At 51.3% G+C, this 230,686-nt stretch carries 216 protein-coding genes, 3 tRNA genes and 1 riboswitch (1 of these 220 cut by a window edge); of the genes, 92 read left to right on the forward strand and 127 right to left on the reverse strand.

Annotated features, from left to right (window positions below; all coding sequences use genetic code 11):
• The 4 genes from ACO0LN_RS13035 to ACO0LN_RS13050 all read right to left on the reverse strand — a co-directional run.
• On the reverse strand, positions 1-823 hold an 823-nt coding region (locus tag ACO0LN_RS13035; RefSeq protein WP_422974374.1), incomplete at its 3' end, for an elongation factor Tu.
• Between the two features lie 77 nt (positions 824-900).
• A tRNA-Thr gene (locus ACO0LN_RS13040) sits at positions 901-975 on the reverse strand.
• A 33-nt stretch (positions 976-1,008) separates the two neighbouring features.
• A tRNA-Gly gene (locus ACO0LN_RS13045) sits at positions 1,009-1,082 on the reverse strand.
• Between the two features lie 48 nt (positions 1,083-1,130).
• A tRNA-Tyr gene (locus tag ACO0LN_RS13050) sits at positions 1,131-1,216 on the reverse strand.
• Positions 1,217-1,488: 272 nt separating this feature from the next.
• On the opposite strand from ACO0LN_RS13050, the gene ACO0LN_RS13055 reads away from it, so the two are divergent.
• A complete protein-coding gene (locus ACO0LN_RS13055; protein WP_422974376.1) occupies positions 1,489-2,094 on the forward strand; it encodes a TetR/AcrR family transcriptional regulator in 606 nt (201 codons plus the stop codon).
• Positions 2,095-2,130: 36 nt separating this feature from the next.
• On the opposite strand, the gene ACO0LN_RS13060 is transcribed toward ACO0LN_RS13055, so the two are convergent.
• A complete protein-coding gene (locus ACO0LN_RS13060) occupies positions 2,131-2,880 on the reverse strand; it encodes an MgtC/SapB family protein (protein ID WP_422974378.1) in 750 nt (249 codons plus the stop codon).
• 128 nt (positions 2,881-3,008) lie between these two features.
• Positions 3,009-3,126: riboswitch (yybP-ykoY riboswitch) on the forward strand.
• Between the two features lie 93 nt (positions 3,127-3,219).
• Between ACO0LN_RS13060 and ACO0LN_RS13065 the strand changes: the two genes are divergently transcribed.
• Genes ACO0LN_RS13065 through ACO0LN_RS13075 form a run of 3 tightly spaced genes read left to right on the forward strand, consistent with a single transcriptional unit; the run spans position 3,220 to position 5,018 of the window.
• Positions 3,220-3,789, forward strand: a complete 570-nt coding sequence (locus tag ACO0LN_RS13065; protein WP_422974380.1) for a TMEM165/GDT1 family protein — start codon at positions 3,220-3,222, stop codon at positions 3,787-3,789.
• 56 nt (positions 3,790-3,845) lie between these two features.
• Positions 3,846-4,208 (forward strand): ArsC/Spx/MgsR family protein, encoded by a 363-nt coding sequence (locus ACO0LN_RS13070; RefSeq protein WP_422974382.1) that lies wholly within the window; start codon positions 3,846-3,848, stop codon positions 4,206-4,208.
• 6 nt (positions 4,209-4,214) lie between these two features.
• Positions 4,215-5,018: a hypothetical protein gene (locus tag ACO0LN_RS13075; RefSeq protein WP_422974384.1), complete on the forward strand. Its 804-nt coding sequence runs from the start codon at positions 4,215-4,217 to the stop codon at positions 5,016-5,018.
• Between the two features lie 52 nt (positions 5,019-5,070).
• On the opposite strand, the gene ACO0LN_RS13080 is transcribed toward ACO0LN_RS13075, so the two are convergent.
• From ACO0LN_RS13080 to ACO0LN_RS13100, 5 genes are all read right to left on the reverse strand, one after another.
• Positions 5,071-5,724 (reverse strand): LysE family transporter, encoded by a 654-nt coding sequence (locus ACO0LN_RS13080; RefSeq protein ID WP_422974386.1) that lies wholly within the window; start codon positions 5,722-5,724, stop codon positions 5,071-5,073.
• Between the two features lie 102 nt (positions 5,725-5,826).
• Positions 5,827-7,383: an HDOD domain-containing protein gene (locus tag ACO0LN_RS13085; RefSeq protein ID WP_422974388.1), complete on the reverse strand. Its 1,557-nt coding sequence runs from the start codon at positions 7,381-7,383 to the stop codon at positions 5,827-5,829.
• Positions 7,384-7,468: 85 nt separating this feature from the next.
• Entirely contained in the window at positions 7,469-9,097 is a 1,629-nt protein-coding gene (locus ACO0LN_RS13090) for a tetratricopeptide repeat protein (RefSeq protein ID WP_422974390.1), read from the reverse strand.
• A 193-nt stretch (positions 9,098-9,290) separates the two neighbouring features.
• Entirely contained in the window at positions 9,291-9,488 is a 198-nt protein-coding gene (locus ACO0LN_RS13095) for a DUF2905 domain-containing protein (RefSeq protein WP_110254951.1), read from the reverse strand.
• 62 nt (positions 9,489-9,550) lie between these two features.
• Entirely contained in the window at positions 9,551-10,720 is a 1,170-nt protein-coding gene (locus tag ACO0LN_RS13100) for a class I SAM-dependent methyltransferase (protein ID WP_422974392.1), read from the reverse strand.
• Between the two features lie 54 nt (positions 10,721-10,774).
• On the opposite strand from ACO0LN_RS13100, the gene ACO0LN_RS13105 reads away from it, so the two are divergent.
• From ACO0LN_RS13105 to ttcA, 3 genes are read left to right on the forward strand one after another with little or no spacing between them, the layout of a single operon-like run.
• A complete protein-coding gene (locus ACO0LN_RS13105; RefSeq protein WP_422974890.1) occupies positions 10,775-11,569 on the forward strand; it encodes an SDR family oxidoreductase in 795 nt (264 codons plus the stop codon).
• 13 nt (positions 11,570-11,582) lie between these two features.
• Positions 11,583-11,981 carry a dihydroneopterin aldolase gene (locus ACO0LN_RS13110; protein ID WP_422974394.1) on the forward strand — a complete coding sequence of 133 codons (399 nt, stop codon included), beginning with the start codon at positions 11,583-11,585 and terminating at the stop codon, positions 11,979-11,981.
• Between the two features lie 32 nt (positions 11,982-12,013).
• Positions 12,014-12,943 carry a tRNA 2-thiocytidine(32) synthetase TtcA gene (gene ttcA, locus ACO0LN_RS13115; protein ID WP_422974396.1) on the forward strand — a complete coding sequence of 310 codons (930 nt, stop codon included), beginning with the start codon at positions 12,014-12,016 and terminating at the stop codon, positions 12,941-12,943.
• 58 nt (positions 12,944-13,001) lie between these two features.
• Here the strand turns inward: ttcA and ACO0LN_RS13120 are convergent, their stop codons facing one another.
• The 7 genes from ACO0LN_RS13120 to phnG are packed head-to-tail and all read right to left on the reverse strand — an operon-like array spanning position 13,002 to position 18,835.
• The gene (locus ACO0LN_RS13120) at positions 13,002-14,144 is read right to left on the reverse strand and encodes an alpha-D-ribose 1-methylphosphonate 5-triphosphate diphosphatase (RefSeq protein WP_422974398.1); all 1,143 of its coding nucleotides are present in this window, start codon (positions 14,142-14,144) and stop codon (positions 13,002-13,004) included.
• Positions 14,144-14,863, reverse strand: a complete 720-nt coding sequence (gene phnL, locus ACO0LN_RS13125) for a phosphonate C-P lyase system protein PhnL (RefSeq protein WP_422974400.1) — start codon at positions 14,861-14,863, stop codon at positions 14,144-14,146. The genes ACO0LN_RS13120 and phnL overlap by 1 nt, the downstream gene beginning before the upstream one ends.
• Before the next feature lie 7 nt (positions 14,864-14,870).
• Positions 14,871-15,665 carry a phosphonate C-P lyase system protein PhnK gene (gene phnK / locus ACO0LN_RS13130; RefSeq protein ID WP_422974402.1) on the reverse strand — a complete coding sequence of 265 codons (795 nt, stop codon included), beginning with the start codon at positions 15,663-15,665 and terminating at the stop codon, positions 14,871-14,873.
• A complete protein-coding gene (locus ACO0LN_RS13135) occupies positions 15,662-16,576 on the reverse strand; it encodes an alpha-D-ribose 1-methylphosphonate 5-phosphate C-P-lyase PhnJ (RefSeq protein ID WP_422974404.1) in 915 nt (304 codons plus the stop codon). The genes phnK and ACO0LN_RS13135 overlap by 4 nt, the downstream gene beginning before the upstream one ends.
• On the reverse strand, positions 16,573-17,724 hold the full coding sequence (locus ACO0LN_RS13140) for a carbon-phosphorus lyase complex subunit PhnI (RefSeq protein WP_422974406.1): 1,152 nt from the start codon (positions 17,722-17,724) through the stop codon (positions 16,573-16,575). The genes ACO0LN_RS13135 and ACO0LN_RS13140 overlap by 4 nt, the downstream gene beginning before the upstream one ends.
• Positions 17,715-18,371 (reverse strand): phosphonate C-P lyase system protein PhnH, encoded by a 657-nt coding sequence (phnH, locus tag ACO0LN_RS13145; RefSeq protein WP_422974409.1) that lies wholly within the window; start codon positions 18,369-18,371, stop codon positions 17,715-17,717. Before phnH ends, ACO0LN_RS13140 begins: the two co-directional genes overlap by 10 nt.
• Positions 18,368-18,835, reverse strand: a complete 468-nt coding sequence (phnG, locus tag ACO0LN_RS13150) for a phosphonate C-P lyase system protein PhnG (RefSeq protein ID WP_422974411.1) — start codon at positions 18,833-18,835, stop codon at positions 18,368-18,370. Before phnG ends, phnH begins: the two co-directional genes overlap by 4 nt.
• Before the next feature lie 118 nt (positions 18,836-18,953).
• Between phnG and ACO0LN_RS13155 the strand changes: the two genes are divergently transcribed.
• Entirely contained in the window at positions 18,954-20,162 is a 1,209-nt protein-coding gene (locus tag ACO0LN_RS13155) for an alpha-D-ribose 1-methylphosphonate 5-triphosphate diphosphatase (RefSeq protein WP_422974413.1), read from the forward strand.
• A complete protein-coding gene (gene phnN / locus ACO0LN_RS13160) occupies positions 20,162-21,427 on the forward strand; it encodes a phosphonate metabolism protein/1,5-bisphosphokinase (PRPP-forming) PhnN (protein WP_422974415.1) in 1,266 nt (421 codons plus the stop codon). The genes ACO0LN_RS13155 and phnN overlap by 1 nt, the downstream gene beginning before the upstream one ends.
• A 42-nt stretch (positions 21,428-21,469) precedes the next feature.
• Here phnN and ACO0LN_RS13165 read toward each other — a convergent pair whose 3' ends face one another.
• From ACO0LN_RS13165 to ACO0LN_RS13195, 7 genes are all read right to left on the reverse strand, one after another.
• Positions 21,470-22,051 (reverse strand): HD domain-containing protein, encoded by a 582-nt coding sequence (locus tag ACO0LN_RS13165; RefSeq protein ID WP_422974417.1) that lies wholly within the window; start codon positions 22,049-22,051, stop codon positions 21,470-21,472.
• Positions 22,052-22,081: 30 nt separating this feature from the next.
• Positions 22,082-22,855 carry a phosphonate ABC transporter, permease protein PhnE gene (phnE, locus tag ACO0LN_RS13170; RefSeq protein ID WP_422974892.1) on the reverse strand — a complete coding sequence of 258 codons (774 nt, stop codon included), beginning with the start codon at positions 22,853-22,855 and terminating at the stop codon, positions 22,082-22,084.
• A gap of 40 nt (positions 22,856-22,895) precedes the next feature.
• Entirely contained in the window at positions 22,896-23,876 is a 981-nt protein-coding gene (gene phnD / locus ACO0LN_RS13175; protein ID WP_422974419.1) for a phosphonate ABC transporter substrate-binding protein, read from the reverse strand.
• Between the two features lie 28 nt (positions 23,877-23,904).
• Positions 23,905-24,750 (reverse strand): phosphonate ABC transporter ATP-binding protein, encoded by an 846-nt coding sequence (gene phnC / locus ACO0LN_RS13180; RefSeq protein WP_422974421.1) that lies wholly within the window; start codon positions 24,748-24,750, stop codon positions 23,905-23,907.
• Between the two features lie 182 nt (positions 24,751-24,932).
• On the reverse strand, positions 24,933-25,349 hold the full coding sequence (locus tag ACO0LN_RS13185) for a DoxX family protein (protein ID WP_422974423.1): 417 nt from the start codon (positions 25,347-25,349) through the stop codon (positions 24,933-24,935).
• Between the two features lie 177 nt (positions 25,350-25,526).
• The gene (locus ACO0LN_RS13190) at positions 25,527-26,429 is read right to left on the reverse strand and encodes a pirin family protein (protein WP_422974425.1); all 903 of its coding nucleotides are present in this window, start codon (positions 26,427-26,429) and stop codon (positions 25,527-25,529) included.
• Positions 26,430-26,571: 142 nt separating this feature from the next.
• On the reverse strand, positions 26,572-27,174 hold the full coding sequence (locus tag ACO0LN_RS13195) for an FMN-dependent NADH-azoreductase (RefSeq protein ID WP_422974427.1): 603 nt from the start codon (positions 27,172-27,174) through the stop codon (positions 26,572-26,574).
• Between the two features lie 129 nt (positions 27,175-27,303).
• Here ACO0LN_RS13195 and ACO0LN_RS13200 point away from each other — a divergent pair, with 129 nt between their 5' ends.
• On the forward strand, positions 27,304-28,266 hold the full coding sequence (locus tag ACO0LN_RS13200; protein WP_422974429.1) for a LysR substrate-binding domain-containing protein: 963 nt from the start codon (positions 27,304-27,306) through the stop codon (positions 28,264-28,266).
• Between the two features lie 23 nt (positions 28,267-28,289).
• Here the strand turns inward: ACO0LN_RS13200 and ACO0LN_RS13205 are convergent, their stop codons facing one another.
• Entirely contained in the window at positions 28,290-28,937 is a 648-nt protein-coding gene (locus tag ACO0LN_RS13205) for a DUF4272 domain-containing protein (RefSeq protein ID WP_422974431.1), read from the reverse strand.
• Between the two features lie 153 nt (positions 28,938-29,090).
• Between ACO0LN_RS13205 and ACO0LN_RS13210 the strand changes: the two genes are divergently transcribed.
• Complete coding sequence (locus ACO0LN_RS13210; protein WP_422974433.1) at positions 29,091-29,660, forward strand: GNAT family N-acetyltransferase; 570 nt, start codon at positions 29,091-29,093, stop codon at positions 29,658-29,660.
• 512 nt (positions 29,661-30,172) lie between these two features.
• On the opposite strand, the gene ACO0LN_RS13215 is transcribed toward ACO0LN_RS13210, so the two are convergent.
• The 7 genes from ACO0LN_RS13215 to ACO0LN_RS13245 form a co-directional block, all read right to left on the reverse strand.
• A complete protein-coding gene (locus ACO0LN_RS13215; protein ID WP_422974435.1) occupies positions 30,173-31,237 on the reverse strand; it encodes a branched-chain amino acid ABC transporter permease in 1,065 nt (354 codons plus the stop codon).
• Positions 31,238-31,249: 12 nt separating this feature from the next.
• Positions 31,250-32,281, reverse strand: a complete 1,032-nt coding sequence (locus ACO0LN_RS13220) for a branched-chain amino acid ABC transporter permease (RefSeq protein WP_422974437.1) — start codon at positions 32,279-32,281, stop codon at positions 31,250-31,252.
• Between the two features lie 16 nt (positions 32,282-32,297).
• On the reverse strand, positions 32,298-33,023 hold the full coding sequence (locus ACO0LN_RS13225) for an ABC transporter ATP-binding protein (RefSeq protein ID WP_422974439.1): 726 nt from the start codon (positions 33,021-33,023) through the stop codon (positions 32,298-32,300).
• Positions 33,016-33,798, reverse strand: a complete 783-nt coding sequence (locus tag ACO0LN_RS13230; protein ID WP_422974441.1) for an ABC transporter ATP-binding protein — start codon at positions 33,796-33,798, stop codon at positions 33,016-33,018. The genes ACO0LN_RS13225 and ACO0LN_RS13230 overlap by 8 nt, the downstream gene beginning before the upstream one ends.
• Positions 33,799-33,815: 17 nt before the next feature.
• Complete coding sequence (locus tag ACO0LN_RS13235) at positions 33,816-35,015, reverse strand: substrate-binding domain-containing protein (protein WP_422974443.1); 1,200 nt, start codon at positions 35,013-35,015, stop codon at positions 33,816-33,818.
• 101 nt (positions 35,016-35,116) lie between these two features.
• Entirely contained in the window at positions 35,117-35,989 is an 873-nt protein-coding gene (locus ACO0LN_RS13240) for an alpha/beta fold hydrolase (protein ID WP_422974445.1), read from the reverse strand.
• Positions 35,990-36,014: 25 nt separating this feature from the next.
• Positions 36,015-38,309 (reverse strand): TonB-dependent receptor, encoded by a 2,295-nt coding sequence (locus ACO0LN_RS13245; RefSeq protein WP_422974447.1) that lies wholly within the window; start codon positions 38,307-38,309, stop codon positions 36,015-36,017.
• A gap of 269 nt (positions 38,310-38,578) precedes the next feature.
• On the opposite strand from ACO0LN_RS13245, the gene ACO0LN_RS13250 reads away from it, so the two are divergent.
• From ACO0LN_RS13250 to ACO0LN_RS13260, 3 genes are all read left to right on the forward strand, one after another.
• Positions 38,579-39,487: a LysR family transcriptional regulator gene (locus ACO0LN_RS13250; protein WP_422974449.1), complete on the forward strand. Its 909-nt coding sequence runs from the start codon at positions 38,579-38,581 to the stop codon at positions 39,485-39,487.
• A gap of 99 nt (positions 39,488-39,586) precedes the next feature.
• Positions 39,587-40,168: a sigma-70 family RNA polymerase sigma factor gene (locus tag ACO0LN_RS13255; RefSeq protein WP_422974451.1), complete on the forward strand. Its 582-nt coding sequence runs from the start codon at positions 39,587-39,589 to the stop codon at positions 40,166-40,168.
• Entirely contained in the window at positions 40,168-40,905 is a 738-nt protein-coding gene (locus tag ACO0LN_RS13260; protein WP_422974453.1) for an anti-sigma factor, read from the forward strand. The genes ACO0LN_RS13255 and ACO0LN_RS13260 overlap by 1 nt, the downstream gene beginning before the upstream one ends.
• A gap of 98 nt (positions 40,906-41,003) precedes the next feature.
• Here the strand turns inward: ACO0LN_RS13260 and fahA are convergent, their stop codons facing one another.
• Positions 41,004-42,335 (reverse strand): fumarylacetoacetase, encoded by a 1,332-nt coding sequence (gene fahA, locus ACO0LN_RS13265; protein WP_422974455.1) that lies wholly within the window; start codon positions 42,333-42,335, stop codon positions 41,004-41,006.
• On the reverse strand, positions 42,336-43,655 hold the full coding sequence (hmgA, locus tag ACO0LN_RS13270; RefSeq protein ID WP_422974457.1) for a homogentisate 1,2-dioxygenase: 1,320 nt from the start codon (positions 43,653-43,655) through the stop codon (positions 42,336-42,338). It lies immediately after the preceding gene.
• A 154-nt stretch (positions 43,656-43,809) separates the two neighbouring features.
• On the opposite strand from hmgA, the gene ACO0LN_RS13275 reads away from it, so the two are divergent.
• On the forward strand, positions 43,810-44,715 hold the full coding sequence (locus tag ACO0LN_RS13275) for a LysR family transcriptional regulator (RefSeq protein WP_422974459.1): 906 nt from the start codon (positions 43,810-43,812) through the stop codon (positions 44,713-44,715).
• 117 nt (positions 44,716-44,832) lie between these two features.
• Complete coding sequence (locus ACO0LN_RS13280; RefSeq protein ID WP_422974461.1) at positions 44,833-45,969, forward strand: alpha-hydroxy acid oxidase; 1,137 nt, start codon at positions 44,833-44,835, stop codon at positions 45,967-45,969.
• A gap of 4 nt (positions 45,970-45,973) precedes the next feature.
• Here the strand turns inward: ACO0LN_RS13280 and ACO0LN_RS13285 are convergent, their stop codons facing one another.
• Together ACO0LN_RS13285 and ACO0LN_RS13290 are read right to left on the reverse strand one after the other, a co-directional pair.
• Complete coding sequence (locus tag ACO0LN_RS13285) at positions 45,974-47,251, reverse strand: carbohydrate porin (RefSeq protein ID WP_422974463.1); 1,278 nt, start codon at positions 47,249-47,251, stop codon at positions 45,974-45,976.
• A gap of 307 nt (positions 47,252-47,558) precedes the next feature.
• Positions 47,559-48,041, reverse strand: coding sequence for an Hsp20 family protein (locus ACO0LN_RS13290; protein ID WP_422974465.1), 483 nt, complete (start codon positions 48,039-48,041; stop codon positions 47,559-47,561).
• A 244-nt stretch (positions 48,042-48,285) separates the two neighbouring features.
• On the opposite strand from ACO0LN_RS13290, the gene ACO0LN_RS13295 reads away from it, so the two are divergent.
• Complete coding sequence (locus ACO0LN_RS13295) at positions 48,286-48,837, forward strand: thymidine kinase (RefSeq protein WP_422949075.1); 552 nt, start codon at positions 48,286-48,288, stop codon at positions 48,835-48,837.
• A 73-nt stretch (positions 48,838-48,910) separates the two neighbouring features.
• Here ACO0LN_RS13295 and ACO0LN_RS13300 read toward each other — a convergent pair whose 3' ends face one another.
• Positions 48,911-50,512 (reverse strand): cytochrome C, encoded by a 1,602-nt coding sequence (locus ACO0LN_RS13300; protein WP_422974467.1) that lies wholly within the window; start codon positions 50,510-50,512, stop codon positions 48,911-48,913.
• 255 nt (positions 50,513-50,767) lie between these two features.
• On the opposite strand from ACO0LN_RS13300, the gene ACO0LN_RS13305 reads away from it, so the two are divergent.
• The 5 genes from ACO0LN_RS13305 to ACO0LN_RS13325 all read left to right on the forward strand — a co-directional run bounded on the left by ACO0LN_RS13305 (position 50,768) and on the right by ACO0LN_RS13325 (position 55,372).
• The gene (locus tag ACO0LN_RS13305; protein WP_422974469.1) at positions 50,768-52,276 is read left to right on the forward strand and encodes an ATP-binding protein; all 1,509 of its coding nucleotides are present in this window, start codon (positions 50,768-50,770) and stop codon (positions 52,274-52,276) included.
• Between the two features lie 8 nt (positions 52,277-52,284).
• Positions 52,285-52,986, forward strand: coding sequence for a response regulator (locus ACO0LN_RS13310; RefSeq protein ID WP_162057295.1), 702 nt, complete (start codon positions 52,285-52,287; stop codon positions 52,984-52,986).
• A 103-nt stretch (positions 52,987-53,089) separates the two neighbouring features.
• The gene (locus ACO0LN_RS13315) at positions 53,090-54,484 is read left to right on the forward strand and encodes an ABC transporter substrate-binding protein (protein WP_422974472.1); all 1,395 of its coding nucleotides are present in this window, start codon (positions 53,090-53,092) and stop codon (positions 54,482-54,484) included.
• 88 nt (positions 54,485-54,572) lie between these two features.
• Positions 54,573-54,971: a MerR family transcriptional regulator gene (locus ACO0LN_RS13320; RefSeq protein WP_232063196.1), complete on the forward strand. Its 399-nt coding sequence runs from the start codon at positions 54,573-54,575 to the stop codon at positions 54,969-54,971.
• 2 nt (positions 54,972-54,973) lie between these two features.
• Complete coding sequence (locus ACO0LN_RS13325; protein WP_422974474.1) at positions 54,974-55,372, forward strand: carboxymuconolactone decarboxylase family protein; 399 nt, start codon at positions 54,974-54,976, stop codon at positions 55,370-55,372.
• A gap of 2 nt (positions 55,373-55,374) precedes the next feature.
• Here ACO0LN_RS13325 and ACO0LN_RS13330 read toward each other — a convergent pair whose 3' ends face one another.
• Both ACO0LN_RS13330 and ACO0LN_RS13335 read right to left on the reverse strand, forming a co-directional pair.
• Positions 55,375-55,833: an Lrp/AsnC family transcriptional regulator gene (locus ACO0LN_RS13330; protein ID WP_422974476.1), complete on the reverse strand. Its 459-nt coding sequence runs from the start codon at positions 55,831-55,833 to the stop codon at positions 55,375-55,377.
• Positions 55,834-55,925: 92 nt separating this feature from the next.
• Complete coding sequence (locus ACO0LN_RS13335; RefSeq protein ID WP_422974478.1) at positions 55,926-56,501, reverse strand: DUF3455 domain-containing protein; 576 nt, start codon at positions 56,499-56,501, stop codon at positions 55,926-55,928.
• 250 nt (positions 56,502-56,751) lie between these two features.
• Here ACO0LN_RS13335 and rlmF point away from each other — a divergent pair, with 250 nt between their 5' ends.
• Together rlmF and ACO0LN_RS13345 are read left to right on the forward strand one after the other, a co-directional pair.
• On the forward strand, positions 56,752-57,747 hold the full coding sequence (rlmF, locus tag ACO0LN_RS13340) for a 23S rRNA (adenine(1618)-N(6))-methyltransferase RlmF (protein ID WP_422974480.1): 996 nt from the start codon (positions 56,752-56,754) through the stop codon (positions 57,745-57,747).
• 226 nt (positions 57,748-57,973) lie between these two features.
• Positions 57,974-59,218, forward strand: coding sequence for a nitronate monooxygenase (locus ACO0LN_RS13345; RefSeq protein ID WP_422974482.1), 1,245 nt, complete (start codon positions 57,974-57,976; stop codon positions 59,216-59,218).
• Positions 59,219-59,287: 69 nt separating this feature from the next.
• Here ACO0LN_RS13345 and ACO0LN_RS13350 read toward each other — a convergent pair whose 3' ends face one another.
• Positions 59,288-59,791 (reverse strand): YHS domain-containing (seleno)protein, encoded by a 504-nt coding sequence (locus tag ACO0LN_RS13350; RefSeq protein ID WP_422974484.1) that lies wholly within the window; start codon positions 59,789-59,791, stop codon positions 59,288-59,290.
• Between the two features lie 365 nt (positions 59,792-60,156).
• Here ACO0LN_RS13350 and ACO0LN_RS13355 point away from each other — a divergent pair, with 365 nt between their 5' ends.
• The 3 genes from ACO0LN_RS13355 (at position 60,157) to ACO0LN_RS13365 (ending at position 63,467) form a co-directional block, all read left to right on the forward strand.
• Entirely contained in the window at positions 60,157-61,575 is a 1,419-nt protein-coding gene (locus ACO0LN_RS13355) for an ammonium transporter (RefSeq protein ID WP_422974486.1), read from the forward strand.
• The gene (locus ACO0LN_RS13360; RefSeq protein WP_422974488.1) at positions 61,572-61,976 is read left to right on the forward strand and encodes a hypothetical protein; all 405 of its coding nucleotides are present in this window, start codon (positions 61,572-61,574) and stop codon (positions 61,974-61,976) included. Before ACO0LN_RS13355 ends, ACO0LN_RS13360 begins: the two co-directional genes overlap by 4 nt.
• A 138-nt stretch (positions 61,977-62,114) precedes the next feature.
• On the forward strand, positions 62,115-63,467 hold the full coding sequence (locus ACO0LN_RS13365) for a trypsin-like peptidase domain-containing protein (protein ID WP_422974490.1): 1,353 nt from the start codon (positions 62,115-62,117) through the stop codon (positions 63,465-63,467).
• Between the two features lie 49 nt (positions 63,468-63,516).
• Here ACO0LN_RS13365 and ACO0LN_RS13370 read toward each other — a convergent pair whose 3' ends face one another.
• Positions 63,517-64,527, reverse strand: a complete 1,011-nt coding sequence (locus tag ACO0LN_RS13370; RefSeq protein ID WP_422974492.1) for a DUF2804 domain-containing protein — start codon at positions 64,525-64,527, stop codon at positions 63,517-63,519.
• Positions 64,528-64,591: 64 nt separating this feature from the next.
• Positions 64,592-65,164, reverse strand: a complete 573-nt coding sequence (locus ACO0LN_RS13375; protein WP_422974494.1) for a hypothetical protein — start codon at positions 65,162-65,164, stop codon at positions 64,592-64,594.
• A 284-nt stretch (positions 65,165-65,448) separates the two neighbouring features.
• Between ACO0LN_RS13375 and ACO0LN_RS13380 the strand changes: the two genes are divergently transcribed.
• The 6 genes from ACO0LN_RS13380 to ACO0LN_RS13405 all read left to right on the forward strand — a co-directional run bounded on the left by ACO0LN_RS13380 (position 65,449) and on the right by ACO0LN_RS13405 (position 72,928).
• On the forward strand, positions 65,449-66,750 hold the full coding sequence (locus tag ACO0LN_RS13380; protein ID WP_422974496.1) for a hypothetical protein: 1,302 nt from the start codon (positions 65,449-65,451) through the stop codon (positions 66,748-66,750).
• A gap of 103 nt (positions 66,751-66,853) precedes the next feature.
• Positions 66,854-67,642 carry a FadR/GntR family transcriptional regulator gene (locus ACO0LN_RS13385; protein WP_422974498.1) on the forward strand — a complete coding sequence of 263 codons (789 nt, stop codon included), beginning with the start codon at positions 66,854-66,856 and terminating at the stop codon, positions 67,640-67,642.
• Between the two features lie 370 nt (positions 67,643-68,012).
• Positions 68,013-68,924 carry a 5-dehydro-4-deoxyglucarate dehydratase gene (gene kdgD, locus ACO0LN_RS13390; protein ID WP_162039395.1) on the forward strand — a complete coding sequence of 304 codons (912 nt, stop codon included), beginning with the start codon at positions 68,013-68,015 and terminating at the stop codon, positions 68,922-68,924.
• A gap of 24 nt (positions 68,925-68,948) precedes the next feature.
• On the forward strand, positions 68,949-70,526 hold the full coding sequence (locus ACO0LN_RS13395) for an aldehyde dehydrogenase (NADP(+)) (protein WP_422974500.1): 1,578 nt from the start codon (positions 68,949-68,951) through the stop codon (positions 70,524-70,526).
• A 127-nt stretch (positions 70,527-70,653) separates the two neighbouring features.
• On the forward strand, positions 70,654-72,024 hold the full coding sequence (locus tag ACO0LN_RS13400; RefSeq protein WP_422974502.1) for an MFS transporter: 1,371 nt from the start codon (positions 70,654-70,656) through the stop codon (positions 72,022-72,024).
• 1 nt (position 72,025) lies between these two features.
• Positions 72,026-72,928, forward strand: coding sequence for an SMP-30/gluconolactonase/LRE family protein (locus tag ACO0LN_RS13405; protein WP_422974504.1), 903 nt, complete (start codon positions 72,026-72,028; stop codon positions 72,926-72,928).
• Between the two features lie 111 nt (positions 72,929-73,039).
• Here the strand turns inward: ACO0LN_RS13405 and ACO0LN_RS13410 are convergent, their stop codons facing one another.
• The 5 genes from ACO0LN_RS13410 to ACO0LN_RS13430 all read right to left on the reverse strand — a co-directional run bounded on the left by ACO0LN_RS13410 (position 73,040) and on the right by ACO0LN_RS13430 (position 82,261).
• On the reverse strand, positions 73,040-74,923 hold the full coding sequence (locus ACO0LN_RS13410; protein WP_422974506.1) for a glycoside hydrolase family 28 protein: 1,884 nt from the start codon (positions 74,921-74,923) through the stop codon (positions 73,040-73,042).
• A gap of 39 nt (positions 74,924-74,962) precedes the next feature.
• Positions 74,963-77,686 carry a pectinesterase family protein gene (locus ACO0LN_RS13415; RefSeq protein WP_422974508.1) on the reverse strand — a complete coding sequence of 908 codons (2,724 nt, stop codon included), beginning with the start codon at positions 77,684-77,686 and terminating at the stop codon, positions 74,963-74,965.
• Positions 77,686-78,513, reverse strand: coding sequence for a rhamnogalacturonan acetylesterase (locus ACO0LN_RS13420; RefSeq protein ID WP_422974510.1), 828 nt, complete (start codon positions 78,511-78,513; stop codon positions 77,686-77,688). The genes ACO0LN_RS13415 and ACO0LN_RS13420 overlap by 1 nt, the downstream gene beginning before the upstream one ends.
• Before the next feature lie 90 nt (positions 78,514-78,603).
• Positions 78,604-81,297 carry a TonB-dependent receptor gene (locus ACO0LN_RS13425; RefSeq protein ID WP_422974512.1) on the reverse strand — a complete coding sequence of 898 codons (2,694 nt, stop codon included), beginning with the start codon at positions 81,295-81,297 and terminating at the stop codon, positions 78,604-78,606.
• 265 nt (positions 81,298-81,562) lie between these two features.
• A complete protein-coding gene (locus tag ACO0LN_RS13430) occupies positions 81,563-82,261 on the reverse strand; it encodes a FadR/GntR family transcriptional regulator (protein WP_174244975.1) in 699 nt (232 codons plus the stop codon).
• A gap of 403 nt (positions 82,262-82,664) precedes the next feature.
• Between ACO0LN_RS13430 and garD the strand changes: the two genes are divergently transcribed.
• The 6 genes from garD to ACO0LN_RS13460 all read left to right on the forward strand — a co-directional run bounded on the left by garD (position 82,665) and on the right by ACO0LN_RS13460 (position 88,926).
• Positions 82,665-84,242 (forward strand): galactarate dehydratase, encoded by a 1,578-nt coding sequence (garD, locus tag ACO0LN_RS13435; RefSeq protein WP_422974514.1) that lies wholly within the window; start codon positions 82,665-82,667, stop codon positions 84,240-84,242.
• A 55-nt stretch (positions 84,243-84,297) separates the two neighbouring features.
• On the forward strand, positions 84,298-85,122 hold the full coding sequence (locus ACO0LN_RS13440; protein WP_162039382.1) for an NAD-dependent epimerase/dehydratase family protein: 825 nt from the start codon (positions 84,298-84,300) through the stop codon (positions 85,120-85,122).
• A gap of 607 nt (positions 85,123-85,729) precedes the next feature.
• Complete coding sequence (locus tag ACO0LN_RS13445) at positions 85,730-86,461, forward strand: cytochrome b/b6 domain-containing protein (protein ID WP_422974516.1); 732 nt, start codon at positions 85,730-85,732, stop codon at positions 86,459-86,461.
• A gap of 35 nt (positions 86,462-86,496) precedes the next feature.
• Entirely contained in the window at positions 86,497-87,168 is a 672-nt protein-coding gene (locus ACO0LN_RS13450) for a response regulator (protein ID WP_422974518.1), read from the forward strand.
• Positions 87,165-88,514, forward strand: coding sequence for an ATP-binding protein (locus ACO0LN_RS13455; protein WP_422974520.1), 1,350 nt, complete (start codon positions 87,165-87,167; stop codon positions 88,512-88,514). Before ACO0LN_RS13450 ends, ACO0LN_RS13455 begins: the two co-directional genes overlap by 4 nt.
• Positions 88,515-88,548: 34 nt before the next feature.
• Entirely contained in the window at positions 88,549-88,926 is a 378-nt protein-coding gene (locus ACO0LN_RS13460; RefSeq protein WP_422974522.1) for a PepSY domain-containing protein, read from the forward strand.
• Between the two features lie 50 nt (positions 88,927-88,976).
• On the opposite strand, the gene ACO0LN_RS13465 is transcribed toward ACO0LN_RS13460, so the two are convergent.
• From ACO0LN_RS13465 to ACO0LN_RS13480, 4 genes are all read right to left on the reverse strand, one after another.
• On the reverse strand, positions 88,977-90,014 hold the full coding sequence (locus ACO0LN_RS13465) for a bifunctional nicotinamide-nucleotide adenylyltransferase/Nudix hydroxylase (protein WP_422974524.1): 1,038 nt from the start codon (positions 90,012-90,014) through the stop codon (positions 88,977-88,979).
• Between the two features lie 33 nt (positions 90,015-90,047).
• Complete coding sequence (locus ACO0LN_RS13470) at positions 90,048-91,751, reverse strand: NAD+ synthase (protein WP_422974526.1); 1,704 nt, start codon at positions 91,749-91,751, stop codon at positions 90,048-90,050.
• Positions 91,752-91,769: 18 nt separating this feature from the next.
• On the reverse strand, positions 91,770-92,960 hold the full coding sequence (pncB, locus tag ACO0LN_RS13475; RefSeq protein ID WP_422974528.1) for a nicotinate phosphoribosyltransferase: 1,191 nt from the start codon (positions 92,958-92,960) through the stop codon (positions 91,770-91,772).
• Between the two features lie 143 nt (positions 92,961-93,103).
• Complete coding sequence (locus tag ACO0LN_RS13480) at positions 93,104-93,967, reverse strand: cysteine hydrolase (protein ID WP_422974530.1); 864 nt, start codon at positions 93,965-93,967, stop codon at positions 93,104-93,106.
• A 448-nt stretch (positions 93,968-94,415) separates the two neighbouring features.
• Between ACO0LN_RS13480 and ACO0LN_RS13485 the strand changes: the two genes are divergently transcribed.
• The 7 genes from ACO0LN_RS13485 to ACO0LN_RS13515 all read left to right on the forward strand — a co-directional run bounded on the left by ACO0LN_RS13485 (position 94,416) and on the right by ACO0LN_RS13515 (position 99,211).
• Positions 94,416-95,273: a TIGR02452 family protein gene (locus tag ACO0LN_RS13485; RefSeq protein WP_422974532.1), complete on the forward strand. Its 858-nt coding sequence runs from the start codon at positions 94,416-94,418 to the stop codon at positions 95,271-95,273.
• Between the two features lie 27 nt (positions 95,274-95,300).
• Positions 95,301-95,855: an RNA 2'-phosphotransferase gene (locus tag ACO0LN_RS13490; protein WP_422974534.1), complete on the forward strand. Its 555-nt coding sequence runs from the start codon at positions 95,301-95,303 to the stop codon at positions 95,853-95,855.
• Complete coding sequence (locus ACO0LN_RS13495; protein ID WP_422974536.1) at positions 95,845-96,399, forward strand: protein-tyrosine phosphatase family protein; 555 nt, start codon at positions 95,845-95,847, stop codon at positions 96,397-96,399. Before ACO0LN_RS13490 ends, ACO0LN_RS13495 begins: the two co-directional genes overlap by 11 nt.
• Positions 96,396-96,950, forward strand: a complete 555-nt coding sequence (locus ACO0LN_RS13500) for an NADAR family protein (RefSeq protein ID WP_422974538.1) — start codon at positions 96,396-96,398, stop codon at positions 96,948-96,950. Before ACO0LN_RS13495 ends, ACO0LN_RS13500 begins: the two co-directional genes overlap by 4 nt.
• Positions 96,951-96,953: 3 nt before the next feature.
• Entirely contained in the window at positions 96,954-97,547 is a 594-nt protein-coding gene (locus ACO0LN_RS13505; protein ID WP_422974539.1) for a DUF4291 domain-containing protein, read from the forward strand.
• Positions 97,548-97,731: 184 nt separating this feature from the next.
• Positions 97,732-98,565 carry a CmcJ/NvfI family oxidoreductase gene (locus ACO0LN_RS13510; RefSeq protein ID WP_422974541.1) on the forward strand — a complete coding sequence of 278 codons (834 nt, stop codon included), beginning with the start codon at positions 97,732-97,734 and terminating at the stop codon, positions 98,563-98,565.
• A 13-nt stretch (positions 98,566-98,578) separates the two neighbouring features.
• Positions 98,579-99,211, forward strand: a complete 633-nt coding sequence (locus tag ACO0LN_RS13515) for a 2-hydroxychromene-2-carboxylate isomerase (RefSeq protein ID WP_422974543.1) — start codon at positions 98,579-98,581, stop codon at positions 99,209-99,211.
• Positions 99,212-99,226: 15 nt separating this feature from the next.
• Here the strand turns inward: ACO0LN_RS13515 and ACO0LN_RS13520 are convergent, their stop codons facing one another.
• Together ACO0LN_RS13520 and ACO0LN_RS13525 are read right to left on the reverse strand one after the other, a co-directional pair.
• On the reverse strand, positions 99,227-100,624 hold the full coding sequence (locus ACO0LN_RS13520) for an MFS transporter (protein WP_422974545.1): 1,398 nt from the start codon (positions 100,622-100,624) through the stop codon (positions 99,227-99,229).
• Complete coding sequence (locus ACO0LN_RS13525; RefSeq protein ID WP_422974547.1) at positions 100,621-101,475, reverse strand: alpha/beta fold hydrolase; 855 nt, start codon at positions 101,473-101,475, stop codon at positions 100,621-100,623. The genes ACO0LN_RS13520 and ACO0LN_RS13525 overlap by 4 nt, the downstream gene beginning before the upstream one ends.
• A 137-nt stretch (positions 101,476-101,612) precedes the next feature.
• On the opposite strand from ACO0LN_RS13525, the gene ACO0LN_RS13530 reads away from it, so the two are divergent.
• Complete coding sequence (locus tag ACO0LN_RS13530) at positions 101,613-102,194, forward strand: TetR/AcrR family transcriptional regulator (protein WP_422974549.1); 582 nt, start codon at positions 101,613-101,615, stop codon at positions 102,192-102,194.
• Between the two features lie 72 nt (positions 102,195-102,266).
• Here ACO0LN_RS13530 and ACO0LN_RS13535 read toward each other — a convergent pair whose 3' ends face one another.
• The 4 genes from ACO0LN_RS13535 to ACO0LN_RS13550 all read right to left on the reverse strand — a co-directional run bounded on the left by ACO0LN_RS13535 (position 102,267) and on the right by ACO0LN_RS13550 (position 106,580).
• The gene (locus ACO0LN_RS13535) at positions 102,267-104,081 is read right to left on the reverse strand and encodes a family 2A encapsulin nanocompartment cargo protein cysteine desulfurase (protein ID WP_422974551.1); all 1,815 of its coding nucleotides are present in this window, start codon (positions 104,079-104,081) and stop codon (positions 102,267-102,269) included.
• Complete coding sequence (locus ACO0LN_RS13540; RefSeq protein ID WP_162039361.1) at positions 104,056-104,997, reverse strand: family 2A encapsulin nanocompartment shell protein; 942 nt, start codon at positions 104,995-104,997, stop codon at positions 104,056-104,058. Before ACO0LN_RS13540 ends, ACO0LN_RS13535 begins: the two co-directional genes overlap by 26 nt.
• Positions 104,998-105,098: 101 nt before the next feature.
• A complete protein-coding gene (epsC, locus tag ACO0LN_RS13545) occupies positions 105,099-106,055 on the reverse strand; it encodes a serine O-acetyltransferase EpsC (protein WP_422974554.1) in 957 nt (318 codons plus the stop codon).
• A 48-nt stretch (positions 106,056-106,103) separates the two neighbouring features.
• On the reverse strand, positions 106,104-106,580 hold the full coding sequence (locus ACO0LN_RS13550; protein WP_422974556.1) for a rhodanese-like domain-containing protein: 477 nt from the start codon (positions 106,578-106,580) through the stop codon (positions 106,104-106,106).
• 209 nt (positions 106,581-106,789) lie between these two features.
• Between ACO0LN_RS13550 and ACO0LN_RS13555 the strand changes: the two genes are divergently transcribed.
• Complete coding sequence (locus ACO0LN_RS13555) at positions 106,790-109,117, forward strand: sensor histidine kinase (RefSeq protein ID WP_422974558.1); 2,328 nt, start codon at positions 106,790-106,792, stop codon at positions 109,115-109,117.
• A 16-nt stretch (positions 109,118-109,133) separates the two neighbouring features.
• Here the strand turns inward: ACO0LN_RS13555 and ACO0LN_RS13560 are convergent, their stop codons facing one another.
• A complete protein-coding gene (locus tag ACO0LN_RS13560; RefSeq protein ID WP_422974560.1) occupies positions 109,134-110,405 on the reverse strand; it encodes an O-acetylhomoserine aminocarboxypropyltransferase/cysteine synthase family protein in 1,272 nt (423 codons plus the stop codon).
• Positions 110,406-110,749: 344 nt separating this feature from the next.
• Here ACO0LN_RS13560 and ACO0LN_RS13565 point away from each other — a divergent pair, with 344 nt between their 5' ends.
• Both ACO0LN_RS13565 and ACO0LN_RS13570 read left to right on the forward strand, forming a co-directional pair.
• Entirely contained in the window at positions 110,750-111,229 is a 480-nt protein-coding gene (locus ACO0LN_RS13565; protein ID WP_422974562.1) for a glycine zipper 2TM domain-containing protein, read from the forward strand.
• A gap of 78 nt (positions 111,230-111,307) precedes the next feature.
• On the forward strand, positions 111,308-112,066 hold the full coding sequence (locus ACO0LN_RS13570) for a hypothetical protein (RefSeq protein WP_422974564.1): 759 nt from the start codon (positions 111,308-111,310) through the stop codon (positions 112,064-112,066).
• Between the two features lie 86 nt (positions 112,067-112,152).
• On the opposite strand, the gene ACO0LN_RS13575 is transcribed toward ACO0LN_RS13570, so the two are convergent.
• A complete protein-coding gene (locus ACO0LN_RS13575) occupies positions 112,153-113,019 on the reverse strand; it encodes a polysaccharide deacetylase family protein (RefSeq protein WP_422974566.1) in 867 nt (288 codons plus the stop codon).
• Positions 113,020-113,034: 15 nt separating this feature from the next.
• Positions 113,035-113,574: an ester cyclase gene (locus ACO0LN_RS13580; RefSeq protein ID WP_422974568.1), complete on the reverse strand. Its 540-nt coding sequence runs from the start codon at positions 113,572-113,574 to the stop codon at positions 113,035-113,037.
• 141 nt (positions 113,575-113,715) lie between these two features.
• Between ACO0LN_RS13580 and ACO0LN_RS13585 the strand changes: the two genes are divergently transcribed.
• Both ACO0LN_RS13585 and ACO0LN_RS13590 read left to right on the forward strand, forming a co-directional pair.
• Entirely contained in the window at positions 113,716-114,627 is a 912-nt protein-coding gene (locus tag ACO0LN_RS13585) for a LysR family transcriptional regulator (protein WP_422974570.1), read from the forward strand.
• Positions 114,628-114,639: 12 nt separating this feature from the next.
• The gene (locus tag ACO0LN_RS13590) at positions 114,640-115,074 is read left to right on the forward strand and encodes a cupin domain-containing protein (RefSeq protein ID WP_422974572.1); all 435 of its coding nucleotides are present in this window, start codon (positions 114,640-114,642) and stop codon (positions 115,072-115,074) included.
• Between the two features lie 28 nt (positions 115,075-115,102).
• Here ACO0LN_RS13590 and ACO0LN_RS13595 read toward each other — a convergent pair whose 3' ends face one another.
• Positions 115,103-115,744 (reverse strand): ABC transporter ATP-binding protein, encoded by a 642-nt coding sequence (locus tag ACO0LN_RS13595; protein WP_422974574.1) that lies wholly within the window; start codon positions 115,742-115,744, stop codon positions 115,103-115,105.
• Positions 115,745-116,028: 284 nt separating this feature from the next.
• Here ACO0LN_RS13595 and ACO0LN_RS13600 point away from each other — a divergent pair, with 284 nt between their 5' ends.
• Positions 116,029-116,499 carry an SH3 domain-containing protein gene (locus ACO0LN_RS13600; RefSeq protein ID WP_422974576.1) on the forward strand — a complete coding sequence of 157 codons (471 nt, stop codon included), beginning with the start codon at positions 116,029-116,031 and terminating at the stop codon, positions 116,497-116,499.
• A 100-nt stretch (positions 116,500-116,599) separates the two neighbouring features.
• On the opposite strand, the gene ACO0LN_RS13605 is transcribed toward ACO0LN_RS13600, so the two are convergent.
• Complete coding sequence (locus tag ACO0LN_RS13605; protein ID WP_422974578.1) at positions 116,600-118,627, reverse strand: hypothetical protein; 2,028 nt, start codon at positions 118,625-118,627, stop codon at positions 116,600-116,602.
• A 399-nt stretch (positions 118,628-119,026) separates the two neighbouring features.
• On the opposite strand from ACO0LN_RS13605, the gene ACO0LN_RS13610 reads away from it, so the two are divergent.
• The 3 genes from ACO0LN_RS13610 to ACO0LN_RS13620 all read left to right on the forward strand — a co-directional run bounded on the left by ACO0LN_RS13610 (position 119,027) and on the right by ACO0LN_RS13620 (position 120,903).
• Complete coding sequence (locus ACO0LN_RS13610) at positions 119,027-119,329, forward strand: hypothetical protein (RefSeq protein WP_422974580.1); 303 nt, start codon at positions 119,027-119,029, stop codon at positions 119,327-119,329.
• 69 nt (positions 119,330-119,398) lie between these two features.
• Positions 119,399-119,974 carry a hypothetical protein gene (locus ACO0LN_RS13615; RefSeq protein WP_422974582.1) on the forward strand — a complete coding sequence of 192 codons (576 nt, stop codon included), beginning with the start codon at positions 119,399-119,401 and terminating at the stop codon, positions 119,972-119,974.
• Positions 119,968-120,903 carry a DKNYY domain-containing protein gene (locus ACO0LN_RS13620; RefSeq protein WP_422974584.1) on the forward strand — a complete coding sequence of 312 codons (936 nt, stop codon included), beginning with the start codon at positions 119,968-119,970 and terminating at the stop codon, positions 120,901-120,903. The genes ACO0LN_RS13615 and ACO0LN_RS13620 overlap by 7 nt, the downstream gene beginning before the upstream one ends.
• A gap of 31 nt (positions 120,904-120,934) precedes the next feature.
• Here ACO0LN_RS13620 and ACO0LN_RS13625 read toward each other — a convergent pair whose 3' ends face one another.
• Positions 120,935-121,453 carry a globin domain-containing protein gene (locus ACO0LN_RS13625; RefSeq protein ID WP_422974586.1) on the reverse strand — a complete coding sequence of 173 codons (519 nt, stop codon included), beginning with the start codon at positions 121,451-121,453 and terminating at the stop codon, positions 120,935-120,937.
• A 42-nt stretch (positions 121,454-121,495) separates the two neighbouring features.
• Between ACO0LN_RS13625 and ACO0LN_RS13630 the strand changes: the two genes are divergently transcribed.
• From ACO0LN_RS13630 to ACO0LN_RS13655, 6 genes are all read left to right on the forward strand, one after another.
• Positions 121,496-121,645: a hypothetical protein gene (locus tag ACO0LN_RS13630; RefSeq protein WP_422974588.1), complete on the forward strand. Its 150-nt coding sequence runs from the start codon at positions 121,496-121,498 to the stop codon at positions 121,643-121,645.
• 107 nt (positions 121,646-121,752) lie between these two features.
• Positions 121,753-123,117: a PLP-dependent aminotransferase family protein gene (locus ACO0LN_RS13635; protein ID WP_422974590.1), complete on the forward strand. Its 1,365-nt coding sequence runs from the start codon at positions 121,753-121,755 to the stop codon at positions 123,115-123,117.
• 285 nt (positions 123,118-123,402) lie between these two features.
• Positions 123,403-124,059 (forward strand): GGDEF domain-containing protein, encoded by a 657-nt coding sequence (locus ACO0LN_RS13640; protein ID WP_422974592.1) that lies wholly within the window; start codon positions 123,403-123,405, stop codon positions 124,057-124,059.
• Positions 124,060-124,136: 77 nt separating this feature from the next.
• Entirely contained in the window at positions 124,137-124,556 is a 420-nt protein-coding gene (locus tag ACO0LN_RS13645; protein ID WP_422974594.1) for a globin family protein, read from the forward strand.
• 40 nt (positions 124,557-124,596) lie between these two features.
• Entirely contained in the window at positions 124,597-125,757 is a 1,161-nt protein-coding gene (locus ACO0LN_RS13650) for a sensor histidine kinase (RefSeq protein ID WP_422974595.1), read from the forward strand.
• Positions 125,754-126,359: a response regulator transcription factor gene (locus ACO0LN_RS13655; protein ID WP_422974597.1), complete on the forward strand. Its 606-nt coding sequence runs from the start codon at positions 125,754-125,756 to the stop codon at positions 126,357-126,359. Before ACO0LN_RS13650 ends, ACO0LN_RS13655 begins: the two co-directional genes overlap by 4 nt.
• A 25-nt stretch (positions 126,360-126,384) precedes the next feature.
• Here ACO0LN_RS13655 and ACO0LN_RS13660 read toward each other — a convergent pair whose 3' ends face one another.
• The gene (locus tag ACO0LN_RS13660) at positions 126,385-127,008 is read right to left on the reverse strand and encodes a hypothetical protein (RefSeq protein WP_422974599.1); all 624 of its coding nucleotides are present in this window, start codon (positions 127,006-127,008) and stop codon (positions 126,385-126,387) included.
• Positions 127,009-127,258: 250 nt separating this feature from the next.
• Between ACO0LN_RS13660 and ACO0LN_RS13665 the strand changes: the two genes are divergently transcribed.
• Together ACO0LN_RS13665 and map are read left to right on the forward strand one after the other, a co-directional pair.
• A complete protein-coding gene (locus ACO0LN_RS13665; protein WP_422949141.1) occupies positions 127,259-127,474 on the forward strand; it encodes a ParD-like family protein in 216 nt (71 codons plus the stop codon).
• Positions 127,471-128,238 (forward strand): type I methionyl aminopeptidase, encoded by a 768-nt coding sequence (gene map, locus ACO0LN_RS13670; RefSeq protein ID WP_422974601.1) that lies wholly within the window; start codon positions 127,471-127,473, stop codon positions 128,236-128,238. Before ACO0LN_RS13665 ends, map begins: the two co-directional genes overlap by 4 nt.
• Positions 128,239-128,323: 85 nt before the next feature.
• Here map and ACO0LN_RS13675 read toward each other — a convergent pair whose 3' ends face one another.
• Complete coding sequence (locus tag ACO0LN_RS13675; RefSeq protein WP_422974603.1) at positions 128,324-130,537, reverse strand: OsmC domain/YcaO domain-containing protein; 2,214 nt, start codon at positions 130,535-130,537, stop codon at positions 128,324-128,326.
• Between the two features lie 361 nt (positions 130,538-130,898).
• Between ACO0LN_RS13675 and ACO0LN_RS13680 the strand changes: the two genes are divergently transcribed.
• Positions 130,899-132,500 (forward strand): anti-phage dCTP deaminase, encoded by a 1,602-nt coding sequence (locus tag ACO0LN_RS13680; RefSeq protein ID WP_422974605.1) that lies wholly within the window; start codon positions 130,899-130,901, stop codon positions 132,498-132,500.
• Positions 132,500-133,042 (forward strand): hypothetical protein, encoded by a 543-nt coding sequence (locus tag ACO0LN_RS13685; protein ID WP_422974607.1) that lies wholly within the window; start codon positions 132,500-132,502, stop codon positions 133,040-133,042. Before ACO0LN_RS13680 ends, ACO0LN_RS13685 begins: the two co-directional genes overlap by 1 nt.
• A gap of 8 nt (positions 133,043-133,050) precedes the next feature.
• On the opposite strand, the gene ACO0LN_RS13690 is transcribed toward ACO0LN_RS13685, so the two are convergent.
• From ACO0LN_RS13690 to glmS, 4 genes are all read right to left on the reverse strand, one after another.
• Positions 133,051-133,929: a hypothetical protein gene (locus ACO0LN_RS13690; RefSeq protein WP_422974609.1), complete on the reverse strand. Its 879-nt coding sequence runs from the start codon at positions 133,927-133,929 to the stop codon at positions 133,051-133,053.
• Positions 133,886-134,440: a hypothetical protein gene (locus ACO0LN_RS13695; RefSeq protein WP_422974611.1), complete on the reverse strand. Its 555-nt coding sequence runs from the start codon at positions 134,438-134,440 to the stop codon at positions 133,886-133,888. The genes ACO0LN_RS13690 and ACO0LN_RS13695 overlap by 44 nt, the downstream gene beginning before the upstream one ends.
• A gap of 262 nt (positions 134,441-134,702) precedes the next feature.
• A complete protein-coding gene (locus ACO0LN_RS13700; RefSeq protein ID WP_422974613.1) occupies positions 134,703-135,044 on the reverse strand; it encodes a YciI family protein in 342 nt (113 codons plus the stop codon).
• Between the two features lie 60 nt (positions 135,045-135,104).
• Positions 135,105-136,922, reverse strand: coding sequence for a glutamine--fructose-6-phosphate transaminase (isomerizing) (glmS, locus tag ACO0LN_RS13705; protein ID WP_422974615.1), 1,818 nt, complete (start codon positions 136,920-136,922; stop codon positions 135,105-135,107).
• A 155-nt stretch (positions 136,923-137,077) separates the two neighbouring features.
• On the opposite strand from glmS, the gene ACO0LN_RS13710 reads away from it, so the two are divergent.
• Positions 137,078-137,548 (forward strand): Lrp/AsnC family transcriptional regulator, encoded by a 471-nt coding sequence (locus ACO0LN_RS13710; protein ID WP_422974617.1) that lies wholly within the window; start codon positions 137,078-137,080, stop codon positions 137,546-137,548.
• Between the two features lie 18 nt (positions 137,549-137,566).
• Here ACO0LN_RS13710 and ACO0LN_RS13715 read toward each other — a convergent pair whose 3' ends face one another.
• The 3 genes from ACO0LN_RS13715 to ACO0LN_RS13725 form a co-directional block, all read right to left on the reverse strand.
• Positions 137,567-138,358, reverse strand: coding sequence for a substrate-binding periplasmic protein (locus tag ACO0LN_RS13715; protein WP_422974619.1), 792 nt, complete (start codon positions 138,356-138,358; stop codon positions 137,567-137,569).
• 90 nt (positions 138,359-138,448) lie between these two features.
• Entirely contained in the window at positions 138,449-139,273 is an 825-nt protein-coding gene (locus ACO0LN_RS13720) for a substrate-binding periplasmic protein (protein WP_422974621.1), read from the reverse strand.
• A gap of 80 nt (positions 139,274-139,353) precedes the next feature.
• Complete coding sequence (locus ACO0LN_RS13725; protein ID WP_232063189.1) at positions 139,354-140,043, reverse strand: Crp/Fnr family transcriptional regulator; 690 nt, start codon at positions 140,041-140,043, stop codon at positions 139,354-139,356.
• Between the two features lie 157 nt (positions 140,044-140,200).
• Between ACO0LN_RS13725 and ACO0LN_RS13730 the strand changes: the two genes are divergently transcribed.
• The 3 genes from ACO0LN_RS13730 to ACO0LN_RS13740 all read left to right on the forward strand — a co-directional run bounded on the left by ACO0LN_RS13730 (position 140,201) and on the right by ACO0LN_RS13740 (position 142,592).
• Positions 140,201-140,791 (forward strand): HD domain-containing protein, encoded by a 591-nt coding sequence (locus tag ACO0LN_RS13730; protein WP_422974624.1) that lies wholly within the window; start codon positions 140,201-140,203, stop codon positions 140,789-140,791.
• Positions 140,792-141,021: 230 nt separating this feature from the next.
• Complete coding sequence (locus tag ACO0LN_RS13735; RefSeq protein ID WP_422974626.1) at positions 141,022-141,777, forward strand: class II aldolase/adducin family protein; 756 nt, start codon at positions 141,022-141,024, stop codon at positions 141,775-141,777.
• The gene (locus ACO0LN_RS13740) at positions 141,774-142,592 is read left to right on the forward strand and encodes an SDR family oxidoreductase (protein WP_162057201.1); all 819 of its coding nucleotides are present in this window, start codon (positions 141,774-141,776) and stop codon (positions 142,590-142,592) included. The genes ACO0LN_RS13735 and ACO0LN_RS13740 overlap by 4 nt, the downstream gene beginning before the upstream one ends.
• An 80-nt stretch (positions 142,593-142,672) precedes the next feature.
• Here ACO0LN_RS13740 and ACO0LN_RS13745 read toward each other — a convergent pair whose 3' ends face one another.
• A complete protein-coding gene (locus tag ACO0LN_RS13745; protein ID WP_422974629.1) occupies positions 142,673-143,722 on the reverse strand; it encodes a porin in 1,050 nt (349 codons plus the stop codon).
• A 355-nt stretch (positions 143,723-144,077) separates the two neighbouring features.
• On the opposite strand from ACO0LN_RS13745, the gene ACO0LN_RS13750 reads away from it, so the two are divergent.
• Positions 144,078-144,812 carry a hypothetical protein gene (locus ACO0LN_RS13750; RefSeq protein WP_422974631.1) on the forward strand — a complete coding sequence of 245 codons (735 nt, stop codon included), beginning with the start codon at positions 144,078-144,080 and terminating at the stop codon, positions 144,810-144,812.
• A 72-nt stretch (positions 144,813-144,884) separates the two neighbouring features.
• Here the strand turns inward: ACO0LN_RS13750 and glmU are convergent, their stop codons facing one another.
• A complete protein-coding gene (gene glmU, locus ACO0LN_RS13755) occupies positions 144,885-146,243 on the reverse strand; it encodes a bifunctional UDP-N-acetylglucosamine diphosphorylase/glucosamine-1-phosphate N-acetyltransferase GlmU (RefSeq protein WP_422974633.1) in 1,359 nt (452 codons plus the stop codon).
• 172 nt (positions 146,244-146,415) lie between these two features.
• Here glmU and ACO0LN_RS13760 point away from each other — a divergent pair, with 172 nt between their 5' ends.
• The 6 genes from ACO0LN_RS13760 (at position 146,416) to ACO0LN_RS13785 (ending at position 153,370) form a co-directional block, all read left to right on the forward strand.
• Positions 146,416-147,072 carry a PepSY-associated TM helix domain-containing protein gene (locus tag ACO0LN_RS13760; protein WP_422974635.1) on the forward strand — a complete coding sequence of 219 codons (657 nt, stop codon included), beginning with the start codon at positions 146,416-146,418 and terminating at the stop codon, positions 147,070-147,072.
• 218 nt (positions 147,073-147,290) lie between these two features.
• Positions 147,291-147,809 (forward strand): DUF2271 domain-containing protein, encoded by a 519-nt coding sequence (locus ACO0LN_RS13765; protein WP_422974637.1) that lies wholly within the window; start codon positions 147,291-147,293, stop codon positions 147,807-147,809.
• Between the two features lie 19 nt (positions 147,810-147,828).
• Positions 147,829-148,638 carry a DUF4198 domain-containing protein gene (locus ACO0LN_RS13770; protein ID WP_162057196.1) on the forward strand — a complete coding sequence of 270 codons (810 nt, stop codon included), beginning with the start codon at positions 147,829-147,831 and terminating at the stop codon, positions 148,636-148,638.
• Between the two features lie 35 nt (positions 148,639-148,673).
• The gene (locus tag ACO0LN_RS13775) at positions 148,674-149,690 is read left to right on the forward strand and encodes an FAD:protein FMN transferase (RefSeq protein WP_422974639.1); all 1,017 of its coding nucleotides are present in this window, start codon (positions 148,674-148,676) and stop codon (positions 149,688-149,690) included.
• 81 nt (positions 149,691-149,771) lie between these two features.
• Positions 149,772-151,184: a sulfite reductase subunit alpha gene (locus tag ACO0LN_RS13780; RefSeq protein WP_422974894.1), complete on the forward strand. Its 1,413-nt coding sequence runs from the start codon at positions 149,772-149,774 to the stop codon at positions 151,182-151,184.
• A 263-nt stretch (positions 151,185-151,447) separates the two neighbouring features.
• Positions 151,448-153,370: a M64 family metallopeptidase gene (locus ACO0LN_RS13785; protein ID WP_422974641.1), complete on the forward strand. Its 1,923-nt coding sequence runs from the start codon at positions 151,448-151,450 to the stop codon at positions 153,368-153,370.
• Between the two features lie 73 nt (positions 153,371-153,443).
• Here ACO0LN_RS13785 and ACO0LN_RS13790 read toward each other — a convergent pair whose 3' ends face one another.
• The 28 genes from ACO0LN_RS13790 to ACO0LN_RS13925 all read right to left on the reverse strand — a co-directional run bounded on the left by ACO0LN_RS13790 (position 153,444) and on the right by ACO0LN_RS13925 (position 186,934).
• Positions 153,444-153,875, reverse strand: coding sequence for a nuclear transport factor 2 family protein (locus ACO0LN_RS13790; RefSeq protein ID WP_422974643.1), 432 nt, complete (start codon positions 153,873-153,875; stop codon positions 153,444-153,446).
• 18 nt (positions 153,876-153,893) lie between these two features.
• Positions 153,894-154,532, reverse strand: coding sequence for an SGNH/GDSL hydrolase family protein (locus tag ACO0LN_RS13795; RefSeq protein ID WP_422974645.1), 639 nt, complete (start codon positions 154,530-154,532; stop codon positions 153,894-153,896).
• Between the two features lie 35 nt (positions 154,533-154,567).
• Entirely contained in the window at positions 154,568-154,909 is a 342-nt protein-coding gene (locus ACO0LN_RS13800) for a zinc ribbon domain-containing protein YjdM (protein ID WP_422949177.1), read from the reverse strand.
• 74 nt (positions 154,910-154,983) lie between these two features.
• Positions 154,984-157,017 carry a PAS-domain containing protein gene (locus tag ACO0LN_RS13805; protein ID WP_422974647.1) on the reverse strand — a complete coding sequence of 678 codons (2,034 nt, stop codon included), beginning with the start codon at positions 157,015-157,017 and terminating at the stop codon, positions 154,984-154,986.
• A gap of 41 nt (positions 157,018-157,058) precedes the next feature.
• Entirely contained in the window at positions 157,059-157,190 is a 132-nt protein-coding gene (locus ACO0LN_RS13810; RefSeq protein WP_422974649.1) for a hypothetical protein, read from the reverse strand.
• A gap of 12 nt (positions 157,191-157,202) precedes the next feature.
• Complete coding sequence (locus ACO0LN_RS13815; protein WP_422974652.1) at positions 157,203-157,613, reverse strand: GNAT family N-acetyltransferase; 411 nt, start codon at positions 157,611-157,613, stop codon at positions 157,203-157,205.
• Positions 157,613-158,113 (reverse strand): DinB family protein, encoded by a 501-nt coding sequence (locus tag ACO0LN_RS13820; RefSeq protein ID WP_422974654.1) that lies wholly within the window; start codon positions 158,111-158,113, stop codon positions 157,613-157,615. The genes ACO0LN_RS13815 and ACO0LN_RS13820 overlap by 1 nt, the downstream gene beginning before the upstream one ends.
• A 234-nt stretch (positions 158,114-158,347) precedes the next feature.
• The gene (locus ACO0LN_RS13825) at positions 158,348-158,785 is read right to left on the reverse strand and encodes a hypothetical protein (RefSeq protein ID WP_422974656.1); all 438 of its coding nucleotides are present in this window, start codon (positions 158,783-158,785) and stop codon (positions 158,348-158,350) included.
• Between the two features lie 165 nt (positions 158,786-158,950).
• On the reverse strand, positions 158,951-159,424 hold the full coding sequence (locus ACO0LN_RS13830) for a VOC family protein (RefSeq protein ID WP_422974658.1): 474 nt from the start codon (positions 159,422-159,424) through the stop codon (positions 158,951-158,953).
• Positions 159,425-159,494: 70 nt separating this feature from the next.
• Positions 159,495-159,791, reverse strand: a complete 297-nt coding sequence (locus ACO0LN_RS13835) for a cupin domain-containing protein (RefSeq protein ID WP_422974660.1) — start codon at positions 159,789-159,791, stop codon at positions 159,495-159,497.
• A gap of 12 nt (positions 159,792-159,803) precedes the next feature.
• Positions 159,804-160,298: a nuclear transport factor 2 family protein gene (locus ACO0LN_RS13840; RefSeq protein ID WP_422974662.1), complete on the reverse strand. Its 495-nt coding sequence runs from the start codon at positions 160,296-160,298 to the stop codon at positions 159,804-159,806.
• Between the two features lie 65 nt (positions 160,299-160,363).
• Complete coding sequence (locus ACO0LN_RS13845; protein WP_422974664.1) at positions 160,364-160,603, reverse strand: hypothetical protein; 240 nt, start codon at positions 160,601-160,603, stop codon at positions 160,364-160,366.
• Between the two features lie 170 nt (positions 160,604-160,773).
• Positions 160,774-161,160 (reverse strand): hypothetical protein, encoded by a 387-nt coding sequence (locus ACO0LN_RS13850; protein WP_422974666.1) that lies wholly within the window; start codon positions 161,158-161,160, stop codon positions 160,774-160,776.
• Positions 161,161-161,413: 253 nt separating this feature from the next.
• Complete coding sequence (gene icmF, locus ACO0LN_RS13855; protein WP_422974668.1) at positions 161,414-164,692, reverse strand: fused isobutyryl-CoA mutase/GTPase IcmF; 3,279 nt, start codon at positions 164,690-164,692, stop codon at positions 161,414-161,416.
• 196 nt (positions 164,693-164,888) lie between these two features.
• Positions 164,889-165,311: a hypothetical protein gene (locus ACO0LN_RS13860; protein ID WP_422974670.1), complete on the reverse strand. Its 423-nt coding sequence runs from the start codon at positions 165,309-165,311 to the stop codon at positions 164,889-164,891.
• Positions 165,312-165,423: 112 nt separating this feature from the next.
• Entirely contained in the window at positions 165,424-169,041 is a 3,618-nt protein-coding gene (locus ACO0LN_RS13865; RefSeq protein ID WP_422974672.1) for an indolepyruvate ferredoxin oxidoreductase family protein, read from the reverse strand.
• A gap of 449 nt (positions 169,042-169,490) precedes the next feature.
• Complete coding sequence (locus ACO0LN_RS13870) at positions 169,491-170,789, reverse strand: sugar MFS transporter (RefSeq protein WP_422974674.1); 1,299 nt, start codon at positions 170,787-170,789, stop codon at positions 169,491-169,493.
• A gap of 14 nt (positions 170,790-170,803) precedes the next feature.
• Positions 170,804-171,802 carry a glucokinase gene (locus ACO0LN_RS13875; RefSeq protein ID WP_422974676.1) on the reverse strand — a complete coding sequence of 333 codons (999 nt, stop codon included), beginning with the start codon at positions 171,800-171,802 and terminating at the stop codon, positions 170,804-170,806.
• Complete coding sequence (locus ACO0LN_RS13880) at positions 171,802-174,375, reverse strand: glycoside hydrolase family 3 protein (protein WP_422974678.1); 2,574 nt, start codon at positions 174,373-174,375, stop codon at positions 171,802-171,804. The genes ACO0LN_RS13875 and ACO0LN_RS13880 overlap by 1 nt, the downstream gene beginning before the upstream one ends.
• 85 nt (positions 174,376-174,460) lie before the next feature.
• The gene (locus ACO0LN_RS13885; RefSeq protein ID WP_422974680.1) at positions 174,461-175,291 is read right to left on the reverse strand and encodes a glycoside hydrolase family 16 protein; all 831 of its coding nucleotides are present in this window, start codon (positions 175,289-175,291) and stop codon (positions 174,461-174,463) included.
• Positions 175,292-175,367: 76 nt separating this feature from the next.
• Positions 175,368-178,067 carry a TonB-dependent receptor gene (locus ACO0LN_RS13890; RefSeq protein ID WP_422974682.1) on the reverse strand — a complete coding sequence of 900 codons (2,700 nt, stop codon included), beginning with the start codon at positions 178,065-178,067 and terminating at the stop codon, positions 175,368-175,370.
• A 358-nt stretch (positions 178,068-178,425) separates the two neighbouring features.
• Positions 178,426-179,880, reverse strand: coding sequence for a GH1 family beta-glucosidase (locus tag ACO0LN_RS13895; protein WP_422974684.1), 1,455 nt, complete (start codon positions 179,878-179,880; stop codon positions 178,426-178,428).
• Positions 179,881-180,490: 610 nt separating this feature from the next.
• The gene (locus ACO0LN_RS13900) at positions 180,491-181,519 is read right to left on the reverse strand and encodes a LacI family DNA-binding transcriptional regulator (RefSeq protein ID WP_422974896.1); all 1,029 of its coding nucleotides are present in this window, start codon (positions 181,517-181,519) and stop codon (positions 180,491-180,493) included.
• Between the two features lie 76 nt (positions 181,520-181,595).
• Positions 181,596-182,657, reverse strand: a complete 1,062-nt coding sequence (locus tag ACO0LN_RS13905; RefSeq protein ID WP_422974686.1) for an ABC transporter ATP-binding protein — start codon at positions 182,655-182,657, stop codon at positions 181,596-181,598.
• Positions 182,658-182,697: 40 nt separating this feature from the next.
• Positions 182,698-183,567, reverse strand: a complete 870-nt coding sequence (locus tag ACO0LN_RS13910) for a carbohydrate ABC transporter permease (RefSeq protein WP_422974688.1) — start codon at positions 183,565-183,567, stop codon at positions 182,698-182,700.
• On the reverse strand, positions 183,564-184,388 hold the full coding sequence (locus ACO0LN_RS13915; RefSeq protein ID WP_422974898.1) for a carbohydrate ABC transporter permease: 825 nt from the start codon (positions 184,386-184,388) through the stop codon (positions 183,564-183,566). Before ACO0LN_RS13915 ends, ACO0LN_RS13910 begins: the two co-directional genes overlap by 4 nt.
• 116 nt (positions 184,389-184,504) lie before the next feature.
• Positions 184,505-185,755, reverse strand: coding sequence for an ABC transporter substrate-binding protein (locus ACO0LN_RS13920; RefSeq protein WP_422974690.1), 1,251 nt, complete (start codon positions 185,753-185,755; stop codon positions 184,505-184,507).
• A gap of 279 nt (positions 185,756-186,034) precedes the next feature.
• Positions 186,035-186,934 (reverse strand): LysR substrate-binding domain-containing protein, encoded by a 900-nt coding sequence (locus ACO0LN_RS13925; RefSeq protein ID WP_422974692.1) that lies wholly within the window; start codon positions 186,932-186,934, stop codon positions 186,035-186,037.
• A gap of 131 nt (positions 186,935-187,065) precedes the next feature.
• Here ACO0LN_RS13925 and ACO0LN_RS13930 point away from each other — a divergent pair, with 131 nt between their 5' ends.
• Complete coding sequence (locus tag ACO0LN_RS13930; RefSeq protein ID WP_422974694.1) at positions 187,066-187,548, forward strand: DUF1348 family protein; 483 nt, start codon at positions 187,066-187,068, stop codon at positions 187,546-187,548.
• Here ACO0LN_RS13930 and ACO0LN_RS13935 read toward each other — a convergent pair.
• The 5 genes from ACO0LN_RS13935 to ACO0LN_RS13955 all read right to left on the reverse strand — a co-directional run bounded on the left by ACO0LN_RS13935 (position 187,518) and on the right by ACO0LN_RS13955 (position 192,002).
• Positions 187,518-188,717 (reverse strand): acyltransferase family protein, encoded by a 1,200-nt coding sequence (locus ACO0LN_RS13935; protein ID WP_422974696.1) that lies wholly within the window; start codon positions 188,715-188,717, stop codon positions 187,518-187,520. The genes ACO0LN_RS13930 and ACO0LN_RS13935 overlap by 31 nt on opposite strands.
• A gap of 120 nt (positions 188,718-188,837) precedes the next feature.
• A complete protein-coding gene (locus ACO0LN_RS13940) occupies positions 188,838-189,536 on the reverse strand; it encodes a LytR/AlgR family response regulator transcription factor (RefSeq protein ID WP_422974698.1) in 699 nt (232 codons plus the stop codon).
• Positions 189,533-190,615, reverse strand: a complete 1,083-nt coding sequence (locus ACO0LN_RS13945) for a sensor histidine kinase (RefSeq protein ID WP_422974700.1) — start codon at positions 190,613-190,615, stop codon at positions 189,533-189,535. The genes ACO0LN_RS13940 and ACO0LN_RS13945 overlap by 4 nt, the downstream gene beginning before the upstream one ends.
• The gene (locus tag ACO0LN_RS13950) at positions 190,615-191,553 is read right to left on the reverse strand and encodes a LysR substrate-binding domain-containing protein (protein WP_422974702.1); all 939 of its coding nucleotides are present in this window, start codon (positions 191,551-191,553) and stop codon (positions 190,615-190,617) included. Before ACO0LN_RS13950 ends, ACO0LN_RS13945 begins: the two co-directional genes overlap by 1 nt.
• 2 nt (positions 191,554-191,555) lie before the next feature.
• Positions 191,556-192,002 (reverse strand): Lrp/AsnC family transcriptional regulator, encoded by a 447-nt coding sequence (locus tag ACO0LN_RS13955; RefSeq protein ID WP_422974704.1) that lies wholly within the window; start codon positions 192,000-192,002, stop codon positions 191,556-191,558.
• Positions 192,003-192,127: 125 nt separating this feature from the next.
• On the opposite strand from ACO0LN_RS13955, the gene yedA reads away from it, so the two are divergent.
• Positions 192,128-193,012: a drug/metabolite exporter YedA gene (gene yedA, locus ACO0LN_RS13960; RefSeq protein WP_422974706.1), complete on the forward strand. Its 885-nt coding sequence runs from the start codon at positions 192,128-192,130 to the stop codon at positions 193,010-193,012.
• 146 nt (positions 193,013-193,158) lie between these two features.
• Here yedA and ACO0LN_RS13965 read toward each other — a convergent pair whose 3' ends face one another.
• Positions 193,159-194,208, reverse strand: coding sequence for a GGDEF domain-containing protein (locus ACO0LN_RS13965; protein WP_422974708.1), 1,050 nt, complete (start codon positions 194,206-194,208; stop codon positions 193,159-193,161).
• Positions 194,209-194,529: 321 nt separating this feature from the next.
• Between ACO0LN_RS13965 and ACO0LN_RS13970 the strand changes: the two genes are divergently transcribed.
• On the forward strand, positions 194,530-195,150 hold the full coding sequence (locus ACO0LN_RS13970) for a methylamine utilization protein (RefSeq protein WP_422974710.1): 621 nt from the start codon (positions 194,530-194,532) through the stop codon (positions 195,148-195,150).
• 56 nt (positions 195,151-195,206) lie between these two features.
• Entirely contained in the window at positions 195,207-197,609 is a 2,403-nt protein-coding gene (locus ACO0LN_RS13975; protein WP_422974712.1) for an EAL domain-containing protein, read from the forward strand.
• Between the two features lie 26 nt (positions 197,610-197,635).
• Here ACO0LN_RS13975 and ACO0LN_RS13980 read toward each other — a convergent pair whose 3' ends face one another.
• A complete protein-coding gene (locus ACO0LN_RS13980) occupies positions 197,636-199,348 on the reverse strand; it encodes a diguanylate cyclase domain-containing protein (RefSeq protein WP_422974714.1) in 1,713 nt (570 codons plus the stop codon).
• A 315-nt stretch (positions 199,349-199,663) separates the two neighbouring features.
• Between ACO0LN_RS13980 and ACO0LN_RS13985 the strand changes: the two genes are divergently transcribed.
• The 6 genes from ACO0LN_RS13985 to ACO0LN_RS14010 all read left to right on the forward strand — a co-directional run bounded on the left by ACO0LN_RS13985 (position 199,664) and on the right by ACO0LN_RS14010 (position 204,463).
• Complete coding sequence (locus tag ACO0LN_RS13985; RefSeq protein ID WP_422974716.1) at positions 199,664-200,815, forward strand: tetratricopeptide repeat protein; 1,152 nt, start codon at positions 199,664-199,666, stop codon at positions 200,813-200,815.
• Between the two features lie 91 nt (positions 200,816-200,906).
• On the forward strand, positions 200,907-201,800 hold the full coding sequence (locus ACO0LN_RS13990; RefSeq protein WP_422974718.1) for a DUF3034 family protein: 894 nt from the start codon (positions 200,907-200,909) through the stop codon (positions 201,798-201,800).
• Between the two features lie 10 nt (positions 201,801-201,810).
• Positions 201,811-202,266 carry a group I truncated hemoglobin gene (locus ACO0LN_RS13995; RefSeq protein WP_422974720.1) on the forward strand — a complete coding sequence of 152 codons (456 nt, stop codon included), beginning with the start codon at positions 201,811-201,813 and terminating at the stop codon, positions 202,264-202,266.
• 170 nt (positions 202,267-202,436) lie between these two features.
• Positions 202,437-203,285 carry a DUF3034 family protein gene (locus ACO0LN_RS14000; protein ID WP_422974900.1) on the forward strand — a complete coding sequence of 283 codons (849 nt, stop codon included), beginning with the start codon at positions 202,437-202,439 and terminating at the stop codon, positions 203,283-203,285.
• Between the two features lie 33 nt (positions 203,286-203,318).
• A complete protein-coding gene (locus ACO0LN_RS14005; RefSeq protein WP_422974722.1) occupies positions 203,319-203,768 on the forward strand; it encodes a group I truncated hemoglobin in 450 nt (149 codons plus the stop codon).
• Positions 203,769-203,791: 23 nt separating this feature from the next.
• Positions 203,792-204,463, forward strand: coding sequence for a methylamine utilization protein (locus ACO0LN_RS14010; RefSeq protein WP_422974724.1), 672 nt, complete (start codon positions 203,792-203,794; stop codon positions 204,461-204,463).
• A 53-nt stretch (positions 204,464-204,516) separates the two neighbouring features.
• Here the strand turns inward: ACO0LN_RS14010 and ACO0LN_RS14015 are convergent, their stop codons facing one another.
• Positions 204,517-205,431 carry a collagenase gene (locus tag ACO0LN_RS14015; protein ID WP_422974726.1) on the reverse strand — a complete coding sequence of 305 codons (915 nt, stop codon included), beginning with the start codon at positions 205,429-205,431 and terminating at the stop codon, positions 204,517-204,519.
• Between the two features lie 411 nt (positions 205,432-205,842).
• On the opposite strand from ACO0LN_RS14015, the gene ACO0LN_RS14020 reads away from it, so the two are divergent.
• Positions 205,843-208,632 (forward strand): TonB-dependent receptor plug domain-containing protein, encoded by a 2,790-nt coding sequence (locus tag ACO0LN_RS14020; protein WP_422974728.1) that lies wholly within the window; start codon positions 205,843-205,845, stop codon positions 208,630-208,632.
• A gap of 34 nt (positions 208,633-208,666) precedes the next feature.
• Here the strand turns inward: ACO0LN_RS14020 and ACO0LN_RS14025 are convergent, their stop codons facing one another.
• On the reverse strand, positions 208,667-208,930 hold the full coding sequence (locus ACO0LN_RS14025) for a hypothetical protein (protein WP_422974730.1): 264 nt from the start codon (positions 208,928-208,930) through the stop codon (positions 208,667-208,669).
• 517 nt (positions 208,931-209,447) lie between these two features.
• Here ACO0LN_RS14025 and ACO0LN_RS14030 point away from each other — a divergent pair.
• Positions 209,448-210,659, forward strand: a complete 1,212-nt coding sequence (locus ACO0LN_RS14030; RefSeq protein WP_422974732.1) for a M24 family metallopeptidase — start codon at positions 209,448-209,450, stop codon at positions 210,657-210,659.
• Between the two features lie 77 nt (positions 210,660-210,736).
• On the opposite strand, the gene ACO0LN_RS14035 is transcribed toward ACO0LN_RS14030, so the two are convergent.
• The 4 genes from ACO0LN_RS14035 to tagH all read right to left on the reverse strand — a co-directional run bounded on the left by ACO0LN_RS14035 (position 210,737) and on the right by tagH (position 215,192).
• Entirely contained in the window at positions 210,737-211,252 is a 516-nt protein-coding gene (locus tag ACO0LN_RS14035; protein WP_422974734.1) for a TssQ family T6SS-associated lipoprotein, read from the reverse strand.
• Positions 211,253-211,264: 12 nt separating this feature from the next.
• A complete protein-coding gene (locus ACO0LN_RS14040; RefSeq protein ID WP_422974736.1) occupies positions 211,265-212,989 on the reverse strand; it encodes a protein kinase domain-containing protein in 1,725 nt (574 codons plus the stop codon).
• Positions 212,990-213,068: 79 nt separating this feature from the next.
• The gene (locus tag ACO0LN_RS14045) at positions 213,069-213,833 is read right to left on the reverse strand and encodes a PP2C family protein-serine/threonine phosphatase (protein ID WP_422974738.1); all 765 of its coding nucleotides are present in this window, start codon (positions 213,831-213,833) and stop codon (positions 213,069-213,071) included.
• A 33-nt stretch (positions 213,834-213,866) separates the two neighbouring features.
• Positions 213,867-215,192 (reverse strand): type VI secretion system-associated FHA domain protein TagH, encoded by a 1,326-nt coding sequence (tagH, locus tag ACO0LN_RS14050; protein ID WP_422974740.1) that lies wholly within the window; start codon positions 215,190-215,192, stop codon positions 213,867-213,869.
• 428 nt (positions 215,193-215,620) lie between these two features.
• Here tagH and ACO0LN_RS14055 point away from each other — a divergent pair, with 428 nt between their 5' ends.
• The gene (locus tag ACO0LN_RS14055) at positions 215,621-216,127 is read left to right on the forward strand and encodes a helix-turn-helix domain-containing protein (protein ID WP_422974742.1); all 507 of its coding nucleotides are present in this window, start codon (positions 215,621-215,623) and stop codon (positions 216,125-216,127) included.
• Positions 216,128-216,190: 63 nt separating this feature from the next.
• Here the strand turns inward: ACO0LN_RS14055 and ACO0LN_RS14060 are convergent, their stop codons facing one another.
• From ACO0LN_RS14060 to ACO0LN_RS14105, 10 genes are all read right to left on the reverse strand, one after another.
• Positions 216,191-216,643, reverse strand: a complete 453-nt coding sequence (locus ACO0LN_RS14060) for a hypothetical protein (protein WP_422974744.1) — start codon at positions 216,641-216,643, stop codon at positions 216,191-216,193.
• A 68-nt stretch (positions 216,644-216,711) separates the two neighbouring features.
• Positions 216,712-217,353, reverse strand: a complete 642-nt coding sequence (locus ACO0LN_RS14065) for a TonB-dependent receptor (protein WP_422974746.1) — start codon at positions 217,351-217,353, stop codon at positions 216,712-216,714.
• Positions 217,354-217,513: 160 nt separating this feature from the next.
• Positions 217,514-218,023, reverse strand: coding sequence for a DUF1993 domain-containing protein (locus ACO0LN_RS14070; protein WP_162039253.1), 510 nt, complete (start codon positions 218,021-218,023; stop codon positions 217,514-217,516).
• Positions 218,024-218,116: 93 nt separating this feature from the next.
• Positions 218,117-219,484 carry a sensor histidine kinase gene (locus ACO0LN_RS14075; protein WP_422974748.1) on the reverse strand — a complete coding sequence of 456 codons (1,368 nt, stop codon included), beginning with the start codon at positions 219,482-219,484 and terminating at the stop codon, positions 218,117-218,119.
• Complete coding sequence (locus ACO0LN_RS14080) at positions 219,481-220,890, reverse strand: sigma-54-dependent transcriptional regulator (protein ID WP_422974750.1); 1,410 nt, start codon at positions 220,888-220,890, stop codon at positions 219,481-219,483. Before ACO0LN_RS14080 ends, ACO0LN_RS14075 begins: the two co-directional genes overlap by 4 nt.
• 84 nt (positions 220,891-220,974) lie before the next feature.
• Entirely contained in the window at positions 220,975-222,177 is a 1,203-nt protein-coding gene (locus tag ACO0LN_RS14085) for an ABC transporter permease (protein WP_422974752.1), read from the reverse strand.
• Entirely contained in the window at positions 222,177-223,412 is a 1,236-nt protein-coding gene (locus ACO0LN_RS14090; RefSeq protein ID WP_422974755.1) for an ABC transporter permease, read from the reverse strand. The genes ACO0LN_RS14085 and ACO0LN_RS14090 overlap by 1 nt, the downstream gene beginning before the upstream one ends.
• Positions 223,413-223,421: 9 nt before the next feature.
• The gene (locus ACO0LN_RS14095) at positions 223,422-224,084 is read right to left on the reverse strand and encodes an ABC transporter ATP-binding protein (protein WP_422974757.1); all 663 of its coding nucleotides are present in this window, start codon (positions 224,082-224,084) and stop codon (positions 223,422-223,424) included.
• A gap of 38 nt (positions 224,085-224,122) precedes the next feature.
• Entirely contained in the window at positions 224,123-225,370 is a 1,248-nt protein-coding gene (locus ACO0LN_RS14100) for an efflux RND transporter periplasmic adaptor subunit (RefSeq protein ID WP_422974759.1), read from the reverse strand.
• Between the two features lie 377 nt (positions 225,371-225,747).
• Positions 225,748-226,362 carry an OmpW/AlkL family protein gene (locus tag ACO0LN_RS14105; protein ID WP_422974761.1) on the reverse strand — a complete coding sequence of 205 codons (615 nt, stop codon included), beginning with the start codon at positions 226,360-226,362 and terminating at the stop codon, positions 225,748-225,750.
• A 269-nt stretch (positions 226,363-226,631) separates the two neighbouring features.
• On the opposite strand from ACO0LN_RS14105, the gene ettA reads away from it, so the two are divergent.
• A complete protein-coding gene (gene ettA / locus ACO0LN_RS14110) occupies positions 226,632-228,299 on the forward strand; it encodes an energy-dependent translational throttle protein EttA (RefSeq protein WP_422974763.1) in 1,668 nt (555 codons plus the stop codon).
• A 193-nt stretch (positions 228,300-228,492) separates the two neighbouring features.
• Positions 228,493-228,909, forward strand: coding sequence for a flagellar basal body-associated FliL family protein (locus ACO0LN_RS14115; protein ID WP_422974765.1), 417 nt, complete (start codon positions 228,493-228,495; stop codon positions 228,907-228,909).
• A gap of 14 nt (positions 228,910-228,923) precedes the next feature.
• Here ACO0LN_RS14115 and deoD read toward each other — a convergent pair whose 3' ends face one another.
• Complete coding sequence (gene deoD / locus ACO0LN_RS14120) at positions 228,924-229,637, reverse strand: purine-nucleoside phosphorylase (RefSeq protein WP_422974767.1); 714 nt, start codon at positions 229,635-229,637, stop codon at positions 228,924-228,926.
• Positions 229,634-230,686 carry the 3' portion of a thymidine phosphorylase gene (locus ACO0LN_RS14125; protein WP_422974769.1) on the reverse strand. The gene runs 303 nt beyond the window's last position, so the window shows 1,053 of its 1,356 coding nt (coding positions 304-1,356); its start codon lies beyond the right edge, outside the window; its stop codon occupies positions 229,634-229,636. Before ACO0LN_RS14125 ends, deoD begins: the two co-directional genes overlap by 4 nt.

Consider the following 230,686-nt stretch of genomic DNA (forward strand, 5'->3'; position numbering starts at 1 on the left):
CGCCTGCTTGACCTTGGTCGAGCAGTTTGCGGAACATTTCAACGCCAGTACATGTTGTTTTGACTGTGTCTTTGATACCGACGATTTCGATCTCTTCGCCAACTTTGACGATACCGCGTTCGATACGACCAGTAACGACTGTACCGCGACCGGAGATGGAGAATACGTCTTCTACTGGCAACAGGAAGGCGCCGTCAACTGCGCGTTCTGGTGTTGGGATGTAGGAATCGAGTGCATCAGCCAGTTTCATGATGGCTTCTTCGCCCAGAGGACCTTTGTCGCCTTCGAGGGCCAGTTTAGCGGAACCTTGAATGATAGGCAGGTCGTCGCCTGGGAATTCGTATTTGGACAGCAATTCACGAACTTCCATTTCAACCAGTTCCAGCAACTCAGCGTCATCAACCATGTCGCATTTGTTCAGGAATACGATGATGTATGGAACGCCAACTTGACGTGCCAACAGGATGTGTTCACGAGTTTGCGGCATTGGGCCGTCTGCTGCGGAGCAAACCAGGATCGCGCCATCCATTTGAGCCGCGCCTGTGATCATGTTTTTAACATAGTCAGCATGGCCTGGGCAATCGACGTGGGCGTAGTGACGACCAGCTGTTTCGTACTCAACGTGGGCTGTATTAATAGTAATACCGCGCGCTTTTTCTTCTGGTGCTGCATCGATCTGGTCGTATGCTTTAGCTTCGCCGCCGAATTTTTTCGACAATACTGTTGCAATCGCTGCTGTCAGTGTGGTTTTACCGTGATCAACGTGACCAATTGTACCGACGTTGACGTGCGGCTTGGTGCGCTCGAACTTACCTTTTGCCATTTTGGACTCCTAACGATTTTGATGAGAATGCTCAGGCACGCGCCCGACAAATCAGACTTGAAAACACCAGACAACCTTGGTGCCCTTGACGTGGATTGAACACGTGGCCTCTCCCTTACCAAGGGAGTGCTCTACCACTGAGCTACAAGGGCAGCTTGCTGCGCAAAACCCCGCGCAAGTAAAACTGGAGCGGGTGAAGGGAATCGAACCCTCGTCATAAGCTTGGAAGGCTTCAGCTCTACCATTGAGCTACACCCGCAAAGGCCACCACTTCAGCCGCTAATTTCTAAATTCAATTCTTTACCTGTGGTGGAGAGGGCTGGATTCGAACCAGCGTACTCGTAAGAGAACAGATTTACAGTCTGTCGCCTTTAACCACTCGGCCACCTCTCCGCAGGGAACCCCGAATTATGGAGATACTCGCCCCAACTGTCAACACCCTTTTGAGAATTTCTTACTCAAACAGAAGTGGGATTTACCGGAAAATTCTCTAAATAATTGATTTTATTCATTATTTATAAAATCATATGTATTAAAAAGATACGGCAAAAATCCGCATCAGATGAGACATCTTGCTCCGCCATGCCTTTGTTGCAACTTTCCTACAATCACCATTGCGTGCAAGCTCAAGGTATGATGTTGACACCCTACTACACACGCTAGCCATGGCCCGCACCCTCGCATCCGATTATCAATTGCAGCGCGACGATATCCTGGAAAAGGCGGCGACTGCCTTTGCCAACTATAGCTACCCCGGCACCTCCATGAGCGCACTGGCGCAGACCTGCGGTACCTCAAAAGCCAGGCTCTACCACTACTATCCCAGCAAAGAAGCCATTTTGTTTGATTTGCTGAACCGTTATACACAAGTGCTGATACGCCTGGCGGAGAGTCATCATGACTTGCCGACGCTGATTGCGGCCTTCCTGGCGGAATATGAGCATTCACAGACCCGTCATATCGCCTTACTAAATGATGTGAAATTCCTGGAAGAACCGCAGCGCAAGCTGATACTTGATGCGCAAAGGAAAATCGTCGAATTGTTTGCTGGCGCGATACAACGCAGCTTTCCAGACCGCACCACAGCACAAAACCGCAGTGCCATCACCATGCTCCTGTTTGGCATGATCAACTGGACCTTTACCTGGCTGAAACCGCATCAGGATGCCGACAAGATCTCATATGCCGACTTTGCCGTGCTGGTGACGCAGATTTTCATGCAGGGTATGCTTGGCGTGCCTGTACTGGCACCAGAAAAAACGAAGGCCTAAGTTACTGAGTTGTTTGGCCTGCATGATCACTGCAATTTAGTTTCTGGCGTGGGCAATCTGGTAAAACTCCAGTCCCTCAAAAGCGCCCAGTTCCAGCGAAAGTTCACTGATGCGCGTTGCCAGTTTGCGGCTCAGGCCGACTGCCACGAAACGCCATTCAGAGCGCCCTTCCTTGCAACTGATGTTCAGGGTTCCTGTCGCAATTTCATAGCCACGCGCAAGGGCCATTTTGCGCAGGACATCTTCGCGCGGGATATAGCCCCGGCGGAATTGCATGGTGATCGCCACCGCTGGCCGGGAGGGCAGCCAGGCCTCAATTCTGGACACCCAGATCATGCAAGCTGCCGACAAAAACGCCAGCAGGATCGCAGCGGCATAAAAGCCGACGCCAACCATCACGCCTATGGCTGACGACGCCCATAAAGATGCTGCCGTTGTCAGACCACTGATGGTAAAACCTTCGCGCATGATGACGCCAGCACCGAGAAAACCTATGCCGGTGACTATGCCTTGTATGGTACGTGAAGGGTCAAGATTAACCGGAGAAAGCGCCCGCCCGCCAAACCAGAAATCAGGGTAACCAGCGATCACTACCAGGGCTGCCGATGCCATGCATACCAGGCCATAAGTCCGCATGCCAGCAGCACGCCCATGATAAGAACGCTCATAGCCAACCACAAAACCCAATAGCATGGCGCCAGTCAGATTCAGGAAGATAATGACATTGGCATGCAATTCAGAGGCGGACCAGAAACTCATGAAATAACTGGAGAGAGATACTGTCATCAGTTGGCCTCGAAATGAGCTAAATTATATATCTGTCAGTGTAGCAAGCAGGTATCTGACGGACCAGTAAAACATCGTCAAATCAAAGCAATAGCTGACCTAGTGTCAGCTATGCGTTATAATCGTCTTTCTCTTTCATTGGGGAGTAGCCTGCTCCGGTTAAATCCGGGGAAAACGCATCAACATACTTGGCCATCTGGTCATGGTGCGTTTGATACGATTTGCCGCAAGTGCGCCGATTGTATTGGGCAAGACCTTTGATAGTTATGTTTCTGCTGACCAGGGATGGGGCGGGATGTAACTGTCATCGGACAAAATTGCCCCATCCCGCCTATTCTCATGGAAGCTTTCCTCGTCTCAGTACTCGCTGTCACCGTTGGTGAAATTGGTGACAAAACACAATTGCTCGCACTGCTATTGGCTGCGCGCTATAAAAAACCTGGCCCTATCGTGCTGGGCATCCTGGTCGCTACACTGGCCAACCACACCCTCGCCGGCCTGGTCGGACAACTGGTTGCCACGCATATTGATGCTACTGTCATGCGCTATCTGCTGGGCCTGTCTTTTCTAGCAATCGCTGCCTGGACGTTAAAACCAGATGAAATGGATGATGGGGGTATCAATGAAAGCCGTTATGGCGTTTTCATGCTGACTTGCGTGACTTTCTTCATCGCTGAAATTGGTGACAAAACCCAGTTGGCGACAGTCGCGCTGGCCGCCAAATATTCTGACCTGACGATGGTGATCGCCGGGACCACACTGGGCATGCTGATTGCTGATGTACCAGCGGTATTCCTGGGCAAGATTGCTGCACCGAATTTCCCTTTCAAGTACGTGCGGTGGTGTGCTGCGGCAGTTTTTGCGGTGCTGGGTCTGCTGGTTTTACTGGGTATGGAATTCAAGTTTTGAATGCAAATGTAAATAGCCATGTTGACATGGCAAGACCATAGAATGATGATACAGACATGATTACGATTTACCACAATCCACGTTGTTCAAAGTCGCGCGAAACACTGGCGCTGGTACAGGCATACGCGGATGAAAACCAGTTAGCCTTGCAAGTCATTGATTATCAAAAAGCAGCTTTGAATTTTGCTGAATTGCAAAGTCTGCTCACAGCTCTGGGCGCCGACGATGTGCAAGTTATGCTACGCAACAACGAGCCTGAATATGTCAGCCTGAGTCTGGCAACTGCAGATTCGGCAACAGCCTTGTCAGCCATTGCAGCACACCCGCACTTGTTGCAAAGACCGATAGTCACTTACCAGAATAAAGCGGCCATAGGACGTCCGCCGGAACACGTCCTCTCCCTGTTCAAGAAAGCCTGAGCCGCCATGTCAGAATTTAAACTTGCCGCTGGCAGCCACGTCAAATTTGGGGCTATCTCCACCCAGTTGTACCCCATCCTGCGCCAGGGCCTGGCAGCAGACATGCCACGCCAGGGTTTCCAGGAAGAAGCAGCTACGCCCGCAGGCGGCATCATGGTTGGTGAACTGATGGCTTATTTTGCCGCCTGCGCCGCCTTCTGCAAAGCCACCAGTAACCTGCATCATGAGCACCAGCAGGTATTGGGAGAATTCGTCAATGCGTTGCAAAGCCAGCATGGTGAAAAACCCCAGATGCCGGAACTGGAAAACATTGCGGTTGCCGCAGGCTTGCCAGTGATACTGGAAATAGAATTGGGGGAAGACTGCGTACTCAAGGCTGACACACACTTTGTCTCTGACAATGAAGCAGAGAAAAGCTGGAAGCTGTGGCGGAGTGGCATCTTGCAACGCGAGGGCGGCATCCCGGCATCCTGGATCAAGAAATTTTTTTTCCCGCGCCTGCTCGATTATCGCGATGTCGCCAGCTCACGCAGCCCGCGCTCGCTGGAACAAACCACGGATACCGCCTTAATGGTAGGCGGTCTCATGCAATCCTGGCACAAGGATACGCCGGCAGATCTATTGCATGCTTTTCGCAAGCAATATGGCAGAATCAATTTCTCTCAGCACAGCAGTTTTGATGAAACTGCCCTGGAGCGCTTTTTCAACCTGAACCCCATGCTGGACCCTGCCACCCGTCTATTGAATCAAATGACGATATGGCAAGACATTGATGCCCTCGCCAAGAAGCAGGAAATTCCTCTGACTTGAACGACCAGAATAAGAAAATCCCGCCGTGAATTCAGTCACTGGCGGGATTTTTTTAACTGGAAGGACTCCGCTTGACGAAGAACAGGGCCGTACCTATCGCCATCAGTATCCCGCCAAAAAACCGGTTCTGGCTCTTCAGCCATTTAGGATCGCGAAAGTATCGCTGCATCGTGGATGCGGCAAATGCATAGCCATGCATAACCACCAGGTCAATCGCGCACATGGTCACGCCCAGTATCAGTAACTGCGGCAACAATGGCGCATCGTGAGAAATAAATTGGGGCAATACCGCCACCATGAAAATGATGCCCTTGGGATTGGTCGCATTCGTCAAAAAACCCGTCAAGAAGCGCCTGGACATGGCTGGCACCTGCGTAGTGGTGGCTTGATCCGCGCCGCCATCATTCGCAGCAGGGACATCAATTTTGGCACGCCATTGACTGATACCCAGATAAATCAGGTAGAGCGCACCTATAGTTTTGACAACGCTGAAAGCAAACTCTGAAGCCATCAGGATAGAACCAACACCAGCACCGGCAATTGCCAGTATCAACAATAAACCTGCCTGCAAGCCCATGATGGTGCCACTGGCTTTTTTGACGCCATAATTCAGGCCATGCGACATCGACAAGACAGCGCCTGAGCCGGGAGATACTGCGATAACGCAGGCTGCAAAGAAGAAAGTAAGCCAGGTAGTGAAGTGCATGAGATTTGTCCCGCTAAGATGATGAATGGTGTCAGGACATTGTAACGCCAAGGCTTTAACCTTGCAGTCAGTACAAGCACTTAGCGCTTATTATGCATGCGCCTAACCACGCATCATGGCAGCGAGTAACTGGCTCTTCAGGGTTTTGATGAGTGCAGTCTCGTCTGGCGGTACACCTTCATCGGCGTTCACATTACGGTCTGCGTAGAACAGGCCCAGCGGTTTTTTCTGTATCACCAAAGGCAGGATGATGAAGCTGCGTGCATCTGGCAGCAATTGTTTGTGCCAATCAGGCAACAGGTTTTGTATCTTGGGTACCGATGCATCAGAGATCATCAGATCAACATTATTGCTCATCGCCAGATGGAACAGGTTCTGGTCTGGCTTGCCGCTGAAGGCAAAACCTCTTTGCCTTTCCTGATAATTCTCGCCTATCGCCAGTCGCGCCACATAACGCACTGTCTGCAGGTCACGCAGGCAGACTGCGGCAAAACGAAAACCCATGCTGCTATACAAGGTTTCCAGCACCAGCAGGATCAGGTCATTCAGTTTGAAATTGTCAGATGCCAGCATTTGCGTAACATCCTGCACGCCGGCCAGCAAGAGATCGCGGGCCTGCTTGGGCTTGCCGCTGGGGTGACGCTCATCATTCTGGATTTCGCCAGCTTCATAATTTTGCAGCAAGAGATCATTTGGTACACCATTGGTGGTGTTGTCATCGGCTTCCCCGATATGGATATCGCCCATGGCAATATCCATACTCTTGGCCAGTTGCCTGGTTTCAGTCTCTACCTTGACGAGCATCTCATCGAGTACGGCCTGGTCAAAATCCAGTGCCTTGCCGTATTTTTGTAATAAGGGTTTGGCTTTTTCACTGAGGGTGCCGACACCGGCGTTCATGATGGTTGATGCCAGCGCATCACTGAAGCTGGCAACCTGGCGCAACCATTCAGCACGAGTATTCACTTTCTTCAATTCACCGCCTGGCAAAGGCAACAGCGATTGCACGATAGTGTCAGGTATCTTCCACTCTTGCAGGGCCATCTCGCCAAAGCGCTCATAGCTGCACCCCAGCAATGTGGAGGCAGCTTCCTGTGAGGTAGTATGCCCGGTCTGCAACATGGCTTGTATGCGGCTATACAGGGTATGGTCGTAAGAAGCCACCAGGATCTTGCCGACATTTTTGAACAAGGCTGCCACTGCCGCTTCTTCGCCATCCTGGAAGCGCCCGCGCGCGGCCATTTCACGTCCTACTATGCTGGCGCACAAGGCCTGCACCAGCTCACGTCTGACGCTGTTGGCATGGCTTTTATCCTTGAAGCAATCGACCAGCAACATCGCCATGGCACTGGTCTTGATGCTGTTAAAGCCTAGCAGGAAAATCGCCCGTGAGATGGTGGTGACAGGCGCGCCTGTACTGGTGCGGTAATGAATGGTATTCGACAGCCTGAGTATTTTTTGCGTCAGGGCGACATCGGCCAGCACAAAATGCGCAAGCTTGGCGACCGGGTCTTCACTGGATGAAGTAATTTCAACGACCTTGGTAATCGACACACCCAAGGTTGGCAAACTACTCTCTTCATTGATTTGCCTGATCAACCGGTCACGCGGTAATTCTGGTGCGTGCTGCTCCAGATGTACAGAAGCTTGGATAGTCATGGTCTCCGCAACTACTTATTTTCTTAACAAAACCATTCTGAAGTCTGGTAGCTTAATTTTTATATTTGATTTTTATCATTAATCTTTATTTGGCAACCCGGGCAGCATTGATACCGTATTTTTTCTGCAATTCATCATACAGGCCGCGTATCGCTTTCAGGCGCGGATTCATGGGATCAAGGCGACGCGCTGACTCAATCAGATTGCGCGCAAGTTCGCCAGTGGCATGATCCCAGCCCATGTTTTCCAGACATTTCAAGGCTGCCAGTGCGGCATTCAAGACCACTTGCGGGTTGTCAGGTGACTTGCGTGCGGCAGCTGCCATCATTTCCACAGAGCCACGGAAATCGCCCTGTTTGGCTTTTTGCACACCCATAGCAACCAGGTCCATGACTTCTTTCTGGCTGCGCTGTGCCAGCTCCTTGGCAAGATGTCCTTTACCTGCACTTTCAAACACGCCCATGGCCTTGCTCATGACTTGCTGATTGCTGGCGTTTTTCATGACGTCGAGAATAATCTCGGAAGCATTGCCTTCCTGATTATTTTCAAGACAACTTTTTGCCAGGCCCAGTTTGGCTTCTGTCGAAAGACCTATGTCTTCACGCGTCGCGGCCACGGCATTGTCAAGTTCTTCACTCAAGCGGGCGTCACCCGTCTTGGCATGCACCATGGCGGCAGAAATCGCCCGTACGGCCGCCGTTTTTTTCATGCCCACCATGTTCTTTTCGAGATCACGGATAACGGATTTGGCCTGTTCGGTATCCCCCTTCTTGACCAGGGCATCGACCAGGTTCATATGATCTTCAGGGTCACGGAACTCGGAGAACTTGGCTTTGCTGACGACTTTTTTGAAGACATTTTCAGCGGTTTCTATATCACCGGTCTCAAGGGATATCTTGCCCAGCTTGCGCAAACGCCTGACGGCATGCGGGGAAACGCCAACGGCGACATCAAGCACCTCTTTTGCCGCAGGCAGCTCACCGACCATTTCATGGGTCTTGGCCAGCCAGTCATAGGCATCCATGTATTTATTGTTTTCTGCTACCAGGTTTTTCAGGATGTCTTCAGCTTCCTGGTATTTACCCTGCATGAACAGGGTCTTGGCCAGGCCCAGGCGCGCCCAGGCCACGGCCTTTAATTCAAATAAATATTTATATAATTCTTCGGCCTCAGCCGCCTCTCCCTGTATCACATGCAATTCAGCACGCAGGCGCATGAAATCTATCGCGTATTTGGGATAATCACGCTCACCATGGTGGCAGGCCATGATCGCTTCCGGGATGGAGCCCTGTTCCATCAAGTTATAGACGTCGACAAAGGCCTTGCGCTTTTCCAGGGCGCGGATAACGCGCTCCAGCAGCATATCGGCAGTAAACGGTTTGAGCAGGTAGTCAGAAGGCGCAAGTTCAGCAGCGCTGACAACCTTGGCATAGGAGCGCTCTGCCGTCACCATGATGAAGATGGTCGATAAAGGTGCCAGCTTGTGGTGACGCATGTCTTCCAGCAGTTGCTGGCCATCCTGGCCGACACCCAGGTCATATTCGCACAATATCAGGTCAAACACCTTGGACTGTATGGTGCGTACGGCTATACCGGCAGAAAGCCCGTGCTCTATCTTGGTGATACCGCACAGATTCAGCATATTGTGCAAACTGACCCGCATACCTGAATGCGGCTCGATGAGCAGTGCCCTGATGTCGCTGAGTTCGCTCATTTCAACCTTTAGCGTAATTTATTGTTGATCTCGCTACAGCGCGTACCGACCTGTCGTCCTTGATCGGCAAACCCCGTTAAGCCTGAATTGGCTTACATGATCATTTCATTATATTAAAGTGACGGCGCATTAATATGGAAACTTTACCCCTATGCGGCAACAATGTTGCAAGGCTTTAACATATTTAACGCATTTACTTGAATATCCGCGCCAACAAAAGAACAAACAGGGAAATCAATATCGTAGAAGCGAAGGGAAAGGAAAAATTGCGGCCAAACAATTTAAAACGTACATCACCTGGTAAACGACCTATACCCAGCTTTTCCAGCCAGGGTAAGAGGCTGGAAAAAACCACGACAGCGATAAAAATAGTGAGTACCCAGCGTAGCAAAGCCTGCTCCTGTTTAATTGCCAAATAGCAATTGGCTATAATTTATATCAATTCAATAGCCATCATAAGCGGTGACTGCGGTCCAGGCGCAATAAATTTTCTGGTAATTCCACGCCATGTCCCATGACCAGCACTTTGAACAACTCCCCCATTTCCGCTGGCGACACCAGCTTTTGCAGGGCATTGGCCTGTGGCAGGTAGTCCATGACTTGTTCTGGTGAGGTGCGCGCCAGCACATCGGCTATACCGGCTGCTGTCAAAAAACCAGCCTGGCTGGCGTAATTCAATAAGTCCAGTCCCGCAGCCAGGCCTGCCCTGGCCATGGCAGTAAAATCGACATGGGCGGTGATGTCCTGCAAACCCAGTAAATAAAAGGGATCAGGATGGGCATGATGGCGGTAATGACACATCAGACTGCCTTGGTGACGCTGCGGGTGATAATACTCGGCAGCCGGGAAACCATAATCTATCAGTATCGCTGCCGCTGGCTTGCCGCTGGTGAGCAACATCGCGGCAAGGCTGTGCATGAAACCACTGGCGATTGCATGGACTTCAGTCAGATAACCGACCGGCAATTCATCTGCATAAGGGATTTGTGCAATCTTGCCAGGACTGCAAGCCTGTGGCTGTTCACGGAATATCAGTCTTGGCACGCTGTCTTCATCCACCACTGCCACACCAACTTCATGCCAGCCTTCCGCAGTCTTGATGACAAGATCGACAGGCATGGCATCCAGTACCTCATTCCCCAGTACAATGCCAGAAAAAGAGTCTGGCATTTTTTGCAACCATTGTACTTGTGAAAAGCCTTTCAGCAATTCTTCCTGACGTGCACGCAGTTCGCCGGACAATTCCACGATAAAATAGCGCTCTATCACGATTCCAGACAATTGACATTCCGACAAAAAATCCAGGGCAAGCTTGCCCGTGCCTGCGCCGAACTCCATGACTTCGGCGGCTGTTTGACTGAATAACTGACTTGCCAGCCTGGCCAGGGTAGCCCCAAATAGCGGCGACATTTCCGGTGCGGTTGTAAAATCACCGTCTTTGCCTAATTTTGTGGCACCACCGCTGTAATAGCCAAGGTCAGGCGCATATAGCGCAAGTTCCATGTAGCGCGAAAACGGTATCCAGCCCTGATGTAGATGGATGTCGTCGATAATCAGTTGTTGCAAGGCAGATGAAGCGGCTAGCGCATCATCGCCAGGCACAGGTAGAGATAATTTATGCATAGCCGCATTGTATTGAAAACGCAGTAATCCTTGTTAAGAATTTCCATGAGCGACATGACAAGTAAGCAAACCACAAACCGCACAGCGCTGATCACCGGTGCCGCCAAGCGCATAGGACGGCATATCGCCCTGCATCTGGCGCAGCAGGGTTGGGATATTCTTGTTCATTATGGCAATTCGGCGGCTGAAGCGCAGACCCTGGTGACAGAAATCCAGGCACTGGGCCGCCGTGCCCATGCCTTGCAGGCCGACCTGGCAAATGAAACGGCAACGCATGCATTGCTGCCGGCAGCGATAGCCGCCATGGGCAAGATAGATTGCATCGTCAACAATGCCTCGCTGTTTGCAGAAGATGATGTACACAGTTTCAGCCAAGCCAGCCTGGACAGGCATATGCATGCCAACCTGGCGGCACCCGTCATATTGGCGCAAGCCCTGTATGCCGTAACAGCAGATGGCGAACAGACTTGCGTCATCAATCTGCTGGATCAAAAGCTGTACAACCTGAATCCCGATTTTTTGTCTTATACCCTGTCCAAGGCAGCACTGCAATGTGCGACGACGACACTGGCGCAGGCGCTGGCCCCTAAAGTACGGGTAGTTGGCGTTGCGCCCGGCATCACGATGGAATCAGGCCATCAAAGCACGGCAGATTTCCAGCAGGCACACCAGGTTACGCCGCTGGGCAAGTCCAGCACGCCTGAAGATATTGCCCGTACCGTCTGTTTTCTGGCTGACAGCCCTGCCATGACAGGTACCACCATCCTCGTTGATGGCGGCCAGCACCTTATTCCCTTGCAGCGCGATGTCATGTTCCTCGCGACTGCAAACCACCCTATTTCACCTTAATCCCGGGACCACCATGTTATCCATCCTGCATCACCCCCAGCTCTCAGACTGCCGCCGCCTGTTCTTGCGCAATTATGAAATCTCCATCAACATTGGCGTGCATGAGTTCGAGAAAAAGGGCGAGCAACGCGTGCTCTTCAATGTGGACTTGTATATCCCGCTGGCGTTATCTACGCCCAAGGATGACCAACTGGAAGAAGTCGTCGATTATGATTTCATGCGAGGTACAATAGCTGACCGCATTTCCAAGGGCCACGTGCACCTGCAGGAAACCCTGTGTGATGATGTCGCGACTATCATGCTGGCGCATCCTAAAGTACGCGCAGTGCGCATCTCTACCATGAAGCCGGATGTCTATCCAGATTGCGAAGGCGTAGGCGTAGAAGTATTCAAGATCAAAACTGAAATCTGAACATTATCATGCATGCTCTTAATGAAACATTAATGGACACCCCGGCAGAAGTAAAAGCCACGGCCACCACTACCGCCAAATCACAGGAAAAAATCACCTACGAAAACAATAAGCTGCACAAGCGCTTGTGCCGCCTGGTTGGCCAGGCGATAGGTGATTTCAATATGATAGAAGAAGGCGACAAGGTCATGGTTTGCCTGTCTGGCGGCAAAGACAGTTATGCCCTGCTGGATATCTTGATGACCCTGCGTGAACGTGCGCCCATCAATTTCGATATCGTTGCAGTTAATCTCGACCAGAAGCAGCCGAACTTCCCTGATCACATCCTGCCATCCTATCTGGAAAAACTGGGCATACCCTACCATATAGAAAACCAGGATACCTATAGCATCGTCAAGCGCCTGATCCCTGAGGGCAAGACGACTTGCTCGCTGTGCTCACGCCTGCGCCGTGGTATTTTGTACCGAGTGGCCGATGAACTGGGCGCCACCAAGATAGCGCTTGGCCATCACCGTGACGACATCCTGGAAACTTTTTTCCTGAATATGTTCTTCGGCGGAAAACTCAAAGGCATGCCCGCCAAGCTGCAATCTGACGATGGCAAACACATCGTCATCCGCCCTCTGGCCTATGTCAAAGAGTCTGATACAGAACGCTATGCCGAAGTCAAAAACTTCCCCATCATCCCCTGCGATCTATGCGGTTCACAAGAGAATCTGCAACGCAAGCAAATCAAGGGCCTGATGCGTGAATGGGACAAGAAATTCCCTGGCCGTGTAGATAATATCTTTGCATCCTTATCGACCGTCGCACCTTCACATCTGATGGACAAGAACCTGTTCAATTTCAGGGATTTGAAAGTTGATGGCGAAGTAAATCCAAATGGCGATATCGCCTTTGATGATGAGCCTTGTGCGACGCCTGCTGCAGGTGTGATTTCTTTGCATCTGGATCAGGATTAAATCCTTGCGTATCAAAACAAAGGCTGCTTGCGGGCAGCCTTTGTTTTATTCAAAACTGTCACGCTATTCGACTACCCGCTTTCCACACACCCATGACTACAGGGATACCGCTCACAACGCGCACGCGCATATAGTCAGCCCGCAATCCCACGGCAATCTCACCTCTGTCGTGCAAACCTATCATGCGTGCTGGATTACGCGTCACAGTCGCCACAGCCTTGGGCAAGCCAAAGCCTTCGTTTTGCAGCAGAAAAGCCGCATGCAAGAGACTGGCTGGTACATAGTCTGAAGACAATACATCCAGCAAATCCAGGCGCGCCAGTTCTGCTGCAGATACATTGCCGGAATGCGAACCACCACGTACCATATTCGGTGCACCCATGATGATGCCCAGGCCTTGTTCACGGGCAGCCCTGGCAGCAGCAACGGTGGTGGGAAATTCAGATATCGTCACGCCGTCATCAACACCTTCGGCCACATGTTCCACCGTTGTATCGTCATGGGTAGCCAGCGGTACAGGCACATCCAGTTCACGGCAACTGGCGACGATGGCGCGGCGGTTGGAGGCGGCATAAGCCACTTGCCTGAGCAGCAAACGCTCCAGCATGGAATCGACTTTCTCCTCACTCCAGCCGCGCTTGCCGGATACATAGACGCGGTAATGCGTCAGGTCTGTCCATTGCCTTTGGCCGGGCGTATGGTCCATCAGGGACACCAGCTTCAGACGTTCGTCATGCAGATAAGGGGCGAACATATCCAGCAAGCCTTCTTCTGCCAGCTCCAGGCGCATGTGCAGGAAGTGATCTGCACGCAAGATGCCTGAGTCTGCGGCCATGCGCAAACCTTGGGTACATGAGTCGAGGCTGTCATTGCGCAGGCTGTCTGAATCAATATCGCCGACGGAAATCGCATCAAGCACTGTCGTGATGCCGGATGCAGCGATCTGGACATCATGCGCCAGTATCGCTGGCAGCGTGGGCCAGACTACCTTGGGACGTGGCATCAGGTGTTTTTCCAGATTGTCAGTATGCAGCTCTACCATGCCGGGCAAGAGATAATCACCCTGCCAGTCATCTGTACCTGTGACACTGGAAGCACGGGCGGCTTCAGTCAGATCAGCTATCCTGCCCTGTTCTACCAGCATGGAGCCGTTGATGATTTCATCGGCCAAAACAATTTGTGCATTTTCTATTCTGTTCATCATGCTGCCACCAAAGAGACTGCTGCGGGGATGGAGAAAATTCTAGTTGCCAGCGCCTGGCGCACCACTTCATCATGGAAGATGCCGACGACAGCCGCACCGCGTTCACGTGCGGCATTGATCATGTCGATGACGGTGGCGCGATTGGCTTCATCCAGTGAGGCAGTGGGTTCATCAAGCAAAAGTATGGGGTAATCGCAAATCATGGTGCGGGCGATATTGACGCGCTGTTGTTCACCGCCAGAAAAAGTCGCAGGCGGGATTTGCCACAAACGTTTGGGTATGCGCAGGCGTGACAATAATTCTTCTGCCTGTTCATAAGCAGCCTGCTTTTCCACGCCGCGCATGAGCAAGGGTTCTGCCACCAGATCCAGAGTGCTGATGCGGGGTATCACGCGCAAGAACTGGGTAACGAAACCCAGGGTACTATGCCTGACTGCCAGCACCTGTTGTGCAGGTGCCGATTGCACATCCACCCAGCCGCCTTCGTCCGAGTCACCCTTGTGCCAGATACTCACGCTGCCACTGCTGGCACGGTAATTGGCATACAGACAGCGCAGCAGGGTACTCTTGCCTGCACCTGAAGGCGCATGGATGACCACGCATTCACCGGCATCTACCTGCATGTCTATTTTTGACAGGATGGACATTTCCTGCCCACCTTGCAGATGCAGGGTAAAGTCCTTGGAAAGACCTTCAACTACGATACGTTTCAACATGTGTTCCTCAAGCCTGTAAAACGGATGACACCAGCAACTGGGTATAGGGATGTTGCGGATCATCGAGCACCTGATCAGTCAAACCCTCCTCAACTACCTGCCCCTGGCGCATGACCATGAGGCGGTGAGCCAGCAAACGCGCCACTGCCAGATCATGGGTAACGATGACAGCAGCCACCTGCAATTGCGACACCAGTTGGCGCAATAAATCCAGCAGACGGGCCTGCACGGAAACGTCGAGGCTGGCGGTAGGCTCATCCATGAAAATCAGGCGTGGTTTGGTCACCAGGTTACGGGCGATTTGCAAGCGCTGTTGCATGCCGCCCGAGAAATCACGCGGCAAATCATCTATGCGGGCAGCATCAATTTCCACCCTGTGCAACCAGTCATGCGCCTCGGCGCGTATCTGGCCATAATGGCGGGCACCGACAGCCATCAGGCGTTCACCGACATTGGCACCGGCAGAGACTTCTACCCGCAGGCCATCCCTGGCACTTTGGTGGACAAAGCCCCAGTCTGTACGTGCCAGCAAGCGACGGCGTGCCTCGCTGATGGTGAACAACTCGACCATGCCTTCATCGCGGGTATTGAACAAGACTTCACCCTGCTCTGGCTGCAACTGACCTGCCAGGCAATTCAACAGCGTGGATTTTCCAGAGCCGGATTCACCGACTATGCCCAGCACTTCTCCCGGATACAGGCTGAGGTTGACTTGTTCACAAGCCGTCTTGCCACCATAGAATTTGCTGACATTGCGCGCTTGCAGAAGGGGTAGCATGCTATCGGTATTCAAATTGCTCATGCCTGCTCTTCCCTGCGCGTGCGGCAATAATCAGTATCGCTGCAGACAAACATGCGTGAACCCTGGTCATCGACGATGACTTCGTCAAGGAAGCTGTCATTCGCATCGCACATGGCGCAGCGGTGATCCCAGTGTTCTATCTCGAAAGGATAATCTTCAAAATCCAGGCTCTTAACAGGGGTGTAAGGCGGCACGGCATAGATGCGTTTTTCACGACCGGCACCAAACAATTGCAGGGCTGGATTCTTATCCATCTTGGGATTATCAAACTTGGGGATCGGAGAAGGACGCATCAGATAGCGCTCGTTGACGATGACAGGATAATCATAAGCAGTTTCTATCTTGCCCAACCTGGCGATATCTTCATACAGTTTGACGCTCATGAGGCCATAGTCAGCCATCGCATGGTATTTACGTGTTTCAGTTTCGCTGGGTTCCAGCCAGCGCAGGGGTTCAGGGATAGGCACCTGATACACCATGATCTGGTCTTCAGCCAAAGGTGTTTCTGGGATGCGATGGCGGGTTTGTATGACAGTTGCCGCCGTGGTTTTTTCGGTAGTGGCAACACCAGTGGTACGGCGGAAGAAGCGGCGGATATTGACCGCATTGGTGGTATCGTCAGAACCCTGGTCGATGACTTTCAAGACATCATCCTGGCCTATGATGGCAGCAGTGACTTGTATGCCGCCTGTGCCCCAGCCATAAGGCAGGGGCATTTCACGCCCGCCGAACGGTACCTGGTAACCAGGTATGGCAACAGCTTTCAAAATGGCACGCCTGATCATGCGCTTGGTTTGCTCATCGAGATAGGCAAAGTTATAGCCAGCTTCAGGCTCAGTCCTGGCAGGCGCGGCTTGCTCTGGCGTCTTTGGATATTCCTGAGTTTCCATGGTTTCCATCTCCATCATCATGCTGCCTTCTTGCCGGATTTTTCAGCGGCTTGCTCATCTGCTGTTTCAAGCTTGCCAGCTTCATCAACCTTGGCATCAATGCTTGCGCGTATGCCACGCAAGAGGCTGAGTTCAGCCTGGAAATCCACATAATGCGGCAGCTTAAGATGCTGCAAGAAACCGGATGCTTCTACATTGTCAGCATGGTAGAGTACGAATTCTTCCATCTGTGCTGGTGCGGTGATTTCTTCTTTTAGCTCGCTGGCGCGTAAGGCGCGATCTACCACACCCATGGCCATGGCCTTACGTTCGCAATGACCAAAACCCAGGCCATAACCGCGGGTAAATTTCGGCGCTTCGTTTTGTGAACCGACAAACTGATTCACCATCTGGCATTCGGTGATATCGATCTCGCCTATGTCTATGGCAAAACCCAGTTCTTCAGGCACGACTTGCACGCTGACCTTGCCATAACGTATCTCACCTGCGAAGGGATGGTTGCGGGCATAACCGCGCTGGGTGGAATAGGCCAATGCCAGCAGGAAACCCTCATCACCACGTGCCAGACTTTGCAGGCGCAGGGCGCGGCTGGCGGGGAATTGCAGAGGCTCACGTGTCAGGTCGAAAGGCTCGGGGTCACCTTCAGGTATCAATTCAGGTTCGATCAAACCTTCTGCATTCAAAAAATCGAGTACACGCGGGCAAGTTTCTGCCTCAGTATTTTCATGAGCAACTGCTTCAGTAGCACCATTACTCATCGCTTCCGCCGCCAGTGAAAAATCCAGCAAGCGCTGGGTATAGTCATAAGTCGCCCCCAATACCTGGCCACCTGGCACATCCTTGAAGGTTGCCGAGATGCGTCTTTGTATCAGCATATTAGCGGTATCAACAGGGACGGTCGCCATCAGGCGCGGCAAGGTCGTGCGGTAGGCGCGCAGCAGGAAGATGGCTTCTATCAAATCGCCACTGGCTTGCTTGATGGCGAGTGCTGCCAGGTCTTTGTCGTACAGCGAAGCTTCGCCCATGACGCGGGCCACGGCCAGCGACAATTGCTCGCGTATCTGGGCTATGCTGAGTTCTGGTACAGCAGTATCACCACGGCGCATTTTTGCCAGCGCTTCATAGGACTGCGCAATGGCTTTTTCGCCACCTTTGACGGCTACGTACATGGCAACTCCTCAGACTGCACTGCAGCTATCTTGCTGGTGCGTGGCAAACCCAGTACTGCATCGCCGCTGCAAAAAATCACATCCACACCTTGCGGGAAAGTGGCGTGATTGGCTTGCCATTTGCTAACAAAGTCTGCAGGCAAACCACTGATATGTATGTTGCGAGTGTCCTTGATGCCAGGACCTGAAAGTTGATATTCAGTGCCACTAGAAAAATCACCAACTTGTATCAGCAAGGTCGCAGATTTGTCAGGATAAGTCATGCTACCCTGGGCAAAGCCCTGCAAATCCAGTTGCTGCAATGAGCTGCCCAATACTGCAAAATTCGCTGAGGATTTTTCATGTACCAGTGGCAGGCCGCAATGGAAACGCAGATAAGTGCGCACTGCATCATTATCGAGTTCATCTGCCAGCCAGGCTGTGGTTTCGTAATCCATCAGGGCCAGGCTAGCTGCGGCTGTCGCCATATGCAAGGGTGCAGGCGCCTGCAGGTTCACCATGAGACGCTGGATAGTGCCAGGCTCGGACAAGGCTTTCAGCAAACTGCGGAAAACTGTTTGCGCATCATGCACGGTGTCTTCCCATGCGGGCAAAAGTTGCTGCATGGATGACGCAGTTTTCTCACTAGTGTCCGGTGAATATGTCATGCATCTTCTCCTCTGACCATGGTCATGAATTCCACTCTGGTTGCTTGCGCTTCAGCCTGTAATTGTTCACGCTTCTGCTGCAACAATAACTCCAGTGGCTTGATGATATTTTCTTCGACCACTGATCTGTGCTCACCTTGCATCAGCGCATCAAAAATCGCTGCCCATTCTGCATGGTGCTGATCGCGACCAGCCACATACGCCACACCGGTTTCACCCGTCGCCAGGCGCAAGGCACAACGCGTCACGGACATCTCACCGAGATTGAACTGGCTGCCACTGCCGCCGGTTCTGGCACGCACCATCGCCAGACCAGTCTCGGGTTTTCTTAACCATAAATAGGAAGGCAGTTCACCGAACTTGCGCACACTGGCAGCCAGTTCTGGTACAGGCGCTTTCGCCAGTATGGACATCCAGCGGGCACGCTCTTGCTGGGCAGAGTTTGGGGTTTGGTCAGCATTCATAGTCCCACATTACAGCAGGCTTAGATGAAGTCTTGATGACATCTGGCCTGGAATTTTCTTGTCAATTTCCAGTCATATTTCGGGTTTATGATTTGTCATCGCGAGCAAGGGGATCAGCATGGAAACGCATATCGCAATACAGGGTGGCAAGTATCTGCATCAAGACCAGAACGGTCACACTGCCTGGTCTGAAGACAGCATCTATTTGCACGGTTTACACATTGCAAGTACAGACAGCAATCACTTCCAGCAGCATAACAAACCACAATTTTTTGATGCCACAGGTTTGCTGACACTGCCCGGTCTGGTTGATATTCATGGTGATGCTTTTGAACGTCAATTACAACCGCGCCCGGCCACCAGCTTTGCCTACGACATCGCCTTTGCCGATACCGACAGACAACTGATCAGCAATGGTATTACCACAGCCTGCCACGGTCTGACCTTTTCATGGGAAGGTGGCTTGCGCGGACGTGAGGCAGCACTGGCAACACTGGAGCAGGTGGCCGCGCAAAAATCCCGTGTGCATGCCGATCATCTGATACATCTGCGTTTTGAAAACCACCATCTCGATGGCTTGCATGATGCATTGAACTGGATAGAGTCTGGCCTGATTGCCTTCTTTGCCTTCAATGAACATCTGCCATCCATCCTGAAAAAAAGTGCGTCTCCTGAAAAGCTGGTGGCTTATGCTGAACGTGCGCGTTGCGATGTTGCGGGTTTTCTGGAACGTCTGCACAAGGCACAGTCGCGTTCACCCAAAGTAGCGCAGGCTATCAACCAGTTGGCTGCAGCTTGCCGCCAGCGCGGCATCGCCATGGCATCGCATGATGATGAAACCCGCATGGACAGGGAGCGCTTCCAGGAACTGGGCGTTGATGTCAGTGAATTCCCCAAGACGGAAGAAGCCTTGCAGGCAGCGAAAGCCCTGGGCAACCATGTTGTCATGGGTGCGCCAAATGTCTTGCTTGGTGGCAGCCATTGCGGCGGTTTATCTGCCAGCGATGCGGTGCGCCGTGGCCTGTGTGACACACTGGCATCTGATTATTACTATCCGGCTCTGTTGCATGCACCTTTCCGCCTGGAGCAGGAAGATGTTTGCAACCTGGCGCAGGCATGGCAACTGGTGTCGCTGAATCCTGCCCGCGTGCTGGGCTTGCATGACAGGGGCAATATCGCTGCTGGCCAGCGTGCTGATCTTATCATGATAGAAAAACAGGCTGACGGCAGCCCACGCCTGATTGCCACCATTGCCGCCGGCAAGCTGGTATTTTGCGCCGAGCCGCAACGCCTGCAATATCAGCAAACCCTGGAACTGGCAGCCTGATGCGCTATGCTCTCTACTTTTCCCCGGCACCGGACAGCCCATGGTGGCAGGCCGGTGCCAGCTGGCTGGGGCGCGACCCCATGCACGCAGGGAAAATACAGCAGACGCATATTGCTGGCGTACCAGATATCCTGCTCAGCCAGCTCACCAGTGAAGCCCGACGCTATGGTTTTCATGCGACACTGAAAGCGCCGTTCAATTTGCTGGAAGGTTTCCAGGAAGCAGACCTGATACAGATGGCCAGCGCCTTTGCCAAGGTGCAGCCTGTCATCAGCATCAGGGAAATGCAGGTGCGCATGATGGGCAATTTCCTGGCATTGCGGCCACAGGGCGATGAAGCCGAAATTAATGCCCTGGCCATGCGCTGCGTCAGTTACTTTGACTTGTTACGCCGCGCCCCTGATGCGGCTTATCTGGCGAAGCGCCGTCATGCCGGTCTCAGTGCCAGGCAGGAAGCGCTATTGCAACAATGGGGTTACCCATATACTGAAGAAGAATATCGCTTCCACCTGACACTCAGCGATGACTTGCTGGACGTGGATGCCGATGCACAATATGTCTTGCGCAAGGCAGCAGAACAACAATTCTCGCGCCTGCTGGAAAATACCCCGCTGGACATTGATGCACTGACGATATTCCGTGAAGAGCGTCCCGGTGCGCCTTTTAACTTCTGGATGCGCTTTCCTTTCCAGGCCAGGGTGCAACAAAAATCCCTGCCTGCGACAGGCCGCCTGTATTTTGTCGTCGGCCCTTCAGGCGCTGGCAAAGATACCCTGCTGCACTGGGTCAAAGAAAACCTGCCCGCCAATGCCGCACTGGAGCTTGCACAGCGGGCCATTACCCGCCCTGCCCATGATAGCGAAGCACATGAAGTATTGAACCAGGAAGCTTACTGGCAAGCCGCTGCCGCCGGTCACTTTTGCATGCAGTGGCAAGCCAATGGCCTGTGTTATGGCATACGCAGGAATATCGAGGCCAAGCTCAAATGCGGCCAGGATGTCATCGTCAATGGCTCGCGTGAATACCTGCCACAACTGCGCCAGTTATTCCCGGATGCACGCATCATCTGGGTCATGGCTGACCCTGAGCAAATCAGGCAGCGTATGGAAAAACGCCAGCGTGAGTCTGGTGCAGCCTTGTTGAACCGCCTCGACCGGGGGTTGAAATTTGCTGTGCCTGATGACCAGGATATTATCTGCATAGACAACAGCGGGCCTATACATATTGCCGGGCAAAAGCTGTTAAAGATATTTGCTAAAGAGTAGTACAGCTTCGGAAAGCTGGTGCAACCAGCATTACCTACCTCCTCACACAGTTTCAGCCTGTCTCGTGAATTGCAAATTCAGTTTTTCCATCATGCTGATGAAAATCCGCAAATCTATAGTCTCTGCACCAACTACTTTTGCCATATCATCCCACTGACGCAATCTGACTGCGTCTTCGGCATAGTCCTGATCTATGAATTCAGTCGCTTGCGTCACGGAGAACGGGCCACCCTGCCAGATCAGGCTGCGTTGTGAGGCATGGGACAAACCTGACCAGTAAAGGGGATCTGCAGCACACAGGTATCGCTTGGCATCGACATGCATGCGTATGGGTTCAGTCACATCCTTGTCAAACAACTCCGCCAACAAGAGCGCCGCCAACTCGCCATGAGGGAAAGTCTCATCGGTTTCATCATCCGCCATGTGCGCCAGGTCATGCAAGAGGGCCGCGATGATCAGGGCATCACTTGCGCCTTCTTGCATGGCCAGGCTGGCGCATTGCAGGGCATGCTCCAGTTGGGTAATGGCTTCACCACCATACAAACCACCGGCGCGGTTTTGCAGCCAGTCTATGACTTGCAGGAGATTGATCCCCTGAACGATTTGGCGATTTTGTGTTTGCATATCGGCTATATCCGCTATATACACCATACATCAGATAAAAACTTTTCTGAGACGGGAAGAAATCACATCAATAATGCTGACGGTCAGCACAATCATCAATAAGACAGCACAGGTTTGTGCGTACTGGAAAGCGCGTATAACTTCCCACAGGATCACGCCTATGCCACCGGCACCGACCATGCCAACGACAGTGGCAGAGCGCACATTTGATTCAAAACGGTACAGGGCAAATGACACCCATAGCGGCATGACCTGCGGCAAGACGCCATAGACTATCTCTTCCAGCGCATGTGCGCCGGTTGCACGTATACCTTCTACCGGCTGTGGGTCTATCGCCTCAACCGCTTCAGAAAACAACTTGGACAAGATGCCCGTGGTATGCACGAACAAGGCCAGTACACCAGCAAAAGGGCCAAGACCAACCGCCACGACAAACAACATGGCAAACACCATCTCATTGATGGCGCGCGCTGCATCCATCAAACGACGCACAGGTTGACTAACCCAGGCTGGTGCAATATTCGAAGAACTCAGCAAACCCAATGGAATCGCACAGACTACGGCCAGGGCAGTGCCCCAGGCAGCAATCTGTAAAGTCACCAACAGCTCTTGCAGATAAATGCGCCATTCGTGAAAGTCTGGTGGAAAAAAGCTGGCGGCATAGGTCAGCATATTTCCACTATCACGCAGCAATTCCAAGGGGCGCATGTCAGCGCCCTGCCAAGACATGGCAAGTAGGGCGAGGACTATGCCCCAGACCAGTAATTTACCGGTATCGCGCTTCGGCGCTTCCGGTAAATTCATGACGGCTTGCGGGCGGGCTGTTGGTGTGCTGTTCATGCTATCAAGACTTGGCGATGTCGTTCAGTTTGCGGTTGATGTCGTCGAGCTTGGCTTTCTTTTCCTCTACGTTCAGGGCGACGTCTGCTTCTATCTTGACTTTTTCCTTGAACAATTCAAGTTGGCGGATAGGCTTCAATTGCGCATTGCTGGAGTCCTGGAAACCGCCCAAAGTCAACTTGTTCAACTGTGCCTTTTCACGCGCTGCATCAGGGCCAGTCTTGCCATAGCCAACGAAGAAATCCTTGATTTTGATTTTCATGTCTGCTGGTAAATCCTTGCGCCATACCAGAGGATCAGCAGCAATCAGGGGAGATTTCCAGACCTGGCGCAACTGGCTAGCCGTTTCTGGCTGACGTGCCTTGATACGGTCCAGCGTATCAGAACTGTGTACGGCAGCATCTACCTGTTTGTTGGCAACTGCCAGAATATTGGTTTCATGATTGGCGCCACGTACAGTCTTGAAAGCTGTCTTGGGATTGACATTGTTTTGTGCAAAAACATAATAACTGGGCACCAGGAACCCGGAAGTTGAGTTTGGATCACCTATGCCGAAATTCATGTTCTTGGCATTTTTCAAGACATCTTCCACCGTTTGATAAGGGCTGTCTTTGTGCACACTGATCATGCTGTAATAACCGAGAGTGCCATCAGCGTTCACGGTTTGTGCAAACACTTCAGAATTGGCACGATCAACGGCTTCAATAGCCGATTTATTGCCCACCCAGGCAAATTGCACCTTATTGAAACGCATGCCTTCGATCACACCTGCATAGTCAGGAGCAAAAAAGGCATTGATCTTGATACCCAGCTTTTTGCTCATATCATCCAGCACTGGCTGCCAGTCCTGCTTCAGGTTTTGTGAAGACTCGGTAGAAATGATGCCAAAGTTTAAAGCCTTGACTGCATCTTCTGCCATGACGGCACTAGCAGTTGCGGCCATCACCAGGCCCAGGGTCAGACTGCGCACGAATTGACGAAACATGGAAATACTCCTGAAGAAAAAAAGAAACTCAGGCGGCAGCCGCGAGAGTGGGTAAAGAGAGTGCGTCGGTATCGGGTGCAGCACTTGCCGTGTTAACTGATACGGGATTGAGCAATTCTTCTGCCTCTGCACCATACAGGTCGCGCAACATGGCCACCGTCAATTCGCTGGATGGGCCGTCATAGACGACACGGCCACGCGACAGCGCTACTGTACGCGGGCAAAAACGAAAAGCCACATCAACCTGGTGCAGGGATACCAATACGGTCGTACCATCCTGGCGATTTAAATCAGCCAGAGTCTGCATGACACGGCGTGCAGACTCTGGGTCCAGCGAGGCTATCGGTTCATCTGCCAGAATGACCTTGGCTTGTTGTACGATAGTGCGGGCAATCGCTGCACGCTGTTGCTGGCCGCCAGACAGGGCAGACGCACGTTTATAAGCATGTTCAGCAATACCCACGCGCGCCAGCGCTGCCAGGCCCAGGGCTTTTTCTTCTTTGGTGAAAATACGGAAACAACTACGCCACAGCGGGATGCGGGCGATGCCACCGGTGAGAACATTGGTCAGCACAGGCAAACGCCCGACCAGATTGAATTGCTGGAAGACAAAACCGATTTGCGAACGCAGATGGCGTATCTGTTTGCCGACTACACCATTCGCCTGCAAGACCTGCTCACCGAGACGGATATCATTCTGGTCGGCATTGGCGGTGATCAGGCCAGAGATATGGCGCAATAAAGTTGACTTGCCAGAACCGGATGCACCGATGAGTGCAACCATTTCACCAGGCGCAAAAGTCAGTGCAATATTATCCAGCGCTTGGTAACCACCTTTAAAGGTTTTGGAAATCCCGTTGATTTCTATCTTCATCGCATTTACCCCGCCTGGACAATTGAGCTAATCCACGGGAGTATTGGACAAGAATATGTCAGGCGTATGAAGGCAAGATTACAAGACGATGAAACGGCTACATTCTCACGCAAAAAAACAGCGGATTTGCCGTCAGACAAATCCGCCATATTAACTATTGAAGCTGAGTAAGATATTCCCTATCAGGCTTTACGCCCATCCAGACTCCAGCCACCGCTGCCATGTATCAGGATATACAGCAGGCCACCTGCCATGGAGATATTCTTCATGAAGTGTATCATCTGGTTTTGCGCTGCATCTGCTGGTACTCCCCAGAAATTATGGAAGATGAAAGCCGCTACCAATGTAAACAAGATCATCGCAGTTGCAGCCCAGCGTGCACGCCAGCCTATGATGACCATGAGACCGCCGCCCAGTTCCACCACGATGGCAGCGAACGCACCCAGTGCTGGCAAAGGCAAGCCCTTGCTGGCGATGTAGCCTACAGTTTGCTCAAAGCCGGATATCTTGCTGGCACCGGAGGCCACAAAGATCAGGGCGATCAAAACGCGGGCGACGAAGGAACCGAAAACGGGCCCTATGGTTTCTGTTTGTTTCATTTTGTTTTCCTTACATGTAGATTTTGATTTCATTCGTAGTTGCCCCTCCTTCCCCTTCAAGGGGAAGGTCGGGATGGGGATGGGGTTCTAACGCAATTTGAATAAAGGTTAATCAACCGAAACCCATCCCCACCCCCGCCCTCCCCTTTAAGGGGAGGGAGTTCCGTAATTTTCCCTTCAACCACCACTCACCAACTTACCCTCACGAAAATCACTGATCGCCTTGAATATCTCCGCCTGACTATTCATCACAAACGGCCCATACTGAACAATGGTTTCCCCCAAGGGCTGACCGGCAATCAACAACAAGCGGCTATCAACTTTGGCATCAATCACCACCCCATCCGCATCCGGTGATTTTTTCAATATCGCCATGCGCTGTACCGGCACTTCACGCTCGCCTATCTGCACTTCACCTTCATAGACATACACAAAGGCATTGAAACTGGCAGGCAGGCTGTGGCTAAAAGTGCTACCGGCTGGCATATGTATATCCAGGTACAAAGGCTGGGTCACTTCACGCTGCACGGCACCTGCCACACCATGGCTGCTGCCAGCAATGATGCGCACTTTGACACCGGCGGCGGTCAGCAATTCAGGGATGGTGTCGCTCTGGATATCGCGATACCAGGGTGCGATCATCTTGTCTTTTGCTGGAAGGTTCAGCCATAACTGGAAGCCTGCCATGCGGCCTTCTTCCTGTTCCGGCATTTCCGAGTGAATCACGCCACGACCTGCTGTCATCCATTGCACACCGCCGTTTTGCAGCAAGCCTTCATTACCTGCACTGTCGCGGTGGCGCATGCGGCCAGCCAGCATATAAGTAACCGTTTCAAAACCACGGTGCGGATGGCTGGGGAAACCGGCGATGTAGTCACCTGCCTCATCACTGCCGAAAGCATCCAGCATGAGGAAGGGGTCCAGCCGGTATTGCAGTGGCTGTGTCAATACCCGCGTCAGCTTGACACCGGCACCATCTGAAGTAGGCTGCCCGGCGACCAGTTGTTCTACCGTGCGTGAAGTGCTGACGCTTTCAGCCTGTTGAACTGTGTTGCGTACAACTACATCTTTCGTTTCCATGATCCATAATCCTTGTAAATAGGACTTACGCAAAACCGCCCCAACTGCGTTGCAGCTCCTAGCCGTACTAAAGTACTGTCTTCGTCGCTGACGCCTTGTTGGGACAATTTTGCATAAGTCCTGATAAATTGCCGGTAAATTATTAAGCAGGCAGTAAATCATTAATTTGCTGGTGTGCTGAAGCCAGAGATGCTTTTTCTGCATCCGGGCCCATGGCCAGACCTTCTGCATAGACAAACTCTACATCGGTCATGCCCAGGAAGCCAAAGAAGGTTTTCAGGTAAGGCATTTGCGTGTCGTTTGGCGTATTGCGATACAGACCACCACGTGTCAGTACCACATACACTTTCTTGCCAGTCAACAGACCTTCAGGGCCATTGGCGGTATAACGGAAAGTCACCTGTGCGCGGGAAATCGCATCTATCCAGTTTTTCAATTGAGCAGAGATACCAAAGTTATACATCGGTGCGCCGAGTACCAATACGTCTGCTGCCTGGATTTCAGCAATCAGGGCATCGTCCAGAGCAACGCGAGCTTGCTGTTCTGTCGTGCGCTGATCTGCCGGTGTGAACAGGGCTTGCAATGCTGTTTCGTCAAGTATGGGATGGGGATTACTGCCGAGGTCACGTACATTCACGGTAGCACCAGAAGATGTTTCCAGTAAAGCCTCAACCAGGCTATTTGCCAGTTGCGTGGAATGAGAAGCTTGGGCACGGGCGCTGGAGTTGATTTGCAGGATGTTCATTTTGTGTTCCTTTCAGATAAAGAGTTGATGGACGTACTTTAATCGTTCCAAAAATATTCCGGAAGGCATTAAAATGGATATCATTGTTCCAAAAATAGGAAAATAGAGGATTAGTATGAGGATGCGATCATGACCCTGGAGGCCAATGACCTTTTGCTATTTGCCCGCGTAGTTGAAGAAGGCAGCTTCAGCAAGGCGGCAGAGAAGCTGGGCGTACCCAAATCGACCTTGTCACGCCGTATATCTGCACTTGAAGCCCAGCTAGGCGAGCGCCTCATCTTGCGCACTACGCGCAAGCTGACGGTGACTGACCTGGGGCAAAATGTTTTACTGCATGCACAACATGTGCAGGAAGAAGTAGATGCCACGCTGGCCCTGACCCAGCACAGGCAGGCAGAGCCGAATGGCAGACTGAAAGTATCGATGCCTGGAGATTTTGCGAATCATCAGATGGGTGAATTGTTATCTGATTTCATCAGCAAATACCCTTCCGTCAACCTGGAGCTGGATTTGTCACCACGCCGGGTGGATTTGATAGGAGAGAATTTTGATGTGGCCATACGCGTTGGTGACCTGCCCGATGACGCTTCACTTGCGGCACGGGGACTGGTGCGCTTCAGCATAGGCCTGTATGCCTCACCCGCCTATTTGAAACTGCATGGTGCTCCAGCAGAACCTGAGGCCCTGATGGAACATGATTGCCTGCGCCTGACGACGCGTAATGGCGAACCTTCGATCTGGCGCATGGAAAAAGATGGCGCAGTCTGGGAAGGCATACCCCCTGGCCGGGCCAGTGCCAACTCGCCAGAACTGCTGACGCGCCTTGCTGTGCGTGGCAAAGGCATCACCATGCTGGCGGATCACTTTGCCGGTCAGCATGTGCATAAGGGTGAACTGGTACCCTTGCTGGAAGACTGGAAACTGCCTGAAGTCACTGTCTGGGCGGTATTTCCTGGCCGCCGCCTGATGCCTGCCCGCACCCGGGTTTTTCTCGACGCCCTGCAGGCTGAATTTTCAGGCCCGCGCTGCCAGAAGATGCTGGAAGAAGTCAATGATTGCAAAACTGGACGTATAAGCATCAAGTCTTACTGACTATCTTTTTCACGGCGCTTACTTCAGGTTTCGGTACTGACCTTGTCCCAGTCATTTTCTTCTTCATACTGACATAGCCAGTTGGCCGCCTGATGCCATTCGCGCACCGCATCTGCATTCAGATTACCTGGTGCATCGCGGCCAGTGATGTGTGCATGGCGAACCGCCCAATGCAGGCGATATAACAAATCAGACCAGTCCAGCACCTGCCCCTTGCGACGCAGCTTCAGGGCTGCCTGCAAACGCTCTGGAGCTTCCATCGCATGCGGAAATAATTTCAGAATTTGCTTGAGGTTTGCGGCTTGCGTAGGGACCGCCAGTTTGTCTGTCAAACCTGCGGCCCAGGCCAGGAAATACAGGGCTTCCTGCCTTTGCAGAAATTGAGTACGTAATTCTTCAGTGGTGTCATCCGCAAACAGGAATGCGTTTTCCTGCGCTGACAAACAGGTCTTCAGACCATGCGCGTCCAGATACGAGCGATAGTGTGCAACATCACCACCGGTAGCTACTGCAGTCACCGCCCACAAGGCCAGCATGCGCTGCATCAATTCTTCAGGCGTGCGCAGCTCCACTTCTTCATCAGACTCAATCACATGCAATTGCACATTGATGCGGATACCACGTTTATGCAATTCCAGTTCGGAAGCTTCTTTGCGTTGCTCTGGGCTCATTATTTCTTCAATATTGTTAATCAATTCACTCGCTGATAACGAGCAGACGGATTATCCCAGATTTTGCTCTGTTAAGGAGTGACAGAACAGCGCAACTCCATGCATCTACAGGCATTAGAATGTCTGATTGTTACCTGTTATTGCAAAGCTTATATGTCTGAAACCAAACCTTTCCCCGTATTACAGACCGCAAACTATCAACTGCGCCGCATCGTCGCCACTGATATGCCCGCCATTTTTCGTGGATTATCCGACCCGCGTGTCACTGAATATTATGGCATCAGCTATGACACCCTGGCGTCAAGCCAGGAACAGATGGACTGGTATGAACAGGTCTGGCTGGACGGCTCAGGCCTGTGGTGGGGTATATGCAGCAAAGAGGACCCTGAACAATTGATAGGCACTTGCGGCCTGCATGAGTGGGAACAAGAACACCATTGCGCAGAAACCGGCTTCTGGCTTTCGCCCGACCACTGGGGCAAGGCCGTGATACCTGAATGCATGCACGTCATCATCACCCACTGCTTTGAACACCTCGGCCTGCACCGCTTGCAAGCCATGGTAGAGCCAGAGAATATTGCCAGTTGGCGCTTGATAGAAAAACTGGGTTTCCGGCTCGAAGGTGTATTACGTGAGTGTGAATACAAGCATGGACGCTATGTTGATCTTAAATGCTATTCCTTGCTGGACAGGGAGTTCGTTTCGAAACAGGATAGCCGCTGATTTGCAAGGACGGCAGGCCAGCTTTGTATGGGGAGTACGCAGATGGCCTGCCGCTTGCAAAAAGCTAAGGGATAAAATTACGTGAATCGTTGGTGTTGCTGTTGGGTTTGACGTTGGGGTTGTCGTTGCTTTTGACCTTCAACCGCTTGGGACGCTGCAATTTGTGCGTCACAGAAAATGGATCAGAAAGCTTCGTTGTTTGAGCGTAGCGAGTTTCGAAGCTTTCCCATTTTTTGTGATGCGCAAATTGTGCTGGAGCGTAGCGCAAGCACCCGAAGGGCAAGTCTGCGGTCGCCTTTCTTTGATTCCTTTCTTTGGCGAAGCAAAGAAAGGGATTCGGCCGCCGGGCCGAGACCCGGCTTGCATCCACGAAGGACAATCGCTTTATTAAAAGCTCAAGTATGCAACGAACGCCACTGGGCTCCAGCCTGCGCTGGAGCGACGAATATATGACTGCCGTTTATCGACAGAACCCCATCCCCATCCTAACCTTCCCCTTGAAGGGGAAGGAATCAATTTTTAAGCCCACTACCCCTCAATTTCCCCACTATCCCCGCCGGGAAAAAATAAATCGACACCACAAACAATACCCCCAACCACAACATCCATCGATCCGGATGCAAGGCATTCGCCAGCAGCGGCACATCAACCAGAGACGAGGATGCCACGCCCATCAAACTTTTCAAATAATTCTGCGCCAGTATGAACAAGGTCGCACCAACCACTGCCCCATACATGGTCCCCATGCCACCTATCACGACGATCAATAAAATGTCTGTCATGACTTCAAAACTCAGCATGGTCTTGGGGCCGACATAACGCAACCACAAGGCCATCAAGGCACCCGCCATTGCCGCAACCAGAGCGGCAATGCAATTCGCCAGGATGCGGTAATACACGGTACGGTAACCCAGTGCCTCGGCACGGAAATCATTTTCGCGTATGGCCTGCAAGACCCGGCCAAAAGGGGAATTGACGATGCGCAGCAAGAACAGAAATAACAGGGCGCAGCCTATGAATACGATGTAGTAGGTAATCACCTTGCCATCCACCACACGGCCAAATATCTCGTCTTCGAACAGGCGATAAGCAGGCGACAGCAAAGCAGGCACGCTGAAAGTCTTGCCGTCTTCACCGCCGGTAAAATCCGACAATTGCGATGCCAGCACAGCAAAGGATGAGGCCACCGCCAGCGTGATCATGGCGTAGAAAATCGCCCGCACACGCAAGGCAAACAAGCCGACGATCAGAGCCAGTACCAGCGTCACCAGCAATGCTGCCAGCAAGCCGAATGCAGCCAGTCCCCATGATGGCGTGCCACTGGCCAGTGCCAGACCTATACCGTATGCGCCTATACCAAAAAACATAGTGTGGGCAAATGAGACTATGCCGGTATAACCGAGCAACAAATCGTACGAAGCAACCAGCACGATATACACACAAATGGTGGCAGCAGTGCTCAAAGGTCGCGCACCACTGGTGATGAAGGGGGCAAAAGCCAGCCCGAAAAAAATCGCCACCAGGATAAGCCCCAGCCAGCGGTTACGCGGAAAATCATCCGACAGGATTTGTTTCATTGCATTCATGTCCTAACGTCTTACCACGGTATATAAGCCAGTCGGGCGCCATAGCAGCACGGCGATCATCAGCAAGATATTCGACACCAGTGCCAGCTTGGGCACCAGGAAACCGGCGTAATTGGCGACCAGCGCCATCAACAAGGCACCGATAAAACAGCCACCGACCGAACCCAGGCCACCGATAATGATGACGATAAACACCATGACCATGATGTCGCCGCCCATGGCTGCAGTCAGGCTTTCTTTATATAAGCCCCACATGACACCACCGAGGCCAGCCAAGGCTGAACCGGCAGCAAATACCAGCACGAACAGGCGGCGTATGCGGTAACCGAGTGCCTCTACCATCTCGCCATTTTCTACCCCTGCGCGTATCAGCAAACCCAGTTTGCTGCGGTTCAGCACCAGGAACATGGCAACAAATACCAACAAGCCAACCACGACGGCAATCAGGCGGTATTTCTCTATGGCGGCATCACCCAGCAGGATGGAGCCGCGCAAGCTGGTCGGCAAGGGCAGCGGGATTTGTTCTGCACCCCAGATGACATTGATCATCTGTTCAGCAACGATCATCCCACCCATGGTGATGAGGATTTGTTTCAGATGCTGGCCATATACGGGCATGATAATGACGCGCTCGAAAGCCCAGCCCAGCAAGGCAGTTGCCAGCATGGCCAGCAGAATAGCCAGGCCAAGCGCTGTCAGGTTCATGAGCAAGGAATCTGCCTCCATCCAGCCGTGCATGGGCAGCAAAACCAAGGTAGCGACGAAGGCACCGACAGACACAAACGCACCGTGGCCAAAATTCAATACATCCATTAAACCAAAAATCAGGGTCAGGCCGCTGGCCATGATAAAGATCATCATGCCCATGGCAAGCCCTGCGACGGTCAGGGTAATCCAGGTTGGGAAGCTGCCCACCAGCGGCAACATCAGCAAGGCCAAGGCTGGCACCAGTACCAGCGGCCAGATATCGCGTGACGCTGTCGGCAGGCTGGCGACTTCTGGCTTGGCTGTCGTATCCAGAACAGTATCTGTCATTATTCTTCCTCTTGCTTTATTGATGCGCAGCCAGTGACAGGCCCAGCAAATGCTGTTGCAAATCATTGTCTTCAGCCAGTGCCTGCATGCCGCCGGTATGTACGACACGACCATCATCCATGACGGCCACCGTATCCCCCAGCTTGCGCACGAAATTGAAATTCTGCTCAACCAGCAAAATGGTGGTGTCGCTGGCTTTCAATTCATTGAAGGCGGCCATCAGGCTAAGGATGATGGCGGGTGCCAGACCCTTGGTCGGTTCATCCACCAGTATCAGTTTGCGCGGTTCAACAATGGCCCGGGCAATCGCAACCATTTGCTTTTGGCCACCAGACAAATTACCGGCCGGGTAGTTCCAGAATTTTTTTAAAGCAGGGAAGAAGCCGCATATCCAATCAACACGACTATGATCAAGCGGACCATTGCGTGCAGCCAGCAGCAGGTTTTCCTTGACTGTCAAATCAGAAAATATCGCCATGCTTTCTGGTACATAGGCGATACCTAACTGGGCAATGTCCGGCGTTGCCATGGCAGTGATATCGCGGCCATCGAAATGTATCTTGCCCTGGCTGGCTTTCCACAGACCCATGATGGTACGCAGAGTCGTGGTCTTGCCTGCACCATTACGGCCCAGTAAAACCGAGAGGCCACCGCGTGGCACCTGCATGTCTACACCTTGCAGGATATGGTATTCACCGATATGGGTATGCACACCCGCCAGTGTCAGTATGGCTTCAGACATATTGCTCTTCCCTGGTTTCCGGGGCTACGCCCAGATAGGCCTCTTGCACGATGGCAGATGCCATGACGCTGACTGGTTCACCGTCTGCTACCAGCGCCCCATTATGCAGAACGATGATACGGTCAGCCAGTGAACGCACGACATCCATCTTGTGCTCAACCAGCAAAATGGTTTTCTTGCGTTCAGCCTTGACCTGATGGATCAGGTCCAGCACCACCGGCACTTCATCAACACTCATGCCTGCGGTGGGTTCATCGAACATCATGATTTCTGGCTCCAGTGCCAGCAAGATCGCTACTTCAAGCTTGCGTTTGTCGCCGTGCGACAGAGCAGAGACCTTGTCTGACTTGCGGTCAGCCAACGCAACCTTATCGAGGTAATGTTCTGCCCGTTTCAACAGGCTGGCATGGGAAGACCAAAGAGAAAAAATATTCAAACCCAGTCCTGCCCTGCTTTGCACTGCCAGCCTGACATTTTCCATGACAGACAAATTCGGGAAGAGATTGGTCAGTTGAAAAGCCCGGCCTATGCCTCTGCGTGTGCGCTCAGCAGCGCCCTTGCTGGTGATATCCACACCGAATAAATGCACACTACCTGAGCTGGCAGGCAACTGACCCGACATCAGGTTGAAGTAAGTGGTTTTACCCGCGCCGTTAGGGCCGACGATGACAGTCAGTGTGCCGGGATAAAAGTCTGCCGTGACCTGGTTGACGGCCACATGGCCGCCAAACCGTATACTGATGTCACGTGTTGATAGCGAAGGCGTACCACTCATCTGTACTCCTGCCATCATCAGCGCTTGTTCTTGACCGGGACTGGCAACTCGCTGGCGGGAATTTCCCTGACCAGTTCCAGCAAATCCCATTCATTCTTCTGGTCTTTTTTGATCTTGAAATGGTACATGGCTTGCATGGCCTGGTGATCTTCCTTGCGGAAATTCATCTTGCCTTTGGGTGTGTCAAACTCCATGCCTTCCATGGACGTGATGAGTTTTTCAGTATCCGTGGATTTGGCTTTGCTGATGGCTGTATAGACTGCACTGGCAGCGGCAAAGCCGCCAGCAGTGAAGAAGTCTGGAGGTGCTTTGAAACGCTTGGTATGCTCAGCCACCAGCCAGTCGTTCATTTTGTTTTTTGGAAAATCGTAGTAATAGTAAATCGTGCCCTGAGTACCTACGTAAGTCTTCCAGTTTTTCATGACGGGCAGGATATTGCCGCCAGGGGCTAACGTAATACCGAAGCGTTCTGGCTTCATGTCGGCCAGCTTGTTCATGGGGTTGGGGCCAGCCCAGATAATTTGCAATACACGTGGCTCAGGCTTGTCTTTGAGTACCTCAAAAATGCGCTGAGCCGCTGCAGTAAAGTCTGTTGTATTTTGTGCCGCGTATTCTTCGTGAACAATCTTGGCCTTGGCACCAACGGCACTCAATGCATCCTTCGCTGCTTTGACGCCATCACGGCCAAAGGCATAATCCTGCGCCAGGAAGGCGATACTGCCACCGGACTTGATGGTGCTGGCAGCAGCCAGGCCATCCTGCATGGAATTACGGCTGGTACGGAAGATATAACGATTCCATTTTTCGCCAGTGATAGCGTCAGCTACGGCAGGCTCAACGATCAGTACTTTTTTGTATTCTTCTGCCACAGGCAGCATGGCAATCGCAGAGCCGGAAGAACTGGTGCCGACTGCGATATCGGCCTTGTCATCCCCAAAAGCTTCGGCGAGGGCAGTACGACCCAGGTCAGGTTTGCTTTGGTCGTCTTTGACGATGACTTTGATCTTGCGGCCATTGATTTCCATCTTGCCGCCGGTCAGGTATTCCAGGCCCATCATGAAGCCGGTTTCAGTTTCCTTGGCATAGGCTTCGAGTGCGCCGGTCTTTCCAGCGATGAGGGCGATTTTCAGATCCTGTGCCAGGCTGCTGGCTGAGGCGAATGCACTACTCAGTGCCAGGCTCAGACAGACGAGTTTAAAGCGGTTTTTCTGTTGCATTTTGTCTCCTGCTAATTTTACGTTGTGGAACTGCATGCATTTTGTCAGCGGCTTTTTCCATGCTCTTTTTTGACTGTGCGCATAAGCATACTGCAATTCGCTTAATCTACTGTGGCTAAAAATTCCCTGATGGCTTTTTGCGCCTGCGCTTCCATGAGCATGGGCGCATGGCCCACGCCATTGACTTCTGCATATTGCATGTCGGGTGCCAGGTCTCGCATATAGGCGAGCTGTTCAGGCTCGACCAGGTCTGACAGATCACCGCGTATCAGCAGCACAGGCCGGTTTCTGGCAAGGCGACGGAAAGCAAAATTGGCGACCCAGGATTTACTTTTTAACTGACCAGTTTGCAAAGGGCGGGCAATGTTAGGATCATATTGCAGCACGAGCTTGCCATCGATATTCTGAGCAAAAGCCCGCCTGGCCCACTTGCTCCATTCTTCCATGCTGTTATCAGGAAAAGCAGATACATTCACCTGGCGTATGTATTGTGTGGCCTCATCCCAGTCTTGCACTTCCACAGCCTTGCCAGCAAATCCGGCTATCCTTCCCAGGCCCTTCGCGGACAAGGCAGGCCCAACATCATTAAGGACAGCAGCCGCAATCAGATTCAATTTACGCGCTGCCACTGTCATGGTGATAAGCCCACCCATGGAAGTACCTATAAATACCGCCCGGCCTATACCCAGGTCACGGGCGAGTTTGATGACATCATTGGCATACGTGACAGTATTGTAGTGCTCGGGGTCGGCGTCATGCTGGGAACGTCCTCGCCCCCGGACATCGACCGCAATCACGCGCCTGCCCTGTTCTGCTATCCACGGTGCCAGCTCTTCAAAATCACCAGAATTGCGGGTCAGGCCGTGTATGCAGATGACTGCACATTTGGCCTGCCCGCCTTGCGATGGATAATCCCGCGCATACAGTTGCAGGCCATCGTTACTGGTAAAGCTGATGTCAGTGAAAGTAGTCACGCATTATCCTCTCGCTGTCACCGGACTAGAAACGGTATTCCACCGTGGCCGAGACTGTCCTTGGATTACCATAGAAAGCAGTCGTACTGCCTTCCAGACCCAGGGTCGGGAACAAATAGCCTGCTACCTTATACTTGGTATTGCTGAGGTTCTTGCCATGAAGGCCAGCACGCAGGCGCTTGTCTGTGCTGGTCCAGACCAGGCTCGCATCCCACAGAGAATACGCATCCTGATCCAGCAGGGCATTTGGTGTCTCAAACTGATTGGTCGCACCGCGGTAGGAATAGCTGGAAATCAGCGACAGCGTACCGTTCTTGCCTATCATATTCAGCGGCCAGTCATAGCTGGCAGTCAGGTTGGCTGATTGCTTCGGCGTGTTCTGGAATACCTTCTGGCTGGCGACATCGACACCGGCGACAATGAATTGCGTGTACTTGGCATCGATATAGCTGAACATGCCTGACAGGCGGAAGGCGTCAGTAACACGCGCTGTCGCTTCCAGCTCAAAACCCCTGATGCGAGCCTTGCCTGCATTGGTGGTGACACCAGCAAAATTATCATCCTTGCCGTCACCATCGGTATCCACCGCGACTGAGCCAGGTATCTGCACGTTCTTGTAGTTACTGAAGAACAGGGCAGCATTGGTCATGATGCGGCCCTTGTCGAATTGTGACTTCAGGCCCAGTTCCACGGTTTCGATTTCTTCTGGTTCATAACCACTTTTTGCTTTAGCCAGGCTGATCTTGGTACCGATCACATTCAGGCGTGGATCAAAACCGCCCCCCTTGAAACCTTGCGACCAGGATGCATAGACATTGTTATCAGCATTGGCTTTCCAATTCAAAGACAGGCGCGGGGTGAACTTCGTGTCAGTGCGGTCAAGGTCAGCTTTGGTCAGATTGGTGTCTGTGCGGAACAGCACTGCGCCAGGATTGCCTAACTCTGGTGATCCCTTGGTGCCCAGATACAGTTGTCGCAGGATAGTAGCCTGACGATTATCCGAGGTATAACGGCCACCGGCTGATACGCTGATCGTGTCTGACAAATTCATGCTGCCATCGGCAAACACAGCCCAGGCCTTGGTATCGACATCGCCCATGGTATACACGGACAGCGGCAATGCACCATTGAGCAGGGTGTCGAATTTATTATAGGCATTTGCATCAATGTAATACACACCGGCCACACCCTGTATGGTCTTGCCGCTATAGCTGAGTTGTAATTCCTGGCTGAACTGGCGGTTCTTGTACAGTGCGGGAGCTTCCAGATCGATCGTCGGCAGAGAATCAAAATCGATAGGTGCATAGGAAGTATCACGGCGGCTGGCAGTAATCGATTTCAGTGTCAGCTCATTATTGATCTGCCATTCCACCAGCGCAGAAGCGCCGGTTTGCTTGACTTGCTGGAGATGGCCGAGTGCCGAGGTCAGATTGGCACGAGTATCAAAGACATTGTCGAGTATCGGTGCCTTGCTGAGATTGCCCACGGTCAGCCGGTAGCCATTTTTGGGGCTGGAATCATCCTGGCTGGTATCTGCCGAGACGCGGATGAACAGGTTGGAATTAGGCGTGAATTCTGCACTGAGGCGTGCAGCAGCAACGTCCTTGTCATAATTTTCTGCCCCGGTCAGCAGGTTCTTGCCAAAGCCGTTGCGCTTGAATTTTGCCAGACTGGCCCCTACCCGCAGGGTATCTGACACCGGCGTGCTAGCTGTCAGTACGGCATCGGTCTGGCCATAGGTGCCTATTGTTGCTTTCAGGCGTACATCGGTTTCTGGCTGCAGTTTTCGTGTCACATATTTGACGGCACCACCTATGGTATTGCGGCCATACAAAGTACCCTGAGGGCCACGCAAGACTTCTATGCGTTCTACATCATAGATATCAGCGACTGCACCCTGTGGGCGGGCGATATACACATCATCGAGATAAATGCCGACGCCAGCTTCAAAGCCAGCCAGCGGGTCTTGCTGGCCAACGCCACGGATAAAGGCGGTCAGCGTGGAATTGGTGGCGCGCGATGCCTTCATCGTGGTATTCGGCAAGCTTTGCACCAGGCCGACGATGTCGGGTATTGCTGTTTTGGAGAGCTGATCGGCAGAGAAAGCCGTGACCGAAACGGGCACGTCTTGCAGGGATTCTTCGCGGCGACGGGCGGTCACTACTACCGTGGTCGGCTCGGCATTGGCTGTTTCAGTCGTTGCTGGCGGTGTCGTAGTCTGGGCCTGGCTGATGCCACTGCCTGTGACTGTTCCTGATGCGACCAACAATGCTGCAGCGGACCGACGTAAGAATTTCTGCCTTCTCTTGCTCTGATTCATTTCTGTCTCCTGTATTTTTTATGTGCGCCGTATACATTGTTGTATGTCGCATGGCAGGCAGTGTGCACGGAAAGAAAAAACCCAGAAAGCGTATGCACGCCCACCGTTTGTGCATAAATGCACATCAGAGTGAAGATAGAGCAATTAAAACTGCCCAGTTGTTGTGCAAAACCCGCATTTCTTGGTTTCTTGCAAAGCAGAAATGGAGAATGAGCTGTTGCAGTATGTGCTTTGCCGCACAATTGGTGCACAATCAGGGCATGAATAGCATGCCTGAATGGACTGACCTGCGTTACTTTCTGGAGCTTGCCCGCGCTGGCACGCTATCTGGTGCATCCCGTCGTCTGGGCGTTGAACATACGACAGTAGCGCGCCGTATAGACCGGCTGGAGAGCCAGCTAGGCTCCACCCTGTTTGACCGCAGCCGCGAAGGCTATGAACTGACCGAGATGGGACATGCCCTGCTCCCCCATGCCGAAGCCATGGAGAGCGCCGCCCTGACAGCGACTGATCAGTTAGGCGCAGCCAGTGTCTCTGCCCATGGCGTCGTACGCCTGGGGGTGCCGGAAATGTTTGGCACGCTGGTGATCGCCCCCTTGCTGGTGCATTTGCTGAAAGACCATCCCGAATTGAGTGTGGATTTATTGGTACAACCACGCTTTGCTAATCTGGCAACCCGTGAGGCCGACCTCGGCGTCATGCTTGATCCACCCAATACCGGGCGCTATGTGTTTACCCGCTTGGCGACTTTCCGCCTGAACCTGTATGCCTCGCCTGATTATCTGGCACGCCACCCACCGATACGCAGCGAAGCAGACCTGGCTGAGCATGAATTTGTCGATTACGTACAAGACCGCCTGGCCAGCAATGAACTCAACTTCCTCGACAAACTGGGTTTTACCCCCAAACGACGCTTATGCTGCACCGGCATGATGGCGCAATGTGAGGCTGCAGCGGCTGGCATGGGCCTGATCATGGCACCGCCTTATGCCATCCCTTCTAGCGGTACCCTGGTGCCGGTTTTGCAAGACAGCTTCTTTACCGAGCGCTCTTACTGGCTGGCCGCGCCCAGCGACCTGTATCGCTTGCAGAGGGTGCGGGTGGTCTGGAACCTGTTGCGCGAATATGCAGAACAACATCCATCCCTGTTTATGCATACGGAAAGCAACAAATCCTGATACACGCACTGTGTACAAATTGGAAATCGACTAAAATCAGCGCATCACTACCCACGTCAGCCTTATCACTTATAAGGCCAGCCAAGATTGGATAAGCAATTGCCCACTGCCGCTCTGGATACCAGCCAGTTACAAAACTGGCTAGCCGCCGTCGCCCGCAAAGACGCTCAGGCATTTAAATTACTATATGACGCCACTTCAGCGAAACTGTTTGGCTTCGCGCTGCGTATATTAGTTAAGCGTGAGTTGGCAGAAGAGGTTTTACAAGAGAGTTTTGTCAACATCTGGAATAACGCGGGCAGTTATCAGGCCGGTCTGGCAGCACCAATGACCTGGATGACAACGATAGTGCGCAATCGCGCTTTCGATCTGCTGCGCCGTGTTGATCACGACGTAGAAATCGATGCTGATAATTTTGATATGGGAATCATGCAAGCCATGGAAAGCACTGAACCGACACCAGCACAGACGCTGGAATTGACACAGGATGCCAAAGCACTGGCGTCTTGCATGTCACGTCTGGAAGGCTTGCACAGGCAGGCAATGGCGATGGCATTTTTCCATGATCTGTCACACAGCGAAGTGGCAGAACACATGAAACTGCCGATAGGCACGGTAAAAACCTGGATCAGGCGCGGACTCGACAAATTGCGCACCTGCCTCACACGTCTGGAGGCATGATGAATTTGCACCAGATAAAAAATAATCCGGCCCTGCAAGAAAAACTGGCGTCTGAATATGTGCTGGGCACCCTGCGCGGTGGCGCACGCCGCCGCTTTGAAGCCTGGCTAAAACAGGATGCAGCCCTGCGCCAGGTCGTCGGCCAATGGGAAGCACACCTCGTACCCATGGCAGAATTTACTCCTGCAGTAACGGCACCGGCAACAGTCTGGCCTGCACTGGAAAAACGCTTGAACCTGAGCACCAGCAAAGACCCGTTTGCCTACTGGCGCAACTGGGGCAAATTGCGTGAAGACCTGGCTTTCTGGCGCGGCCTGGGCATGTTCTCGACCACCGCCGCCGTGGTGCTGGTATCTGTCTTGCTGAGCAAACAGGCGGATCAACAGCAGGCAACACCGCAAACCAATTACGTCGCCACTTTGTCGGATGACAAGGCACAGGCTATCGCGGTAATTACAGGCGACAGCAAACGCGGCCAGTTACAGATACGCATGGTGACCGCGCAAAACATCGCTGCCGACAAGAGCCTGGAATTGTGGGCAGTGGGCAAGGATGGCAAGGTCAAATCACTGGGCCTGGTGGCCGACAAAGGCATTATCACCCTGCCCATGCCTAAAGACATGACCGCAGACAGCGTACCTTTGCTGGCAGTGACACTGGAGCCCAAAGGTGGATCGGGTAATCCTGAGAAACCATCAGGACCGATTATATTCAAAGGTAATTGGGTGCAGATTTAATTAACACCACAATTGACTGGCTAAATTGGCATGAATAAAAACGGGACTGAAAAGTCCCGTTTTTTTTTACTTGCAGAAAGTCAAAGTCAATCGGAAATTTACGTCCTGGCTGGCAACAATGTCCCGACAACCTCGCCAAAGCCCACCCGCGCAAAGCCCTCTTTTTGCGCCCAGCCGCGCATGATGATGGCGTCACCATCTTCCATAAAAATGCGCTGCTCACCGTTACTGAAAGTCAGTGCCTTCTTGCCGCCTTCAGTGAGTTCCAGCAAGGAACCAGCTTCATCTGCCAATGGACCGGATTGCGTACCCGAGCCCAGCAAGTCACCAGGATTCAGGTTGCAACCGTTTACCGTATGATGGGTAATCAGTTGCGCTATCGTCCAGTATGAATGGCGGAAATTCGACAAGGATAAACGTTCGGCAGGTGCGCCTGCTGCACGCATTTTTTCCGTCTGCAGCAAGACTTCAAGCTGCACATCAAACGCACCGCTGTCACGCAAATCTGGCGCATCCAGATAAGCCATGGGTTGCGGGTCTTCTGCATCGCGGGTCCAGGCGTGGCGGTAGGGTGCCAGTGCTTCCAGTGACACTACCCAGGGGGAAATGGTAGAAGCAAAATTTTTGGCAAGGAATGGGCCTAGCGGCTGGTATTCCCAGGCCTGTACATCACGCGCTGACCAGTCATTCAATAAGCACAGGCCAAAGATATGCGACTCTGCCTTGTCCATATTGATGACATCGCCCAGCGCATTGCCGGGGCCGACGAAGATACCGATTTCCATTTCATAATCCATGCGTTTGGCAGGGCCAAACACCGGTGTTTCAGAAGTCGGCGGTTTGGTCTGGCCTACCGGGCGGCGAAATTGCTGGCCTGATACACCGATAGATGAGGCGCGGCCATGGTAACCAATCGGCACCCATTTGTAATTCGGCAGTAAAGGATTATCAGGGCGGAATAATTTACCAACAGCCGTTGCATGATGAACGGAGGTGTAAAAGTCAGTGTAGTCACCAATCTGCGCAGGCAAGGCAAATTCTGCTGCGCTTTGTGCCAGCAGGCAGGCTTGCAATGCACCTTGCAGGCTTGCACCTTCACGCAAGACGCGTGACAGGGCCAGGCGCAATGCGGACCATACCGGGGCGCCCAAACCCATCAGGGCATTGAGGTTGCTGGCATTGACGGCATTGGTGAAATGGCCACCCTGCAACTCGGTATAACCGGCAAAAGCATGGGCGGCATGGGCGGCTGCCAGATCAAGTATCTGGTCACCAATCGCAATACCAATGCGAAATGTCTGGTTGCTACCCTGGCGACGAAACACGCCGTATGGCAAATTCTGCAGAGGGAAATCCGTGCCAGCCTGATTAGCTGAAGCTACCCAGCTGCGCCAGCCTGCATCATGGGTTTCATTAAGTTGTACCGTCATTTATTTTTGCTCCGGATTAAAATTTTTCTTGATACCTTGCCAGCACTGATAATAGTCCGCCTGCAATTGCGGCGCTTCCATGGCGGCGCGGGTAGGTTTGATGATATTACGCGTTTCTATCATGAATGCCATCGTATCATCGACTTTATGTGGCTTGCTGGTATCTGCTGCGGATGCCTTATCGAAAGTCGGCGCGTCCGGGCCATGGCCGCTCATACAATTGTGCAGACTGGCACCACCGGGGCGGAAGCCGGTAGATTTGGCATCATACTGCCCATGGATAAGGCCCATGAATTCACTGGCAATATTGCGGTGGAACCAGGGCGGGCGGAAGGTGTCTTCAGCTGCCAGCCAGCGTGGCGGGAAAATCACGAAATCTATGGTATCCACACCCGGCGTATCACTGGCTGCCTGCAAAACCAAAAAGATAGATGGATCAGGATGATCGTAGCTGATAGAGCCTATGGTATTGAAGTGACGTAAATCATATTTGTAAGGCGCAAAATTGCCATGCCAGGCGACCACATCCAATGGTGAATGGCCTATCTTTGCCGACCACAGATTACCGCTGAACTTGGCCAGCAATTCAAAATCACCTTCTTTGTCTTCATACCAGGCGACTGGCGTCTGGAAATCACGCGGATTGGCCAGCCCATTGGAGCCGATAACACCAAGGTCAGGCAACTTCAAGATGGAACCAAAGTTTTCGCAGACATAACCACGGGCTTCGCCATCAGGAAGGTGCACCTGGAAGCGTACACCACGCGGTATCACCGCGATTTCTTGCGGCTCAATATCGAGCAAACCCATTTCAGTTCGGATATGCAGGCGGCCTTGCTGGGGAATAATGAGCAGTTCAGCATCGGCGTCATAAAAGAAACGTGACGTCATATCACGGTTGGCTGTGTAGATATGGATGGCACAGCCGGTCTGGGCATCGGCAGAGCCATTGCCTGCCATGGTCATCCAGCCATCGACGAAATCAGTTGCTTCTGCCGGTATAGGCATGGGGTCCCAGCGCAATTGATTTGGCGTTGTTGGCGTCGCGCCGAAATCATTCGTCATACGGCCATTGCTGACTTGCTGGAAGGGTTGGTGCATGGCAGCCGGGCGTATGCGGTATGCCCAGGAACGGCGGTTCGCATGACGCGGGGCAGTAAAGGCCGTGCCCGAGATTTGCTCGGCATACAGGCCATAGGCGCATTTCTGTGGGGAATTCTGGCTTTTGGGCAGGGCATCTGGTAATGCCTCGGTCGCGAATTCATTCGCAAAACCGGTCTGGTACTGCAGTTGAACTTCTCTTGCGTCATGCTTGCTCATAGCTGATCCTGCCATTCTTGATTGAACAGACTTGAACTTTAATGCAAAGCAGCGGGTTTTACGATATAAATACAAAAATGTACTACATTCATAGAATCAATAATACTCAGCAACGATACGGAACACTGATGCTGGGCAATAAGACTGGAATATCATGCTGGAACCCAAAGACATAGACCTGAACTTGCTGGTGATCTTCCAGGAAGTGTATCAAGACCGCCAGATATCCTCTGTCGCGCGCAAGCTGGGCTTGTCGCAACCAGCGGTCAGCAATGCCCTGGCACGGCTGCGGCGCAGTTTTGATGATGAATTATTTGTACGTACGGCAACAGGCATGCAACCAACGGCACTGGCAGAGCAACTGGCCGAGCCTGTGGCAATGGCACTGACCCACATCACACAGGCACTGAACCGGCAAGAGAGTTTTGACCCTGCCAGCAGCAAGCGCCATTTCACAATTGCCATGACCGATGTCGGTGAAGTGTATTTCATGCCTATTCTGGCGGATCATCTGCATAGCCTGGCACCGCAATTACAGTTATCCACCGTGCGTGCCAGTGATATTGATTTGAAAACAGAAATGGAGTCTGGCCGGGTTGATCTGGCGATTGGTGCTTTTGACCATTTGTCCGATGCCTGGTATCAGCGCCGTTTATTCAGGCAAAACTATGTTTGCATGTTCCGGCAAAGCCATCCGTTGGCGGCAGACAGGCTGGAGATGAAGGATTTCCTGACGGCGCGACACTTGATTGTTGCATCGAGGGAAAATCCTTATGCCAAAGTCAACCAAAGCCTGGAGAAAGCTGGCATCAGTGCCGCCAGCCATCTGCGCGTGCCGCATTTCGTTGCCGTTCCGTACATAGTCAGTTGCAATGACTTATTGGTAACCGTGCCACAGAAACTGGCGGAGCGCGCAGCCGCGCCATTTGGCTTGCGCTATGTCAAGTCTCCCTTGCGCTTGCCTGCCCTGCAGACCAATATGTTCTGGCACAGGCGCTACAATCAGGATGCAGGCAATCAGTGGATGCGCAGCCTTATATCTGATCAATTTCTTGAGTGAAGCTGTGTGACAAGGGCAATGCTGAAAATCCTTCATGTAAACTCTGAAAGCTTTTCTGCCATGCAATGTAGCTTATCCCCTACACTTGTAGAAATAATTAATCAGCTGGAGTAAACCATGCCCGTCATTACCTGTGTAGAAGACCTGCGCCTGCTCGCCAAAAAGCGCGTCCCAAAAGCTTTTTATGATTATGCAGACAGCGGTTCTTACACAGAATCGACATACAAGGCCAATACCAGCGATCTGGCAGCCATCAGATTGAGGCAACGGGTTGCCATCAATGTAGAACACCGTACTACCCGCACTACCATGATCGGCCAGGAAGTAGCCATGCCGGTAGCGATAGCACCGACCGGGCTGACAGGCATGCAATGGGCCAATGGTGAAATGCTGGGAGCGGTAGCGGCAGAAAAATTCGGCATACCCTTCACGCTATCGACCATGAGCATCTGCTCAATAGAAGACGTAGCCAGTGTGACCACCAAGCCTTTCTGGTTCCAGCTATATGTCATGCGTGACCGTGGCTTTGTCAAAGAACTCATACAAAGGGCAAAGAATGCCAAATGCTCAGCGCTGGTGCTGACACTGGATTTGCAGATCTTGGGGCAGCGCCATAAAGATTTGAAAAACGGCATGTCGGTTCCACCCAAGCTGACATTGGCAAACGTCATCGACCTCGCCACCAAACCAGCCTGGGCCTTGCGTGCCCTGACTGGCCGCAAGACTTTTGGCAACCTGGTTGGACACGTCAAAGGTGGCGATGGCATAGTCACGCTGAGTCAATGGACGGCTAGCCAGTTCGACCCCACGCTGAGCTGGGATGACGTCGCCTGGATCAAGAAAGAATGGGGTGGCAAGCTGATACTCAAAGGCATACTTGATGTCGAAGATGCCAGACTGGCGGTAGCCGCCGGTGCTGATGCCATCGTCGTCAGCAACCACGGTGGCCGTCAGCTTGATGGCGCGATGTCATCGATACAGGCATTGCCAGCAATCGTCGATGCGGTGGGTCATCAAACCGAAGTCTGGTTTGACGGTGGCATACGCACAGGACAAGACATACTCAAGGCCACTGCCCTGGGTGCCAAGGGCAGCATGATAGGTCGCGCCTTTTTGTATAGCCTGGGTGCGATGGGTGAGGCAGGTGTCACGACCATGCTGGAAATCCTGCAAAAAGAACTGGATGTCAGCATGGCCTTGACGGGGACCAAAGATATCCGCGAAGTGAATGCATCGAATATCATCCTGCCATGAAAGCTCAAAATGCGATTTCTGTCCTCAGGCTGAATACCCAGGCATTTTTCAGCCTGGCATCCATATTTGGATTGAAGACACATTGCACGACAGGTTGCAGTACCAACCAGGGTCGCACTTGCATTTTGTAAGTCGCCTCCAGTATGGATTCAAAATTGTCAGCCTTGTTGAGCTTGCGGTATTTTTCACTGGCGCGAGCATAGGTCATGCCCAGCGCCAGTTGATCTTCACCCCTGCCCTCGAAAGGGCCGACGTAGTTGAGACCGAGATTCACTGACCAGTCAGACTGGTTGATGTCTTTTTGCGCCGTACCAAAACGGAAAAAGCCTTGCAAACCCTGGCCGGGATGTCCGGCTTTGGGCAGCAGGGTGCGCTCGGTCAAAACATACCAGCCAAAATTTTTGCGCTGCACAGCTTTGCCGTTGGCATCAAGACTGCTGAGATCAGCATAACCAGCGCTGTAACGCCACATGCCTACGGCAGTTTTGTTGAGGGCTTTTTCATCGCCACCCGGTTTTTCGCCATAATGTCCAGCCTCGGCCATGAGCAAGACACCATCGCCTTTCTCAAATTTGATGTGGCTGCCACGCGGATTGGCCGGGTCACCCGGCACGCCATCGAGTAAAGCAATTTGCAGATAGCTGTTTTTATCCGCTGACTTGTAGCGCAGGCGCGTGCCAAAGGATGCCATGGGGTAGATAGGTGGACCATTCTTGCCAGTCTGCCCGAAAGAAATATTCATGCCCATGGCAGGTTGTAAAAAGACGCCAGTGCTTTCAGTTACATAGAATTCGGAATCAACCGCAAACAGGCCGACCAGCACAGCCAGCCTGTCGTCCAGCATGCTTTTTTCGAGCCACAGCTCAGAAAACTGGGCAGTATTGGTTTTGACTTCGATATTATCGACACCGATGAAACTACCGATTTTCTGTATATTCGGTTTGCCACCCAGTTCGCTATGGTATTGGGTATAGGCAGTCCAGCCCTCCCACCCCATCAGCTTGTTCAGGTCAAGGCGTATCCTGGCATCGGTATACGATAGCCATTTAGTGCCGGTGGCAATGCCACCACTCTGGTTGTGCACGATGTCGCTACGATGAGTGAAATCCAGACTGATACCCTGGTCCAGCCAGGCCTGGCGCCGGCCATTCCAGTCGCCGGTGAGGGTAGTCAGATTCAAGTCGGTGCCATCTTCCGCTGCATGAGCGGGTATATGAAAGGCACAGTTCAGACATAGCAGCAGTCCCATCGAGAAAATGCCAGACTTCAGGGTCTTTCTCATAGGCAGCTCTATAAAATTTATTCAGGCCATCAGGGTGTCATCACCAAGCCGGATGTCACGATCAGGTAACAAAAGTATGGTCTTTTATTTCTGATCAAATTACGCTAAGTCCCTGATTTTGGGCACCATTCTACCCAAAATTTACTGACTAGCCTGTAAAAATTTTGTAAACTTTCGCTGAGGCTTTTTTTAAAGTTGCAGATAGTAAAAAAGCATGGGCAAGCCCATGCTTTTTTACTTCATTTTTTGAGACTGGCCCATGTGTACACATGGGCCCAATTTATTGCTTGATATTACTTAATATTGCTTAGGCAACCTGACGTTGCAATTGGTTTTGCACCTGGGCCTGCTGTTCTACCAGTTGCAGATTCTCGGCATCGATCAGGATGCGACGTGGTTTGTGTGCTTCTGGAATTTCACGTACCAGTTCGATACTCAACAAACCATTATCGAGACGTGCGGTGACGACTTTGACATGGTCAGCCAGGCGGAAACGATGTTCAAAATCACGTGAAGCAATGCCACGGTGCAGGAAGTTACGTGTGCCTTCTGCCTTTTGGCGGCGGCCGACAATTTTCAGGGTATCGCGCTCGGTTTCGATATCGAGTTCGCTGCGGTCAAAGCCAGCAACTGCCATGGTGATTGCATATTTATCTTCTGCAATCAACTCAATATTGTAGGGGGGATAGCTGGGTGCATTTTCTGTACGTTGTGCGTCATCAAACAATTGTGCGAGACGGTCAAAACCGATAGCGGAACGGTACAGAGGAGCGAAGTCAAAATTACGCATGATAATATCCTTATAAATTGAAGCGATATAAATTAAATGTTTAGAAACTTTTTTTAAAACTACTACCTTTACTTCTTCAGCAAACCTCGCATTTGAGCATCTGCTGAGTAGAAAATGGTACTGGTGCAAAGAGTTTCAAGAGCATTTTATAAAAAATTTTTACTTCAATAAAATTAACAATGAATCGACTGTCTTCATGAACAAGATTGACAACAGTCCACCAGGAACCAAACAGGAAACAGGCATGGCCAAGCTTTACTTCAGATACTCAGCAATGAACGCCGGAAAATCCACCGCACTTTTGCAGGTGGCACACAATTATGAAGAACAAGGGCAAAAAGTCCTTCTCTATACTGCTGCCATAGACAACCGTTATGGTGCAGGTAAAGTGACTTCACGTCTGGGCCCACAAAGGCAGGCTGAAGTTTTCGATACGAATTTCGATTTTCTGGCGGAAACGCCCAAGGTCAGTTGCGTACTCGTTGATGAAGCGCAATTTCTGTCTGCTGACCAGGTACGTCAACTGCATCAACTGGCACAAGTACGCGGCGTACCTGTGATTTGCTATGGTCTGCGCAGCGATTTTTTGGGCGAGCCATTTACCGGCTCGGCATATTTGCTGGCGCTCGCAGACGATATAGAAGAATTGAAAAACATCTGCGCTTGCGGCAAGAAGGCCACGATGAATATCCGCGTTGATGAAAATGGCCGACGCATGAAATCTGGGGAGCAAATTGATATCGGTGGGAACGAGCGTTATCAACATGTATGTGGTCGCTGCTTTTACGCTGGCTAACAATAATACGCAGTCCCCTGAAACAGAAGAGCAGGCCTTAGAGCCTGCTCTTTTCACTTAATCCAAACCAGTTTTACAATACCTTCAAGAACTCCGCCAGATCAATAATCTCCTGCGGCGTAAATCCTATATTGAAACGCTTGTCATAGAATTTCACGACATCCGTAATCTCCACCATGCCACCATTATGGAAGTAAGGTGAACGCGCTTCTATGGCGCGCAGGCTGGGTACCTTGAAGCGGCCTATATCTTTCCATTTTCCTGTGTTCATGGCGCTGCCGGGGTCCGTGGTTTGCACCAACTCACCAGTCAGTTTATTCCTCAGCGTATATAAGGGCATATCTGGTGTGCGCAGACTGGCATCTGATACGCCGGTGTTGAACAGGCGTGGTACAGAATGCGTACCGACATTGCCTACGCTATGGCAACTGGCGCAGGTTGCGCGCTGCAAGCCAACACGCAATTCATCATTGAAGCCGGCGACGCGTGTGATCGTGAAAGGCTTGTTATTAAATATCTGCTCACCCCTGGCTATCGATGCCCTGGCAATGTTGATCGCAGTTGGCGGCTGTGGTGGCTGCTGAGGTTGAGGAGGCCTTCCCTGCGCTGGTGGGTTCGGTGGGGTGGGCCTGTCAAGACCGCGCCATGCGGCAAACATGTTCATGATGTTACGGTCAAATGGTGCACCCGTTATATAGTCACCAGCATCAAGGTCATTGATACCAAAATAAAAATTATTCTTTGCCAGTTCAACGGGACCACCTTTGACGCCAAGGTCTGTCAGATTACCTGCGGCGAGACTGCTGATCTGTGCTGTGAATAAAGTCTTTTCAAAATCGACTATGCTGCGCTGTTCTGCCGCTGTCAGACCCTGTGCTGCCTGGGCATGCCCAGTGACTGCACTATTTGACTGATGTAGCAAATCGAAATCAGTGGTTGAAAAACACTGCAGTGGCCGGGTATTGCGTATGCACAGACTGGACCTGGTATCGCTGAAGGTTTCCCGGCCATCCCACATGACCGTACTCAGGAACTTCAGGTTCGTGGTGGGCATTGGGCGACGGAATAGCGATACCTCTTTGGCGCTGGCGTACCCATAAGGGTCATCTACTTTATCCAGTATAAATTCAGCATCAGCGGGTATTGGCAAACCCACTCTGATGAGCCCCTTAGACAGCAACATGTTATAAGCCTGACGCTTTTGATCTAGCGTAGTCACTTTGGCAGTCGGCGAGTTTGCTCCATCAATGAGGGCAAACACCGGGTCATTGCCATTGCTGGCAGTAAATCTCAGTTGCAGGTCGTCAGGACGTATGCTCCAGCCCTGACTTTCCTGATGGCAGCTGGCACAACTGCGGCCATTGCCAAAGGCTTTAAAGAAAGGATTGTTTCTATCTATGCTGCCTGTCGTGAATACTGTCAGAGCAGCTCCCTCGCCATTGGCAATAGGCACGAGTGAAGGCGGGTCTGCAGGAGCTGGCGCAGGTGCAAGGAGTGCAGCTGTGCTTATCGGTGGTGCTGCTTGCGCGCTATTAACATTATTCGTTGTTCCTGCCGTACTGGCGTCGCCACCGCAGGCAGCCAGGCTTGCCAGCATAAGCATGGCACTACCTATCTGTACTCTTGCACGCACACCAGCCGTAACATGCAAATTCGATACTCTTTGTGATTTCATTTCTAGCCCCCTTGAAGTTTCCATTTTTCTACTCAAGAAGCCCGGCATTCTCTGCACTAAGTTCTGAGACTGAAGACAGGATGATTTCTGAATGTGAAGAAAAAATGAAGAAAACAGGTTTTTTGAAATTCCATCTGTATAGTTTTTATAAAAATATTTTTTTGTTGCGTATCGTCTTTACTTCATGATTCCTCCATAATTGGCTGGCACCATGGCAAATCAATACTATTCAATATGATCCGGGAGCCCTGAAGTATGCGTCTGACCATCGCCCGCAAGCTCGCTTTGGCCATTACGGCAATTGTGATTATCAGCATAGGCACGCTGGCCTGGGTCACCAGTCAAAACCTCAAAAGTGGTTTCATCGCCTACCTCAGCGACCTGGAAAAGCAAGACCTGGCCAGGCTCAGCAATCTGCTGGCAGAAGACTATCGCCAGTATGGCAATTTTGACCGTTTCCAGGCCAACCGCCGCCCCATGCGTGATTTACTGGATCAGATACGCAGCCTGCCACGCCCACAAAATGAAGATGCCCCACCGCCACCACCCAGAAGAAGGCCGCGTGAAGACGGTGCCGATGATCCAAATGACAGGCGACCACCGCCCCCGCCTCCAAGAGGCCAGGACAGACCGCCACGCGATGCACCGCCTGAGCAGAGGCCACCGATAGACCCGATGGGCTTTGGACAAAGACTTTCCCTGATAGACAAGAATGGCATCGCCCTGATAGGCCCCGGCGATGCGCCCGGTGGCAGCATCGTACCCATCATGCTGGGTAATGAGCGTATAGGCACGCTCCGGCTGGCCCCTCTGCGGCAAATCTCGAATGCCAGTGCGATGGATTTTGTCAGCGTGCAAATACGTCATACCTTATGGCTGGCGCTGACACTGATACTGGTATCGCTGGCATTTTCCCTGTGGCTGGCCAGGCATTTATTGCGCCCATTAAAATCCCTGCATCAGGTTACGGCAAAAATTTCCAAGGGACAGCTTGATGCCAGGGCAGAAATGATCAGCCAGGATGAACTAGGTGACCTCGCCCGTGACATCAACAGCATGGCGCAAAACTTGGAGAGAAACGAGGCGCAAAGAAGCAAAATGCTGGCTGATATCTCACATGAATTGCGTACGCCGCTGACTGTCATACAGGGTGAAGTAGAGGCCCTGATGGACGGTGTACGGCACATCACGCCCGCCGCGCTGGAGTCCCTGCATGCTGAAGTACGCCACATCAACAAGCTCGTCGATGACTTGCGTCAGTTGACCCTGGCCGATGCCGGTGAGCTGCATTACCAGTTCCAGCCCATGGACTTGCGCCCGATGCTGGCAGACCTGTTGCAACGCTTTGGCCTGCGCATGCAGCAGGCTGGCCTGCACCTCGACAGCCAGTTGGGCGACATGCCAGCATGGATCAATGCCGATGGTGGCCGCCTGACCCAGGTACTCAGCAACCTGCTGGAAAACAGCATACGCTATACCGATAGCGGCGGGGTCATCCTGTGCACCTTGACACGTAATGGCGCCTTGCTTGAACTCGGTATCGAAGACAGTGCGCCTGGTGTGCCGGATGCCAGCCATGCGCTGTTATTTGACCGTCTGTACCGGGCCGATAGTGCACGCAACCGCGCCAGTGGCGGCAGCGGCCTGGGCCTGGCGATTTGCAAGGTCATCGTTGAAGCCCATGGTGGACGTATCAGTGCATCTGCTTCACAATTGGGTGGCGTGAAAATTCTCATGCAATTGCCTTTTATCAAGACACCATAAATCATCACATGGACAATAGCGCCCACATATTCATTGTTGAAGATGACTTGAAAATTGCGGCCCTGCTAAAAGACTATTTGCTCGCGGCAGGCTACCAGGTCAGTCATGAAGCGAATGGCAGGCTGGCACTGGAACAACTGCGCTTGTGCACACCCAACCTGATTTTGCTGGACCTGATGCTGCCAGAACTGGATGGCATCAGTATCTGCAATGAAGTACGCAAGTTCAGCGAAGTGCCCATCATCATGCTGACTGCCAGGGTGGAAGAGGTAGATCGTTTGCTGGGACTGGAAACCGGGGCTGACGACTATGTGTGCAAGCCCTTCAGCCCGCGTGAGGTCGTCGCGCGTGTGAAGGTACATTTGCGCCGCAGCATGGCTGGTCTGACTGGTCTGATTAGGCAGCCAGCTTCTGAACAATCACGTTTTGCTATCGATAAAGAGCAACTGCGCATACTGGTTGATGCCCAACCTCTGAACCTGACGCCGGTAGAATATCGCTTGCTGGCAGAATTCATCAGCCATCCTGAACGGGTGTTTTCACGCCAGCAATTGCTGGACTTTGCCCATGAGGATCAGCGCGACATCAATGACAGGACGGTGGATACGCACATCAAGAACATACGTAAAAAGATACAGGGAAAACTGCCAGGCAATGAATGCCTGCACTCTGTGTATGGCGTAGGTTATCGCTTCGAATTGCCTTCTTAGTGTAAGAAAACGGGGCCAGGCGGCGTTTATGCAGGTCAAAAAGCCGCTTGCCCGCATGATGGAAAAGCGAGAATAATGTTTTGACTGCTTCCTTCGTTAAAACATGACTCTGCATATCGCCAGCTTAAAGAAACTCTTCCACATCGACCCGCTCAGGACGGATGCCGTATGTCATCCCTTGAGTTCACTGCTCTACCAGACCCTGTTACGCATCAACCGTTCTGGTGATCAGCCTGTCGCTGAACTGGCCAGTAGCTGGACGTATTCTGCCGACCACAGCAAATGGTCATTTGATATTGGCGCTACCTTCTTCGACGATGGCAGCCCGCTGCTGGCCTCACATGTGGTACACAGCTTTGCGCGCCACATCTGGCCTTCTTCCACATCCAGCTTTGCCGGACTATTACGGGGACTGATCGTGGGTGCGGCAGAATGCAGCGAGGGTGAAATTCCGGCAGGCTTGTACGCAGATGATGCACAAGGCCATGTCTTCATGCACTTGCGGCAGCCGTATTGCCCTTTGCTGGAAGTCATTGCTCATCCGGCGATGGGGATTTGTGTGCAAACCCAGGGCAATCTCATGATGGGCTCTGGCCCCATGCGGGTGTGGTCTGCCAATGACAATGAAATACAACTGGCACACAATCCAGTGTATTCAGGTCAGCGCAAGCTGCCAGAAAAAATCAACATACAACTCCATGACAAGTTTGATGACGTCTGTCTTGCCATACAAGATGGCAGGGCAAATGCTGCCTTGCTGGAACGCAAGCATCAGTTGCGTCTGGATGCCCTGCCAGGCATGCATACAACCAGGCTGCGTGACCGTTGGTCGGGCATGCTGATCCTGAATGCAGCAGGTATCTTCGATGAACTGGCCATGCGCAAGGATTTTCATACACTGGTACAAAAAGAGGCACAGGAAAAACTGGGAGCCCTATATCACACAGATTTTATTCCGGCGGACGTACTGGCGGTACCCACGACGCCAGCCAGCAAGCTCACGCTGGCAGAATTCCGCCAGCGCTGGGCCGGGCATTTTTCCACCACCGCAGTGCGCATCTTGTATGCCGCCGGACGCGGGCCACTGACTATCGCACTCGATGCTGCCATCAGCGTTTTGCGAGCCTGTGGCATACATTGCGAACTGATACCGACAAAAAATGCAGAGCAGGTTTATGACTACGTTGCACGCGGTGAATTTGATGTCGTTGCGCGTGGCTGGATACAGGACTTTGATGACGCCGACGAATATGTTGGTGTCTATCAAAAACAGGCGCCGCAGCAGCAAGCACAGGCAGCATACGCACGCTTTTATGCCACGGTGGCTGAATACCGGCATATCGCTGATGCAGATGCCCGCTCAGCCGCTTATATACAAGCCGTCAAAACCCTGGATGAAGAATATTTGTGCATCACGGTGTGCCGCGATCATCACAGGATTTTTCATGACAGCAGCCTGCATTTGCAGTCACTTTGCCGCGATCCTTTTGATTTGTGAAACAGACGTGCGCTTCTGCCTGCATGACCTGAGACAGTAACTGCTGTATGCTTGACTTAGAGTCCACTCTAAGTTCTAAGATCATACTGTGACCAGAAAATTATTCATTTCCATAGGCGAGATGGCTGCCCTGACCGGCTTGTCTGCGCATACCCTGCGTTTCTATGAAAAAGCCGGGGTCTTGCAGGCAGCCAAACGGGCGGACAACGGCCATAGACGTTACAACAGTCAGGACGTCCTGTGGCTGGAGTTTGTCTTGCGCCTGAAACAAACCGGCATGCCACTAGCGGACATACGTGAGTATGCGCAGCTCAGGGCAGATGGTGAAATGAGTCTGCAACAGCGGTTGACTATGCTTGAGCTCCATCGTCAGCGCCTGGCCACCACCATGTCTGAGCTTGCAGCTAATGCCAGCGCCCTGGATGACAAGATCCGGATTTATCAAAAAATGATAGTTGATAAGGCTGGCCGGAAAAAGAAAGTCTGATCATGCATCAAAACAGTAATGTATCCATCAATGAACGCTATCAGCGCGGTTGGGAAAAGCTCAGGGAAATCGATGGCGAAGCAGGAGAAAAGGTCATCGCCGCGCTGGCAGATATTGCGCCCGATTTTGCGCGCTACCTGATTGAATTCCCTTTCGGGGATATTTACTCACGCCCGCAACTGGACTTGAAGTCACGCGAAGTCGCCGTGGTTGCAGCATTGACGGCGCTTGGGAATGCAACACCCCAGCTCAAGGTGCATATAGAGGCTGCCCTGAATGTAGGTTGTACACGCGAAGAAGTGACAGAAGTGATCATGCAGATGGCGGTATATGCCGGCTTTCCTGCGGCGCTGAATGGCTTGTTTGCGGCGAAAGAAGTATTTGCTGCGCTGGATGCTTAAGCTTAAATCGGCAGACAGTAGCTCTGTTTGACGGTATCCATGACCACGGTGGTGCGGAACTTGAGAATATTCTCATTGACGAACAGCACGGCGCGGGTGAAACGTTCATAGGCTGCCATGTCCGTGGTTTGCACAATGAGCATGAAATCAAAATCACCTGCGAGGTAAAAACATTGCTGTACTTCGGCCAGGGCCTGCATGTCTTGCTTGAAGCTGTCGATGACATCGCCCAGGCCTTTTTTGAAAGCGACCTCAACCATCACCGTCAGAGGGTAGCCAACCGCCTGGGGGCTGACTATCGCCACCTCTGCACGAATGACGCCTTCATCCCTGAGCTTGCGTATGCGGCGCTGCACGGCAGTGGCAGACAGGCCTATATCTGCCCCTATCAGCTCGGCTGAATGGCGGCTGTTCTTTTGCAGATAGCGCAAAATGGCAAGATCAAAACCGTCCAGTATCATCGCAATAGGGGTTCATGATGGGGAAGCCTATTATGAACCCATATGGAAATCAATTGCTTACTCTGAAGCAATTAGAAACAACAAAGTGGCAATTAATTTGCCTTGAAGAAATAATAGGTGGCTTTATAAGGTGTGCGTGTTTCTGCACCTATCTGGAAATCCGAGCAACCTGTCAAAGGTGCCTTGCCACCAACAGTGACCACGCGCTGTATGCTGGTCACTTTGGAAAAGGTGCCATTCGCCGAACTTGACTTGGCTTTCAGCAACAGCCAGGGGATGGCATTGGTATCAACGCTGTCGCTCTTGGCGACTACTTCAGCGATTACTTTGCTGCCATCTGCGGCTTCCCAGGTTGGGCCTTCATAATGCTTGCCCAGTTTGGGGCTGCTAGGGTCATGGCTGGCATATAGCTCAGCTTCTGGTGCGCGGAATACCCATTCAAACTTTTTAGGGCCGGATTTATTGGCGCGGCAATCATAAATCTGCACGCCGGTAGCTGCCATCTGGAAGGCCAGTACTTCACCTGCAGGTGCTTTGAGGTTGGCTGGCACGCTAACGACCTGGGCAGCAGGTGCAACTGGGTCAGCTGTGTGTTTAACAGGCGCAGTCGAGCAGGCTGACAGGATGGCAGCAGTAGCAATACTGCCAGCGATAGCGATTTTTTTCATTTCTTATACCTTTCAATTAGAGCCGCCAAATTTTAGCAACGGTGTTTCAAAACGAATAAAACACTTACTGAATTTTACATCCTTTGTCAGGTGAACAAGCCCCCTACTTAAGTATGAACAAAGTATGAGCAGCATTGCCGAAAACCGCCTGCGACCTGAATTTTTTCGGTCAGCAGGCTGTGGGCCTTCGTGGGACAATGCGGGATTCGCCTGCAGATGAGCAGGCATCAAGGATGATGGATCAGGCCAGATGAGCAACAAGAACAAAAAGGATGCAAGAAACCGCGCTGGCAGCTCATTACTGCATGCACGCAACCGCCATCAGGGGCGCTATGATTTTGCGGCTCTGACCAAGGCAGAGCCGGCACTTGCATCTCTGCTTGTCAGCACCCCAACAGGCGAAACCAGCATCAATTTTGCCGACCCGCTGGCAGTCAAACTGCTCAACAAGGCTCTTCTGCACAACAGCTATGGCGTGCGTGGCTGGGATATCCCCTCTGAGTATCTTTGCCCTCCAGTGCCGGGCCGGGCAGACTATCTGCATTATCTGGCTGATTTACTGGCTGACTGCAATCAGGGCCGTGTGCCCAAAGGCAGGCAGATACTGGCCCTTGATCTTGGTACGGGTGCCAGTTGCATTTATCCCCTGCTTGGTGCCAGCGAATATGGCTGGTCATTCTGTGCCAGCGACATCAATCCGGCCTCGCTGGCTAATGCACAGGCCATACTGGAACACAATCCCGGCCTGGGCCAGCAGATACAATTACGTCATCAGGCCAATGCGCTATCCCTGTTCCATGGCATTGTTGGCGATGATGAATGGTTTGATGTCAGCCTGTGCAACCCGCCTTTTCACGCCTCTGCTGAAGAAGCAAGGGCTGGCAGCCAGCGCAAGTGGGAAAACCTGAAGCAAACAGGCCAGGCAGAGCAGGCGGTACCCGTATTGAACTTTGGCGGCCAGGCTGCAGAACTCTGGTGCGAAGGCGGGGAACTGGCGTTTATCAAGAAAATGATCACTGAAAGTGCGGCTATACCCACAAAAATCTTATGGTTTTCTACCCTGGTATCAAAATCTGCCAATTTGCCTGCAATCCATGCGGCATTGAAGCAGGTCAAGGTGCTTGATGAAAAAACCATTATCATGAGCCAGGGCAATAAAGAGAGCCGTCTGGTTGCCTGGACTTTCCTGAATGCAAGTCAACAGGCTGCCTGGGCCAAATTACGTTGGTCAAATAGCAAGAGATAAAGCCTGCGCCTGGGTATTTGCCTCCCTTACAGAATATAATCTTAGCTATAGCGGCTAGCCCTGGCTTACAATCTCGTTCGTCTGCCGGTTTGCAGCCCGGAACCAACAAGAAATAACAAGAAGTATGCAATATGTATCTGTAGAGTAAGAGTACTAAGGGTATTGAGAGAGTACTGAATATAGCGTCGCGTGATTTACTTTTGAGCAAAATGTATCAAGGATAACAATGAAACGTGTAGATGATTTCCGCCTGAAGCTGGGCAAAGATGAGCTGGTTCCTATCATGATCGGTGGCATGGGCGTCGATATTTCCACTGCTGAACTGGCTCTGGTTGCTGCACGTCTGGGCGGTATAGGCCATATCTCTGATGCCATGGTGCAGGATGTCTCTGACCGTCGTTTTGACACCAGCTTTGTCAAGGAAAAGACCAAATTCTACAAATACAATATCAACAATTCCGACAAGACTGACATCAAGTTCAACCTTGATCAACTGGCAGAAGCCACCCGTATGCACGTGGGCAAGACCATGGAAGCCAAGCAGGGCTCGGGCATGATCTTTGTCAATTGTATGGAAAAGCTGACCATGAACGGTCCACGCGAAACCCTGAAAGTGCGCCTGGAGTCTTCACTCGATGCCGGTATTGATGGCATTACCATGAGTGCTGGTCTGCACCTGGGCTCGTTTGGCCTGATCGCCGATCACCCGCGCTTCCGCGATGCCAAGCTGGGCATCATCGTTTCTTCGGTACGTGCGCTGCAATTATTCCTGCGCAAAAATTCCCGGCTGAACCGCCTGCCGGATTACGTCATTGTCGAAGGCCCACTGGCTGGCGGCCATCTGGGTTTTGGTATGGACTGGGCAGAATATGACCTGCAAACCATCGTCACTGAGATCGTCCAGTATCTGAAGGCAGAAAACCTCGATATCCCGCTGATAGCAGCCGGTGGTATTTTCACAGGCAGCGATGCCGTATCCTTTTTGCAAAACGGCGCTGCCGGGGTGCAGGTAGCAACCCGCTTTACGGTTACTCATGAATGCGGCCTTCCAGACAACGTCAAGCAGGAATACTTCAAGGCCAGTGAAGGCGATATCGAAGTCAATAATATCTCGCCTACCGGTTACCCCATGCGCATGCTAAAGAACACGCCTGCCATAGGCGATGGCATACGCCCTGGTTGTGAATCCTATGGTTACCTGCTTGATGGCAATGGTAACTGCGCTTACATCACTTCGTATAACCGCGAAGTGGCAGCCCACCCTGATGCCAAGAAAGTCTCTGTCATGGACAAGACTTGCCTGTGCACCCATATGCGCAACTTTAATTGCTGGACTTGTGGGCAAATGACTTACCGCCTGAAAGACACGACCCGCAAGCTGCCGGATGGTACTTATGAATTGCTGAGTGCTGAACATGTATTCCGCGATTATCAATTCAGTGTAGATCACCAGATTGCCCTGCCGGTCTGATCTGACAAGCTGAAAACAAAACGCCGCTTTAGCCCTTGGGCAAAGCGGCGTTTTTATATGTGCGAGCAATCAGAGTTCAGATGGTTTTTTGCTGGCGATGGTTTTCCAGTTGGTTTTTGCAAGATCGATATTGCCTGCAATGTCCTTTGCCCAGATCGCGCGGATCTTGGTATCAAGATTAAAGTAGAGTTTGTTATCGACGATGTCATACACATCCGGGTCGGCAACAAATTTCTTGCCTATGGAAGCGCCATATGCGCAGTAGCCACCAAAGGCTGGCAAATATTTCTCTGGGTTAGCCTGGAAAGTCTTTTTGTTTTCTTCACTGGTGAACAGGTAATCAACACCATCCACGGTCGCCACATGATGACCGGTGCCATGGGCAGGTTTTTCACTGGTGAAAAAAGTCGTGAGATCGTAGCCACGTGCACCTATGACGCTATTGGCGACCGTATCAGCGGCGCTGATGCCAGGTACTGCTGCCAGAGATAATGCGGCTAATGCTGACAAGAAGATAAATTTGATTTTGTTGACCAGGCTGCTGGAAGTGCGTGATATGGAAGTGAGTGACATGGCGTGCTCCTTTAAATGGTTGAAAGCGGGTTTGAGATTCGCCTTGCTCATGCGCAGCGAATGACAGGCACTTTAATTCAGTTCATCAAAGCAAAGAATAATCATAATATTGAATTCATTATTCCTTGAAATGGAATAATTATCACCGATTCTGATTTGGCACTCTCTGCGTGCAAATTCATGCCATGCAGAAATATTTGCTTACATTTTGGTGCATGCACCTGCCCGCACTGATATCACAAGCAATTTCTTTCCCTGATTAGTTGCGAGCAAGACCAAATTTACTGGTATCAGCCTTGGCATGAAAAATGCTGCAAAGCACATGCTTGTGTGTCATTGACGATGTTTTTGAAAAGGCCAGCCTGATGAAAATACGCGTTCTCTCCAGCTTCCTGCTTTCTGTCTCATTTTTCTTCTCATTTTTCTTCTCCATCAGCCTTTTCCTGTATGGCGGCACCTGCTACGCACAAGACACTGCGCCAGCCAGTTCTGTAGCAAGTGCCGCAACAGCACCTGTAGTGGCTGCAGCCACCCCACCAGCCATGACCAAGCCGGGCATGATCGCCGCCGACAAAATCAGTGCTGGCGACACCGCCTGGATGCTGACCTCAACGGCACTGGTATTACTGATGACCATACCCGGCCTGGCCCTGTTCTATACCGGCATGGTGCGCAAGAAAAATGCCCTGGGCACGATGGCGCATAGCTTGGCAACTACCTGCATCGTCACGGTCTTGTGGGTGGTGCTGGGTTACAGCCTGGTATTCACGGCAGGTTCGCCTTATCTGGGCAGCATGGACAGGTTCATGCTGCACGGCGTGAGCTTCTTGAAAGAAGCCGGGCAGCTCAGCGTGCATCAACTGGCACCGACAATACCGGAAAGCGTGTTCCTGATGTTCCAGATGACGTTTGCGATTATCACCCCTGCCCTGATCACCGGTGCCTTTGCCGAGCGCATGAAGTTCTCTGCCCTGCTGCTGTTCATCACGCTGTGGTCCTTGCTGGTGTATGTGCCGGTCGCGCATTGGGTGTGGGAACCGACAGGCTGGCTGGCGGCGCGTGGCGTGCTGGATTTTGCCGGTGGTACTGTGGTGCATATCAATGCCGGTGTATCTGGCCTGGTGGCTGCTTTGATCGTCGGACCACGTCTGGGTTTTGGCAAGGAACCCATGCCACCGCATAATTTATTACTGACTGCGATAGGCGCAGCGCTGTTATGGGTAGGCTGGTTTGGTTTCAATGCCGGTTCTGCCGGTGCCGCAGATGGCCGCGCCGGGCTGGCGATGCTGGTGACACAGGTGGCGACTGCGATGTCGGCACTGGCCTGGATGCTGGTGGAATGGCTGCGCCGTGGCAAACCATCGGTGCTGGGCATAGTCTCTGGCGCTGTCGCAGGTTTGGTGGCGATCACGCCCGCATCTGGTTTTGTTGATCTGACAGGTGCAATGGCCATAGGTGCAGTGGCTGGAGTGGCATGTTACTGGGGGGCGACTTCACTCAAATCCATGGGTGGCTATGATGATTCACTGGATGTATTTGGCGTGCATGCCATCGGTGGCATAGTCGGGGCCTTGCTGACGGGCGTATTTGCAATTAAGAGCATAGGCGGTGCTGATGGCAGCCTGGCGACCCAGGCGTTTGGTGTCATCGTCACCGTGATTTATTCGGGAGCTGTGACTGCCGTCATTTTGTGGCTGGTCAAAGTGAGCATTGGCTTGCGCGTCACCAATGAGCAGGAAAGAGAAGGACTTGATCTTGAACTTCACGGGGAGCATATCTTATGAGTACCAGCAGCCTGATACAGAATGCCATGTCAGATAATCTTGCCTTCTCCCTCATGGCAAGACTGCACGTGATTTTACGGCGGCAAAATGGCCGTGTCACTGACATAGAATACATGCGTGTCAATCCCGGCTATTGCCGCAGCATACTGGACATGGCGCTGGAATTACCCAACCCTGATTTGCACGACATCTGCCAAAAGCTCGATGAGATTTATTTTGGTGAAGATGGCTTGTTCGTCACGCCACCACCACCAACTCCTTTACTCAACAGACTGGCAGTAAGGAAGCAGGTCAGCAACAAGCTGGACGAGAGCAGCATGCCGGATATGTCCACAATACCCACGCCCGTGCTCGATCATAATGCCATGGTCGATCAAACCTATATAGGGCGCTTGCGTTAGATTTTTATCGCGTGAGATTGATAAGCCGTGCATTGTGCGCGGCTGAGCGCCGTTGCCTGCCCTTATTCAGTTACAATCCTGCAGAAAAAGCTTGCTGTCCCATTGACAGACATGCAAGCCATCCATTCTGGGCAGGTAATGAAAAAAACTCTCTACGACATACTCGCTGTTGAAGCGGACGCCACGCCAGAACAGATAAGTGCGGCCTACCAGCGTGCCACGGCTGAACTCGATAATGAAGGGCAGCATGACCCGAATAAAAAAGTCATCCTGCGTGAAGCCTTTGAACTGCTGCTGCACCCACAAAAAAGAGCCAGTTACGATGCCAGGCTGGCCAGGCAGACAAGCCTGCAGGCGCAAGCCGCAGCAAACCAGGACAAGCCAGAAGTAACAATGACGCCTGGGCAAAAGCCTAAAAACTGGCTTGCGCCTGCAATATTGATTGCCTTGCTATTGGCGACAGTCGCGGTATGGTGGTCGGTCAAACAAAAAGAAGCACGTAATAAACTCAAAGAAATTTCTGCCACTAGCGAAATCAGCCCAACAGTCGCGGCAAGCAGGCTACCGGCACAACAGCTCGTGTCTGTGCCTGGCAATTCCGATAGCGGCAAGAGTGCCGAAGAAATTTATGCCCTGCGTTCACCCAGCATTGCCCTGATCTCGGTGTTTTCTCCATCTGGCGTGCAGGTGGCGATAGGCAGCGGCGTCATGATAGAACCGCAAGTGCTGATCACGAATTGCCATGTGGTGCGCAGCGGCGTGCAATACCGGGCCAAGATAGGTAAGGAAGTATTGCCCGCCACAGTCATCATGGCAGATGAAGAATTTGATTTGTGTCGCCTTGGTGTACCTGGATCAAGCGCGCCACCAGTCGTACTGGGCAGTACAGACAATTTGCGCACAGGACAAAAAGTATTTGCCATAGGTGCGCCACAAGGGCTGGATCTGACCATCAGCGATGGCATTATTTCTTCCTTGCGTACTCTGGCAAGTGGCAGGGTGATTCAGACTACCGCCCCTATTTCCCCAGGGTCGAGCGGTGGTGGCTTGTTTGATGATGCAGGCAAACTGGTAGGCATCATGACCTTTCAGCACAAACTGGGGCAGAACCTGAATTTTGCAGTTCCCGCTGACTGGATCAATACCATGTCTTCACGCCGCGCCAGCAACCAGGGAGTGGGTGCGCTGACCATGAGCAGCATAGAGAGTCAGTCTCAGCCCTCTCCTGCCTCAGCCAGCCTGTGGGGTAGCTGGGCCTGCATGAATGTGCAGACCGGCTATAGCATGGAAGTCTCTTTTAGCAGGAATACGCAAGTCAGTGGCAACATGAATGGCAAACGGTTTTACGGCAATTACGCATTGAATGAAAGATCGCTGACTTTTGTTGGCGATATCAGTTTATCTGCCCAGGTAGAACAACTGGGAGAAGCGAAGATGCTCATCAATACAGACCGTGGCGGGCGGCTGGCCTGTGCGCGTACCGGTACTTAGATAGGTGCTAGTCTAAGTACTTAGTCCAGCGCCACGTCATTACCATTCATTACCATTTGGAGAAATGGTCTTCCGTCACACCCACCAGTTTTTCTATCTGCCGCTTGGGTGCATCCAGACTTGCCCTTACCCAGCCGCTGAAAACACCTATCGGTTGCAGATAACGGCTGCTGGCGATGATGAGGTTTTTATTTTCTGCGCGAAAACCTTCGGGATGAAAATGCAGGTCCAGCAAACCATCATCGGTATAAATATGCCAGTCAGCCATGGCCTGGCCGGGATCAAAGTCGAACTGCGCAGTCCCCAGAGAAATGAGTTGTCCATCCAGCCATAGCGCATTTTCGTGACTGGAAAAATACCCGGCCTGCAAGTTGAAACCTATGTCCAGCGCATGTGCTGATGCCCAGCGCCAGCCAGTTTCACGCGCCAGGAACCCATTGCTATGATCGTAGCTGCCGACGCCTTTTTGCAAATTAAAACTGCGGCTGCCCACACGTACTTCGCCACTCAATGGCATGCCCGCAGATTTGACGGTTGCATGCACAGTACCGCCCAGCACTTCACCCACTGCCAGCAAGGAGGGCGCAGCCGGTTTGGCATCCAGCATGGCATTGATACTGAATGAACCGCATTGCAATTGCAGTTCATAGCCCCCGCTGACTGACAGTTGCTGAAAGCGTATGCGCTTACCTAGAAGCCGGAAGGCGGAACTGGCACGTTCTGCTGGGTGCGCATTCAGTGTTGCTGTCAGACCTGGCAGACCATCCTGGGAATAACTGGCAATAAGCTTGCCTGCCAGCCTGTCGAACACATAGGCAAAGGCCGTGTTGGTCCAGCCCACATCAACAATCGCGATGCCACAGAATATTTCTTCTGTCGCCAGCGCCACATAATGCCAATGCTTGTGGTGCAAGGTTTGCCATAGCTTGCCGCGCCTGTGTGGTGCGGCCAGACTGGTCCAGTCTATGATTGTTGGTGCACCAGCATATTTGCCAAATCGCACCTGACCATCAGGATGCAGGACTTGTGCAGGTGCAGGCGGCAGGAAATTCGCTGACATGGTGTCTCCATTTTATATTTTTGTACGCCAGCGATTCTGCAGCAAAGCAGTTAGAGGGTCTATTTCAAATTGCTTTCATATCCTGCGCTGCCGGGATACCCATGAGTTTCAACCAGGTATAGCCCCACAACAGCAAGCCCGCACCCAGGCAGCCATAAGGGTCCGCCGCTCCCTCAGAAAACACAAATGGATAGGCAACGGCAAACACACTCATCACCAGCCCAAACCGGAAATGACCTGGCACTTTGAACACGCTGGCCAAAGGCAGGAAATGCAGACCAATGATCAACATGGCGAATGGTGTGACCCACTCGGCCAGGCCCATATTCGCCAGCACATTTCCGCCGACCAGGATGATGACCCACTGAGCTGCATTAATGACATGGAACAGACGCCCTGCCATTTGTGCTGCCGGGCTATTGTCGTCGGCATAAGCCTTGTATTGCTGGTGACGCTGGACTGCCAGCCCGGCCAGCGTCAACCCCACAATGCCGATGAGCAGATAAACCAGTCCTGTGCCTTGCCTGGCACGCTGATTCCATAACACCATCCAGGCAGCGCCAAAGACAGCAAAGAACATCGCCCCCTTGGCACGGGCAGCGTAGGAAGAAAATACAGCAGCGTTGATTGCGGACATGATGGACACTCCTTGTTGAATTGCTGCCAGTATGTCGAAAGAGAGCGTGCAATATCAGAGCAAAGTGTCAGGACGTGCCAGTGACAAATGTCATGCCTGCTAATCTGTAGTGTTGGTGGAGTCTCAGTGGACTGTCTATGGATTGTAAAATGAGAACTAATGAGGTGCTAAAGCAGAATTAGTATCATCGGTGTCACTTACATGCATAATATCGCTTTTGTAATTGTCGGCACATTTGCTTGCAATGCGACCCGCTCAGGCGGCCAAGGACAGGAGATTCTTCAGTGCACTTACTCATTATCATCATTGCCTTGTTAGCCCTGGCTTATTTTCTGAATCAGGTCATGCAAAAGAACAACCATGCGCAGGACGGAAAGCCCTTGCCCGCCGCTGGCCGTGATACTGCACATCAAAGCCAGCTCGACCGTGCGGCAAGTGCGCAGGCAGTTGCCTTTATCTCGGAAGGCAAATTGTTTTATCGCGCTGCCCATGGTGAAACCAGGCAATTGCATAGTCCTTATGTGCAAGAGATGCTGGACAAGATGGAGAAACACAGGGAAAGGCATGCATGGAAACAAGGCACCAGCTTTGGAGTTTCTGCCTCAGGTGCATGGCGCCAGTTTGATGGCGAGAGTGCGCAGATTAATGCAACAGCCATGCAATTTGATGAGCAAGGCCGCATCCTGTATTTTTTGCAGGATGCAGGCATGGGTGGCCTGTTTTCTTATGATCTGGAAACTGGCACCGAAAAGCGCATACTGCACAGGCAAAATCTGGCACTGACAGATATGCATCTGGACCAGGGCAGTGGCAAATTGCTGGCCTCATCGATGAATAAAACCGGCGTCGCCAACCTGGTCATGTGCAATCGCGAAGGCGAAGAATTCCGTGAACTGACGGGTGGCGATACGCTGGATACCTGCCCCTGTTGGATACCGGATGCAGAAAAACAAATCCTGTATCAATCTACCGGCATCGCCCGCAACCAAAGTGGCGTTACCCTGGCCTATGGCAATGCCAGCATACAGATGCTGGATATAAAAAATGGGGCTGTCACACCAGTGCTGGATGATCCACAATATGACTTCCTGCACCCACGTGTCTGCCCGCAAGGTAATCTGCATTTCATTCGTCGTCCTTATGAAGTACCCAGATACGACACCAGCAATGCGCTGCTGGATACCTTGTTTTTCCCTTTCCGTTTATTGCGCGCGGTGTTTCATTACCTGAATTTTTTCTCCATGATGTATAGCCGCAAGCCTTTGACCAGCGCATCCGGCCCGGCCTTGAATGCAGATTTAAAAGAAATCATCCTCAAGGGCAAACGCATTGACGCTGAAAAAGCCCTGAAAAAAGAGGCCATGGTCAATGGCGTGCCTTCATTGGTACCAGCTTCGTGGCAGTTGGTCAGCCGTAACCGTCAGGGCAATGAAACTATCCTGGCAACCAATGTGGCGGCTTATGATATGCGTGCTGACGGCAGCATTGTTTATTCAAATGGGCGCGGCGTATTCTTGCTGGGTAGCGGCAGGCAATCAGGCCTGATATTGAAAAGTGAGCTGATCGCAGATGTTATTTCTCAATAAAACCAGGAAAAGACCTTATATGTTGTCATACAACTTTATGCGGGCTTTTTAAGTTAGAATCAATCTATAACAATCAATTACTCATCAGAACAATACCCGGTTCATGGAAACTCAAGACTACGCCAACGCTCTGCCTACCAAAAGACGGCATAAGAGCCTGTCTCAGGGGCTGGTAGAAAGTATCAGCAATAACATCAAGAATGGCATCCTGAAGCCGGGTGAAAAGCTGCCTACCGAATCTGCCATCATGAATCTTTATGATGTCAGCCGCACCGTCGTGCGTGAAGCCATTTCGCACCTGCAGGCTGCCGGGCTGGTGCAAACCCGGCATGGCATAGGCACTTTCATTCTTGAACCCAGCCAGGCTGCCAGCACCGGCATGCTGCGCGAAGCCATCGTCACTGTCAGGGATGTGCTGGACATACTGGAACTCAGGATCAGCCTGGAAACCGAGGCCGCCTGGCTGGCTGCCTCGCGCCGTACGGAAGAGCAGGCGGCAGCGCTGGGCAAGGCGCTGGAAGATATCCTGGCCAACAAGACCGAAGAAAATGCCTCGGTCAATGCCGATGTGCGCTTTCACCTGCTGATTGCACAATCTACCGGTAACCGTTATTTTGTTGACATCCTCAGCAACCTCGGCACCACTATCATCCCACGCGCCAGATTAAAATCTGCGATGCTGACACTCGAGGGTAATGCTGGAAATGCCAGTCAAAATAACAACAGTGGCAGCAGCTACCTCGAAAGAGTGAACCGCGAGCATGAGGATATTTACCTCGCCATACAGCGCAAAGACCCGGAAGCCGCCCGCGCTGCCATGCGTACCCACCTCAGCAACAGCCGGGAAAGATTGCGGCAGGCGCAACAGCGTATAGAAGCCCCCACAGTTTAGTCCGGTTCTTCAGCTTAAATAAGACTTACGCAAAATTGTCCCAGCAAGGCTGTCGCTGCAGGAAACCGCTCTTGCAGGAGCGGTTCGTTACGTTGGTAGACAGCATGCTGTCTGAAACCCAAACTACACCGTAGCGACGAAGACAGTACTTTAGTACCGAATTTGACAAATACGGGAGCTGCAACGCAGCTGGGGCGGTTTTGCGTAGGTCCAACGAAATTCAAAATTTTTAAAAGTGTGCTTGTCTTCTCTTATTTTAAGTTGTACGATGACGTATGACTTAAAGAAATAAATAAGCTTACGCACTTACTTTTTAAAACCCGACCAAACCTGGTCATGACGAATCCAGGTTTCCATTTCCGGAGCTACCATGCATCCTCAAGAACTGAAACAAATCCTGTCCTCTGGCCTGCTGTCTTTTCCTCTGACTGACTTTGACGCGGCTGGCGACTTCAATGCCAAGACTTATGCAGAACGTCTTGAATGGCTGGCCCCCTATGGTGCCAGCGCCTTGTTTGCTGCCGGTGGCACGGGTGAATTCTTCTCGCTGACAGGTGGTGAATATTCCGACATCATCAAGACTGCCGTTGATACCTGCCGTGGCAAAGTGCCTATCCTGGCCGGTGCCGGTGGCCCTACCCGCCAGGCGATTGCCTATGCACAGGAAGCAGAACGCCTGGGCGCACACGGCATTTTGCTGCTGCCACATTACCTGACTGAAGCCAGCCAGGACGGCCTGATCCGCCATGTAGAAGAAGTCTGTGCTTCGGTCAAATTTGGCGTGGTTGTGTATAACCGTGGCAATTGCCGCCTGACCGCTGATTCCCTGGAAAAACTGGCAGCACGCTGCCCCAACCTGATCGGCTTCAAGGACGGCATAGGCGATATCGAATTGATGGTATCGATCTGGCGTCGTATGGGCGACCGTTTCAGTTACCTCGGTGGTCTGCCTACTGCAGAAGTTTATGCAGCGGCTTACAAGGCACTGGGTACACCGGTTTATTCTTCTGCCGTGTTCAACTTCATGCCAAAACTGGCGATGGACTTTTACCACGCGATTGCAGCAGATGATCACGCTACAACAAACCGTCTGCTGGATCAGTTTTTCCTGCCTTACCTTGAAATCCGTAACCGCAAAGCCGGTTATGCAGTGAGTATCGTCAAGGCTGGTGCGCGTCTGGTTGGCCATAGCGCAGGCCCGGTACGTGCACCACTGACCGACTTGACAGAGGAAGAAGATGCCATGCTGCACAAATTGATTTTGGCGCAAGGTCCACAATAAATTCAGAAGCAAAGGGAGTACAGAATGCAAATCACCGGGCAAATGCTGATCGGTAAAAAAGCGGTTTTTGGTCTGGCAGGTAATGTCAAAGCCATAGACCCATCGACCAATCAGGAAATCGAGCCTGTTTTTGGCTTCGCTACAAAAGATGAAGTTGAGCAGGCTTGCCTGCTGGCTGAACAGGCGTTTGACAGCTACCGCACCACCAGCCTGGAACTGCGGGCACGCTTCCTGGAAGCGATCGCCACAGGCATCATGGATCTGGGCCCTGCACTGATAGAACGTGCAGCACAAGAAACCGGCTTGCCTGTCGCCCGCCTCGAAGGTGAACGTGGCCGTACCGTCAATCAATTGCGCCTGTTTGCCAAGGTAGTCCGTGATGGACACTGGCTGGACGCAACCATAGACAGCGCCTTGCCAGAACGCGCGCCACCTCGCCCGGATTTGCGTCTGCAAAAAATTGCCCTGGGCCCGGTTGCCGTATTTGGTGCCAGTAATTTCCCGCTGGCGTTTTCAGTAGCTGGTGGCGATACTGCATCGGCCCTGGCCGCTGGCTGCCCCGTCGTCGTCAAGGCACACAATGCTCACCTGGGTACGGCAGAACTGGTAGGCCGCGTCATACAAAGAGCCGTAGCGGATTGCGCTTTGCATGAAGGCGTATTCTCCATGCTGGTAGGCGCTGGCAGCCAGGTCGGCCAGCAACTGGTCGATCACCCGGCTATCAAGGCGGTGGGCTTCACTGGCTCCCGCTCCGGCGGTCTCGCACTGGTAAAAACTGCCAGCCAGCGCAAAGAACCCATCCCGGTGTATGCAGAGATGAGCAGTATCAATCCGGTATTCTTGCTGGATCATGCTCTTGGCGAACAAACCGCGACACTGGCGAAGAATTTTGTCGATTCTCTGGCCTTGGGTGCTGGTCAGTTCTGCACCAACCCTGGGCTGGTCATCGCCATAGAGAGCGCGACAGCACGTCAATTCCTGCAAGATGCCGCCAGGGCTTTAGAAGACAAACATGCAGCGACCATGCTGACCCCGGGCATACACCAGGCCTACGTCAAAGGCACTACGCATCTTGCTGACATCGCGCAATTGCAACTGGTGGCCAAAGGCCAGCAGGCAGAATCCCCATGCGCAGCACAAGCGATGCTGTCTGTATGTTCAGGCAGCACCTTCCTGAGCACGCCAGCCTTGCAGGAAGAAATTTTTGGACCTTCTTCCATTGCTATCCTGTGCAAGGATTTTGATGAAGTAATCGCGGTCGCGTCATCACTGGAAGGTCAATTGACAGCGACAGTACATGCTGTCGCTGACGATCATGCCCAGGCCAGGAAGCTATTGCCAGTGCTGGAAAGAAAAGCCGGACGCATCCTGTTCAATGGTTTCCCTACTGGCGTGGAAGTGGCGCATGCGATGGTACACGGCGGCCCTTTCCCGGCAACCTCGGACAGCCGCAGCACTTCAGTTGGTGCATCAGCGATTGAGCGCTTCTTGCGCCCGGTGTGCTATCAGGGCTTCCCGGCAGATTTGTTGCCAACGGCACTGCAGAATAGCAATCCCCTGCAACTTGCACGTATGATGGATGGGAAACTGACACTCGCTTAAAGAAAGATGAATCAGCCTGGGCACGCCTGGGCTGTTTTGTAAATGTTTTGCAAAATGAGCTCATGTACACAGCACTCAAAAAGAAGTGCAGACATGGCAATAAAAATCATCATCAGGAGACGCTCGCATGAGCCAGCAAGCTATAGGAAAATACCGGTGGACTATTTGTGCCCTGCTATTTTTTGCCACCACCGTTAATTACCTGGACCGCCAGGTACTCAGTCTGTTAGCACCCGATTTATCCAGGGAATTTGGCTGGACCAATACTGACTATGCCAATATCACGGCGGTGTTCCAGTTTGTATATGCCATCTCCATGCTGTTCGCCGGTCGTTTCATCGACAAGATAGGTACCAAGAAAGCTTATCTGATCGCCATTGCAGTATGGTCAGTTGGTGCAGTCATGCATGCTTATTCCATCATGCTGGGCGAAGGCATGGTCAGTGCGCTGACTGCACTCGGCATCGCTGCGATTCCAGTGTCTGTCGCAGGCTTCATGATTTCGCGTGCAGTGCTGGCAATAGGTGAAGCCGGTAACTTCCCTGCAGCGATCAAGGCCACGGCAGAATATTTTCCCAAACATGAACGCTCTTTCGCCACCGGGATCTTTAATTCTGGTGCCAACATCGGTGCGATCCTGGCGCCTTTGACTGTGCCGCTGATTGCAGCGCAATGGGGTTGGCAGTCTGCTTTTATCATCATAGGCGCGATAGGTTTTGTCTGGATGATTTTCTGGCAGATGTTCTATGACAAACCTGAACAGCAAAAATACCTGTCAGCAGCAGAACTGGCCTACATCAATAGCAGTGATGCACAAGCAGCAGAGGCAAGTGCTCCTGGCGATGCGGGGAAAAAAGTATCCTGGTTAAAACTGCTGTCTTATAAGCAAACCTGGGCCTTTGTCATCGGCAAGTTCATGACAGATGGCGTGTGGTGGTTCTTCCTGTTCTGGCTGCCCAAGTATCTTGAAGCACAGTACAAGATGCAAAAAACAGAAATCGTCGTGCCACTGGCAGTGTTGTACAGCATGACCATGATAGGCAGCATAGGCGGTGGTTATTTCCCCAGCTATTTCATGCGCCGTGGCGACAGTGCCTACAATGGCCGCATGAAGGCCATGCTCGTGATTGCCCTTTTCCCGCTCGTGGTTTTGCTGGCACAACCATTTGGTTATCTCGGCTTCTGGGTGCCGGTATTACTGATAGGCGTAGGCACCTCTGCCCACCAGGCCTGGTCTGCAAATATCTTCACGACGGTCTCTGATATGTTCCCGAAAAAATCGGTGGCATCCATCGTCGGTATCGGTGGCATGGCCGGTGGCCTTGGTGGTGTACTGGTCTCCAAAACCGGCGGCTGGCTGTTTGATTATTACGGAAAAATGGGGCAGATACAAACTGGCTATACCATCATGTTTACTTTCTGCGCGGTAGCCTACCTGCTGGCATGGGGCATGATGAAGGCGCTGGTGCCTACCCATAAAGAAATTACTGACCTGTAAGATGACTGAATTTTCTCATATAGAATCGATACCAGCCGTGAACTGCATCGTCGGTGAAAGCCCTCTGTGGCATGCGGAGCAGGCGGCCTGGTATTGGGTCGATATACCGGCAAAAACCATCTGGAAACTCGATGCCAGGAATGGTCAATTGACATCCTGGCTGACCACAGAAATGGTCGCCTGCATTGCCCTGAAACAGGATGGCGATTTTATTGCGGGTATGGAGAGCGGCCTATTCAATCTGCATCTTGGTGAAGGCTCCCGCGCCCTGCAGACCCGTCTCGCAGCGCCTGCAGAATTGAAGGAGTCAGGAACTGGCATGCGCTTCAATGACGGGCGTTGTGACCGCCAGGGACGTTTCTGGAGTGGCACCATGTTCATGGACATGGCTGCGGCGAAAGCGATAGGCAATCTCTACCGCTATTCAACAGCGCAAGGGCTGTCGGCCCCTGTCGTCAGTAATCTGCTGACCCAGAATGGCCTGGCCTGGTCACCAGATGGCAAGACCATGTATTTGTCGGATTCCCATCCTGCCAGCCAGACGATCTGGGCATTTGACTATGATATGGAAGATGGCACGCCACATAACAAGCGCATCTTTGCCGACATGAAACCCATGGCTGGCCGCCCTGACGGTGCCGCCATGGATATCGATGGCTGCTACTGGATATGCGGCAACGATGGTGCCTGCCTGCTGCGCTTCACGCCTGCAGGCAAGCTTGACCGTACCATAGCATTGCCCATGAACAAACCGGCCATGTGCACCTTTGGCGGGCCGGACATGAGTACCTTACTGGTCAGTTCCATAGGTGCTGGCAAGGCAGAAGATGATCAATGGGCAGGCAGCCTTGTGCTGGTCAGGCCGGGTGTGGCAGGTGTGCCAGAAACAAGATTCGCAAACTGATTTCATAATTTACCACCTGAAAGCGCAGCGGTACTTGAGCGCATAAGAGTTAATAGGCTGTAATAGCCCACTAATCTCTTATGCGCATTTTTTTCGCCTTATTTGCAACAGTTATGCAGAGAGCTGGCCATTGTGCAGCTTGTCACCTATCAACACATTCTTCAACTCCAGGCCATTGACGTTGTACAGATACAGCGGGCTGGCAGCATTCACTGGCGTACCAAACTGACAGTCGCTGATGGTCACATTGGTGACCGGGAAAATCATGGGATTCTTGTCGTCACCGTTATAGTCTGAGGCGACCGGGCCAAGGATAACGATGGCCTGGAAGCACGAGAACTTGCCGTTTTTGGTCGTGACATTACCCACTTTGACATTCGAGATATGCACATTCGTCACCACCGGTGGCCTGGTCCTGACATTGTCACTGACCGGTGCGTAATCGCAATCAAAGGTGATGACCGCACCGGCAGCGGTGGCGACTGTCTTGGATTGAATTGGCGAGCCAGGCAGCGATGTGTAGAAAGACGGGCTGGTCTGCACGCCATTCGGTATGTTGATATTGCGTACAAAGAAATTCTTGAGGTAACCACCACGGTTCATATTCGTCTTCAGGCGTATCGCCGTGTTTAGTGGATTAGTAGCCCAGTTGATATTCTCGAACAAGAGATTTTGCGCATACACATTCTGTATGCCACCCGCCATTTCACTACCCAGTGTTACCGCGCCATGGCCACTTTGCATGGTGCAATTCTGGATAACGATATTTTGTGATGGCCCATACTGGGTATCCAGATTTTTACCGGCCTTGATGGCGATGCAGTCATCACCTGAATCAAATGTGCAGGACTCGACCAGTACATGATCACATGCCTCAGGGTCAAAGCCATCGCTGTTGGGGCCGTGGCTTTTCGCCAGGACATTGCGTATCACAACATTACGGCAATGCACAGGATGGTGTTGCCAGAATGGGGTATGGTTAACCTGGTAGCCCTGCATCAGCACATTCGTGCAACTGATAAACTGTATCATCGGTGGACGCAGATTATGTCCCATGCCAAAGATACGTTTTCCCAAGGGCACACCTGCCTCGGACAGGGATGGCAGATAATTCGCATCTGCACGCCATTTATCATTGTCACCCTGTATGCGCAGCCTTTGTTTTTCATCGAGTTGCGGTGCGATTTTTTCCAGGCTGGTCGCATTCAAATCATTTGCGGTATTTTCTGAGCGCTTACCCAGCTTGTAATTGGGCGTGGTATTCTGTCCCACAGAATTGATGGTTTTTTGCTTGCCCTTCCAGGTCCACCAGCAATCACCATTATCATCAAAGGGAACACCGCCCTGGCCGTCGAGTATGCTACTCCAGTCATCGCCAGTCAGGGCGATATTATCCTGGCCATAGGCATACACCATGGGTGAGAAATTCAGGCAGTCATTACTCTGCCAGCGCGATATGACCAGCTTGCCATTTGGCCCGCAATCAAAGCTGCCGTATTTAGCATAGTCTTCAGGATTATTACTGAAATAGATATGCGCGCCCTTTTGCAGATGCACATTCACATTCGACAGCAAGACGATGGGGCCTGCGCAATACCAGTTGCCGGCAGGGATGATCACACGGCCACCACCAGCTTCATGGCAAGTTTTGATCGCCTGGGCGATCGCAGGATAAATATCTTTGGCATTGGCGACCGGTGTTAATAAGTTGTCTTGCTCTTCAAAAGATATCCAGGATTTGACTTTTTTCAATTCACAAGTGACAGCACCAAAGTCAGTTACGCGGTAATCAGCAGCGCGGAATTTCAAGGGCTTGGCGAGACGATCGACAATGTCCTGAGCTTTTTGCCATGGGTCTTCTATCATCGTTGCTGCAATAGCCTGGCCTATGGGTAATGCGCTGCCAGCCGTGGCAGACAATCCCGTCAGGGACAGTTTCTTCATAAAACTGCGGCGTGCTGTCTGATTGGATGGCATCAATTTTTCTAGTTTCATATAGTCTCGTTTATGCTTGATTTTGAGTCTTAGGCTAACTCATTCTTCAGTATTATTGAATTCGGCCAGAAATATACGAGTCGGCGAAAAGGGTCCGTCATATCCCATCTGCTTTACAGGATCAATTTTTGCAGCCAGCAAATTCGCCCAGTAATCATCACTGGAAAATTGCGCAGGGCGATAGGGCAAAGTACCCTTCTTGTTCCAGTCTGACCAGGGTTGCTTTTTATGGATATGCGATCCGATGACAGAATTCATGACCACCATCTTGCCTACCGTTTCCAACGTCTGCCTCCTGATCGTGCCTGTCGGTGAATTGAATACATCGACCTCGCCTATCTGGCAGTCATAGCCAGGAACAGGCACGGGTGCATACGGTGTACAGCGCTCGTTATGGAACCATTGTCGCGCCAGGCTGAATTTACCTGCAAGGGCATTGCTGCTGCCGTCATGGGTGAAGCGGCAATGATCAAACACGAAACCATAGCGCGACTTCACATTGGTGTTGGGGGCACCGACATAAGAGGAATTGCGGTCACCCAGGGATTTGATTTCAGTTTCAAAAAAGTAGGCAGTGGCATCACCAAAAATAAAATCCACGTCGCCTTCTATGTAGGAGCGCTGGAAAAACTGCCTGGCAGTCTGACCATCCTTGCCTGACTTCATGTACAGGGTGTCCTGAAAGCCCAGCATGCGCACACCATCAAAATGCGTCTTGTCTGCACCATCCAGCATGACGGCCAGCGCTTGGTGATGCACCATCTGGCTGCGCGCATAGATGCCGTTTTCATCTGGGCAATTACCTGGCTGGCAATCTGCCCTGGCATTGCCCTTGTCCTTGTTATAGGCATTCTCTATCGTCAGGTTTTTTGCCTGAAAGCCGGGGCTCTTGACCCACAATACGGCAGTGCCAAAAGTACCCAGTGCTGGCCGGTCTTTGATGCTGTTGTACATGGCGGCGATATTGCTGTGCACACCTGCAAACTGTGCAGAAAATTGCGAACTGTAAGTGCTGCCTGTCGTTGCTGCATCAAGATTGGCGCTGATGCGTGTCGTAGCGGCATCACTGCCATACAAGGTGATGGGGATAGTCGTATCAGGCACATACACCAGTTCGCGGTAAGTTCCAGGTTTGATGTAGATGTGAATACGCTGCTTGCCTGCTTTCGATTTTTCAATATCACCAACAGCCTGATTAACTGCGGCCTGAACTTGCCTGAATACCCTGATACCATCTGGTGTGGCGTTGGCATCAACGACATAGTCAGGCACCAGTTGTGGCTCTGCGGCAATGGGGGCAGACAGCGGGTCCCATGGTGCAACTTGTTCCTTACCCGGCAAACCTGCATATTTCAAGACTTCGCTATAGGAAAAGTTCTTGGCAGCCTGCACATCAAGTTGCGGACGCTTGCTGTTATCAGTTGTACTACCTGATTCAGGATATGCAGCAAATGCCTTTTCGCACTGTCCAGGATTGGCAGCCACTGCATTGAAGACTACTTTATCACGGCCTTCCAGTTGCACATGTTCAAACTGGCTGCTGCTCTTGTCTGCTACGCTGACATCCTTCATTTTGAGTGCAATGACATGTTCTGCATCATAGCCTTGCAGAATGATCTTGCCTGGTGTTAAAGACTGCACATGCTCAAGACTGATATTGCGGTATTGTGGCACCAGATTACCTGTGGCAGTTTTACCGTAATGGGTATCAAAGTCTATCGGTGCCTTGACATTGCGTATACAGACATTGCGATAAGTGATGTTTTGTACCAAACCACCACGCGAGACATCGCTCTTGATACGCAAGCCTGAAGTCGTGCCGTCCATGCTGAGACTTTCGACCAGCACATTGCTAACACCGCCATTGGTTTCACTGCCTATGGACATGCCATGGCCTGAATAGAAATGGTTATTGCGGATGGTGATATTTTCTGTCGGACCGTTGTTACCTGCCTTGATGGCGACATTGTCGTCACCTGTGCGGATGTAGCTATTGGCAATCGTGATATTGCGCGAAGAGATAGGGTCTATACCATCGGTATTTCTGGCATTGGCGGGCGTATCGATGCGCACACCCCAGGCGGTAAAGCCATCAACCTGATTCAGGGTGACATGAAAATTGGGTGAATTGCGCAAAGTGATATTGTGCAAGGTAAAATCATTCGACTGCGTGACTTCTATGAGTCTGGGCACATTCTGGCGATTGTTTTCTTTCTGCGCACGCCGGGCGATCTGCCACCAGCTTTCTTCCTTGCCCATAATACGTTCTCCACCCTGGCCATCGATGACACCTTCGCCATAAATGCCGCTACCTTTGGCGCGCTCAATGGTAATGAAAGGTTTGCAGCCTTTGCCCTTGTCATCATTGATACCGCAGGTGCCTGTGCCACGGTCATAATCGAGAGTATGCGTGGATGCATATAAAGTCACGCCAGCATCAAGCAATAGTGAAATACCGCTACGCAATTGCAAAGCTCCCGACAGAAAGGCAGCCTTGCCATTACGGCTGCTCAGGCGAACTGCCTGTCCGGGGCGGCATGCGTCTATTGCGGCTTGCAGGCTTTGTGTATCCGGGGCGCGGCCAGATACAGCATTTTGTTTGCCGCTCTCCAGTTGCGCTGTCAGTACGCTGCAGATTGCCGGTGTCTGCGGTTCTTTTACCAGGCGGGTATCTTGCGCAAACACTGAGTCGGTAAATAACATGCCTGATGAGGCCAGTGCAGCAACAACAGCTAATGTAGAAGATTTTTTTCGCTTGCTCATCATCTGTTCCCTGCATTCACATGTGCCTGCAAATTGGGGATTACCAGCAGCAATTCCTTGAGCATCATGGCAGAGAAGTGTGCTGCGCCTTTGCTGCCCAGGTGGGTACGGTCAAAGGCAGATTTCGCTGCACCAGCTCTTTCCGTCTTTGCCAAGTCACCCGCCTCTACTGACAATGCCGCAGGTGGTGGAGGTGGTGCCATGGCCAGCGTATCGGCTTCAGCCTCGCCCATCGCCTGTACTGAGCTATAACTGATGGCATTCAAATCTATCATCGGCACATGTTTGTCAGCAGCCACTTTCATACTGGCGTCTGCCCAGGGCCGCAAATCATTTTGTAATTGCGTCCCCTTGAAGCTGCGCCTGGTCAACGGCGTCACCAGCACGGCTTGCGCGCCGGCTGCCTGCACATCATTGACATAGCCTGCCATATTGACAGGGAACTCTGTCGCCAGATCGGTAGAGCGACCGGGTTTGCCGGGCTGGTCATTGTGGCCGAACTGTATCAGTACCACGGTCTGGCTGAACGGTGTATTGCTTGCCATAAGCTTTTGCACTACTTCCCATGAACCTTCGGCACGGTAACTGCCAGAGCTGCGGCCACCTTTTGCCAGGTTAAGGCAAGTCACCTCAGGCTTGAAGCGCGCGCACAAGGCATCACCATAGCCACTTTTGGGCGCCATGGTAGAGTCGCCCACGAGTATGATGCGCGTGGGCCTGGTGGACAACGCAGGACTTGGCGTTTCAGCCATCCGTGTCTGGCTGCAAGCGCACAGCATCAATGCGCTTATCGCAGTCATGGCGAAAGTGCGAAGTATAAGTTTCATGGGATTTTCTGAATTCTTAAAAAAAACAGGGTCTGCGAACAAACCCTGTCTCTGTCAAATGACTACGTCGCTATGTCATCACATCACTGTTTAAAAGTTATAAGTCAGACGCGCATTGAATGCACGGCCTATAGGGCTGGCTGCACTACTCAGGTAACCGTAGGTATATCCACTGTGATTGGTGACAGGTGGTTTGGCATCCAGCAAGTTGGTGATACCGGCTGACAAAGTCAGGTTCTTGAAACCACGGTAGCTTGCTGTCAAATTCCAGACCTGGTAGGGCTCGATGTCCCTGAAGTATTCTGCCGCAATCAGATTCTGGTCATGGTAGCCAGTGTTATAGTTTTGCGTCAGTTGAGAACTCCAGTTGCCATAATTCCAGGCCATCGTCAGCGTATGTTTCCAGCGGAAAGTGATGATAGGCAGACTGCTGGTAGTACCATTGCTGGCCACACCAAAACGGCCCACGTTAGAGACATAAGCACTGTCTTTTTCGAGCTGGTTATCGAATTGCGTCAGGTAGGTGCCATTCAATTCAAACTTGAAATTACCCAGCGATGTTTTAGGAATGGAATAAGCCAGGGCAACGTCAATACCAGAAGCTTTCTGGCCACCCAGGTTCATCGTGATGTTCTTGATGTAAGCCAGGGAACCATCGGCATTACGCACGAACAGGTCGGCATACTTGGTCGGGTTCAGGAAATAGACTTGCTCAGGCAAATTAGCCAGCATGTCTTTCATTTCTATATGCCAGTAATCAGCAGACACGGTCAGGTTTTGCAAAGGTTCTGCAGCAACACCCAGCGTAAAGCCTTTGGATGTTTCTGGCTTCAGGTCAGGATTACTGCCAGTCTGACGCGGCAATGCCACATTACATACTGCTGATGCGACCAGACCTGGCAAGGCTTTGCCTGTTCCGGCTACGCCAGGTGTGCCGCCTGGGCATTGCACGGGATCATCCCATTTTGCCGCTGTCGTGGTATTTGCTCCTGCTACGCGATAGCCATAGCGGTCAAACAGTGTAGGTGCACGGAAACCGGTATTGGCGGAACCACGGAACATCAAAGACTTCATGGGCTGATAGCGGAAGCTGGCCTTAGGATTGATGGTATTGCCAAAATCACTGAAATGATCGTCGCGCACGGCTACGTTGAAATTCAATTCCTTGGTGACAGGAATTTCCATCTCGGCATAAAGTGCTGCGACATTTCGTGCACCCTGACCATGCGATGGGCCAGAAGCCGCGTAAGTGACCACAGAGGTGATATCTGTCTTGGTATCTTCTGTGGTATCTCTATGCACATCGGCACCCAAAGCCAGTGTCAATGGTCCGCCAGCGAGTGTAGTCAACTCAGTGGAGGCAGTCAGGTCTATGCCTGTGAAGGTACTGATGGAATGGCGATTCAATGCGCCATCTACCGAGATACTTGCGAGGTAAGCCTTACCTGCAGCATCCTGCAGACCAAAAGGATTCAGCGTGCCGTTGGCTATGCCTGTCAGCAAGCCAGGTCCATTCACATAACCTGTTTCGTAGTAGTTATCACGTTGGCTGTGACCATAGACAAAACCAGCCTTGTAGTCCCAGTTACCAAAACGGCCTTCATCATTGACGCTGATTCGCTGGTTGACTTGTACGTCCTTGGTGGTGGCCTCTGCCAGGTCGGCGACACTCCAGGTCACGGTCAGTGGTTCACCCTTGAGGCCCGCAACTGCGGGTACGCCACCTGTGCCACCTGGGTACCATTTACTGGTCGATGGCAACAAGGCACTCACGCCATTGGCAGCCAGGCTGGTCGTTGGATTTTTGGTGCCGAGTATGTATTCTTGACCACGCATGTAATCAATCGTCAGCGTATGGTCGTCGCTGAATTTCTTTGTGCCCTTGGCATAGAAGGTGACCTGCTCGTTACCATACAATGCTGTGCCGTAGTAAGCTGCGTTCAGGATACAGGTGTTTTTTGCACCTTGTATGCTATAAGGGCCCTGGCAGCCTGTTGCATAGTATGGGTTGGCTGCTGTCTTGTTGGTGGCTGTCGTGAAGTTGGCAGGCATGGCATAGCCACCGCTGCCCAAGGTCGGCGCGCGACCTATGCTGGTCAGTAATTCCGTACTGCTCAGTTCTGCACGATCAGAAGCCAGCAAGCGACTGCGGCGATGCGCATCTACTGTGCCGTACAAATTCCAGCCATCTTTTTGCAAGTCACCGACGCCAACCGTGGCGCTCAGGCGCTGCTCATCGCCACCACCAGATTTTTGTGGTTTGACATATTGCGCAGAGACGGAATTGCCAACCACTGTACGTTTGGTAATGAAGTTGACAACGCCGCCGATCGCGTCAGAACCATAGATGGACGATGCACCATCACGCAGGATTTCTACCCTGGCGATTGCGCTCATAGGGATCACATCAAGATTGGCATAACCGTCGGCAATCGCTTCATTGGCCAGACGGCGGCCATTCAGCAAGACGAGGGTACGGTTAACGCCGAGGCCGCGCAGATTGATGTTAGTACCAGAACCGGCATTCGATGGTGCCAGTGAACTGGACTCAGGCAGGGACATCATCAAGTCTGCCAGTGTGGTCATGCCACGTTTTTCCAGCTCTTCACCAGTCACCATGGTGACGGGCAGTGATGCTTCTGATGCCAGGCGTTTGATGGATGAACCTGTTACTTCCACCCTTTGTACTTCTTGCGCCTGAGCCTGATTGACCATAGTCAGCACTGCCAGCGCAATCGATGACAATACAAACATGGGCCTTTGGAATTTCTTATCTTGTTTCATTTGCAGTCTCCTCCAGTTTTCATAGAATTCTCGCGTCCATGCCTCTTTGGGCATGGAGCACTAGTTGGAGCACCTCGCGTACTCTGTGCCACTGCGACGAAGATGGGCGCAAAACGCCCCACCGGGGTCACAGCCGGTCAAAAATAACAAAACCCGATTACCGCAAATAAAGTCGTAAATGTTTTCTTTGCTTGATGACTTATCTGCGCTTTTGCTTTTGCGTCGCTTTTACGTTGCCATGCACAATTTATGTACTGCCATGCATTCAGCCGCGTGAGAAAGTCCTGGTTACCCTTTCAAGATGCGCCCGCATCGCCTTGCGCGCTGCTGCCGGATCATGGGAGGCAATTGCCTCCAGAATATTTCTATGATCAGTCAGCGTTTCCTGGCGCAAGTCTTCTGTCTGGAAATGCTCCTTCAATTTATGCCATAAACGGCCACGCTGGTTCCACAGATATTCAACCGTGCCCACCAGCGCACTATTCCCGGTTGCCCTGGCGATGGCCAGGTGAAAATTCCTGTCGGCATTTTCATTACTGGAATAATTGGCATGATGCTTTTCCATTTCCAGTACGGCCTTCAAGATTTCATCTACCGCAGAATCAGTCGCTACTCTTGCTGCAATTGCTGCCACTTCTGCCTCTATCAGGCGACGTGCCGACAGCACTTCAAACGGCCCTGGCCCGGCTTCAGGCACATTCGCCTGGGCTTCAGGCACCTCACTGACATAGACGCCAGAGCCACCTCTTACTTCAATCACACCACCGAGTTCCAGCGCTATCAGTGCTTCACGTAAAGATGCGCGGCTCACACTCAATTTGGTTGCCAGATCGCGCTCAGAAGGCAAACGCTCACCGGCAGCTATATTTTCTTCAGCGATCAGGGCCTGGATCCTGTCTGCTACCACGCGGTACAACCTGGGCTCATGCGTCAGCCCTTCGTTCTGTGAACTATTTTTTTTCATCATGGTGTTTGCTACCCGTAGAAAAGCTTAATAAAAGCAATTCGGTCAGACCATTCTAATGTGGTCAGACCAAATTTGCAATGTGGACTAGCCAGATTTTTTATTTGGTGGCATACTCGCCACAAATGATACGAGAGGGATTATAGCGGACTCTGCATTTCCTCCCGTAGAAAAAGAAAAATCTGACGGTATAAATAGAGGGTTTTCATAGGGAAAGCCGGTCTCTTGAGAGCAATGATGCAAATTACCAACGCGGCCAGAAGCATATTTGCAAAGTTTCATGCCAATTGCTTTCTGGTATGACCACTTTGATGAAAACCAGGTTTTTCAATAAAAATAATTGTGCACAGCTCATCTCTTTGTGCATTGATAGCCACAAGTGGCAAAGAAGGGGGAATACAAAATGACGGTATCCAGCATCAGCCGGCCACTCAGTTCGCCGCTATATATACGCATGCATGACAAGGACAATGTGGCGATTGTTGCAAATGATGGTGGTTTGCCAGCAGCGACGGTCTTTCCCTGTGGCCTGAGCTTGCTGGAGCATGTTCCCCAGGGACATAAACTGGCCTTGCAGGATATTGCTGAGGGTGCCGCCATAACCCGCTATAACGTCACCATAGGTTATGCGGTGCGCGCCATCCCCCAGGGTAGCTGGGTAGAAGAGTCATTGATACGCATGCCCCCCGCCAGAGAACTGGTGGATTTGCCCATCGCTACCGTGCACGCTCCCAATACTGAACCACTGGAAGGCTATACCTTCATGGGTTACAGGAATGCAGATGGCAGCGTGGGTACGCGCAATATACTGGCGATCACAACAACAGTGCAATGTGTATCCGGTGTGGTTGAGCATGCTGTGAAGCGCATCAAGGAAGAACTCTTGCCGAAGTATCCCAACGTCGATGATGTCGTCGGACTGGAACATACTTATGGCTGCGGCGTCGCGATTGACGCACCAAATGCCAACATTCCCATACGCACAGTACGCAATATCAGCCTGAACCCAAATTTTGGCGGGCAAGCCATGGTGGTCAGCCTGGGTTGTGAAAAACTGCAGCCGACACGCTTATTCCCCAAGGGCAGTATTCCCATCAAGAAGGGTGATGAAGGCAGTGGAGAACCGGCGCTGGTGTGTCTGCAGGATCAGGAGCACGTAGGCTTCAACTCCATGATCGCATCGATCATGAATACCGCAGAAAAACAATTGGTGGAGCTGGACAAGCGCCGCCGTGAACCCTGCCCTGCATCCGAACTGGTAGTCGGTGTGCAATGTGGCGGCAGCGATGCATTCTCAGGCGTGACAGCCAACCCGGCGGTCGGCTTTGCGACAGATTTGCTGGTGCGTGCCGGTGCGACCGTGATGTTTTCTGAAGTGACAGAAGTACGTGACGGCATAGACCAGTTAACCTCACGCGCCGCCAATCCTGAAGTGGCCGCCGCCATGATCAGGGAAATGGCCTGGTATGACGATTACCTGAAACGCGGCGGCGTCGATCGCAGCGCGAATACCACGCCGGGCAATAAAAAAGGCGGTCTGTCGAATATCGTTGAGAAAGCCATGGGATCCATCGTCAAATCTGGCAGCTCTACTATTTCTGGTGTTTTGTCGCCCGGTGACAAACTCACGCAAAAAGGCTTGATCTATGCAGCAACACCCGCCAGCGATTTTGTCTGCGGCACCTTGCAACTGGCGGCAGGCATGAATTTGCATGTATTCACCACGGGCCGCGGTACACCGTATGGCCTTGCCGCAGTCCCCGTCATCAAGGTCGCCACCAGAAACGATCTGGCCAGACGCTGGAATGACCTGATGGATATCAATGCTGGCAAAATCGCCAGTGGCGAAGCCACGATAGCCGATGTGGGCTGGGAACTGTTCCAGATGCTGCTGGACGTCGCCAGCGGCAAGGAAACCTGGGCCGAACACTGGAAATTGCATAATGCACTTGTCCTGTTCAACCCGGCGCCGATTACCTGATAAATAGTCTCAGCAGAAACGCGTTTCAAGAATTCAATAGAAGAGAAAGAATCCCATGAACACCAATATTACTGAAAAACCTTTCAACCGCATTTTACTGACCGGTGCTGCCGGTGGTCTGGGCAAAGTCTTGCGCGAGCGTATCAAGGCATGGGCCAATATCGTGCGCCTCAGCGACATCGCCGATCTCGGCCCAGCGGGTGAAGGCGAAGAAGTCGTCCAATGTGACCTGGCCGACAAAGCTGCGGTGCTTGCATTGATGGAAGGCGTGGATGTGGTACTGCATTTTGGCGGTATTTCTACTGAAGCCAATTTTGAAGCCATCATGCATGCAAACATACAGGGCACTTACAATATTTATGAGGCGGTACACAAGCACAATGTCAAGCGCGTGGTATTTGCCAGCTCTAATCATGCTGTCGGTTTTTACCGCACCACGGATTATATCGATGCTGACATGCCTACCCGTCCTGACGGCATGTATGGCATCAGCAAATGTTTTGGTGAATCCTTATCCCGTTTTTACTATGACAGGTTTGGCATAGAAACAGTCTGCATACGCATAGGTTCATCCTTCCCTGTGCCAACGACACGCCGTATGCTGGTGACTTATTTCAGTTACGATGATCTGGTTGAAATGCTGCGCTGCTCCATCTTTGCACAGCGCGTGGGTCACACTATTGCCTTTGGTGTTTCTGAAAACCCAGGCAAGTGGTGGGACAACAAAAAGGCTGCACATCTGGGTTACAAGGCAAAAGACAGTTCTACGGTTTTTTCTCATCTGTATCCAGACAGCAGTGAGTATCCGGCCAAAGACGATATCACTACTATTTATCAGGGCGGCGGCTTTTTGCTGACGACACCGCAATACAAAGATTAAACCAGAAGATAAGAAGCTGTTGCGAAATCAAAAGGGCAGACAAAGTTTATTTGTCTGCCCTTTTTTCATTCACCAGCAGTCAGATCAAGGAAGTGGTAAAGAATATGAGAATGATTATCAAAGAATGATCCCCTCCCTCCTTCCAGCTTGTCTAAGCTGACCCAGGTTAACTGGCCTGCATCATCCACCGTGCGGATATCAGGTAGGTGATCATTCTACAAATCAAACTAATGTGCATGGGTGATAGTGTATCTTACTATCGCATCTACATTAGCCATCGAATTTCCCTTGAGCATTACATTTCAGAACGTATAGACAGCGCCTGTCCATCGATAAAGTGGCCTCTATTTGAATCCTGGCTGTACTGTCCAGCTTCAATACTCTTACAGTTGACGTCCGGCATGCAAGACGCACTACACACCGACTCCAATCTCAACGGAGATTAACTACTTAAGCTCATCTTAAGAATCAAAGTGCATTATTACTTCCTGGATGAGAGTCCTGCAATTTCATACCCCTCCGTCTCTTGCATGGGTTTTTCGTCAGCGAGTGGCAGATACATGATTTGTAAGTTTGAGAATTCCCTGAATTCCTAGAGGAGATCAAAATGAGCGATATATCAACTTCACAAAGTGACACTAGCTGTGCCGAAAGTTCCACCAAGAAAATCCAGGTATGGGATGCGCCTGTGCGACTGACCCACTGGTTGATCGCCTTATGTTTTACAGGTGCCTATCTGACAGCAGAAGTGGATTCCTTGCGTTTGCTCCATATAAGCATGGGATACACCATGTTATTCTTGATCTGTTTTCGTCTGCTCTGGGGATTTATCGGCAGCAAATATGCACGCTTCTCTGAATTTGTGCGTTCACCCACAACTGTCATTCGTTATTTGCGTGGCATGCTATCCGGGCATCCAGCTCATTTCACCGGGCACAATCCGGCAGGTGCCATGGCGATTATTGCAATGTTAGGTCTGGGCTTAATCGTCACAATATCTGGCTATGCTAACTATAATGAATTGGGGGGCGAATGGCTGGAAGAAGCGCATGAAATAGCGGCCAATATTATGCTGACAGTAGTTGGCGTACACATTGCGGGTGTTTTACTTACGAGCTATTTATATCGTCAAAATCTGGTACGCAGCATGATAAGCGGCCGTAAACTGGGTCAGCAACAGCAAGCTATACATACTACCTGGCGTTCGGTCGCCATCGTACTGATGTTAGCGGTACTCGGATTCTGGATTTATCAGGTGGGTACAGCAACGTCTGCAACAGGCACAGAAATGAGACAGTCGAGCAAAGAACGTTCAGATAAAGACCGTGACAGAGATTGAATCTGGCAAAAATTTCATGACCATAGAGAATTCGTATGCGCATATTACTGGCAGAAGACGACCCATTACTTGGCGATGGTTTGCAGGCAGGCTTACGCCAATTCGGCTTTCAAGTCGATTGGGTCAGGGATGGTGATGCAGCAGAATATGAATTGCGCAGCCAGGTGTATACCGCTGCAGTACTTGACCTGGGATTACCCCGCAAAGATGGTCTGGACGTGCTTGCCAGCATACGCAGGGCTGAGGTCAACTGCCCGGTATTAATATTGACTGCACGCGATGCCATCCCAGATAAAATTCGCGGACTGGACCAGGGAGCCGATGATTATGTCATTAAGCCAGTTGACCTGAATGAGCTTGCAGCAAGGTTGCGTGCTCTGATCCGGCGTGCCCATGGGCAGACAACTGAGAATCTGGAAGCACAAGATATTTTACTGGATCCGGGGGCACGAACAGTAAAACAGGCCGGCAGCGCAGTGGAAGTTTCGACGCGTGAATTTGATCTCCTGCAAACCCTTATGCTCAACGCTGATCGTGTGCTTTCAAGGGAGCAGATCGAGCACCATTTGTACAGTTGGGGACAGGAGGTAGACAGCAATGCCATTGAAGTCCATATACACAATCTGCGAAAAAAGCTCGGTGCAGCATCAATACTGACAGTGCGTGGTGTTGGCTACATGCTACCAAAGAGCAGTCGATCATCATGACCGCACGCCCATCGCTGAAAAATCGATTACTCATCCTGACATTAACAGCTGTCGCATCCATCTGGTTGCTGGCAACTGCCATAACCTGGTTCGATGCCAAGCATGAGCTGGACGAAGTGCTGGATGGCCATTTGGCACAAGCTGCAAGCTTGCTGGCAACACATCAAATACACGAGATTGTAGAGAATGGAGAATCTCAGGATACGCATAGTTTGCACAAGTATGCACCTAAAGTCATGTACCAGGTTTTTCATTCAGGACAACTTGGTTTGCGCTCTGCAAATGCGCCGGAAACTCCTATCCTGGACGTTTCCAAGGAATTAAAAGAGGGCTTTACAAGCATTCAAATTGGCAGCCAGCAGTGGCGGGTATTTTACACAATCGGTGCTGACGCAGATGTGCAGGTTTATGTAGCAGAAGAAGTACAGGCGCGCACTGCAATCCTGTATGCAGTTTTACGTAGCCTGGTATTGCCGTTCATCATTGCACTTCCCTTGCTTGCAATAGCGCTATGGCTGGCCGTGCGACAAGGTATGAGCCCTATCGTCAAATTAGGCCAAGTACTTGAGCAGCGCCAACCATCGGCAGTTAACCCGATTGAGATGAATGGCACAAGCAAAGAAACTCAGCCTGTTATTCAAGCATTGAATGGCTTGCTGGAACGCATTGCCGGCCTGATGGAGTCAGAAAGAAGATTCACGGCGGACGCAGCCCACGAACTGCGCACCCCACTTGCCGCCCTGCGCACCCAGGCCCAGGTAGCGATGGTTGAACATGATGAAACTAAACGCCAGCATGCATTAAAAGGCACGCTGGAGGCCTGCGACAGAACATCCCGGTTGATTGAGCAATTACTAACTTTATCCCGACTGGAAAGCAACGCGGAAGCTGAATTTGTGAAGTTCGACATAGCAGTCATGATACGCAGCCAAATTGCAGATATCGCCCACAAAGCCGTCAGCAAGCATCAAAATCTGGAACTGGATGCGGACTGTAGTTGCGTTATCAATGGCAATGAAGTTCTGCTGGGTGTACTTGTTCGTAACCTGATCGACAATGCCATTCGCTACTGTCCAGAAGCTGCACGAATTTTGATTCAATTGAGCTGCATCAACAGTCAATATATCTTAACGATTGAAGATAGTGGAAATGGTCTTTCGGATCAGGATATCTCCCGACTGGGAGAGCGCTTTTTTCGTCTTCAAAGTAATGTAGAGAGTGGCAGCGGCCTTGGTTGGTCTATTGCAAAAAGAATAGCAGCGGTTCACAACATGGACTTGCAAGCCGGGCATTCAGAAAAATTGGGGGGATTAAAAGTGACACTGACAATGCCTGTACATTACTGAGTCTCTCGTTCATATCAACAATCAGGAGTGCGCAATGAATTACGCCCGACTATTTCTTTTTTTCGCAACATGCGCTTTCGTCACTCTCTCACAGGCGCAAAACAATGTGGATATACCTGCTCCACAAGTGAAAAAAACAGCAAACAATAATTCTAAAAAAGCCATGACTAGTCCAAAGAACCTCGAAACTGACACGGGTTGCACGACATTAAACAAGTCCGAATGGCTGAGTCAGGATGAAATGGCTTTACTTGCCAAACATAGGGGCTACCAGTTTGAAAAAGTAAAAATATCATACGAAAGTTGCTACGAGATATATGGTAGCAATCGGGAGGGGGATTTGGTCGAAGCATATTTCGATCCCAGCAATGCAAGACTGATACGGCAAAACATTGTAAAGATAAAGCATTGATTGCAAATTCAGCTTGCGATGGGTCTCATCGCAAGCTTTCAAGAGTTGTCTCAGTTCTCGTTAGCGGTCAAATTGAGAAACTGGTCAAGAATATGGAAGTGATCATCAAAGAATAACTCCTCCATGCCTTCCAGCTTGTCTATGCTGACCCAGGCTGCCTGCGCGGCATCATCCGCCGCACGGATATCGGGCAAGTGATCGGTCTGCAAATCAAAATAATGCGCATGCGTGATCGTGCGGCCACGCAGGCTGCGGCCAGGATGGTCAAACACTTTGACATCGACCAAAGCATGCTCAAGCGTGGATGCCAGTACCGCCAGATTGGTTTCTTCAAACAATTCGCGTATCGCACCCTGGAACAGTCTTTCATTCTGATCGAGAAAACCACCAGGCAGTGCCCACAAGCCTTTGCCCGGGAAACCACCACGTTGCACCAGCAAGACATGACCAGCCGCCTTGACAACAGCGTCCAGAGTCACGAATGTCGGTGCATAGGGAGCAGCCTTCCATGCCTCCTGGTAAGACAGCAGTTGCGCATGTTCTTTCACCAGCACCGCGTAGTGCGGCAAAATGCTCCAGGCCTTCAGGTACTGGCGCACACTCTGTGGCAGGTAATGGGCAATCACTTCAAGTGATACCCGCATGTCTTCTGCCTCAAACAAAACCTTGCGTATGACAGTGGCATCTATCGCCAGTAATTGTTCAGCAGCGACCAACTGCCATTGCGGGAAGCGGTTCAGGTAATAGCTGGAGGCGTCCTTGAAGTGACCTATCAGGGCAATGCGCTTCGCATAAGGGAAGTGTCTTTCCACCTTGCCACGCACTGCTGTCGCCCAGCGTGCATCATCATAATAATCACGCACGGCAATATACGACACCCTGTCACGCTCAGCGGACGTGAGCGTCGCATTGATCATGTCTGCCCGCTCTTGCCAGGTGAAAGGGTTCTTGGTGCTGCGCGCATGGAAGGATGAACCCAGTACTACGACCACTTCTTCTGCCGTTTCCAGCGCCAGTTGCAGGAGCGTAGCGTGGCCGTTATGAAATGGTTGAAAGCGCCCTATTAATACTGCAACGTCAATTTGCATGGCTGACTTCATAAAAGAAAACTTTGATTAATCTTAATTGTTGTACTTTGCCGCAATCGGCATCTGCCGTCCACTACCAAAAGCACGGCCACGCACGCGGATGATGGGAGGTGCCTGACGACGCTTATATTCATTGCGTGCCACCATGCTGATGATGCGGTTCATGCTTATCACGCCAGCTTCTGTCTTTTGCAACTCTTGTACAAAGGCCTGAGCCTTGGCAAACTCATGCGCTGGCAGGCGCGTGCCTTCTATATGCCATTTCAGCATTTCATCGAGTTCATCATACGGTGGCAAGCTGTCGGTATCAAGCTGACCAGGTGCCAGCTCTGCAGACGGTGGCTTGGTTAATACATCTTGCGGGATGATTTCGCGCCCGGCTGCATCGTTGATATGTTGCGACAAGGCATATACTTCTGTCTTGTACAAGTCCCCAATCAGGCCCAGACCACCATTGGTGTCGCCATACAGGGTACAGTAACCCACCGATATCTCGCTCTTGTTACCTGTCGTCAGCAACAGTGCGCCAAAGGCATTTGAGTATTCCATGAGTATGGTACCGCGTATGCGGGCCTGCAAATTCTCTTGCGTCAATCCACGCAGGGGCAATGCAAATGCTTCTTCAAAACCCTTGGCATATTGCTCCACCAGACTCAATATGGGATGCGTATGCAATTTGACTTGCAGGTTGTCGCATAATTTGACAGAGTCAGACACTGAACCTGTGCTTGAATACGCAGATGGCATGGTGATGGCGATCACGTTTTCTGCACCCAGTGCCTGCACTGCCAGGGCAATCGTCAATGCCGAATCAATACCACCTGAAGAACCGACCACCACCTGCTTGAAACCACAACGGCGCGCATAGTCTTGCAGGCCCAGGACGATCTGACGACGGGTAAATTCTGGCACAGACAAGCCCGCACTATCCGGTTTGACTAATGCAGTACCATCGATCGCAGAAAACTGCTTGTCTGCAAATCCCAGCAACTGAAAATCTTCTTCAAAACGTGCTGCTTCAAAAGTCACGCCATCATTAGCTGTGACCGCAAATGATGCGCCATCAAACACCAGTTGATCTTGCCCACCAACCTGGTTCACATACAGCAGGGGCAATTGATGATGCCCAGCGGCCTTGGCAAACATCGCATGTCTTTGCTGGCGTTTGCCTATGTCTGAAGGGCTGGCATTGATGCTGATAATCAAATCGACCTTGGCCGCTTTCAGGGCGTTGAAGGGGTTGACCTGGTAATCATGCTCTTCATCATTCCAGCCATCTTCACAGACCATGAAACCAAGCTTGTGTCCTGCCACATCCAGTGTGCTGGCAACTTCCTGTCCTGGTTCAAAATGCCGGCGCTCATCAAAGATGCCATAAGTCGGCAGCAATTGTTTATAGTATTCTGCAACAATTTCACCATTGCGTATCGCCAGCAAAGCATTATGCAAAGCTTTGCCCTGCTCTTTGTTTGGACGCACGGTGCCGATCACGCTAACAAGATCAGGATAATCCCTGGAAGCCTGCATGATGCTAGCCAACGCCTGCTCAGCATTCGATAAAAAGGCGCTGTCTTCGAGCAAATCGCCGGGGTAATAGCCACAAACACAGAGTTCACTGAACACTGCGACATCGGCATCTGCTGTCGCAGCTTTTTGCATGTGCTGGATGATCGCGGCAGTATTGCCAGCAAAGTCACCCACCATATAATTTAATTGTGCAACTGCCAGTTTCAACATGATGAAAAAGTCCTGAATTTAAATAATAGGGTGATGAAAAACCTGACGCAGGTAAGCGAGGAAGGTTTCATCAGTACACAAGGTCTTGCCAGCAGAATCAGACAATTTTGCGACTGGCTGTCCGTTGCAGGACATGAGCTTCATGACGATATTCAAGGCTTTGATGCCAGTGTCATTCGTCAGGTTCGTGCCTATGCCAAAACCTGTCATGGTGCGGTCAGCAAAATGGCGGTACAGGCTGAAGGCAGTATCCAGATTCAGACCATCAGAAAACACCAGACGCTTGGTATGTGCATCTATGCGTAACTTGGTATAGTGGGCCAGGGCCTTTTCACCCCAGACCACAGGATCGCCAGAGTCGTGGCGCAGGCCATCAAACAGTTTGGCAAAGTACAGGTCAAAGTCAGACAAGAAGGCATCCATGCCGACCACATCTGTCAATGCTGTACCTAGGTCACCACGGTATTCCTGCACCCAGTCTTCCAGCGCGGCTTTTTGAAAATCACGCAGGCGCACGCCAAAAGACTGATAAGACTGCAGGTATTCATGCGCCATCGTGCCTATAGGCACCAGCTTGTGTTTCTTGGCCAGATAGACATTCGATGTACCCTTGAAGAATTGCGGTACTTCACGCGCCAGCGTGGCGACGACTTCATCATGCCATTCGCCAGAGAAACGCCTGCGCAAACCAAAATCAAAGAATTCAAATGGATGGGTTTTGGGTGCTTCTTTTCCAAATTCACGAATTTGTTCTATTTTGGCTGTCAGCCTGTTTCTACCCTCAACCAGAGTTTGTTCTGTTTGCAAGCGACGGAAATATAATTCATTGACGATATGCAGTACAAAGATTTCAAAACCCATGACATGCACTTGCGGGCCGGTTGCCACGATTTGCAAGCTGTCACCATCTGTGCTGACCTTGATGAATTTACGCTGAAAATGAAAGACCGTTAAAAAGTCAGTGAAGTCACTTTTGATAAAGCGCAAGGAACGCAAATAATCGAGTTCATCTTCCGTAAAATTAAGCGAGCACAAATGATCGATTTCACGTTCAACATCCTCCTTCAATTCTGCCAGCGGATAAGCCGTGGAATTGCGGCAAACGAAAGCATATTCAGTCTGGGTATTTGGATGGCTATGCAGCAAGGCTTGCCACATGGTGAATTTATATAAATCAGTTTCCAGCAAACTTTGAACTACGGGTTTCATATTTTTCTTTTCTAGAGTCACTTGTGTAGGGTGCGCCATGCGCACCATTGTTTGACGCACTCACAAACAAACATCAGCTCGCGATTTTTTGACAAAAGGGACGGTGCGCAAAGCACACCCTACTCATTTATCTTTTGCGGCCTCTATGCATTCGCCAGCAACTCAGGCAATACGTCTGCCATCTTCGCAATCTGCAAACCCCTGGCGGCCATGTCGCGCACAAAGCTGTCAAACTGTGCATCAAATCCTGTGACTGCACTCATGCAATCGGTCACCAATACCAACTTGTGCAAATCGGCTGCGGCGAAGTTTTCTACCAGATGCTCAGTGGTCGCTTTCACACAATGGCTGCCTGCTTCGCCGGTAATATACACGCGGTCAGCCTTACTGAGTTCTGTAATCAATTGTTGGTTCAGTTGCGTGTCAGGGTCACTGGCATCTGGCACTTCTGCCTTCACCGCTGAATAATGCTCAGTCCAGGGGTTGGAACCTTTGTTGATCTTGTTAACCACGCCAAGTTTTTTTTCTTCCCAGGCATTATAGGCTGCCCGCACATCTACATGCACATTCTGCCCCCATGAGCCAATTTCGCAGTGCACCGGCCATATCATCAGTTGATAACGGCCTTCGGCTTCCAGCGCATCCAGGTAGGCCAGCGCGCGTGGCAAAGCTTCTGGCTGGCGTGGCTGATATTCGCCAGCGCGTACCGCGCTTGCTGAAATGCTGGTGAAAGGTGACACTGCCGCGCCCTGCCCTGTCATCCAGAAAGTGGGATGGGCAATGTCATAGCGGTGATGAGCGTCAAGAGTGATGCTGATACCGCTGATGCCATCTGCGCCTTTATTGATAAGTTCAGCCACGCGCAACATATCGGCATGGGCACCAGGCACAGGCAGGGCTGGCGATAATGGCTCTGCGCTATGCGCATCCCTTGCCAGATAAGCTGGCGGCAAATCACAGAAATCATTTTGCGGATCAATGATGAGGACTTGCAAATTGCGTTTCATGATGTTTCCTTTTCTTGTGAGGCTGATTCTATTGTAGGTTACTTAGTTATTTTTTGCAACTAAGTATCTGCATATTCTTTTTATCTGCCTGCCGACGCCAAACATATGCCCGCATCTTAAAATAAAATTTTTATTTTCAACAACTTAGCATGAATTATTCGTTTTTCTAAGCACGGCCTTCTTGCATAGCCGATTACATTTAGTTTCAAATACCAAGACTACCAGCCTGCCTACATAATAAATTGCTTACTGAATTTCTTATCAGCATTGTTTATCCGGGCTCTCCCCCTGTTATTCAAGTAATCTTATCCCGCAATAAAACAACATTTATTTACTCTTAGTTATTTTACGAAACTATCTTAGTTGATTTACTTCACTAAGATAGTTTATAGTTCACTTATGCGAGATTCATATATTCTTGCCGACAAGAATAAGATAGAGAAAAATAATGCAAACTACAGTAATCAATAGAAAACAAAGAGCCGACATTGCCCATGAAACACTGGCAATACTAGAACGTGGCAACTATATCAGCCAGCATGGCAATCAGGTCAGCATACAAGGTAGTTTGACGGCCGCAAAGCAAGGATCTATCCACTACTCGCCTGAAGAATTAAAGCATGTGTTGCGCACACTTACATCTGGTGAAAAATTTGTTACTGCTATCAGCGTCACCAATGAAGGCTGCCTGACAGCAACCAGACGACTGGCATCAGAAAATGGAGTGAGCCCACTTTGCCTGAATTTTGCATCTGCAAAAAATCCTGGTGGCGGCTTTTTGGGTGGTTCAGAAGCGCAGGAAGAAAACTTGGCCAAATCATCTGGTTTATATCCCTGCATTGCACAAATGACTGCCATGTATGAAAAGAATCGCGCCTTACAATCTTGCATATATAGCGATGACATGATTTATTCGCCAGAAGTACCTGTGTTCAGGGATGAGGATTATGCCTTGCTGGATAACTTCTACAATGCCTCCTTCATCACTGCGCCAGCCGTCAATCTTGGGGCATTAAAAATGAACGAACCTGACCGTGTCTGCGAAGCTGCCGGTATTATGCTGGACAGGATCAATCTTGTATTGGCATTGGCACTTAAACATGGGCATAGACATCTGGTACTGGGCGCCTGGGGCTGCGGAGTATTCGGCAACGATCCGCAAAAAATCGCCGGTCACTTCTTGCATGCCTTATCACCTGGATCGATTTTTCACGGCGCGTTTGAAAAGATTGTATTTGCCGTGCTGGATAAGAAAAACACCGGAAGTCTTCAGGCTTTCGAAACTACATTTACGAACAATGAATAAGTTACACCAATAAATCAAAAAAATAAAATGAATAATAACAATAAAAACTTCAGCAAATTCCTCAGCTACGTACTGCGCCACCAGCCAGATTCCATAGGCATTACACTGGATGCACAAGGCTGGACAGAAATAGCTACACTAATGAGCCAGGCTGCGAAGCATGGCAAGCGTTTCAAGCTGGAAGACTTACATGAAGCGGTGAGCACTTCTGACAAGCAGCGCTTTGCACTCAGTGAAGATGGTTTGCGCATACGTGCAAACCAGGGGCATTCGGTAGCGGTGGATCTGGCCCTGCCTGTGTCAGTACCGCCAGACGTTTTATATCATGGTACTGCCAGCCGTTTTATCGCTTCCATTATGAAAGATGGATTACACCCAGGTTCACGTCATCATGTGCATCTGTCGGCGAACACGACAACGGCGCGTACAGTCGGTGCGCGACATGGCATGCCGGTTATCTTGCAGGTCATGGCAAAGCAGATGCAGGAAGATGGAATCCAGTTTTTTGTATCGGCGAATGGCGTGTGGCTATGTGATAGCGTGCCACCAAAATATTTGATCAGGACGAGTGATGACAATTAAGCGACCACATAAGAATACTTACTGGGTAAGACCAGGAAAATTACTGGCAGGCGAATACCCGGGTGCCCTGGATGCAAACACGGCAGCGCAAAGGCTGGGGCAATATCTCGATCGCGGCGTTGATTATTTTATCGACCTGACAGAAGAAGATGAACTGGCCCATTACGCACCGCTGTTGATAAAGCTGGCTGAAGAGCGCGGCATGCGGGCTCAACATCGCCGCTTTGCCATACCAGACCGCCATACCCCATCGTCGCCAGGGCAGATGCAGGAAATTCTGCAAGCACTGTACGAAGCACTGGCAAAGCAGCATACCGTGTATGTGCATTGCTTTGGCGGCATAGGCCGCACTGGCACGGTCATAGGCTGCTATCTGGCAGAGCAACACCAGAACAGTAAGGCAGGTTTGCAGGAACTGGCGCAATTATGGCAGCAGATGGAAAAGAAAAACTTTTGGCCAGAGACACCGCAAACTACAGAACAGCATGCCTGGGTATTGGCCTGGCCTGTGGATAGCAATTCAGACCGTACAGGAAAGACATGAATACGCGAGAAGAATTATTAAAGCAGATTGACGAGGGCAAGCAGTTCAACTATCTGCATTTTTGGGGTCATAAGCAGCACGGTTTACAACCAGATAAAGCCTGCTTCAGTCAGTGGTTTGTTGCGCCGTTTCAGATCGATGACACCACTTACCCTACGGCTGAACATTATATGATGGCTGGCAAGGCCAGGCTGTTCGATGACGAGGTCGTATTCAAAGAGATACTGACAACCGGCGACCCGGATATGGTGAAGCGCCTGGGCAGAAAAGTGAAGAACTATGATGAATCAACATGGGTAGAGCATCGCTTCCAGATAGTAGTCGATGGCAACTATGCGAAATTTTCACAAAACCCAAAACTGAAGCAGTACCTGTTAAGTACCGCAGACAAGATCATCGTCGAAGCCAGCCCGCTGGATAGAATCTGGGGCACAGGTCTGGCGCAAGATCATCCTGACAGCAATAACCCACAACTTTGGCAAGGCTTGAATTTGCTGGGTTTTTCCTTGATGGAAGTCAGAAGCAGACTACTGTCTGAACACAAATATTAAAAAATGAAATTTGAAGCTTATAAAACACAAGTAAAACACTGGCCAGAGAATGGCAAGCACATCATGGCGCAATTTGACGAAGATACTATTATCGTCTATCAGGCATATTCTGATGCCATCGCCGATTTTGCACTTAAACACCAATACTTTGGCGGTGCATACAGCTATACACGCATGAGCTGGATCAAGCCCAATTTTTTATGGATGATGTTTCGGTCTGGCTGGGCACAAAAAGCTGGGCAAGAACGTGTACTGGCAATACGCATCAAGCGCAGTTTTTTTGATGCAATTTTAGCGCAGGCTATTCCATCATCTTTTACCGTCTCAGAATTTCGCACACAAGAAATATGGAAGCAGGCGATAGAAACCTCAGACGTGCGTTTGCAGTGGGACCCTGATCACGATCCTGTGGGCAACTGCCTGCCACGGCGCGCGCTGCAATTAGGTTTTCGCGGAGAAATGCTGACGCGCTATGGTAAAAAAGAAATACTGGAAATCACCGATATCACGCCGTTTGTGTTGCAGCAATTCGAGCATGCTGACCTACCGGAACAATTGTTGATACCAACAGAATCCATTTATCGTTCTTGCATTTGACATGCACACCAAGCATGCGAATCACGCAAAAATCTCGTTTGAATATCAGCCTCGCATCCGTTTAAATATACATAGACGACAGCCCTGAACTTACCATCCGGAAGCGCGGCTTCGTCACGATATGGCGGGAGGCGATATGCATGTCTTTACTGAGCATCAAAGGAAATTTTCACTACCTGTAACAATGCCTGGCAGCAGTTACGTGCTGGCGCCCATGAGCTATGTTTTGCCTGATGGTCAGCGACCTGTCAGTTATACCTTTGAACCACCGGCGGGTACCCCCTGGGAAAACGCCACTTACGATTTGCGTGAAGTGGCGATACATGATGCGCGCCAGGCCGAACAGGAACCGCAGCTTGAATGCGAAGGTTTTGAATTATGGGATGCGCCCACTTCCGTAAAAAATTTCATGGATCATGAAGAAGTCAGGTCTGACTACTATCAGGAAGCACGTGAACTGGCGCTGGCTGTTACTGGTGGCAGGAAGGCTTATGTCTTCGATCACCTCGTCCGGCGACGCGAAGCCAGAGAGGCCAGCCTGTCATTTGGTAAACGGGCAGAGAATGGTTTGGCTGCGGCCAATGGGCGCATACATAATGACTACACAGAACAATCGGGGCAAAAACGCCTGGCTCTGGTCGTCAGGGATATGGAAGTGATGGCGCAGATACGGCGCTATTGCATCATCAATATCTGGCGGCCTACCCATAATACTGTGCTCGATACGCCGCTGGCAATTTGTGATGCACGTACAGTGAGGCAATCGCATTTGCTGGCTTGCGATGTCAAATACCCTAACCGCACGGGTGAGATTTATTTGTCCAGATTTTCACCAATACACCGCTGGTCTTATTTCGCCGAAATGCAGCCGCATGAAGCACTGATCTTCAAGCAATATGACAGCCAGTTCAGCGGTGTCTCGCGCTTTACACCGCATGCTGCATTTGATCATCCGCATGCTCCTGATGATGCACCACCAAGAGAAAGCATAGAGCTGCGCTGCCTCGTGGTATTTTGAAAAGGAGGTCAGGATGGATACCCCGATAGCCAGCATGCCTGTCATCGACTTCTGGTTTGAGTTTGGCAGCAATTACAGTTACCTGAGCGTCATGCGCATGGAGCAGGAAGCGGCCAGGGCAGGCGTCAGGGTGCGCTGGCAGCCGTTCTTGCTTGGCCCCATATTCCAGGCTCTGGGATGGCAGACCTCGCCCTTCGTATTGCAGAAAGCCAAAGGGGATTATGTCTGGCTGGATATGGAAAGACAATGCCGCAAGTATGGCCTGTCCTGGAAAAAGCCCGGCAATTTCCCACGCCCGGCAATCTTGCCTCTAAGGGTCGCGGTACTGGGTGCGGAGCAAAACTGGATGGCAGAATATTGTCGCCGCATCATGCAAATGAATTTTGCGCATGACCGGGATATTGATAACAAAGAAGTGGTCGCTGCTGTGCTGAACGATATGGGCTTGCCCGCAACTGAAATTATCGCGCAAGCCCTGAGCGATGACAACAAATTGAAGCTGCGCAGACAAACCGAACTGGCCATGAGCAAGGGTATCTTTGGTGCACCGACTTTTTTTGTCGGCGAGCAGATGTATTGGGGGAATGACAGGCTTGATGATGCGCTTGCCCATGCACGGGATTTGTTGATTTACCCCGACGCATGAGCCTGGCGATCTGGATCAGGCTGTTGCTGTCGCATCAGCTTGTATCTGAGGTTTCTGCACGGCTTGCGTCCTGATGAACATACTTAGTAAGGCAGTCAATACGCCACCCGCAATCAGGAAGAGATAGACATAGCGGAATTGCTGCAGATTCTGTACGTGTCCACCCAGTATGGTCACCGTAAAAGCCACACCGAGGGCAGAACCAAACTGGCGTACCGCCTGGTTCACCGCACTACCCACGCCAAAACGCTTGGCAGGCAGGCGTGCCACCGCTGCGCCTGACAGTGATGGCAACACCAGGCCTACACCTATGCCACTGAGCAGCATGCCGGGCAACCATACCGTAAGATAATCAGCAGTCAGGCTGGTGTTCAGGTAAAACCATAAGCCGCTCAATGCATAGATCAACCCACCTGCGACCAGCAAAGGTTTATGTCCAAAGCGGGCGACATAGCGGCCAGAAATAATTGCCACCGGCATGACCATCAAAGGGCCAGGCGTGATATCTAAACCGGCCTTGGTCAGACCGTAATGCCAGATTGCCGTCATGAATAAAAAGAAGCTCAGAAACATGGCAGTAAACGCGGCGCCAAACACCAGGGTGGCGGCATTCACAAAGCGGTAATTTCTGTCCTCGAACAGACTCAAATCTACTGCCGCATGTGGCTTGCCTTTAGCCCAGAAAATAAAGACAAGAAGTATCCCTACGCCAGCGCTGATGGTGGCGAGAGTAGATGGTGCCAGCCAGCCCCAGCTGTCAGACTGGACTATGCCCAGTATCAGCAAACCACTGCCTGCAATGAGCAAGAACACGCCTGGCCAGTCAAAGCGATGGCCGGTTTCCAGGTTGCGCGATTCTGACAGGCTTAGCGCTGCCCTGATCATGGCGATGATGCCTATAGGTACATTGATCAGAAATGCCCATTGCCAGTTGATGCTTTCTATAATGAGCGCACCTGCACTAGGCCCGACTGCCGCTGCCAGCGCAGCAACCGCACCCCACAGACTGACAGCAATGGCACGCTTCTCAATAGTAAAAGCCTGCAATACCAGTGCCAAAGAAGTTGGCGTCAGCAAGGCCGCACCAACAGCTTGCAAGAAACGAGAACAGATCAGCATACCCGTGCTGCCAGCCACACCGCACAAACCGGATGCCAGGGTGAACACGCCTACACCAAGTATGAACAAACGCTTGCGCCCCAATAAATCTGCCAGGCGACCGGCGGGTACCAGTAACGCAGCATAGACGATGGTATAGGCGTTCAGTACCCACGACAGCTCACTGGGCCGGACATCGGGGAAGGCATGGCGCAAGGCAGGGAAGACAGCGAAGCCTATGGTGGCATCAAGCGACACCAGAAATACGGCAACGCTGGCCAGGGCAAAGGTCGGCCAGGGGCTAATATTTTTCATGATGTTTCTCCGGCTTCTACCACTCGTTCAACAATATCGGCAGCAAGTTTATCAATGATGAAGCTGGCTGCTGCCGCATGTATCTCTGGCGTGCGCAAGATGCGCCTGTGTCCGGTTCCTGCGCTTGCGACCAGGCTGGCTTGCGGCCAGGCAGCAGCCAGGGCCTGGCTTTCTGTATAGGGCATTTCTTTATCTTCAGGGTCATGCAGGATCAGGGCGGGGTGACGCATGCCATGCTGCAATTGGGACAAATCCATGGATGACAGCGGTGCACCTATGCTGCTTGCCAGCATGTGTTCCAGCTGCTGCCTACTTGCTTCATCCAGACCACCTGCCCTGGCTGCATGCTGGAATACGCGCGTCAGTGATGCAGGGCCGCACAGATGCACACTGGCCTTGACTTGTACGCCTTGCGCAAACGCATACAGACTGGCGGCTGAGCCCACTGAATGGGCGATCGTAGCAGTCAGTGTTCCCAGATGTTTTGCTACTGCGACAACGGCCTTGCCATAGTCAAGTACATTGGTCGTTTCGCCTTGCGATGCACCGTGTGCGGGTGCATCCAGCGCCGTCACACTAAAACCTGCCCGCAGCAAAGGCACGACAAAACCCGCCATGTGACTGGCCCGGCTTTCCCAGCCATGCAGGAGCAGGACTTGCGGACCCTGCCCCCAGGTCCAGGCACGCAATTCCAGCCCTGGATAAGGAATACTGACGGGTCGCGCCTGCGCCAGTGCCTTTTTATCATCTTCAGTTTCTGCCTGCCGTTGCGGCCGGGTGAATGCCTGCAAGATCATGTCCATGATGGGCTTATTTGTTGCATTATTTGCTTCTTTGACTGGTGTATTCATGCTGCCCTCAAAATTAGATGACGAATATAATCCTATGGATGTTGATTATCATCTAAAATAGAGAATCATGTCAAACCTGATTAAAGCCAGTATTAAAATGAAAACGCTGGTTGGCAGATTTTTGAGGAATAGAGCAAATGAGAACTACCCGCGAACAAGCTGCGCAAACCCGTGAGCGCATATTAGAAACCGCTGCCCGCCTGTATCGTGAACATGGCATCAATGGCATAGGTGTGGCCGACCTGATGAAAGAAGCCGGGCTCACGCATGGCGGTTTTTACAAACACTTTGAATCCAAGGAAGCCCTGATTGCCGAGGCCTGCAGTACCGCGCTGGAAAGAACGCGCACAGAACTGCTGCGCAAGACAGAACTGGTCAGCGACGAAGAAGCCATCGCCAGCCTGGTGCATAGCTACCTGAGCCGGACGCATAGTGAACATCCGGGCCATGGTTGTGCTATTGCGGCACTGGGGGCAGAAGCCGCGCGCGGCGAAGCAGCCAGCAAGGAAGTGATGGCGCAAGGGGTTGAGCAGCTATTAGCTATCATCAGCAAACAATTGCATCGCTCAGGAGTTAAGGATGATGCGGCTACCGCGCATGGCGTCTTGTCTTCACTGATAGGTGGCCTGCTGTTGTCGCGCATGATGGACAAACCGGCGAACGCCAAGGCAGTATTGCACGACACCAGTGAGTTTGTGTTGAAGGCAGTACAGAAATAATAATGAAGTAAAAAAACTGCCCGTTATTTCTAACGGGCAGATGCATTAAATCAATTTACCTCACTTGTAAATTCACTTGCGATTATTTGCCAGCCTGCGTACCACTGCCAGCAAACGGTCTATCTCTTCGCAAGTATTGTAGAAAGCAAACGAAGGCCGCACCGTTGCTTCCAGACCAAAGCGGCGCAAAATGGGTTGGGCGCAATGATGGCCGGAACGCACTGCGATTCCCTCCTCGTTGAGTGCCTTGCCGACTTCTGCCGTTTCATATCCCGCCAGCACAAAAGACGCGACACTAGCTTTTTGATGCGCAGTACCGACCAGGCGCACACCGGGTATGCTCTTCAGCCCATGCGTTGCATATTCCAGCAAGGCATGTTCATACAGGGCGATATTTTCCAGGCCTATGCGTTCGACATAATCAAGTGCGGCCCCCAGGCCAACTGCATCGGCAATATTACCCGTGCCAGCTTCAAAGCGTGCCGGTGCTGGCTGATACCGGGTGTGCTCGAAAGTCACATCTGCAATCATATTGCCACCACCCTGCCAGGGTGGCAGTTGTTCCAGCAAAGCCTTCTTGCCATACACCACACCTATGCCAGTCGGACCAAATATCTTGTGACCTGAGAAGACATAAAAGTCAGCATCCAGCGCCTGCATATTCACGCGCAGATGTGACACGGCTTGCGCCCCATCGATCAGCACGCGGGCACCAGCGGCATGGGCCAGGGCCGTGATCTCATGCACCGGGGCGATAGTACCCAGGGCATTGGACACTTGGGTTACTGCCACCAGACGGGTCTTGCTGTTCAGGAGCTTGCGATACTCGTCGAGCAAGACCTGACCACTGTCATCAACAGGAATAACGCGTATGACAGCGCCCTTTTCAGCCGCCAGTTGCTGCCAGGGCACAATATTGGCATGATGTTCAAGCTCAGAGACAATGATCTCGTCACCCGCACCTATGAACTTCTTGCCAAAGGTTTGCGCTACCAGATTGATACCCTCAGTCGCACCGCGCACGAAGATGATTTCCTGCTCACTGGCAGCGCCAAGAAATTTGGCTACCTTTTTGCGTGCAGACTCATAAGCATCGCTGGCGCGTGCTGCCAGTTCATGCGCCGCTCTATGTATATTTGAATTCTCATGCTCATAGAAATAGCTGATGCGGTCAATCACAGCCTTTGGCTTGTGCGTCGTGGCTGCATTATCAAACCACACCAGTTGCTTGCCATTGACACGTTCGGCCAGGATAGGAAAATCCCTGCGCACGGCATTAATGTCAAAGGGTGCTGCCAGTGATGGATTAGCTGCCCTTGGTGCCTGATCCCAGTAGTCTTGCTCGCCTTGCTGGAAATAATACGCAGGTTGCGCAGCAGTGCCACTGGCTTGCGGTGCAGGCGCAGAGGCCGGATATAGTTCGCCCAGTATGCGTTGCAATTGCTCTTGCCCCGGTACGTTGAAAGCACTCGCGCCAGATTGTTTGCCTGTGCCCGCACCTGTTCCCTGCGCTGCCAGGCTGTCAAGATTATTGTCAGCAATAGGATAGCCGTGCTCTTGCCCGACAAAATAATAAGGTGTGCTGGAACTGACACCACCCACTTGCGGGCGTGAAGGTGCAATGCTGCTACCAGCATTTTGTGGTACGCCACTGGCAGAGACAGAAGGCTGGCTTTGCACCGAGCTGCTATCGTGGACTGGCGTACGCGCCGACGGTGGTGCTTCAGGTGTATTGCCCTTGCTAAAGCCCGGCAAGAATTGCGCAGCAGCTTGGGCCGCACCTGGCACCAGTGCAAAAAATTCTGATGCCATGCGGTTCAGTGAAGCTTCATCTGGCAAACCTGAATTTGCCGAAGTTGTATTATTTGTAGGTGTCAGGATAGTCATGGTATTTACCGATCTCTACGTCGTCCAGAACAGCCACTGCATCATCTGTCAGCACTGCCAGCGAGCAGTACAGGGAGATGAGGTAAGAAGCAATCGCATTGCGGTTGATGCCCATGAAGCGCACAGACAAACCAGGGCTTTGTTCACCAGCCAGGCCAGGCTGGAACAAACCAACCACACCCTGACGTTTTTCACCAACGCGCAACAGGATGATTTTTGTTTTGCCATCTTCGATAGGCAATTTGTCAGACGGCACCAGTGGCACACCGCGCCAGGTCAGGAATTGCGAACCGAACAGGCTGACTGTTGGTGGTGGCACGCCACGGCGTGTGCATTCACGGCCAAAGGCAGCAATTGCGAGTGGGTGGGCGAGGAAGAAGCCAGGCTCTTTCCAGACCTTGGTCAGCAAATCATCGAGGTCATCTGGTGTAGGTGCACCTGTCAGGGTGGAAATACGCTGATCATCATGCACATTTGCCAGCAGACCATAATCAGGATTATTGATGAGTTCGCTTTCCTGCCTTTCCTTGATGGTTTCTACGGTCAGGCGCAATTGTTCCTTGATTTGGTCATGCGGGCTGCTGTACAGATCAGAGATACGGGTATGCACGTCCAGCACGGTAGCGACGGCATTAAGGAAATACTCGCGTGGTTGTTCGTCATAATCGACAAAGGTTTGCGGCAATTCGGATTCATCGCGCTGCGAGCAGGCTACCCGCACATCCTTGGGATTTTTTACCTTGTTGAGGCGGTAGATACCTGCCTCTACCGGCAACCATTGCAGCAGATGCACCAGCCAGCGTGGCGAGATGGTGGACAACTGGGGTACGGTCTTGGTGGCGTTCGCCAACTGCCTGGCGGCATTATCACCTAGCGCAAAATTGCCGGTAGTTACTTCACTAGTTACATCGGTCATTGCTTCACTCCATAAAAGTCAGTACATAAAAAATGAACAGGCGTGCGGGGATAAGCAGCCGTGCTATGTAGTTCACGGCTGTTTATTTGAAGCTCACTTATTCAAACCAGAGAAACGGGATTTTGCTGTTCGTGCCGCAAGCTGGCCTGGCTGACATGGCTGCCCGCCGCCACATCGCTGGTGACCCAGACATTGCCGCCAACGATGGCACCGCGGCCTATGGTGACGCGGCCCAGTACCGTGGCACCGGCATAGATCACCACATCATCTTCAACGATGGGGTGGCGTGGCAAACCTTTTTGCAGCTTGCCATCATCATCGCTGGGGAAGCGTTTTGCTCCCAGCGTGACAGCCTGGTAAATACGCACGCGCTGGCCGATGACGGCAGTCTCACCTATCACCACGCCAGTACCATGATCGATGAAAAAGCCAGCACCTATGCTGGCACCGGGGTGGATGTCTATACCGGTCTGTCCATGGGCGATCTCGGCGACGATACGCGCCAGCAATGGCACACCCAACTGGTACAGCTGATGGGCAATGCGGTGATGTATCATCGCTAGTATGCCGGGGTAGCACAGCAAGACTTCATCTACCGTGCGCGCAGCAGGGTCACCCTGATAGGCTGAAATCACGTCACTGTCCAGCAGTGAGCGTATACCAGGTAAAGCACGGGAAAATTCACGCACTATCGTCAGTGCCCGGTCATCGATATGCAAGCCTTCTTCTTCATGGTAGCGCGAGGCATAGCTGAGCTCCAGCCTGACCTGCCCAAGTAGTGAATGCAGGACAGTATCGAGCGTATGGCCTACATAAAAGTCTTCACTTTCTTGCCGCAATTCAGGCGGCCCCAGTCGCATGGGGAACAAAGCACCGCGCAAATCATTGAGGATTTTTGCCAGTGCATCGCGCGATGGCAATTCACGACCGCCAGGCTCTGCTGACCTTTGCTGACGACGCCGCCAGGCATGGCGCACTACTGCCAGCTCGCTGACAACCTGCTCTATACCGAACAGCGAGGCGCGTATCTCTTTAGTCTGTTGCAATGCTTGTCCCATGATGCTCTGCCCTCTCAAGTCCTTAAGTCCGCAATTACTTCTATTACTTTAGTCCTGCACCCAGGGCAGCTTGTGAAAGCGCCAGCCACCGCTATGCCCACGTTGTTGCGCTTCGTCCAGGTCACCTTCGAAACCCTGTTCTATATTGAAGATATTCGACAAACCGGCCTTGCTGGCAGCTTCTGCTGCCAGTGCCGAACGCTTACCGCTGCGACAAAGCAGCAAGACCACGGCTTGCTTTTCCTTGAGCTTGCCTTCGAGCTCTTTGACAAAGCGCGGGTTGCGCGTCAGGGCTGTGCCTGTCGCCCAGGCTACATGCAGGCTGTCTGGTAAATGACCGACGAATTTGCGTTCTTCATTACTACGCACATCAACGATCACGGCCAGGCCTTGCTGCTGCAAATCCCAGGCATCCGTCGGGGAAACGCTGCCAGCAAATGGCAGGCCAGCGTCTTTGGCGCGCTGGCGGGCAGCAGTCAATGTCAGAGGTTCAGTTGGGGACTCAATAAGTGGGGAAGCTGTCATACACGTTCTCTGTATTCATGTTTTTCGTCACAGAGATTGAATGTACAGAAATTACCTAAGACAGAAAACGAATAAAAATGAAGTTAATTATCCGAAATTCAAATATGCTGTAGCTATTGCCACAAAGCTGGCATTTGCTGCATTGCGCCAATATGGCAAAGCAGTCTGTTAGGCGTATGATATTAGAACCCCACTACTTTATCGCTACTATGGCTACAGCTAAATCTACCTCGTATCCCAGGCTGACGACTCTGCTTACGCTGGGGGTCAGTGCGGTAGTATTGTGTACCATTCTCTCGGCTCTGCTGCTGGTTGATCACTTCGCCAAAAACTATGCACAGAAAGAAGCAGAGCAAAGACTGCAGCAAGTTGCCTGGCAAATGCGCGATTCACTCGACCAGGTCATGCAAAAATCAGTCAGCGATGTGCAACTGCTGTCGCAACTGAATGAAGTCAAAGACGGCAAAGATCCTGCGGATGTACGCCGCATCCTCGATCACCTGCAACACAACTTTTCTGACTATGCCTGGATAGGTTTGGCTGATCCTGAAGGTAAAGTGCTGGCATCTACCAAGGGCATGCTGGAAGGACAGGATGTCAGTAAGCGGCCCTGGTTTATTGAAGGCAAGAAGGCCTTGTATGCGGGTGATTACCACCCTGCCCTGTTGTTGCAGAAGCTGCTGCCTTACAGCATAGACCCCTGGCGTTTTGTCGATGTCTCCATCCCCGTTTACAATTCTGAAGGCAAGCTGCGTGGCGTGCTGGGGGTGCATCTGAGCTGGAACTGGACGCGCAATCTGGTGCAAAACATACTGGCACCCGCTGACAAACAATATGCGGCAGAAATAATGGTGGTCCGGGAAGATGGCACCGTCTTGCTGGGCCCGCTGAAGATGGAAGAAAGCAAGATATCTCCTAACAGCCTGATGCTGTCGCGTTCGGGTAAGAGTGGCGTGACGGAAGAAGTATGGGAAGGCCCGCAGAAATATCTGACTGCCTACACCATGAGTGGACAGGCACGTAATTACCCCGCCTTGCAATGGAGCATACTGGTGCGCCAGCCCAAGGATGTTGCCATGGCTGGTTTGTATAACCTGCAGCGTGAAATCATGATTTCTGGCGCCATACTATGCATCGTGCTGGCACTGCTGGCATCGCTGTTGGCAAGGCGCATGTCCTCATCGCTGACTAAACTCAGTACCTTCATGGAACAACGTACCCAAAACCGCGATTCACAGGCAGAGCAACCGCTCTTCCCCGTTGTGGTTCACGGCTTTCATGAAGCCCAGCTTTTATCGACCACGATAGCGGGAATGCTGGAAAAAGAAGAACAATACCTGACCAAGATCGAACGCAGCAATCAAGATCTCGAAGCAACCGTGATTGAACGCACGCGTGAAATTGAGCTGAAAGCCAGCCAACTGGAAAATGCCTTGCAGGAGCAACGCGTTGTACAAAATCGTTTGCAAGCCATTACAGATAACCTGCCCTGCATAATCACTTTCATGGACAGGCAAGAACGCTATTTATTCGTGAATGCTTTCGTCACGACAGAATTTGGCATCAAGCCCGAGTATCTGTTGGGGCGCACTTTGCGTGAAGTTGTTGGCGATGAATTTTACAAGGCCCATGCACCTCATGTGCAGGCAGTATTGGCGGGTGAACGTGTCAGCTTTGAAGGCGAGGGTAAATTAAATAGACGTACCTACTATTATCAGTCTGTGTATGTGCCTGCCTATGACGATGCCGGTCAAGTCACGGGGTTTTATGCGATGAGCTTTGATATTGCTGACCGCAAGCGGGTGGAGATGATGATGAATGAGTTCGTCTCCATGGTCAGCCATGAGCTGCGTACTCCACTGACATCGATCAATGGCTCGCTGCGCCTGGTAGCCGCCGGCGTTGCTGGCCAGGTACCGGATAAAGCCCAGGAACTGATAACCGTTGCAATGCGCAATGGTGACCGCCTGCTGCACTTGATCAATGATATTCTCGACCTGGAAAAAATCGCCTCCGGCAAGATGGAATTCAATTTCCAGCTCAGCCAGATTGGCCCGATGATCCAGGATGGCATCAGTGCCAACAAGTCGTATGCCGATCAATATGATGTCAGCATCAAATGGCATGAGGCTTATTCCGAAATGATGGTCAATGTCGATCGTCACCGCGTTGGCCAGGTACTTGCCAATCTGTTGTCAAACGCGATCAAGTTCTCTCACAAAGGGGGCGAAGTAGAAGTGACGGTGGAAATGAATTTGACCAGACAAAGAGTCAAGGTCATCGTTACCGACCATGGCTGCGGCATACCATCCAATTTCCATAACAAGATATTCCAGAAATTCAGTCAGGTCGATGGTTCCAATACCCGCAAAAAAGGTGGCACTGGCCTGGGTTTGAATATTTGCAAAACCATCATAGAAAAAATGGAGGGCAGCATAGGCTTCACCTCCACTGTGGATGTTGGCAGCCAATTCTTTTTTGAATTGCCGCTGGCAGGCACCACATCCAGTGCCGCCAGCGTCATTGAGGCAAGCTAGGCTGAAAGGCCGCCCGCTAGGTTGCAGCCAGTGCCTGCTCCAGATCAGCAATCAGGTCATCAATGTGTTCTATGCCTATCGACAAACGCACAGTGTCTTCAGTGACACCGGCTTTTGCCAGCTCTTCAGGGTTCAATTGACGATGCGTGGTGCTGGCCGGATGACAGGCCAGGGATTTGGCATCGCCTATATTCACCAGACGGGTGAATAGTTGCAGGGCATCCTGGAAGCGACCACCAGCTTCACGCCCGCCTTCGAGACCAAAAGTCAGGATGCCAGAAGGTTTACCACCCAGGTATTTCTGCGCGAGCGCATGGTCCTTGTGTTCAGGCAAGCCGGCATAATTGACCCACTTCACCTTCGCATGCTTGTCAAGGTAATGGGCAATCTTGATGGTGTTGTCGGTAATCCTGTCCAGGCGCAAGGCCAGGGTTTCTATGCCCTGCAAGATAAGGAAGGCATTGAAGGGCGACAAGGCAGCACCGGTATTACGTAAAGGTACGACGCGGGCACGCCCTATATACGCTGCAGGCCCCAACGCTTCGGTATATACCACGCCGTGATAAGAGACATCAGGTTCGTTCAGGCGTTTGAATCTTTCTTTATGCTCAGCCCAGGGGAATTTGCCAGAATCAACGATGATGCCACCTATGGAATTGCCATGCCCGCCGAGGTATTTTGTCAGTGAATGCACGACGATATCTGCGCCAAATTCTATCGGGCGCAACAAATATGGGGAAGGCACGGTGTTATCGACGATCAATGGAACGCCATGTTGGTGGGCGACTTTGGCAATGGCTTCGATATCCGTAATATTGCCTAGTGGATTGCCGATAGATTCTACAATTACTGCCTTGGTTTTAGCATCGATCAACTTGGCAAAGGACTCAGGGTCACGGTAATCAGCGAAGCGGGTTTCTATGCCGAATTGAGGTAGCGTATGGGCAAACAGATTATAGGTACCGCCATATAGGGTAGAGGCAGAGACGATATTGTCACCTGCCTCGGCAATCGTCTGTATCGCATAGGTGATCGCAGCCTGTCCAGAAGCCAGCGCCAGGCCGGCAATACCGCCTTCGAGCTCGGCCACGCGTTTTTCCAGCACATCATTGGTGGGATTCATGATGCGTGAATAAATATTACCCTGTACTTTGAGATCAAACAGATCCGCACCATGCTGGGTATTGTCAAAGGCATAGGCGACGGTCTGATAAATAGGCACGGCAACCGCGCGCGTGGTCGGGTCAGGTGTGTAACCACCATGTACTGCTATGGTTTCCAGCTTCATCAAGATGTCCTTTTATTTTAATAATGCGTTCGGATGAGGAAATTGATCATAAAAATACTGCCTTTAAATAACAAGGAAGCATTTCGAATTTGCTTATCAAGAAAATGAAGCCAGCCCCAACCCGGGATTTATTTTCGGCAGGCAACAAACAAATAGCGCATGCGGCCACTATTCAGAATGCTGGATAATATTACAATAAAAACATTATCAAAAACTTCATTAAGTTTGAATTTGAAATACAAACTTACAATATAAAGCGGCAATTATTTATAGTTTGATATTTATAATAGGTCGGAAAAACACAATCAAATTTCCGTAAAACCCGTATGAGGCTGCTATATAAAATGAAAAAATATATCCCGCTGGCAATGTTTATTGTCGTTGCATCTGCCTGCACAACATCACCAGCACAAAATGAACCGCGTAATGTCAGGGCAGGTGGTTTTCAGGATCAGCAGAATGCTGAAGTAGGTGATATCCAGGACATGCGCAGAACGACACTGCAAAAGCAAGGCCGGACAGGTGCGACTGGTGCAGTGGTCGGTGCGGTCACCGGTGCAGCGCTGGGCAATCAGATTGGCAAAGGCAACGGCAAGAAAGTCAGCACAGTATTAGGCGGTGTCGTCGGTGGTGTAGTTGGCAATGCTGTTGCTGAACAAAACTCCATGGTTAACGTGCCAGGACTGGAAATTGTAGTGCGCCTGCGCAGCAATGGTAGCCTCATCACTGTCACCCAGGAACAACAGGGACGCGATTCCTATTACATAGGTCAGCCGGTGCGGGTAATCTACACGCAAAATATGGCGCAAGTACTACCCTTGTAAAACAAGGGCTTCATTACGGTGACAACATTTCTCGTTGACGACAGGCCATGACAACGAATAGTTTTTTATAGCGACAGAATGAAAACTTCACACAAGTTAATCAGCCTTGCCCTTTGCGGTTTCAGTGCTGCTGCGCAAGCGCAAATCTGGACTGACCTGCCAAGCATAAATCAAGATGCCGATGTCATCACCCAGCGTGCTGACAGCCCGATATACAGCCGCATGGCGACTGATAAAAACTACCGCCAGTTTGCCTATTCTGCCATCAATATCCGCGGCGAACAGCTAGGTTACAAGCTGGTGCTGGAATCACGCGACGCATTGTTCACGGATAAAAAATTACGCAAAGTCTATGAAGCCAGGGCAGGCAAGTATTTTGTCTCTTATTGGGTAAAGGAATACCCAAACCAACGCACGATGCCCTTCAAACGCAATGTTGAGATCTTGCTGGTTGTCGTCGATACCGTGCCCGCGAATAAAGATAACCCTGAATTCAAGGCCGTTGCCAGCAAGCTGCCCTATGTGACTTACCAGATACGCTGGCAACAATTCAATGGCAATCAGGTGGTTGGCATCAAAGGGGATGACACCGGTGCAGCCGTCAAATGGAATTGTAAAACCAAGGAAGGCAAAGTCATGCCGACCATGATACAAACCATGATCATTCATAAACCCAACTTCAAGAATGAAGAAGAGTGGTATCGCACTGCGTATTACATCACCGATACCGGTGAGCTAAAAGACAATGGCGCAGGCCGGAGAAACATCTGCACCGAGCGCAGTGTAGGCCCGGATGATGAAGTATCGAAATGGGTACGCTTTTTTGGCGGTGTATAAACCAGAGATTGACTCTGCCACACAACAGCTTTTGATGGGGTGATGCTTTTTACAAACAGCATCGCCCGTTCCCAGCTGGTCCTCAATTACTTCACAGGCACATCCGGCATACTCAGTGCCAGCTCAGCTATTTTGTCCTTGCGCATGAAGACCACGCCAGGATGTTGCAGGGCATACTGCAAAAACTCCCCTAGCATTTTGACACGCGCCGGAGTACCACCTATGCGGTCATGCAGAGAGACCGACATCATGCGCCGTCTGTATCCTGACTCCATATACAACTGATCAAATTCATCACGCAACTCCTGACCAAAAGCCTGCGCCGTCAATGGCCCCTCAGCCCCAAAGCGAGCAATGTCGTTATTGCGCAAGGTGTAAGGCACAATCGCAAAAGCGCGGTCATTGACGATGGTCGTCATCGGTTCATCGGCACTGAGATCATCAATGTGATAAGTGAAACCCAGTGACTGCAATATCCCCAGGGTGCGCGGCGTGCCACGCAACCAGAAGGCATTAAAACCGAAAGGCCGCGTGCCTGTTGCTTTTTCTATCGCTGCGATATTGGCGATATACGATGCGCGCTCTTCTGCCTCAGTCATGGTCCAGTGCGGCGTCCAACTATGTCCGTGCGCGGCCGCTTCATGGCCACGTTGCACGATTTCTCTGGCAAGCTCCGGTCTTTGCAATACCGCCTGCCCAACCATATGCGAAGTCACGGGTATCTTGAATTTGTCCCACAGATCCAGCATGCGCGGTATGCCTTCACGTGCACCATATTCAAACCAGGTGCGGGCTGGCAAATCAGGCAGACTCGTGTCTGCCATGACAGGAAAAGGTGAACCATTCTGATGCTCTGATTGCGCACCGGCTTCAAACTGCATGGAAACAGAGACCACCATGCGTATGCCATCTGGCCAGAATTGCCCATCAGGCAGGTTGATTTGGTTTTTCATTTCGAGCTCCCTATATCATTGTTTGACGACGCCCAATTGCTGCAACAGAGTCAGGTTATCTTCCAGATGCCAGTTCTCAGCGATGCGGCCATCGGCGACGCGGTAAATATCTGTCGCAATGAAATCGACCTTGCGGCCATCGCCTTGCTGACCATGGAAGCTGCCGCTAAAGTGGCCGTTAAAATGCAGGCGACCTATGACACGGTCACCAACCAGCAACATCTCTTCCACTTCCAGCTTCAGGTCAGGTACGGCTGCGCGAAAAATTTTTGAGGCAAACAAGGCACCCTGAAGACCTTGTGGCCGGCCCGCAGGCAAATTCCTGTCCATGAAATTATCTGCCAGCGCCGCTTGTGCAAACTGCCCGTCACCGGTATTCCAGAAAGCATAGTAACGCCGTGCCGCCAGTGCCATGTTTTGCTGCTGCGCAGCCGGGATGGACTTGTCGGCAACGATGTTACGCGGTACTGGCAAGTCGTCTTGCGCATAAGCTGAGCTTGCATAAGCATTAATACTTAATAATAAACCAAGACCTGCTAAAAATTTGGCATGCATGATATTTCCTTTCATTGCTGGCTAACTGAGTTGTAAAGCGAAATTCGCCTGGACACTACTGTGCTACCATTCCAATTAATTGAAAATAGACTTAATAATCAAAGCATCTATTCCAATTTTGAAAAGATAAGGTATTTGTCCATGATAGAACTGGCCGATATAAAACTATTTGTCCAGGCTGTGCTGAGTGGCAGCCTGTCTGCTGCGGGTCGTGAACTCGGCTTTTCACCAGCCGTAGGCAGCAAACGCATGAGCCGGCTGGAAGCTGCCCTGGGCACGCGCCTGCTGCAACGCAGTTCACGTCACCTGAATCTCACCGAAGAAGGGGCGTTATATTTCGAGCGCTGCCAGGCCATCTTGCTGGATGTTGCCAATGCAGAAGCTGAACTGGGCCAAGGCCAGACTGAGCCGCGTGGCCTGCTCAGGGTATCTTCACCGGTTGCACTGGGCAGACACTACATAGGCCCGGCACTGGCAAAATTTGCAGGCCAGTATCCCGGGCTGCAGGTGCAACTGTCGCTCAGCGACCAGCTCATTGATCTCGTCGCATCCGGTTTCGATTGCGCCATCAGGATAGGGGCCAATACTGACTCACGCCTGCTTGCGCGCACACTGGCAGACAACAGGCGCATCGTTTGCGCTGCCCCGGCCTATCTCGCCAGGCATGGCAAACCCAATGTACCGGCCGACTTGTTGCAGCACAATTGCATACTCATGCAGCCATCGTCAGCCATGCACGCAGACTGGCATTTTCATTCGAGCGCATCTGGCGAAGAACAAACAATCAGAGTACGTGGCAACTGGCTGACCGATAATGGCGAACAGGCACATGACTGGGCATGTGCGGGTCTGGGTCTGGTCAGGCGTTCTTGCTGGGACATGGCAGCGGCCCTTAAAAGCGGCCAGTTGCTTGAAGTTTTACCGGAGTGGACAGATATCAGCGCACCGATACAAGTCATGTATCCATCGCGCCACTATTTGCCTCTACGCACACGCCTGTTCATAGACTTGCTGGTAGCAGAATTTGCCAATGCAGGAAATCAAAACACATAGCCGGGGGTATCAATGAAAATAGCGCTCACCTTATTCTGTTGCGTGCTGGTCACAAACGGCAATACATGCATGGCCGCAGCAGCGGATACTGCCCCCGCCATGAGCATCATCAATGAAGAAGAAGTCAAACGCGATGAGCCACCGCCCCACGGTGCGATAGGGATGTCCACAGCTTACCGCATCAGCGATGCAGCACCTGCACCGCGCAGCATGGAATTCAGGAAACGCATACTGCATCCTGGCGCAGAAATAGGTTTGCACCCTATAGCCCATGACGAAGTTTATTATGTGCTCTCTGGCACAGGCAGCGTGACCTCAGATGGCAAGACTGCCACCCTGAAAGCCGGCATGGCCGCCTACTTATACAAGGGCGCAGTAGTGGGTATCAAACAAACAGGGACAGAAGATATGAGCATTATTGTGAGCTATCCGAATGCAGCGCACTGAGCTCAGTCAATCAACTCTGTTACCAAGCTCAGTCACCTAAATCTATCACGCCCGACAAGGCCAGACCTTGCGGCCTCACATACATTGCCAGCACCCAGGCCTTAGCAGCATCCGCTGCAAGCTGGTTCAGATTGGCTGTGATAAATTCTATCGATGACTTGTCCAGTGCAGCAAAAGGATCATCCAACAAACTGATGGTCGCACCGGCAGCAAAAGCGGCCGCCAGCCAGACCTTGCGCTTGCTGCCTGTCGATAACATGAACATCTGCTTGTTGATATGCGGTGTCAATCCAAGACCTTCTATGGCTTGCGTCAATATGGCATCATCAAAACCGGCATATGCCTTGCGCACGGTAACGAAATAATCAGGCACCGACATTTGATCATAAACATCAGTACGTGGATCTACCCAGAATACCTGGTTGCGGTATGCCTCAGGCTGCGCAGACAAGGCAGCATCCTCGATCTGCAATTGCCCGCTTTGCGCAGTTAATTCACCTGCCAGCAATTGCAGCAAACTGGTCTTGCCCCGGCCATCACCACCGCGCACCAGGGTAATACCTGCGGGTATATCATACGACCAGTTGGTGAACAAAGAATGGTCGGGATATTGAAAAGTAAGATCAGTGGCTTGCAGGACAGTTTTTTTCTGGGTCATGGAGGTAGTCATTGCTCAGGCATTTATTTTTTTGGGGATGATACATAGTATAAGCTGTCATCAGAAAAAAACACTGGCATGACTGCGATTACCTACTGTTTCACTCTTTGAAGAGCAAGAACCCAATTCAATTGTCTTATCTGCTGCAATTCCTGTCTGGCCGTGAGTAAAGCATGCTAGACTTTTCGCGCTGGTTTTCCATCCACTTAATACCTTTACACCCAATTGCGGTGACTATGAATACGCCACTCTCTCTATCCAAAACTAGCGCCTGCTGTTTTTGCAGTTTACTACTCATGACCAGCGCGCTGTACAGCAATGTGGCACATGCCGAGCCTGAAGTGACCGCATGCAAACTCAAAGTTTTTTCCATTGACCCTGACACCAAGGGCAACAATATCCGCAGCGGCCCGGGTTCTGAACACAAGGTGATAGCCACCATCAAAGACAGTGATTCACAAATGGAAATCACAGGCTCTGCCGGAAAATGGCTGCGGGTTCGCCAGGTCAGCGGCGTGGCCAGCGAAGTATATTTCAAAGGAGAAGGTTGGGTATACGCGCCCCTGACTGGCATCAATGCAAAAGCAAGTGTCAGCCTGCGTGCCAGCCCGATGGCACAGAGCGCGATGACAGGAAAAATCCCTGCAGAGGCAGGAGCATCAGTACAAAGCTGTCATGGCGAATGGCTGGAGATACAATATCAAAGCGCGAAAGGATGGATGCCGCCTGGATCATATTGCGGCAATCCAGTAACGACCTGTTCATAGAACAAGCGCAAGATAAAAGCCCGCTGCTTGCATTAATCGTCATGCAAGCAGCGGGTTTTTTTACATCTGCAATATCGACGATGACTGAATCATCGCCTCATCAAAACTCAAACGCACCAATGTCTATCATGCCATCCTGCTTGCGCAAGATCACCGCGCCAGGTTGTGCCACTGGCAGCAAGTTGGATGTCAGGTTACCCAATCCATTACCCGCATTGATCAGAGGTGAACCAAGGGCCGGGCGATAATCATGCTGTGCCACATTCGCCAATACCGGATTATTATTGGCACCCAGATTGGTGTTCCAGCCGTTCACGACTGCACCTGTCAAATGCCCTACCCAATACTGCGCGGCATTGGGCGAGACCCAGTTATTCGTCATATTGACGGTGCCCTTGCCCAGTGCCATGGCCTGTACTTTACCTGGCGAACCTGGTGTCACTGGCAATGCATAGAACAGATTATTCCTGACGTCAGCAACTGCATTGGGCATGCCCAGATTAAACATCAGTGTCTCTGGATAAATGCCATGGGTAGCGTCTCCCCTTACCACCATCGTATTATTGTAGAAGAACAGGGTGCCCTGACGGTAGTTTGCAGTCAGGCCACTGTCACCACCATAATTGACGAGGTTGGTGTTATTGCTGCCTGGCGTCACATCAAACAGATTGCCATAGACATAGGTCGATGCATAGTTTGGTTCACCATAGATAAGCGCATTGCCACCAGTAGAATCCATCAGATGCAGTTGCAAACCACAGCTGGATGCGAAAGTGTTGTAGCGGACAATCAGGCCGGATGAGCGGTCTTTCAAACAATCACCAAAAGCACCGGGGCGCACGTCACCAAAGTAGTTGTACTGAAAAATAATATCGCGTGCTTCAGTATAGCTATTGTGTTCGGAGTAGCCGTTAGTCACATTGGCAATAGGTGCATTGCCGTTGTTGTAGAAAGTATTGGCCTCGATCAGTACATCTTGCGACAACTCAAGCAGCGTACCATTTTTGGAATTAATGAACAGGCCGTTACCGCAATTGTGCATGACATTATTTTTCACTACCAGATGTGCCGCGGCTTCGACAAACAGGCAGGTGCCAAAGGCAGCATAGCTATCTGTTTTCTTGCCCTGTGCATCAGAAAATGAGTTGCCATACACAGAGTTGCGTATGTCGAGATTTTCGATGCCGATATAACCCACTGGCCCATTATTGTAGTTGTAGCCAGCCTGAGGCCCCACCATGACCAGGCCCAGTTTATACAGCGCGCGCGTGGTACTGGCATTGTCATGATATTGCAGGGTGCGGGCAGCCTGGCCTGGCAGTGTCTCCAGTTGAGTCGCCAGCTTGCCCTGGGCATCTGGTGCACCATCGATGATAGGTCGCGCACCGGTCACAGGGTCAGGCACGCCGATCACACGCATGAATTTATTCGGTGCAGTTGGCGTCAGATTGGTACCCGCTGAAATCAAGATCATTTCATGGTACGGCATATTGTTTGGCTTGGCATAAATCCTGACCGTGTCACAGCCTTTCAATAAACTCCAGGGTAACTGGCCCAATGTAGTATAGGTCTTGCCCACGCCTACATCATAGTAGTTGATGGCAGCACAACCGGACTGATCCGCATTCATCGTCGGCGTGGTCGCCCTGGTGATAGTCGATGAACCAGAAACTGGCGGGATGCTGGTGCTGGCCGCCGTAATGACAAATACCCGTGAACGGGTATAAGTTACACCCGCTACCGTCGCGCTGGCCGTAACGGTGGCGCTGCCTGAAGGCGAATTGGCAGGCACTGCCAGCAAATAATTACCTAATGCATTAGCGACAGCAACTTTGCTGACTGCAATCAACGCAGGATTACTGCTGCTGACCGTAATGGCCACCGACGCATCTGTCGTGCCAGTTTCGGTAATAAATTCTATGAGTGCATACTCCATCGAACCCGCATTACGTGCATTGCTGGCTTCAAAACCCACGGTCTTGGATGAGAAACCTATGCGAGCCGGACTGGTGGCTGCATTTGCTGTCTTTACAGACAGCGAGATGACGCTTACTGAAGTGATAGCCAGGCAACAGCCAAAGGCCAATGCACTGGACAGTTTTTGAAGTAAATTTTGATGCAGTTTCATACTATTTCTCCTGACGAAGCGACATGAACACATGAAAGATGCACCCTGCAGCAATAAAATGAAGATACAAATTTCAAATCTGGCAAGCATCATCACAAGCCTGGATGTGTAAAGTAAGTGTCGCCCGTCAGTTTTTTATATGACATTAAGCATATTGAGTTCTGGCCCGGTCTGTGAAAGACTCTACCTGGCAAGCGCAGTTGCCCTGAAAATGTTGTCTTGCAGATTCATTCAAGAAATGTGCGAAAGAAAGCATTATTTTTACCTTGTGTTTCTCCTGTAATTCCCTTGTATCTATTCACTAGACCAAGACTTGTATCTATCACTAACCACAGGCCAGGTGCAAACTTGCCAGGCTTTAATCCAAACCATATCAAGCAACCAAGAAAGAGACATATCATGATCAAACTGACCCGTCTGAAACTGACCCACCTGCTGCAGGCACTGGTCATCACTTCTGTCGTCGCTACTGGCAGTGCTGGCGCTGCTGATCCGGGTTCTGCAAGTGAAAAAGACCCGCTGCGTGCCACGCTGCTGGAAAGTAAAGAGAAAAACAAGGGCGTTACCGTGCATGCCAGTGGCACCAATGTCGCCATGGTCGTTACTGCGCTGGATGAGAAATACGTCATAGGACGCAACCAGCAAGCCAGCCGCATCGTCATCCGCCTCGACCGTATCGACGGCGTCTCTGCAGCATTTTGATTCCTTTTGCCGGGATCAGGCATCGTCAATCCACACTTCATCGACACTTAAATCATTAGGGAGAAAACGATGTCTGACTTGGCATTTTGGATAATATGTCTCGCTGTTTTGGGCCTGGCCTATGGCTGGCGACACAAGTCAAATACGCGACAAGAGCCGCGCAAGCAAGCAGAACAAGTCATGCTGCATATACGTATAGACAGAGACAGCGTGCACGCTGGTGACGACACCGTGTCGCATGCAGAAAACATTGCCGTCCCTGCCAATACCAGTCTGGCTGGTTTGCTGGAGCAAATCCGCATGGCAAAATTTTTGCCATCCATCAGCGGTTGCAAGGCGACCTGGGTCATAGAATCCTCAGGAAGCCATATCAAGGCAATAGGTGTGCTGGCCCAACAATGGCAGGAGCCCCGTATCATGATAGATGCATCGGTAGAGCTGGCACAGCACTTTGCAGGCCAGCAACCCAATCTCTTCTTTCGCTACCACTGCCAGATCGATCCTGACACTGAATACGCACAATTGCAGGCTTCGCTGGCCAATGAAAAGCTAGCCCAGACTGATCACATCACTGGTTTCAGCAGTCTGGCAAGATACACGAATTATCTGCGCAGTTTACAGAATCCGGATTCAGGCAGATGTTAAGGCAACTCAAAAAATACCCACCCTGGATTATCCTGATGGGCATCATTTCTTTCCTGTTTGGCTGCGGTAACGAATCCGCCTATTACAAAAAGAAAGGCAAGTGGCATTACGACGGTGTGGTCATTGACAGCCAGCATGCGCTCATCGACTTTACGCCAATAGACGACTATTTTGCCAAAGATGCGCATTATGCCTATTACCGTGGCACGCCTATTTTTAACGGCAATGATGCCAGCGACAGTGCCAGTTTTCAGGTACTGAGTAAATACTATGCCAAGGACAAGTCCATGGTATTTTTTTGCGATACCGAGCGCGACAGCAAAGAATACTGGAGCATCAAACGCATAGTCATCAAAAAAATACGGGATGCTGACCCGGCCAGTTTCCGCATGATGAGCGATGGCTATCTGGCCAGGGATAAATCACATCTGTTCAGGCAGGACAAGATCGTGCCAGTGCAGGATATTGACAGCTTTGTACTGCTGGATCATTTTTTTGCCAAAGACAAATTGCGCGGCTATTATCGCGAAAAAGAAATTGCAGGCAGTGACGGGCTTACCTTTGCCCCCATAGACGCCCACTATGCCAAAGACCGTACAAAAATTTATTATGTCGATGGCTACACCGTCAACGGCAGTATCAAAGGCGTCAGCTACGACAACTTCAAAACAATAGAACAAGGCTATGCTGTTGATGGCATCAAGGTCTATTACCGTGGCGATGTCATCAGCAAAGAAGATGCTGCCTCATTGCAGTATCTGGCGATGGGATATGCAAAAACTTCGCGCCAGGTTTTTTATTATGGAAAATTGATCAAGGGGGCAGACGCTGCCAGTTTTGCCATGCTTGAACGCTTTGACGGCAAGATCGATTCGACGGATAAAAACGCGCAATACAATGCAGGCGAACGTATCAAGGCAGCCTCATAAAAACAGCTGATCATCCAGAAATAGACCGCAATTAATTTTTTGCAGCACTGGCCATGCCATGCTGCATGATGGTCGCCATATTATCAAAAAAACCTTCCCAGGCAGCACGGTGTGCAGCTGTAAACCCGGCACCGCCGCGGGTCGCCAAAGTATCAATCAAGATATTGCGCATCACACCAAAATAAGCTTGCTGTACCTGGTAATGATGATGCCGCACGCCAGATGCGCGCAATAGCAACAACAGATGTTCAGGCTGATGTACCAGCGCCACGGTTTCTTCCAGCGTGTGCGTCAGGCGGCCCTGTTGCTCTGTCATGTCACCGGCAAATAATTCAATCACCGCAGGCGCTGCAGCAAACAGATGCCGGTAAAAATCAACCGCGAGATCACCAGGGGCCGCAATGGCTGCCGCCCAGCCAGATGTGATCAGCCCGGCTACATCGTCTTGAATAGTCATCAACCATTGCTCAGCCGCTGCGAGCTGGGCTTTATTCGGTGCGCGGGAAGAAAGGGCTGGTTTAGCCGGTTTTTCTGCTGGGGCTTTAGTCATTATGAGATTCTGGCACTTAGGGATAACAATCTGAGGACTTGTATGAACTTGAAAGCGGATTTCCTGCTTAGTATATCCCTTATCCTCACTGACATAGAAGAAATCAGCACCCCGGCACAGACCTATACATACTTCAGTATGCACGGTCAGAACTACGATTTGATACGCAAGCCCATACCGGATATGTTATAAGTATCGCTGGCAATATTGCAGCACGATTTCATCAGACTCCATTGCCGCCCTTCCCTTAGTACATCAGCGTGCAGCCTGGTTAATTCTTGCAAAATTGAGGATTTTTTGTGACAAAGAACAAGTATCAAATATTGGCAGATGAACTGGCTGATGCGATATTGAGCAAAAAATTGGCGGCCAATGCGCGCCTGCCTTCAGTACGTGAACTCATGCAGCAGCATCAGCTCAGTCTTGCCACTGTGACTAATGCTCTGCACACCCTGGAAGAAAAAGGCCTGGTTGAACCACGTGGCAAAGCTGGCTATTTTGTTAAACCGCCAGCGAAGCAAGAAGCCGTGGCGCCTGCCGCACATACCCAGGCAGATTTGCAAAACATGTCTGCCAATGTACTCAAATGGGGGCCGGCAGAAGACCTGTTCCCTGAACAACGGTGGCAAAGCCTGCTGGGCAGCGTGATACGCCGCCATCCCTTTTTATCTACCCGCCATGCCCAGGGCTATGGTCACCCACGCCTGCGTGCTGAACTGGCCAAACGCAGTGCAGAGAACGGCTGCTTCCTCAAGGAAGATGAATTGATCGTGACCCAGGGCGCGACAGAAGCCCTGCTGCTGGCCTTGCGTGCAACCAGCGAGGCTGGCAGCAAGGTATTGGTGCAGGCACCCGTCAGCGTCCTGTATAGCCGCCTGCTGGAAACCTTCACCCTGACACCCGTGACTGTGCACAGCAGCGTGGATGCACCAGAATTTCTGGCAGAGGTGCAGGCCATACTGGAAGGTGAAGATCCACCCAAGGTTTTTTTACTGGTCGCCAATTACCATTTTCCCACTGGTGCACTGATGCCCTTGCCAGTGAAACGCACTCTTTTGAGACTGGCAGAAAAACATGGCGTCACCATCATAGAAGATGATGTCTATGGCGACCTGCAGCATGATGGTGCACGGCCACTGACACTGAAATCCTTTGATCTCAAAGGCAATGTCATCTACGTCAACTCTTGCTCCAAGACCCTGGCACCCGGTTTGCGCATAGGCTGGCTGGCAGCTGGCAGCTGGCGTGAACGCATAGAGTATTTGAAAAGCGCATCGGCCAGCAGTGTCAATGAATTATCGCAACTCGTGCTGGCAGAATTTCTGGCGCAGGGTAGCCATGTGCCACACTTGCGCAAATACCGCCAGCAATTGAAAACACGCACTGGTGAATATTTATCCATACTGCGGCTGGTGTTGGGCAATACCGTCAAACTGGCTGATATGCCCGGCGGTTATAGTTACTGGTTGCCCCTGCCGGGCAAGATCAGTGCAGAAGAAATACAGACACAAATCCGCGCCAACTGGCCCTTACTGGAAGAAGCCGATACACCACAGATTGCACTGGTCTCGAATGGCGTATGCGTAAATACATCCATTCCACTGACTGACCCTCTGCGCCAGTCATTGACTGCATTCTGTTTTTATCTGCGTGGTTTCTATTAGCGTTTTTCCATAAGATGACGCACAAAAAAACGGGGAAATCCCCGTTTTTTTATTTTGTATCTACCGATAAAAGCAGTGCTTGTATCTATCTGCAAAATCCCCTCTCCAACATACTTCTTCCCATGCTAAGGCATGATCAGACTCTATTGAACAATCCTTGAGCGCGCCGTACTTTCTGAAAATTTCTTGTATTCATGCGGAAAGCACAGCCTTGTATCTAACAATGCATCTGCCCTTCGCCAATACTGTGCAGGTCATCATTCATCGCTTATGAAAAGAAATTGTATGCAAGCTACGCAAAGACTCATTTATAAAAAACATACGCCACATTTCGACTGTGCAGCGCCCGTTTGTAGTGACAAAGAATATGCACCCCGTGGTGCTGATGACAGCAAAAATACCGCTGCACTCATGGAAGAAATATCGCGTCTGAAGCGCTTTATCTCTGATCTGGAAATTGAAAACCGTACGGACATACTGACTGGTTTGTTGAACCGCCGTGGTTTTATCACTGAGTTAAATACGGCATGGGACAGATGGGTACGTTATGCAGTACCAACCACGCTGATCGTGCTGGACATGAATCGCTTTAAACAAATCAATGACAATTATGGACATGAGGCTGGCGACAAGGCATTGAAACTGGTTGCTGTGTATCTGCAAAACAATTTGCGATCCACCGACATACTGGGACGACTTGGTGGTGATGAGTTTGCCGTGATTTTACCGCATACCAATGCCCAGGAAACGCAAACCATCATCAATAAATTATTGCAGGCCACACCTGTTTTGCAAATGAATTTTTCACAGGAGCAGGTAGCCATTCCTTTGGAATTTGCGCTTGGTTTTGCTGAAGTGAATACATCCCAGGGCCCACCCAAGGCCTGGCTGCAAGCTGCTGACTTGCAGATGTACCAAAGCAAGGCTGCCACGGCAGACTAGGCAAACTTTCAGCAAATCCACTTTCAGCAAATCCACTTTCAGCAAATCCAATCTATCATTTCAACCGGAGTTTAAAAATGAATCAACACACCGTCACACTTGTACAAGACTCGTGGAAACAAGTTGCCACCATCGCGCCACAGGCAGCCGCCCTGTTTTATCAAAACCTGTTTGCAGCAGACCCATCACTGAAACCCATGTTCCGTGGTGACATGACAGAGCAGGGTAGAAAACTTATGCAGATGATAGGTGCAGCGGTTGGCAAGCTCAATGACCTGGATAATCTGGTGCCAGTACTGCAAGGCCTGGCTGTGCGCCACGACGGTTACGGCGTCAAGGAATCACATTATCAGACAGTCGGTGCTGCACTGCTGAAAACACTGGGACAAGGCCTGGGCGACCGTTTCACCAGCGAAACCAGGGATGCATGGGCCACCGTATATGGTGTGATGTCCAATGTCATGATCACAGCCTCACGCACGACGGTAGCGGCCTGAGCCATGTATTTTTTGCGTGTGCTTTAAAAGGAATGCCAAAGTGAACTTAGCGTTTAAAAAGTCCGGCGACTTTAGCACTGCATCTGCAGTGCCTTTGCCTGAAACAAAGAATGCGATGCGCGATGCAAATGTCAGAATTGAAAAAGCTAAAACATCCTCCTTTTTCTGGCTGATCCTGCCTGCCTTCTTTTTATTGAAATACACTGGCACTATCCCGCAAACGGGCGAACTGCTGATGGTCATCGCGACACTGGCTGGCTTCATCATATTGTTTGAATACAGCTTGCAGGTGAATGGCAATCGCCTGCTGGCCTGCATTATCGCTGCGACCATGACAGGTATTTTGTGGGCACCTTACAATGCAGCTGCTGCCGCGTTTGTCATGGTCGGTGTTGGTATGTGCCAGCGCCTGGAGAATACCCGCGCTGCCTGCACTGGCCTGTCGATAGTGTTTGCAATTTTGCTGATGGCAAATGCCGCCCTGGAGTTACCTTCTGATTTTCTGTTGCCAGCGCTGCTGTTTTGCATCCCGGTTGGCCTGGTCAGTATCTTGCTCGACAAGCATAGCCGCACAGATGATCAATTACTCTTGAAGCATGAGGAGATCGCCAATAAGGCCCGTATCGCAGAGCGTGAAAGAATTTCCCGCGATATTCATGATGTGCTTGGCCATACCTTGTCAGTCATTGTCTTAAAAGCTGACCTGGCGCGCAAGCTGATCAATACTGATTCAGGTGCCTGTTCCCACGAACTGATCGATATAGAACACAGTGCGCGTAACATCTTGAGAGAAGTGCGTACAACAGTGCGCAACTGTCGCACTAGCAGTTTGAACGCTGAATTAAATGCAGCAAAAAAAGCCTTGCAGGCAGCCGGTGTCAACATGACTGCCCTGATTGAACAATGTAGCATCCCGCCATCATTGGAAAATGTCATCGCCCTTGCTTTGCGCGAAGCCGTCACCAATATTATCCGTCATGCCGGGGCGAGCAAATGCAAGATCACGCTGTCGTCGGATGCAAAAAATATCAGGTTCACTATCGCAGATGACGGCACCGTCCAGGCCAACAGGGCAATCAGAAAAGGCTGTGGCCTGAGCGGCATGACAGAGCGCATACACGCCTTGAAGGGCAGCATCAATATCCATCAGGCAAATGGTCTGTGCATAGTAATTTCACTGCCTGTCAAAGGTGCGGCATGATACGCATAGTGATTGCAGAAGACCATGCGCTGGTATCCGGCGCGCTGGCCGCCCTGCTGCGATTTGAGCCTGACATGCAAGTCATTTCGCTGGCAAGCAATGGCCAGCAAGCGCTGGAAGTCTGTCAGCAAGAGTGCCCGGATATTTTGCTGACGGATATAGAAATGCCCGTCATGACAGGGCTGGAACTGGCCGCCAGCATTGCAGAACAAAGCCTGCCCTGCAAAGTCATCATGCTGACCACCTTCGCCCGCGCTGGTTACCTGCGCCGTGCCACCGCCAGCGGCGTGCGCGGTTATATGCTCAAAGATTCACCGTCAGACAGCCTGGCAGCAGCGATACGTACCGTGCAGTCAGGTGGCCGCGTGATTGCGCCTGAACTCGCCATGGAAGGCTGGAACGGCCCGCACGACCCCTTGTCTGAACGTGAACGCCAGGTATTGCGCCTGGCAGGCTCAGGCGCAGGCAATGCCGACATTGCCAGGCAAATCCATCTGTCTGAAGGCACGGTACGCAATTACCTGTCAGACGCCATCGGCAAACTGCACGTCAGGAACCGCGGTGAGGCTTACAGGATAGCCAGTGATGCCGGCTGGCTTTAATAATCTGCCATAACGAACTGCCAGGCTATTTAAACGGTGCAGTACTATCACCCGCAAGCAGCATTTGCGGAACCTGTGTGAAAGCAGTAAACACACCCATGCCACTTGGCCTGTCGAGCACAAACACCATGTCGTAACGCGATCCAGGCCACGGCTGCGTCGGTAAATTCGAGAAGTTGGCCGTGCCTGTCTTTTTGAGCAATTCGTTCAGCACCGAATCCTGCCCCGGCCCCTGCCAGATGTCCTCATGCTGCCAGGAGATGAGCACCGTACCCGATTGCGCCAGCACACTGGCGACCATGCCATCGCTGTGTTTATAGTGATCTTTGTCGAAAGTAGTATTCGGCGTCAGGTTCAACTTCGCAGCCAGTGCAGAGATAGTCTGATACGGTCTCTGGCTGGGCTCCTTGCCACCAGCAGTCGCGGGATTGGACGCGTAAATGAAATTGGGCACAGCCAGTTCTGCATTCTGGAACTGACCATAGCTGGGGTTGAACAAACTGGCGATACCACCGGCCCTTTCCCAGCCCAGCGTAATCAAGGACTCGTTATCGCTGGCCCCCAGCAAATTGACGCCACCATAAACACTTGCGCCATAAGTGCCAGGCTTTTCTGCATGGCGGATGATCATGATCTTGGTCGGTCCCATATTCTTTCCCTTTCTTGTATGGATGCAGGAGGTAGCAGAATTCTCGTCAACTCATTGCCAGTCAAACTTGTCAGTAAAACACCAGAACTGCTATGCCAGAATATATAGGCAAGCGCCTTTGTTGACCAGAGTGCAATGACAAAATCGCACGGCGGCACATCCCTGGCAAGATTTGCACTCAAAAAGCTGCTTGCATCCTTGCATGTGAAGCATATACAATCCATATACGTTTCATATATAAAGGTGCCACATGGGTATAGTCAACATCGACGACGATCTGCACGACCAGATACGCAAGGCAAGCGCGGTAGCTTGCCGCTCCATCAATGCGCAAGCCGCTTTCTGGATCAAGATAGGCATGTTGTGCGAAATGAATCCTACCCTGAGTTTTAACGAAATCGTCGTGCGCGAGCTACGCGCTGCCGGGGTGGATGAGGCACAGTCTTTCCGGGCGGCAGTGGCATGACCAAGCGCCCCGAAGAAATCGCTCTGATGGCAGAATCCGGCAAATTGCTGGCCAGCGTATTTGCCCACCTCGACACCCTGAACCTGGTTGGCATATCGACCATGCAGGTAAATGACCTCGTCGATAGCTATATCGTCAATGAACTCAAGGCGCGCCCGGCCAGCAAGGGGCAATACGGCTATGCCTATGCGCTGAATTCTTCGCGCAACAATGCGGTTTGCCACGGTGTGCCGTCCCCGGCAGAAATTTTGCAGGACGGCGACATCGTCAACTTCGACATCACCCTCGAAAAAAATGGCTATATCGCCGACTCCAGCAAAACCTATCTCGTCGGCGCAGTATCACCGTCCGCAAAACGGCTCGTGCAAGTGACCTATGAAGCCTTATGGAAAGGCATCAAGGCCGTGCGACCAGGTGCCAGGCTGGGTGACATAGGCCATGCCATTGAAAGCCATGCCAGGAAAAATGGCTACTCGGTCGTCAGGGAATATTGCGGACACGGCATAGGCCGCGAAATGCACGAGCCGCCCGAAGTGCTGCACTGGGGACGGCCACGCACAGGCCTGATATTAAAGGAAGGCATGGTGTTCACCATAGAACCCATGATCAACCAGGGCCGCCACGACGTCGAGACTGAAGATGATGGCTGGACTGTCGTCACCATAGACGGGAAATTATCCGCCCAGTTCGAGCATACTGTAGCCGTCACAAAAACCGGTGTACAGGTCTTGACGCTGCGCGCCGGGGAAAAAGCTTTAGCCTGAAGCTCGACGTTGGAAATGTGAGTGGATATGCACCAGCCTGGTCTGCAATGAACACATCATTGCAGACCAGTCATACATGAGCAGCTTAGTTCGATGCAGCAGCCTTGCTGCGTGCCACATGCAGCTTCTTGTAACTGTCTATCAGGCGTGCATGCCTGTCCAGCCCTTCCAGTTTCATGCTGGTTGGAGTCAAACCATAGAAGCGCACACTGCCATCGACTGATCCCAATACTGCATCCATACGCTCGTTGCCAAACATGCGGCGGAAGTTGACAACATAATCATCGAGTTCCAGATCGTCATCCAGCGTGACTTCCAGCACTACGTTCAGGGCCTGATAAAACAGACCGCGATCAACCGTGTTGTCGTTGTATTGCAAGAAGGTTTCGACCAGCTCTTTTGTTTCTTCAAAGTCCTGCAACGCGAGATTGATCAGCAGCTTCAATTCCACAACCGTGAGCTGGCCCCAGATCGTGTTCTCGTCAAACTCTATGCCTATCAGGGTAGCGATGTCGCTGTACTCGTCCAGCTCATTATTCTCCAGACGTTCCAGCAAGTCTTCCAGTTGCTCATCGTCCAGCGTATGCAGATTCAGGATATCTTCGCGGAAAAGCAGGGCCTTGTTGGTGTTATCCCAGATCAGGTCTTCTACCGGATACACTTCAGAATAACCGGGCACCAGGATACGGCAGGCCGTTGCTCCCAGGTGATCATATACGGCCATGTAGGCTTCTTTGCCCATCTCCTTGAGTATGCCGAACAAGGTCGCGGCTTCATCAGCGTTAGAGCTGGCTTTGTCACCCTTGCCCTGACCTGAGAAATCCCATTCAACAAATTCGTAATCGGCTTTCGCACTAAAGAAGCGCCACGACACCACGCCGCTGGAATCTATGAAGTGTTCCACAAAATTATTTGGCTCAGTCACTGCATTGCTGACAAAGGTAGGCTGGGGCAAATCATTGAGGCCTTCAAAACTGCGGCCTTGCAGCAATTCTGTCAGGCTGCGTTCCAGCGCCACTTCCAGACTGGGGTGCGCACCGAATGAGGCAAACACGCCACCCGTGCGCGGGTTCATCAGGGTCACACACATGACAGGGTATAGCCCACCCAGCGACGCATCTTTCACCAGCACAGGGAAGCCCTGTTCTTCCAGCCCCTGTATGCCAGCCACAATGCCAGGATATTTTGCCAGCACTTCTTGCGGCACATCAGGCAAGGCGATTTCACCTTCCAGAATTTTACGCTTGACGGCGCGCTCAAAAATTTCAGACAGGCACTGCACCTGCGCTTCAGCCAGGGTATTACCGGCACTCATGCCATTGCTGGCGTACAGGTTTTCGATAAGGTTGGATGGGAAGTAAACGACCTCACCATCTGACTGACGCACATAAGGCAATGAACAAATGCCACGCTCTGCATTGCCAGAATTGGTATCGACCAGATGCGAGCCACGCAGCTCGCCCTCAGGGTCATAAATCTCCCGACTATACTCATCCAGTATCTCTTTAGGCAGCGCATCTCTCTTGCCAGGCTTGAACCAGCGTTCTTCCGGGTAATGCACAAAGGCCGCATTGGCGATATCTTCGCCCCAGAACGAACCCGCATAAAAATGGTTGCAACTCAAGCGCTCGATATATTCACCCAGGGCCGACGCCAGCGCGCTCTCTTTGGTCGCGCCCTTGCCATTGGTAAAACACATGGGCGAGTGCGCATCGCGGATATGCAGCGACCACACATTAGGAATAATATTGCGCCATGAAGCAATCTCTATCTTGATACCCAAACCCGCCAGCAAGCCAGACATATTCGCAATGGTCTGCTCCAGCGGCAGGTCCTTGCCCAGGATATAGGTCGCTGCATCCGCAGTAGGGTTCAAGGTCAGCAAAGCCTGTGCATCAGCATCGAGATTCTCGACCTCTTCAATCACAAACTCCGGCCCCGCCTGCACCACTTTTTTGACCGTGCAACGGTCGATGGAACGCAAGATACCTTCACGGTCCTTGGCAGAAATATCCGCAGGCAATTCCACCTGTATCTTGAAAATCTGCGCGTAACGGTTTTCAGGATCGACAATATTATTCTGCGACAACCGTATATTTTCAGTAGGGATATTGCGCGTATTGCAATACAACTTCACAAAATAAGCCGCACACAGGGCCGACGAAGCCAAAAAATAATCAAAAGGACCAGGCGCAGAACCATCCCCCTTATAACGGATAGGCTGATCAGCCACCACCGTAAAATCATCGAACTTGGCTTCTAGACGAAGCTTATCGAGAAAGTTAACCTTAATTTCCATGGGGGAGTTCCAAAATAATGTTCAAAAACGTGTAGGCGGTATTATCCGTTGTTTTAGCCGTACAGGATTTGTAAAAAAATGAAATCAAGGGAAATACTGAAATCAATATAGCGCTCGCAATCAACAGCACACCTATAATTAATTTGGTTTCGGAGTTAAAACTGCTTCCAATCAACTCTATACAACTTTAAGTTATCTTTTTAATTTAAAAAAATACCATCAAAAAGATTAATTAACATTTTTTTTCAAGTCATGTTCTTTTTAGTGATAAATTGATATTGTTATCGATATTTAATTAAGTATCGTTGTATTGGATATGGGCAACTAAGAATTAATTACTATCTTTGAATTAGGATAATTTATGTCTACAAGTCCAGAGCAAGTGATCACATTTGTACAAAAAACAGCTGCGGATAAGACACTTCGTGAGTTGAGCGCAAACGAGCTCGTATTTGCCGTAGTTGGCCCTGTAGGCTCTGGGACTAGTTTCGTAGCAAATGCCCTCTCCAGTTTACTTAGCAATCAAGTGTACGGCGTAGAAGCCCATGTAATTAAAGCAAGTAATGCAATCACATCTTGGATCGCTTCAACTGGTAACGCTCCAATACAAACTACCGATGCACTAACCAAAGTTAAATCTCTACAAGATGCTGGTGATCTAATGAGAAAAACTGATCATGCCGCTGTTGCAGTCGCACTAATTGAAGCAATTAGAACTAAGCGAAGCGAGCTTAATGCTACAGTCGGTGATGTTGTAACTGAGATAAAACAAACGCAAGGACCTAAAAAACGAGCATATATTCTTGACTCATTGAAACATCCAGCCGAAGTAGAGTTATTACGTACGATATATCAAGATGCTTTTTGTTTGGTTGGCGTAGTCTGCGAAGGGCAGATTCGCCAACAAAGACTTTCCGAAGAGAAGTGCCAAACTTCTGGAAAAACTGCAATCCAAGAAGTCATGAAAAGAGATGAGGATGCTGAAATAAAACATGGGCAGAAAGTCGCAGATACTTTTCATCTTGCAGATTTTTTTGTAGATAATTCCCCTAAACGATTTACAGATGCTGACAAAAAAACTCCAAATCCGGAGTGGATTGTACCCGATCAATTAGCAAGGTTAGTTGATCTAATAACACACCAGAAAGTAATCCGACCAACTCCGAGTGAAACTGGAATGTTCCATGCTTACGGGGCGAAAATGCGGAGTGCATGCTTATCTAGACAGGTTGGAGCTGCATTACTTGATAAAAATGGGAACATCATATCTACAGGAACCAACGAAGTACCGCGCGGTGGTGGTGGGGTTTATGGAGGGAGTTTCCGAGATTACGATCCGTCTGAACATTTATCCGATCACAGATGCGTAGCGGTCAATAAATATTGCAGCAGTAATCGAAGCCAAGATGAGATAATTAATGAGATAATCTCGCAGATTCCTGCATTAAATGCTGTTACAGATAAAGTCGAATTATCAAAACAACTAAAGAAGACACCGATTGGTAAATTATTGGAATTTAGTAGAGCAGTTCATGCAGAAATGGATGCCCTACTGTCTGCTGCCAGATTAGGTGCTACAACGGTTGCGACTAGATTATTCGTTACAACATTTCCTTGTCACTATTGTGCAAGACACATAGTGTCGGCTGGCGTAGATGAAGTTCAATACATTGAGCCGTATCCCAAAAGCCGCGCATTAAAGCTTCATGGAGATGCGATCACAGAGTCCCCAGGAAATTGGATGGCACCAAGCTCAGCAATCGCAACTGAGCACAAAGTATTATTCAGACCATTCACTGGCGTAGCGCCTCGAATTTATCGCCAAGTATTCCTCAAGGATAGGAAATTGAAAAACGAAAATGGTGACTTCCAAATTGGAGAAGCAGATTCAGCCACTGGCCTTTTAAAGGTAGGTTATCAAGAAATTGAAAATGCTCTTCTACTAGATAAAAAGGAAGGATAATGCATACTTTATCCACACGTGACCACTTGCGTCTTGTTAGCGACTCTTCTAGAAAAAATCAAACTGTCAAACCTGTTAATGGACAAAGCGAACAACTCACATTTTCTTTTAGTGAAACCTCTGAGATGACTTTTGTTAGAGAAATTGATATTTTACGTACGAATGAATTTTCTTTCATCATAGAAAACATCAAACCTCGTTGGCTTTTTGACGTTCGTATTACGCCCAGACTCGACTTTGTTGCATCTAGCCGGGCAAAAGCTTTTAAATTGTTTGAACAATGCCAAATCGACTATGTCGATATTATGGGAGCTATTGGCGTAGAGACTTACAACAAAGAGGAATCATTTCCAGAATATTGGGGCACTCTTGTTACATCAATATTGAAAGAAGCTGAAATTGCACGCGGTCCGTATGTTTTTATTTTTGACAATGAAACTATTTTAAGAAGATCACAGTACGTACTTCCTCCTTTGATGATGAATATGGCAAATCTTTCAGAATTGAGAACATCTATTTATAGAAGCTCAGAACTTAAATAAAGCTTAAATCAGCTTTTAGCCGTAGACTCTTTTCGTATTTGGACTAACTTCTTCGCAGATTCAGTTCTTTTTTTATGCTGTGTTTTGACCGCTTCTTCATAGGTGAAAGCTTGATGTGGAATTTTCAATTCCTCCTTTATTAATCGCAACACAATAAATGTCTTCTCTTCCACCTGTTGAGAAGCAGTGGCACCCATTTCAAAAAGACTTAATGCAAAGTGATATGCCTCAACTTCTGCTTTATAGAGCATGTCAGTAAGGTCATCTAATCGTTTCATAATAAAATCGCACTCCCACTGATGGGCTGACTGAACACTCTCTGCCAAAATTGTTCCGGACCTAAAGAGCGATAGGCGATGCTCATTAAGATTGTCGAGAGCTTTTGAAGTTTCAGTATGCGACTCTTTCAAGTTAGCGACCTTCAAACTAATCTTATCCATTCCTCGACGAATTGCCACCAATTCAGAACCATATGTCTCTAATTCTGTTACCAGGGATCTTGCCTCCAGTAACAGATTTGGTTCAGCAACTACGTACATTTTCCCTATCACTCCGGCTTGCTCGCGATACTTGGAAAGCACTGAATGCACTTCGGAATCTGGATCAGCCACCGCTTGCAATAACATCATTGAATTCGAAATGTATTCGGCGAATCCTAAAAATATTTCCTTTTTAATCGTATACGCTTGCTCTTCCTTCTTGTGCTTACGAGCAAAATAACTATTTAGGACGATACCTATAATCGTCACGGATGAAGCAATAAGGGCACAAATTACCGGCACATATATCATCCACGCAGAAGTTACGGCTGGTACAGAAGCAGCAGAATTAGTCATATCAAAATCATTTAATTGAGGTGTATTTCTTTCGTTCAGTACGAAGTTCACGCGCTTTTTTCAGTTTCTCAATTATCTCTATTGGCACAGCGACCTGCTTTGAGTCGTCGAAAATCCATTCAAAGTAAGCCATTATTATATCCACCAACTCGTACATCAAAAAATGAAACGATTTCGTATCAATGGCAAATTGAGGTCCGAAAAACCATGAATAAACAGAGCTAATTTCACGATCACCCAAGATAACCTTCGCAGGTTCATTCAACTCGAAATGCTTGCTGCCATTGGCAATGTTCCTAATGACATCTTTGATCTCCCTAAATTCCGAAGCTGCCTTTTGAATTTTTTGAAGCGAATGCTTAGGTTTATCTTTGCTCACGCCTTGCAACCAATCCTTGTAGAGATGCCATGCTGTCACGAAGAAATTGAACGCCTCAAACTCTTCCAGGCGGTGTTCCTCAGCATTCTCTTCCCGCTGTCGCAACAGCAATTGGGCGTCGTATTTTAGCTTCTCGTACAAGTCGTAGGGAGTGCTAAGGCCGAATTTTGCAATGTTAGACATGAGATTGTGCTCCAGTAGCGATTGCTCTTAGCCGAACTCGGCTGATGACGATAAGGATAGCACCTTGCATATCTGCTAGATACGCGAAATTACTTAGATTCTGGCGTCTAAGAACCTGTTTCGGTCTTAATGTGCGCACGTGATTAGGTCTCATGCGCGGCTCAAAATACTCATGTACTAGAGTAGATCCCGTTTCTTGCGCTGCGCTTTATATTGCACTGCCCCCGTTGACGCACGCTCCATACAGATTGTAATCAGATTATCACGACTCAGGATCAAACCCAAACACCCTGAGCTCCTGATCACAGCGGCAGGCTTTGGCGATACGTGCGGCCCAGGCGATGGCGTCTTCTCTTGTAGGAAGCTCAAGTACCGTGAAGCCGCCACTGAGTAGGGGTGCCCAAGGGTAGCCGCCCTCAGCGACTGCGCCATTGGCTGATACCAGGACGGGCGGCGCTGTTTCATCAATGCCGCCAGCGAAAACGTAGACGCCTGCTTCCTTGGTCTCCTGTATCACGGCATGGGCGTCTCGCCCTACTGTCTCCATCTCACTGTCGGGTACTTTCATTGCAGCACTGGGGAAGGAAATGAGGTACTTTGCCATGATCTGCTTCTCCAAAAATGGGGGCCTGATGATCATGGCAATGTAACTCAATGTCCGGCCTTATTCAACAGTCACGCTTTTTGCCAGGTTGCGTGGTTTGTCAACGTCCGTTCCCCGCGCAAGTGCGGTGTGGTAGGCCAGCAATTGCAGTGGCACCACGTGCAATATGGGTGACAGTTTGCCGTAGTGTTCTGGCAGGCGGATGACATGTACGCCTTCGCTGGAGGTGATGCGGGAGTCGGCGTCGGCGAAGACGTAGAGTTCGCCGCCGCGGGCGCGGACTTCCTGCATGTTGGATTTGAGTTTTTCTATCAGGGTGTCGTTGGGGGCGACGGTGACGACGGGCATTTCTTTGGTGACCAGGGCCAGGGGGCCGTGCTTGAGTTCACCTGCTGGATAGGCTTCGGCGTGGATGTAGGAAATCTCTTTGAGTTTTAATGCGCCTTCGAGGGCAATGGGGTAATGCAGACCGCGACCGAGGAAGAGTGCGTTTTCTTTACGGGCGAATTCTTCTGCCCAGGAGATGATTTGTGGTTCGAGTGCCAGCACGGCGCTGATGGCGACGGGCAGGTGGCGCAGGGCGCGTATGTGTTCTGCTTCGTCAGTTTCGCTGAGACGGCCTTTGCTTTGTGCGAGTGACAGTGCCAGCAAAAAGAGTGCTGCCAGTTGTGTGGTGAAAGCCTTGGTGGAGGCGACGCCCACTTCTACACCAGCATGGGTGATGTATGACAAGGCGCATTCACGCACCATGGCGCTGGTGGCGACATTACAGACGGTGAGGGTGTGCAACATGCCGAGGCTGCGTGCATGTTTTAGTGCGGCCAGGGTGTCTGCGGTCTCGCCGCTTTGCGATATGGTGACGACGAGTGAATTGGGGTTGGGCACGCTTTCGCGATAGCGGTATTCGCTGGCGATTTCTACATTGACGGGGATTTTGGCGATTGCTTCTATCCAGTATTTGGCAGTCAGGCCAGCGTAATAGCTGGTGCCGCAGGCGAGTATCAATACCGAGTCTATTTGCTTGAAGACTTTGTAGGCACCGTCACCAAACAGTTCGGGCATGATGCTGATGACGCCTTCCAGCGTGTCGGCAATTGCACGTGGCTGCTCGAAGATTTCTTTTTGCATGTAGTGGCGGTAAGGGCCGAGCTCTGCTGCGCCGCTGTGGGCGTGCACGGTTTTTACTTCGCGCTGGACGGACTTGCCTTCGCTGTCGACTATCCATACTTTTTGTAGTTGCAGATCGACGACATCGCCTTCTTCGAGATAGATGATCTGGTCTGTGGTGCCTGCGAGTGCCATGGCGTCGGATGCGAGGAAGTTTTCGCCCTGACCTACGCCGACGATCAGTGGGGAACCCTGGCGTGCACCGACGACGCGGTGTGGTTCGTCGCGGCAGAATACGGCAATCGCAAATGCACCTGTCAAACGCTTGATGGCGATTTGCACGGTCTCGAACAGGTCACCGCGGTAGAGATGGTCTATCAGGTGGGCGATGACTTCGGTGTCAGTCTGGCTTTCAAAGACATAGCCAGCCTGTGTCAGTTCTGCGCGCAGTTCTTCATGGTTTTCTATGATGCCATTGTGTACGAGGGCGATGCGCTCGCGCGAGAAATGCGGGTGGGCATTGGATGATGATGGTGCGCCGTGCGTGGCCCAGCGGGTGTGGGCGATGCCGGTGAAACCAGCGAGGCCGGACTGGTCTATCTGTGCCTGCAGGTCTGCCACGCGCGATGTGCTGCGTGAGCGTTGCAGGTGGCCATCTACATGCAGGGCGACGCCGCAAGAGTCATAGCCACGGTATTCAAGCCGCTTCAGGCCTTCCAGCAAGACGGGGGTGATATTGCGTTGAGCGACTGCGCCGACGATACCGCACATGGTGACCTCTGATAAAGAATGAATATGTGTTCATGCTAAAGCAGATGGCTTGATATTTTCTTTCAAAATTAATCTATTATTGAAATTTATAGAACATCAATTTTTCATTTGAACTATTATTTCACTATATAAGAAAATTTGGAATTATCAATCACATGTTGACTATCAATGAGCTGGATGAACTGGATAAACGCATTTTGCAACAATTGCAAAAAGATGCCTCGCTGACCAATCATGAGCTGGCCTTGCGGGTACATGCGTCTGCACCTACCTGCCTGCGCCGCGTCAAGCGGCTGACGGATGAGGGCATCATCAGCCGCCAGGTGGCGTTGCTGGATGCCAGCAAGCTGGGGGCGGGCCTGACGGCCATCGTCGAAATTACGCTCGGTCATCAAGCGACCGAGAAGCTGGTGGAATTTGAGCAACTGGTGGCGCAGGAAGGGGCAGTACAGCAATGTTACCGCGTGTCGCAGGGGCCGGATTTTGTGCTGGTGATACAGGTGGCAGACATGGCGGCTTATCATGCGCTGGCGCACAGGCTGTTTGCGACCCATGCGAATGTGCGTAATGTGCGTAGTTTTTTTTCTATCTTGCGCAGCAAGTTTGAGACAGCTATCGCGCTATAGGTTTTTGGGCAAACCTTCTCAGCGTGGACGTATGCTTTCTTTCAAGACATTCGCCGGGTAATACCGCTGAAAGCCTTTCCAGACCATACCGGACTTGGCGACCTGTTCCAGTATGTCCTTGAGTGCCGCTGTATCTTCTGCACCCAGAGATTTTTTGGAAATATAGGCTCCGCTATCCCCCCATGGCAATTCGGGGATAGGTTCGAAACGTAGTTTTTCAAGCATCTCCTGTACGCGTCCGTCGTCCATGATGGCACCTGCAAGTATGGAGGGAGCCATGATGGTGATGTCGGCAATCCCGGCTTTGAGCAAACGTGCGACTGACAGTGGGTCGGCATCAAGATACAGGCGTTTTTGTCTGCTTAGCTCCTTGATCAGGTCCTGGTAAGCAGGTCCATAATCAAAACCACGCACCAGGGCAACTTTCAAGTCTTTTTTGTCGAGCAGGTCTTGTGCCGAGGTGATGACAGGGCGATTGCTGTCTAAGGATATCAGGGTGGCGCGGTTATAGATCATGGGGATGAAGATGCCATGCTCATCGCGCTTGGGGGTGCGGCTGGCGGGGATGAGCAGGTCTGCCCTGCCGGTTTCAAACATCAGTTCCATTCTGGCCCTGGGTACGGCGCTAAGTGCAAATTTGCAGGCCTCTTTTTCCAAGAGACTGCGCAACAGGTCGGGGTATATGCCATCAATTTGCTTACCGCTTATGATAACGCTACGCCCTGTCGAGGCGACAGGTACGGTGATTACACGGGTACAGGCGGCAAAGCCCTGGTCAGCGGACACCGCCAGGGCGGCAAACAAGCTCATGCGTAATATTGTTCTGTATATCTGAAAAACCATTAATCTCTGTCCGCTGAATATTCTTGATTCCAATAATCCTGATCCTGGGCTAAAACGCTAACGCGGGCGATTGCCTTCTTTCAGCACTTCGGGTTTGTAGTAACGTGAAAAGCCTTTCCAGACCATACCTGAACGGGCGGCCTTTTCCATCATTTCTTGCAGGGCATTGCGGTCATCCTGGCTCAGGCTTTTCTTTGACAGGTAGATACCGCTGTCGCTCCAGGGCAGTTCAGGCAGGGGGTCAAACCTGAGTTTGTCGGCGATGTCTTCTACCCTGGTATCGCCCTGCACTGCCCCGGCAAAAATATACGGTGCCATGATGGAGAAATCAGCCACGCCTGATTTCAATACCCTGGCTGCAGATACGGTATCAGCCTCAACGATGAGCCTGCCCTGTTTTTGCAGCTCGGCAATGATAGCCTGATAAGCTTCGCCATAATCAAAGCCACGTACGACCACGACCTTGAGGTTTTTTTGTTCCAGCAATTCTTGCTGGCTACGTATGGCAGGTCGTGCGGATTGCAGGGATATCAGAGTGGCCCGTGTGTAAATCAGGGGAACAAAATGACCAAGCTCGTCGCGCCTGGCTGTGCGGATGGCTGGGAACAGGATATCGGCCTGGCCGTTCTCAAACAATACTTCAAGGCGGGCACGCGGCACTGCCGAAAACAGGAACTGGCAAGTTTCTTTGCCAGACAGGCTGCGGAAGATCTCGGGATAGATGCCGCTGATATTGTCACCGTTGACGACGACGCTGAAACCAAGTGCGGTGACGGGGGCATTGATCACACGTGAACAGGCAGCCCGGGCATGCAAAGGCGAAAGCCCCAGGAAGGACAGCAGAACTACGCGCAAGACTTGCCACTTCGTCAGCATACTCATCAAGACCCACCTTGATCACGATTCTGTACACGATAGAGCATAACAATGCTTTGCGGCAAGCAAGATTACACTCAAGAAAGTCACTCTTTGTCACATAATACAGCCAGCCTGCTTTCTGACAGTATTTCTATGCTGCCATAGGCAAGCCTGATCAGATCATGTTGCCTGAAAAACTGCAATTCCTTGGACAGGGTCTGGCGCGTCATACCCAGCATCATGGCCAGTGCCTCCTGGGTAACCGTTACCAGGGCATGACCATCCTGTTGCCGGTTCGCTACTTCAGCCAGCAACAGCAAACGACGCGCCACCCTGGCCCGTACTGAACGCAGGCCAGCATCTTCAACTATGCCATATAACAGGCGTATGCGCTTTGCCAGCATGCGGGTGATTGCGGTGGCAAAGGAATTGCGCTGCATCAGGATGTTAAAAACTGGTGGTTCCAGCACCAGCAGCTCGACCTCACTGAGTGCAGTGGCGTCATGGGTACGCGGCTCACCATCGATCAGGGAAATTTCACCAAACCAGGTGGCAGCATCTAGGAAGATGAGGATGGCCTCTCGCCCCTCAGCGCTTAGGGTGGACATCTTCACCGTACCGCTGAGCAGGGCATAAAAGCCATTGGGCTGGTCGCCCTGGCGAAACAACATTTCACCGGGCCGCAAGCGCAAATGTTCGCAAGAGGCTAACATGGTCTTGCGGTCCGCCACTGGCAGGCTGGCAAACCAGGGGTCGGCCAGCAAGATGCTCATCAGGTTTGCTTGTGATGCCATGAAAGAATAATTGCCCGCATGAATAGATGAGCTGAATTGTAAAGTATTTGACAGTTAGGCTTGAAAACTGCGTTTAAGGTATGGCTGTTATGACTAGAACGCATCTCATTCATATTTATGAAATGAGTTCTAAATATTCACTTCAAGGAGTATGCAAATGCAACATCGTGCGCAATTTGTCCGCATGGAGGACAGTACCCAGGAAGACTGGCAAATCATAGGTGGGGAGTTCAGGCATTTTGTACAGGGCTTGCCAGACCGCGTGATGAAACATCTGCGCCTGCTTGAAGGCGATTATGGCGGTTTCCCGGTAGATCGCTTCACCCATTCGCTGCAAACCGCCACACGCGCACTGCGCGATGGCCGTGATGATGAATATGTGTGCTGCGCCTTGCTGCATGACATAGGCGATACGCTGGGCTCATTCAATCACCCCGATATTGCGGCTGCCATACTCAAACCCTTTGTCAGCGAAGAAAACCTGTGGATGGTGCAACACCATGGCATTTTCCAGGGCAATTATTTTTTCCATCACATAGGCATGGACAGAGATATGCGCGAGCAATTCCGGGCGCACCCGCATTTTGAACGCACGGCAGAATTTTGCGCACTGTACGACAACCCGTCTTTTGATGCGCATGCAGAAACTTTTCCGCTGGTGGAATTTGAACCCATGCTGACCAAGCTGCTCAGCCAGCCGCGCAATACGATCTACAAAGCTGCTGTCAGCGCCATTAACGATAAATAATAATCAATAGGGCTTACACAAAATTGTCCCAACAAGGCTATCGCTATGGGAAACCGCTCTTGCAGGAGCGGTTCGTTACGTTGGCAGACAACATGTTGTCTGAAACCCCAACTACACCGTAGCGACGAAGACAGTACTTTAGTACAGGGTATTGCCAGATGCGGGAGCTGCAACGCTTTGGGGCACTTTTGTGTAAGCCCTCATCACAAAAAAACAACACTGGAGACATTATGGATATCCCCTCAGTCAAAGATCAAGTCAGCGCAGAAGAATGGCAAGTACGTGTCGATCTGGCCGCCTGTTACCGCCTTGTCGCATTGTATGGCTGGAGCGATCTGGTATTTACCCATATCAGTGCACGCATACCTGGGCCTGAGCATCATTTCCTCATCAACCCTTATGGCCTGATGTTTGATGAAATCACAGCGTCCTCTCTGGTGAAGGTGGATCAGCAGTGCAATAAGGTGATTGATTCACCGTTTCCGGTGAACCCGGCTGGCTTTGTCATTCATAGTGCAGTACATGCTGCACGGGAAGATGTGCAATGTGTTTTGCATACGCATACACGTGCCGGTGTTGCTGTCAGCGCACAAAAATGTGGCGTGCTACCGCTATCGCAGCAATCAACTTTCGTGCTGGCATCGCTGGCTTATCATGATTATGAGGGCGTTGCTTTCAGGGAAGATGAAAAGCCGCGCTTGCAAGCTGACATGGGACAGGCTAACTTCCTGATGTTGCGCAATCATGGCTTATTGACAGCAGGCAAGTCGATCGCCGATGCCTTCCTGTCGATGTATACCTTTGAAGCAACTTGCCAGATACAGCTGGCAGCGCAGGCTGGGGGTGAGCTGGTACATGTGAACCCGCTTATCGTCAAAGGGGTGGCAGAAGCCATGCGCGTACAGACTGGTGGTTTGGGTGGTGCCTTTGTCTGGCCCTCCTTGATACGCAAACTTGATCGAACGGATGAAAGCTACAAACTATGAAGGCAAAGCACAAGGTCGTTGTCATTACTGGCAGTTCAGATGGAATAGGGGCAGAAATCGCGCGTCAACTGGCTAAAAAATATGGGCCCAGCCTGGCATTGGTGCTGGCGGCGCGCAATGAAGAAGCACTCAAGAAAGTGGCTGCAGAATGCAAGGCCTTTGGTGCTGTGTCACACGTAGTAAAAACCGATGTCGGCATGGAAGCCAATTGCCGCCATCTGATAGAAGCAGCAGTGGAACAGTTTGGCAGTATCGATGTGCTCATCAATAATGCGGGTAAATCTGCCCAGGCCCTGCTCGAAGAAGTGGATAACCTGGGCTGGTACCAAGAGCTCATGCGCATCAATTTCTGGGGCAGTGTCTGGTGTACCCATGCTGCCCTGCCCCACCTCAAAAAATCACGCGGCACCATCGTCGCGGTATCTTCCCTGGCAGGCCTGATCGGTGTACCGGGCCGCACCGCGTATAGCGCGAGCAAGTTTGCCATGGGCGGTTTTTTTGAGAGCTTGCGTTCAGAACTGAAAGAAGCTGGCGTCAGGGTGACTGTGGCCTACCCTGGCGTGGTGGCTACCCAGATACGCTATCACGGTTATAACGCGGCGGGTGAAGCAGCAGGCAAGAGTGGCTTGAAAGAAGATGATGCGATGTCGATAGAAGAATGTGCATCGCTGATCATACGTGGCTATGAACGTGGTGACCGTGACGTCGTCATGAGCTTCAAGGGCAAGCTGGGACGCTGGCTGAAACTGATTGCACCCGGTCTGGTTGAGAAGATGGCGATGGCGGCTTTGAAGAAAGAAGTCCGGCCGCATTGAAGCAACCACATCGAGACACAAAAGCCCTGAACTGTCTGGCAGTTCAGGGCTTTTGGTTTTTACAGCATCACGCGATACGACTAAAAGCGGTGCTGGATACCAACAGTTGCTGATGTCTGATTCGTCGCGAAACCTGCATCATCACGTGAGACGCCTGTCAGCTTGTTATTGCTGGCCTTGGCATAGCCGGTGGCGATATAGATATCAGTGCGTTTGGACATTGCATATTTGGCGCGCAAGACCAGCAAACCCGGATCTGCATCTGCACCGGCAGCAACATTCTTGATGTCCTGATAGTAATAAACGCCAGTCAAAGTCCAATCTGGCGTGACGGAGTAATTAGCCCCCAGCCAGAGTGTGTCACTGCGCTGGTCTGCAGCACCTGTTGCCAGGGTTTTCTTGAAGTTGCGATAACCTGCAAACACTTTGGCAGGGCCGAAATCATAAGAGCCGCCCAGGTGTAATACCTTGGCCTGGTCATAAGTACCGTTGGCTATAGGCGCACTATTATTTTGCTCATAAGTGATGACAGCAGCCCACGGGCCATCAAACGCGCTGGCAGCAACAATGTATTTGGCATTACCTGAAGTATTACCTGCCACTTCACCAAAGCCATAGGTTGCACCGAGTTTGTAACCCTTGCCGTCGTACTGGTATTTCAAGAGATTGGACACACCAGTCAGCATGCCATCTTTACGGTTGCCAGTGGCACCGGCAGAAGTTGCCCAGGAATATTGCGGCGCATAACCCATAGGATCGAACGGCAGGATGAAATCATAGGTGGTGCTGTATGAACGGCCAGCGACGATGCGGCCAAAATCACCTTGCAGGCCAACATTGGCCTGACGGCCAAAGATGTCACCGTCAGAGGCACCAGTGTCGAGCAGCACGCCGCCTTCGAGTTGCATGATGGCTTTCAAACCACCACCCAGGTCTTCGCTACCGCGCAAACCAAAACGCGAAGTGTTCATACCACCGCTATTGAGTTTGAACTGGCTGCCCTTGTTGGCATCAGCATTGTTGTTGTAAGTGATATTGGCATCAATAAGGCCATAGATAGTGACGCTGGTTTGCGCATGCGCTGCAGTTGCCATGCATGCCAGCGTGGCCGCGCCGAGTAACTTCTTCATCGGTGTTCTCCTATAGAAATTTTTGTTTTGCAGACAACATGCGTGTCATGTGGTCGGTTCACATGCTAAGGAGTACAAGCTTTCAGTTGCCTTTCTATGCCAGGCTCACTTATCAAACCGGCATCATACTGTTGTGAAATTGCATCCTTGTGGGCACGCCATGTCCCTCATACACCATAGACAGAAATTTTCTGTTTTTCCAGAACTCATTTCACGCCCGTTTTTTAAAGCTTCACACCAGATTCCTGCCACTGATCTCATACCGGTGGTGGCTTGCGGAGCCAGGCCTTAATCTGTCATTGCTGTCCCAACAACGCAGATTACTTACTCAACTACTTACATAATGGAGTCCATCATGAAAAACCTCTTTACTACAACTACCATCAAAACCGTTTTGCTTGCCGCTGGCATCGCCACTCTTGCCAGCAATGCCATGGCCTTTTCTGAAACTGAATTCAAAACTGCCGTCAAACAACTGGTCAGCACGCCCACCATCAGCCAGGAACAATATGTCGCCAATGCTGTGACTGCATGGTTGAATCAGGACTACATCAATTCACTGTCCCAGGCTGAAATAGATGCCAGCAGAACAGCTAACCAGCAAGCAGCAAATACCTTCAGCAATTTGCTCAAACAGGAACCAGGCAATCCTTTGCTGATGTCTTATGCCGGTGCAGCAACTGCCAAGTCTTCACTCGACAAATTCGCCAAAGGCGAAAAAACCACGGCACTGGAAGATGGCACAGCGATGGTAGAACAGGCTTTGCAACTGGCGGACAATAGCCCCGCCATGCATGGCAGCGTGCCTGTGGCACTGGAAGTACGTTTTGTCGCTGCCAGCACTTACCTGGCCGTACCAAAAATAATGAACCGCCACGACAAGGGTGAGCAATTGCTGAAAGACGTCATCGACGCCCAGCAGTTTGCCCAGACTGATGTGAATTTCCGTGGCGCGGTGTGGATGCGTGCGGCGACTTTGGCAGTAGAGAAAAACCGTGCAGATGAAGCAAAAAAATACTTGAACGAAATAGTCAAAAACAATGCGCAGCAAGCGCAGAAAGCTGCGCAGTTATTGCAAACATTCTCCTGATTTTTTGATGTGTATTACTATGTAGCGGCCAGCCGATATGACTGACATGGCTGACCGCTACACCATGAATGTCTATTTCTTGATTTTGACTGGACGCTGCCAGCCATCGATCGTGATCTGCTTTGCGCGTGAGACGGTGAGCTTGCCTTCCGGTGCATCCTTGGTCAGCGTCGTGCCTGCGCCCAAAGTCGCGCCCTTGCCTACCCGCACTGGTGCCACCAGTTGTGTATCACTGCCGATGAACGCATCATCCTCAATGATGGTACGAGACTTGTTCACACCGTCATAATTACAGGTGATCGTACCGGCACCAATATTGACGCGGCTGCCTATGGTGGCATCACCAATATAAGCCAGGTGATTGGCCTTGCTGTGTGCGGCAATCTGGCTATTTTTTACTTCAACAAAATTACCGATGTGCACATCCTCTGCCAGCTCGGCACCAGGGCGCAGACGGGCATAAGGGCCTATCTGTGATTTGGCACCGACGACGGCATCTTCGATATGGCAGAAAGCCTTGATGCTGCTGCCTGCTGCAATACGCGCATTATTGATGACGCAGTTCGGGCCTATCGTTACACCATCTCCGAGCTGCACGTCACCGATAAAGACGCAGCCTACATCAATCGACACATCACGCCCACATTGCAGACTGCCACGTACGTCGATGCGCGCCGGGTCATACAGGCCCACACCTTGTTCCAGTAATTTGAGAGCGATATTTTTTTGATGTGTGCGTTCGAGCTCGGCCAGTTGCACCTTGCTGTTGACACCCAGGGTTTCCCAGACTGCATCTGGCTGGGCCGAGACAACTTCCACACCATCAGCTACTGCCTGGGCGACGATGTCGGTCAGATAATATTCACCCTGGGCATTCTTGTTGGATAAATTACCCAGCCATTTTTGCAGGTGAGCAGTTGGTATGGACATAATGCCGGTATTGGTTTCTGTGATCTGACGCTCGGTCTCACTCGCATCTTTTTGTTCGACGATGCGTTTGATGATGCCATCTTCCCTGACGATGCGGCCCAAGCCTGTGGGGTCTGCCATATCGACGGTCAGAATACCGAGCTTATCTTTACCAGTTGCCGCAACCAGGCGTGCCAGGCTGGCTGGTGTAGTCAGTGGCACATCGCCATACAAGACCAGGGTAGCTTGATTAATATCCAGCACAGGCAAAGCCTGGGCAACAGCGTGGCCGGTACCCAGTTGTGGTTCTTGCAGCGCAAAGCGCAAATCTTCAGCGGCAACGGTTGTTGGTACTTGTTCACCACCATGGCCATAGATCACGCAGATAGTGCTGGCCTGCAGTTGTCGCGCCGTGGCGATCACATGGTTCAGTAAAGGCTTGCCTGCCAGCGTGTGCAATACTTTGGGCAAAGAAGACTGCATGCGTTTGCCCATGCCAGCTGCAAGAATGACGACGTTCATAATGAAGAAAATTAGTTGATATCCCTAAAAGTTTATCACGCACTGCCTGGGTGGACTTTAGAATACAGTTATCAAAATGCTTATCACGCTGTCAGGCGGAAACAAAAATGTACAATTCCCACTGCTTTTTCGACACGACTCCATGTACAATTGAGAATAATTATCATTTAGAATGAACAAAAATAAATTCATGCAAGCCGGTACGGACAATTTATCGAAACAACAAAGCCGGGCTTTCTGGTTGCGCCACCTGCATCAATGGCACTGGATCAGTTCTGCACTGTGCCTGATTGCGATGATCCTGTTTGCCGCGACAGGCATCACCCTGAATCATTCGGCACAGATAGAAGCGCATCCTGTGGTCAGCAAGAAAGAAGGCAAGTTGCCATTTGCCTTGTTATCGCAGTTGAATGCTTTGAAAAATATCGATGATGCCGCCATCCCCGGCGATGTCAGCGAATGGCTGGCACAAGACATGGGAGTAAAACTGGGTGACCAGGCACCGGAATGGTCACCGGAAGAAGTGTATATAGGCTTGCCCCGACCCGGTGGCGATGCCTGGTTGCGCATAGAACTGGACAATGGGGAAGTGGAATATGAGCTGACCAGCCGTGGCTGGATTGCCTATTTCAATGACCTGCACAAAGGCCGCAATACCGGCACAGCATGGAACTGGTTTATCGATGCCTTTGCCGTGGTCTGCCTGATTTTTTGTATGACTGGCCTGTTCCTGCTGAAGATGCACGCTGGCAAACGCCCCAGTACCTGGCCGGTGGTGGTGTTTGGTTTGGTGCTACCTCTGATACTTGCCCTGATGTTTATCCACTAGTGGACTTTAACAGTGAAATCGAGAGTGAAGGACATGTGCCCGGCGCATCAGGGCAAGATGCAAAACACAGCGATAGCGGGGCTATCGCGAGTATTTGCAACGCAGCCATGATCGTCGCGCACATGGCAGGCACTCCGATTTTCACTGTTACAGTTCACTAGTTATTTAAAACCGTTCATTCTTTGTTCTTACTTTGTTCTCAATAAGGTTGTCTATCCATGCGTAAATTGCTCCCGTTTGCCATCACCAGTCTGCTGGGCGCCCCGGCCATGAATGCTGTCGCGGCTGACCTGACTTTGAAAGTCGAAGTGCCACGTTTGAATGTGGCTGAATATCACAAGCCCTATGTCGCGATCTGGCTGGAAAAACCAGACCAGACATTTGCTGGCAACCTGTCGGTCTGGTATGACTTGAAAAAGCGCGACAATGAAGGTACGAAATGGTTGAAGGATTTGCGTCAGTGGTGGCGCCGTAGTGGCCGTGAATTACAAATGCCGGTCGAAGGCGTCAGTGGAGCTACCCGTACTACCGGTGAGCAAACCCTGAGTTTTGCCGGTGACAAGGGTATATTGGCGAAACTGCCAGCAGGTGACTACCAGCTTATCGTTGAAGCTGCGCGTGAGGGCGGTGGCCGTGAAGTGGTTAAAGTTCCGTTCCAGTGGCAAGCCAAAGGCGAGCAAAACCTCAAAGCCCAGGGTAGCCATGAGCTGGGAACTATTGCTGTGACGATCAAATAAGACTGGCTCAAGGATAATCATGAAAAATTTTAAAAAAATCGCTCTGTTCTCGGCACTGGCTTGCGCAGCATTCACGGCGCAGGCGCACCGCGCCTTCCTGGTGCCGTCCTCAACTGTGGTGGCTGGCAATACCCCATGGGTGACCGTCGATGCAGCTGCTGCTACCGATGTGTTTGTGTTTGATCACAATGCGCTAAAGCTTGATAATCTGTTTATCACAGCACCAGACGGCACTGCGCTGAAACCGGAAAATGCCAATACCGGCAAATACCGCAGCAGTTTCGATGTCAAGCTCAGCCAGATTGGCAGCTATAAAATTGGTTTGTTGAATGAAGGCCTGTTTGCCAGTTACAAGGAAGAAGGCAAGGTCAAGCGCTGGCGCGGTACGGCAGAAACTTTTGCCAAGGAAGTGCCAGCCAATGCAGAAGAACTGCAAGTCACACAACGCAGTGGCCGCGTTGAAACCTTCGTCACCAATGGCAAACCCGGTGGCAAGGCGATGGAAATTACCGGCAGTGGCCTGGAACTGAGTGGTGCCACTCACCCGAATGATCTGGTCGCCGGCGAAACAGCACAATTCCGCCTGACCCTGGATGGCAAACCGGCAGCCAAGGTCAGTGTCACCCTGATAGCTGGTGGCGTACGTTACCGCCAGAAGCTCGATGAAAAAACTTTTGTGACAGATAATGATGGCAAATTCAGCGTGACCTGGGCAAATGCAGGCATGTACTGGATGGAAGCAGAAATCAAGGACGACAAGCAAGTCAAGGCCCCGGCCAAATCCAGGGTAGCCAGCTATGTAGCCACACTGGAAGTCTTGCCTCAATAATCATTATCAATACTTAGCAACAAATACTGAGCAATATGCGTCGTGTTTTTATACCGCTGGATGTGGCGGAACCACAAATCCCGCCCGCCCATGCGATCAGCCATACACTCAGTGGGCTGAGCATGGGCACCAACTGGACTGTGCAGCTACTCTGCCTGCCAGCCCACGATGTGCACGAATTGCAGGCGGGTATAGAAGCCGAGCTGAACCAGGTCGTCATGCAGATGAGTACCTGGGACCCATCCTCATATTTATGCGAGTTCAACCGCGCAGCGGCCAATAGCTGGCAATCCTTGCCAGCAGAATTTTTCAAGCTGGTCGATTACAGTTTGTACCTGTCCCAGCAAACAGGCGGGGCTTATGATATCACCGCAGGCAAACTGGTTGACTTGTGGGGCTTTGGCCCTGCGGGCAAACGCGAAGACGCCCCCTCACGAACCGAGATCGACCTTGCCCTGAGCTGCGGCAACTGGAAATCACTGGAACTGGATCATCTGAACCAGCGCATACGCCAGACTGGCACGGGCACCAGCAGCGTCGCGCTGGACTTATCCTCAATTGCCAAAGGCTTTGCGCTGGACCAGATCGCCCGCTATCTCGATGCGAATAAAATCACCAGTTACCTGATAGAACTCGGTGGAGAATTACGCGGACTAGGTATGAAAAAAGACCAGTCACCATGGTGGGTCAGGATAGAAAGCCCTGCAGAAAATACAAAAAAACTGGACAAGGAATATCTGGTCGCCCTGCATGGCCTGTCGATTGCGACTTCTGGCGATTACCGCCAGTATTTTGAGCAGGATGGTCGTCGCTATGCGCATACGCTTGATCCGCGCACGGGTTATCCGGCAGACAATGATCTTGCCTCGGTCACGGTCTTGCACCCTGAATGCATGGTGGCAGATGCGATGGCTACTGCGCTGACGGTGCTGGGTTGCGCTGCCGGTCTGGCGTATGCCGAACAACATCAGATCGCCGCCCTGTTCCTGCAAAGAACCGCGTCTGGTTTTGAAGAAAAAATGAGCAGGGCCCTGAGTGCCATGCTGGATTAAGCACGTATGCGCCTGCCCTCTTTAAGCTGGATGAAGCGTATCAGCCTGGCCCTGACATTCCTGTGTCTGGTCAGCTTTTTTATTCCTTCTCCTGCGCAAAAACAATACAGCACTGCACTGGTCGCTATCAGCTATCTGAGTTTTTGCCTGCAGACCCTGCGCAGGCATAAAGATGAACTGGCCACGCAGCATCATGGATTTAGTACTGAACTGAATCAGGCGCATGCACAAAACATCCTGATCGCGTATGCAAGCCAGACTGGTTTTGCAGAACAGATTGCCGTCAAAACTGCACAGCATCTGCAGGATGCCGGTATGAGTGTTGCAGTCAGCAGCCTGGCTGCCATCAAAACTGAGACTTTAAACAAGACCAGCCGCATCTTATTCATACTCAGCACTACCGGTGAAGGTGATGCGCCTGACAATGCAGCGGCCTTTACCCGTCTGACCATGAGTCAGAAAATCGATTTATCGCATTTGCATTTCGCCGTACTGGCGCTCGGCGACAGGCATTATCAGCAATTCTGCGCTTTTGCGCACAGGGTAGATCTGTGGCTCAAGCACCAGCACGCACATAGCCTGTTTGACATGATAGAAGTCGATAATGGAGATGAAGCAGCCTTGCGGCACTGGCAGCACTATCTGGGCCTGCTCAGCGGCCATACAGAAATGGCAGACTGGAGCAAACCGGCTTATCAGGAATGGATATTAACCGAGAGAGAATTGCTCAATCCTGGCAGCCTCGGCGGGCCTGCTTACCGCATCGCCTGTATCCCGGCAAAAAACACCAATGGCAGTGAACATATCTGGCAAGCCGGTGACATCGCAGAAATTGGCCCTGACTATCCACCCCAGACAGCGAATGACAATACCACTGATGAGCGCCCTGTCCTGCCGCATCGTGAATATTCGATTTCCTCCCTGCCTGCCGATGGCAAACTGGAACTGCTGGTGCGGCAAATGCGCCGTCCGGATGGCAGCCTCGGCATAGGCTCCGGCTGGCTGACAGCCCATGCAGAAATCGGACAAACCATCAAACTGCGCATACGTGAAAACCGTAACTTCCACACGCCATCGCAAGACCATCCCCTGATACTGATAGGCAACGGTACCGGACTGGCAGGCTTGCGTGCGCATATCAAGGCGCGTGCTACCCGTGGTCATTTACGCAACTGGTTGTTTTTTGGTGAAAGAAACGAGGCGCATGATTTTTTCCATCGTCAGGAAATACAGGACTGGCAAGCCAGTGGTGTGCTTAACAAACTGAACCTGTGTTTTTCCCGCGACCAGGCCCAACGCCGCTACGTACAACATGCCTTGCAAGAACAACAGGCAAACATAGTGGCATGGGTAGAACAGGGCGCAGCCATTCTGGTGTGCGGCAGCCTGCAAGGCATGGCAGAAGAAGTGCACCAGACCTTGAGTAATATGCTGGGTCTGGATAAACTGGAGCAGATGGCTGAGGCGGGATTGTACAAACGGGATGTCTATTAAGGACTGGGAAGGACTGGGAAGGACTGGGCTCACTTGTTTCATTAGCCTGCCCATGCCAGAAGTTGAACCATCCATGCCCGCGTTCAATTTTGCAACACTTGTTGCAATTCCCTACATGAAATACATGTCTTTCTACATACACGTTGTTGTACGATAGCAGTTGGTCGTTTTTGTTAATATATTTATCAAGTACATCCTGACAAGGCAGCAATTATCAACTGGCCCACAGGAAAGTGCGCTTCTATCTACAAGGCTCACCCATCATGGCAGACGTCACCCCTTTACTGAATACCGGCAGCAGCAAAAACCGCGTTGATATCGTCTTCGTTGCTGAAGGTTATACGGCTGCCGAGCGCGCCAAGTTTTTGGCAGATGCGCAAAAATTCCTCGACAATATGCTGGGTGATTCGAATGCCAAACTGAATGCGCCATTCTCTTCGTACAAGAACCTGTTTAATGCCAGTGCCATTTTTGTCGCCTCAACCCAATCAGGAACTGACCAGCCCAACCAGAATATCAGCGTCAATACCTATTTTGATGTCAGCCAGCATGGCAGTGACGGGCGTTTGCTGTATGGTGACTTTTCCAAGGTAACGTCTTATGTCAATAGTGCCGTAGCGAGTGATGCACATGAGCTGGTCGTGGTGCTGGTCAATACAGCACTTTATGGCGGCGCTGGCGGTTCCATCGCCTGGGCATCTGCCGGGAATATTTCATCCGCCGAAGTCGTACTGCATGAGATAGGCCACAGCTTTGCTGGCTTGCAGGACGAATATGTCGATACCGCAATTGCCAGCAACTACCCTCTGACCGATCCCGGCTTCCTGGCCAGCCCGCACGTGACCGATTCACTAAGCCGCATACCATGGTCTGCCTGGCTGGGTTTCCAGGACGGCAATCTTGGCGTGATTGGCACTTATCAGGGTGGTTATTATCGTAATACTGGTATCTGGCGCGCGACCCAGGACTCAAAAATGAATCACCTGGGTGTCGCTTTCAACGCACCAGAAAAAGAAGCCTTTGCCCTCAAATATTATGCCGCCATTGGCGATTACCTCGATCTGTATTCCAGCATACCCGGCATTTACCAGCCATCAGTGCCTGATGCCAGTCTGCTGGCTTACACCTGGAAAATAGCTGGCAACACTGTCAATACCACCGATAAGCTCTACTTTGATGCGTATGGTTCCGGTGCCTATAAGGCTGGTGCCAGCCTGAGCCTGACGACCATAGACAATACCGGCTACATACGCAAAAACCTGAACACCACGCAGCAAACAGAAACCACCACGATGGATAAAACCATCATCAATGTCAGCGGTGCCAGCAGTAGCCTGAATGCCAATAACACTATTTACCAGTTTGATGGCAGCAATAATACGATAGGCCTGAGTGCACCTCAGTCTGTGCGCTATGACTACATTGATGGCGGAGCGGGCACCGATACCCTGGTCATCAGTGCCAAACTCGGTACAGGTGGCGGCAGTTATTTTGTCTGGGAAATCGGCAACAACACCATGTTGCTGGGTAACCAGAATGCGGCTTACTGGGCTGCCCACAATGTAGAAAAAATCCAGTTCACTGACTATATCGTCAACACCACCGTGTATGACAATGCGCATACCATCAAGACAACAGAATTGAAGGCGCTGGAAGAATTGTATGTCGCCTACTTTAACCGCGTACCTGATGCGGATGGCCTCGACTACTGGATCAACCAATTCAAGGGAGGCATGAGCTTCAAACAGATAGGCGATGCCTTCTTCCTGGCGGCTGCACAATACCCGGCACAGACCGGTTACAGCGCCAGCCTCAGCAATACTGATTTTATCAATATCATTTACAAGAATGCCATGGGCAGGGCAGACGGCGCGGATGCGGCGGGCCTCAAATACTGGCTCAATGAACTCGATACCGGCATACAGAGCCGTGGCTCGATGGTCAGTGCCGTACTCGCCGGTGCACGCGCATTCACAGGAGATGCGACCTGGGGCTGGGTCGTCAATTTGCTCGATAATAAAATCAAGGTCGCCAATCAGTTCGCCGTAGAATGGGGCTTGAATTTCCTGACGCCTGAGGCATCCATCACGAATGGCATCGCGATTGCGTCTGCTGTGACAGCCACTGATATTTCTGCGGCGATTACACTCGTAGGTATTTACGATGGGCAGATACAATTTGCCTGATCAGCACCTTGCATTTGGCCAGACACATCTGGCCCTATAGCGCAATAACAAAGCCACCTCAGGGGTGGCTTTGTTATTTGACGATACCGGCATGTATCGCAGTCTGGCCATCACTCCAGAATACTTTCTGGACTATGGAATTGATCAGCCATTGCCCACTGGATTTACTCAAGCCAAATTGATACAGGCAATGCGTATGCAGGGTCTGGCCGTCTTTATTTTTGCGAAAAATAATGCTAGAGACTTTTGCGTTTGCAGCATCATCGTTCAATTCAATTTCAGTATTGCCGCTCAGATGATGGGTCTGCAAGTCTTGCAGGGCGATGCGACGTAATTCTGCATAGCGCTGATTGCTCATCTGCTCAGGCAGTGTGCCACGCAAATCTGAGTAATCAGTATGGATGGAACTGGCAAGGCAGGCGCTCAAGAAATCCCAGTCTTTCAAGTCAAAACTATTGGCGAACCTGGCAAGCAGGTTTTGTATCGCATGTAAGTCAGCGCTCATAAAATTTCATTTCAAACTTCATTGCAAAATAGACGACACCACACCAACCAGCTCCCAACCCAGGATAAGGTGCTGGTCAGCATCCAGATGCACGCCATCATATTCACTGCATGTCACAACACTGCCAGCATCAAAGAAATGGCAGCCAGCAGCGGCCGCTACTTCTTTATAAGCTTCGGCCAGGCCCTCACACTTTTCTTCGCAACCGACAAACTTGGGCGCTATCATGCCCTTGGGGTCATATGGCATAGGCGGTGCAACAATGAGTATGGGCGGGATTTGCATGCCAGGCTCTACCGGCGCCTGGCGTATGGTATTGATGACGACGGCCAAGCCCTGCGCAGACAGCCAGGCATTATTCTGATGCATGGACTGGAAATCATTCACACCAAGCATGACGATGACCAAGGACAAAGGCGTCAGGGTTTCTATGCGTTGCGCCAGACCTTGCGAGCCATTTCGCCCTGGCTTGAAAGGATCTTCCCAGACAGTACGGCGGCCATTCAGGCAATCTTCGACCACACGCACATGTTTGTCCGCGCTATTCAAGCCTATCTCCAGCACACCGGGCCAGCGCTCTTCAAAATTCAGGCGTTTGCGCGTCGTCGGGATCAAGCCCCAGGACATGGAATCGCCATAGACCAGTATGTGCCGCATGCTTTGCTCCCTATCAGACTTACTTCAAACCTGGATCAGACCTTTTTGAGATAACAGGCCTTCAACATGAAATTGCCTGCATCCATTTTACAATCGACTTCATGGTCGCCGCTGACCAGGCGTATGCTTTTTACCTTGCTACCCATCTTCAGGGTGGTCGATGAGCCTTTGACTTTGAGGTCCTTGATGAGGACAACAGCGTCGCCGTCTGCCAGTACATTGCCGTTTGAATCCCTGACTATGCGCTCATCATTATCGTCCGCGCTGGTGGCAGCCTGCATGGGCCATTCATGTGCACAATCGGCACAAATATAATTATCGCCATCCGGATAAGTATTTTCCATCGAGCAGACCGGGCAGGCGGGAGATTGGGACATGTGATGTTTTCCTGATGCAAAAAGAGAAGCAGTATAGCCGACCGCCTGCCTGAAACTGGTAATACCCGAGTAGCTTAGTCAGCGGGGTCACTATCGTTAACGGTCGCGACCAGGGGGATTTGCATGATGAAACTGGTGCCCGCCCCCTCCTCACTTTCTATACGGATATCACCTCCGAGCAGGCTGGTGACGATGTTATAGACAATATTCATGCCCAGTCCGGTGCCGCCCTGACCGAGTTTGGTGGTGAAGAAGGGATCAAATACACGCCCCAGATTTTCTGCTGGTATGCCAACACCATTATCGTCAAAGCGCAGTTCGACCCTGTCCTGGCCCAGCGTGGTGGCACTGATCCAGATCTGACCATCAGGCTTGCCCTCAAAAGCATGCAGGATGGCATTGTCAATCAGGTTGCAGATCACCTGGTCCAGCGGCCCCGGAAAACTGTCCAACTCTATGTGAACGGGTATGTCCACGCTGATCTGCAGGCCTGCCTGACGTATCTTGGCCATCATGGTGGCAATCACATCATGACAAACCTTGTTGAGCTGGAAACGGCGGCGCTTGGAACTCGCCTGATCTACTGCCACCTGCTTGAAGCTGGCCACCAGGTCAGCCGCATTGTTCAAGCCATGTTCGATGAGCTCACTGGCATGTTGCGCGGCCTGCAGATAGGCTGTCAGGTCGGAGCGACGGATATTGCCATCGCCAATCTTTTGCGCAAACTCCTGGGTCTTGGCTTGCAGGGTACTGGCCGTCAGCAGGCTATTGCCGATGGGAGTATTGAGTTCGTGCGCTACACCTGCCACCAGCGAACCCAGCGCAGCCAGTTTCTCACTGCGCATCAGATCATCCTGCGTATGGCGCAGTTCTTTGGTGCGCTCTGCGATATTCTGTTCCAGCAGCGCGTTGGCTTTCGACAAGGCGGTCTGTACTTTTTTGAGTTCAGTAATATCGGTATAAGTGGTGACAAAGCCCTGCAGCTTGCCGTTTTCATGGATAGGCCTGCCCTGCACCAGATGGGTATGGGCATTTGGCCTTACGCGCTCAAACTGGTGGGCCTGAAACTGTCTTGCCAGGCTCAGGCGGGTATTGATGAGTTCTTCTATATCACCTTCACCATACTCACCACGCGTCGCCATGATGCGCAATAAGTCTTCAAATGGCACGCCCTCGTAGATCGCATCAGGATGATAGTCAAGCACGTCGAGGAAGCCCTGGTTCCATAAATACAGTTTCAGTTGTTCATCAAACACGCTCAAGCCCTGGGGCATGTGTTCCAGCACTGCCTTGAGGAATAATGACTGTTTGTGGAATTCGATTTCTATACGGCGTTTGGACGTCACATCGAGGCAGGTAGTAACCACACCACCACCATCTACCGGGACACCCCGCACTTCAATGATGCTGCCATCAGAACGTATGCGCTCATAGGAATAGGGCTTGTCACTTTGTATGATGGCCATGAGCTTGGCCAGCTTATCTTCATCGCTGGCACTGCTGAATTCACCATATTCCCCGCGCCTGATATTGGCCTCGAATATCTCGCTGACCAGCGGCTGCCGGCCCTCGAACAGCGCCGCGGGCAAGTCCAGCATGCGCAATAATTCTTCATTCCAGGCGACGAACCTGAGATTTTCATCAATCAGGGAGACGCCGCCGGGAAAATTTTCAAGTAAAACACGCAGCTTTTCATTTTTCTTGCGCGCCTTCAGCTCGGCCTGCTTGCGTTCAGAAATATCACGTACCGCAGCAATAATGCATCGCCTGCCATGGTCTTCAAGAAGGTTTAAAGCTACTTCAGAGGTGAATAAATTACCATCAGCCCGGCGTGAAGCCCATTCAAAGCGCTGGGGCTGCCCCGCCAGGGTCAGCTCGATGTAACGGTTGGCGGCAACCAGGGAATCCTGGCCGTCAAATTGTGTGGCAGCAGATAAATCCACAGGCGCACTGGAAAGTAATTGCTCTCTTGAAAAGCCAAACATTTTCTCGGCACTGGGATTGCAGTCAATGAAAACACCACCTTCCATGACCAGCAACGCATCCAAAGCTTGCTCTACCATGGCGCGGTATAGAGCAATTCTGGATAATTCCACTTGGCCTGGCATAGACGTCCTTGACTGATTTGAAAACAGTACCAACAGTGTTTTTAGGAAATACGGCGCATATTCGAGTATTCATCAAACCCGACCAGACTACAAGCAGCAAATCCTGTGGGCAACAGAATAACAGCTTCTGCCACAACCGTGCTATCCGGCAACATGCATCTTGCTATATCCATGACGCTTCATAGTCAAACAAATTTAAGCAGGTAATAAGAACCGTCTTCTCCTGTTTCCTTCTCCAGTTCACGCCAACCCAGGTGACGGTAAAATGCCATGGCAGCATGATTGCTTGCCACACATTTGAGTTGCCATGGACATGCCAGGTGCGCCTGCAGATGCTGCAATAAAGCCCACCCTGCTCCCTGACCTTGCACCAAGGGGTGCACATATAAATGGTGGATGTAGGCATGCTCGTCCTGCACAGCCAGCACCTGGTCGCTGCTATCTACCGCGACCCAGATGGTTTCACCGCAGGAAACCGCCGCAAAATCAGGAATAGTCTCAGACGGGCGGATTTGCCATGTCGCTTCGATGATGCAGAGCCGGTAGATTTCCTGCAATGCGGCGGCATCTTTTTCGCTGGCAAGCCGTATTGCCATCAAGGCTTATCCACGGCCTGGCGGCTTAAAAATACCGTCAACGTATCTTTTGGCGGTTGTTTGCCAATCTGGAACAAGATGCGGCCCACTGCCCCCCGGTGATAATTACCATGAGTCGCTACGTGCAATAACATCTCGCCACGTGACATGCAGCCAGGGGTGCCATCGACAAAGCTAAAGCGTATGTCGTCTGCAAACCTGGTTTCATGCTGGGCTGCGACATAGTCTATATACCAGCGGTCAACATGCTGCACACCATGCTGCAAATCAGCCAGTGTGGGTGTTTCTTTGGTGTTCAAGGCGGTAAAGCCATGCTGCTCGCTTTGCAGATTGGCGATGAAAATCTGATCTACCACGTAGATGTGATTGAGTATTCTTATTGCATCATGCAGCTCACGCGCATGTTCGCCTGGCGATACAGTTCCCATGAGATGATACAAGTCGGTATTAGCCCAGGCTTTGTATTCAAACAAATTCAGTAAAAGTTTTTTGGTATGCATATGATTCCGGTGAGACATGCTCGTTCATGCAACGCTATGTGAACGCTGTGTGAACGTTCAGTGACCTGTAAATGAACGATATGTGCCACCAAATGACAGCACACAGATTGCAGCTATTTTAGCTATTAATGTATTTATATGCTGGACGTCGTCACCGGAAGCAGGCAAAAGAAAATGCCTGTCATCTGGACAGGCATTGATAATATAGCTTAGGGTTAAAATAGCTAGAGCAGCTTATTTCGTCGCTTCCGTCGAAGCAGTCAGCAAATGCAGGGGGCGCACTTCTTGTGATTTTGTTTTTACCTCATTGATGGAAATTGTTCTGCCATCGAGGAACACTTGATAAGTCGAAGCAGAACCACCTGAATTTTGCCTTAGCGACATACGTGTCTTGCCATTGAGTTGATAATCCACACCCGAACCGCCATGTACTGCGCGGTACTTGATGGTCTTGCCATCGATACCGGCATTGAATGCCGCGGCCCCCTTCATCTTCAGCAAAATATCATACAAACCATCTGGATTTCTGCCAGCAAATTGCGCCATTTCCACTTCCACATCCTCACCTTCGAGGTATTTACCGTAAGGATTCACGACGACGGTCTCAGCCATGGCAAACCCCGCCATGGCGAATAAAAAAGACGCAGCAATCAATGGCTTTGGTAGTTTCAATTTTATTTACCTTTGGATGTAAGTGGCTTATAGACAGGCAATCAGCGATTCATAGCAATGCATAGCAATACATACGCTGAAATTGGGGTCTGACAATCTTACATAAATAAAATCAAAACTTGGATATAGGTAGAAATATTTACAAAATTTACATTTTTTACAAACTCATCCTGCGTACGCTTTATCGAGGTCGGCAATGATGATTTTCTTCATCTGGAACATGACCATCATGACTCTTTGCGCCTTGGCCGGATCGGCATCATTGAGATAATTGATCAATGCCCTCGGCACGACCTGCCAGGAAATGCCGTATTTGTCAGTAAGCCATGCGCACTGGCTTTCTTTACCACCGCCCGCCAATAATTTGTCCCAGTAATAATCGACTTCTTCCTGCGACTCGCAATCGATGACAAAAGAAATGGCTGGAGTGAAGCTGTAATGCGGACCACCATTGAGGGCGACAAACTCCTGCCCGGCCATGGTGAACTTGATGGTCAGCACTGTCCCTTTGGGCAGGGGTGCGCCTTCACCATAATGGGCTATGCTGAGAATTTTTGCATCCTTGAATATGTCGAGATAAAACTGTACGGCTTCTTCAGCCTGATGATCAAACCAGAGGAAAGGGGTGATTTTTTGCATGATGCTGCCTCCGTTTAAAAAGGGGATGAAGCGCACAAGCTACCGCCAAAACTCATTCCAGCATAAACATCTATTGATCAATGATAACCAATGTTCCCTTACTTCCTGCTGCCACGGCATGCGGAGTATGGGCAGGCACCAGATACAACTCACCCGCTTTGACAGCGACAATCTCGCCGTGAATGTCGAGATTCATTTGCCCATCCAGCACCAGCAAGGCTTCAGTAAAGTCATGGGTTTCATCAGGATAATCACATTCATCCATGCGCAAGACCTTGACTTGCGCACCGCCAGCCTTGCCCAGGATGGCAGAACGCCAGGCGCTTGGCAAAGATGCCGCCTCAGCAATCAAATTCTTATGCAACACTATTTATGCCTCTCAATGACTGTCTTTTAAAGCCGGGTCCCAGTGTTCTGCAATTTTCCCATTCTCTATGCGGAACATGTCAAACCAGGTCGTCGTGTATTTCTTGCTGGCATCTTTGGGATCTGGCACGGTACTGACAAAACTCAAAATCACTTTATCGCCTTCAGCAGTAATCGCCACCAAAGGGGCCTTGACCCTGGCCTGTATGTCCTTGGGTTTGACGAATTTGCTAAACAGCTCGACAAATGCCGCACGCCCGGTCCCCACTCCGGGGTTGTGCTGCATATAGGATTCGGCCAGATACTTGTCTGCCAGCTCCATGTGACCGCCCTCAAACACCTCACGCCAAAAGTCATACACCAGCCGCTTATTCGCAGCCAGCCGCGTATCCGCACTGGACAACATGGCTTCATGATCAGGATTGGCCTGCACAGGCAATTGCGCATGAGCAAGTAATGGCAGGCCAAGACAGGCAATCAAAGCAAGACGACGAAAAGAAATCAACATGAATTACTCCCATAGGAAAAACACACACTGCTTACCAGCCTGCTGCGAAGTGCCTCGCAATAGTATTACTTGCCCGCATCACCCTTCGCAGGCTTGGCAGCAGCCCCACCCGTTTGGACCTCAACAATCGTCCTTTGTTCATCCGCCTTCTGCTGCATCAACTGCGCCGCCTCTTTAGCCTTGTCCAGCTGCGCTTTCTGCTCGGAAAGAAAATTAGCCGAAGCACTAGGTTCCACCTTGGGTTCTGGAGGTTTGTTGCAGGCAGCAAGAATAGAGACGCAAGCTAAAACGAGAATGGTACGCATGAAATACTCCTGAAAGCCGCAGACCGCAGCCATGACCAGATTAAATGTAGATGGGTATTCTAGCAATAAATGGCGCTGAGCAAAAAACAAAGAAGCCCGGAAAGTTCCGGGCTTTTATGAATCACACGTATTATTTGTTGCTGATAGCATTTAGCACTCGCGAGTAAGAATTATTGCGACTGCCACAAAAGCGATAGGTCACCATCTACAAAACCAACACCTACAGCTCGACTATCCAACAAGACTTTAGCTGCCGCCTCATGCTTGAGATAAGTGCTGACAAGAATTTCAATCCTGGATAAACAGGTTTCCCATTCGGGACCTGAAAAAGACAAAGGTATATCAATTGCCCTGGTTTCTGGCTGCCACACTTCATCGCAAGCCCAGTCAGCGTCAGCAGAATCAAAACTACCGGCACCAATCAATTCAATGCCAAATTTTGAATTCTGATTTTTAGCATTTTCAAACAAATTAAATGAGTATGCTTTGATTTCAACTGAAGTGGTTTCTGCAAGAGATAAGCCCAACCACGTTTTGAAAACTGATTCGAAGTCCATAAAGCTATCCTCAAAATTTCATATTTTAAACGAATGAAATTTCTCTGGACTTCGAGGGACATCAAGAAATTCATTAGGCATCAAGCTTTACAAAGGCGCGCGTAGCGCCGCCCACCAGCAAACCGTATCCGTGGCACGCTGAGAAATTCATTCAGTGGGATGCAGTACAAGGCGCAAAGCACAGCAATACGTCGGTATTGCGAGCATTTGCAACGCAGTAATGCGCCCGCTTAATGGATTTATCAGCGTGTCATCACATGTTGCGTCTGTATTGTCCTCCAACCTCGAACAGCGCAGTCGTAATCTGCCCCAGCGAACAGACACGCGCCGCATCCATCAGTTTGGCAAACACATTCTCATTATTGATCGCCGCCTGCTGCAAAGCCGCCAGGGCCTTCGGTGCCACATCGGCATGACGGCTATGGAAATCCGCCAGGCGTTGCAATTGCGATTGTTTTTCTTCTTCAGTAGAACGCGCCAGTTCTATTTTTTGCGGCGTGTCATTGGCTTTAGGATTGCGGAAGGTATTCACACCGATGATGGGCAGAGTGCCGTCATGTTTCAGGTGTTCATAGTGCATGGATTCTTCCTGTATTTTGCCGCGCTGATAGCCGGTTTCCATCGCGCCCAGTACACCACCGCGTTCAGCGATGCGTTCAAACTCTTGCATGACGGCTTCTTCTACCATGTCGGTCAACTCTTCGATGATGAAACTGCCCTGGATAGGGTTCTCGTTTTTCGCCAGACCCCACTCACGGTTGATGATGAGCTGGATAGCCAGGGCACGGCGTACTGATTCATCAGTCGGTGTGGTGATGGCCTCATCATAGGCATTGGTGTGCAGGCTGTTGCAGTTGTCGTAGATCGCAATCAGGGCTTGCAGTGTGGTGCGGATGTCGTTGAAATCAATCTCTTGTGCATGAAGGGAACGGCCGCTGGTCTGGATATGGTATTTCAGTTTCTGGCTGCGGTCATTCGCACCATATTTGTCACGCATGGCCACTGCCCAGATACGGCGTGCCACGCGTCCCAGTACTGTGTATTCAGGGTCCATGCCATTACTGAAGAAGAAGGACAGATTGGCTGCGAAATCATCAATGTGCATGCCGCGTGCCAGATAGGCTTCGACAAAGGTAAAGCCGTTCGACAATGTGAACGCCAGTTGAGAAATCGGGTTCGCGCCTGCTTCAGCAATATGGTAGCCGGAGATGGAGACCGAATAGAAATTGCGCACTTGATGATGGACGAAATATTCCTGTATATCGCCCATGACCTTCAGCGAGAATTCTGTCGAGAAGATGCAGGTGTTCTGTCCCTGGTCTTCCTTGAGGATATCTGCCTGCACTGTGCCGCGCACATTCTGCAATACCCAGGCACGTATCTTGGCGGATTCATCGGCAGTTGGTTCGCGCTTGTTATCAACGCGGAATTTTTCCATCTGCTGGTCAATCGCAGTATTCATGAAGAAAGCGAGTATGGTCGGTGCCGGACCATTGATGGTCATGGATACCGATGTCGCCGGATCACACAGGTCAAAGCCGTCATACAAGACCTTCATGTCTTCCAGCGTCGCGACCGAGACGCCGGAATTGCCGACTTTGCCGTAGATATCAGGACGTATTGCCGGGTCCGCCCCGTACAAAGTCACAGAGTCAAAAGCAGTCGACAGGCGCTTGGCATCCATGCCTTGCGACACCAGCTTGAAACGGCGGTTGGTACGGAAAGGATCACCCTCACCGGCAAACATGCGGGTAGGGTCTTCACCTTCACGTTTAAAGGCGAATACACCGGCTGTGAAGGGGAATGAGCCAGGCACGTTTTCCAGCATCAACCAGCGCAGGATTTCGCCGTGATCGACAAAGCGCGGCAAAGCCACCTTGCGAATTTTTGTACCGGACAAGGACTGTTGTACCAGACGGGTGCGTATCTCCTTGTCGCGAATCTTGACGACATATTCATCACCCGCATAGGCAGCCTGCATGTCCGGCCACATACTGATGAGTTTTTTGGATTCGCCATCGAGGCGGTTTTCGCGATCAGTGATCAAGTCATCAAAATCAGTAGACTTGCCTGCCACTGACAGCATGCGCTTGGTCTCTTGCAGTTGCTGGCGTTCACGGGCGATCAAGACCTGCTTGCCGGTATTCTTGTGATAGGCGCGTACCGTATCAGCAATCTCAGCCAAGTAACGGCTGCGTGCCGGTGGCACGATGACATTCTTGGCGCTGGAATATTTGACGCTGATCGCTGCCAGCTTGCTGGGTTTGGCCAGCAAACCACGTTGCACCAGTGCTGGCAATATACCTTGATACAGTGCAGTCACGCCATCATCATTGAAACGTGAAGCCTGCGTGCCATAGACTGGCATTTCATCTGGCTTTTGTGTCCACAATTCGCGGTTGCGCTGGTATTGTTTGGCGACATCGCGCAGGGCATCCTGTGCACCTTTGCGGTCGAACTTATTGATGGCGACAAAATCGGCAAAATCGAGCATGTCGATTTTTTCCAGTTGTGATGCTGCACCAAATTCTGGTGTCATGACATACATCGATACATCAACATGCGGCACGATCGCCGCATCACCCTGGCCTATGCCTGAAGTCTCGACGATGACAAGGTCAAAACCGGCGACCTTGCAGGCAGCAATGACATCTGGCAAAGCTTGTGAAATTTCTGAACCTGCTTCACGGGTCGCCAGTGAACGCATGAAAACCTTGAGCTTGCCCTTCCATGGGTTGATGGCATTCATGCGTATGCGGTCACCGAGCAAGGCACCGCCAGATTTGCGGCGCGACGGGTCGATGGAAATCAGGGCGATGTTCAGATGGTCATCCTGGTCCAGGCGTATACGGCGTATCAGTTCATCTGTCAGTGAAGATTTACCTGCACCACCAGTACCCGTGATACCCAGGGTTGGTGTCTTGCTGGCTTTTGCCGCATCCATCAATTGCGTGCGCAATTCTGGCGCGACCTTGTCATTTTCCAGCGCGGTAATCAATTGCGCCAGCGGGCGATGTTTGTCGGCGATATCGCCTTGCTGCAATACGGACAACGTTGTCGGTGCATAGCCGGACAGGTCACTGTCACAAGCCTGTATCATCGACAGGATCATGCCCACCAGGCCCATGCGCTGGCCATCTTCAGGGCTGAAAATACGGGTCACGCCATAGGCATGCAGGTCGGCGATTTCTTCCGGCACGATGACACCACCGCCACCTCCAAACACCTTGATATGCGCACCGCCGCGTTGCTTGAGCAGGTCTATCATGTATTTGAAGTATTCAACATGGCCACCCTGGTAACTGGAAATGGCAATGCCCTGGGCATCTTCCTGCAGGGCGGCTGTGACTATCTCCTCTACCGAACGGTTATGGCCCAGATGGATCACTTCTGCACCATTCGCCATCAAAATGCGGCGCATGATATTGATCGAGGCATCGTGGCCATCGAACAGGGAAGCGGCGGTAACAAAGCGCACTTTGTTGGCAGGTTTGTATTCAGTCAGGTTCTGGGCAACGGACAGGTCAGTCATGTCTTCCTCATCGGTCTTGTTTTACCACAATGATTATTGCTATTTAACAACAATCACTATGTTTGGGTTAGGCTAAGTTATATGACGTTAACGTAAACGTCAATTAAAAATTGTGATCATGCTTTTCAGACAATTCATCGATTCCATACAACTCTTGACATTAATGAATTGGCAATATATGCATTTCTTACTCCGTTTACTTACGTAGTTGCAACTCACGTCCGGAAAAATAATATTCCTTGCGACGCTCGCCTGCCTCAGTCGTAATGACTGCGTTCAAGTCTTGACATCTGGAATGAGTCCCTGATATTTGTATTACCCCATTCCATTTTTTCAAATCAAATAGGCTTGAAGCGCCATGACCAGCAGTGGCATGCAAACTGGCACTACCAGAACTGGGGCTGACAATCTCTACACCCCAGTCTTTGGGTATGCCTGACAGGCCCCAGAATTCTCCACAGGTTTGTGTCAGTTTGAGCTGAGTGACACGTTCCCCATCTTCTACAGCCAGCACCAGTCTGGGAAAAAAGACACGAAAAGTCGAAACTGGCGCTGCATTAGCAACGCTAGCGCATAAGCCAGATACTGCCATCAATACAAAAAAGAGCTTTTTTAGCATATTAAAATTGCACCAGGATGGGGTCGGTTACTGAGCAAATATTCAGCAGAAAATAGTCAACATGCACTGCAAGACTCACTTCTATATAAAGTGAGTCTTGCATCATCACAGTTCAGGCTACGCGCGACACTTCCTTGATCACTGTTGTATTTTGAGGCTTCAGCAAAACTGCCTTCTCTGCATGATACGCCTGCATGGCCTTTTCTTTGACATGGCCATAACCGCGTATCTTTTCAGGCAGGCTCGCGAGAGCAATAGCGCGTTCCAGATTGTCTGCATTCAAACCAGCAGCCAGCTTTTCCATCAGTGCAGTGTATTCAACAATGAGGGCGCGCTCGGCCTTGCGTTCTTCTGTGCGGCCAAAAATATCCAGTGCCGTACCACGCAAGCCCTTGAGTTTGGCCAGCAGCTTGAATGCCTGCCAGACCCAGGAACCATATTGCGCCTTGACCAGATGACCTTGCCCGTCTTTCTTTGAAAAGATAGGAGGAGCCAGATTGAATTTCAGGCTGAAGTCGCCCTCAAACTGTTGCTTGAGTTTTGCCGTGAAATCGCCATTGGTATACAAACGTGCGACTTCATACTCATCCTTGTAGGCCATGAGTTTGAAGGCGTACTTGGCGACAGCCATGCTGAACTTGTTACCTGCATTTAATGCAGATTCCGCCTTGCGGACCTTATCGACGAGATCAACATATTGCTGGGCGTAAGCGGCGTTCTGGTAATCCGTCAATACCGCAATGCGGCGCTTGACGAGCGTATCCAGGCTTTGCGGCATCTGGATGACGACAGGCTGACCAGGGATGGCGATTTTTTCTACGCGGGCAAAATCTACAGCAGCGCGGCGGCCCCAGAGGAAGGCTTTCTTGTTGGCCTCGATCGCCACACCATTCAGTTCTATCGCGCGCAGCAAGGCAGTTTCAGATACCGGTATTGCGCCCTTCTGATAAGCAAAGCCCAGCATGAACAAATTGGTGGCGATGGAGTCGCCCATCAATGCGGTTGCCAGTTTGGTGGCATTGATGAAATCAACATTGCCACCAACTGATTCAGAAATCAGGTGCTCAACGGATTCCAGCGGGAATTGCCAGTCAGGGTTCTTGGCAAACGGGCCGGTTGGTTGTTCATGGGTATTGATGACAGCGCGGGTACGGCCTGCGCGCATTTTGGAAATTGCGTCATGTGCGCCAGCTGTCAAAATATCGCAACCCAGGATCAGGTCAGCTTCGCCAGTCGCAATACGCTGTGCACGCAATTTGCCAGCCTGGTTGACGATGCGTATATGCGAAGTCACCGAGCCATTTTTTTGCGACATGCCTGTCATGTCGAGCACAGACGCGCCCTTGCCTTCCAGATGTGCCGCCATGCCCAGCAAGGCACCGACCGTGATCACACCAGTGCCGCCTATGCCGTTCAACAGGATATTGTAAGAGCTTTCACAGGCAGACAATTGTGGCTCTGGCAGTGCGCCGAAATCATCGGTCTTTGCCGTGCCTGTCTTGGATTTGACCAGCTTGCCACCTTCTACCGTGACAAAACTTGGACAGAAACCCTTGACGCAGGAATAATCCTTGTTGCAGGACGACTGGTCTATGCTGCGCTTGCGGCCAAATTCTGTTTCCACCGGCATGATGGATGTACAGTTGGATTGCACGCCACAGTCGCCACAGCCTTCACAGACTGCTTCATTGATGAACATGCGTTGATTAGGGTCAGGGAATTCGCCTTTTTTGCGGCGACGGCGTTTTTCGGCGGCGCAGGTCTGGTCATAAATGAGCACCGTTGCGCCAGGTATCTCGCGCAATTCGCGTTGTACGGCATCCATGTCCTTGCGGTCATGCAGGGTTAAAAAGCTGGGCAGGTTGGAACGGTCTGTGTAACGTGACAAATCCTCAGTCACCAGGGCGATGCGCTTGACACCTTCTGCCGCCATCTGTTGCGCCATCATCGGTACACTGATGATGCCATCAACAGGTTGACCACCCGTCATTGCCACGGCATCGTTATACAAAATCTTGTAGGTGATATTGACCTTGGCAGCAACGGCTGCGCGTATTGCCAGATACCCGGAATGGAAATAAGTGCCATCACCAAGGTTCTGGAATACATGCGGCAAGGTCGAGAATGCGGCCTGCCCTATCCACGGCGCACCTTCACCGCCCATATGGGTAGTCAGTTTATTGAATTCAGGGTAAATCGCGGTTGCCATGACGTGGCAACCGATACCAGCCAGTGCCAGGCTGCCTTCCGGCACCTTGGTGGAGGTATTGTGCGGGCAGCCTGAGCAATAGTAAGCGGGGCGTGCCGGTGTATTGACTTGCTTGCTAAGGACGACATCCTTGGCTTCCAAAAATGCCAGGCGTGCCTTGATCAGGTCGCTGGTATGGAAGCGGGCGATGCGAGATGAAATCACGCGGGCAATTTGTGCTACCGAAAAATCAGCCTTGGAAGTCAGCAGCCATTCACCACGAGGATGTACCCATTCGCCTTTTTCATCGAACTTGCCAATGACGCGCGGGCGCACATCGTCGCGCCAGTTATATAGTTGTTCCTTGAGCTGGTACTCGACCATCTGGCGTTTTTCTTCGACTACCAGAATTTCATCGAGACCCTGGGCGAATTCACGCACGCCATCAGGCTCCAGCGGCCAGGGCATGGATACCTTGAACAGGCGTATGCCTATTTCGGCAGCGAATTTTTCATCAATGCCCAGTTCTTCCAGCGCTTCCAGCACGTCGAGATAAGACTTGCCAGAGGCGACGATGCCCAGTCGCGCAGTCGGGCTGTCTATGGTGACATGGTTGAGTTTGTTGATGCGGGCATAAGCCAGGGCTGCATAGATCTTGTAATCCTGCATCAGGGCTTCCTGCTTGCGCGCCTGTATGCCCAGGGTATCCAGAGACAAACGGGTGTTCAGACCACCTTCAGGCATGACAAAGTCTTGCGGTATCTTGATTTGCAGGCGGAAAGGGTCGGCATCCACCGAGGAAGTGGACTCCACGGTATCTGCCAGCGCCTTGAAGCCAACGGCGCAGCCAGAGAAACGCGACATGGCCCATGCATGCAGGCCCAGGTCCAGGTATTCCTGCACATTGCTGGGGTAGAGCATGGGTATCATGCAGGCAGAGAAAATATGGTCGGACTGATGTGGCAGCGTTGAAGAGTAAGCGCCATGGTCATCACCGGCCACCAGCAGGACACCACCGTGCTTGGATGTGCCCGCATGATTCATGTGCTTGAATACGTCAGCACTACGATCGACGCCAGGGCCTTTGCCGTACCACATGCCAAATACACCATCGTATTTGGCCGGGCCTATCAAATCTACTGTTTGCGAGCCCCAAACTGCCGTTGCGGCCAGGTCTTCATTGACGCCAGGCACGAACTGCACATGGTTTTGCTCCAGCAGTTTTTTGGTTTTCCACAATGTTTCATCCAGACCACCCAGCGGGGAACCACGATAGCCGGAAATAAATCCCGCCGTATTCAGCCCCTCAGCCAGATCACGCTGGCGCTGCATCATAGGCAAACGTACCAGGGCTTGTATGCCGGACAGAAAGATAGTGCCGCTATTTGATGTGTACTTGTCATCAAGCTGGACATCGTTCAATTGCGGGGGGCTAGTAATCTGGCTGGCTTCGAGCGCATCCTGGACAGGCTCAGTATGGATTTCTTTGGCGGACGGCAGGGACGAGAGTCCAGCAGACTCCAGGGTGGTGTCGGATGACATAAGGTGGCTCCAAAATTTGTGATTTAGATCGCAAAGAGCATGCGTTGTATCCGGTAAGACACAATTTTGCTCGGAGCCTATAGCGAGGTATCAGAGATAGGCTCTCGTTGCGTTGGTAGTGATAACTACCATTTTATTCGAATCCTGGACAAAATTCGATGTCAAGACATTACGCCTGTCGTATTTGATTATGTCAAATACAACGGCCATGCCTGAATTTCCTTTTGTCCGGATCAAAGAGACATCAAAAGAAGCTTTCGAAATTTCGCTGCAGCGCTTCTTCGACTTCCTTTGAAATCTGCTGTGTTAACAGTGTAGGTCGAATAGGCGCTTGTGGAAAATATGGAATTAAAATAGGGGTATCATGAAAAATGATACCCATTGAGCGCAAGGGAAATAAAAAAACGGGAGCACAAAGCTCCCGAATCTCCCCTGTAAGGAAGAAGTGACTAGTCTGCTTTCGTTGAATACATACCGGCATAGCGTATGCCGAAATACAGGATGAAGGTATAACAGGCAGCAGGCACATAGAAAGATGTGTGCAAACCTATGCTGTCAGCCAGATAGCCTTGCAGGAAAGGCACGAGGGCACCACCAACTATTGCCATGCACAAAATACCTGAGCCCTGCCCTGTCAAAGGCCCAAGTTTGTTCAGGGCCATGCTGAAGATGGTAGGGAACATGATGGAATTGCACAAACCAACTGCCAGTATCGCCCACATGGCCATTGAGCCATGGCTGTAGATCGCCGTCAGGATCAGGATGATGGCAGCCGCAGAATTGAATGCCAGGGTCTTGCCTGGGCTGACCTTACGCATGACCGCAAAACCGATAAAGCGCCCCACCATGGCGCCGCCCCAGTAGAAGCTCACATAATGCGCTGCAACGGCTGGTGTCAGACCACCGACGTCAGATTCACCAAGAAAATTGATGAGGAAGCTGCCTATGCTGACTTCACCACCTACATACAGAAATATACCTATCGCCCCCATCAGCAGATGACTGTGTGAAAGCACCGATGTCCTGGCGCTGCTATCTGCGGCACCGGCTTCTTCCACATGTGTAATTTTAGGCAGACGGGCAAAAGCAAACAAGACTGCCAGCAACAGCAAGGCACCCGCCAGCATCAGGTAGGGCATTTGCACTGCGGCACCGGCGCTGGCCCGATATGTAACTTGTTCTGCTGCTGGCAATTGATTGATCTCTACTGCTGTCAGTGCAGCACCAGACAAAATCAATATGCCTCCCAGAATAGGTGCGACCGTAGTGCCCAGGGAATTAAAAGCTTGTGTCAAGGTCAGGCGGCTGGAGGCTGTTTTTGCTTCCCCCAATACTGTGACATAAGGATTGGCAGCGACTTGCAAAATCGTGATGCCAGATGCCAGTACAAAAAATGCCAGCAAGAACAGCGCATAACTGCCCATGGATGCAGGGTAGAACATGGCGCAACCAGTAGCGGCAATGACGAGGCCAGTCACTGCGCCATGCTGGTAGCCAATTTTTTTGATCAGCATACCGGCAGGCAAGGACACGATAAAGTAGGCGCCAAAGAAGCAAAACTGCACCAGCGTCGCTTGTACATAACTGAGGGTATAAATGGATTTCAAGTGCGGAATCAGCACATCATTGAGCGAGGTCAAAAAACCCCACATGAAAAATAAAATCGTCACAATGACGAGAGAGCTGGTCTGGCTTCTGGCATTGCCGTCAGATGTGACGGCAGCGGTTGTCGGTAATGAAGTTTCCAAGATGTAGCTCCTTATTAAATTTTTTCTTGCTTGCCAAGATGATCTGCCAACATGGCTGATACACCGAGGAAAGCCGGATATTCTTCAGTAATCAGATAAGTCGGTATCTGCGCCAGAAAACTGCTGAGCCGCCCCTTGGCTTCAAAGCGCTGACGAAATGCCGATACGGCAAACAAAGCCCCCAGCCTGGGGACGATGCCACCACCAATATACATGCCGCCAGTCGCCCCAAGTGTGAGCGCGACATTGCCTGCCATACTGCCAAGGATGGCGCAGAAATGTTCAACCGTGCGCAGGCAATCTGCGCAACTGCCATCAAGTGCGCGGCGCGTGATATCCGCGGCGTCCATCGTCTTGCCAGAAATAGCGGCACAAATCAATTCCAGCCCCTTGCCTGACAACAGGCGTTCTGCCGAGACATGTTCATATTGCTGCCACAGCGATTCGAGTATGCGCATTTCTTCACGGTTGGCTGGTGCAAAGCTGGCGTGCCCGCCTTCACTGGACAAAGCTGCCCAGGAATTGCCAGAGGGGATAATGCCGGACACACCCAGCCCCGTTCCAGCACCGATCAACCCTATTGTGCCGCCCGGCATCTCCACACCACCACCAATTTTCTGCAACTGGCTGGCATCGAGATAGGGCAAGGCCATTGCAAGTGCAGTGAAGTCATTGATGACCAGCAGGCTGCTGAAATCGAGTTGCGCGCGTACCGCAGAGATGGAAAAACTCCAGTGATGATTGGTCATCCGCACGCTATCGCCATCAATGGGGTTGGCGATAGCGATGGCTGCATTTCTTATCCGTGCTTCATGCCTGATCTGTACCTGCCTGACCGCGTCGCTGGCGAGATAGCTTTTAATTGCATCAGGCAAACCAGGATAGTCAGCGCAAGCCAGCACGCTGACTGCCTCAAACTGACGCTCTGCGGTTTCCAGCGCAAAGCGGGCATTAGTGCCGCCTATATCGGCCAGCAGGCGCGGGTAAAGCTGATTGGTCTTCTGACTGGACATCATTTCAGTTCTGCGCAATTCAAGGCGTCCGGTTCTTTGGCTGCGCCACCAACTATCTGTATATTCGTAAAGGCAGCGCTGAAAGCGGCTGTGCTGCTGATGCTGAATGGCACATCCACACTGTTAAGCTTGACGCCTTTGGTCGTGAAGCAGGACAAGGGAACTTTGATCGTCTGTTTTTCTTTTTTGCCAGCCAGGCGTTTGAAGGCTTCGGTCACATCCACACTGGCGCTGCAGTGATTACCACAATGCATGGACAAACTAACCGTACCTGCAGGTGCAGTAGCTACGATAGTGTCAAAACTCAATGCACCATCTTTTGTGGCGAAGGCAGGTATGGCTTTGCCTTGCGCCGCCCGCGCTTCCACGCGCGCTGCACCACTCCAGCTAATCAGCTTGGCATCTTGTTGGCTGTTCACTTGCGAGGTTTGTATGCTGATGCCTTTCATATTCAGTACACGGTTCAGGTCTGCTCCCACTGCCTGCTGCTCATTGCCACTGACAACATACAGAGGATAAGTCGCACGGTCAGCCTGATTGAATACTGGATAAGCATTTGTCACGCCGCAACCACCGGATGGATATTTGCTATCGAGCTTACCTGTTTTTGTCTTGCTGGAATAATTGAGACCATAACCAAGTTTGAACAGAGGTGAATAGTTAGCCTCATCAAAATTCAGGCTGGTCTGGCAAACAGATTTTGGCCATGAGAACGACAGTGTGCCCTTGAAGTCATGCGCCACTTTGCCATCTGCAGCACGGAACAGGACATCGGCCACGCCCTTGCCTTCTGAACCAGGTAACCAGGCAGCGACAAAGCTGTCAGACAGGTTCAACAGGTCATTCACATACAGCGGGCGGCCAGAGACAAACAAGGTCACTACCGGCTTGCCCTTGCCAGACACTGCCTGCAGCACCGCCAGGTCCTCCGGGTAGCGGCTGCTATGACGCAAGTTACCAGAGGGGCCTATGTCACCATACATTTCTGCATACGGTGTTTCGCCAATGACGGCAATCACGGCATCAAAGCGGCTGACATCTACACCCTTGGCATCAGCACTGAACTCGACATTGGCTTCGCCTACGGCTGCCTTGATGCCTGTCACTATGGAATCAGCATTCGGGAAGTCTGCATTCTTGTTATCCGTACCCTGCCAGGTCAGTGACCAGCCACCAGTCTGGTTGGAGATATCGTCCGCAGTCTTGCCTACCACCAGGATTTTCTTGTTGCGTGCCAGTGGCAAAGTCGCGCCATCATTCTTCAACAAGACCAGAGATTCGCGTACGGCCTGCCTGGCCAGCTCGCGGTCTTGCAAGGCATCCTGCTTGCCTGCATAGGTATTGTCAGAAGGCTTTTTACCGAACAGACCAGTGCGTAATTTGACGCGGATGATGCGGGTTACTGCATCATCTATCCTGCTCATGGGTATCTCGCCAGACTTGACCTGGGCAATGGTGTTGCTGATGAAGGCTTTCCAGTCATCCGGTACCATGACCATATCTATACCGGCATTGATCGCTTGCGCGCAACTGTCATTGCGGCAGCCGGGTACTTCTGCTATGCCATTCCAGTCGGTGACGATAAAGCCATCAAAACTCATTTTGGTTTTGAGTACATCTGTCAGTAGTGCTTTGCTGCCGTGCATTTTGCCGTAATCTGCGCCTGAGGCTTTATCGTTCCAGCTATTGTAGGATGCCATGACGGTTTGTGCGCCTGCGGCCAGGGCAGTCAGATAGCCTTGCCCATGCGTATTGAGCATCTGCGCATTGGTAGATAGATTCACACCCCTGTCCTTGCCCTGGTCAGTGCCGCCATCGCCCATGAAATGCTTGGCAGTGGCAATCACATTACCATCATCCATGAAGGAGCCTTGCAAGCCTTTGACATATTCACCCGCATACTGGCGCACCAGTGCACCGTCTTCAGAAAAACTTTCATAAGTGCGCCCCCATCTGTCATCACGCACTACCGCCAGCGTAGGGCCAAACACCCAGGCGATGCCGGTGGCACGCACAGACTTGCCCATGGAACGGCCTATCTGCGCCGCCAGTTGCGGGTTATGCGCGGCTCCCAGCCCGATATTGTGCGGGAACAGGGTCGCACCATACACATTGCTATTGCCATGTATCGCATCTATGCCCCAGACCACGGGCACTTTGACTGCCATGTCAGTCGCCATCGAAGCTTCATAATATTTATCTGCCAGGGCAACCCAGTCTGCCGCCGTGCCATGTTTGTTATTGCGGTCTGGCCAGCTACCGCCGCCATTCAGGACCGAGCCCAGGTAATAGCGGCGTACGTCATCCGGTGTAATGGCCTTGATTTCCGGTTGCGTCATCTGGCCTATTTTTTGTTCCAGCGTCATGCCTGCGACGATGGTCGCGACCTTTGCCTCGATAGCTGGGTCTTTGCGGATGACGCTCTGGACTTGCGGCCACGCTGCCAGATTCTTGTCAGGCATCTTGCCCGGTCCGTACTGGGTTGCCGTGTCTGCCGCAAAGGCGTGGCTTGCTCCGTATGCCAGCAGGATGGCAGAACTGATCTGTATACTCTTACGCTTCAATTTCATCATGGTGTGCTCTTTATTATGGAAGGAATCTGCTGATTCGCTTTTGTCTCTTTATTGATGATACTTAGTTTATACGTCGAATTTTTACTCAGGTCTTTCTTTTATATACGCGCACATAATCTACCAGCATCTGTTGCGGGAATATGGTATTTGCATCTGGCGCGCCTGGCCATTCACCACCTATCGCGAGATTCAGGATGATGAAAAATCCATGGTCAAATACCCACTTGCCCGGCACGGTCGCGGGGCTGGCCTGATGATATAGCTGGCCATCAAGATACCAGCGTATCTGCGTAGCATCCCACTCGACAGAATAAATGTGAAAATCATCAGCCAGTTTGCCCTGTGCGAGTTTTTTTGAACCACCAAAGCCAGTAGCTCCATAATAGCCCGGCCCATGCAAGGTAGCGTAGCTGGTAGCGGCTTCCTTGCCTATGTTTTCCATGATGTCGATTTCGCCGCGCTCTGGCCAGCCAGCGGCACTAGCCTCCGCACCCAGCAACCAGAATGCCGGCCAGACACCCTGGCCTGCCGGTATCTTGATACGCGCCTCGAAACGGCCATAGGTGAATTCGCGTAAACCAGCGGTCTTGATGCGCGCCGAGGTGTAATCACTGCCACCTGATTTTTCTTGCCTGGCTTCAATGACCAGCATGCCGTTTTCCAGCCTGAGATTTTGCTTGCGGGCCGTGTAGTTTTCCAGTTCATGATTACCCCAGCCATGCCCGCCGCTTTCTATCTGCCAGCTTTGCAAGTCCAGTTTGTCAGCGGCAAATTCATCGGCCCAGACCAGTTCCCAGCCGTGCTGCAAACTGGGTGCAACTTGTGTTTGCACAAGATTGCTGCTGCCACCGCAAGCGGTGAGCAGCAATAAACTCAGGTAAGTCAAACATGCTGGCAAAGATATCTGTTTTTTCATGCTGTCTGCCGTTTTTGCTCATTGCAAAATCAAAAAACCTGATGGATGATGCATGCATCCATCAGGTCTTCATTGCTTAATAACTCGCACCAACCTTGATACCAAAAGAGCGCTGGTCTATATAACTCGCACCCATTTTTCCACCACCTGCATTCCAGCCATTGGTCTTGGCCTTGGCATCAGTGAAGTTACGCACATAGGCTTCGACAAACCATTTGTCGTTTGGCGCTACCAGCTTCAGCGACAGATCTCCCTTGGCATAGGCTTTTTGTGTCAGGCCGATATGGGCGTTATCGAAATTGCGCAAATCAAAATACACTTTGTCTTGCCAGCGCATGCCTATCCATGGCGTCAGCGTATAACCATTGTCGAGTGCAAACTCTTGCGAGAAGTTCATGCCAAAGGTGAACTTGGGCGCATTCGGCATTTGATTGCCTTCCAGGTTATAGGCACGGCGACCACGCAATCTGTCATCGGTACCCAGATAAACTGCCGGGCAGGGAACTGCGCCGAATTCTGCACGCTGGTCACAGGCATAGCCATCATCATAAGAATCGTAATCATGGATCACGCTTTTAAGATAACTGAAGAAGCCGCCGAGTTTGGCACCCGGCCATGGGCGATAATCCCACTCGGTTTCTATACCTGACAAATTGACCTTGGCGACGTTGACGGTTTGCCACGCCGTTGTTACATCGCAAGTCGGTGCCCATGAAGGGCAAGGCAGGTTGTCTGGCGTAGTGACCTTCGCCAGGAAGTTGCTGCCGGTTTGCTGCATGTCTTTATACTGCATGGCGAACAGAACCACAGACAAGGCCAGACGGTTATCCAGCAATTTTCCTTTGTATCCCAATTCAAAATTGGTGACGGTCTCTGGCTTGTAGGTCAAATAGGTGATCTGCTCTTTTTTATTGTCACCATACACACAGGTGGTCTGGCCACACTTATTGGTACGATCACCAAAGCCGCCGGATTTATAGCCGGTGGCCAAAGCTGCATACACCATGTCGCTTGGTGTCAGTTGTGCCTGCAGGCCAAGGCGGTATGTGCCTTTGCTCCAGCTGTCACTATGGTCATTATTGGTACCAGGACCATAACCTGAATAGGCTGCTGCACCACCCAGCGTACCCATTTGCGGAGTGATCTGGTTGCCGTTTGGTGTACGGTAACTGTCAGTACCCGGTGTGCCATAGTCAAACAGGCCATTGTAGTAGCCATAGCTTTGGCCGCCCCAGCTATTGCCGCCATAGTTCATACCGCCTACATCGGTCTTGGTATCACGTGTGTAGCGTGCGCCCACCGTAGCTGTCCAGACCGGAGTAAATTTCCAGTCTGCCTGCGCGAACAGGGCTTTGGAATCTATCTGGCGATCAGGCTGGGCGTAGAACTGACTGATTGGGATATTGTTAGGACCATAGTGCATCTGTTCCTGGCCAAAATTGATGGCATTCTTTTCATGCATCCAGAATGCACCGGCTACATATTGCCAGTTGTCAAAGCTCTGCTTCAGTTGCAACTCATGGACGGTGGACAGGTATTTGGAATTCAGGGTGCGCGTGAGGTTATCCGAGATAGGCCAGACTGACCAGTTGCCATCGACAGGATTGCGACCTGTGACTTCAAAATCATAAGGCGAGACACCACCGTCATCATCATGCACCTGACTGCGTTTCTGGTTCGCATAGACAAAGCCATATTCCAGCGAAGTGTTCTTGTTCACGTTCCACAGCGCTTTGGAACGCACCGTGTCTATCGACATGTCCACTTTGCCCGGCACATTGATGAGCACATCATATTGACCACGCACACAGGCCCAGCGCGTGCCAGCGGACTGGTCGCAATCTCGCATGCCTATGTAGCCAGCGCCAGAATCCTGGAAATGTTCATACGCGAGTTGCCATTCCAGGTCGCTGTTGACTTTCAGCCTGGCTGCCAGGCGGCCCGCCCACTGGTTCTGGTTGTTGTAGCCATCAGCCTTGGATACTTTGCTGTTGAAGCGCTGGGTAACGTCAGGTATGCCATCCGGCTTCCAGCCCAGTGCAGGGATATTCGCTTCCGAGAAATCCTGCATCTGATTGAACGGGCTGTCCCTGGTGACTTTCATCAAGGTGGCACGCAGGGCCAGATTGTCTCCGACTGCAATATTCTGTATGACATTGAGATTGCGCAGATTCAGACTGCCTGTTTCAAATGAGGCACTACCGTAAGTAGAACCAAATTCCGGCTTGGCCGGGATGATATTGATACTACCCGCAGTCGAATTACGGCCAAACAAAGTGCCTTGCGGGCCACGCAAGACTTCTACCTGATCCAGGTCAAACATCAGGGCCTGCGCACCTTGTGGGCGTGGCGAATACAACCCATCGATATGCAGGCCAGCCGAGGGATCACCAATCTCGGTAAAGTTGGTGGCGGTAATACCGCGTATAGTGATCTTGACTGCTGAGTCATTGGCCTGGCCATCCATCTGCACATTGGGCAATTCGCCAGAGATGCCAGACAAGTTGGTAATGCCTTGTTTGCTCAGTTTTTCCTGGCTGAAGGCGGTAACTGCCAATGGTGTTTTCAATAATGAGGTGGCGCGGCGGGTGGCGGTAACGGTGACTTCCTGTACTTCAGATTTATCAGCATCCGATTTTTTTGCTTTGGACTTGCTTTCTACTTCTGCCGTTTTGCTGCTTTCCTGATCTTGTGCCCATGCATAAGTTGTCAGTTGCGCGCAGGCGCTGGCGACAGCCAGGCTGATCAGGGTACGCTTGGTTATTTGATGAAACATCATGTCTCCCATATTTTTTTCAGTTATCGGTTGACGGTAGTGAAGCTCACTAGCGGTCGCCGTGGTCCGCACATGATCTTGCATGCGCGTCTTACTGGTATTTTTGTTTTGGCTGGCGTCTTTGCACCATGCACATGTACTGCTGAAAACACTGTCCTGCATCACCCATGATGAAATATTCAAACTCAAATATTTTAATGGGAAGGTTTCCAAATTTATCGAAAAAACATAGTGCTACCCCCGTTTCTTTTTGTCAATGAATATGTAATTCAGATACAGACAGCTTTATCCTGCAAGCTGGCAGGCATATTGATCGCGTCTATGTTTTTGTCTGTCTTTTGATCTGTCTTTTTTTTACCTATGCCGCTGAAGATTCCTGGCTTTGCTGCGTTGCGACAGTTGCTGTCTTTGCCGTGGTCGTTGCGTCTTTTGCTTTTCCTGTTTCCAGCAAGAAGTCGCGGTACCAATGCGCGCTCAGTTTTGGCGTGCGTTTTTGCGTGATGAAATCGACATATACGATGCCGAAACGGCGCGAACAGCCCTCTGCCCATTCGAAGTTATCCAGCAAGCTCCAGAGGAAATAACCTTTGACCTGGCAACCCAGGCGTATTGCCTCTTTGACAGCCAGCAGATGGCGTATCAGATAATCGCGGCGCAATTCGTCCCTGACTTGGCCGTCTTCATCAAGATGGTCATCATAGGTTGCGCCGTTTTCGGTGATGTACATGGCATGCGGCTGGTAATCGTCCTGTATGCGCTTGAGCAAACTGGTCATGCCTTCTGGCGCGATCTCCCAGCCGAATGCCGTGCGTTCCACCCCTACTGCATCAACCAGGCGCGTGTTCAGTGGCGATGCACCGGGTGCGTGTTCTATGATTTCTGGAAAGTAAAAATTCACGCCCAGAAAATCAGTGGAAACTGCCATGGCCTGCAGATCACCTTCCTGTACTACCGGGGCATAATCTCCCAGCGCCTGCCAGACATCCTGAGGATAACCCCGGCCATACAGCGGATCGAGATACCAGCGGTTGCGCAAGCCATCATGCAGCCTGGCAGCCGCAAAATCCTCAGGCTTGTCACTGGCGGCAGAGATAGGATGCAGATTCAATGCCAGACCTATTCTCGCATCCGCAACATTGGCCCGTATGACGGGTGTTGCCAGGCCGTGCGACAGCAATACATGATGACAAACCTGGATTGCTGTCTTGAAGTCCTTGATGCCTGGCGCATGTATTCCGTCAGCATGACCCAGCATGGCCGTGCACCATGGTTCATTGTGGGTGATCCAGTGTTTGACCCTGTCACCCAGATGTTCAGTGATGACATCGGCAAATTCAACAAAGGCATGCACGGTATCGCGTGATGCCCAGCCGCCCTGGTCTTGCAGGTATTGTGGCAAATCCCAGTGATACAGGGTAGCCCAGGGTTGCAAGCCGCGTTCCAGCATGCCATCAACCAGACGCGAATAAAATGCCAGCCCCTCAGGATTTGGTTTGCTGTCTGGCCCGGAAAATATGCGTGGCCAGGAGATAGAGAAACGGTAAGCATTGCTGCCAAGGCTCTGAGCAATATCCAGGTCTTCAGCCCATTGATGGTAATGGTCAGAGGCTACCGTTCCGCTGCTGCCATCACGTATGGTCCCTGCTTGCTCACAAAAACTATCCCAGATAGATGGAACGCGACCATCTGTCGCTGCTGCGCCTTCTATTTGATAGGCAGAGGTTGCCGTACCCCATAAAAAATCGCTGTTAAAATCTGTGCGCTGCAACTGCGTAACAAGTGACGGAACTGCATGAAGAAGATTTTTGCTCATATTTTGCTTGCTCAATCTAAAGTTGATTCAAATTAAAATTATTTGGAAAGGTTTCCAATTGCGATTAAAAAATTTTGAGTATTTGCTACTCAGAATTTTTTATACTCGCTTATTGCAAACTTCGTCCTACGTCCCCACCAATTGCTGTCTGCTCCATGGATCATGATGAATGAACTGATTACTCCCCCGCAGCCCAGGTTATTTGTAAACATTAGCCAGACATCTGCAGCATCCATGGAATCCCGTAGCCATGCCCCCACGGGCGCTTTGCATCAGTCCAAACTTAAATCACCAACGCATTGCGACTCTACTATCCTATAGACTACAAACTATCTGAATTTCAGCATCCACCATTCACAAATATTTGACACAGTTATTCAGATACGGATGAAACAATATTCATCTTTTAAACACATGGAAAGGTTTCCATAATTTCATAAAAAAAATGAATAGTCAAGAAAACCATTCATTCTTTTTACACTTTTTTGCGCTTTTTCTACAACAAACTCTCGCACCATAAATTGAAACAGACTCAAGCACATTCAAACACATTCAACAAATTCTTCTGCTGCTTTGTCTGAATCCCAAATTTAAATAATCATCACGATCATCAGCCAGCCTTGCTCCGTCGCTGCGCAGGTTTCGCCAGCGATGCGCGCATGGTCACCTTGATCGGGTAATCACGTGTGACTGGTCTTCTCAGCCCATAGCAACGGTTCAATAACTCATTCAAGGCACTGAGCGTGACGTCACGCCATGGAATATGCACGGAAGTCAGCGGCGGCGCGGCATAGGCAGCGCTCATGGTGTCATCGTAACCAATGACAGAAACATCATGCGGAACGGAAATACCAGCTTGCTGGAAGAAGGACAAGGCTCCCAGTGCCATTTCATCATTCGCGCAAAACAGGGCGGTGAAGGGACGGCCTGATTCCAATAATTCCTTGGCACAATTCCAGCCACCTTCAGGTGAAAAATCACTCTCGGCTATCCACATCTTGCCTGTGTCAATTCCAGCATGACCGAGTTCACCAAGGAAACCATTAATGCGTTCCACATTATCCGGCGCGGTCGATGGCCCAGCGATGACGGCGATATGTTTATGCTTGTATTCAAGCAGGGCGCGCGCAGCCATGACACCGCCTTGCACATGGTCAGCAGCAAAGCACTGGTCGGCGATGGTTTTTGAATCATGATTCAAAACCACCAGACGATCACGTTTTGGGCCGAGGATAGAAAAATCCTCATCCGTCAGCACATTGCTCATGACGATGAGGCCATCGCAGCCACGTTCCATCAAAAATTCTATGCCTTCCACACCTTGCCGTCGTTCATCACCTATACCAACGCCAAACGCAACCACCATGTGCAAACCGGCCAGGCGCAATTCTGTATCGATAGACTGCAGGATGGGCATGTAAAAAGTACCCTTGAGCACAGGGATATACACACCTATCATCTGTGAATTACCTGACAGCAGGCTGCGTGCCGCATGGGATGGGCGGAAATCCAGTTCAGCAATCGCCTTGCGCACACGTTCCTGCGTCTTTAAAGACACCGACCCTTTGCCGCTGACCACGCGTGACGCGGTGCCCAGTCCCACGCCCGCCAGGCGGGCCACATCCTTGATAGTCGCCACTTGATTCTTTTCCATGTTGATGATCCGGCCAGTATATAAAATTTTTACAACGGCTACCGTAAATTATCTTCTTCAATCACAAACGTGACTCTGTTTTTGCATCAAACAGGGAAACCCTGTCGGTGTGAATGTCAAAGCGCACTGTCTCGCCCAGCTTGAACTGCCGGTTCTCATGGTCCAGCAAACACAACTGCTGCTTACCCATAGTCAACCATAAGAGTTGATGATTACCCATGGGCTCCAGCAGGCTGAGTTCGCCGCTATATGCACCATCTGCCTGCACCTGCATATACTCTGGCCTGATACCCAAAATCACATCCTGCACTGGCGATGTTGCCTGAGAGGCATAAGCCGATAAATCCAGCTTGATCACTTCATTATCAAACTGCTTGTCTTCAATGAGCTTGCCGGCGATAAAGTTCATGGCTGGCGCACCCAGAAACCCTGCGACAAACAGGTTTGCCGGTCGCTCATATACTTCAGACGGCGTACCCAGTTGCTGTATCTTGCCAGCCCGCATGACGACGATGCGGCTCGCCAGGGTCATGGCTTCTACCTGATCATGCGTCACATACAGCATGGTAGAGCCAAGATTCTGATGCAACAGCTTGAGTTCGCGGCGCAATTCTGTACGCAACTTGGCATCCAGGTTTGATAGTGGCTCATCAAACAAAAACACCCTGGCTTCCCTGACCAGGGCACGGCCTATCGCCACCCTCTGCCTTTGTCCACCGGATAACTGCGCTGGCTTGCGCTGTAACAGTGTCTGCAATTGCAGCATCTCTGCCACTTTTGTGATGCGTGCCTGTATTTCTTGCTTGGCGACGCCATTAATGCGCAAGCCAAAAGACATATTCTTTTCCACCGTCATGGTCGGGTAGAGTGCATAGGACTGAAACACCATGCCTATCTGCCTGTCACTGGGTTCGGCATAGCTGACATCCTTGCCTGCAATTTCTATGCTGCCTGTTGCGATATCGATGAGACCAGCTATGCTGTGCAAAAGGGTCGATTTACCGCAACCAGACGGTCCCAGCAAGACCAGGAATTCGCCCTCTTCCACATCCAGATCCAGTTGATCGATGATCTTTTGTCCACCCAGCTGTACACCCAGATTCTTGAGACTTACATATGCCATGCACCCGTCCTTAGCCTAAACCTAAACCTAAACTTAATCTTTAACCTTTGACCGCACCAGCGGCAATGCCACGCACAAACCAGCGGCCTGAAATGAAATAGATAGCCAGTGGCAGCAAGGCGGTCAATATGGTTGCGGCCATATTGACGTTGTACATCCTGGTACCGGTCGTCGTATTGATGACGTTATTAAGTTGTGCCGTCATCGGTAAATGTTCCCGCCCCGCAAACACCAGGCCGAGGATGTAATCGTTCCATACTCCGGTGACCTGCATGATGGCGGCTACGACTATCATGGGCAGGGACATGGGCAGCATCAATTGCACAAAGATGCGGAAAAATCCGCCGCCGTCTATGCGTGCGGCATGAAACAGTTCCTGCGGTATGCTCAGATAGTAATTGCGAAACAGCAGGGTCATGATGGGCATGCCAAAGATCACATGCACCAGGACGATGCCAGGAAGGGTACTGAAAATATTCAGGACCGCCAGCACCCGCACCAGCGGAAACATCATGACTTGCACAGGAATGAAAGCGCCCGCCAGCAAAATGGCAAACAGGAGTTGTGAACCACGGGGCCGCCAGAACGACAAGGCGTAACCATTCAGCGCACCCAGAAAAATCGCCAGCACGGTGCTGGGTAAAGTAATCGCCACTGAATTCCAGAAACCGCTACTGATACCTTCACAGGCCACACCTGTACAGGCCGTGCTCCAGGCTTGCCGCCAGGGCTCTACTGTCATGTGCATGGGCAAGGCAAAGATATTACCGAGGCGAATTTCTTCCATCGATTTGAAAGAGGTCACCAGCATGATATACAGCGGCAGCAAAAAGAATGCCGCAGCAGTCAGCAGGAAGGCATAGATGCCTATGCGTGCTGGCGTCCATGTGCGCTTTGTGTTTGTCCTCATCTTTTGCCCTTGCGCGCTCTTGCATACGCGTAGGGTATCAATAGTGCCAGCACGGGCAGCAGCATCATGATGGCACCGGCAGATGCCAGTGACAGGTTGGCGCGGCCAAACAAATGATCCATGATAAATTTTGCCGGTACTTCGCTGGCAGTGCCGGGGCCGCCCTGCGTCATCGCTTCAACCGCATCAAAGAGTTTGACGACAGCCGTTGCAAGCAACAGGAATACGGTGGCAAAATTGGGCGCCAGCATGGGGATGATGATGGACAGATAAACCCGCCAAGTGGGTATGCCATCCATGCGCGCAGCTTTCCAGATATCTTCATCTATGCCACGCAAACCCGCCAGCAGCATCGCCATGACCAGGCCGGAAGCCTGCCACACGGTGGCGATGACGATGGTATAGATCACCATGTCCTGATCGACTATCCAGTCAAACTGAAAATCCTTGAACCCCAGTTGACGTATGCCTTCTTGTATCCCCACACCCGGCGTCAGCATCCACTGCCACACCAGACCGGTGGCGACGAATGACATAGCGTAAGGGTACAGGAAGATGGTACGCAGCACGCCCTCGCCCGTTACATTCTGGTCTATAAAGACAGCGAGCAAAAAGCCGATGATGACGCAAGCAAGGATGAACAGCACGCCATAGATGGCCAGGTTATTCAGTGACAACAGCCAGCGCTCATTGTCGAACAGACGCTCATACTGACTGAGGCCGACAAAGTTATTGACGGGCAGAGTGCGTGAGCTGCTCAATGAAATCTTCAATGTCCACAATAAGGTCGCCAGGTAGCCGAATACCACCGTCAGGCTCATAGGCAGCAAGGCAGCTTGAGGTATGAGTTTGGTATGCAGCTTGCCTTTGAATCTGGCGCTGGACTGGTTGGTTGACATGGGCGAGATGGCGCTTGGCGGGGGTATTAATATGGTACTTAATTTTTCAATGCAGCGATGATATTCTTTTGTGCTTTTTCTACAGCCATATTGGTATTCCAGTAAGCTGTCAGCACATCGGTCAGGGCACCATTCTGGTCTGGCGTCAGGTAAATCTCACCTATGCCTGCATGTCGGCTTTTGTCTTTCATGATTTCCAGTCCGGTCTGGGCGCACAGGTTCAGTTGCGTCACATCCAGGTCATTACGTATGGGGATGGAACCCTTGAGCTTATTGAATTCCAGTTGCGGCCCAGGTGCCACCACGATGCTGGCCAGCAGCTTTTGCGCCTTGATGGTTTCTGGATTGCTGGTTTTTGGAAAGACAAAAGCATCGCCCTGTATCAGGTAAGGTGCTTTTGGTCCCAGGCCTGGCATGCAACCATATTCGCGGCCAGCGACTTGTTTGGCTGCGACGAACTCACCCAGGGCCCAGTCCCCCATGATTTGCATGCCTGCCGTGCCTTTGATGAGCAAGGCTGTGCTGTCATTCCAGTTGCGTCCAGGTGATGCGGTATCAATGTAAGAGCGCAAGCGCTTGAAGCTTAGCAAGACTTTGCGAAAGGCTTCTGAATTCATGGCGGTGACATTACGGTCACGCATCACACTCAGATACAGATCCTTGCCACCTACATTGGCCAGCATGGCCATGAAGACGATAGTCTCTTGCCAGGCCTGACCGCCATGGGCCAGCGGTATCAGTCCGGCTGCCTTGAGTTTATCGAGAGCAGCAAACAGCTCATCTGGCGTGGCTGGTTCTTTGTCTATACCTGCTTTTTTAAATGCGGATTTTGAATACCATATCCAGGCTGGCATGTGGATATTCACCGGTACAGCATAATAATGTCCCTTGATTTTGAGGACATTGCGTATGGGCTCAGGCAGGGTCTTGTCCCAGTTCTCTTTGGCGGCGACATCATCGACATTATTGAGCATGTCTTGCTCGACGACATCCTGGAATTGCCTGGAAATATTGAATTGCGCCGCAGTGGGCGGGTTGCCCCCGACCATGCGGTTGATGGCCACGGAACGCGCCTGGTCACCACCGGCAATGGCAGTATCTGTCCAGACACCACCAGCGGCACGGTAGGCATCAGCAAATTTGGCGACAGCAGCCGATTCACCACCAGATGTCCACCAGTGCATGACTTCGGCCTTGGGCCCTGCGGCATGCGCGGACATGCTCGCGGCTACCAGGCCGCCCAGGCCACCGAGTAGCAGGGCAAGCACCAGTTTATTGGTTTTATACATTTTGTCTCCGCCTAAGTTTCCACGGGTGCAGATGGCAGATCGTGGTCTGCAATTTTTCTGCTTTCTTCTGCTTTTTTATCGTTATATCTGTTACTGCATACATGGAAATTCCCGCCTCTCATCATGCCCAGTCACATCGACGGAATACAATTGGAAACGTTCCCATAAATCCAGGCAAAATATAACACCCTGGGTTTTCCAGTGTCAACATATTGTCAATATGAAAAACAACAGGGTAAGCATCCCTACTGGCTTTCATCACATCTCTCACCCAGGAATTCAATGCTGCACCATGGCTGCACGCAACTGTGCAACGATGAGATCGACAAAACTCCTGACCTTGGCATTTGCATAGCGGCCTTCCCTATGTACCACATGCACGGGCAGCGGAGCGGTCTCATATGTCTGCATGATGCGGCATAGCTGCCCATCATCAAAATACTTACCCACCTGGTAAGACAATAGGCGGCTGATACCCAGGCCTGCGAGGCTGGCTTCGATGGCAGCATCATTGCTGCTGACCGTGAGACGTGGCTTGACCTTGATTGCCATATTCTGCCCTGCATGGGCGAAGCGCCATTCGACCATAGGTGTAACACCCGTGGCGGCAATAATGCTGTGCCCGCTTAATTCATGCGGGTTGGCTGGCGTACCATGCACTTGCAGATAAGCAGGCGAGGCACACAACAGGCGGCGTATCTGCCCTACCCGTATTGCCTTCATGCTGGAATCTGGCAATTCACCTATGCGCACACCGACATCAATGCCTTCTTCCAGCAAATTCACGACACGGTCAAGGAAAAGTGCGGACACATCCATCGCCGGATAGCGTTGCAAATATTCGACGATGCCGGGCATGACAAACATTTTGCCAAACATGACGGGAGCAGTGACTGCCAGATGACCACGCGGTTCGGCATTGATGCCCGCCGTGGCTTCATCGGCAGCCTCGACATCGGCAATGATGCGGCGGGCATCTTCCAGATAACGCTGGCCGGCTTCTGTGACCCTGACAAAGCGGGTGCTGCGATTCAGCAGCTTGACGCCGAGTCGTGCTTCCAGCGCCGCAATCGCACGCGTGACTGCCGGTGGCGACATGGCCAGACGACGGGCGGCAGCGGCAAAGCCTTCTTCCTCGGCAACGGCTACAAATACAGTCATCAGATGCAGTTTGTCCATGGCACTCCGGCGATTATTCCGCTATTTACAATAATTAATTGTAAATCATGGCTATTCTTGAGACAAACAATATTGCGTAAATTTGAGTATGAATAACTCAACTCACGATATTTACTTAAGGACAAATACAAATGGATAAGTCATTGGATATTGCACGACCACCCTTGCCGCCCTTCACACTGGAGACGGCAATACAAAAAGTACGTATGGCAGAAGATGGCTGGAATACCCGCGACCCTGACAAGGTGGTACTGGCTTATACGGTGGATACGATCTGGCGTAACCGCCATGAATTCCCGCAAGGACGCGAGCAAGTCAGGGAATTTTTAAAGCGCAAATGGGCAGCAGAACGTGAATACCGCCTCATCAAGGAAATCTGGGCTTTTAGCGAAAATCGTATCGCCGTGCGCTTCGCCTACGAGAGTTGCGACCATGAAGGCAACTGGACGCGTTCTTATGGCAATGAGAACTGGGAATTTGCTGACAACGGCCTCATGCACAGACGTCTTGCCAGCATCAATGATCTGGGCATTAGCGCGGATCAGCGTTTATTCCACTGGCCCCAGGGTCGCAGGCCGGATGATCATCCCGGACTGAGTGATCTTGGCTTATAAGTAAAGCCAAGATCAAGTCCGAACAGGGGGCGCAGGAAAAACACGCGACGTATGATTTCATAACTGAGGAAGCAAGTCGCTGCTGTCAGCGCAACCAGCAAGATACCTTCTGGCAGGGCAGGCAAGGCCAGCGGTTTCATGCCATGCGCCATGATGACGATATAAGTCTGATGGAGGATATACACAGGAAACACTGCCTGCGTCAGATAGCGTCTTGCCGGGCTATCGAAATTCAGATGCTGCTTCGCATAGCCGCAGGCTGCAATAATCGCTGACCAGGCCATGCAAACCCACACGCCGCGCTGGAGCATGATGAACCACTTCGGTGTAGCGTCATACTCAAAGCTGAAATAGATGATCAGGAACAACCAGCCACATGCAGCTATCCTGAGTGCAAGCCAGCGCATGCTGGCGAGTTCTTGCCAGAATGCCTGTGAATTGGCGATCAGGGCACCGAATGTAAAGATGAACAAATAGCAGGCATGGTTATACCAGTCAGCCACCAGACCATTATTCGGTGGGTAGGAACTGAACAAACCCATGCGCACCAGCGCCAGGTAAGCAACAGGCAAAGCCAGGATGCGCCAGCCCTTCATCTGCTTTTGCAGCCAGTTGCGGGCAGCCTGGAACCATGCGGGCTTGAAAGCCAGCCAGAACCACAGCAACACACTATATACCCACAGGTAGGCAACAAACCACAGATGATTCCAGGTAGGCAAATCCAATACCTTGCCTTCTATCTTGAAGCCACGATAGTGATGCAGGTAGAGCTGCATGAATTCGCTATAACTGCCGGCATAGGCCAATTTCTCCACCACTTCGAGATACGCCTGTGGCGGCACCACGACGAACATGCCAAAGATCAGTGGCAGCAAAAGACGCAGGCTGCGGCTGCGCAGGAATTTGCCGGTGGCGATTTTTTCCAGCATGAAGGCAGATGCCACACCAGAGATAAAAAACAGCAGGCTGAGACGCCAGGGGCTGGTCAGCATCATCAGCGGTTGTAAGGTGCTGCTGGCATGCGGGCTTTTGACATGCCAGCCCCACTCCACATAATACATGCCTACGTGATACAGGATCAGCAAGAAAAAAGCGATGATCCTGACCCAGTCGAGAAAATATAAACGCTGGGAAGGCAAACCTGGCACTGCTATGCTTGAATTTGACATGGCTCTTTTTCTGGTCATTGATGAACACAGACGCGATACTAAAAGCGTGATCAAATTCACACCAGAAAAATGTGGCGGACTGGATGTGAGCAGGGGTGAAATGGAAATACCAACAGGGACTTAGCTGGCAAGTGCTTGCACGACCTCATCCCTGTGCTGACGGCTGCATGGCAGGTGCAGGCCATCTTGCAGCAGCAGTTCAGCATCTCCCTTTTGCGCTGGCAAGACCTGGGTAATCTGGTCCAGCCTGACGATATGGCTACGGTGGCAACGCACAAAGCCCTGCCCCAGCCTGTCCTGCAAACCCGACAAGGTCTGGCGCATCATATGCTGCTGTTGGCTGGTAAAAATCATCACATAATTATCAGCAGCTTCCAGCCGTATGATGTCGGCCAGCTTGATGACGGTGACGCGGCCTTTTTCATTCAAGAGTAAATGCTGTTCTGCCTGAATTTTTTTCGCGCTGCTCCTGCGCTCACTCACTCTTTGCAGGGCACGCAAGAATCTCGCCTCATCATAAGGCTTGAGCAGATAATCGATCGCATTCGCATCAAAAGCCTGCAGGGCGAACTGGTCATAGGCGGTGACAAAAACGATCAGTGGCACAGGCGCTGCCAGTTGACTGGCGACGGTGATGCCATCCATCTCCGGCATTTGTATGTCGAGGAAAACCAGGTCAGGCTGCTGCTTTTGTATGCAGTCCAGTGCTTCCCTGCCATCCCTGGCTTCTGATACGACGGCATCTGCCACATGTTCGGCTACCAGACGCCTGAGTTTATCCCTGGCATAGGCTTCATCATCGACGATGAGGATTTTCATGAAGCTATGCTCCCGACATCAATGGGCAAGCGCAGCTCTGTCATGACGCCTGAAGGCTTCAGATCGGTCAATTGCAGGCTGGCTTTATCCTGATACAGGACCTGCAGACGCTGGCGCAAATTACTGATGCCCACGCCTGAGCCTTGCCCGTTCTCCTGCAAATGACCGGCGTCATCCTCGATGCGCAAGATGACTTGCCCTGCCTCTTTATATGCACTGATCTTTATATGAGTAAGCTGGCTGCGTTTTTCGACAGTATGCTTGAAACTGTTTTCCAGTATGGTTTGCAGGCTCATGACCGGTACTTTACTGCTTAGCACATCATCGGCGATATCCCAGTTGATCTCTACCCTGTCGATAAAGCGCAGGCTCATCAGTTTTGCGTAGGCCTGCAGCAGTTTTAACTCATCTGCGAGGCTGGTTTCGCTGTGCTGGCCCAGGTCCATGCTGGCGCGCAAGAGTGCGGCGATCTCACTCAAGGCAGTGTCCGCCAGTTTGACATCGGTATACATCAGCGATGAAATGGTGTTGAGTACATTGAACAGAAAATGCGGTTGCATCTGTTGCGTCAGTCTGTGCAATTGCGCATCACGTAACAGCGCCTGGGATTTTTCTGCATTGTCTTTTTCTTCGAGCAAAGAAGCATAGGCTTGCAGGCCAAAAATCACGACATAAAACATGCCAAAGAACATGAAGATCTTGCTGCACTCATAAAAATACACTTTGATCCAGCCATCATGCTGATAGCTGAGTCCCAGCAAGGCATACACTGAGTGACGCAGGCTATATACCATCACCACAAATACAGTGCTGAACAAAGGCAGGGGCAGGATTTGCTGCCAGAACCATTTGGCTGGTGTCTGTAATAAATGCCTGTCGGTCAGCTTGCGCCTTTGCAGCAAAAGCAGCAATGTGCCTACGAGGGCAGAAGAGCTTTCCCAGAAGATGGGTTCCCAAATATGTTTGCCGCCGCCTTTCAGATGGTCTTGCACGGCAACCGCCACCATCAATAGCCAGAATAAAAACCAGCCTGTGAAGACTGGTTTTTTGATCCTGTCCCAATACGCCAGCCCGTCCATTATTGCGCCACCAGGTTGCTGGTGCCCAGCCACTTACCACTCGTACTCAAATCACGCGTCAGTTCCAGCACCAGTTTTTCTACTGCCATGGCGGCATTCGTCAAAGGGATATTCTTGGATGCGCACAGGGTCACGGTACGCGACAACTGTACATCACTGATAGGGCAGGCACGCATTTCGCCACGTTCAATTTCTGCCAGCATCGGTGATACGGGCAAGATAGTCGCCCCCATATCAGCCATCAACGCAGATTTTAAAATCGCTATCGAGGTGATGTCGATGACATTCTCTATGTGCTTGCCCTGCTCTCTGACCACCTGCTCTATACGTGGCCGCACACCATGTTGTATGCTGGGCAAAATCAGAGTGGACTGCAAGGCTTGCGCCAGCGTGATCGATTTGCGCTTGCAGGCAAACTGTGAATCAGTTCGTGTGATGTACATCATTTCCTCTTCGACCAGCGGCTTGCTGGTAAAGCCGCCCAGTTGGCCATCATCAAACAGTATCGCCAGGTTCAAACGGCCTGAGCGCAACTGCTCGGTCAAGTTGCCGGTCAATTCTTCTGTCAGTTGAAAGATGATATCGGGGTAGGCTGCACGTACAGCTTTCAATAAAGGGAAGGCCAGCGCGCCAGAGGCACTTTGCGGTATGCCCAAAGCAACCGTGCCGCTGGGTTTGTCTGTCGATTGAGCGACGGCTGATCTGGCATCGCTGACTTGCTTCAAAATCGCCAGCGCATGTTCGTAGAATATTTTGCCGGCGTCTGTGGCCTGCATACCTTGTGCAGAACGATGCAACAAAGTCGCACCCAGTTCTTCTTCAAGTTGCTGCAATTGCTGGGTCAGGGCTGGCTGCACGATATGCAGCACACGCGCGGCGCGCGACAGCGAGCCGTGATCGACGATGGCGACAAAATAACGTAGCTGGCGCAATTCCATTTTTATTCCACGGGCTTGATGGCCCGTCTTTCTATCGATGAAGACAAGATCAGGGAAGTCGATGTCACACCGCAACGCGCGAGGCTGGTAATCACTCGCTCCAGCTCACGTACTGAGGGCGCGACTACTTTGACGATCACGCAATCTTCGCCGGTAATGGCATGGCATTCAACTACTTCTGGTACTTGCTCGGCAATTTTTAGTACCGGCGTATCAGTTGCGCGGCTGGCAATGCGGACAAAAGCCGTAATGCCGTAACCCAATGCTTCAGGATCAACCCTGGCGTGGTAGCCCGTGATGACATTGGCGGCCTCCATGCGCTTGACCCTTTCGGTCACGGCAGGCTGGCTTAAATGTATGCGCCGCCCTATTTCGGCCATGGTGACCCTGGCATCGGCCTGCAAAATCTCGAGGATTTTGCCGTCCATCACATCCAATTCTATTTTCACGGAGAAACCCTGCTTTTTCGTTGAGATTAAAAGAAATGTACCTGATTTACCTTTGATTATCCATTTAATATTCAAACTGACTAACATACACTGATTACCTGAAATCAATTTAAGCTACCCCTGCCATGCGCCATTTGCCACGTAAAGTTTTACTCGCCCTGCTTACTGTCTATATAGTCTGGGGCTCCACTTACTTTGCCATACAGGTGGCCCTTAAGGCCCTCCCGCCTTTCATGATGATAGGTACACGCTTTCTGGTGGCAGGGGCTATTTTGTATGCCTGGCAAAAATCGCGCGGTGCGCCCAACCCTACTTTGCGTGAATGGCGCGACGGCGGTATCGTCGGCATTTTGATGCTGGGTGGTGGTACTGGTTTGACAGCGGTGGCGCAGCAATATGTGTCTTCCGGCCTGACTGCCGTGTTTATTGCCTGCTCACCGATGATACTGTCTGGCTTGTCGGGCATGTTTGGTGACTGGCCCAAGCGTCGTGAATGGGCGGGCATATTCTGCGGTTTTGCTGGTGCCATGTTGCTGGCGTCTGACGGCCAGTTTTCGGCACAACCTTTGGGCATACTGTTCTTGCTGGGGGCGATATTGTGCTGGGACGTGGGTTCGATTTTGTCGCAAAAGAAACTCAAGATGGCGGCAGGCGGCATGGGCTTTGCGAGTGAAATGCTGGTCGGTGGCTTGTTCCTGTTCATCATCAGCCTGGGTAAGGGTGAGCAACTGACGGGTGAAGTCACCGTCAATGCAGTGGCTGCCTGGGCCTATCTGGTGGTGGCTGGATCACTGCTGGCATTTACTGCCTATATGTATTTGCTGTCCAAGGTACCGGCTGGTCTGGCTGCAAGTTATGCCTACGTCAATCCTGTCATCGCAGTAGGTCTTGGTGTGGTGTTTGGTGGCGAGCACCTGTCCATGCGCGAGATGCTGGCGATGAGCATCATTCTTGGCAGCGTGATAGTGCTGACCAGCGCGCACAAGCATAAAGAGCAGACTGCCAGTTGATAAATTGATCGTTGCCTGACAACTCTCCCGCACAAAAAATAATGGCGCTGCAACACTGCAGCGCCATTTTATTAATTAATTCATCAATTCATCAATCAACTCATTCATCAACTGAGCTGTCAAACAAGACCAGGCCAGGCTCAGTCTTAAAAGAATTCAGCGGTATCGTTGGACACTTCAGTCTTCAAATCACCGCTGGACACCAGTTCATCATAAAAACACGTGCGGTTGCGGCCATTAGACTTGGCGAAATACAGCGCCTGGTCAGCCCGGCCCACAATGGCGACGGCAGGTTCAAATGGGTCTATGCGGGCATAGCCTATGCTGATGGTGACCGTGCCAACCTGGGGGAAATAATGCTGTTCCACATTCTGGCGGAAACGTTCGAAAATAGTATTGGCATCTTCCTGCGAAGTCGAACGCAGCAAGATGACGAATTCTTCACCGCCAAAACGGAACAGGCGGTCTGAGGGGCGGAAAGAACTGCGCAAGAGATTGGCGATGAGGATCAGCACTTCATCACCATACAGATGCCCGAACTGGTCATTCACGCGCTTAAAGTGATCAATATCAAGCACAGCCAGCCAGTGCTGGCGCTCAGGCTCATGGCTGCGGCGTTCTTCTTCTGCCCGCTCAGCTTCTGTGCTGGCCTGCTGCTGCAAAGCACTGCTGCGCAGGACCTTGGAAAAATTATCGTCGAAAGTCTTGCGGTTCAGCAAACCTGTCAGTGAGTCGCGCTCACTATAGTCAAGCAGGTTCTGGAAATTGCGATAGACAATCAGCATGCCATTGACGACTTCCATCGCCGTCGTGGTGTAATTCGCGGGCTTGTAGATTTCGAGACAAGTATGCAATTTGTCATTGATCCAGATCGGCAGCCAGATAATTTTGCCGCCTTCTATGACTTGCTCTATGATTTGCTGCTTCTGTGCAATACCCTCTTTCAAGTGAGGATAAAGCTCGATGGAATCATGCGAAGCAGGGGACGCCTGGGTTTCGTCAGCAATCGAAACGTTGTCGTTTTCTATGCTGATATGCGGCTTGATGAAGACTTGCTGACCAACAGAAACCACATCCAGCACCCGCGCCGACTCCGCGTTGGTCAATTGACGCAGCGCAGTAATTACTGAAATATTCAGTAAGTCGTGATCGCGATGCCCGGTAATTTCTACCAGGTGTTTAATGATTGATTCCATGCCCCGTATTCCTGCATCTTCCTGCCGATTCCAGCCGATCCTTGCATAAATTACCAGTACGAACTCGCCAGCAACAATCCACCACACGCAAGCAATGCGCGCAAATTGCCCTTATACAATAGTATAACAATTCAGGGCTGGCTTTACCTGATATTCTGCAAACAATTCATCCAGAGACATATTTTTACAAAATTGCACGAAATATGCGTCAAGACCCATTTGCAAATAGTGTAGGCATTCATGCAGGTATCGAACTAAAGTAATCGAACTAAAGTAATATAAGCAAAACTCATTTCAATCATTTTTTGCCAGGGTGTAGCCATGAAACGTTCGCGTACCAATTCCTGCATCCTCACCCTGGTCTGTATCGCAAGCAGCCTGATCATGGCTGGAACTGCGCATGCCAATTCAAGCATCCAGGTCACGGATGCCAGCGGGCAGGCCGTGCCGGATGCGGTGGTCTATGCAGAACTTGTTGGCAGCCCGCAGATTGCCAAGTCAGCCACTGCGGAGATTCAGCAAAAAGACAAGAAATTCATGCCTTTCGTGACCGTGGTACAAACCGGCACCTCGGTTTCCTTCCCCAACAATGACACGGTCAGGCATCACGCCTATTCATTTTCTCCGGCCAAACCTTTTGAATTGAAACTATATTCAGGCAAACCTGCTGCACCCGTGGTATTCGACAAAGCCGGCACCGTTGTGGTGGGATGCAATATCCATGACCAGATGGTTGCCTATATCCATGTCGTCGATACACCCTATTTTGCCAAGACCGATGCTAACGGCACTGCCCGCATGCCATCGATCCCCGCTGGCAAATATGTATTGAAAACCTGGCATCCCAAACAACCATCGTCGGCAACAGTACAAGAGCAAAATATACAAATCGAAGGCAATGGCCCCAACCTGACGGTAAAATTGAATTACAAGGCGGGTTAATTTCAAGGCTGGGTCAGCAGGAGATACTTTTCCCACGCACACCAAGAGGAAAGTTCATGCGTTTGCATAGTTTGGAAAACCGGGTTGTCACTCTTTTCATAGGCTTGCTATTGACGGTACAGCTGGCAGCCTATTTTGCCATCGGCAGTGCGATAGACAGAAATGCGCGCACTGCAGTTGAAGAGAATTTGAAAATCAATGAAAAATTCCTGCTGCGCCTGCTAGATCAGAATGCACAAAAACTCATACAGGGTGCCATACTCCTTGCAAAGGACTATGCCTTCCGCGAAGCCATAGGCACACATGATACTGAAACCATCGTTTCTACCCTGTCCAATCATGGCAGCCGCATAGGTTCTGAGCTGACCATGCTGGTCGGGCTGGACAGGAAAATTACAGCGTTTTCGAATACCAGTAAAACCAGCCGCGACAATGGTACAAGCAATGAATTAAGCAATAGCCTGCAACAATCGGTTGCCTCACTGATACAGACCGCAGAGAAAACCGGCAGTGCTGCCAGCACGGCGATCGTCGATGGCAATCCCTATCAAATGGTAGTGGTACCTATCGAAGCACCGGTCACCATCAGTTGGGTAATTATGGCCATCCCGATAGGAAAGGCCCTGGTGACCGATATGCATGAATTATCACGGATGCAAATCAGTTTGTTGACTTCTGAAAAACAGGGGAGCTGGCTCGCCAATGTTTCCAGTCTCAGTGATGACAACGCCAACAAGCTGGCCCAGCAATTACCTGTTGCTGACAAACTGGTCAATTATCTGCCTGCCCTGCAAATCGATGACGACCAGTATAGCGCCCGCATACTCAGACTGGCACAGAACGAACAGTTCAATACCATCGCCGTGCTGCAACTGTCGATCAGCCAGGCGGTTGCTCCTTACAAGGAATTGCAGCGTAATCTCTTGCTACTGACGGTACTTGCTGCCGTCGTTGCCAGCATCATCAGTGCCATCACTGCGCGCCGCATTACCGGGCCGGTAAGGCAACTGGCAGAAACTGCGCGCAGCCTGGGTGCAGGTGATTACACGGCCACTATCAACGTCAAACAAAAAGATGAAATTGGTGATCTGGCGCGCACCTTCATGACCATGCGTGATGGTATTGCCCAGCGTGAAAAAGAAATCAGCCGGCTGGCTTACTGGGATACCCTGACCAATCTGCCGAACCGGGCACTGTTTACCGACATGCTGGAAGAAGCCATTGCCAGCGCACGTTCCCATGAAAAGTCCTGCTATGTGTTGATGATGGACCTCGACCGTTTCAAGCATGTGAATGACGTCATGGGACACCGCTTTGGTGATGTACTGCTGAACCAGGTTGCGATACGCTTATCAGCCGAACTGGGGGCTGGTGGCACAAAACCAGCCCGGCTCGGCGGTGATGAATTTGCCATCCTGCTGCCAAATAGCGCGAAGGAAGATGCGCTAGAGTTGGCAAACCGCATCTTGCGCTCACTGGAAAAACCCATCTCCATAGAAGACCAGACTGTTGATCTTGGTGCCGGCATAGGCATCGCTGGTTTTCCTGAACATGCAGGGGATGCCCAGAGTTTGCTGAGCCGGGTTGAGGTCGCCATGTATGCGGCAAAACTCGGCAATAGTGGCGCAGTCATCTATTCCCCCGACATTGACAAATCCAGCCAGCAAAGCCTGTCTTTGCTCAGCGAATTGCGGGCAGCGCTGGAACAGCAGGCTTTCCGTTTATACGTACAACCAAAGGTGGAGCTGGATCAGGGCAAGGTGATTGCGGTAGAAGCACTGGTACGCTGGATACACCCTGAGCGTGGTTTTATCTTCCCCGATCAGTTCATCCCTTTTGCCGAGCAAACCGGCTTCATACGCCAGCTGACGCACTGGGTCATGAACGAAGCAGCGCGAGTCTGCCACCTATGGCATCAGCAAGACATACAACTGAAAATCTCGGTCAATATTTCTACCCGAGATTTGCTGGACCAGGATTTGCCGGGCAAATTTGCCCAGATATTGCAAGACCATGAAGTAAAAGCTGCTTCGTTTTGCCTGGAAATCACTGAAAGTGCCATCATGGATGACCCGGTACGGGCCTTCCAGACGCTGGACAAATTACATGCCATGGGCTTTGAGCTGTCTATCGATGATTTTGGCACGGGCTATTCATCTCTGGCCTACCTGAAGCGTCTGCCGGTTCATGAACTGAAAATAGACAAATCTTTTGTACTCAAAATGGAAAAGGATATTGATGATACCAAGATCGTCAAATCCACCATAGACCTGGGGCACAATATGGGCTTGCGGGTCGTCGCCGAGGGCGTGGAAAATATGGAGGTCATGAATTTGCTGAAGGAGCTGGGTTGCGACCAAGCCCAAGGCTATTACATCAGCAAACCCATGCCTTCAACCGACATGCCTGCCTGGCTCGCAAAATGGCAGGAGCAAAACCAGCAAACTAGTGGACTGTAACAAAATTCAAAAGAATCAGAGAACAATCAGGCCAGATGTACGAACTGACCTGACTTGCGGTCGCGCTTGCGGTTATACATGCGGCTGTCGGCGATCTTGATGAGTCGCACATAATCACTGCCATCCTCAGGGAAACTGGCCCAGCCTACTGAGACACCGACGCTGACGACGATGTCTTCGAGCGCAATCGGCTGCTCGACGACATTGCAGATTTTTTCTACGGTATTGTTGATATCGATAGAGCTCTTGGTATCTTTCAGCAGCAACACGAATTCATCACCGCCGTAACGTGCCACTTCATCCGTCTCACGGATAGCAGAGCGCAAACGGGCAGCAATCACAACCAGGGCCTTGTCACCAGCATCATGACCATGGTTATCGTTGATGTATTTGAAGCGGTCCAGGTCTATGAATAACAGGGTAAATCCTTCACTGGCACCAGGATTTTCCAGGGCCTGCTTTTGCAGGTAATTAATCTGTGTGAACAGGGATTCACGGTTCGCCACCTGCGTCAGCTTGTCATAGCGCAGCTTGTTTTCCATCTCCATGAAAGTCTGGGCCAGTGTGCCTATCTCATCTGTGCGGCGAATTTGCATGCTGGGCATGGGTTCGCCATTACCAAATTTTTCAGCAGCAGAAGTCAGTTTTCGTATATCTCGTATCACGCGCTCGACGATGGTCAAGCCTATGGTGAGAGCAAAGATCACACAGGCCAGGGCAATCACCATACTCTGCATGAAACCCTGGTTGATACTGTTCATGAAGTCAGCACGCGGCACGGCAACCACGGTCAGCCAGTTCAAACCCTGCTTGTTACCCAGTGGAGAAATCGCCACATCAATGGTGCCATTGCTGAGTTCCATGGATTGCGTCTGGGTAGTCTGCAATTTCATGTCGCTGACTCTTTGGAAAGTCTCGCTGATCAGCGGTGTTTTCATGTCGATGGCACGCATGCGTTCAGGCACGCCATTCACCGTGCGTTCAGGCAGTTCCTGGCCAGACGTGGCGACGATATAACCATCTGCATCGACAATATAGGCGACGCTGTTCTTGCTGATTTCGAGCTTGCGCAGGAAATTCGATAATTCCTTGAGCGTCAGGTCGGTTGCCATGACACCGGCAAATTCATGGTTCTTGTTAAAGACCGATTTTGCCAGTGTGATAGTCGGATAATGGAAAGAAAAATTATTATAGATTTTTGACCAGACCGGTCTTTCCGAGGTCTGTGCAATCTTGTACCAGGGGCGCAAACGCGGATCAAAATCGTCGCTGCGCAAGATGTTCGAGCGGTCACCGACATGGCTGACGCGGAAAACCGTGCGCTTGTCACCATCTGGTTCACGCCAGAACAATTGCACCATTTCCCTGGAAATTCGGTAAACACCGACAAAGCGCCCGTCGCTACCACCGAAATACACGTAGTTGTTAACATCCATGAACAAGCCACTGGCCGCCCAGAATTTTTCTTCCAGGGCTTTCATGTCCGCAGAAAAATTCTGCTCTTTGGGCAAATTGCTGGGACTGGGTGCGACTGACTCCAGCGCTATCAGGGCGCCATCGAGGTGTTTTTCGGTCGCCAGGTTGATACGGTTGACCATATCGCCAAGTATGCGCTGCGTCAGGGTATAGACGGCATCTGTCCCGGCCTTCATGGAGACCCAGCCTATGGCGGCAGACACCCCTATCACCAGGACGATGATGGGTATCACCAATTCTCGACGCAAAGAAGAACGACTCATACTTGGGCTCAATCAGGCTCAAAAAAAGCGATCGGAAATTCCTGTCCGGCATCCTGCGCAACTCGCCCCCTGCTATTTCAGGCCATACAAGGCGGCAAAATACATGAAGAAAAAATCAGGGGGCTTTAGTATATACCGTTAAAAATTGTTAAAACCAACTTATGTGACAACACAGAGATTAAATCTTGCGTATTGTGGTAATTGGACTGGTTAAATCAAAGCAAAATACAAAGGCCAGCTTAAATTTCTTCCATTTCTTTTATAAAATGAATCGGTTACTCTGATGAAAAATTTCTTTTGAGCAACCAACATACCATGGACTTATACGCCACCGATAGCGAAGTTACGCAGTTAGAGCAGCGCTTGACCGGAACGGTGACGCAAGAACAACTCGACGAATTGCTGACACTGGCCTGGCACCTGCGTCAGCGCGACAGCAGCCGCGCCCTGAACCTGTGCGAACAGGTCAGCAAAATGCTGAATACTTCCAGCAGGACGGACACCGACAAAGCCCTGGTCTATCTGCGCCTGCAATTGATCAGGGCAGAAGAAAAGTGGCTGCATGCTGATCTCGATAGTGCAGCAGCCATCATCCAGGCCATATTGCGCCACCCTGACGTGCATCTCGACCCGGCCGCCCTCAGCGATGCCCATCGCATGCTTGGTTTCATCTTCTCTGACCAGGGCAAGCATGTTGAATGTGACATAGAGATGGCCATCTCCATAGATGAAGCCAGCAAGGGTGATGATGTCTTGCGCAAGCAATGTACAGCCGCTGCCCTGGCCCGGGTGGCGGTTTTACGTGATGATAAATTGGCCAAATCCTACTTCGACCGCTATTTTGTATCGAGGAATACCCCCAAAGAAATCCACCCTGGCCTGACGGCCCTGATGGATGATTTTCTGGGTCTGTATACTGGCCTGAATGGGCAGCTCGATGATTCTGTCACCTACCTGAGCAAGGCTTATCAGGCCTGTCTCGATTCTGGCCAGATACGCCGTGCCATCCTGACCGCAGCGAATATAGGTTATAGCTATAGCAAGGCAAATGATTTTGAAACTGCGCTGGAATGGCTGCAAAAAGCACTGAAGCTGGCCAAACCCACAGGCTGGGCACCCAGCATAGGCAATTGCCTGATGCAAATAGGCGACACTTTGCGCAAGATGGGTTCGCTCGACGCGGCAGACCAGATGCTGCATGAAGCATTGGAACAGTTATCACGGCTGACTGGCTCACGCAATTATGCCTTGACCATCAGTGTCCTCGCCGATGTTGCCCTGGACAGGCGTGACTACCATCTGGCCTACAATTTGTTCAGCCAGCTGGCGATGCTGCAAGGTGCGCAAGAGCAGGCTGATTTGCAGGAAGCGGCCAGGCTGGGGCAGGCAAAGGCGCAAGCCAGACTCCAGGCCATGACCAGGGAAGCCGTAATTCATAAACCTGACACACTTGTTGCAAAGCGTTAATTGGTCTTGTGCAACACCTGACTAACTTGTATAAAGGAGCCAGCTCCAGCCACAGGCTGGATTACCACGAACTGCCGTGAGAATAGCCCCCATGCTGCGCCTGAAATCTCTCCTCGTTATTGCTCTGCCCGCTTGCGCCAGTATCACCATGGCGCAAGGTCTGCCCGTGCCGGACAAAGGCAAATTGCTGGCGACCGGAGGCGTGATACAACTGGAAGGCGCAGGCGGTGGTGGTCTGACACCATGGGCGACGATTACCGGTTATGGCAGTGAAGACAGCTATGGCATCAATGCCCATATCACCCAGGTCAGCACCCAGGACTATCGCCTGCAGACTAGTGGCGTCGCTATCGGTATTGCCGACAAAATCGAAATGTCACTGGCAACACAAAAATTCACAGGCAGCCTGGCCCCTCTCGACAAACTGGAATTACAACAAGATATAGTCGGCATCAAACTCAAAGTTGCCGGTGACCTGGTCACGGATCAGGACAAATGGCAGCCCCAGGTCGCCATCGGTGCCATGTACAAACGCAATCATGCTGTCAAAGGTCTGGAGGCACTGGGTATCACCAGCGTCAAGCAACTGGGTGCAGTGGATGACAGCGGCATTGATTATTATCTGTCGGCCACCAAGCTGATACTCGATCATAGCCTGCTACTGAATGGCACTTTACGTCTGAGCAAAGCCAACCAGATGGGCTTGGTGGGCTTTGGCGGCGACAAGCGCAACCATTACCAGTTATTGCCAGAAGTATCGGTCGCTTACCTGCTCAACCGCAAGCTAGTCGCTGGCGTCGAATACCGTAGCAAACCGCAAAATCTCGCGGTCGATAATGAAAAGGCTTATTACGATGCCTTCCTTGCCTGGTTCCCCAGCAAATCAGTTTCACTGACACTAGCCTATGCCAATCTGGGTGACATTACCATCTTCAATCCAAAGAACCAGCGTGGCTGGTACTTGTCACTGCAAATCGGCAATTGAGGTTAAGCACATGAAATTTATATCACCTACTCCCGCACTTGCCAGTTTGCTGTTTGCGGTAATGACAGACACTTCTGCAGTCCAGGCCCAGACTACACCGCAAACCCTGTATCAGGCGCTGGGTAGTGAAAGCGGTATCAGTCAGATCGTTGATGAAACAGTCAGCATCATTTTGCAGGATGAACGCATCAAGGCCAGCTTCAAGGAAACCAATATCCCCAGACTGGCGCAATTACTGAAAGAGCAATTTTGTGTCATCAGTGCTGGCCCCTGCAAATACAGTGGAGATGACATGAAAACCGTGCATCAGGGTCTAGGTATCAATGCTGCACAATTTTATGCCCTGGCAGAAGATGTACAGATCGCCATGGACAAACTGGCCATTCCATCTACCACACAAAACCGCCTGATGGCCTTGCTGGCTCCGATGAAACGCGACATCGTTTTCCCCAAGGCGCAACCCTGATATTTTTATCTTTTTTTTTGCATTAAATCTGAATCTGATTTTCAGTAGTCTTCGTACAAATAGCAGATACACGGTTCCCGTGTGAAATTGCCGCTTGATCAAGAGGAAATATAATGCAAATGAAGAGAAAATTCGTCGCCCTGGCCTTGTCAGGCAGTAGCGTCTTCTGCATGCAGGCCAGCCTGGCCCAGGACATGCTGAAACCGGACATGGGCAAACTGACAGCCACAGGTGGTGTCAGCCAGCTTGAAGGTGCAGGTGGCGGTGGCCTCACTCCATGGGCCTTGATTACTGGCTATGGCAGCCGCGACAGCTACGGTGCCAATGCCCACTACACACAAGTCAACACCCAGGACTACAGCCTGAAAACTTATGGCGTCGCGGTCGGCATTGCCGACCGGGTAGAGCTGTCGCTCGCCAGCCAGGAATTCACAGGCTCACTGGTCCCTTTGAATGCGCTGAATATTAAACAGGATATTTTTGGCGTCAAAGTCAAAGTTGCCGGTGATGCGGTGTATGACCAGGATAGCTGGATGCCACAAATCGCCGTTGGTGCCATGTACAAGCGCAACAAAGGCATAGGTGGCCTCGGTGCACTGGGTGTGACTAACGTCAAGCAACTCGGTGCAAAGGATGACAGCGGCGTTGATTACTATGTTTCTGCGACCAAGATCCTGCTCGAACAAAGCCTGCTGCTGAATGGTACCTTGCGCATGACCAAAGCCAATCAGATGGGCATACTGGGCTTTGGTGGCGACAAGAAAGACAGCTATAAACCCATGCTGGAAACCTCAGTTGCCTATCTGCTCAACCGCAAGCTGGCAGTTGGTGCCGAGTACCGCATGAAACCGCGCAATCTGGGGGTGGATAATGAAAAAGATTATTACGACGTGTTTGTCGCCTGGTTCCCGAGCAAGAATGTATCTGTCACGGCGGCTTATGCGACGCTAGGTGACATCACCATCTTCAATCCAAAAAATCAGCGTGGCTGGTACTTGTCCCTGCAAGCAGGATTCTGAGCGCCCACTGACTATCTATAAAAAAGACCTATCATGAATATTCTCTCCCGCCTGTGCAAAACCATAGCCGCTTCCGCCTTGTTTGTCAGTTTGTTCACCAGCTTGTCTGCCCATGCGCAAACCGGCAATGACGCCCTGTATCAAAGTCTGGGTGGCAAAACCGGCATCAGTACCTTCGTCAATTCCTTCGTTGCCATCGTGCTCGATGATGCGCGCATCAATAAGGCTTTCAAGGAAACAGATACAGAAAGACTGGCTAGCCTGCTGACCGAACAATTCTGTGAACTCAGCGGTGGCCCTTGCAAATACAGCGGCCGCAGCATGGCAGAAACGCACAAGGATATGCAAGTCACGAATGCCCATTTCAATGCACTGGCAGAAGACTTGCAGATCGCCATGGAAAAACATGATGTCCCATCATCCGTGCAAAACAAGCTGATCGCCAAACTGGCACCCATGCAGCGTCCCATCGTGACCAAGTAAGCAATCTAAAGGCGGTAAAAAAGATGAAGCTATTATTTCTGCAAAAGTATCGTAACTTGCTCTCCCTGGCGCTGAGGTTGACATTGACGCTGGCTGCAAGTTCACCCATGCTGGCACACGCAGCCAAACTGAATTTCCAGGCAGTCGATAAAAATGGCAATGCCATGAGTGATGTCGTTGTATATGCGACACCAATAGGCGCGCCCTTGCCAGTCTCAGAAAAAACCGAGGCCACCATATCGCAAAACGATATGCAGTTTTCACCGTATGTGACGGCGATACGCACGGGTTCACAAGTCAAGTTTCCCAACTATGACAAGATGGAACATCATGTGAAGTCTTTTTCTGCGACCAAGGAATTTGAAATCAAGACTTACGAACGCGGCGTGGTACCACCACCTGTGATCTTCGACAAACCCGGCATCGTCATCGTCTATTGCCTCTTGCATAACTGGATGCGTGCCTATGTGCTGGTGCTGGACACACCCTACTTCGTCAAGACGGATCAGAACGGTGCTGCCATGCTGGATAAACTGCCAGATGGTAATTATGAAATCAAGGCCTGGCATCCAAATTTGGGGAGCATCAAGCCGCCACTAAGCCAGACTGTCAAAGTCAATGACCAGGCAACACCGGTCAAATGGCAATTTGATTTTGTGCCCGTGCCAAGAAAATCGAAATCTGCTGGCTACTGAGATCTAGTTGCTTGAAAAATGAAGCCGGGCGCGAGTGCCCGGCTTCATCCCAACTACGCTTTAGCCAGGCTATCCAGCCATGCCGCAAACTCCTTATCCATGCCTGTGCCCCATGACCTGACCAGAGATTGATAGCGCGGGTAGTCACCACTGCGTGTGAACACCAGCATCTGCTCTATCTCTGGCCTGTGCTTTTCCAGCATAAAGCGCACTGCGAGATAACCCCAGCTATAAATCCTGCCTGTTCCATTATTGTTTTCATAGCCGGTATCAAATAACTGGCTCAGTGCATAAGTCTTTTCTCCCGCAAGCTTGATGGCAGCCGGATTATCCTTGCCCCTGGAAACATACTCAGCGATGCCTTCAGTCCACCACACCAGATAAGGTGTCAGTGGCGCAGGTTTGGCGCAGTTTTCTGGCGGCGCGTGCGAGTCATGCAGATTCGCACAAAAATCCCCATACAGATTGAAACGACCGTCGAGGTAATGCACATATTCATGGCCGAGATTGAGTACGCTGCCATCTTTTTTCTGGTTCGCGACAAACTCGGCCTGATTGCCCGGTCTTTCAGGATAACCTTCCAGATACATGCCACCGTTATTGGTCGGCATATCAAAATGCTGGGTCGCGTATTTGATGAAGTCTTCCTTGGACTGGTAGATATTGGCTCTGAGGCTGCCATTATGGTCATCCTTCACCGGCTTGCCTGCGGTACCGAAGATGCCATGAAACTGTTGCTCAAGCGCGCCCAGCATCTCGCAAGACTTGCGCTCATCTTCCGGCGTCAATGCCTGTGAACGCAGGCTCAGCGTAGGGCTGCACTGATGAACATGCGTCAGTACTTTTTGTATTTCCTGGTCACGCGCAAGTTCACGTGAATTATGCGCCTGCTGCGGATTGCTGCTGCAAGCGACCAGGCCCAGAGCCAGCAAAGGCAAGGACAGCATCCCATTATTTCTGAATTTCAACTCCGTCTCCCTTTTTCATTTCTCTGCTGCAAAACAAGCTTACATCTTGATATCAGCGCGTTGTAAATACGCCGCAAATATTTTATAAATATACCTTAAATATATTTATATTGGTACATTTGAGTCCCGCTGGAATAGGGATTTCTTTTTCCCCGTCCTGATTCTGGTGGCAAATGGCCAGCTCATACCCTCTGCAAACCTCACTGCTGCCAGAGGCAAAACAGTGTGAACACCCGGACATGAGCTGGTACCAAATAAAGAGAAGGCTGGCCCAGCCCTGTCACAAAAAGGCGGGAACCAGACCCGGAAGATATCCATGCACATGCAGACGCAAAGTGAAATGGAAATGGCTGTTCATTCGAGGGATTGAATGGTGAGACAGAGGGCAACCTCAAAACTATGGAGCATACTTTGAAAAACCTACCTACTATGAAAAAATCCGCATTGGCCATTTCGATTGCGCTGATGGGACTGCAAAGCAGCTATGCACAAGATGCTGCACCGGTACAAAAAGTCGTTGTGACCGGTTCGAATATCAAACGCCTGGACAGCGAAACGGCGTCGCCAGTACAAGTCCTGACCCGTCAGGAAATCATGGACAGCGGTGCCAATACCGTCAAGGACATCCTCGACAATCTCAGCAATAATGACCGCAGCGCCATCAGCGACCTCGGTGGTGCCAACTCCTGGGCCAGTGGCGCATCGGGTGTATCGCTGCGCAATCTTGGTTTGTCAGCAACGCTGACCTTGCTGAATGGCCGCCGCCTGCCCAGCTATGGTTTTGCTGATGGTTTGCAGGCTACCTTCGTGAATATCGATGCGATACCGGCGAATGCGATAGAACGCATAGAAATCCTCAAGGATGGTGCCTCGGCCATTTACGGCTCTGATGCTGTGGCGGGCGTCATCAACATCATCACGCGCAAAGACTTCAAGGGCGTAGCCCTGAATGCCAGCGCCCAGCAATCACTGCGCAACAGCATGCTGAACAAATCCCAGACTGCCTCCATCACGGTCGGTGCTGGTGACATGGAGAAAGATGGCTACAATGTATTTGGTCATCTGGAAGCCTATCATCGTGGCGCTTACAAAGACCGCGACATCTTTCCACAACTGCCCGACTGGTATCTGAAAATGAATCCGGACCGCGCCACCTTATCGACCGGCTCCTACCCAGGAAATTATACTGGCCGCTACCCTGCCAATTATGCCGATGCCAGTCTTGCTGGAAAATCCTTCACGACCGCAGCCCCGGGGTGTGCACCGTCACTACTCATAGGTGGCCTGTGCCGCTATGACTACTGGAAAGACAGTGACGCCAATCCTGCGGCTGACCGCATTGCCTTCTTCAGCATGGGCAGGAAAAAGCTGGGCGACAACCTGACCGGTTTTGCCGAAGTCAATTTCTCGAACACCAAGAGTACTTACTATACCTCGGTCCCGCGCTCGAATATCACCGGCGTGCCACTGACCTGGTATGACTCCATCAAGGGGCAGATGCAGTATTTTACTGACCCGCAATTACCGGTTGGTCACCCTTTCAATCCTTATTCTTTCCCGGTAGGTTTGAACTATCGCTTTGCCGATAATCCCGAGATGTTCAAGAACGTTGGTGAGGCAAAACAATACCGTGTACTCGTTGGACTGGAAGGCACGCACCTGGGCTGGGAATGGGATGGAGCGATAGGCCGCATGAGTTCTACCGCAACCCAGAAGCAGCACCTGTACCGCGACCGCTATGGTTACTACGATGCCATCGTCAAGGGTGAATATAAATTTGGCGCAACAAACTCGCAAGCAGTACTCGACAAAATGTTCCCGGAAATGGGTTCGCACGGCACCTCTACCCAAACCTTTTTGGACTTCAAGGCCTCACGTGAATTGATGGCCCTGGGTGGCGGCCCTCTGCAACTGGCCACCGGCTTTGACCTGCGTCACGAAACTTTTGAACAGGCCAGCAGCGACAATGTATTGAATGCGCAAATCGTCCAGTTCAGCGGTGTCTCCATACAGGGCTCACGCAATGTCGGTGCCGCATTTGCTGAATTGAACGCACCGTTCACCAAACAGCTGGAAGGCAGTTTCGCCCTGCGCGCCGACAAATCCGGCACGACAGAAGCAGCGGTAGTTCCAAAACTTGGCTTGTCGTACAAAGCCACGGATTTCCTGATGCTGCGCGCTACTGCGGCGGAAGGTTTCCGCGCACCGAGCTTGCCAGAGACAGGCAATGGCGGCGCATCATGGTTCAACAATGGCTACCTCGATCCCAAACGCTGCGCCATGGCGACACAGATGTCTGATGCCCTGAAAAAAGGTAATTCCATTGATCAGGCCAATGCCAGTGTTGCTTATAACCTGGGTTGCTCGGTCAGCTTCCCGGCACGTGTCTTGCCGAACAAGGATTTGAAACCAGAAAAATCCAACAGCTTCACCCTCGGTCTGGTCTTACAGGCGACCAAAGACACCAGCATCACCATCGACTATTACAACATCAAGCGCCGCGATGAAATTTCCGTACTCGGTGTAGATGAAACCCTGGCGAATGAGGATAAAAAAACCGGTCTGGTCGAACGAGGTGTCATGACGACCCAGGACATAGAGCTGGCCCAGCGTGCATCCGAGCTGGCTGGCAAACCCCTGGGCTTCACTATCGGCCCTATCGCCACCATCGGTGCGCAATATGCGAATCTAACTAAAACCAAGGTCGCCGGTGTCGATGTCGATGTCAACAGCAAATGGAACCTGGGTAGCGCAGGCAAGCTCAGTACCGGCCTGGAAATGAATTACCAGACTGACTACCGTAGCTGGAGTTCCTTTACCAATGACTATAGCGAAAACTATGTAGGCCGCCGCGGCGTACCAAAAATCCGCGCCATTGCTAAACTCGGCTGGGCCAACGGCGACTGGAACGCAGGCACCCGCATCTACTACACCAGCGGCACCACATTAAGCTGGGGCGACCTCGACAGTGCCAACACTGAACAAGGTTGTATAGACCGTGGCGTCGCCGTCGATCAGTGCAAAGTTGCTGCCGACACCACAGTAGATTTCTCGCTCAATTACAAAGGCTGGAAAAACACACTGCTGACCATGAACCTGTTCAACGCCTTCAACCGTGAAACCGTCATGCAAATGCGCCCAGGCAGCCCATTGCCTTTGCGTGGTCGCGTGTTGAAATTGTCGTTTGAGCATAAGTTTTAAGAGCAGGGCTAAGGAGAGATCAAAGGCAATCGCATTAAGCTCTGGAAAGATAAATCAACCGGTTTTGACTTTTGGGGTTGTCTTTGGCTTTGCAGTAGCTTTGCAGTTGCAGTTGCAGTTGCAGTTGCAATTGCGGTTGCGGTTGCGGTTGCGGTTGCGGTTGCGGTTGCGGTTGCGGTTGCGGTTGCGGTTGATTTTGACCTTCCGCAGTTCCCATGTGTAGCCGCCGTTTGTGCAATACAGAAAATGGATTAAGAAGGACCGCTGTCTGAGGTGGAGCAGGGGTTTCGGACAGCATGCTGTCCGCCTGCGTAACGGCATGCGCTTGCAAGCACATGTTCCTAGGGGCAAGGCCGAAGCGAGTTTCGGGCCTTCCCATTTTTTGTACTGCACAAACGGGAACCCCTTTAGGGGCGGCTATGCCTGGGTCGCCTTCTTTTGCTTACTTTTCTTGGCGACGGCAAGAAAAGTGAGTAGCTGTCGGGCTACCCCCGACCGGCAATCGTAAATTACGTGTAAGCGTATTCCAAAAACAAATGCGCAAAACACGACGAATCTGAAATTAATATACCTAACAGTACGCAACGAACGCCACTGGATTCCAGCCAAAAACATGCTGGAATGACGCCATTAAAGATACGGTCTATCGAGAATCGTGGCAATTTACTAGATTGCATCAGCGATCGGTGATTACACCACAGGCTCCATCACTATGCCGATTTCGTCAAAACCCCAAGCACAAACCATCAAGACCCAAGCCCCCGCTTTATACTATCCTCCCCCGCATCCATCAACACCCACACCGGAGTTCCAGCATGACATCAGGCATAGGCAGTTCCACAGCAGCCCTAGAATTAGCCAGCATCCAGACAGACTTCAGCGATGTCAGTCCCATCAGTGCGGCTGAACGTCAGGCCAGGGTAGAAAAGGCGGCGCGCCTGATGCAGCAAAATGATGTGGGTGCCATAATCCTGCCTGCTGGCAGCAGCCTGTATTATTTTACTGGCCTGCGCTGGTATCCAAGTGAGCGCCTGACGGCAGCAATACTAACGCCAGATGCTAAGCTGACTTATGTCTGCCCCAGTTTTGAAGATTCCAAACTGCGCGAAACTCTGGGCGCAGATGCTGACATCCGCCTGTGGCAAGAAGAAGATGATCCGTGCCTGCTGATCAAAACATTCCTGCAAGATTCCGGTTATAAAAGCACTACCATCGCACTGGATGAAAATGCTGCCTTTTTTATTTTCGACGGGCTGCGCCGCACCTTGCCGCTGGCACAGATCATCAATGCCAGCAGCATCACGGCAGAGTGCCGCATGCATAAGTCAGCAGCCGAACTGGCCATCATGCAGCAGGTCAAGAACCTGACGCTGGAAGTGCAAAAGAAGGCAGCAAAGATCTTGCATGAAGGGATTTCTTCTTTTGAAGTTGCCCGCTTTATTGACCAGGCGCATCGCGCCTATGGCGGCAGCGCATCAACATTTTGTATTGTCAGCTTTGGTGAAGCGACTGCCATGCCACATGGCCCGGATGCCGAGCAGTTTTTACGCGAAGGTGACATGGTACTGATTGATACCGGTTGCAAGCTGCATGGCTACAATTCGGACATCACGCGCAGCTATGTGTTTGGCAAACCCAGCCAGCGCCAGCGTGATATCTGGGAACTGGAAAAAGCCGCTCAGGCAGCCGCATTTGATGCGGCACAGCCAGGTGTGCCTTGCGAACAGGTCGATGCGGCAGCGAGAAAAGTATTGGCAGCAGCCGGTTTTGGTCCTGACTACCAGTTACCCGGCCTGCCGCACCGTACCGGTCATGGCATAGGCCTGGATATTCATGAATGGACTTACCTGGTCAAGGGTAATCAGCGCCCGCTGGCGGCTGGCATGTGTTTCAGCAATGAACCCATGATTTGCATAGAAGGCGAATTTGGCATACGCCTGGAAGATCATTTCTACATGACCGAACAAGGGCCACGCTGGTTCACGGGCCAAAGCCATGCAGTTGATGCACCGTTTGGCCGCGATTGATATCTGCTACCGGCATCTTCCTTGCCGGTAGTATTTACTCACTTATCTGCTCACTTATTTGCGCACTTGGTACTAACTTACTTGCTTACGGCGGTGCTTTCTTTTTTCTTGGCTGGTGCCGGTGCCTTTACGGCATTCCTGGATTTCAGGAATACCGGTCCCCAGACGGGATGACCAATTTCAGCGGCTGACAAATTGAAAGTGGGGTCCAGCTTCAGGGCCTTGTCAAATTGCTGGCGGCACAATTGCGTGCGGGAAGTCACGCAGTAACTAAAGGCCATGATTTTCAGCGCCCCCAGTTGCACATCCTTGTTATGACCGCTCCAGATTTCATTACCGCCCAATTTTTTGATGGCGCCATTGTAGTCACCACCATCATAAAGAGCCGTACCGTCTTTCAAAGCCTGCACGTCAGGGCTCAGCGCAGGAACTGTGGGCTCTACAGGTGGTGGAGGTGGTGGCGGCGGTGGTTCTTTTGGCTTCACTACGGGCTTGGGAGCCGGTGCCTGCTTGGGCGCCGTTTCGCAACCCTGCAGGAGGACACATGCCACCATCAGGCCAGCCACAGACAGCGTTTGGGCTAATTTATTCATTTTTATGACACTTTACTTATTCGTGAACTCATGTTCTATGGTTGCAGTCGTGGTTTTTCCGGCTTCAACTTCGGTAATGAAGTCGGGGAAGCCAGGGTTGGTCACTCTGATCTTATGCTTGCCTGCAGCCAGACTTAAATGCTTGATAGGCGGACTGGCCCCTTGCTGTACACCATCCACAAAAACCGTACCCCAGGGCTTGATGGCCAGCTTGAGGTTAAGCTTGCTGGCCGCCGCAGCCTTGGCTGCCTTGACTTCTTTGAGGCGCGCCTGTGCAGCCTCGGTAAATTTGCCTTGCGGATATTGCTGCAAGTAGGCGTTCAAGGCCTCAGGCGTCACTGTATTATCGTCCTTGAGCTTGTCCCATGCCAGTTTTTCCGGATCTGGTTTGTCGGCAGCTTCTGCCACGCTCGCAGGTGCGGGCGCAGCATTGCTGACCGCTGTCGCAGTTTTTTCAAGCGGCACTGCTACGGCCGACGATGCCGGAGTGGGCACTGACTGCGCTGTTGATGCAGCAGTGGAAGCAGGGCTTGGAGCAGCAAGCAAGGTTTGCCCGGGCTTGTTAGCACCCTGGCGGCTGGCAAGATAAGCAATCACCACGATCAATACTGCGGCTAGCACCAGCATGGGCACTAAAAGCTTGCCTGACTTTGCTGACACTGCTGTCCCACTTTCTACAGTTTTGGCTTCCGGCCTGTGTGTTTTGACGGCGGAGGTATCCTTGACGGGCAAGGCATGCACATGGTCTTGTCCCTCTGCCATGCCTGCAGCATGCTCTTCCCTACCCTTGCGCGATTTGCGCACAGAAGCAAACGAGCTGATGCCCAGCAACTGACGGAATTCATCCATGCTTTGTGGGCGGTCTTGCGGCTGTATTGCCAGCGCATGGTCTATACCTTTGAGGAACTTGGCACTGAAACCTGCATGCTCACCATCCTGCAGGGGCAGCATGGTGTCTTTGACGACCCGGCCCACTGATATCGGCGGCGGTGATTTCATGATCGCAAAATACATGACCGCAGCCAGGGCATAGATGTCAGTCCATGAGCCCTGGGGCATCTCTACATCGTCCGCATATTGTTCTATCGGTGCATAACCGGGCTTGAGGATGACCGTCATGCCTTGCGTCATGTCACCAATGATCTGGCGGGCAGAGCCAAAATCCAGCAAAACCGCTACACCATTCTTTTGCACGATGATATTGTCAGGTGAAATATCCCTGTGCAAAATCTTGGAACGGTACAGGGTATCAAGCGCTTCCAGTATCTGCTTGAAGATAAACCGCAACCAGGCCTCAGTCACCAGCTTGGGGCGTTTATTGACGATTTGCTTGAGGGTATGGCCATCGTAATGGCGCATGACCATGTAAGCAGTCTTGTTTTCTTCCCAGAAACGATATACCTTAACCAGCGAAGGGTGATCAAATTGGGCCAGCAAACGCGCTTCATTGATAAAGCTCTTCAAACCGGCTTCAAAGGTAGCCTTGTGCCGCTCTGACCTGACGGTCACGCTGGTATCAGCAGAACGCCCGGCCAGGGAACCTGGCATGTATTCCTTGATGGCAACTGTACGTTGCAGGGAATGGTCAAAGGCCAGATACACAATACCAAAGCCACCCTCACCCAATACCCCGGTGATTTCAAAGTCATTTAGCCGCGTGCCGACAGCGAGACAATTCTCGGTACCTGCATGGAATGCAGTTGGTGCTGCAGCGGCGAGTACTTTTTCTGTGTTCAAGGCTGACTCGGATCTTAGTTTCTTTATAGAAGCAGAAGCCATGTGTCGATCACATTCGTGGCTTCCGGTTCGGGTTAATTCAGCGTTTTACCTGCTCATCATGCAGACAAATTGCAAAAGCCGAGAAATTATCCCTGTTAATTGCCTTTGACGTACTAATATTTTTTTCTGCAATGGCATTCATTTTACTCAACCATGCCTCACTACTGTTGGTCGTTGCCAGGCAAAATTCCATTTCATGCTCAAGTACCCACTCCCAAAAGCCATCGGTACACATAAGAAAAGCATCCCCATGACGTAATTCTAGGGCATCTGCCGTCACTTCGGGGATGCTATCGCCTTCGGCACCGATGGCTGCAAACAAACGGTTGCGATGGGGATGCTGACGTATGCGCGAATAATCGGCCATACCGGCATCGACCAGGCGCTGGGCCTGGCTATGGTCTTTCGAGACTGCCTTGAGCCGCCCCTGGCGAAACTGATAAATCCTGGTATCTCCCATGTGCGCCCACAAGGCGCAACGGTTAGTCTGGTCTATCAAGATAGCGGCTATGGTGGTGCTCATATGCCGCTGGCTAACATGGTCGCGCTTGCTTTGTGCCACTTTCAGGATGGCCCAGTCCAGATAAGAGCGCAAGGCCCGGGAACTGAACGAGGCTTCGCGCACAAATTTTTCTATGACAGCATCAATCGCCATCCTGGCCGCAATTTCACCACCAGAATGGCCACCGGTACCGTCAGCCAGCACAAAACAGGCAAGCTCATCCTCATTTGCCCATGCCAGCGCATCTTCATTGGTTTCCCGGGTACCGATGGCAGTAAATTGTGCAATGTCCAGACGCATGGCTATGCTTAAGTTAGGGTTATGCACAAAAAACTAGCGGTTTGACTCTGCTTTTTCTACTTCTTTTTCATAGGCAAGCAAAAACTCCTTGCCAAACATTGCCTGGAATTCATCCTTTTTGCCAGATGCAATACCCTCATACAAGACATTAAACTGATCCCACATGGCCGCCTTGCGACGCCCGGGGTTGATCTGGTCCATCAGGCCAGGCGTACCCAGTTGCGCTTCCACATGGCTGGGCTGTAAGGTCTTCAGGATGGCATCGGTCACTGCGCGGGTACCTGCAGCTACCCCCATCTGGTGGGTCCGTATGTCAAAAAAAGCATCTTCCATCGCCTCAGCCGGTGCCATAAAGCCAGGCATCTTTTTACGCAGCATCTGGGTCAGCACAGTTTTACTGTCAGGGAAAAATTTTAAAGGATTGTTTTCCCTTAAGACAACCATGGTTACTTCTGCTTTCACTTCACGCTTGAGCAGGGCGCGCTGGGACAGCTCTTCCATCGCCCCTTGCACTGACGTTGCCATGAATTTGCCCAGGGTTTCCATTAATTCCACTGTAAGGCCAGAAGCGAGGTTCAATTGCTGCAAACCTGCACCCTGCAAAAAGGCCTGCATGAGTTCATTGGCGTTGCCTGCGGCATGGCTGGAGGTGGCTGCAACTGCATTATTGCCAGCATTGGCAGCAGTTGTAGCGCCAGCCATACTTGCATTTTTGGCAGCTTCAGCTTTCACTGCACTTGATTGCACAGGCTGGACATCAGCGGCTGCGGCTTCAGCCTGGGCAAGGGGCTTGCTGTCTGTACCAGCAACATCTGCTGGCGCACTGGCCACGTCCGGACGCAACAGGAATTGTGGCGGCTGCGCAGGGGAGATGTCTTTGCCTGAAGGCAAACGTGTCACTGCTGGGCTGGCAGGGAAGGCTTCGGCCTGGTCATTTGCGGTTACTTCATCGCTTTGGACTTCAACGACAGTTTCGTCCTGCGCCTGCGCTTCACCAAGCACGGCATCAGCGGCAGTTTCAACTACTTGTTCTTGTCCGGCATGTTCTATGGCTTCGGCACGCAATACATACAAGCCTACCTGTAGCTGGTCCCCAACCTGAAATTCAACATCAGTTTCTGCCACTATTTCCTTGCCATTGATAGAAACGGGATTGGCGAGGCTGAGGTTATGGATAAAGTGCCGGCTTCCAGTACTCCAGATATTGGCCTGGGTACGGGAAACAAAGTGTTTGGGGTCTGGCAGTGCGAGGAAATTTTCTACATTTCGTCCCATGCTAGCTGGTTCCGGGCCAAATACAGCAGAAACCGGATCGGCTGGTGCTTCGTTATTGTAAGAAACAACGGCAATTTTAATCATTAGTGGCACTCCAAAACCATTTTGTATCGCCTATAAAATAAGTATCCTGAACAGGCAGTTTGAGATAATCTTACGACAGTGCTTTTTATGCTGAACCTGGCAACATTGATGGCAGTAATGCGCAAATGCATGATTATTTGGCGCAATGACCACCAAGTTAATATCTTGCCATGTCAACATGAACTCGCAGCTTACCCGATTATCATCAAATCGGCGACTCGGCGAGGCCAAGTTTTGCTGTTTGCAGCATACATTGCGACAAAGTACGACACTTGATATCAATTAAATATCGGTTTCCAGACTTGGTAAAAGCCTTGGATACCGCCGTGCAAGCTTAAGCATGATCTGCTTTTTATTGCTGTTATAGTATGTTGCCATTTATAAAATGGTAGCGTTTAAGGACGATTGTTATATATGAGGCAAGGGTAATGAAAGATACTGAGCATAATCAGCCTGCTCTGTCAGAAGTTACGGGGACATTTCATTATCAGGAATTGATTGAATCCCGTTTGGGCCAGCCAATTGCCACCGATTTGATCGAGGCCGAGGCACAAAGGCTGGCCAGCTCACCCGGTGCGCAACTGGCGGCAGGCCGCACAGCCCTGGGCTGGTCGGTGGAACAGGTGGCAGCGCAATTAAAACTGGCACCCCGTCAGATCATCGCACTGGAAAAAGACGACTACCCCGCCCTGCCAGAGGCGGCGATAGTCAAAGGCTTCACACGCGCCTATGCGAAGCTGGTCAAACTTGATCCCGAACCTATTTTGGCCTTGATGGCAGTAGATACGGACAAAAAACGGCAAGCGGCTGCTAACAAAGATAAGCCCCGCCGCCCTGGCAACCCCACGCAAAACCAGGGTTCTGCGCTGGGTATTTATATCTGCCTGTTTATCGTGGCAGCACTGGCTTACGCCTACTTCAATTTACGCCCCTGAAGCCACGCTGCTGCGCCATGCTGATTTTCAGAGCATTCAGAGCAAGCAGAGCCGAAACCCGGATCAAAAGTTATACGAACCGGTCAGGTAAAAAGTTCTGCCCAGTGCATCGGTATAACGGCCATCGTAACCAACCTGGTCACCATTGCCCTCTTTCAGTGACAAAGGCGGATTGACATTGAACAGATTGCGTACACCCACCGTCAATGCCAGGTTATTGCGCAATTGCGCCCGGGTCTGCCAGTCAAAAGTGGTGTAGGACGCCACATCACGCTTGACCGTGACAAAATCACCAAAGCTGCCATTCGCATTCACTTCACGCACAGAGGCAGAAGCAGAAGCATCGTGATAGCCGGAACGGTAATTCATTGTCAGCGCATGCGTGAACATGTCTGAGGTCTTCAACGTCGCCACCAGCTTGCTGATGACGCGGAAGGCTACCGCGTTATTTTCATCATAGCGGCCTACGCTACGCACCGTCGGGCTGCCTGGAATATCAAAGTCTGACATCAGCATATAAGTACCCGTCCAGTTCAAGGCCAGCTTGCCCAGAGGCGTTGCCGTCTTGAAGCTGTGGTCCCAGTCTATGCCGCGATAGTGGGCATTGGCGATATTGTAGGAGGCAGGGTGCCGACCAGGATATTGCCACCCTGGCCTGGTTCATAGAAAGTCGAAAACAGGTTTTGATAAGGCTCAGGGTGACCAAACACAATCGCCTCTGGCAACTGCGCGATCTGGTTAGACATTTTCACATCCCACAAATCCAGTCCCAGAGACAGGCTGGATGTTGGCTCTATGCGTATGCCCATGCTGGCTTGTTTGGATTCTTCCGGCTTCAGGCCGTTTTCACCCGTCAGGCGGTTACCACCAGTCAGCACATCATATTGAGTAGAGCCCATACAGTTCACCGCGCGCGGGTCAGGCGACTTGACCGGGCAAGGATAAGTGCCACCGGTGTTACCGCTATGTGTCAACGGGGATGTGATGTCGCTCATGCTCGCCATCTTGAAACCTGTGCCATATGAAGCACGCAGAAGGAGCTTATCAAAAGCTTGGTCGGAGGCAGACAATTTGTACGTCAGCTTGTCAGCCTTGTTACCCTGCGTGGCAGATGCGATAGGCTTGCCCTGTTCATCAAAATTGGCAGTATTGGTGACGGCGCTATAGTCATCATTTGAGGTTGAAGGCGGTGCAGGGTTTTGCGGTGGCGGTATAGAAACCAGCATGCGCTGAATCACGCATGCTGGTTATATCATCGTAGGTTGGGCTACGGGGTATCAGCCCAACACTCGGCTTTTAAATAGCTCATACGTTTATCAAAGGCCCAGTGTTGGGCTGGTAAACCGTAGCCCAACCTACGAGGTAAACTCAACCTACGAGAATAGCTTAACGCAAACCCATAAAATCTTTTTTACCAATTTCCACACCGTTATGACGGAACAAGGCATACGCCGTCGTCACATGGAAAAAGAATTGCGGCAAGCCGTAGTTCAACAAATAAGCCTGGCCAGTGAAAGTCTGTTCTTTTGGTGTACCTGGGCGCAAGACGATGTTGCGGGTCTCGCTGCCTTCAAATTTGGATGCATCCAGCGTGGCAATGAAAGCCTTGGTCTTGGCGATACGCTCTTGTAGCTCTGCAAAAGTCTGCTCATTGTCTTCGTAGGCTGGCAATTCAGCCTGAGCCAGACGGCCTGTTACACCCTTGGCGAAGTCAGCAGCGATCTGTACCTGACGTGTCAACGCCAGCATGTCAGGGAACAAACGCGCCTGCAAGAAATTCTCTGCCGGGATATTCTTGGCTGTCGCATGCGCTTCAGCTTTTTTCAAAACATCACTCAGGCTATCGAGCATCTGGTTGAACACAGGGACAGAGGCAGCGTACATGGAAATGGACATGGAAATCTCCTAAATAGTTGGCAGAATGCGCCGAATGGAGCTGCATTATAGGGCGTATGGAAGATTTGCGTATGAGGCTATAATTTTTTTGATTTAGCCATCAATCAAGATATCGAAACTGGTTTCCCCGTCCCCATTGATCCTCAGTTTGTGCTCATAGCCATGCCTGTTCAAGACTTCACGTACAAACATCAGGCCTATGCCCTGGCCACCTTTCTTGGTGGTAAAGAAGGGTGTGAACAATTGTCCGTGTGGCACATCTGACAAAAGTCTGGCAGAGTCGGTCACGGATAACAGTATATGCCCGTCTTCTTCGCTGCGCCTTAAAGCAAGGTGCACATAGCCAGCATCTTGCTGGCCGCTTTTGATGGCAAGCTCGACTGCCTCTATGGCATTCTTGACGATATTCAACAGCGCCTGCTCCATCAGCGGTGCATCGAGCATCAGCAAGGGCAGGTCATCACGTACTATCCAGTTAAAACTGATGCACAGCTCGCTGCATTGCTGGCGATACAGATAGACTATGCCATCCAGCATGGCGGCCAGGTCATGCGGCTTTAGCTCGGGTTCTGGCATTTTGACGACGCGGGTAAATCTTTCTATGAATTCACCCAGATTGCCATTGCGCTTCCTGACAGCGACTATGGCAGTCATGAAGTCCTGGCTATCTTCAGTGCGCAATTGGCCGCTGTAAAACAGCAGAGATTCCAGCACGGACCCAGTTGCAGCCACGGTATTATTCACTTCATGTGCAAGTACGCGGATGAGCTTTTCATAAGTTGCTTTTTCTGAGCTGGCGAGTTCAGCCGTGATTTCATCTATCAACAGAAAATCTCGCTTGAAACCGCGGTCCGTGAATTGATTTCTCTGGCAACGGTAACGCCTGCCTTCGCTATCGCTATACACTGCACTCTCGCCTGGCAGCAGTTGATGCAACTGGCTCAGCAATTCATTTTTGCCAGTTCTGACCTCACTGCTCTCATCCTGCAATAGCTGCGGCAAGCTCAGTCCCGCAATTTCTTTTACATCCAGCAAGTGCTGGGCGCTGGCATTCATCAGGCTGATCTTGTCGTCAAAATCAAAGACGATGACTGCTGTCGGCGTGGCTTCCAGCAAGCGATCAAGGAATCCACGCTGCTCACCGAGTTCCAGCCTTTCCTTATACAGAGCTTCCAGCATGCGGTTGAACAAGATGACCAGCTCATTGATTTCAGTATTGCTGTCCGGCTTGATGCGGCTGGCGTAATTTTCATCTTGCAGGAGGTCATGGAATTGCTGGGCAAAGTCCAGCGGCTGCAAGACTTTATTGACCAGGTAAACACCCAAACCCAGGCTACATGCCAGCCCCAGTTCCAGGCAGACGATGAGCAGGGGCCGCTCCAGATAAAAACTGAAAGCCAGTACCAGGAAGATGCCATGTATGCCGAGCAGATAAGCCAGCAAACGCCGCTTCAGGCTCATTGCTGGCCCTCAGTACCGGCATCATTTTCATTCGTGCTGATCTGATGTTTTTCCAGGCGGCGATACAGTGAAAACCTGCTCAGGCCCAAGACCTTGGCAACACGGGTAACATTGCCCTGGTGCTGTTCCATGGCTTTTTCTATCATGAGTTTTTCTACCTGGTCCAGGGTCATGCCAGCGATACTCATGTCCTGGCCCTGCGCTTCTTCATGCTGCTCGGCAAACAGGAAATCCTGCTGTTCCAGCACAGGCTTGCCTACCAACAGCAGGGTGCGCTCCAGACATTGCCTGAGCTGACGTATATTGCCTGGCCAGCTACGGCTGCCCAGCCATTGCAGTGCTGATGGTGCCAGGCTGACAGCCTCCATGCCATAGCTATTGACCAGGCTTGCAATAAGACGATTCGCCAGCAAAGGAATATCACTGCGGCGTTCACGCAAGGGTGGCAAGCGTATGGTGATGAGGTTCAGGCGGTAATACAGGTCTTCGCGAAATTCATTGCTGGCAACCAGTTCGGCCAGTTCGCGATTGGTAGCCGAGATAATGCGCACATCAGCCTGCTCAGACTTGCTGCCACCTACCGCCTGATAAGTCTGGTTTTGCAATACCCGTAACAGTTTTACCTGGTCATTGCGGTTCAGTTCACCGATTTCATCAAGAAATAAACTGCCCTGGCTGGCCATGGCGAAATGGCCCTTGCGATCACTTTTGGCGTCGGTAAAAGCACCGCGTACATGACCAAACATTTCACTTTCAAACAGGCTGCTGGTCACCGCGCCCATATTCACCTTGACGATGGGCTTACCTGCCCTCGGGCTGTTACGGTGCAGGGCATCGGCAATCAATTCCTTGCCAGTTCCACTCTCCCCCAAGATAAGCACAGGGGCATTGGTCTTCGCAACCCGTCCTATGGTTGCCAGCACCTTCAACAGTTCAGGATGTTCGCCTATGATGTCTGTAAAGTCATATTGCTGATCCAGTGCCTGCCGGTCTGCACTGCCTGGCGCGGCTGCCTGTGCCAGATCAAGGGTAGCGCGTATCAATTCCTGTAACTGGGTATTGCTCCAGGGTTTGGTAAAAAAATCTGCCGCCCCCAGTTTGACACCGCGTACGGCCAGGGCAATTGAACCCCAGGCCGTCATCAACAAGACCGGCATGGCCGGATACAGGCGCTTGATATCTGTCAGCAAAGCCAGGCCTTCTTCCCCCGTAGTTTGCAGGGAAAAATTCATGTCCTGCAAGACCAGGTCTATCTCTTGCGTTGCCAGTATCTGCATGGCTTGTTGCGGATCATCGCAACTGATGCTGGTATAGCCAGCTTGCTTCAACAGCAAAGCCAGCGACACCAGGACCGAGCTGTCGTCATCTATGATCAGGATACGTTGGTTTGCTAATACTGCTGGCATGGGCTTATATATTTATTATCTATTTATTATCTATTGCAAATGAATTCTGGCTATCTTATACGCTTTGTTCTTTAGCTAAAAACATTATTCATAGTGCAAAGCTTCCGTCGGGCTGAGACGACTGGCGCGCCAGGCTGGATAGAGTGAACACAGGATGGATATGCCATAAATGGCAAACATGGCAATCCCCAGGGCAGTAAGAAATACCGTCCAGTTGATAGCCTCGCCCATGACACCGGTCAATGGCAGTTGTACCAGCAAGGCGATGCCCACCAGCATGGCGAAGGAACTCAGTAATAATTGCTCGCTGATGATTTGCTTGTAGATATGGCCGCTATGCGCACCGATAGCCCTGCGCAAGCCAATTTCCGGTATGCGTTGCGTGGTATTTTGCCAGAGTACGCCAAACAGGCCAAAGCCAACCATGATGAGCAGGAAGACTGCGATGATCGCCAGTATCACCAAAGGTATGGTGTCTTGTGCCATCTTCGATTGCCGCATATCTTTCAGTGGCGATATTCTGTAGCCCCAGTCGCTGCGTATGAGTTTCAATTGCTGGTTCAGTTTTTCTTCAAAAGCACGTGAGGTGCCAGGTTTGACTTTGACCAATGCCACGTCCATACGTTTTTCTGCACTTAGCCTGGAAAAACGCATGATGGCGAAATCGGTGGGTGCCATGAATTCGCCTTTGTTGCGAAAATCTTCAAACACACCCGTGACACGAAACATCTGATTTGTTTTAGCCCCGGGCTCATCATCAGCAATCAATTGTCCCAGCGCACTCTTGCCAGGAAACATATGCTCTGCCATTCTTTTATTGAGGAGTATGGGTTTTTCTGGCTTACCTTCATCCTCCGCCGAGAACCAGCGTCCATATAGCAATTTCATTTTCAAGAGAGCCGGAATCTCATCAGCCATGTCTATCATATTGGCAGGATAACTTGTTTTACTGCCTGGCAAATACAGATCCGTACGCCAGGTTGCATTGCTGTAAGGTGAAAAATTGATGAAGCCAACTTGCTCCACTTCAGGCATAGCGGCCAGGCTGCGCTGGAAATTTTCAGTCACGGCAGGATTGTTTTTTTTATCCTCTTCGCCTGCACTTAACATGCTGACTGACCATACATCCTGGTATTCAAATCCCCTGGGCATGTGATACAGCTGAAAATAACGGGCACTCATCAATGCCAGCCCGAATAGTACACAAAAAGCCAAAAGAATTTCCAGACTCAGCAGCAGATTCTTGAACTTACGCTTCCAGATGGGTTTGAGTATATGGAAAAACATTATGCAGCTCCTTTCAGGGCAAGCACAGGGTCAAGACGCGACATCTTCCATGCGGGGATAACGCCAGACAAAACACCAAAGACGACGGCGATGGCAAAGCCATAAGCAAATACCATGAAGCTCAAATCCACTTTCATGTAAGGAACCAGGTTGGCATTGCTGAGCCACACCAGGGTGAGTTTGGTGAAGATCAATCCCAGTACGCCACCGAACAGGCACAGCAAGATATTTTCCATAACAAATTGCCTGACCAGTTCGCTGTTATTGGCACCAAAGGCTTTGCGCACGCCAATCTCGGCAGCTCTTTCCATGATGCGGCCAGAATTCAGGTTGATCAGATTCAATGCAGGTAACAGCATGAAGAGCAACATGGCTACCACGATGCCAGCCAATAACTGTGCGGCACCTGAATCAGCCCTGTCGTCATGACTCATGATATTTCTGGCGAAAAAATCCAGCTTGCCATCAGCCCACATATAGGTATGATCCCAGTGCCTGGGGTCGTCGGCATTAATTTGTTTCACGACCTGCAGCAACTCATCCTTGATCAGGGCTAAATCTGCTGGGCTCTTACCCATCAGCATGGCAGTAAAATTTCCTGAGAATTGCTCACGATATTGTGAAGATGGAAAAGTAGTCACTGGCACCCAGATATCGGCATAGGCATTGAGATGCAGCACATCGTCTACTACACCGATGATTTCAAACTGCTGTCCACTGGTGTTAATTTTTTTGCCCAGGGCAGCTTCAGGTCCAAACAATTTTTTCGCAGTGCTTTCATTGATCACCGCAACAAAGCGCCCTTGTTTGACATCTTCATCAGTGGGCACGCGCCCCGACAAAATTTTGAAATCGAGTATCTGCCAATATTCTGCATCGGCGCGGCGCATCATGATTTCATTGACACTGTCTTTTTGATAGACAGAAACAGATTCTGGCCCGGTCACGCCCGCCACTTTCTCTACCGTCTTCATTTTTCTCAAATACTGATCTATGATCTTGTAACCCAGTGGAGTCCGTGTGACATTGTTTTTGTTGGTGATGGTAAGGGTACCAATTTGCAAAAACCTATCACTCCGGCCTTCCACGCCAGTGGGATAAAAAGTGGCTTGCAAGATCGCTGTCACCACCAGCAAGACCACCATGGTCAGCACGATGCACAGCAGGTTGATGGCGGTAAATAATTTGCGCCGCATATACACCTTGCAGGCAATCTGGAAATAATTTTTTAACATGACATTACCCTAAGCCACTAGTTGACCGTCAAATACCCGGACGATGCGGCCACCCTGTTTGGCCTGACGCTCATCATGGGTGACCATGACGACAGTCGTGCCTTCATGGCTGAGCTTGAGCAGGATATCCATGACTTCTGCCCCCATTTGGCTATCGAGATTGCCGGTAGGTTCATCTGCCAGCAAGATGCTGGGGCGACCGACCATGGCACGGGCAATCGCCACCCTTTGTTGCTGGCCACCTGACAATTGATTCGGATAATGATCCATGCGTGCCGACAGGCCTACCCTGGCCAGCGCCTCTTCTGCCAGACGGCGGCGCTCTTTGGCGCTGCAAGAGCGGTATAGCAAAGGCAGTTCTACATTATCGATAACACGCAGATCATTGATCAGGTGGAAGCTCTGAAAAATAAAACCAAAGGTACGGTTGCGCATGCTGGCCAGCTCCTTGTCGCGCCAGACTTTCAATTCATTGCCATCAACAGCGATCTTGCCCATGCCCGGCCTGTCGAGCAGGCCGATCAAATTCAACAGTGTACTTTTTCCACAGCCACTGGGGCCCATGATGGACACAAACTCGCCCTTTTTGACGTGCAGATTAATGTCGCGCAAAGCCAGGGTTTCGACTTTATCGGTCTGATAGGTTTTGCTGACGTTTTCCAGCTTGATCATGATCGTTTCCTTTTTTATTCAATTTTTGTGCTTGAGGTTTATTGCGACACCCTGAAACTGCTTAAGTGTTTGAGGCTGCTGATATCAGAAATCACCAGCCTGTCTCCTGCTTTTGCGCCCTGCAAGACTTCCACCATCTTGCTGTCACCCAGGCCTATCTCCACGCTGCGTTTTACTGCCTTGCCATCTTCCAGTACATACACATCCTGCCTGCCCTTGCCACTGATGGCTGGCCCATTTTCAACAATCAGGCTGCGCGCTTTTTGTTCTGTGATGATATTCACTTCTACCCGCAGTTTATGCCGCAGTGAAGGGTGGTTTGCCTGGTCCAGTACGACAATGAGTTTTACAGTACCGTTTTGTATTTCGGGCAAAATGGTTTGCACTTCACCAGGCATGATTTGCCCACTGTATTCAACCCGCACTTTTTGACCGGGACTGAGGTAACGCGCATAAAAATCAGAGACCGTGGCTTCTACCTTGAAATTATTCAATTCAGACACCTTGGCGATCAGTTGCCCGGTATTCAGGCTGGCACCTTGGTCTGCCAGCATCCAGGTCAGCAAACCATCAAAGGGGGCTTTGACCTGAGTTTGTTCCAGCAGTCTTTGCTGCGCTTCCATCTGTTTCTGGTAAATGGACTTTTGCAGACGTGCAGCCTCTACATTGCTTTGCGTGGTGCGGCGGGTATCGTTCAAACTCTCTTTATGCTGGCGCAATTGCACTTCATTGCGTTTGACGACCAGTTCTGCCGCTTGCAAATCAACGGCTGAGGTAATGCCTATAGCACCCAGTTTTTGATAGCGTGCGAGTTTGACTTTATTACTCTGCAAATCCAGTTCCAGTAATTCAATTTCACTGGCAATTTTTTTGAGATTGGATTCCATCTCCATCGCCAGCAATTGGCCCTTTACATCTTGCTGGGACACCTGCTCGCGCAAATTGTCGATTGCCAGGCGTATGCTATGGTCATCCAGTACCATCAACAATTCACCTGCGCGTACTTGTTGGCCAGCCTTGGCAATGACTTTGCTGATACGCGACTGGTTAGGGCTGGATAGTTGTTCTTCATGAACAGGGATGACGACGCCTGCCGCGTTGATGGTATTGTCGATAGCCCCTACGCGCACCTCGCCCACGCGTATCTCGCCGAGGCTGACACCGGGGCTGATAAGCCGGTTCACGGCCCATGCCGCACCAGTGACGGAAATCGCGGCAGCGGCTAGCAGCAAGATAGTCTTGCGCCTGCGATTTTTGAGCGTGTCGTGGCTGATAGCCTGGTCCATGTTGAAACCTGATGTAATTAACTAACAGATCAGGTTTGCAAGCGCCGTGCCTGCCTCATGGATTTTTATTTAACTATTTAAAATCAGTCACTTGGAGTATTTCAAGGATAAAGAAAAGCGAAAGAAATGGAAGTATTTCGTTCGTCAGCGAACGCTGGTGTGCGAATTAGCACGATGATGGCAGGGCAAAGACTTGCGCCCAAATAAAAATCCCCCTCCTGAAAGAAAAGGGTAAAACATGAGTACGTATTCTTTTTGAACTTAGGACCAAGGACTTACGCAAAGCCGTCCCAGCAAGGCGTAGCGACGCAGACAGTACTTTAGTACGGCAAGGAGCTACAACGCAGCTGGGGCGGTTTTTCGTATGTTCGCTTTCCTTAGAAGCGATAGCCTACGCCTACACCTACCAGCCAAGGATCAACTTTGACTGCACTGACTTTGGCACCGCTGATCGTCACATCGCTGCGTATTTGCACTTTCTTGACATCCAGGTTCAAAGACCAGTTTTTGTCGAGTTTGAAATCGACGCCAGCCTGTATGGCCAGACCAAAACTGTTGCTGTCTAGGCCACCAGTACCCTTGAGCAGGTTCACGTCAGAGATGCGGGTGTAATTAACACCTGCACCAACATAAGGGCTGATTTTTGAACCAGGTGAAAAATGGTATTGTGCAGTCAGTGTCGGTGGCAAATGCTTGAAAGTACCGATGATGGCACCGTCAAGCATGACGTCATGTTTTTGCGGGTAAGTCAGTATCAGTTCTGCCGCCCAGTTTGGCGTGAAAAAATAAGTGATATCGACTTCAGGAATTTCCTTGCTGCTGACAGTGATGCGGTCGGCAGCACCGACGCCGCCTACAGGATCAGAACCATTTGCTGGATCGATATTGACGACACGGGCACGCACTTGCCATGGGCTCTGTTCTTGAGCCATTGCCTGGTTTGCAGTGAGACCGATAGCTGCCAGGGAGAGTGCGATAACAAGCTTTTTCATTTTCATTTCCTCTTTTCTCAACAGTGATGAACAAAGTGTAAATCCACACTATTGGCAGGGGATTGAGCTACATCAACTTTGGTGCAGAGCACCATAAAATGCGTTTTCCGATGGAATGCGCCGCATTTCAACTCTCTATAGGCGTCACAAGAATAGCCGTGCCCGACGGCAAGCCGCAAGCCTTACATAAACTGGCCGAAATATTCCGTCCTGTGTCTGCATGAGGTATCCTTACAAACATTCTCGTTCCCTATGAAAAATCAAGAAAAATGGCCAATTACGTCTATACCATGAATCGCGTCGGCAAAATCGTGCCGCCCAAGCGTCAAATCCTCAAAGATATTTCCCTGTCCTTCTTCCCTGGCGCCAAGATAGGCGTGCTTGGTCTGAATGGTTCAGGCAAGTCTTCCCTGCTGAAAATCATGGCGGGCATAGATAAGGACATACAGGGCGAAGCTGTGCCCATGCCTAACCTGAACATTGGTTACCTGCCGCAAGAACCGCAACTTGACCCGGAACAAACCGTGCGTCAGGCGGTTGAATCTGCGCTGGGTGAAGTGTTTGAAGCCAAGGCCAAGCTGGAAGAAGTGTATGCCGCCTATGCCGAAGAAGATGCTGACTTTGATGCACTGGCCAATGAGCAGGCACGTCTGGAAGCGATTATTTCTACATCCGCAGGCGACAATGTAGAACTGCAACTGGAAATGGCTGCCGATGCGCTGCGCCTGCCGCCATGGGATGCCAAGATAGGGGTCTTGTCCGGTGGTGAAAAACGCCGTGTCGCCCTGTGCCAATTATTGCTGTCCAAGCCAGACATGCTCTTGCTCGATGAACCGACCAACCATCTGGATGCTGAATCCGTCGATTGGCTGGAACAATTCCTGTTGCGCTTCCCTGGCACCGTGGTGGCGATTACCCATGACCGTTACTTCCTCGACAATGCGGCTGAGTGGATTTTGGAGCTGGATCGTGGCCATGGTATTCCATGGAAAGGCAATTACTCGTCCTGGCTGGATCAGAAACAAGCCCGCCTGAAGCAGGAAGAAGCGACCGAATCTGCGCGCCAGAAAGCCCTGCAAAAAGAACTGGAATGGTCACGCCAGAACCCGAAAGCGCGTCAGGCCAAGAGCAAGGCGCGTCTGGCCCGCTTCAATGAAATGAGCGAGCACGAATACCAGAAGCGCAATGAAACCCAGGAGATTTTCATCCCTGTGGCAGAGCGCCTGGGTAATGAAGTCATCGAATTCAAGAACGTCAGCAAAGCCTTTGGTGACCGCCTGCTCATCGATAACCTGAGCTTCAAGATTCCTCCTGGTGCGATTGTCGGTATCATCGGACCTAACGGTGCCGGTAAATCAACCTTGTTCAAAATGATCAAAGGTATGGAGACTCCGGACAGCGGTGAAGTCGTACTGGGCCAGACAGCAAAAATCTCACTGGTAGATCAATCGCGTGAAGACCTCGGCAATACCAAGACCGTGTTTGAAGACGTGGCCAACGGTGCCGACATCCTGACGGTAGGCCGCTTTGAAATGCCTTCCCGTGCGTATCTGGGCCGATTCAACTTCAAGGGCGGTGACCAGCAAAAGATCGTTGGCAACCTGTCTGGTGGTGAGCGTGGTCGTTTGCATCTGGCCAAGACTCTGCTGCAAGGTGGCAATGTGCTGCTGCTGGATGAACCATCGAATGATCTGGACGTGGAAACCCTGCGTGCGCTGGAAGATGCCTTGCTGGAATTTGCCGGCAGCGTCATGGTGATTTCACATGACCGCTGGTTCCTCGACCGTATCGCTACCCATATCCTGGCATTTGAAGGCAATTCGCAAGTCAGCTTCTTTGACGGTAACTACCAGGAATATGAAGCCGACAAGAAAAAACGCCTGGGTGAAGAAGGTGCCAAGCCAAAACGCATCCGTTACAAACCTTTGACTGTATAAACCGTCAAACGACCATCACCCGGTATGTAATTTGCATAAGCCTGTTTGTTATACAAACAGGTTTATTGCAAAAACACTATCGTAGCTGTCCGCCCGGCGGCTTCAAGTTGTTTAACAGTATGTTTTGTTGCATTACGGTAAGCTATTGAAAAATAGGGATTTTTCCTTAGCAAATACTTGAAGACGTTAAGACATGATGCTGAAAAAACATTTATACCCATTCCTGCTTTGCCTCGCGCTCAGCCTGTCTTCTGGCATGGCTCTGGCCAATTCTGGCGGCAGTGCCAGTGCCAGTGCCTCTGGTGGCGGCGCCACTGCCAAACTGGAGGCATTTGTGGTCAACCTCTCCAGCACCGAGCGCTATCTGCAACTCAGCATGGCCTTGCAAATCGCCAGCGCAGAAGTCGGCGACAAGATTAAATTGTTCATGCCCAAGGTCAGGCATACCCTGATCCTGCTACTCAGCAGCAAGGATGGCGAACAATTGCAAAGCCTGGACGGCAAGCACCAGTTGATGGAAGAAATCAAGAATGGTGTCAACAAGACCCTGGACCTCAAAGAACGCGATGGAGTGACTGACGTGTTTTTTGAAAACTTCGTCATCCAGTAGGGCTTGCCAGCCCATCAATCGCAGGTGCAACAGCTTTCGAGCGCAATTTCGACCATATCGCTAAAGCTGTTTTGTCTTTGTTCCGGAGTCATGCCAGCACCGCTGCGCAAATGATCTGCCACCGTCAGCAAACCCAGGGCCTGCACGCCATGTTCGGCGGCTACTGAATATAAACCTGCCAACTCCATTTCCACCGCCAGTATCTGCATTTTTTCCATGATGTCAAAAAGCTGCGGCTGCACGCTGTAAAACAGGTCGGCAGAAAATACATTGCCCACCCTGACATGCTTTTGCAGGCAATGCGCAGCACGCACTGCCTTGGCGAGCAAACCATAATCAGCAAGCGCCGCAAAATCATGGTCCATGAAGCGCATGCGGTTGACCTTGCTGTCAGTACTGGCGCCCATGGCGACGATGACATCACCAAGTTGCATGTCTGCCCGCAACGCACCGCATGATCCCAGGCGTATGAGCTGCCTGACGCCATAGTGGCGTATCAGCTCGGTCGCATAAATGCTGATGGAGGGTATGCCCATGCCATGTGCGAGTACAGAAATCTTCTTGTCGCGGTACCAGCCGGTATAGCCCAGCATATTGCGCACGGTATTGACCAGCTGCGCGTCGCTGAGCCAATGGTCGGCAATCATCTTGGCACGCAGGGGGTCGCCGGGCATCAGCACGATGTCGGCAAAGTCACCAGGAGCGGCATTGATATGGGGAGTAGTCATATTGCTTCCGTGGTCAATGCGTATGCAGGCAGGCGCAAGCCGCCGCGCATGCTCTGCCGTATCTGTTGTGGTCGCGGCGCGGCAGATTCGCCAAATGTGCATGCTGCGCGCAGACGCTTGCTGGCCATGGACAGACTGTCTTCATCAACAGCATGGATCATGGCCAAGGGAGTATCAGCCTCCATGCGCTGCCCCAGTTCTGCCAACTGGCTCAAGCCCGTACTGGCATCTTGTTTGCCATGAGCTGTCGTACTCAATTGCAGGGCCAGCATACCTATGGCCCGGGTGTCCATACTGTTGAGATACATGCCCGCAGGTGCGAAGACCGGCTGTCGCAGCTTGGCCTGAGGCAAATAGCAGGCATGGTTGGCCAGCAAATCAGGTGGAGCACCCAGTGCTGCGCAAGACTTTTCAAACACCTGCGCAGCCTTGCCGCTGTGCAGGGCGTCCAGCAAGCCTACCTGGGCTTCCAGAGCATTTTTTGCCAGGCCAGCCACTACCAGCATCTCTGTGCCCAGCGCCAATACGGTCTGATGCAAGCGCTGCGGGCAGGTGTCGGTACGCAGATAACTGAGTGCGGCAGCCACTTCCAGCGCATTGCCTATGCTGGGAGCCAGTGGCTGGCTCATGTCGGTAATCAGGGCTGAGCAGGCCATGCCCGCCGCATTGGCAGTGTCTATGATGTTTTTTGCCAGGGCCTGCGCCTGTGCCAGCTCAGGTGTCTGTGCACCATTGCCACATTTGATATCCATGACCAGCGCATCCAGCCCGGCAGCAAATTTTTTAGACAGGATGGATGCCGTAATCAAAGGCAGGCTATCCACCGTTGCTGTCACGTCGCGTATCGCATACAGGCGCTTGTCTGCTGGAGCCAGATCAGCAGTCTGGCCTATGATGGCCATGCCGCAATCCCTGACCACACGACGGAAGCGCGCCAGATCAGGCGTTGTGCAATAACCGGGTATGGCTTCGAGCTTGTCTTGCGTACCACCGGTATGAGCCAGCCCACGCCCGCTGATCATGGGGACGATGCCGCCGCAAGCTACCAC

This window comes from Undibacterium sp. TC9W, from assembly GCF_049339865.1.
Taxonomy (GTDB): domain Bacteria; phylum Pseudomonadota; class Gammaproteobacteria; order Burkholderiales; family Burkholderiaceae_D; genus Undibacterium.

Coding starts and splice junctions, on each gene's coding strand:
- ACO0LN_RS13055 (WP_422974376.1), top strand. CDS start 1,489: ATGGCCCGCACCCTCGCATCCGATTATCAATTGCAGCGCGACGATATC.
- ACO0LN_RS13060 (WP_422974378.1), bottom strand. CDS start 2,880: ATGACAGTATCTCTCTCCAGTTATTTCATGAGTTTCTGGTCCGCCTCT.
- ACO0LN_RS13065 (WP_422974380.1), top strand. CDS start 3,220: ATGGAAGCTTTCCTCGTCTCAGTACTCGCTGTCACCGTTGGTGAAATT.
- ACO0LN_RS13070 (WP_422974382.1), top strand. CDS start 3,846: ATGATTACGATTTACCACAATCCACGTTGTTCAAAGTCGCGCGAAACA.
- ACO0LN_RS13075 (WP_422974384.1), top strand. CDS start 4,215: ATGTCAGAATTTAAACTTGCCGCTGGCAGCCACGTCAAATTTGGGGCT.
- ACO0LN_RS13080 (WP_422974386.1), bottom strand. CDS start 5,724: ATGCACTTCACTACCTGGCTTACTTTCTTCTTTGCAGCCTGCGTTATC.
- ACO0LN_RS13085 (WP_422974388.1), bottom strand. CDS start 7,383: ATGACTATCCAAGCTTCTGTACATCTGGAGCAGCACGCACCAGAATTA.
- ACO0LN_RS13090 (WP_422974390.1), bottom strand. CDS start 9,097: ATGAGCGAACTCAGCGACATCAGGGCACTGCTCATCGAGCCGCATTCA.
- ACO0LN_RS13100 (WP_422974392.1), bottom strand. CDS start 10,720: ATGCATAAATTATCTCTACCTGTGCCTGGCGATGATGCGCTAGCCGCT.
- ACO0LN_RS13105 (WP_422974890.1), top strand. CDS start 10,775: ATGACAAGTAAGCAAACCACAAACCGCACAGCGCTGATCACCGGTGCC.
- ACO0LN_RS13110 (WP_422974394.1), top strand. CDS start 11,583: ATGTTATCCATCCTGCATCACCCCCAGCTCTCAGACTGCCGCCGCCTG.
- ttcA (WP_422974396.1), top strand. CDS start 12,014: ATGGACACCCCGGCAGAAGTAAAAGCCACGGCCACCACTACCGCCAAA.
- ACO0LN_RS13120 (WP_422974398.1), bottom strand. CDS start 14,144: ATGAACAGAATAGAAAATGCACAAATTGTTTTGGCCGATGAAATCATC.
- phnL (WP_422974400.1), bottom strand. CDS start 14,863: ATGTTGAAACGTATCGTAGTTGAAGGTCTTTCCAAGGACTTTACCCTG.
- phnK (WP_422974402.1), bottom strand. CDS start 15,665: ATGAGCAATTTGAATACCGATAGCATGCTACCCCTTCTGCAAGCGCGC.
- ACO0LN_RS13135 (WP_422974404.1), bottom strand. CDS start 16,576: ATGATGATGGAGATGGAAACCATGGAAACTCAGGAATATCCAAAGACG.
- ACO0LN_RS13140 (WP_422974406.1), bottom strand. CDS start 17,724: ATGTACGTAGCCGTCAAAGGTGGCGAAAAAGCCATTGCGCAGTCCTAT.
- phnH (WP_422974409.1), bottom strand. CDS start 18,371: ATGACATATTCACCGGACACTAGTGAGAAAACTGCGTCATCCATGCAG.
- phnG (WP_422974411.1), bottom strand. CDS start 18,835: ATGAATGCTGACCAAACCCCAAACTCTGCCCAGCAAGAGCGTGCCCGC.
- ACO0LN_RS13155 (WP_422974413.1), top strand. CDS start 18,954: ATGGAAACGCATATCGCAATACAGGGTGGCAAGTATCTGCATCAAGAC.
- phnN (WP_422974415.1), top strand. CDS start 20,162: ATGCGCTATGCTCTCTACTTTTCCCCGGCACCGGACAGCCCATGGTGG.
- ACO0LN_RS13165 (WP_422974417.1), bottom strand. CDS start 22,051: ATGCAAACACAAAATCGCCAAATCGTTCAGGGGATCAATCTCCTGCAA.
- phnE (WP_422974892.1), bottom strand. CDS start 22,855: ATGAATTTACCGGAAGCGCCGAAGCGCGATACCGGTAAATTACTGGTC.
- phnD (WP_422974419.1), bottom strand. CDS start 23,876: ATGTTTCGTCAATTCGTGCGCAGTCTGACCCTGGGCCTGGTGATGGCC.
- phnC (WP_422974421.1), bottom strand. CDS start 24,750: ATGAAGATAGAAATCAACGGGATTTCCAAAACCTTTAAAGGTGGTTAC.
- ACO0LN_RS13185 (WP_422974423.1), bottom strand. CDS start 25,349: ATGAAACAAACAGAAACCATAGGGCCCGTTTTCGGTTCCTTCGTCGCC.
- ACO0LN_RS13190 (WP_422974425.1), bottom strand. CDS start 26,429: ATGGAAACGAAAGATGTAGTTGTACGCAACACAGTTCAACAGGCTGAA.
- ACO0LN_RS13195 (WP_422974427.1), bottom strand. CDS start 27,174: ATGAACATCCTGCAAATCAACTCCAGCGCCCGTGCCCAAGCTTCTCAT.
- ACO0LN_RS13200 (WP_422974429.1), top strand. CDS start 27,304: ATGACCCTGGAGGCCAATGACCTTTTGCTATTTGCCCGCGTAGTTGAA.
- ACO0LN_RS13205 (WP_422974431.1), bottom strand. CDS start 28,937: ATGAGCCCAGAGCAACGCAAAGAAGCTTCCGAACTGGAATTGCATAAA.
- ACO0LN_RS13210 (WP_422974433.1), top strand. CDS start 29,091: ATGTCTGAAACCAAACCTTTCCCCGTATTACAGACCGCAAACTATCAA.
- ACO0LN_RS13215 (WP_422974435.1), bottom strand. CDS start 31,237: ATGAAACAAATCCTGTCGGATGATTTTCCGCGTAACCGCTGGCTGGGG.
- ACO0LN_RS13220 (WP_422974437.1), bottom strand. CDS start 32,281: ATGACAGATACTGTTCTGGATACGACAGCCAAGCCAGAAGTCGCCAGC.
- ACO0LN_RS13225 (WP_422974439.1), bottom strand. CDS start 33,023: ATGTCTGAAGCCATACTGACACTGGCGGGTGTGCATACCCATATCGGT.
- ACO0LN_RS13230 (WP_422974441.1), bottom strand. CDS start 33,798: ATGAGTGGTACGCCTTCGCTATCAACACGTGACATCAGTATACGGTTT.
- ACO0LN_RS13235 (WP_422974443.1), bottom strand. CDS start 35,015: ATGCAACAGAAAAACCGCTTTAAACTCGTCTGTCTGAGCCTGGCACTG.
- ACO0LN_RS13245 (WP_422974447.1), bottom strand. CDS start 38,309: ATGAATCAGAGCAAGAGAAGGCAGAAATTCTTACGTCGGTCCGCTGCA.
- ACO0LN_RS13250 (WP_422974449.1), top strand. CDS start 38,579: ATGCCTGAATGGACTGACCTGCGTTACTTTCTGGAGCTTGCCCGCGCT.
- ACO0LN_RS13260 (WP_422974453.1), top strand. CDS start 40,168: ATGAATTTGCACCAGATAAAAAATAATCCGGCCCTGCAAGAAAAACTG.
- fahA (WP_422974455.1), bottom strand. CDS start 42,335: ATGACGGTACAACTTAATGAAACCCATGATGCAGGCTGGCGCAGCTGG.
- hmgA (WP_422974457.1), bottom strand. CDS start 43,655: ATGAGCAAGCATGACGCAAGAGAAGTTCAACTGCAGTACCAGACCGGT.
- ACO0LN_RS13275 (WP_422974459.1), top strand. CDS start 43,810: ATGCTGGAACCCAAAGACATAGACCTGAACTTGCTGGTGATCTTCCAG.
- ACO0LN_RS13280 (WP_422974461.1), top strand. CDS start 44,833: ATGCCCGTCATTACCTGTGTAGAAGACCTGCGCCTGCTCGCCAAAAAG.
- ACO0LN_RS13285 (WP_422974463.1), bottom strand. CDS start 47,251: ATGAGAAAGACCCTGAAGTCTGGCATTTTCTCGATGGGACTGCTGCTA.
- ACO0LN_RS13290 (WP_422974465.1), bottom strand. CDS start 48,041: ATGCGTAATTTTGACTTCGCTCCTCTGTACCGTTCCGCTATCGGTTTT.
- ACO0LN_RS13295 (WP_422949075.1), top strand. CDS start 48,286: ATGGCCAAGCTTTACTTCAGATACTCAGCAATGAACGCCGGAAAATCC.
- ACO0LN_RS13300 (WP_422974467.1), bottom strand. CDS start 50,512: ATGAAATCACAAAGAGTATCGAATTTGCATGTTACGGCTGGTGTGCGT.
- ACO0LN_RS13305 (WP_422974469.1), top strand. CDS start 50,768: ATGCGTCTGACCATCGCCCGCAAGCTCGCTTTGGCCATTACGGCAATT.
- ACO0LN_RS13310 (WP_162057295.1), top strand. CDS start 52,285: ATGGACAATAGCGCCCACATATTCATTGTTGAAGATGACTTGAAAATT.
- ACO0LN_RS13315 (WP_422974472.1), top strand. CDS start 53,090: ATGACTCTGCATATCGCCAGCTTAAAGAAACTCTTCCACATCGACCCG.
- ACO0LN_RS13325 (WP_422974474.1), top strand. CDS start 54,974: ATGCATCAAAACAGTAATGTATCCATCAATGAACGCTATCAGCGCGGT.
- ACO0LN_RS13330 (WP_422974476.1), bottom strand. CDS start 55,833: ATGATACTGGACGGTTTTGATCTTGCCATTTTGCGCTATCTGCAAAAG.
- ACO0LN_RS13335 (WP_422974478.1), bottom strand. CDS start 56,501: ATGAAAAAAATCGCTATCGCTGGCAGTATTGCTACTGCTGCCATCCTG.
- rlmF (WP_422974480.1), top strand. CDS start 56,752: ATGAGCAACAAGAACAAAAAGGATGCAAGAAACCGCGCTGGCAGCTCA.
- ACO0LN_RS13345 (WP_422974482.1), top strand. CDS start 57,974: ATGAAACGTGTAGATGATTTCCGCCTGAAGCTGGGCAAAGATGAGCTG.
- ACO0LN_RS13350 (WP_422974484.1), bottom strand. CDS start 59,791: ATGTCACTCACTTCCATATCACGCACTTCCAGCAGCCTGGTCAACAAA.
- ACO0LN_RS13355 (WP_422974486.1), top strand. CDS start 60,157: ATGAAAATACGCGTTCTCTCCAGCTTCCTGCTTTCTGTCTCATTTTTC.
- ACO0LN_RS13360 (WP_422974488.1), top strand. CDS start 61,572: ATGAGTACCAGCAGCCTGATACAGAATGCCATGTCAGATAATCTTGCC.
- ACO0LN_RS13365 (WP_422974490.1), top strand. CDS start 62,115: ATGAAAAAAACTCTCTACGACATACTCGCTGTTGAAGCGGACGCCACG.
- ACO0LN_RS13370 (WP_422974492.1), bottom strand. CDS start 64,527: ATGTCAGCGAATTTCCTGCCGCCTGCACCTGCACAAGTCCTGCATCCT.
- ACO0LN_RS13375 (WP_422974494.1), bottom strand. CDS start 65,164: ATGTCCGCAATCAACGCTGCTGTATTTTCTTCCTACGCTGCCCGTGCC.
- ACO0LN_RS13385 (WP_422974498.1), top strand. CDS start 66,854: ATGGAAACTCAAGACTACGCCAACGCTCTGCCTACCAAAAGACGGCAT.
- kdgD (WP_162039395.1), top strand. CDS start 68,013: ATGCATCCTCAAGAACTGAAACAAATCCTGTCCTCTGGCCTGCTGTCT.
- ACO0LN_RS13395 (WP_422974500.1), top strand. CDS start 68,949: ATGCAAATCACCGGGCAAATGCTGATCGGTAAAAAAGCGGTTTTTGGT.
- ACO0LN_RS13400 (WP_422974502.1), top strand. CDS start 70,654: ATGAGCCAGCAAGCTATAGGAAAATACCGGTGGACTATTTGTGCCCTG.
- ACO0LN_RS13405 (WP_422974504.1), top strand. CDS start 72,026: ATGACTGAATTTTCTCATATAGAATCGATACCAGCCGTGAACTGCATC.
- ACO0LN_RS13410 (WP_422974506.1), bottom strand. CDS start 74,923: ATGAAACTAGAAAAATTGATGCCATCCAATCAGACAGCACGCCGCAGT.
- ACO0LN_RS13415 (WP_422974508.1), bottom strand. CDS start 77,686: ATGAGCAAGCGAAAAAAATCTTCTACATTAGCTGTTGTTGCTGCACTG.
- ACO0LN_RS13420 (WP_422974510.1), bottom strand. CDS start 78,513: ATGAAACTTATACTTCGCACTTTCGCCATGACTGCGATAAGCGCATTG.
- ACO0LN_RS13425 (WP_422974512.1), bottom strand. CDS start 81,297: ATGAAACAAGATAAGAAATTCCAAAGGCCCATGTTTGTATTGTCATCG.
- ACO0LN_RS13430 (WP_174244975.1), bottom strand. CDS start 82,261: ATGAAAAAAAATAGTTCACAGAACGAAGGGCTGACGCATGAGCCCAGG.
- garD (WP_422974514.1), top strand. CDS start 82,665: ATGACGGTATCCAGCATCAGCCGGCCACTCAGTTCGCCGCTATATATA.
- ACO0LN_RS13440 (WP_162039382.1), top strand. CDS start 84,298: ATGAACACCAATATTACTGAAAAACCTTTCAACCGCATTTTACTGACC.
- ACO0LN_RS13445 (WP_422974516.1), top strand. CDS start 85,730: ATGAGCGATATATCAACTTCACAAAGTGACACTAGCTGTGCCGAAAGT.
- ACO0LN_RS13450 (WP_422974518.1), top strand. CDS start 86,497: ATGCGCATATTACTGGCAGAAGACGACCCATTACTTGGCGATGGTTTG.
- ACO0LN_RS13455 (WP_422974520.1), top strand. CDS start 87,165: ATGACCGCACGCCCATCGCTGAAAAATCGATTACTCATCCTGACATTA.
- ACO0LN_RS13460 (WP_422974522.1), top strand. CDS start 88,549: ATGAATTACGCCCGACTATTTCTTTTTTTCGCAACATGCGCTTTCGTC.
- ACO0LN_RS13465 (WP_422974524.1), bottom strand. CDS start 90,014: ATGCAAATTGACGTTGCAGTATTAATAGGGCGCTTTCAACCATTTCAT.
- ACO0LN_RS13470 (WP_422974526.1), bottom strand. CDS start 91,751: ATGTTGAAACTGGCAGTTGCACAATTAAATTATATGGTGGGTGACTTT.
- pncB (WP_422974528.1), bottom strand. CDS start 92,960: ATGAAACCCGTAGTTCAAAGTTTGCTGGAAACTGATTTATATAAATTC.
- ACO0LN_RS13480 (WP_422974530.1), bottom strand. CDS start 93,967: ATGAAACGCAATTTGCAAGTCCTCATCATTGATCCGCAAAATGATTTC.
- ACO0LN_RS13485 (WP_422974532.1), top strand. CDS start 94,416: ATGCAAACTACAGTAATCAATAGAAAACAAAGAGCCGACATTGCCCAT.
- ACO0LN_RS13490 (WP_422974534.1), top strand. CDS start 95,301: ATGAATAATAACAATAAAAACTTCAGCAAATTCCTCAGCTACGTACTG.
- ACO0LN_RS13495 (WP_422974536.1), top strand. CDS start 95,845: ATGACAATTAAGCGACCACATAAGAATACTTACTGGGTAAGACCAGGA.
- ACO0LN_RS13500 (WP_422974538.1), top strand. CDS start 96,396: ATGAATACGCGAGAAGAATTATTAAAGCAGATTGACGAGGGCAAGCAG.
- ACO0LN_RS13505 (WP_422974539.1), top strand. CDS start 96,954: ATGAAATTTGAAGCTTATAAAACACAAGTAAAACACTGGCCAGAGAAT.
- ACO0LN_RS13510 (WP_422974541.1), top strand. CDS start 97,732: ATGCCTGGCAGCAGTTACGTGCTGGCGCCCATGAGCTATGTTTTGCCT.
- ACO0LN_RS13515 (WP_422974543.1), top strand. CDS start 98,579: ATGGATACCCCGATAGCCAGCATGCCTGTCATCGACTTCTGGTTTGAG.
- ACO0LN_RS13520 (WP_422974545.1), bottom strand. CDS start 100,624: ATGAAAAATATTAGCCCCTGGCCGACCTTTGCCCTGGCCAGCGTTGCC.
- ACO0LN_RS13525 (WP_422974547.1), bottom strand. CDS start 101,475: ATGAATACACCAGTCAAAGAAGCAAATAATGCAACAAATAAGCCCATC.
- ACO0LN_RS13530 (WP_422974549.1), top strand. CDS start 101,613: ATGAGAACTACCCGCGAACAAGCTGCGCAAACCCGTGAGCGCATATTA.
- ACO0LN_RS13535 (WP_422974551.1), bottom strand. CDS start 104,081: ATGACTATCCTGACACCTACAAATAATACAACTTCGGCAAATTCAGGT.
- ACO0LN_RS13540 (WP_162039361.1), bottom strand. CDS start 104,997: ATGACCGATGTAACTAGTGAAGTAACTACCGGCAATTTTGCGCTAGGT.
- epsC (WP_422974554.1), bottom strand. CDS start 106,055: ATGGGACAAGCATTGCAACAGACTAAAGAGATACGCGCCTCGCTGTTC.
- ACO0LN_RS13550 (WP_422974556.1), bottom strand. CDS start 106,580: ATGACAGCTTCCCCACTTATTGAGTCCCCAACTGAACCTCTGACATTG.
- ACO0LN_RS13555 (WP_422974558.1), top strand. CDS start 106,790: ATGGCTACAGCTAAATCTACCTCGTATCCCAGGCTGACGACTCTGCTT.
- ACO0LN_RS13560 (WP_422974560.1), bottom strand. CDS start 110,405: ATGAAGCTGGAAACCATAGCAGTACATGGTGGTTACACACCTGACCCG.
- ACO0LN_RS13565 (WP_422974562.1), top strand. CDS start 110,750: ATGAAAAAATATATCCCGCTGGCAATGTTTATTGTCGTTGCATCTGCC.
- ACO0LN_RS13570 (WP_422974564.1), top strand. CDS start 111,308: ATGAAAACTTCACACAAGTTAATCAGCCTTGCCCTTTGCGGTTTCAGT.
- ACO0LN_RS13575 (WP_422974566.1), bottom strand. CDS start 113,019: ATGAAAAACCAAATCAACCTGCCTGATGGGCAATTCTGGCCAGATGGC.
- ACO0LN_RS13580 (WP_422974568.1), bottom strand. CDS start 113,574: ATGCATGCCAAATTTTTAGCAGGTCTTGGTTTATTATTAAGTATTAAT.
- ACO0LN_RS13585 (WP_422974570.1), top strand. CDS start 113,716: ATGATAGAACTGGCCGATATAAAACTATTTGTCCAGGCTGTGCTGAGT.
- ACO0LN_RS13590 (WP_422974572.1), top strand. CDS start 114,640: ATGAAAATAGCGCTCACCTTATTCTGTTGCGTGCTGGTCACAAACGGC.
- ACO0LN_RS13595 (WP_422974574.1), bottom strand. CDS start 115,744: ATGACTACCTCCATGACCCAGAAAAAAACTGTCCTGCAAGCCACTGAT.
- ACO0LN_RS13600 (WP_422974576.1), top strand. CDS start 116,029: ATGACCAGCGCGCTGTACAGCAATGTGGCACATGCCGAGCCTGAAGTG.
- ACO0LN_RS13605 (WP_422974578.1), bottom strand. CDS start 118,627: ATGAAACTGCATCAAAATTTACTTCAAAAACTGTCCAGTGCATTGGCC.
- ACO0LN_RS13610 (WP_422974580.1), top strand. CDS start 119,027: ATGATCAAACTGACCCGTCTGAAACTGACCCACCTGCTGCAGGCACTG.
- ACO0LN_RS13615 (WP_422974582.1), top strand. CDS start 119,399: ATGTCTGACTTGGCATTTTGGATAATATGTCTCGCTGTTTTGGGCCTG.
- ACO0LN_RS13620 (WP_422974584.1), top strand. CDS start 119,968: ATGTTAAGGCAACTCAAAAAATACCCACCCTGGATTATCCTGATGGGC.
- ACO0LN_RS13625 (WP_422974586.1), bottom strand. CDS start 121,453: ATGACTAAAGCCCCAGCAGAAAAACCGGCTAAACCAGCCCTTTCTTCC.
- ACO0LN_RS13630 (WP_422974588.1), top strand. CDS start 121,496: ATGAACTTGAAAGCGGATTTCCTGCTTAGTATATCCCTTATCCTCACT.
- ACO0LN_RS13640 (WP_422974592.1), top strand. CDS start 123,403: ATGCAAGCTACGCAAAGACTCATTTATAAAAAACATACGCCACATTTC.
- ACO0LN_RS13645 (WP_422974594.1), top strand. CDS start 124,137: ATGAATCAACACACCGTCACACTTGTACAAGACTCGTGGAAACAAGTT.
- ACO0LN_RS13655 (WP_422974597.1), top strand. CDS start 125,754: ATGATACGCATAGTGATTGCAGAAGACCATGCGCTGGTATCCGGCGCG.
- ACO0LN_RS13660 (WP_422974599.1), bottom strand. CDS start 127,008: ATGGGACCGACCAAGATCATGATCATCCGCCATGCAGAAAAGCCTGGC.
- ACO0LN_RS13665 (WP_422949141.1), top strand. CDS start 127,259: ATGGGTATAGTCAACATCGACGACGATCTGCACGACCAGATACGCAAG.
- map (WP_422974601.1), top strand. CDS start 127,471: ATGACCAAGCGCCCCGAAGAAATCGCTCTGATGGCAGAATCCGGCAAA.
- ACO0LN_RS13675 (WP_422974603.1), bottom strand. CDS start 130,537: ATGGAAATTAAGGTTAACTTTCTCGATAAGCTTCGTCTAGAAGCCAAG.
- ACO0LN_RS13680 (WP_422974605.1), top strand. CDS start 130,899: ATGTCTACAAGTCCAGAGCAAGTGATCACATTTGTACAAAAAACAGCT.
- ACO0LN_RS13685 (WP_422974607.1), top strand. CDS start 132,500: ATGCATACTTTATCCACACGTGACCACTTGCGTCTTGTTAGCGACTCT.
- ACO0LN_RS13695 (WP_422974611.1), bottom strand. CDS start 134,440: ATGTCTAACATTGCAAAATTCGGCCTTAGCACTCCCTACGACTTGTAC.
- ACO0LN_RS13700 (WP_422974613.1), bottom strand. CDS start 135,044: ATGGCAAAGTACCTCATTTCCTTCCCCAGTGCTGCAATGAAAGTACCC.
- glmS (WP_422974615.1), bottom strand. CDS start 136,922: ATGTGCGGTATCGTCGGCGCAGTCGCTCAACGCAATATCACCCCCGTC.
- ACO0LN_RS13710 (WP_422974617.1), top strand. CDS start 137,078: ATGTTGACTATCAATGAGCTGGATGAACTGGATAAACGCATTTTGCAA.
- ACO0LN_RS13715 (WP_422974619.1), bottom strand. CDS start 138,358: ATGAGCTTGTTTGCCGCCCTGGCGGTGTCCGCTGACCAGGGCTTTGCC.
- ACO0LN_RS13720 (WP_422974621.1), bottom strand. CDS start 139,273: ATGAGTATGCTGACGAAGTGGCAAGTCTTGCGCGTAGTTCTGCTGTCC.
- ACO0LN_RS13725 (WP_232063189.1), bottom strand. CDS start 140,043: ATGGCATCACAAGCAAACCTGATGAGCATCTTGCTGGCCGACCCCTGG.
- ACO0LN_RS13730 (WP_422974624.1), top strand. CDS start 140,201: ATGCAACATCGTGCGCAATTTGTCCGCATGGAGGACAGTACCCAGGAA.
- ACO0LN_RS13735 (WP_422974626.1), top strand. CDS start 141,022: ATGGATATCCCCTCAGTCAAAGATCAAGTCAGCGCAGAAGAATGGCAA.
- ACO0LN_RS13740 (WP_162057201.1), top strand. CDS start 141,774: ATGAAGGCAAAGCACAAGGTCGTTGTCATTACTGGCAGTTCAGATGGA.
- ACO0LN_RS13745 (WP_422974629.1), bottom strand. CDS start 143,722: ATGAAGAAGTTACTCGGCGCGGCCACGCTGGCATGCATGGCAACTGCA.
- ACO0LN_RS13750 (WP_422974631.1), top strand. CDS start 144,078: ATGAAAAACCTCTTTACTACAACTACCATCAAAACCGTTTTGCTTGCC.
- glmU (WP_422974633.1), bottom strand. CDS start 146,243: ATGAACGTCGTCATTCTTGCAGCTGGCATGGGCAAACGCATGCAGTCT.
- ACO0LN_RS13760 (WP_422974635.1), top strand. CDS start 146,416: ATGAACAAAAATAAATTCATGCAAGCCGGTACGGACAATTTATCGAAA.
- ACO0LN_RS13765 (WP_422974637.1), top strand. CDS start 147,291: ATGCGTAAATTGCTCCCGTTTGCCATCACCAGTCTGCTGGGCGCCCCG.
- ACO0LN_RS13770 (WP_162057196.1), top strand. CDS start 147,829: ATGAAAAATTTTAAAAAAATCGCTCTGTTCTCGGCACTGGCTTGCGCA.
- ACO0LN_RS13775 (WP_422974639.1), top strand. CDS start 148,674: ATGCGTCGTGTTTTTATACCGCTGGATGTGGCGGAACCACAAATCCCG.
- ACO0LN_RS13785 (WP_422974641.1), top strand. CDS start 151,448: ATGGCAGACGTCACCCCTTTACTGAATACCGGCAGCAGCAAAAACCGC.
- ACO0LN_RS13790 (WP_422974643.1), bottom strand. CDS start 153,875: ATGAGCGCTGACTTACATGCGATACAAAACCTGCTTGCCAGGTTCGCC.
- ACO0LN_RS13795 (WP_422974645.1), bottom strand. CDS start 154,532: ATGCGGCACATACTGGTCTATGGCGATTCCATGTCCTGGGGCTTGATC.
- ACO0LN_RS13800 (WP_422949177.1), bottom strand. CDS start 154,909: ATGTCCCAATCTCCCGCCTGCCCGGTCTGCTCGATGGAAAATACTTAT.
- ACO0LN_RS13805 (WP_422974647.1), bottom strand. CDS start 157,017: ATGCCAGGCCAAGTGGAATTATCCAGAATTGCTCTATACCGCGCCATG.
- ACO0LN_RS13810 (WP_422974649.1), bottom strand. CDS start 157,190: ATGGATATAGCAAGATGCATGTTGCCGGATAGCACGGTTGTGGCAGAA.
- ACO0LN_RS13815 (WP_422974652.1), bottom strand. CDS start 157,613: ATGGCAATACGGCTTGCCAGCGAAAAAGATGCCGCCGCATTGCAGGAA.
- ACO0LN_RS13820 (WP_422974654.1), bottom strand. CDS start 158,113: ATGCATACCAAAAAACTTTTACTGAATTTGTTTGAATACAAAGCCTGG.
- ACO0LN_RS13830 (WP_422974658.1), bottom strand. CDS start 159,424: ATGCAAAAAATCACCCCTTTCCTCTGGTTTGATCATCAGGCTGAAGAA.
- ACO0LN_RS13840 (WP_422974662.1), bottom strand. CDS start 160,298: ATGTTGATTTCTTTTCGTCGTCTTGCTTTGATTGCCTGTCTTGGCCTG.
- ACO0LN_RS13845 (WP_422974664.1), bottom strand. CDS start 160,603: ATGCGTACCATTCTCGTTTTAGCTTGCGTCTCTATTCTTGCTGCCTGC.
- ACO0LN_RS13850 (WP_422974666.1), bottom strand. CDS start 161,160: ATGGACTTCGAATCAGTTTTCAAAACGTGGTTGGGCTTATCTCTTGCA.
- icmF (WP_422974668.1), bottom strand. CDS start 164,692: ATGACTGACCTGTCCGTTGCCCAGAACCTGACTGAATACAAACCTGCC.
- ACO0LN_RS13860 (WP_422974670.1), bottom strand. CDS start 165,311: ATGCTAAAAAAGCTCTTTTTTGTATTGATGGCAGTATCTGGCTTATGC.
- ACO0LN_RS13865 (WP_422974672.1), bottom strand. CDS start 169,041: ATGTCATCCGACACCACCCTGGAGTCTGCTGGACTCTCGTCCCTGCCG.
- ACO0LN_RS13875 (WP_422974676.1), bottom strand. CDS start 171,802: ATGTCCAGTCAGAAGACCAATCAGCTTTACCCGCGCCTGCTGGCCGAT.
- ACO0LN_RS13880 (WP_422974678.1), bottom strand. CDS start 174,375: ATGATGAAATTGAAGCGTAAGAGTATACAGATCAGTTCTGCCATCCTG.
- ACO0LN_RS13885 (WP_422974680.1), bottom strand. CDS start 175,291: ATGAAAAAACAGATATCTTTGCCAGCATGTTTGACTTACCTGAGTTTA.
- ACO0LN_RS13890 (WP_422974682.1), bottom strand. CDS start 178,067: ATGTTTCATCAAATAACCAAGCGTACCCTGATCAGCCTGGCTGTCGCC.
- ACO0LN_RS13895 (WP_422974684.1), bottom strand. CDS start 179,880: ATGAGCAAAAATCTTCTTCATGCAGTTCCGTCACTTGTTACGCAGTTG.
- ACO0LN_RS13905 (WP_422974686.1), bottom strand. CDS start 182,657: ATGGCATATGTAAGTCTCAAGAATCTGGGTGTACAGCTGGGTGGACAA.
- ACO0LN_RS13910 (WP_422974688.1), bottom strand. CDS start 183,567: ATGAGGACAAACACAAAGCGCACATGGACGCCAGCACGCATAGGCATC.
- ACO0LN_RS13915 (WP_422974898.1), bottom strand. CDS start 184,388: ATGAGCCTGACGGTGGTATTCGGCTACCTGGCGACCTTATTGTGGACA.
- ACO0LN_RS13920 (WP_422974690.1), bottom strand. CDS start 185,755: ATGTATAAAACCAATAAACTGGTGCTTGCCCTGCTACTCGGTGGCCTG.
- ACO0LN_RS13925 (WP_422974692.1), bottom strand. CDS start 186,934: ATGGACAAACTGCATCTGATGACTGTATTTGTAGCCGTTGCCGAGGAA.
- ACO0LN_RS13930 (WP_422974694.1), top strand. CDS start 187,066: ATGGATAAGTCATTGGATATTGCACGACCACCCTTGCCGCCCTTCACA.
- ACO0LN_RS13935 (WP_422974696.1), bottom strand. CDS start 188,717: ATGTCAAATTCAAGCATAGCAGTGCCAGGTTTGCCTTCCCAGCGTTTA.
- ACO0LN_RS13940 (WP_422974698.1), bottom strand. CDS start 189,536: ATGAAAATCCTCATCGTCGATGATGAAGCCTATGCCAGGGATAAACTC.
- ACO0LN_RS13945 (WP_422974700.1), bottom strand. CDS start 190,615: ATGGACGGGCTGGCGTATTGGGACAGGATCAAAAAACCAGTCTTCACA.
- ACO0LN_RS13950 (WP_422974702.1), bottom strand. CDS start 191,553: ATGGAATTGCGCCAGCTACGTTATTTTGTCGCCATCGTCGATCACGGC.
- yedA (WP_422974706.1), top strand. CDS start 192,128: ATGCGCCATTTGCCACGTAAAGTTTTACTCGCCCTGCTTACTGTCTAT.
- ACO0LN_RS13965 (WP_422974708.1), bottom strand. CDS start 194,208: ATGGAATCAATCATTAAACACCTGGTAGAAATTACCGGGCATCGCGAT.
- ACO0LN_RS13970 (WP_422974710.1), top strand. CDS start 194,530: ATGAAACGTTCGCGTACCAATTCCTGCATCCTCACCCTGGTCTGTATC.
- ACO0LN_RS13975 (WP_422974712.1), top strand. CDS start 195,207: ATGCGTTTGCATAGTTTGGAAAACCGGGTTGTCACTCTTTTCATAGGC.
- ACO0LN_RS13980 (WP_422974714.1), bottom strand. CDS start 199,348: ATGAGTCGTTCTTCTTTGCGTCGAGAATTGGTGATACCCATCATCGTC.
- ACO0LN_RS13985 (WP_422974716.1), top strand. CDS start 199,664: ATGGACTTATACGCCACCGATAGCGAAGTTACGCAGTTAGAGCAGCGC.
- ACO0LN_RS13990 (WP_422974718.1), top strand. CDS start 200,907: ATGCTGCGCCTGAAATCTCTCCTCGTTATTGCTCTGCCCGCTTGCGCC.
- ACO0LN_RS13995 (WP_422974720.1), top strand. CDS start 201,811: ATGAAATTTATATCACCTACTCCCGCACTTGCCAGTTTGCTGTTTGCG.
- ACO0LN_RS14000 (WP_422974900.1), top strand. CDS start 202,437: ATGCAGGCCAGCCTGGCCCAGGACATGCTGAAACCGGACATGGGCAAA.
- ACO0LN_RS14005 (WP_422974722.1), top strand. CDS start 203,319: ATGAATATTCTCTCCCGCCTGTGCAAAACCATAGCCGCTTCCGCCTTG.
- ACO0LN_RS14010 (WP_422974724.1), top strand. CDS start 203,792: ATGAAGCTATTATTTCTGCAAAAGTATCGTAACTTGCTCTCCCTGGCG.
- ACO0LN_RS14025 (WP_422974730.1), bottom strand. CDS start 208,930: ATGCTGTCCGAAACCCCTGCTCCACCTCAGACAGCGGTCCTTCTTAAT.
- ACO0LN_RS14030 (WP_422974732.1), top strand. CDS start 209,448: ATGACATCAGGCATAGGCAGTTCCACAGCAGCCCTAGAATTAGCCAGC.
- ACO0LN_RS14035 (WP_422974734.1), bottom strand. CDS start 211,252: ATGAATAAATTAGCCCAAACGCTGTCTGTGGCTGGCCTGATGGTGGCA.
- ACO0LN_RS14045 (WP_422974738.1), bottom strand. CDS start 213,833: ATGCGTCTGGACATTGCACAATTTACTGCCATCGGTACCCGGGAAACC.
- tagH (WP_422974740.1), bottom strand. CDS start 215,192: ATGATTAAAATTGCCGTTGTTTCTTACAATAACGAAGCACCAGCCGAT.
- ACO0LN_RS14055 (WP_422974742.1), top strand. CDS start 215,621: ATGAAAGATACTGAGCATAATCAGCCTGCTCTGTCAGAAGTTACGGGG.
- ACO0LN_RS14060 (WP_422974744.1), bottom strand. CDS start 216,643: ATGCTGATGTCAGACTTTGATATTCCAGGCAGCCCGACGGTGCGTAGC.
- ACO0LN_RS14065 (WP_422974746.1), bottom strand. CDS start 217,353: ATGCTGGTTTCTATACCGCCACCGCAAAACCCTGCACCGCCTTCAACC.
- ACO0LN_RS14070 (WP_162039253.1), bottom strand. CDS start 218,023: ATGTCCATTTCCATGTACGCTGCCTCTGTCCCTGTGTTCAACCAGATG.
- ACO0LN_RS14075 (WP_422974748.1), bottom strand. CDS start 219,484: ATGAGCCTGAAGCGGCGTTTGCTGGCTTATCTGCTCGGCATACATGGC.
- ACO0LN_RS14080 (WP_422974750.1), bottom strand. CDS start 220,890: ATGCCAGCAGTATTAGCAAACCAACGTATCCTGATCATAGATGACGAC.
- ACO0LN_RS14085 (WP_422974752.1), bottom strand. CDS start 222,177: ATGTTTTTCCATATACTCAAACCCATCTGGAAGCGTAAGTTCAAGAAT.
- ACO0LN_RS14090 (WP_422974755.1), bottom strand. CDS start 223,412: ATGTTAAAAAATTATTTCCAGATTGCCTGCAAGGTGTATATGCGGCGC.
- ACO0LN_RS14095 (WP_422974757.1), bottom strand. CDS start 224,084: ATGATCAAGCTGGAAAACGTCAGCAAAACCTATCAGACCGATAAAGTC.
- ACO0LN_RS14100 (WP_422974759.1), bottom strand. CDS start 225,370: ATGGACCAGGCTATCAGCCACGACACGCTCAAAAATCGCAGGCGCAAG.
- ACO0LN_RS14105 (WP_422974761.1), bottom strand. CDS start 226,362: ATGAAAAAGCTTGTTATCGCACTCTCCCTGGCAGCTATCGGTCTCACT.
- ettA (WP_422974763.1), top strand. CDS start 226,632: ATGGCCAATTACGTCTATACCATGAATCGCGTCGGCAAAATCGTGCCG.
- ACO0LN_RS14115 (WP_422974765.1), top strand. CDS start 228,493: ATGATGCTGAAAAAACATTTATACCCATTCCTGCTTTGCCTCGCGCTC.
- deoD (WP_422974767.1), bottom strand. CDS start 229,637: ATGACTACTCCCCATATCAATGCCGCTCCTGGTGACTTTGCCGACATC.